Below are 230686 nucleotides of genomic sequence, written 5' to 3'. Positions count from 1 at the left end.
CCTTTCGCTGCGGGCGGGGAGGTTGCCCCACACGCGGAGTGAGGGGGACGGGCCGGGCCCCGCCCCTGTGGCGGTCCGACAGCGTCCCGTGGTAGTTGTCCCCCGCTGACCTGGGCCGCGTGGGCTGCCGGCAGGACCGGCAGGGATCGAGGGTTCGCGGACGCGGGCACGCGAAGTCAGTCACCTGCCGGCGGACAGCTCGGCACCGCGGAAGAAGTTGCCGCCGCCGAAGACCTCGCCGGAGAGCTTAAGCAGCACCCGGCGGGGATGAGTGCCGTGGGCGATGCGGTCGTCACGGTCCGGGGACTCGCTCATGCGTGATGCCTCTCGGCTGGGATGCGGACGGTTCGGCGGCTCGCGGCCGGGCGCTCGGCACAGCCTACCGTGCCTACGCACTGGACCAACAATCTTAAGGCACAGCCTAACCTGACCCCAGCGCACACAAAACAAAGACAACACAAAGGACCGTTCCATACCACATCTCTGCCATTATCGCATTGCACACACCGGCTGACATGCGATATACTCATAACTGAGCATTCCTGAGAAGAGGTGACATCCATGGAGGCACCCCAGTTTCCTCACGTTGCACTCATTCTTTTGTTCGCGATCCCGTTATTTGCCTTTGTGTACTTCAGCCCGCGCGTCGCGCCATTTGCGGGCGGGTCCGACGATATCCGTGTTACCGGCAAGAGGCAAGGTCAATCTATTAAGCTTCTTATTCCTCGGAGCGGCAAGGTACTTGCGTCTCGGGACAATGCGGTTGCAGCACCTTTAAACTCACCAGTGCGTGCAATCGAAATTCGCGCTCTGAGGAAGAACTATGACGGACACGAAGTACTACATGACATTACTGTGAACGTCGGGTATGGAGCTATCACCTGCCTGCTCGGCCCCAACGGGGCAGGCAAGACAACACTGATGCGTATTCTCGTTGGGCACGAGGCGATGAGCGCAGGAGCGGCGAGTATCTCACTTGCGGGAACCGAGACTCTTGCAGACCGCGCCGTTGGTTACATCCCCGATTCCTCCTTGGTCTATCCACTACTAACAGTGCGCGAGCATCTGCGGCTGGTGGAGGCGGTTTACGGTCTCGGCCGGTTCAGCCGGGCGCGGGAGGAGCGGTTCCTGGAGGCGCTGGGCCTGGATGAACACGCCGACGTGCTGGCCAGTAAGTTGTCGAAGGGGCTTAAGAAGCGGTTGATGCTCGCCTGCGCGGTGCGCCAGGGAGCGCGGGTCCTGATCCTGGACGAGCCCTTCGACGGGCTCGATCCCGCGGGTCAGGAAATGCTGATGTCATTGGTGGAGCAACTGCGCGACCAGGGACGCTGCATGCTGGTGTCGACGCATCGCCTGGACATTGCCGAACGGGTAGCCGATGAACTGATCGTGCTAGACCACGGCACGTTAGTCTTTTCTGGGACGCCCGCTCAGTTTGTACGGATTGGTCAAGCCGCTGGCAGGCAGGTCTCAGGCGATCAGACTGCATTCGAGGCTGCCTTCGCAGCCGTCAGCAACCGCAATGAGTCCCGGCCCCGGTTGCACGAGTTCGGTGGGATGGCCCCATGACGACCACAGTTTCTACCGAGGCCGGTACCTACGCTCATCCGTGTTCCCTGCGGCTGGTTGTGATGTTGCTAGGCACACGCTTACGCAGTGCTCGGCACAAAGCGCACAATTTGCTCGCACAGTGGCCGGGCCGAATTGTTTTCATCGGCGTGATCCTTGCAAGTGCCCGACTACTTTGGATACTGGTTGCTCCGCCACCTGATTCGGCACTAGCCAATTACGAGGAGTTGCTACACGACGTGCTCGGCGCGCTGCTATTGTCGGTTACATCGATCTGGGGCTCCCGCTCACTATCCCGGGTTCCAGCTATTCTCAACACTGGTGACGTCGGTATCGCCGATCCAGGTCTGCTGATTCGATCATCACTCACCGCGTCCATTCTAGCCCGCCTGCCGGTACCCGTCATCGGAGGTCTATACCTCACCGCGGTGCTCGTTGGGCTGGCGCCAACGCAATGGACAACCCTTGATACACGCGTCTGCTTGTGGGCGGCACTAGGCGCTTTCGGAGTTTGGATGGCCAGCGCTCGCTTGGCCGGCAGCTGTGTTGCATGGGTATCTCCCCGCGCACGTCAGCTTCTGATCCTAGCGTGGTGGTTCCCGGTCGCCGTCGTGCTATGCGTGGTGATCCCCCGTGTTCCAGAACAGGGGGCGGGGGCGCTGAACTTACTGGGCGACATCTTCATGACGCTAACCGAGCATTGGCTTTCGGCCATGCTGCTTGTCTTGGGTGCGGCGTTCAACTACGCGGTAATCGTTGTATGCGCACCCTGGTTCACTCCGCTTTGGGCGCTGCCTGCATACCAGATCGCTGCAATACTGGACCTGGCTGACAGTAGGGACCCGTCGGCGGCATTGGCGCTTACGCGCCCAGCATATGCGCACAGCGGGCGTGTGCCCGGCTTCGTCAACGGCCCTGTCACATTCTCCGTACGCCAGTGGTGGGAGGCGGGACGTCGCCATACTGGGCGAGTACTCGTCTTCAAGGCGCTGGCGGCCTATGGGGTCGGCCGCTTGATCGGTTGGTTGCTTCCGGAATGGTGGCCAATCGCGTTCCTGATCGTGGGAGGATTCGCTGCTTCCTCATGCGCACTGGACGGTGCTCTGGCGGAGGCACGCTACCCCCTGTTCTCTGCGGCTAGCAGCACACGCCGGAACGCCCTGTGCGTGGGGGCCTGGAGCTGCCTGTTACCTGCATCACAAACGTGCCTGATCTGTCTGCTGAATGTCCTCGGCGGCGCCCACTCCAGGCTCTCGGGCCAGACAGTCACTATTACCCTAGGATGCGCAATCACCTGGCCCATTATCTCCGCAGCCTGCTCCGTGGCCGCCGCACTCCTGTCCATACGGGGTGTGCCGAGTCGACTGAGCGGCGGCGTCGGCGGGCTCGCCGCCCTGGGCGGGCCGCTCACACTCGCCGTCGGGCTGGGCACGGCGGCCCTAGCGCCCGGGTACGCAGTATTCGCCGCCCAAGCGGTGGCTGCCGCGCTCGCCTCGTGGGCGCTGTTACACCTCGCCCTCGCGAGCTGGTCCGCCTCCCGTTACACGGTGCGGACCAACCAGGGCGCAGATCTCACAGACCTCAGTAACACCATTAACAGTCCCGCCGGAACGGAGGAATGATCAATGGCAGGAATGGATGCCAGCGCCAAGACGGTGCTCAAGGACGCCCGCGCAGTGGCGAAAGCACGGGGAGCACGCAACGCCGAACCCCTGGACGTGTTCGTCGCCGCGCTCCGCACCAGCCCGGAGGTGGAGGAGCTGGTCGGCAAACCCCACCAGCTGAACTGGGAGGAGCTGACGCAGGAGGCGGCCGCCGACGCGCCCCGACGGGGTCTGGGTGGGCTGCTGCCTCGGCCGGTCGGATTCGACGACCGCGCCAAGGCGGCCTCAGTGCGGGCGGTGGCGCTAGCCGTCAGCTCCGATGTCTCCGCACGTCATCTGGCGGCGGCCGCCCTGGAACAGGACGACGCCCGCCTGAATGAGTACCTCGGGGCCCACGGCACCAGCTGGAATCGGCTCGTTGAGATCCTGGTGTCTTAGTGAGGCGCGCGGGGTGGTGTACTACGCCGGTTCGCCGTCTACTACGCCGGTGAGGGGGCGGTTGAAGGCCTCGGAGGCCTTTATTCAACTGCTAACCGGCGTACCCAACACGAAGTGGCGTAGTAGAAGGGGCGGGCCACGGGTAACTGGCTGTTACGGGTGGGGTGGCTGGGTGCCGAAGTGGCGCAGTGCCACCCACCGCCCCCTCGAACCGGGAAACACCGCGGGGTCCTTCGCAAGCGGGTGCTGCGAAGGACCCCGGTGTAGTGGTGCTGGTTTTAGCTCAGGCGCCCACGCGCAGGCGCACGAAGCCGGTGACCTCGCCGCCGGTGGCCGCCACAACCTTGCCGACCGTGGTCTTGGGGTCTTTGGCAAAGGCCTGCTCGGTCAGGCAGATCTCCTTGAAGAAGCCGCCCAGACGACCCTCGACGATCTTGGCGATGGCCTGCTCGGGCTTGCCCTCGGCGCGGGTGGTCTCCTCGGCGATGGCGCGCTCCTTCTCCACGACATCGGCCGGAACCTCGTCGCGGGTGAGGTACGACGGGGAGTACGCGGCGATGTGCATCGCGACGTCGTGGGCGACCTCAGCGGCTTTGGCGTCGGTGCCAACGAGGACGGCCACCTGGGCGGGCAGGTCCGGGTTGGTGCGGTGCAGGTAGAGGTCGATCTTCGGCGCGGCCAGGCGGGCAACGCGCGAGACGACGATCTTCTCACCGATGACGGCCTGCATGCCGTCGGTCAGGGACTGGACGGTCTCGCCGTCGATCTCGACCTGGGCCAGAGCCTCAGCGGTCTCGGCGCCGGAGGCGACGGCGGCCGCGAGGACCTTGTTGGAGAAGTTGATGAACTTCTCGTTCTTAACGACGAAGTCGGTCTCGGCATTGGTCTCGACCAGGATGCCGACCTGGCCCTCGGCGGTGTCGACGACCTGGGCGGCGATGAGGCCAGCGCTGGTCGCGCGACCCTCACGCTTGGCGATGCCCTTGAGGCCCTTGACACGGATGATCTCGACGGCCTTCTCGAGGTTGCCCTCGGCCTCGTCGAGAGCCTTCTTGACGTCCATCATGCCGGCACCGGTCTGCTCGCGCAGAGCCTTGATGTCAGCGGTGGTGTAGTTCGCCATGGATGTTCTCCTTGGAAGCTGTGCTAGCGGTGGTGGTCGGTGGAAGGCTCAGGCCTGCTCGGCGGGCTCGGCAGGCTCGGTGGGCTCAGCCTCGGCAGCCTCGACGACCCCAGTGGCCTCAGGGGCCTCGGCGGCCTCAGCAGCCTCGGCGCCGGCGAGGAGCTCGGCCTCCCACTCGGGCAGCGGCTCGGCGTCGGCGGTACCGGCCTCAGCCTCCTCGCCCGTGCGGGCACGGCCGGCGGAGCGGGCCACGAGACCGTCGGCGACGCCGTCGGCGATGACGCGGGTGAGCAGGCTGACGGCGCGAATGGCGTCGTCGTTGCCGGGGATGCCGTAGGTGACCTCGTCGGGGTCGCAGTTGGTGTCGAGGATGGCGATGACCGGGATGTTGAGCTTCTGAGCCTCAGCGATCGCCAGGTGCTCCTTCTTGGTGTCCACCACCCAGATGGCGGAGGGCAGCTTGGACATGTCGCGGATGCCACCGAGGGTCTTGGTGAGCTTGTCCTTCTCGCGACGCATCATGAGCAGCTCCTTCTTCGTGCGGCCGGAGCCGGCCACGTCGTCGAAGTCAATCTGCTCGAGCTCCTTCATGCGGTCCAGGCGGGCGCGCACGGTGGAGAAGTTGGTGAGCATGCCGCCCAGCCAGCGCTGGTTGACGAAGGGCATGCCGACACGCAGAGCCTGCTCGGCGACGGCGGCCTGAGCCTGCTTCTTGGTGCCGACGAAGAGGATGTTGCCGCCGCGGGCGACGGTTTCCTTGACGAAGTCGTAAGCGACGTTGATGCCCTCGACGCTCTTGGCGAGGTCGATGACGTAGATGCCGTTGCGCTCGGTGAGGATGAAGCGCTTCATCTTGGGGTTCCAGCGGCGGGTCTGGTGCCCGAAGTGGACGCCGGACTCCAGGAGCTGACGCATGGTGACGATGGCCATGACGGTCCTTTCGCTGCGGGCGGGGAGGTTGCCCCACACACGGAGTGAGGGGGACGGGCCGGGCCCCGCCCCTGTGGCGGTCCGACAGCGTCCCGTGGTAGTTGTCCCCCGCTGACCTGGGACCGCGTGGGCGGTCCAGGCTCCACAGCCAGATGGCTGCGGACGGGGCCTGGTGCCCGCGACGCCCGGCCACCCGCAGACACCCTGCGGGACCTCGACCGTGGCGCCCGAAAGGACGATCCCGCTCACCCTCCTCACACCTGCCGGCAGGACCGGCAGGGATCGAGGGTTCGCGGACGCGGGCACGCGAAGTCAGTCACCTGCGGGCGGACCCGCACAGACTGCGTCAGCGACACTATCACGGCCAGCGGGACCTTTCCGCACCGAGACGGGCAAAGGTCCTGGTCGTAGGTGTTGTGCGCGTCACCCTGGCGCCGCGCGTGCACTGGCCCGCTCGGGACGGCGCGGCCTCACCGGGCTCCACAAGCGGGCGCCGCCGCACCCCCGACCCGGGTTGTCCACAGCAGCACCCGGCCCGGGGAGACGGGGCGTCCGGGCCGCGGCAACCTCGGGTCATGAGCACCACTGCCACTGTCGTCAGTCCCCCGCCGAGTCCCCTGCAGGTCGGCCGACGTCGAGTCCCAGTTGCCTGCCCCGGTCGTGTCCCAGCGTCCTGCCCCGGTCGTGTCCCAAATGTCGGTCGCCGTCGGCTCCGACCGGCTGACCGACGCCGGGCCCCAGCTGGTGGCCCCCGTCGAGTTCGGCCGCCCGGTCGCCGTCGGGACCCAGCTGGTGGCCCCGGTCGCCTCCGAGCCGCCGGTCGCCGTCGGGACCCAGGTACCAGCCGCCGTCGAGACCCAGCTGTCGGTCGCCGTCGGTTCCCAGATGCCGTCGTCGGCCCCGGGCCACGCCCGTTCACCTTCCGCCGTTCCCGGTGGCACCGCCTGCTGCGCACGCTCACGATCTGCCTCGCCCTGGTCGCGCTCGTGCACGGTGCCAGCCCGCCGTCGGCCGCGCTGGCAGGGGTCCACGCCGGCCGGGCACACGGTCCCGCCATGGAGCGCGTCGCGCCGTCGCAGGACTGGCAGTGGCCCACCGGGGCACCCGCACCGGTGCTGGAGGGCTTCAACCCGCCCTCCCAGCCCTGGGGTGCGGGCCACCGCGGGGTCGACCTGGCGCTGGCCGCGGGCTCGCCCGTCCTGGCCGCGGGGGCCGGGACGGTGGTCTTCGCCGGGAGCGTCGCGGGGCGCCCGGTCATCTCCATCGACCACGCCGGCGGCATCCGCACCACCTACGAGCCCGTGGAGCCGGTGGTCGCCGCCGGGGACCAGGTGACGGCGGGCCAGGTCATCGGGGTGCTCGTAGCCGGGCATCGGTCCGACGGAGTGGACGCCCTCCACTGGGGTGCGCGCACCGGCCGCAGGACCTACATCAACCCTTTGCGGCTGCTGCAGCCCGCAGTCATCCGGCTCAAGCCCCTCAACGAAAGACCACTGCACCGCTCCCGGGCGCTCTACCCCATGTCCTGAGGCATCACCGCAGGGCCGCGATAATGCGACCGTGCGTCAACCCGCCCCAGGTGACCCCGCCGAACGAGACAGCGGCGAATCCGGTCGCTCTCGACTCGACCACGCCGTCGCCGGTCCCGTTCAACCCGACGGTGACGGTGGCAGTCACCTGGGCGGCTCGTCACATGCCTCGACCCCCGCGCACTCCCCCGGCCAGAATCCTCAGCCTCAAAGCGCCCGCGAACGCCTCGTGGACGCCGCGCAGATTGCGGTGGGCGGCGGGGTCGGCGCGCTGGCACGCATCTGATGATGACCGGTGCGCCCAGCGCCCCGATTGCCCTGTGGGGCATCAACGTGGTCGGCTCGCTGCTGCTGGGCATCGTCACCGGCGCGGCACTGCCTCGGCGGGCGCGCCTGGCCGTGGGCACGGGACTGCTGGGCTCCTTCACCTCCTACTCCGCCCTGGCCGCGTTCACCGCCGACAGCGCGGGGGCGAACGCGCTGGCCTCAGTGTGGGCCTCGGCCTTGTCCTTGGCGTTGACCTCGGTGGTGGTCGGCGTTGCGGCGGCGGCCGCCGGACTGGCGCTGGGTGCGCGGGCACGCAACGGCGGCAGGAACGGCGGAGTCGGCGCGCCGGAACACAGCCGCGGCAAGGTTGGCGCGCCAGAACACGGCGAACGGCACGACGCCCTGGGGCAAGACCGCGCTTCGCAGCACGGGGCGGTGCGATGATCGCCGTCGCCGTGTTCATGGGCGGCGCCCTGGGGGCGCTGCTGCGCCACCTTGTCTTCGCCACCCAACCGAGTGTCCGCGCGGCATTCCTGGTGAATGTGTGCGGCTCTTTTGGTTTGGGCGCGCTACTCGCGGTGGGGCCGGGCGACTTGTGGCTGGCCGCGCTCGGCACCGGCATGCTGGGCGGCCTCACCACCTTCTCCACGGTCAGCGTGATTGCCGCTCAACTGGCTCTCTCCCCCGCTACGCGGGGAGGTCAACGCAGGGCGGTCGGCGCCACCGTCCGCTGCTCACGCAGCGGAGCCCAGGAGCGTGTGACGCGACCGGGAGCGACGCTCGCCCGCTACGCCAGGGCGGCAGTCTTCGCGTTGGCGATGCTGGCGGCGTGCACGTTGTCGGCGTGGATGGGTGGCGCACTGCTGGGCTCCTGAGGATCTGAGGTGGGGCATCGTGGACCGGCCCTACGCGCGATAGGTTAGACACATGACTCGGATCACCTGGGAGCAGGGTCGGTGGACCAACGAGCCGGCGCGCGTTGAAGCGAGCGGCGACGACCTCCTCGTCACCGCCGTCGAAGGCTCAGACGCCTGGCGGATCACCTGACTTTTGACACTTGGTGTGGGGCTGGGTGGTTTTGGTTGGGTTTTCGTTGATTTTGTGCGGCTGCAGGGGGCGGGTTGGGTCACTAAGGAGGCTGGTTATGATGGGGTTTGTGAGCCCGTTCATCCGTCAAGTGCGTACCGCCTCGGGGGCCACGGCCGTGCAGATCGCGGTCAAGGAAGGCCGACGTAACAAGGTTGTTGAGCACATCGGTTCTGCTCATACCCCTGGCGAGCTTGCTGCCTTGGTCCAGGTCGCGCAAGAAAAGCTCCATCCCGGCCAGCTCCAGCTGGACCTGGACCTCCCGTCGGGGTCGGCAGGCTCCAGGCCGGGTGTGCATGGGGACTACCAGCAGACGGCCATTGGCGCAGCGCACCTGGTTTCCCACCGCAGCGGCTTGTTGTGGCAAGTCCTTTGCGATGCTTGGCAGGATCTTGGCTTTGACCAAGCGGTGGACGATGAGGCCTTCAAGCAGATTGTCCTGGCCCGGCTGATCGAACCCACTAGCAAGAGCGCTATAGCAGCGATGTTGACCAGCTTGGGGCTGGAGTCCTTTGACTCACGCACCCACTTTCGTGCCCTGACCCGTTGCGTGGAGCGTGATTACCGCTCTGCTCTGGCTCGTGCGGCCTTGGAGCATTGCCTGGCCTGTGGGGATGTGTCCTTGGTGTTGTACGACGTGACTACCTTGTACTTCGAAGCAGAGAAAGAAGACGCGCTGCGCAAGGTCGGCTACTCCAAAGAACGCCGCGTGGATCCCCAGATCCTGGTCGGCCTGCTAGCAGACCGTAACGGTTTCCCGTTGGAGGTCTCCTGCTGGGAAGGCAACAAAGCCGAGACCCACACCCTCATCCCTACCATCGAGGCCTTCAAGCAACGCGCCGGGGCGGAGCACCTAGTAGTCGTAGCTGATGCCGGGATGCTCTCCAGCGCTAACTTGCAGGCGCTTGACCAAGCCGGCTACGGCTTCATTGTCGGGGCCAGACAGACCAAGGCACCCCTGGACCTCCAAGCGCACTTCTTCTGGCACGGGGACTGCTTCACCGACCGGGCAGACCATTGACACAATCACCCCACGCCACGGTGGTAAACAAGAACGCAATCAGCACCTCAAGGACGAACCGGTCTGGCACCCACAGACACACCCGGGCTCGTGGCGGGCGATCTGGGTCTACTCGCGTAAACGCGCCGCCAGGGACAGCAAGACCCTTACCCTCCAGGAAAACCGGGCCAGAGCCATCGTTGCCGGGGAAAAAGCCATGCGCTCAGCCAGGTTTGTCACCACCAGCTCCTCAGGAAGAGGCCTGGATGAAAAGGCCCTGGCCAGAGCGCGGCGTCTAGAAGGGCTAAAGGGCTATGTCACCAACATCCCCGCCCGCACTATGAGCGCCAGCGAGATCGTGGCCGACTACCACAATCTGTGGAAGGTGGAACAGTCCTTCCGCATGTCCAAACACGACCTACGCGCCCGCCCGGTCTTCCACCACACCCGCCAAGCCATCGAGGCCCACCTGACCGTGGTCACCGCCGCCCTAGCCGTAGCCCGCCACCTCCAGGCCGCGACCGGTGTCTCCATCAAGAAGATCGTGCAAGCCCTACGACCCGTCATCGACGTCACCATCAACATCAACGGACACGAGCTCACAGCCACCAGCCAACCCCAAGGCCAAGCCGCCAACATCCTGGCCAGCCTCACCAACAAAACGGGTCACTAACAGTGTCAAAAGTCAGGTTGAAGCGAGCGGCGACGACCTCCTCGTCACCGCCGTCGAAGGCTCAGACGCCTGGCGGATCACGTCATACGGCTTCATCCACGACTCCGAGCACGCCCTGCTCGCCACTTTCCCCGACGACTCGGCCGTCGAGGTCGAGTTCACCGCCGCCTTCTCCAAGCAGTTCGATCAGGCAGGCGTCTTCGTGCGCTTCGACGACGAGCACTGGGTCAAGGCCGGCATCGAGCACGCTGATGGCGCGTGCCAGGTGGGTGCCGTCGTCACCAACGGCAGCTCAGACTGGTCCGTCGCCCCCGTGCCCCAGTGGCGTGATCGCAGGGTGCTCGTGCGAGTCTCCCGCAGCGGCGATGCCATGATCGTACGTGCGGGGCTCAGTGGCCCCGACGGCAAGGCCGATCTGCGGCTCGTGCGCGTCCTGCCGGTTCCTCCGGGCGCCGTGGCCGAGGCCGGGCCCTTCGTGTGCTCGCCGACCCGGGCCGGCCTGACCGTGCCCATCCACGCCTGGAGGCTCACCGACCCGGACGCCTCCCTGCACTGAGTCGGTCGGAGCATGGGGTGCGTCCCGTAGCGCGGTGGCGCGCCCCGGGCATCACGCTCACGCCCCTTGGACCCCTGCCTCGGGAGCGCCCCATGTCAGGCGCGCGGGAAGGCCTGCTCGTAGACGGCGCGCAACCGCTCGGGGGTCACGTGCGTGTAGCGCTGGGTCGTGGCCAGCGAGGAGTGGCCGAGCAGCTCCTGCACGCTGCGCAGGTCCGCTCCGCCGGACAGCACGTGCGTGGCGGCACTGTGGCGCAGCCCGTGGGGGCCAAGGTCCGGCACGCCCGCGGCGACAGCCGTGCGGTGGACGATCTCGCGCACCGTACGCGGGTCGATGCGCCCGCCCCGCGCCCCCAGGAACAGGGCATTCCCCGAGCGCGGCGAGGCGAGCGCCCGGCGGTGGGCCAGCCACTGCTCCAGGGCCCGGTCGGCCGGGGCGCCGTAGGGCACGACCCGCTCCTTACCGCCCTTGCCGAGCACCTTGATCGTGCGCTCACGGCGGTCGGCGTCGGACAGGTCGAGGCCGCACAGCTCGGAGACTCGGACCCCGGTGGCGTACAGCATCTCGAGCAGGGCGGCGTCGCGCAGCGCGGTCGCCAGCCCCCGAGCCGACCCGGCACCACTGGCCGACCCGGCACCACTGGCCGACCCGGCACCGCTGGCCGACCCGGCACCGCTGGCCGACCCGGCACCGCCGCCGGTGGTGCGCACGCCCTCGCGGACCCGCTCGACGGCCTGCGCCGCCGTCTCGAGCAGAGTCTGCGCCTGCGTCGGGGTGAGAACCGTGGGAAGACGGTTATCGGTGCGCGGCGAACGCAGGCGGGCGGCGACGTCGTCGGAAAGACGGCCCTCATGGGCGGCCCAGGCGGAGAAGCTGCGGATGGCGGCACTGCGGCGCGCGAGAGTGGCGCGCGAGCGGCCCGAGGCGTCAAGCCCGGCGAGCCATGCACGCAGATCCGCCAGATCGAGGAGGGACAGGGCTCCAGCGATGGGCTCGTCGCGGTCCGGACCGACACCGAGGAAGGTCAGCAGGTCCTCCAGGTCACCCAGGTAGGCGCGCACGGTGTGCTCGCTCAGTCCCCGGCGCAGCGTGAGGTAGCGCTCCCAGGCGTCCAGAAGCTCCCCCCTGGTGCTATCCGCCGCCTGTGTCATGACTCCAGGCTACGTCCTCAGCGCGAGCCTCAGGCCGGCGACGAGCCTCTCCCCCGACATAACGCCCCATGTGGTGTGGCGCGGTACCCCCGTCATGATCGTCGCTGACGCGGCGCTGTTACCGACGCGCAGGATCGTCGGCTCAGGTGGTGCGGCTGCGTTCCGACGGCGGGGCTGCGGCCTACGGGTGCCGGCGACAGGGCTGCGTTCGAGGCCGACAGCGCATGCAGGAGCTGATCGAGGCGTCAGCGCCGGCGTCCCGGCTGCACTGACCATGGTGATCGCCCTCGTGCCCCGCCCGTCCATCTCGTTCCTCGCCCATCCATCTCGTCCCCCGGCGCTCGACCTCGTTCGGTTAAGGAGCGAGATCGACTTGTGGGGAACGAGATCAGAACCTGAGGAACGAGATCGACGGCAGTAGTCGAGTCCTCTGTGGGCTGCGACGGACACCCGCCACTCTCAACCAGGCCCGACCGCGCTCAATCAAGCCCAACCACACTAACCAGGCCCGCCACGCCAGCACACCCGCCGCGCTCAATCAAGCCCAACCACACTAACCAGGCCCGCCACGCCAACACACCCGCCGCGCTCAACCAGGCCCGCCACGCCAGCCGTGTCCCGCGTCAAGCAGTTGGCAGGATTTCCTTGGTTTTGAGTGTTGGGATGCTCGGGTCGGCCAGTCCCAAGTGGACCTCCTTGAGCCGGTGCACACGACTGATCTGGACCGAGCCCGGCATCACACCAGCCGACGATCGCCGGGAGCCGGTGCTTTGCGAGCACGATCGGGCCACGATCGGGCCACGATCGTGCCGATACTGTCCCCCTCAGACCCAGGCGGCCCGTACTACGTCCTGCGACGCCAGCGCTCGCCGTCGCGGCGCACCCGCCCGGCAAGCTCGAGCAGGCCGAGAGCACTGCGCACCTCCCGCTCGCTCAGACCCGCCGCCCGGGCCACGCCCGCGACCTCGGCCGCACCCCGGGCGGGCATGGCGTCGAGCACCGCAGAGGCGGACGGATCAAGGCCGTCGAGGAGGCTGCCAGGTTCGAGGTCGCTCGCCCGCGAGCGCTCAGCATCCGGGTCGAGAGTGCCGACAGGGGTGATGAGCTCAAGGGCGTCATCGGCGTCGGTGACGCATACCGCCCCCTCGCGCAGCAGCCGGTGACAGCCGACGGACTCGCGTGAGACGACCGGCCCGGGAACCGCCCCGAGCGGGCGGCCAAGGTCGCGCGCGTGCCGAGCGGTGGACAGCGCGCCCGAGCGCCAGGCGGCCTCGACGACGACGGTGCCCTCCGTCATCGCAGCGATGAGGCGGTTGCGCGACAGGAAACGGTGCCGGGCGGGCTGGCAGCCAGGCGGAACCTCAGCGACGAGTGCACCGCAGTCCAGAACCTCCTCCAACAACCGGGCATTACCCGCCGGGTAAAGACGGTCGACACCTCCGGCGCACACGCTCACGGTCCGCCCGCCTTGCAGAGCGCCGGCGTGGGCGGCGGCATCGATACCGAAGGCACCGCCCGAGACGACGACAGCTCCGAGCTGAGCCACCGTCCGGGCCATGTCTCGAGCCACCTGCTCGCCGTAGCGGGTCGAGGCCCGTGAGCCGACGAGGGCGAGGGCGAGCCCGCGTCCCGGCCCGGCAGGCACGCGGTCCTGGCGGCCGGGCGGGACCCGCGCCTCACTGGCTCCGGCCACCTGCATGGTGGACGGAGCCTCCTCGCGACGTGCCAGGAGCGCGGGGTCGCCCCGCACCCACAGGCAGAAGGGCGGCTGGTCCAGCTCGTCCAGGCCCGTGGGCCACCATGGGTCCCCCGGCAAGAGGAGGCTGCCACCCAGCCGCTCGAGCACGTCGAGGTCGCGTCGGGGCTCAAGCGAGGCCAGTCTCGGCGCCCACCGCGCAGCGGCCCGTGCCCAGGCGGCGCTCGCGCGCGCACCCGCCGTCGCGCCCAGCATCGTCGTCGCAGCCGACGGCGCCGTGCCCACCGGTCCGTCCACGTACCCGTCGTCCTCCTCCGCTCGCACCAGCCTCGGGGGCCGGGGCGCCGCACGCAGGTTTCCGTCGGCGTCGTAGGCCTCCTCCAGCAGCCAGGTGAGCGCGGGCCCGGGGCCCACCGCCCTCACCAGGGCACCGGCGGCCCGGTCCGCAGGCTCGGTCAGTCGCGACCAGGCGACCGTGGCCAGCACGGGGTCACGGTGGTCGAAGGGCAGGTAAAGGCTCATCGCTGGGCTCCTCTCGTACGCAGGGACAGGGCGGTGCCCAGCTCGGTGGCGCCGGGGCGCTGCTCGCCGGCGAGGTCCGCAAGCGTCCAGGCCAGGCGCAGGACCCGGTCAACCCCGCGCAGACTCAGGTCACCGCGGTCAAGGGCATCCATGAGGCGGGCGACAAGCCGCGGGTCCTCAGCAGTGGTGCGCTCACGCACCCAGGAGCCCGGCACCTCCCCCATGAGCCGCCAGGGCGTGCCCTCCAGACGACGGGCCGTGCGCCGTCGGGCCTCGGCCACGCGCGCGGCGACGGCCGCACTGGGCTCACCCGTGGCCCCGCCTCCCAGATCCACAGCGCTCACAGGCCCGACCTCGAGCTGGATGTCGACCCGGTCCAGGAGCGGGCCCGACAGTCGTGAGAAGTAGCGCCGGCGCTGCAAGGAGGTGCAGGTGCACTCCAGGGCACGCCCCGAGCCCTTGCCACAGGGGCAGGGATTGGCAGCCAGGACGAGTTGGAAAGCCGCCGGGTAGGTCGCGCGCCCGCCGGCGCGGTCGATGGTGACGCGGCCGGACTCCAGGGGCTGGCGCAGGCAGTCGAGGACACCGGCCGGGAACTCGGGGGCCTCGTCAAGCAGGAGGACGCCGCGGTGGGCGAGCGAGACGTCCCCGGGCCGGGGCAGGCCCGAGCCGCCTCCGATGACGGCGGCACGCGTGGCCGTGTGGTGCGGGGCGCGCAGCGGCGGGGTACGGATGAGCCCATGCTCGGGGTCGAAGGCCCCGGCCACTGAATGCAGGGAGGTGACGGTCACGGCGTCGTCGTCCTCCAGCGCGGGCAGGATCGAGGGCAGGCGCTCGGCAAGCATCGTCTTGCCGGCACCGGGCGGGCCGACCAGGAGCAGGTGATGACCTCCAGCGGCGGCGACCTCGAGCGCGTGGCGCGCCTCGTCCTGCCCGACGACGTCGGCCAGGTCCGTCACGGTGCCCGCAGGCGCCGTGGGCTGAGCCGGGGTGCTGCGACGTGGCTCGGCGGCCTCAGCCAGTGCCAGAACCTCGGCGGGCAGGCGCCCTCCCAGGGCCGTGATGAGGCTCGCCAGGTGCCGCGCCCCGGTGACCCGGGCCCCGGGCACGAGACTGGCCTCAGCCGTGCAGTCGGCGGGGACGACAACCGTGGTGACCCCGGCGCCGACGGCGGCCCTGACGGCGGGCAGGACCCCGCGCACAGGCCGGATGGACGCATCCAGGCCGAGTTCGCCAATAAACAGGGTGCGGGCGAGCACGGGCAGGGCCCGGGCGGGCAGGTCGCCGCGGGCAGCAAGGACGGCCAGGGCAAGGCTGACGTCGAAGCCGGTACCGGTCTTGGGCAGGTCGGCCGGGGAGAGGTTGACGGTCAGGCGCTTCTCGCCCCAGGTGGTGCCGCAGGTGGACAGGGCGGCGCGCACGCGCTCGCGTGACTCACGCACGGCGGCGTCGGGCAGCCCGACGAGGGTGAAGGAGGGCAGGCCTCCGGCGGCGTGCGCCTCGACGTCGACGAGGTGACCCTCAAGCCCAGTGAGGGTGACGGCGAGGGTGCGGGCGAGGCCGCTCACAGCGTCACCCCGCGGTGGTGGCGCAGCTGGGCCGGGGCGCCCGGGCGCAGCAGGACGCTGAGGACGTCGACCCGCAGGCCCGCAGCGGTGCCGGGCGGCCGGTGGGTCTCGGCCCAGCGTCCGGCCAGAGCACGCAGGTGGGCGAGCTTGATGGGGGTCACGGCCTCCGCCGGGGTGCCGATGGCGAGGCCCCGGCGGGTCTTCACCTCAAGGGCGACGAGGACGGGGGCCTCGCCATCGGGATCGAGGGCCACGAGGTCGAGCTCGCCCCGCAAGCCGGAGCCGGGGCCGGGCCTCCAGTTGCGATCTAGAAGCTGCCAGCCGTGGTCGTGCAGGTACCGGGCGGCGATCTCCTCCCCCAGCCGACCGGTGCGCGCACCCTGCGCGCTGCGCGCAGGGCCCTGCTGGCCGTCGGCTGTTGCGGCATCCCTGGCTCCCGTCATGTGGACCACCTCCTGCCCCAGCGTGGAGCAGAGTGGCGACGGTGGCGAGGCGGCAGCGCCCGTGCTGTGGACAGCGGCGTCAGCGCCTGTCGCGGCGAGGGGCTGTGGAGCCCGGGCGGGCCCAGTCGGCTCTCCGGCTTAACCACAGGACGACAACTCATCCGCCGTGGTTGTCACCCCCCGCCCCCGGGCACTGGACGATCGAGACGACCGTGCCCCATATGTGCTGTTCGTGCTGGTCAGGAGAGGACGTGCGGGTCAGGAGGGGATCTCCATCTCGGGCTTGGTCAGTTCCTCGACGTTGACATCCTTGAAGGTGACGACGTGCACGGATGTGACGAAGCGCGAGGCGCGGTAGATGTCCCACACCCAGGCGTCCTCCAAGGTGAGCTCGAAGAAGACCTCACCGCCGTTGGTGCGCACCTGGACGTCCACGGAGTTGGCCAGGTAGAAGCGCCGGTCCGTCTCGACGACGTAGGAGAACAGCGAGACGACGTCCCGGTACTCGCGGTAAAGCTCGAGCTCCAGATCGTTCTCGTATGCCTCAAGGTCCTCAGCGCTCACCGGCTCATCATGCCGCACATCGACCGTCAGGGCCCGTGGAGCCCACCCGGGCGCGTCGAGAGCCCCGCTCAGCCCCGCCCGGCCTCGACTGCGCCGCTCAGTAGTGCCCGGCCTGCCCCAGTCCTGGCAGGTGCCAGCTGCGGCGGTGGTGCTCGCTGGCGCCCAGACGGGCGAGGCCGTCGATATGGGGGGCGCTGGCGTAGCCCTTGTTGGAGGCCCAGCCGTAACCCGGGTCCTCCAGAGCGCTCATGAGGGCGTCGCGGTGGACCTTGGCCAGGACAGAGGCGGCCGCGACGACGGCGCAGCGGGCGTCGGCCTTGACCTGGGTGCGCACGACCGGCAGAACGGGACCCACTGCCGACGTCGCCGTCGGCGCCTCCCCCGGCCCCTCCCCGGGCGTCCCCACACGCACGACAGCGGGTTCCAGACCGGACAGCAGGCCGTCCTCGGGCGGGCCGAGCCAATCGGACGTGCCGTCGAGGATGACAAGGCCGGGCGCGTGCCCGCGGGCCGCGACCTCGGCCAGAGCGCGCCACCCGGCCAGGCGCAGGGCCCCGACGATCCCCAGGACGTCGATCTCGGCGGGGCCGGCGCTGGCCAGAGCCCAGTCCGCCAGCCACTGGCGGCACGGCTCAACGAGGGCCTCACGCCGGCGGGCAGTCAGCTGCTTGGAGTCGGCCAGGCCCTGCGGGAAGGCGTCCGGGGTGCTGTGTGAGACGACGGCGAGGCCCACGGTGACCGGGCCGGCAAGCGATCCCCGCCCCACTTCGTCCATGCCGCCCACCAGCGCGTGGCGGCCCAGCTCCTCGGTCTCCAGTACGCGGTCCGGGACCAGGCGCGGGGCACTCACGCGCCCTCCTCGGGCTCGGGCCGAGCGGGGTCCGGAGCCCGACCGGGCTCGGGCACGAGGTCGAAGGCGTGGGTGCCATCGCCCAGTCCGGCCCAGCTGGAGACGGGCCAGACGACGGCGGCACCCTCCCCGATGACGTCAGTCATGGGCACGAAGCCGCCGTGGGCGTCGTCCTGGTGGTAGCGCGAGTCCGCCGAGTTGGACCGGTTGTCCCCCATGACCCAGATGAACCCTTCCGGCACCACAACGTCGAAGGCCACGTCCGAGGCCGAACGCCCCTCCTTGACATAGGACTCATCGAGCACCACGCCATTGACACTCAACGTCCCCGAGCCATCGGCCACCACATGGTCACCCGGCAGACCGATGACCCGCTTAATGAGGATATGCCCGGTGTCCTCGGGCAGCTGGTGCATGAGGATGAGCAGGTCCTGGACGGCCGCGCGCAGCCCCGTCGGCTCGGTGACGGTGAGCCAATGGTCGGGGTCGCGGAAGACGACGACGTCCCCGCGCTCAAGGTCGTCGGCGCCCCACATCCACACGGCCACGCGGTCGCCGACGGCGAGGGTGTCCTCCATGGAGGCGGAGGGAATCTCGAACCACTGGATGACGAAGGTCTTGATGAGCGCGGTGACAACGAGCACCGCCACGACGGCGACGAGGGCCGAGAGCACCGAGCGACCACGCCGTCGGCGCTCCACGGGGGCCTGGGAGGTGCGAGCCCGGGGCTCCGGGGACGCGGCGCGACGCACCGGCGGGTAGGAGGGAGGCAGGGTGGTGGTCGGCAGGTGCTCGGGGGCGGCGTCGGGGGTGTCTGCCGTGCGCAGGACCTGGGGGGACTCCTCGGCGGGAGCACCGCCGGTGTCCGCTGGGCGCTCGGCGCTGCGGTCGCTGGTGCTCGTCATGCGGGCCCCCTCTCATCGGGGCTGCGGTACGGACGGCGGCGGGGCACTCCCGCCTGGAACAGGCGTCGTCCGGCACCCGGACGGGCACCGGACGACGCCGATGAGCTGAGGGTCGAGCCGGGGCTCAGTCCTCGCGACGCTCCTTGATCTTGGCAGCCTTCCCGCGCAGGTTGCGCAGGTAGTACAGCTTGGCGCGACGCACGTCTCCGCGGGAGACAACCTCGATCTTGTCGATGGAGGGGGTGTGGACCGGGAAGGTGCGCTCGACACCGACACCGAAGGAGATCTTGCGGATGGTGAAGGTCTCGGCGACGCCCGCGCCCTGGCGGCTGATGACGATGCCCTGGAAGACCTGGACACGGCTGCGGCTGCCCTCGACGACCTTGACGTGCACCTTGAGGGTGTCGCCGGGACGGAAGGCGGGGACGTCGTCGCGAAGCGACTGGGCGTTGATCTCGTCGATCAGGTTGCTCATGGGAGTATCTCCACACGCTCGTGCCACTGGTCAGGGGCGATCGGTTGGTGGCGCCGCACCGCCGTCGAGCCGGAGCTCCGGGGGCTGCGCCGTGTGCTGGCGCCCTGGGGTCCTACTCGATGGGCGTCCCCCCAGTGGCAGGGACGTTCCGAGGCCCAAGGGCCCGGCTAGTGTGCCACAGCGCCGTGCACGGCTGCGACCCTCCCGACGAGGACGTGCCCGACCTCACGGCAACCGGCCCCAGGGCGAGCCGACCGGGCAGCGGGTCAGGGCTCGGGGACGGCCCTGAAGGCCTCGTCTCCCCCGGTGAGGGTGCCAAGCCGGTCCAGCGGCCAGACGATGGCCTTGGCGACGCCGACGACCTCGCTGATCGGCACGAAGCCGCCGTGGGCGTCGTCCTGGTGGTAGCGCGAGTCCGCCGAGTTGGACCGGTTGTCCCCCATGACCCAGATGTAGCCCTCCGGCACCACAACGTCGAAGGCCACGTCCGAGGCCGAACGCCCCACCTTGACATAGGACTCATCGAGCACCACGCCATTGACACTCAAGGTCCCCATCCCATCGGCCACCACATGGTCACCCGGCAGACCGATGACCCGTTTGATGAGGTGGTGTCCGGGGTCCTGCGGCAGAATCCTCAGGGCGACAAGCAGGTCCTGGACGGCCGCGCGCAGCCCGGTCGGCTCGGTGACGGTGAGCCAGTGGTCGGGGTCGCGGAAGACGACGACGTCCCCGCGCTCAAGGTCGTCGGCGTCGTACACGGTGACGGCCACGCGGTCGCCGTCTACGAGGGTGTCCTCCATGGAGGCGGAGGGGATGACGAAGGTCTGCACCACGAGGCTGCGCGCGAAGATGATGGCGATGAGGGCGAGCACCGGCAGGCCGATGACGCCGAGGGCGGGGTGGCGCGCGGCCTGCTTGTCCTCGCTGCGCCCCTGTGGCTTGCTCGCGCTCCTGTCGCTCATCGCTCGCCCCCCGCCGTCGGCTCGGAGTCGGACGCACCGGGGTTGAGGGCCATGACGACGTCGCGGCACAGGTGTCCGCCGACGTCGTAGCGACGGATGCCGACCTTGGCGAAACCACTGCGGCGGTAGGCCTTCTGGGCGCGACGGTTGCCGTCATGCGTGCCGAGCCACAGGGCGGTGACGCCGGCGGTGGAGGCGTCGCGCACGGCCTCGGCCAGCAGGACGTCGGCAAGGCCGGAGCCGCGCAGGCGGGCGTCGACGTAGACCTTGCTCAGCTCGGCGGCCAGGCCCGGGCCGCCGTCCGACGACGGGGGCACGCGCACGGCCTCGGGCCGGGCATCGAGTCCGGGGGGCAGGACGCCGTCGTCGTCCTGGGCCTCGAGGATGACGACGCTGTAGCCGACGCTCTCGCCCACGCGCACCTCACCGGCCTCGGTGGAGGCGTCCTCGGTGAGATGGGCGAGGGTGACGATGACACGCGGGTCCGCCTGCCAGGCGCTCATGCGCTCGACGGTGAGGTGGCGGGCGATGTGCTCGTCGATCTGCTCGGCGGTGAGGAAGGGCGGGCAGGCGTCGGGGAAGGTGCGCCGGGCCAGCGCAACGAGGTCGGGCACGTCCTCGGCCTCAAGCGGCCGCAGCTCAAGGGGCACGGGGTGGGGGGCACCGCGCGGCACGGCCCAGCCGTTGCGGGCCAGGGCGGCGCGGTCGCCCGCCCCGAGGCGCTGGGCCTCGAGGCGGGCGACCATGTCGGGGCGGCGGGCAACAGTACGGGCAATGGCCTGCTCGCGGCGCTCGCGGGCAATGCGGGGGTGGTCACCGGAGAGCAGGCCGGGCCAGGTCACGGCAAGGTCGTGCCCGCGCCAGGCCACCGGGCGGGTGTGGACGGGGTACTCCAGCAGCCCCGCCTCGGAGTGGGACTCCTCGACGACGGAGCCGGGGTTGCCCAGGACACCGGGGCGCAGACGGGCGACGGCCTCGATGATGACGAGGGCGGCGGCCTCTCCCCCGTTGAGGACATAGTCGCCGATGCTCAGCTCGCGCACCTCGACGCCGAGCTCGCGGTAGTGCTCGGGAACGCGGGCGTCGATGCCCTCGTAGCGGCCGCAGGCGAAGACCACCTGGTCCGCGTGGGCCAAGTCCTCGGCGGTGCGCTGGGTGAAGAGCTCGCCGGCGGGCGTCGGGACGACGAGAACCTGGCGGGTCCCGGTGCCGCGGCGGGCGGTGACGGCCTCGCGGGCGGCGGTGGGGTCCGCGGGCAGGTCGAGGACGGTGTCGAGGGCCTCGCCCCAGACGTCGGGCCGCATCACCATGCCGGCGCCACCACCGAGCGGGGTGTCGTCGACGGTGCGGTGGCGGTCGTGGGTCCAGTCGCGCAGGTCGTGGACGACCAGGTCGATGAGGCCGGTGCCGGCGGCCTTGCCGATGAGGGACAGGTCGAGCACGCGCAGGTAGTCGGGGAAGATCGTCACGACGTCCAGACGCAGGCTCCCGACATCGGCACGCGGGGCGGCGGCCGTCATCGGGCGTCCTCGGCCTCGCCCAGGCCCGGGAAGAGGCCACCGGGAGGGTCGAGGGTGACGGTTCCGGCCTCGAGGTCGAGGGCGGGCACCAGCGCCTCAACGAAGGGCACGGCGACCTGCTCGCCCTGGGGCGTGCGCACGACGAGACGGTCCTGAGCGACACCGGGCTCGAGGTCAACGACGACGCCAAGAACCTGGGGGCCGGCACCCAGCGCCTCGGTGCCCAGGCGCACGGCGGTCAGGCCAATGAGCTCGTGGGCGTACCAGGCCTCGTCGTCGGCCTCCTTCTCGGCGTCGGTGTCGACGAGCAGGTGCACCCCGCGCAGGGCCTCGGCGGCCGTGCGGTCGCGGGCCTCATCGAAGCTGGCGTACCAGCGCTGGCCATCAAAGCGCAGGCGCGAGACGGTCAGGGGGCCGGCTGAGGCGGGCTCGGTCGGCAGGACGGTGCCGGGCTCGAGGCGCCCCTCGGGGTCGTCCGTGCGGATCTCGAGGCGGACCTCTCCCTTGAGGGCGTGGGCTGGGCCGATGACGGCAACGGTGAGCAGCACGCCCTCAACCTACCGCGTAGCTCCCCTCCCCCGCCCTCCCCACCCGCCTCCCCACCCGCGAGAACTGGTGTTATTCCCCACCAAAACTGGTGTTATCCGTGACGAGAACTGGTGTCATGTCCCACGAGAACTCGTGCTGCAACTACCTGGCGCCGTCGTCAGCACAAACACCAGTTCTGGTTCGGGTTATCACCAGTTCTCGCGAGCAGTAACACCAGTTCTCGCGAGAGAAGGGTGGGGGTACGACGACGTCGCCCGGTCCATGAGGACCGGGCGACGGGTGCATGCCGTGATCTGGGCTACCTACGGTCAGTGTCGACGACGTCGACACGCACCGGTGAGTCGGCGAGCGCTCCGACGACCGTGCGCAGGGCACGGGCCGTACGGCCGGAGCGGCCGATGACACGACCGAGGTCCTCGGGGTTGACGCGCACCTCCAGCAGGTCGCCGCGGCGCAGCGACCGGGAGGTGACGGTGACGTCGTCGGGGTTGTCGACGATGCCACGCACGAGGTGCTCGAGCGCGTCGGCCAACACGTCAGGCCTCCTCAGCCGGAGCCTCGGTGGACTCCTCGGCCGGGGCGTCCTGAGCGGCGGCCTCGGCGGCCTCCTTCTCAGCCTTGGCCTTGGCGGCGGCGGCCTTGCGCTTCTCGGCGTCGCTGGCGGCCGCCTTGACGGCCTCAGCCTTGGCGGAGGCGGCGGCTTCAGGGTCGCGGACCTTGAGCCTGCCCTCGGCGCCCGGCAGGCCCTTGAAGGCCTGGTAGTCGCCGGTGATCTTGAGCAGGTTGAAGACGGTGTCGGAGGGCTGAGCGCCCACGCCGAGCCAGTACTTCACGCGCTCGGAGTCGATGCGAATGAGCGAGGGCTCCTGCATCGGGTCATACAGACCGATCTCCTCGATGACACGGCCGTCCCGCTTCTTGCGACCGTCGAGGACGACGACGCGGTAGAAGGGCTGGAACTTCTTGCCCATGCGCTTGAGGCGAATCTTGACTGCCACTTGGTGGAACTCCTGGTTCTGGATGGTGTGGCCCACGCTGGTCCCCGGTGGGGTCAAGCAACGGGTTCCGGCGAGAGCCGAGACCGGGACGAGGTCAGGGAGAGGGGCCGTCACACGTCCGAGTACAAGCGAGGATTCTGCCAGACGGACAGGGCGGTGGGCGAGTCGACGGGGCTGCTGGCGGGGCCACGGGCTGCGAGATCGCCCACAGTCACCTCTTGACGGGAGGCCGGTTCTCTGGTTCATCAGTTGTGTCATGAACCGCTGAACTGGCGGCCACTCACGGAGGAGGTGCCGATGGCCCGACGCCGCAGCCCCCAGCACTGGCCGCGAGACGCCTGCGCGGGTTCTGGCCTGGCTCGTGCGGCGCTGGGAGCCGCGGCACTAAGGCGGCCGACGTCGTTGCCCCCGTTGGGCGGGCGGGACTGACATTCGTCATACCCAGCCGGTGACGCACCTCAGTACCGCGGACTGTCCCGCGCCACGAGGCTGGAGCCATGAACTCACACCACACCTCCCCCGCCGTCGAGGTCACCGACCTCACGAAGGTCTTCGGCACCGGCACCCGGGCCGTGCGCGCCGTCGACGGCCTCACACTCACCATCGACCAGGGCGAGATCGTCGCCTTCCTCGGCCCCAACGGTGCCGGGAAGACCACCACCCTCGACACCCTCCTGGGCCTGAGATCCCCGACCTCGGGGAACGTGCGCGTCCTGGGCACCAGCCCCCACCGGGCGGTCGCCGCCGGAGACCTCGGCGTCGTCCTGCAAACCGACGGGCTCATCCCCGACTACACCGTCGCCGAGACCCTGCGCGCCGTTGCCTCCGTCCAGGGCGGGCACGCCACCACGGACCTCGCAGGCCTGGCCGCCTCAACCGGCCTGACCCCGATCCTCAGGCGCCGCGTGGCCCGCTGCTCGGGCGGTGAGCTCCAGCGTCTGCGCCTGGCCCTGGCACTCGTCGCAGACCCCCGGCTCCTCGTGCTCGACGAGCCGACCGCCGGGATGGACGTCACCGCCCGCACCGCCTTCTGGGACACCATGCGCGTCCAGGCCCACGGCGGGCGCACGATCCTCTTCGCCACCCACTACCTGGAGGAGGCTGCGGCCTTCGCCGACCGCATTGTCATCATCGCCCGCGGCCGGCTCGTCGCTGACGGCACGGTGGACGAGATCCGCGCGCTGGGCGAGGGGGCGGTCGTCTCCGCCACCTGGGAGGGCCTGGACGAGCCCGCCCTGGCCGCCGCGCTCAAGGTCAGTGGGCTCGCGGACAGCGTCCTGGGCACGGCGCTGCGCGGTGAGCACGTCGAGATCCGCACGAGCGCACCCGACGACGTCGCCCGCTGGCTGCTGACCGCCACGCCCGCGGCTCACCTGGGTATTAACGCCGTCAGCCTCAACGAGGTCTTCACCGCACTGACCGACGACGACGCCGTCGCCTGAGCCCCGCCCGCCACCGTCCCCACAAGGAACCCCGCCATGACCACCAACATGACCACCACCCCCACTGCACCGGCTGTCAGCACCACCCGCCTGCGCCGAGTGCGTCCCCTCCTCACCTTCCTCATGCTCGAGCAGCTGCGAGCCCTGCGTCACCCGGCGAACCTGTTCTTCGTCATCGCCTTCCCCTCGGCGATGTACCTCATGTTCAACAACGTCGGGGGCATTGGGACTCAGCAGGTGGGCGAGCACGGCAACGTCTCGGCCACGGTCATGCTTGCCATGGCCAGCTTCAGCGCCTGCATGGCCGCGACCTCCTCGGCGACAGGCACTGCAATTGAGCTGCAGGTCGGCTGGGGGCGCCAGATCGCCGTCACCGCCGGTGGGATGCGCATCTACTGGGCGGTCAAGGTCGCCACAGCCTTCGTGCAGGCCACCGTCCCGGTCCTCGTCATCTTCCTCGCCGGGGCCCTGACCACCGCCGAGCTCGACGCGCGCGGATGGGTGCTCGGCTTTCTCCTGGCCGTCGTCACCGTCATCCCCTTCATCCTGTGGGGCCTGGGCATGGGGCTGCTGCTACCGTCCCAGGCGGCCATGGGTATCGCGCCCGCCTTCGTGTCCCTCTTCGGCTTCCTCGGCAACGCCTTCATGCCCCTGAACGAGACGATGATGACCATCGCGCGCTTCACGCCCCTGTACGGGCCGGTCGCGCTGGTGCGGTGGCCGATGACGGAGGGGTGGACCTACGTCACCGACCTGCCCGCCCCCGTCCAGGACGAGATGTGGATGGCCGTGGCTAACCTGGTGGCGTGGACCGTCCTCTTCGCCCTGCCCGTGGTGGCGCTGCGCCGCCGCGCGACGGTGCGCCAATGAGCGGGGCAGTACGTGAGTGAGGCCGCACCGCCCCGTACCACGATGCCCCACGGGCGGACTGTGGAGCCCGGGCCCGACGGGCAGACCGTCGAGCCCGGGCCCGACGGGCGCCCCCAGGCCCCCTTCTTCAACTGGCGCGCCGACACCTGGCTCGCGTTCCTGGTCCTCCCCATCGTCTTCGTCCTGCATGAGCCCCACCCGTGGCAGGTGCGGGCGCTCGGTGTCTGCTCCATCCTGGCCTTCGCCGCCGTCTACATCCTGACCTTCGCCCACGACCGCACCTGGCACGCGATCCCGGAGGGCGCCACGGTGGCCGAGGAGCTGCGCCTGGTCAGGTGGCCACTGGCCGCCATGCTCGTGAGCACCCTCGTGGCTCTGCCCGCCGTCGGCTGGTGGTGGGTCTCCTTTGTGCCCTACTTCTGCTCCTACTTCCTGTTCCTCACCCGCATGCGCACCGGTCTGCTCGCGACGGCACTCATCTGCGCGGCCACGCTCCTCGTCGTCGGCCTCGTGCAGCCAGAGCAGACGTACCTGTGGACGGCGGTGGGCACGTGCCTGTCCAGCGGCGGGATCGCCCTGGCGCGCCTGTCCGCGGAGAGCGAGGAGCGGCGGGCCGACATTGCCCGGGAGCGCGCCGCCGCAGCCCGCGAACGGGCGGCCGCCCAGACCCGCGACGAGATCAGCCGTGACATCCACGACCTGCTGGGCCACTCACTCACTGTCCTGACCCTCAAGGCGGAGGTCGCGCGCCGTCTGCTCGACGCGGACCCTGAGCGGGTCGCGCGTGAGCTGGACGAGATCATCGACCTGTCACGCGCCTCCCTCGCGGACGTGCGCTCCACCGTCACCCGTCTGCGCGCACCGGACCTGCCCAGCCAGGTGGAGGCCACCCGCACCGCTCTTGGTGCCGCCGAGGTCGCCCTGACGCTCATCGGCTCGCCCGAGGCCGTCCCCGAGCCACAGCGCCCGCTGCTGTCCTGGGCGCTGCGCGAGGCGACGACGAACGTCGTGCGCCACGCCCGGGCCAGCCGGGTCGAGGTCGAGATCGCACGCGGTCTGCTGAGAGTCAGTGACGACGGCGTCGGACTGCCGCCCGCAGCCGCCGGTGGCGCTCCCACCCGGGCGGGCAACGGCCTGACCGGCCTGCGCTCGCGCATCGAGGCCGAGGGCGGCGCACTGACGCTCACGAGCCCCGCGCCTGACGCCGCCCCCTCCCACCCCGGAACCATCCTGGAGGTCAGACTCCCATGAGCACTCCCACAAGCATTCCCAAGAGCACTGACACGGCCACCTCCCCGATCCGCGTGCTGCTCGCCGATGACCAGGCCCTGGTGCGCGGCGCGCTGGCCACGCTGCTGGGGCTGGAGGAGGACATCGACGTCGTCGCTCAGCTGGGCACGGGCGCCGGCGTGGTCGAGGCGGTCAGGCAGCACCGCGTGGACGTGGCGCTGCTGGACATCGACATGCCGCAGGTGGACGGCCTGGCCGCCGCCGCGCAGCTGAGCACCTCGGGCCTGCCCTGCCACAGCCTCGTGGTGACCACCTTCGGGCGGCCGGGTTACCTCTCACGCGCGCTGGAGGCGGGAGCGTCGGGCTTCATCGTCAAGGACACGCCGCCCGGGGAGCTGGCGGCCGCAATCCGCACCGTGCACGCCGGTGGGCGCGTCGTCGACCCAACCCTCGCCCAGGAGTCCGTGATCCTCGGTCCGAACCCTCTGACACCGCGCGAGCGCGACGTCCTGCGGGCGGCGGCCGACGGCGCTGACGTCCACGAGATCGCGGGCGTGCTGCACCTGGGTGAGGGCACGGTGCGCAACTACCTGTCTGACGCCATCAGCAAGACGCGCGCCCGCAACCGCACCGAGGCGGCTCGCACGGCGGAGGCCAACGGCTGGCTGTAGCCCGGCCGGAGGCGCCCGACCTCACAGGCCAAGGGTGCGGCGCAGGTCCTCCGGCAAGGCGCTCATGGCGTCGGCGACCTCGTCGGCGCCCTGCTGGCCGGGCATGATGCCGTAGCCGCCGGGGGCCGGGGCCGCACCACCGAGCCCGAAAGCCGCGCCGGCCGCAGGCGCCGCGGGAGCCTCAGGCTCCTGCTGGGCGCGGGCGGCGGCCTCGCGGGCCTGGCGGGCGGCCTTGGCCGGGTTGCCGGACCTGCCCTTCTTGCCGCCCTTGCCCCGCTTGGCCTTGGGGGCCTGACGCGCCTTGGAGCGCTTGCCCATGCTCGGCAGGGAGCCCATGCCGGCCATCATGCCGTTCTCGCCAAGCCCACCGGAGGCCATGGCCTCCATCATCTTCTTGGCCGCCTCGAAGCGGGAGACCAGCTCGTTGACCGCCTGGACGGAGGTGCCCGACCCCTTGGCGATACGGGCGCGGCGAGAGCCGTTGAGGATCGACAGGTCCCGGCGCTCGGCGGGAGTCATCGAGCACACGATCGCCTCGACGCGGTCCACCTCGCGCTCATCGAAGCTCTCCAGCGCCTCGCGCATCTGCCCCATGCCGGGGATCATGCCCAGGAGCTTCTTCATCGAGCCCATCTTGCGCACCTGGCGCAGCTGGGACAGGAAGTCCTCGAGCGTGAAGGTGCCCGAGGCCATCTTGGTGGCGGCCTCCTCAGCCTCCTTCTCATCGAAGGCGCGCTGGGCCTGCTCGATGAGGGTGAGCAGGTCACCCATGTCGAGGATGCGGCTGGCCATGCGGTCGGCGTGGAAGCGCTCGAAGTCGTCCAGCCCCTCACCCGTGGAGGAGAAGAGCACGGGGGCGCCGGTGACGCCGCGCACGCTCAGCGCCGCACCGCCTCGGGCGTCGCCGTCGAGCTTGGACAGGACGACGCCGGTGAAGCCGACGCCGTCACGGAAGGCGACGGAGGTGTTGACCGCGTCCTGACCGACCATCGCGTCCAGGACGAAGAGGATCTCGTGCGGCTGGACGGCATCGCGGATGCGCACCGCCTGGTCCATCATCTCGGCGTCGACGCCCAGGCGTCCGGCGGTGTCAATGACGACGACGTCGTAGCCGTGGGTGCGCGCCTGCTCCACACCGGAACGGGCGACGCGCACCGGGTCCCCGACGCCGTTGCCGGGCTCGGGCGCCCACACGTCCACCCCGGCGCGCTCGGCGACGACGCTCAGCTGGGTGACGGCGTTGGGGCGCTGGAGGTCGCTGGCGACGAGCAGGACGCGTTTGCCCTCGCCCGTGAGCCACGTGCCGAGCTTGCCGGCCAGGGTCGTCTTACCGGCACCCTGGAGACCGGCGAGCATGATGACGGTGGGGCCCCGGTCCGCCCAGTTGATCTCGCGGGTGGTGCCACCGAGGATCTCAACGAGCTCGTCGTTGACGATCTTGACGACCTGCTGGGTGGGGTTGAGGACCTGGGAGCGCACCGCCTCCTTGGCCTTGTCGCGCACGGCGGAGGTGAAGGAGCGTACGACGGGCAGGGCGACATCGGCCTCGAGCAGCGCACGGCGAATCTCGGAGACAGTGGTGTCGATGTCGGCGTCGGTCAGGCGTCCCTTGCCGCGCAGCGACTGGAACGAGGCGGTAAGCCGGTCGGAGAGGTTGCCGAACACGCGAGGTCCTTCCCTCGGCGCCACAGCGCCGGTGAGTGTAGGTCTGGGACAGCACCCGGGCCTGGCCTGGGCGCAACTGCCACCCAGGATAGCGGGCAGGGCCCGCGCTCCCCCGGGTGGCGGGGCGTGCGGGCCCTCACGCGCCCAGCGCGACCGGCCGACGACGGTCGGGTCAGGCGGTCGTCGCCAGATACTCGGTCAGCGCCGCCCTGATCACAGCCTCCGGGGCAACACCTCGCGCTCGCGCCACCCGTTCCACCTCCGCAACGAGGTCGTCGGGAACCACCTGCAACCGATGAGGATTCGGCCCGCTCAGCATCGCCCCGAGGTCATACCCCTCCTCCGCCTCTACCTGGAAGGCGGCAAGATCATCCTCACTGACACCCGGCACGATATCGACGATCTCAGGCTTCATGACCGGCCCCCTCCCGGTAGGTACTGCCGTCGTGCCCTCATGGCGTGGATCACGACCTCCTGTCCATCATCGCCCACGACCGTGACGATCTCCAGTACCCGACCTATGCCGTCAAACCCGATGTATAGCCATCGGTCGGGGTCCTCCCCGATGAGCCTCCGACGCGCGGAGGTCTCAAGAGCCGTGACGACGTCCTGTGACGTGCACCCGTGCTTGAGCGCGCTGCGAAGAACCTTCATGGCCTTGTCCCCGCCCTCCCCTGATTCCCGGTACCAAGGGTAGGAGGGGCCACTGACAGGATTCCCAGGATAGCGGGCAGGGCCCGCGCTCCCCCGGTGGCGGGGCGTGCGGGCCCTCACGCGCCCAGCGCGACCGGCCGAGGACGGTGCCGCCCGGGCTCAGGCGGCGGGCTCGGCCGTGGGCACAGGAGCGGGCTCAGGCGAGCAACGCGTCGACGAAACCCTCGGGGTCGAAGGGGGCGAGGTCGTCCGCGCCCTCCCCCAGGCCAACGAACTTGACCGGCACGCCCAGCTCGCGCTGGACGGAGACGACGATGCCGCCCTTGGCGGTACCGTCCATCTTGGTCAGGACGATGCCCGTGACACCCACGGCCTCGGAGAAGACCTGGGCCTGGCGCATGCCGTTCTGGCCGGTGGTGGCGTCCAGGACGAGCAGGATCTCCCCCACCGGGGCGATCTTCTCCATCACGCGCTTGATCTTGCCGAGCTCGTCCATAAGGCCGGCCTTGTTCTGCAGGCGCCCGGCGGTGTCGACCAGGACGACGTCCACGCCCTGGGCGGCGGCCTCCTGGGCGGCGTCGAAGGCGACGGAGGCCGGGTCCGCCCCTTCCTTCTCGGAGCGCACGACGGCGACCCCCACGCGCTCACCCCACGTGGTCAGCTGCTCGGCGGCGGCGGCACGGAAGGTGTCCGCCGCGCCCATGACGACGCTGTGCTCCTGGGCGAGGAGCACGCGGGCGAGCTTGCCGCAGGTGGTGGTCTTACCAGTGCCGTTGACCCCGACCATGAGCACGGCGGCCGCGGGGGCACCCTCGCCGGTGAAGCCCTCGGTGGGGGCCGGCCTGGTGAGGTTGAGGGAGCGGTCCATCGTGGGGTCGACCAGGCGCAGGAGCTCGGCGCGCAGCACGGCGCGGATCGCCTCGGGGTCGCTGGTGCCCAGGACCTTCGCCTGGGTGCGCAGCTCCTCCATGAGGGAGGTGGTGACCTCCAGGCCGAGGTCGGAGGTCAGCAGGGTGTCCTCGATCTCCTCCCAGTCGGCCTCGGTGAGGTCCCCGCGGGACAGGACCGAGAGCACGGCCCGGCCGAAGCCGCCGGAGCCGGCCAGGCGGGCGCGCAGGCGCTGCATGCGCCCGGGAATGGACTCGGGGATCTCGTGGGGGGCGGGCTCGGGGGACGCGGGAGTCGCGGGGCTCTCGGGGCTCTCGTCGGCGGCCGTGATCTGCTCGCGCTCGGGCACCGGGGGCAGCTCGGGGCGACGGCGGCGCACAAGCACGACGGCGCCGGTGCCGATGAGCGCGAGGACCGCCAGGACGGCAAGAACGATGTAGGTGAAGGACTCCATGGTCTCATCATGCCCGACGCGGGAACCTGCGCGTCACGACTCCGGCCGGGCCAGGCGCTGGCTCACCGCCTGTGTGACGCCGTCGCGCATCGTGATGCCGTACAGGGCGTCCGCCACCTCCATCGTGCGCTTCTGGTGCGTGATGACAATGAGCTGGCTCGTCTCGCGCAGCTCGGAGAAGATCTCCAGCAGGCGTCCCAGGTTCGTGTCGTCCAGGGCGGCCTCGACCTCGTCCATGACGTAGAAGGGCGAGGGGCGTGCCCGGAAGATCGCGATGAGCAGGGCCACCGCCGCGAGTGAGCGCTCGCCGCCGGAGAGCAGGGACAGGCGCTTGACCTTCTTGCCTGCCGGGCGTGCCTCGATCTCGATGCCGGTGGTGAGCATGTCCTCGGGGTCGGTGAGCACGAGCCGTCCCTCGCCGCCGGGGAAGAGCCGGTCGAAGACGAGGGCGAACTCGCGGGCGGTGTCCTGCCAGGCGCTGGTGAAGACCTCCAGGACGCGGGCGTCGATCTCCTCAATGATGCTCAGCAGGTCCGCCCGCGAGCGCCTGAGGTCCGCGAGCTGCTCGGCGAGGAACTGGTGGCGCTGCTCCAGGGCGGCGTGCTCCTCAAGGGCGAGGGGGTTGACGCGTCCCAGGCGGGCGAGGTCGCGGTTGGCGCGGGCCAGGCGCTTCTCCTGCTCGGCGCGCACGTAGGGGCGCCCGGGCCGGCGCTCCTCGCGTTCCTCAGCGTTCTCAGGGTCCTTGCCGTCCTCACTGTCCTCACTGTCCTCACTGTCCTCGCTCAGGTCGGGCACGGGCATGTGGGGCCCGTACTCCTCGACGAGGGACTCCAGCTCGAGACCGAGCTCGCTCATGGCCCGGTCCGCGAGCGCCTGCAGGCGCATGCGCTGCTCGGCCCTGGCCACCTCGTCGCGGTGGGCCGCGTCGGTCAGTTGGGACAGCTCGGTGGTGACGCGGTCGATCTCCTCACGGACGCGCGTCGTGGCCGCCAGGGACTCGGCGCGCTCCTGCTCGAGGGCCGCGCGCACTGCCTGGGCCTCGGCGACCCACTGGCGGCAGGCGTCGGCAGCCAGGCGGGCGTGGTCGCGCACATGGGTGGCGGCGGCGAGCTGGGCGGCCCGGCGGGCCTCTGCCCGCTCGGCGGCGGCACGTGCCTCGCGCTCGCGCCGGGCGGCCGAGCGCAGGGAGTCCGCACGTCCGCGTCCGGAGCGTTCACGCTCCTCGGCGGTGCGCAGGGCCAGGCGGGCCTCGGTCTCGGTGGCGCGAGCGGTGCGGGCGGTGGCGAGGGCGGCCTCGCGCTCGCGCCTGGCGGTCTCGAGGCGGGTCTGAAGGTCCTCGGTGTCGCTCTCGCCCTCCCCGGCGGGCGCCGCCTCGATCTCGGCCAGGGCCGCGGTGGCGGAGGTGAGCTCCGTCGTACGCTGGGAGGCCTCGGTCTCAGCCCGCTCAAGGACGCGCTGGGCGCGACCGGCCTCGTCGTCGGCGGCGCGCACGGCCGAGGTCAGGCGCGCGGTCTCCTCGGCGACGCGGGCCGCTGCCGCGTCGGCGGTGCGCAGCGCCGTCAGGGCCTCACTCACGCGGTGCCGGGCCAGGTCCTCTTCCGTCCGGGCCCGCGTCAGCGCCTGGCCCGCGGCGGCCTCCGCCTTGGCGGCGGCCTCGGCCCGGTGGGCCGCCTCCTCGTGGGCGGCGACGAGCTCGAGCACGCTGGCGCTACCGCGCCCGGCTGAGGAGGCCCGCCCGGGTGCGAGAACAGCCCCGTCGCGTGTGGCGACGACGGCGTCCGGGCGGCGCTCGCGCAGGGCGGCGGCGGCCTCAAGGTCCTCGGCCACCCAGGCATCGGCCAGGAGGGTGGTGAGCAGGGCGTCAAGGTCGAGGCTCCGGGCGCGCACCAGGTCGAGGGCGCGGCGTGCCCCGGCGTCGTGCGCGTCGTCGGACTCGCGGGCAGCCCCGGCAGCATCGACCGCCCCGGGCACGGCGGCAACCTCCTGGACCGCGAGCCTGAGGGAGCCGGAGTCGGCCTCGTGCACGTGTCTGAGGGCACGCAGGGCGGCGGCGTCGTCGGTGACGAGCGCGGCCCCAGCGCTGTCGCCCATGAGGGCGGCCACGGCGTTCTCCCACCCGCGCTCGACGCCGAGTTCCTCGGCCAGCGGGCCGAGAACGCCGTCGAGGCCGGAGGCGGCGAGCTCGGCCGTGCCGTCCTGGGTCTGCAGCGACAGGGCAAGGGCGTCACGGCGTGAGGTCCACGAGGCGACCTCGGCGGCCGCCTCACGGCGGGCGTCGGTGGCGGCGGAGACGGCCTCGCGGGCGCGCGCGAGATCAGCGGTGGCGGCCTCGTGTGCCCGGGCGGCACTCTCCTGCGCCGTCGGCTCTCCCGTTGCCGTCCCGACGGCGGGTGACGGGGCACTCGTGGACGGCTCGACGTCCTCCTGCCCGGTCTCGATGGCCTCGCCCGTGTGCTCGACGAGCGCGAGGCGGGCGGCACCGGCCCGCTCCTGGGCGGCGACAAGGGCGGTGCGCGCCTGCTCGAGGGCGGCGAGCGCCGCCTCGTGGCGCGAGCGGGCGGAGGCGACGCGCCCGCCTGCCCGGGCGAGCTGCTCGCGCCGCTCGGCCTGCTGCTGGGCGAGGCTGGTGACGGCGCGCTCATGCAGGGTCTCGTCGGCCTCGGCGTCGGCGCGGGCGCGGGTGGCGTCAGCCAGGGCACTGCGGGCGGCTTCGATGGCGTCGGCCAGCGCGTCCTCCTCGGCGGCCGCCGCCTCGGCGCGGCGCTCGAGCTCCTCGGGGTCGGTGCCCTGGGAGGGGCGGGGCATGCCGGCCAGGCCACGCACGCGCTCGGCGGCGACGTCGGCCAGCGCGGAGAAGGACTGGGCGGTGCCGGTCAGCTCCTCCCACACGCCGGTGGCACGGGCCAGGCGTTGGCCGCTGGTGGCCTCGGCCGCGGCGAGCTCGGCCAGCTGGGCGCGGGCGACGCGCTCGCCCTCCTCGGCGGTCTCGCGGCGGCGCTTGAGCAGGGCCTGGTCCTCCTGGCCGGCCTCGAGCAGGGACTGGGTCTGGACGACGTCGTCGGCCAGCAGGCGGGCGGTGGCGTCACGGACCTCGGCCTGGATGGAGCGCGCCCGGCGGGCGACGGCGGCCTGGCGGGCCAGGGGCCCGAGCTGGCGACGCAGCTCGGTGGTGAGGTCGGTCAGACGTGTGAGGTCCGCGGCCATGGAGTCGAGCTTGCGCAGGGCGCGCTCCTTGCGGCGCCGGTGCTTGAGGACGCCGGCGGCCTCCTCGATGAAGCCGCGGCGCTCCTCGGGGGTGGCGGTCAGGACGGCGTCGAGCTGGCCCTGGCCGACGATGACGTGCATCTGGCGGCCCAGGCCGGTGTCGCTGAGAAGCTCTTGGACGTCGAGCAGGCGGCAGGGGCTGCCGTTGATCTGGTACTCGGAGCCGCCACCGCGGAAGAGGGTGCGGGTGAGGGTGACCTCGGTGTAGTCGATGGGCAGGGCGCCGTCGGTGTTGTCGATGGTGAGGGAGACTTCGGCGCGGCCCAGGGCGGGGCGAGAGCCTGCCCCGGCGAAGATGACGTCCGCCATGGTGCCGCCGCGCAGGCTCTTGGCACCCTGCTCGCCCATGACCCAGGTGAGGGCGTCGACGACGTTGGACTTGCCCGAGCCGTTCGGTCCGACGACGGCGGTGATGCCGGGCTCCAGGCGCAGGGTCGTCGACGAGGCGAAGGACTTGAAGCCCTTGATCGTCAACGTTTTGAGGTGCACGGGCTCACGATAGCCGCCGCACGCCGCCGGGCGCCCACTGGAAGGGGTGGCAGTGCCCAGTCACACCCCCAGCCCGGTCTCCTTGAGGATGGCCAGGGCCCGGTCGCGCCACATCTGGGAGACGGCCGAACCGGGGTTGAGATCGAAGACGTGGTCCGTGAACGGCACGATGTGGGTCTCGTGCTCGGTGCCGACCTCGCTCAGCAGGGCGTCCAGTGCGCGCGCCCCTCCCACGGGGACGACGTGGTCGCGCTCACCGGCAACGATGAGAGTGGGTGGCAGGCCCGCTGCCTGCCCGGCGTCGGCCACCTGCCTGAGGAGGCGGACGGGGTCGATGGCCTCGTAGCGTTCGGGGACCTCGGCGGGGGCGCCGCCGGTGTAGCGCTCGGCGCGCTCGGAGACGAAGGGGCCCATGACGAGGTCGGGGTTGTCGTGGAAGCCGACGGGGTCCGCGATGGGGTACTCGGTGAGGACGGCACCAATGTCGGGGACCTGGCCCCCGCAGTCCGTGGGGTAGGTGGGCAGGGTCCCGAGCGCCTGGCGGTAGGTGAGGTTGAGGGCGAGGTGGCCTCCGGCGGAGTCGCCGACGAGGGCGAGGCGCCTGGCGTCGCCCCCGTGCTCGGTGGCGTGCGCGCCGACCCAGGCCAGCCCGCAGGCGGTGCGGGACTCGGCGAGCTGCCAGGTGGGCTGGTCGGTGGTGGACAGGGGGTAGTCGAGGGCGACGGCGAGGTAGCCCTGGCGGGCGAACCAGTCGGCCTGGCCGCGGGTCATGGGGTTGAGCCGGTTGCCGTTGGACCATCCGCCGCCGTGGATGAGGACGATGACGGGCACGCCGTCGGGGTGGGCCGCGCGCACCTCCTGAGCGGTGAGGCGCTGGCCGTCGACATCGCGGGGGTACCAGATGCCGGCGCGCAGGAGCTGGCCGGTCTCGGTGTCGTTGAGGACGACGGGCTCGAGGTCGGGGGCGGAGCCGGCCTGGCCGATACCGGTCAGGGCGAGGATGTCGACGTCGGTGCCCTGGGCGGTGACGTAGGAGAGCTGGGCGGTGCCGATGCCCCCGGTGACGGCGGTGGCCAGGACGAGCAGTGCGGCGGTGGCGACGCGCAGCCGGGTGCCGGGGGTCATGCGGGCACGGCCGGCCTGGTCAGCGCGGTAGGAGTGGAGGGCGACGGCGAGGGAGAGGAGGGTCAGCAGGCAGAGGCCGACGAGGATGCCCAGGCCCCACGTGCCGAGCATGAGCGAGTAGGACAGGCCGGGGATCTCGATGAGCTCGGCAAGGGTCGTCAGCGCGATGAAGGCGGACAGGGCGAGGGCGCTGCGTCCGAGCAGGGGCCGACGGCGGGGCCCGCGCTGCCGAAGCCCGGGCTGTTCGCTCAGCTGCCGGGCGTCGGGCCGCTCGGTCAGCTGCTGGAGCCCGGTTGTCTCGCTCACGCGGCGCAGCCTAGCGCCCGTACATCGACAACCCCGCGGCGAGACGGCCAACGTGGCAGCCCCACGACCCTTATTTGGTATCGCTTCTCATTATCGATAGTATGCCGACGGACCAGGAGCATCCCCGCTCCAGGCCGCGCAGGGCCCCGCCCGGCCTGCGCCGTACCCGGCTGGAAAGACCGATATGCGAACAGCAACCCTCACACGGCCACTGGCCGTTCTCACCGCTCTGCTGGCGCTCATCGTCTGCGTGACAGTGCCCGCGGCCCGCGCGGACAGCAGGATCGTCCTGGAGCGCGGGCACACCGACGCCTTCTACGTTGTCATCAAGGACGGCGTCCCCGAAGTCCTGGTCGCCAACGTCCGCGACTACTACACCCCCGACGACACCGTCTTCCGCATCCAGGCCTCCACCTACTCCGCCGAGCACGAACTCATGGGCCCCTTCGACGGGCCCGCAGAGGGATACTCCAGCGTCGCCCTGGAGAACGGCTGGTTTGAGCCCGGCTGGAGCGCCCCCGGCTTCCACGACGTCTTCGAGTCCCTGCGCGTGGACTTCACGCAGGTGACCGGCCCGGGCCGGGCGCTGATCGTCGGCAACTCGCCGCTCGATGAGGAGGGCGAGGAGAACGGAGCGAGAGCCGCCTTCCTTGCCGACGGAACTTACGACGTCATCCCCGGCGCCAGCCTGCCCATCCTCGGCCACACGCACGCCCACTGGTTCTTCACCCACGCCGGCGAGTACCAGCTGACCGGCCACGCGGTGGGTACGAAGGCCGACGGCCAGGAGGTCACCTCCAAGCCCTTCACCGTGACCTTCCGCGTCGAGCGCAACGAGCAGGACACGCGCGGCTCGGCACCCGCCCAGCCGAGCACCGAGCCGAGCACCACCCCCGAGCCGACCACTCCGCCCGCTGTCGAGCCCAGCACGGCCCCCAGCACCCAGCCGGGCACCAGCCCCACCGCTGGGCCTTCGGCGCCCTCCGCGAGCGTCTTCGACACCAACGAGCCCTACCGCCTCACGCAGGGCCACGTTGACCTCTTCAGTGTCGTCGCCCACAACGGCGCGCTCGTCATGGCCGCCAAGGACGAGTCCACCGGCAAGATGGTGGTCCGCCAGCCCGAGGACGTCACTGTCGTCGTCGGCGAGAACATGCGCCGCGACTTCAGCGGCCAGGTGGCCTCTACGCTCGTGTCCTCGGGCTACTTCCTGCCCGAGAGCGGCCAGAACCAGCAGGAGGCCCCCTTCCCCGGCTGGGACAGCTTCTCGGCTGAGCCGGAGTTCCCCGCCGTCGACCTCCAGTTCGTGGACGTCACCGGCCCCGGCCGCGTCTTCCTGTTCTCCACCGCCCGGCGTGGCCTGAGCTCCCAGCTGGTCTCCGGCTCGTACGAGCTCAACGACAGCGAGGTCATCCGTATGAGCAGCCCCAGCCACGTGCACACCAACTGGCTCTTCGAGAAGCCGGGCACGTACACCATGACCGTGCGGGCCACAGGTGTCTCCAGCGAGACCGGCCAGACCGTGACCTCCCAGCCGGCCACGTACACGTGGGTCGTGGGCGAGACCGCCCCGGAGCCGACGCCGTCTGCTACGCCCAGCAGCACGGCGACGGCGGGCACCGCCACCGAGCCCACCGCCGCCCCCAGCGACCTGCCCACGGGTGCACCCGCGCCCAGCAGCACGGCCGACGCCGAGCCCACCAGCGCCTCTAGTGACCAGCCCATGGGTGCGGCCACCCCCGGCAGCACGACGACGGCGGGCAGCGCCGGCGTCCCCAGTGCCACCGGTAACCCGAGCGCCACGCCCAGTGCCACCGGTAACCCGAGCGCCACGCCCAGTGCCACAACCTCGGGTGCGGCTCGCCCGCCCGTGGGCGGGGGCGCCGTGGGTGGCGGGGACCTCGGTGGAGGCTCAGGCGCCGGCGGCCCGGGCCTGGCCCGTACCGGCGCCGAGACAATGACCCTCATCGGTCTGAGCCTGGCGATCCTCACCGGAGGCAGCGCCTTCCTGGCAGCGCGTCGCCGAGAGGCGTGACGCCGGCGCCATGACGCCATGAGCCGGCGGCGAGGACATCACAGTCCTCGCCGCCGGCTCATGTATGGACGACATCCCGGTCAGGGCAGCCGCGTGAGGCCACGGCCTGCACCCGGGCCCGGGCCCCTGGCCAGGCGGCCCGGGCCCGGTTCAGGAGGCCGCAGCGGCGAGCTCGGGGAACCAGATGGCGATCTCCCGCTCGGCCGAGGCCGGGGAGTCGGAGCCGTGGACAAGGTTCTCCATGGCCGGTCCCTCCCACGCGCGTCCCAGGTCACCCCGGATCGTTCCCGGGGCGGCGGTCGTCGGCTCGGTCGTCCCCATGAGGGAGCGCACGCCCTCGACCACGCGCTCACCCTCCACAACGGCCGCGATAACCGGGCCTCGGGTCATGTACTGCACGATGCTGGGGTAGAAGGGCTTGCTCACGTGCTCGCTGTAGTGCTCTGCCAGCGTCCGGGGGTCGGCCGTCAACATCCGCAGGGCGGTGACCTCGTAGCCCTTGGCCTCGATGCGGCGCAGGACCTCACCGGTCAGGCGCCGCTCGACGGCGTCGGGCTTGAGCAGGATGAGGATCCTGTCGCTGGGCGCAGGCGGGGTGGTGGACTCGGGTGCGGTGGTGCTCATGGCTCTCTCCAGGGATGCGGGTGGTGGACGTCGTCGGACACCTGAGGACATTGAAGACACTGTGGACACTATGGACACTGTCAGGGCGGTGACAGCTGTCACCGAACGGCGACGCTCCGGGCGCCACGGCCCCTCCATCGGTGCGAGAGGAGCCGGGGTGCTCGGCGCGGGACGGCTGGACGGTCACCATCTCAGCCCCTCACCTCACAGGCCTGCCGGGCGGTCTGGGCAGCGGCTTCCAGGATGAGGGCGGTGGACACGGCCCCCGGGTCGCGGTACCCGCACGAGCGCTCACCCAGGTAGGAGGCTCGTCCCCGGCGCGCCTTCATGGGCTCGGTGGCCCTGGCCCCTTCGGCGGCGGCCAGCGCGGCCGCCTCGAGGACGACGGCGGGAGCGTCCTCGGACTGGCCCACCCGTGTCACGGCCGCCTGGGCGGCGCGAGCGGCAGCGGCCCAGGCATCCGCCATGGTCTTGTCCCCCGTCTCGGCATGCCCGCGGGCGTGGACACCCTCGGAAGCGGCGGCCACCATCCGGGCGGTGCCCGGCGCGTCGAGCACGGGCGCATCGGCCTCGCGGGCCGCACGCAGGAAGGCAGTGCCGATGAGAGGGCCGGCTGCCCCGCCGACCGTCGAGATGAGGGTCGTCGCGGTGAGCTTGAGGACGGCCCCTGGAGTGGGCAGCTCGTCGGCGTCATCCAGGGCGGCGACGGCGGCGCACATGCCGCGGTCGAGGTTGGAGCCGTGGTCGCCGTCGCCAATGGCGGTGTCGAGGGCGGTGAGCTCCTCGCGGTGCTCGGCGACGGACTGTGCGGACAGGCGGATCCAGGACTCGGCCCAGGAGGCGTCAAGAGGCATCGTGCTTCCTTCAACGGTGACAGGGTGGCGCTCACCACACGCGGCTGGGCCCATTGTTCCACGCCCGGCCCCGGCGGGGCCCGGTCAGACGCGCCCCGGTCAGGACCGAGTCAGGACCGGCCGAAGAGCGCGCGCGCCTCAGCGGCAAGCACCACCGAGCCCAGCACAAGCACCCCGGAGGCCGTCAGGGGCGCCCCGGAGCCCTCCGAGAGCCTGGCCGCCTGCTCGATGCCGGAGGCCAGGTCCTCCGCGACGATCACCCGGTCTTCGCCGTAGACCTCCCGCGCCACCACCGCCAGGTCCTCGACGTCCATCGCCCGCGGGGAGTCGACCGGGACGACCACCACCGCATCCGTCGCCGGCTCGAGCACGGACAGCACGCCCTCGGCGTCCTTGTCCGCCATGATGCCCAAGACGGCCACGAGGTGCTCAAAGCCGAAGGCCTCCTCGACCGCCGGCACGAGGGCACTGACCCCGTGCGGGTTGTGGGCGGCGTCAACCAGGACCGTCGGCGAGGAGCGCAGCACTTCCAGCCGTCCCGGGCTCGTGACCGAGGCGAAACCGTCCTCGACCACCTTGGCGGGCAGGGCCCTGCCAGCGAAGACGGCCTCGGCGGCCGCCAGGGCCAGCAGCGCGTTGCGCGCCTGGTAGTCACCGTGAAGGGGGATGAAGACGTCCTCGTAGACGGCGGCGGAGGTCGCCAGGCTCACCATCTGCCCGCCGACGGCCAGCGTGCGGTCGAGCACCCGCAGCGTGCCCGCACCGGGGGCCTCGGGGTCCTCCTCCGGGTCGAGCTCGCGGCGCCACACGACGCCGTGCTCAGCGGCCGCGGCAGCAATGACCTCCTCAGCCTCCTCCGGCTGCAGGGCGGTGACGAGCGTGGCGCCGTCCTTGATGATGCCGGCCTTGTTCTGGGCGACCTCGCCAAGGGTGCCGCCCAGCCAGGCGCTGTGGTCCAGCCCGATGGGCGTGATGATCTCGACGTCGGAGTCGACGACGTTCGTGGAGTCCCAGGTGCCCCCCATGCCGACCTCAATGATCGCGACGTCCACCGGGTGGTCGGCGAAGACGGCCAGAGCCACGACCGTCAGGACCTCGAAGAAGCTCATGCGGGGCCCGCCCTGGGCCACCGAGCGCTCGTCGACCATGCGCACATAGGGCTCGACGTCCTGCCAGGCGGCGATGAAGCCCTCCTCACTGATGGGCTCGCCGTCGAGGCTGATGCGCTCGCGGATCGTGGCCAGATGGGGGCTGGTGAAGCGCCCGGTGCGCATGCCCGTGGCAGCCAGGAGGCGCTCGGTCATGCGGGCGGTGGAGGTCTTGCCGTTGGTGCCGGTGACGTGGACGACCCGGTAGCTGCGCTCGGGGTGGCCGAGGATATCGAGGACCGCCTCGACCCGGGACAGGGAGGGCTGGACCTTGTGCTCGGGTGCACGCGCCAGGATCTCGGCCTCAACCTGGCGCATACGGGCGGAGACCTCGACGCCACGGGCGGCGTCCAGCAGCGAGGCGCGGTGTGCCTCCTGCTCGTCAGGCGAGTCCGGTAGGACGCTCTCCCACTGCTCCCAGTCGTCGGAGTCGTCCTCGTCAACCTCGGCGAGCAGGGCGTCGAGCGCGTCGAGGTTGTCGGCGCCGATCATGTTGTGGGCGACGAGCTCGCGCAGGGCCTGAAGGTCCTCAGCCTCCTGTGCGGCCTGGCGCTCGGCGTCGTCGTCCTCGGCGTCGCGCACGTCGGTGACGGACAGGTCGGGTGCGCCCGCGGCCTGGATGTAGGGCAGGAGCTCGGGGTCCACGCCCTCGGTGCCCGTGGCCTCGCGGCGCAGGGCCGTCAGGCCCCCCTCGTGCAGGCCGTCGCCGAAGACGGCGTCGACGATCTCCTCCTCGGTGGCCCCCTCGGGGATGCCGAAGGCCGCCCCGCGGTGGGTGTGCCCGTCGTCGTGCGTGTGTGCGCTGCTCATCTGCTGCTCCCCTGTCGGTAGACCGCCCCACAGCCTAACGACGCCGCCGCCCTCGGAGCACGGCGACGGCGACGCAGGCCATCGCATCGCTCACAGGGGTGCCGGGGCCGGGAGCGCGCGCACGCGCGCCATGACGGGCGAGGACGTCGTGCACTGGCGTGACCGGGGGTGGGCGGCGTCCACGACGAGCGGCTCTTCAGACGCGCGCTACCGCCAGGGCTTCGAGGCCAAGCGTGGCCCACTGCTGCCTGGGCAGATCGAGCAGAGTATCGCCCCACCTGTTAAGGGCGTCGGGTGCGGGGGCGGGCGAGAGTCCCAGGGACCAGTCCGGCAACAGGTCCTCGAGCTGGTAGACGTTGTTCTTCCACATGTCCCTAGTGTTCTCAAGCTCCTCCTCAGCCAGGTTGATCAAGCCCTTCTCCTCATCCTCACCCTCTTCCAGCTCCAGGCCGAAGACCTCGATGGCGTCCAGGCCGAAGCGCGTGCAGCCCGCGAGCCGTGGCGAGGCCAGCACCTGCCGCGTCTGGATGATCTGTGCACGGACCTGCTGCATGTCGAGCTCCGGCGGCACCACGACAACGCGCCCCAGCCGCTCCTCCAGCATGCGGAGGAACCGCAACAGCTCGGCCTTGCCCAACTCGAAATCGGCCTCAATGGTGACGTCGAGCTCTCCGTTCTCATCCCGCCAGCGCCCCTCGGAGCCGGGGAAGACCGGGCGCGGGTCACGGCTGCAGGCGACCTCGAACAGGTAGGGGATTGAAGGTGGAGAAATCGGTGATCCCCACGAGGATCGGTGGCTCCGGTTGGTCGTCGCGCTCGGGCCGGTCGACGCACAGCAGCACTCGGTTGGACATCGTCGTCTCTATTCGCTTAATTGTGCGAGGAGTATACCGACGTCTATCCACGTCCACCCCCGCAGCTGCCCGCATCCGCCAGCCCCTCAACCACCGTCCCCCAACTTCTCGGTTTGCGCTCGAACGTACGGTGTTGTGTCGTTGTGATGTCTCAGGACATTGGCGACACGTGGGGGTTGTTGTCACGTCGGCGTTGGTGTTTGCCGCGCCGTGTTTTTGGGGGGCGTGGGTGGACACGTACTCGGTGGCGGGTTCGGGCCAGGTGTGCTGGGCCAGGACCTCGCCGTCTGGCCCGACTCTTGACACGTGTGGGGTGCTGGTGGGCCCGAGGGGGCAGTGCCCTGGCGCCAGGAGTGTCCACGCGGTGGACATGGGCGGCCCGTCCGGTCAGGGCCACGAGGAGGGCGGCGCTGAGTGTCCACGCGGCGGACATGACCGGCCCACACGCTCGACCCGCCGGGAGGAGTACGGGGTGATCGCGCGCCTGTGGGCTGGGGTGTCGACGGCGGCCTCGGTTGATGTCCGCCGTGTGGACACCGGCGGTGCGCGAGCGGCGGCCCGGGCCCGTACGAGCCCGGTGGGACGACGAGCTGGTGGCAGCGCCAGGGCCTTCAGGCCGGCGACTGCCACGGGCCCAGTGGGCCGGAAGCCGGAGGAGACCGCCCCCTGAGGCCACCCGGACGTGTCACCTACGCAGACACCCCAGGTGTCACCGACGTCCTGACACAGAACTGTCACCGAGCAGCTGGAGGGTGGCAGCGCGCCGCGCGCCCGCCGAGAGGCCACGAGCACGCGCCAGGATGGGCGCGTCTGGTCACAGCGCCCGGAGGACCCGACGACGACCGGCGTCGACCTCGTTGCCCAGGTCCTGCTCTCGTCCCTCGCACGTCGACCTCGCTCCTCACACGTTGATCTCGTTGCGTGAACGAACGAGATGGAAGGCCGACGAACGAGATGGAAGGTAGAGGGACGAGATGGAGGGCTGAGGCTCGTTCCTGGCACGTCGATCTCGTTGCCCAGGTCCTGATCTCGTCCCTCGCACGTCGACCTCGCTCCTCACACGTTGATCTCGTTGCGTGAACGAACGAGATGGAAGACCGACGAACGAGATGGAAGGTAGAGGGACGAGATGGAGGGCTGAGGGACGAGATGGAAGGTGGAGGGACGAGGTGGAAGGGCTCGGCGTGCGCCGTCCAGGCCCCTGCCCTGAAGACCATGACGTCAGGCCATGAGCCGGGGTGCCGTCGGGGAGCTGACGCCCGTGTTCGCAGTGTGGTCACGGGCAGCGCGCGAGCGGCGGCCCGGGCCCGTCCACACCCGCACGGCGACGGGGGCAGGGCACGAGGCGACCGAGCCCCTGGCACCAGGAGAGCCCACGGCGCGCAGGGCGGGCTCATGGCCTGCTCGCGACCGCGCCCTGGCCCCGCGGGTGTCCACGGCGCGGACATGACCAGCCTGGACGCCCGACCCGCCGGGAGGAGTACGGCATGATCGCGCGCCTCCGGGCCAGGGCGTCAACGCCATCCCCGGTCCATACCCACCGCGTCGACACCAACGGCGCGCACGACCGGCGGCCCGGGCCCGTCCACACCCGTGGGACAACGAGCTGGCGGCAGCACCAGGGCCTGAAGGCCGGCAACTGCCACGGCCCCGGTGGGCGGCCGGCCGGCCGGAGAAGACCATCCCCGACACCACCAGAAGTGTCACCCCACAAACACCCGAACTGTCACCGATGCCCTAAGACATCACAACGGCACAACACCGTAGGTTCGAGCACAACCCGAGGAGCTCGGCGGCGGGGGTCAGGGCCGGGTCACCACCGCGCTCGGCTCGCCCGGGCCCACCACGACCTGCACGGAGCAGATCGTCTCGGAGGCGATGAGGCTCAGGTGCGCCCCGGTCCAGGCCTGGCGCTCCGCCGGGACCGTGAGGGTCACAACGCCCGGCTCGCCGATCGTCAGGCCGGAGGCCTTGCGCTCGTCCTGGATGAGGCGGATGAGGTCACGGGCCCAACCCTCGGCCTCAAGCGCCTCGTCCAGTGCCGTGTCGAGCACCACGAAGGCGCCCGAGGGCAGCATCGCGGCGGACAGGGCGTCGTCGTCGACGTCGATGCGGCTGGTGAGGGTGAAGGCCGAGTCCTCGGCCTCGAGAACCACGGGCACGCCGTCGAGCAGCACGGAGTCGAAACGCACGTCCCCGTCCTCGGTGAGGGTCCACTCCCCCTCCTTGACGGCGGCGAAGAGCCGGCTCGTCATCTTGCGGACCTCGGGAGTGAAGGCGCGCGGGTTGAGAGTCAGCTCCTCGTGCACCTCGTAACCGGCGGTCGCGGCGTCCAGGACGCGCACCTCCTTGACGTTGACCTCCTCGCCGATGAGGGCGCGGAAGGGGGCCAGGCCGGCCGGGTCCGCGGTGGCGACCGTCAGGGTGCGCAGCGGCTGGCGCACGCGCAGCCTCTCGGCCTTGCGCAGGCTGAGCGTCGCCGAGACGGCGGCGCGGGCCTCGTCCATCGCGGTCACGAGGCCGGCGTCGGCCACGTGCGCGGGCAGCACCGGCCAGTCGGTCAGGTGCACCGAGCGTCCACCGGTCAGGCCGCGCCAGATCTCCTCGCTCACAAGCGGGGCAAGCGGGGCCATGACCTCGGCGAGCACGCGCAACACGGTGGCCAGGGTGTCGAAGGCCGGGCGGGACACGGCGACGTCGTCGCTGGTGAAGCGCGTGCGCGAGGTGCGCAGGTACCAGTTGGTCAGCACGTCGATGAACTCGCGGATGGTGGCGGTCGCCCCGGTGATGTCGTAGGCGCACATCTGGGCGCCCACCGTCGTCGCCAGGTCCTTGACGCGGGCCAGCACGTAGCGGTCCATGACGGCCAGGCTCCCGCGCGCACCGAACAGGGAGGCGTCGTCGAGGTCGACACCCGAGGTGACGTAGCCCGCACCGCCCTCGGCCCGGCCGGCGTAAAGCGCGAAGAAGTACCAGGTGTTCCACAAGGGCAGGAGGACCTGGCGGACGGTGTCGCGGATCGCCCGGTCGGTGACGGCGAGGTTGCCGCCGCGCACGACGGGCGAGGCGAGCAGGAACCAGCGCATGGCGTCGGCGCCGTCACGGTTGAAGACCATGGTGACGTCCGGGTAGTTGCGCAGGGACTTGCTCATCTTGGCCCCGTCATCGCCCAGGAGGATGCCGTGGGAGATGGCGGAGGTGAAGGCGGGCCGGTCGAACAGGGCGGTGGCCAGCACGTGCAGGGTGTAGAACCAGCCGCGGGTCTGGCCGATGTACTCAACGACGAAGTCGCCGGGGTTGTGGGACTCGAACCAGTCGACGTTCTCGAAGGGGTAGTGCACCTGGGCGAAGGGCATGGAGCCGGACTCGAACCAGCAGTCGAGGACGTCGGGGATGCGGCGCATCATCGACTGGCCCGTGGGGTCGTCCGGGTTGGGGCGCACGAGGGTGTCGATGAAGGGGCGGTGCAGGTCCTCGACCTTGACGCCGAAGTCCGCCTCGAGCTCAGCGAAGGAGCCGTAGACGTCGGTGCGCGGGTACTCGGGGTTGTCGCTGACCCACACGGGGATGGGGGCGCCCCAGAAGCGGTTGCGCGAGATGGACCAGTCGCGGGCGCCGGCGAGCCAGTTGCCGAAGATGCCGTCCTTGACGTGCTCGGGCGCCCAGGTGATCTGCTGGTTGAGCTCAACCATGCGGTCGCGGATGGCGGTGACGCGCACGAACCAGGAGGAGACGGCCTTGTACATCAGCGGCTTGCGGCAGCGCCAGCAGTGCGGGTAGCTGTGCACGTAGGACTGCTGGCGCACGAGGACGGCGCGCACGGCCGCATCACGGCGGGCCAGGGGGCCGGTGGCGTCGCGCAGGTCGACGACGATCTGCTTGTTGGCGTCGAAGATCTGGGTGCCGGCGTAGTCGGGTACCTCGGAAGTGAAGACACCGCCCTCGTCGACGGGGATGACGGTGCCCACACCGTAGGCCTGGCAGATGAGCATGTCGTCCTCACCGAAGGCGGGGGCCAGGTGGACCAGCCCGGTGCCGTCGGTGGTCGTGACGTAGTCGGCGAGCAGAATCGTCCAGGCGCTGGGGCCGGGGGCGGCGCCCTCAGCCCGGTGGGCGTCGTCGTCGTAATAGTCGTAGATCGGGTGGTAGGCGACGCCCTCGAGCTCGGCTCCGGTGTGGGTGGCAATGACCTCGGGGTCCTCGCCGAGTTCACGCGCGTAGGCGGGCACGAGGTCGCTGGCGATGATGACGTCCTCGCCGGCGAGCGGGGAGTCGAGGTCGGCGGCCACGCGCACGACGCTGTATTCGACCGTGGGACCGACGGCGACGGCCGAGTTGGAGGGCAGCGTCCAGGGGGTGGTGGTCCAGATGAGGGCGAGCTCGGGACGGTCGCCTCCGTCGGCGGCCGGGGTCTCGCTCAAGCGCGTGGCCAGGCGCAGGCCGACGGTGACGGTGTTGTCCTGGCGGTCCTGGTAGACGTCGTCGTCCATCTTGAGCTCGTGGTTGCTCAGGGGCGTCTGGTCGTTCCAGCAGTAGGGCAGCACGCGCCAGCCCTGGTAGGCCAGGCCCTTGTCGTACAGGCTCTTGAAGGCCCAGATGACCGACTCCATGTAGTCGGGGTTGAGGGTCTTGTAGTCGTTGTCGAAGTCGACCCAGCGGGCCTGGCGGGTGACGTAGTCCTCCCACTCGCGCGTGTAGCGCAGCACGCTGGTGCGGCAGGCGTCGTTGAAGGCCTGGATGCCCAGGCCCCCGGGCCGGGTGATCTCGCTGACGTCCTCGATGCCGAGCTCGCGCTGGGCCTCGAGCTCGGCGGGCAGCCCGTGGGTGTCCCAGCCGAAGCGTCGCTCGACGCGCCGGCCCAGCTGGGTCTGGAAGCGTCCGACGGCGTCCTTGACGTAGCCGGTCAGCAGGTGCCCGTAGTGGGGCAGACCGTTGGCGAAGGGCGGGCCGTCGTAGAAGACGAACTCGTTGGAGCTGCCGTCGGCGTTGTGGGCAGGACGGTGAGCGATGGACTCGGCGAAGGTGCGGTCCTGCTTCCAGTAGGCCAGCACCTCCTCCTCCAGGGCGGGGAAGGAGGGCGAGGGGGTCACGCCCTCGCCGTCGCGGTGCAGGGGGTAGCCCCGGGGGTGGAAGGAGTCGCCGGCGGGTACGGGCTGGGCCATCGGTGGTGTCTCTTTCGTGAACGTCCGTGTGTCACGAGGACGACGCCGACCGCCCCGCTGGGGCGGTGGTGCCGCGGTACCACCTCGCTTGCCCCGGGTGCCGCTGGCGCGGCGGTCCGGGACCGCTTCGTTGGGGGCTGTGCGGGCCCCTCCCGCCCGGGTCTAGTGGGGCCTGCCCCGGGTGGGGCCGACCTGTTCTTCCGGGAGGCTCGCCGGTGATGCCCGGGTGCGTGAACGCCCGGCCGGGTCAGTGCCTGGATGCCGCCGAGTGTAGCCAGGGCGGTGAGGACGGGCCAGCCTCAGGCGCCGCGGCGGGGAGTCGTTCTCGACACACCCGCCGCGGCGGCGCCCCCGCCTCAGCGACGGGCGACGAGGGTGTTGGTGGCCTGGGCGCGCGGGCGCACGATCATCGAGTCGATGTTGACGTGCGCGGGCCGCTCAAGCGCCCACACGAGGCACTCGGCGATGTCCTCGGCCGTCAGCGGGTCGATGCCTGCGTAGACGGCGTCGGCCTTCGCCTTGTCGCCCCCGAAGCGGTTGAGGGAGAACTCCTCGGTGGCCACGATCCCGGGGGCGATCTCGATGACGCGCACCGGCTCGCCGACGAGCTCCTGGCGCAGAGTGTTGGCGATGATCCGCTCTGCGTGCTTGGCGGCCACGTAGCCGCCTCCGCCGGGGTAGGCGTCGTGGGCGGCCACGGAGGTGAGGAACAGCAGGTCGCCGCCGCGCTCGCGCATGCCGGGCAGGAAGGCCTGGCTCACGCGCAGGGCGGCCAGGACGTTGCGCTCGTACATCGTCAGCCAGTCGGCCGGGTCGCCGACGGCCACCGGGTCGAGGCCAATGGCCCCGCCGGCGTTGTTGACGACGGCGTCAACGGGCCCGTCGGCCAGGACGGTGGCGGCCAGGCGCTCGACGTCCTGCGCGACCTGAAGATCGGCGGCAACCCACTGGCAGCCCGTCTCGTCAGCCAGGGCCGTCAGACGCTCGGTCCGCCGGGCTGTGGCGACCACATCCCACCCGTGGGCGCGCAGAAGACGGACGGTGGCGGCGCCGATCCCGGTGGAGGCTCCGGTGACGACGGCACGACGAGAGACATGGGCAGTGGCACGTGAACTCATAGTCGTATTATCTTATCCCCCGATGAGCAACGACGCCGTCTCCCCCTGTTCGCACGAGCCCGCTTGGGTGCGCCACGCCATCGCCTGGCACGTGTTCCCACTGGGGGCGGTGGGGGCAGAGCCCCTGCGTCCCGACGGCGACCCCGGCAACCCGTCGTCACCTGCCGGGATGGTGGCCGCTGAGCACCGTCTGCTCAGGCTCGTGCCGTGGCTGGACCACCTGGTCAGCCTGGGGGCGAACGTGCTCCAGTTGGGGCCGGTGCTGGACTCGATGTCCCACGGCTACGACACGGTGGACTACCTGCGTGTGGACCCGCGGCTGGGCACGGAGGAGGACCTGGTCACGCTCATCGACGAGGCGCACGCCCGCGGCGTCAAGGTCATGCTCGACGGCGTCTTCAACCATACGGGCATCGCCCACCCCGCCTTCGCCCGGCTGGCCCAGGAGGGGCCGGGCTGCGCCAGCGCCGGGATGTACCGGCTGAGCTGGCCGGGCGGTGAGGAGGCGTGGGCGCCGGGCACTGCCCCCGAGTACGAGCGCTTCGAGGGCCAGGATTGGCTGCCGGCCCTCAACCACGCCTCGCCCGAGGTGGCGGACCTCGTGGCCGGGGTGATGGAGCACTGGTGCGAGCGCGGGGTGGACGGCTGGCGCCTTGACGCCGCCTACGCGGTGGACCCGGTGTTCTGGCGCTCGGTGCTGCCCAGGGTGCGGGCCCGCTTCCCGCAGGTGTACGTCTACGGGGAGGTCATCCACGGCGACTATGCGGGCGTGGTGGCGGCCTCTGGGATGGACGCGGTGACGCAGTACGAGCTGCGTCAGGCGGTGTGGCACTCGCTGGCGGACGCCAACTTCTTCGAGCTGGACTGGACGCTCAGGCGGCACGCCGAGATGCTGAAGCATGTCGTGGCGTGGACCTTCGTCGGCAACCATGACACCACTCGTATTGCCTCCGTGCTGGGCGACCGGCGTCTGCTGGGCCATGCCCTGGCGCTGCTGTTCCTGCTGCCGGGCACGCCGGCGGTGTACTACGGCGATGAGGTCGGCCTGGAGGCGGTCAAGGAGGATCGTCTGGGCGGTGACGACGCGATCCGTCCGCCCCTGCCTGCGGTGCCGTGGGGTAAGGACGCTCCTGGCGCGCCCGTGCGCCACCTGCACGCCGAGCTCATTGCCCTGCGTCGGCGCCTGCCGTGGCTGCACGACGCGGTGTTCGAGCGCCTGCACCTGGACAACCGCCTGCTGTCGGTGGCGCTGCGGCCGCGGGAGGGAGCCGGCGCGGCCGAGGGCGCTGCGGCTGAGAGCGTTGTGCTGGCACTGTCGTTGGAGGAGCACGAGGCGTGGCTGCCCACGGGCGGGCGCCATGAGCGGCTGTCGAGCGCGCATGACGCGCCCCTGCCGCGCCCCGAGCGCGACGGCGTCGTCCTGCCGCCGCTGGGCTGGGCCGTCCTAGCCTGATCCACCGGGCCGAGGGCCCACCGGCAGGCCCTGGGGTCCCCGCCCGGCCACGACGCGGGCAGCCGACCGGTTCGCCAGGCACAGCACCCGGTCGGGCGGCAGGTGCCGGGCCGTGCCCACGAGGACACCCGCGGTGTGGGCGTCCCCCGCGCCGTCGGTGTCGACGACCTCCACCGCCACAGCCGGCTCCATGAGCACCCGGCCGCCGTCGGCCGGAAGCCAGGTGGCGCCGTCGGCCCCTTGACGCAGGACGATGTCGGTACGGGTCTCGGCGGCCAGGGCCGCGAGCGCCTCCGGGCGGCAGCGGGCGCCGAGGAGTGCGTCGGCCTCCTCCTCGTTGAGGGCCAGGATGTCGGCGCGGGCGAGGACCCGCTCGCGCAGGCGGGCGTCGGCGGCCAGGTCGCTCACGCGTCCCCCGGGGTCGATGACGACGGTTGCTTCCAGCCCCTCGAGCCAGGTCAGGAGGTGGTGTTCGACGGCGAGGAGCTGGAAGCCGGAGGCGTAGACGACGGGGCGCTGCCCGCCCCTGGCGGCGAGTGCCTTCGGCAGGGCCGTGCCGAGGGCGGCGAGCCTGGGGGCGGACCAGTCCATCTCGCAGCCGGGGGTGGTGATGAAGGTGCGTTCGCCGTCGGGGGTGAGCAGGGTCAGGCAGGTGCCGTTGTCCTGCGGGTGAAGGGGCAGGAGTGTGGGGGCGCCGTCGGGCAGGGTGAGCCCGAGCGCGTCGAGCTCCTGGGTCACGCGCGCGCCCCTGGGCCCGGTTCCGACGGCGAGGGCGCTCAGCGGGCTGCATCCCAGGGCGGCCGTGGCGCGCAGGACGTTGAGGCCGGTGCCGCCGTTGCCCTGGGCGACGGGCTGGGCCCAGGTGTGGCCGCCCCGGGCGGGCAGGTCGGGGACCGTGACGAGGACGTCCTCCATGGCGGAGCCGACGACGAGGACGGGGCGCTCGGGGCGGACCCCGGGCTCGGTGCTGCTCACGCGGGGAGGATAGCGGCCGGTAGCCTGGCGGCCATGACCTCTCAGGCAGCCCATGCGACGCAGCAGGCCCAGTCAGTGCGGCAGGACCGCCCCTGTCCGGCAGTGCCACCCGGCACGACCATCGGATTCATCGGCGCGGGCAACATGGCGGGCGCGATCGTGCGCGGGGCGGTGGCCGCGGGCCTGACCCAGGGCCAGGGCGCCGCCCGCCTGCTGGTGACGAGCCCGCACGGCTCGGCCGCCGCCCTGGCGGGGGAGCTGGCCGGGCAGGGGGTCGAGCATGTGGCGCAGGCCCAGGACCTCGTGCACGCCAGCGACGTCGTGGTCCTGGGGGTCAAGCCGACCATCGTGCCGGTGGTGTTCGAGCAGCTGCGTGAGGAGCTGGCCGAGCGCCGTGCGCTGGTCGTGTCCCTGGCGGCGGGCCTGACCCTTGCCCGTCTGGAGGAGATGCTGCCCGAGGGTGCGCGCGTGGTGCGGGCGATGCCGAACGTGGCGGCGGCCGTGGGGGCGTCGATGACGGCGCTGGCGGCGAGTTCGCGGGCGAGCGAGGAGGACCTGGCCCTCGTCGAGGGGCTCATGGCTGCGGTGGGACGCACCGCCCGGATCGCGGAGAAGGACTTCTCGGCCTTCGTGGGGCTGGCGGGCTCCTCTCCCGCCTTCGTCTTCACCTTCATTGAGGCCCTGGCCCGGGCGGGGGTCCTGGCGGGCATCCCCAAGGCGCAGGCGGTGGACATCGTGACCCAGGCGGTGCTCGGCTCGGCACTGACCGTGCAGGCGGACGCAGGGGCCGAGGACGGCCGCACGCCGACGGACCTGGTGGACGCCGTGTGCTCGCCGGGCGGCACGACGGTCGCCGGGCTGGTGGCCATGGAGCGGGCCGGGTTCTCCAACGCAGTCATCGAGGGTGTCAGGGCGACGGTGGCGCGCGACCACGAGCTCGGGGCCTGATTCAGGCCTGACTCGTGGCTGGGCCCAGGCCCGGCTCTCGGGCCTGACTCGGGCCTCACCCGGGGGCAGTGATCTCCCTCACCTACCCCCGTTGCATTACGAAGGAATATTGCTAAACTCTCTTGCACCTCAACTTCGTGACCTGCGCCACCCAGCGCGACCACGAGAAAGGCTCAAGGATGAGCAAGCAGCGCAGCGGTCCCCTCCGCAGTCGCCGTCCTAAGGACAGGTCGGACAAGGCCGACGCCGTCCTCGCCGCACTGCGCGCGAGCGCGCCCGTCACCGTCAGCGCACTGGCCGGCGCCACCGGCTACTCCCGCCCCACAGTCACCGAGATCCTCTCCGAGTTCGCCGCCGCCGGCGTCACCTCCGAGTCCGAGCCCGAGGACCAGGGCGTCGGACGCCCCGCCAGCACCTGGGACCTGCGCCAGGACGCCGGCTTCGTCGTCGGCCTCGACCTCCTGCCACCCTCCGGCCTCATCGTCGCCGCCGACATGCGCTGCCACATCCTGGCCGCACACCTCGTCCCCCTGCCCAACGCCGCCGCCGACGAGCGCCTGACAGCCGTCATCACCGCCGTGCGCCACCTGATCGCCATGTTGGGCGACCACGGGCCGCTGCGTGCCGTCGGCGTCTCCACCACCGGCCGAGTCAGCGAGGACGGCACCATCCTGCGGGCCGACCTCTCCCCCGCCTGGAGCGGATTCCCCCTCGCCCAGCGCCTGCGCGAGGAACTGGGCGTGCCCACGGTCGTGGACAACGACATCAACGCCGCCGCTCTCGGCGAGTTCCACTCCCGCCGTCAGGATGGGCGCATCCGCCCCCACGGGGACCTGCTCTTCGTCCAGCTGCGCGGCCTGCACACCGGCCTCGTCCTGGGTGGCGCCATCCACCGCGGGCATGAGTTCAACGCCGGCGAGATCGCCGACTTCCTCGACCTGCGCCTGGATGAGCACACGCGCGTGAACGATGCCTGGATCTCACGCGTAGCCCTGACCATCGCCAGCGTCGGCGCCGTCGTCGACCCCGACGCCATCGTCCTGTCCACACCTCCTGAGTCCTCCCGGACTGCCGTCTGTCAGGTCCTGCAGGCGCTCAGTTCCCTCAAAACCCCCTCCTCGCCCTCCTTCGCCGCGGAGGTCAGCGAGCTCGGCTGGGCGGCCAGCGTCGTCGGAGCCCTCCACCGCGCCCTCGCCACCGCCGACCAGGCCCTGACCGGCTCCACCCGCCCCCGTCCCGTGACCCTTACGGGCACCTCAGTCATTCAGTCCAGGCTCGAGAAAGGACAGCACTCCACCATGTCCACCAACCACCAGGTCACCACCCGGACACTGCGCGTCGGTGTCGTGGGAGTTGGAGCCCGGTCCAGCTTCACCCTGGCCGCGGAGCTGCCGCAGAACAACGGCCGCATCGTCGCCGTCTGTGACCCCCACCCCCTCGTCGCCGAGCGCGTGCGCTCACGCCTGGGGCGCGAGAGCGAGGATGTCGTCATCACCTCCACCATCGAGGAGCTCATCGCCACCGGCATCGACGTCGCCTTCGTCACCACCCCGGACGACACCCACGCCGACATCACCTGCGCGCTGCTGGAGGCGGGCGTGCCCGTCTACCTTGAGAAGCCCCTGGCCACCGACCTCGACGCCGCCACTGGCATCTTGGAGACCGCCTATCGCACGGGCACGCGCCTGTACGTCGGGCACAACATGCGCCACATGAACGTCGTGCGCACCATGCGTGACCTCATCCGCGCCGGGCGGATCGGCGAGGTCAAGGCCATCTGGTGCCGCCACTTCGTCGGTCATGGCGGCGACTACTACTTCAAGGACTGGCACGCCGACCGCCACCACTCCAACACCCTGCTGCTGCAGAAGGCCGCCCACGATATCGACGTCATGCACTGGCTCGCGGACGCCCACACCACCGAGGTTGTCGCCATGGGCGGGCTCACCGTCTACGACAAGGTCACCGACCGCAGGGACAACTCCGACCGGCTCATGGGTGACTGGTTCGACGAGAACAACTGGCCCCCGCTGGAGCAGACCGACCTCAACCCCGTCATCGACGTCGAGGACCTGTCCATGGTCCTCATGCGCATGAGCTCGGGGGTCCACGCCTCCTACCAGCAGTGCCACTACACACCCGACTACTGGCGCAACTACACCGTCATCGGCACCGAGGGCCGCATCGAGAACTTCGGCGACGGCGAGGGCGGCGTCATCCGCCTGTGGAACCGTCGCTCCGACTACCGGGCCGAGGGCGACGAGACCTTCCCGATCCTGGGCGACGCCGGCGGTCACGGCGACGCCGACGTGCTCACCATCACCGAGTTCGTCAGCTTCGTGCGCCACGGGATCGTCACCGACACCTCCCCGCTGGGCGCCTGGTACGCGGTGGCTGCCGGTATCCAGGCCGCCGAGTCCCTGCGCGACGGCTCCACCCCCCGTTCCGTCCCCGAGCTCGACCCCGAGCTCGTCACCTACTTCACCCACAACCAGAACCGGGTGTGAGCCAAAGGCGGCTCGCACCTCTTCCCACCCAAGGAGAAACACCATGTCCCTCAACCGGAGACACTTCCTCACCGGCACGGCGATGATCGCCGTCGCCGCCACCCTGGCCGCGTGTGGCGGCGGCTCCTCATCTGGCTCCGGATCCGGAACCGGAACCGACGAGATGATCACCGCGGACACCGAAGCCGAACTCACCCTCGCCTACTGGGACAAGAACCAGACCCCCACGGTGGAGGCCAATATCGCCTCCTTCAAGGAGAAGTACCCGAACATCACGGTGACGACCAACCTCACCGTGTACAACGACTACTGGACCAAGCTGCGCACCCAGGCCGAGGGTAACACCATGCCCGACGTCCTGTGGATGAACGGCCCCAACATCCAGCTCTACGCCTCCAACGGCATGCTCGCCCCCGTCGACGGCGAGGTCCCCTGGGACAGCTACCCGGCCTCGCTGGTGGACCTCTACACCTACGACGGCACCCACTACGGCATCCCGAAGGACTACGACACCATCGGCGTGTTCTACAACAAGAAGATCTTCGAGGCCGCCGGCGTCGAGCTGCCGACGGCCGGCTGGACGTGGGAGGACTTCCACGCCAAGGCCAAGGCCATCAGCGACTGGGGCAAGGACCAGGGCATCTGGGGCTGCGCCACCACCGTTAACGGCGACGGCCAGGGCACCTACTACAACACGATGCTCCAGGCCGGCGGCTTCATCATCAAGGACGGCAAGTCCGGCTTCGACGACCCCAAGTCCATCGAGGGCCTCACGTGCTGGGCCGAGTGGATCGCCGACGGCTCCGTCGCCCCGCCCACCGTCGTCACCGACACCAAGCCGCTCGACATGTTCAACAACGGCAAGTCCGCCATGTTCTGGGCCGGCGACTGGACCTGCCCGGAGATCGTCGAGTCCTTCTCCGGCGAGGTCACCGACGTCGACGTCATCGACATGCCGTCCAAGGCAAAGCAGGCCACCGTCATCCACGGCCTGGCCTGGACCACCTCCTCCCAGTCGAAGAACCCGGCGGCCGCCAAGGCCCTGGCCATCCACATGGCCTCCCAGGCCTCCCAGGAGGTCGAGGGCAAGAACGGCACCGCCATCCCCGCCTTCACGGGCACGCAACAGCCGTGGATCGACGCCTACCCGGACTGGAGCTGCCAGATCTTCGTCGATGCCGCGGAGAAGTACTCGGTTGCCTACCCCGTGTCGAAGAACACGAGCGTCTGGGCCGACAAGGAGGCGGACTACCTCAACCCCGCCTTCGCCGGTGAGACCGACGTGACGACGGCAGCCACCGAACTCGCGGCCTTCATGAACGAGGCCCTGGCTGAGGAGGCGTGATGGCAGCCACCTCCATCACGGCCGCCTCGGCCGGTGGGGGTGGCCGAGCCCACCGGGAGGGGCCGGGACGCGGCCCCTCCCGGGTCGGGGCGTGGCCGGTGCTGTTCATCGGCCCGCTCATGCTCGGCGTGGCGGTCTTCTACTACTGGCCGATCATCACCAACCTCATCGTCTCGACTCAGCGCTCCAACGCCTTCGGCGGCAACCCGACCTTCGTCGGCGCCGAGAACTACACCGACCTGCTGACCTCCGCTGACCTGCCCTCAGCAATCCGCAACACGCTCATCTACACGGTGCTCGTGCTGCTGGGTATCCCGTTGTCGCTGGCCATCGCCGCGATGATCGAGCTGCCGGGTCTGCGTCTCAAGGGCCTGTACCGCTCGATGTACTTCATGCCCTACCTGGCCATGCCCATGGCCGTGGCCCAGGTGTGGAAGATCGTGTTCAACGGCGACTTCGGCCTGCTCAACCAGCTGCTCAAGAGCTTCGGCATCGACAGCCCGCCCTACTGGCTCGTCACGCCCGGCTGGGCGCTACTAGCCGTCGCCGTGTTCGGGGTGTGGGCCTCCATCGGCTTCAATGTCATCATCCTGTCCTCCGGGCTCAAGGCGATTCCGCGCGAGCTCTACGAGGCCGCTTCCATTGACGGGGCCTCAGGATGGCGCCAGTTCCTGTCGATCACGGTGCCGCTGCTGAGCCCGCAGATCTTCTTCCTCACCATCATGACGACGATCGGCGGCTTCCAGCTCTTCGACGCCCTGTACGCGATGATCGGCCGCGGCAACCCCGCGGAGCCGCACACGCGTTCCCTGGTGGCCCTGTTCTACCGGCAGGCCTTCCAGAACTCGGCGCAGGGCCAGGGCGCGGCCGTCGCCGTCGTCATCCTCCTGTTCGTTGCCGTCGTGACCCTCGTCCAGTTCGTCGGCCAGAAGAAGTGGGTCCACTATGTCTGAGCGCAGCAGGACTTCCCGCATCTCCCTGAGTCGTGTGCTGCGCACCCAGCGGCGCTACTGGCTCGTGCACCTCGTGCTGTTTGCCGGCGGGCTCGTCATGGTCTTCCCCTTCGTGTACCAGCTCCTCATGAGCGTGGCCACGGACGCCCAGGTGCGCAGTGTGCCCCCGACCCTCATCCCGGACACGCTGCACTGGGAGAACTACACAGAGGTCTTCACCAAGCTGCCGTTCCTCCGGCAGTTCGGCACCTCCGTGCTCATCACGGTGGCGCGCACGGCCGGGCAGCTGGTACTGGCCTCGATGGCCGGCTACGCCTTCGCCCGGATGCCCTTCCGCGGACGCGGGCCCATCTTCGGGGCGCTGCTGCTCATCCTCATGGTGCCCGGCCAGTCCTACCTCATTGGCCAGTACCGGATCGTGCGTGACATGGGTCTGCTGGAGACGCCGTGGGGAATCATCGCCCCCGGTCTGTTCTCCGCCTTCGCCACCTTCCTCATGCGTCAGGCCTTCATGGGCCTGCCCAACGAGATGGAGGAGGCGGCGCGTCTGGACGGCGCCAACCAGTGGCAGATCTTCTGGAGGATCATGCTGCCGCTTGTGCGCCCCAGCCTCTTCGCCGTCACGATCACCACGGTCCTGTGGTCCTGGAACGACCTGCTGTGGCCGCTCATCGTGACCAGCCGCGAGGAGAACATGCCGCTGAGCGTGGGCATCGCGACCCTGGCGGGCGAGCACTCGACCGACTACACCCTCATGATGGCGGCCTCGACGATGGCGATGGCGCCGATCTTCCTGCTGTTCTTCACCATGCAGAAGCGCGTCATCGAGGGCCTGGCCTCCTCCGGGGTCAAGGGCTGAGAAGCGGCGAGGAGAGACATGAAGGCAATGCCGACACCAATCCGACTCGCCGCCATTGGGGCTGGAATGCGCTTCAGCATTCTCCATGACGTCCTTGCCTCACTGCCGCAACACTTCACGCTCACTGTTGTTGCAGACTCGGACCCGTCTCTCCTCGCCGCTGCCACAGCCTCCAGCCCGCACCTCCAGACATTTACCGACTACACCGAGGCCGTGACGTCACCTGACGTCGACGCCGTTCTTGTGCTCACTCCTGACTGGACCCACGCCACCATTGCCATGGCGGCACTCGGTGCGGGAAAACACGTCTTCATTGAGAAGCCGATCGCGACGACCGTCGCTGACGCGGACCGCCTCATCACATACGCGTCACAATGCGGTAGGACCCTGTACGTTGGGCACAACATGCGGTTCATGCCGATCGTTGAGACCATCAAGACCGCCATCGATGACGGCCTCATTGGCCACCCTCAGGCATTCATGATCCGTCATTTCATCGGACGGGGAGGAGATTACTTCTTCAAGGACTGGCACTGTGAGTCCAGCAGGACTGGGGGCCTGCTCATCCACAAGGCCTCACACGACCTCGACGCCATGGCCTACATTCTCGGCACGACATACACGTCGGTCCAGGCCATCGGAGCAAATCGCGTCTACCAGTACGGCCACCTGCGTCAGCCCTCCGCATCAACGCCTGAGGTCAAGAATGACATCAGGAACTGGCCACCGCATAGCCAGACGAACCTCAACCCGGCAATGGACGTGGAGGACGTGTCATTCATCAACCTTGTGTGCGCCAACGGCATCATCGGATCATACAGCCAGTGCCACTTCACACCGGACTACTGGAGAAACTACTGCATCATCGGAGATGAAGGACGTCTGGAGAACTTCGGCGACACGAGCAACGGAGGCTCCGTCCGCATCTGGAACAAGAGAAGGCCCGGATACGACGCACAAGCCGATATTGAGATTCCCATCGGAATGGACCACGGAACGACGTCGGGGCACGACGGCTCAGACGAGCGAATCCTCGACGACTTCTATCAGACCATTCACGGCGGAACACCCCGCACCTCATCATCCGACGCACGTCAGGTGGTCGCTGTCGGGGAAGCCGCACGTCTCGACATCCTCGGCAACCGAAACCTGTCCGCCCTTGCTGACCGCCAAACGAGAATGTCATGACCTCGTTCGTCTTCCCCGGGATCGAGGTCAGTGTCATGGCGGGGGGCGTGTCGGCGATTTTCGACCTCTATCCGGGCGCCGACCTTCCGGTCATTGGCCCCGGAGGCCTGCACAGAGTCATCCCACCACCTGAGGCACCATGAACACGACGCTTGCACAGGATACTTCTCATGGCGCTCGCCGCCCGCGCCGGCTGCCCGGCGCCGCGACTGCGCGGCTGTGCCTTCTGGCAACCACGCTCGTCGTCCTCCAGTCGCTCACGTGGCTGGCTGTACGCGTAGCCCTGGACGGCACGAGCACGGCCATCGTATCCGCCGGCCGGGTGGGCTTCACGGTGGTGGCACTGGGGCTGTTGACCGTCAACCACCGCCGGACCGAGTCCCATGCCCACGACAGCCAGCAGCACACGGGCGCCCGTCCGCTGCGCCACTGGCAGGCAGCAGCGCTGTCGATCGCCGGGGTGAGCGGTTACACCGCCCTGTCCACCGTGGCTGTGCAGGTCAGCGGCACGCTCCTGCCCGCCCTCATCGTGTCCACCGGTCCCCTGTGGGTGCTCGTGCTGGTCAGCCTGCGCCGACGCAGCGCCCCGGGCCGGGCCAAGGCCCTGGGCACGCTCGTCGCCGTGGTCGGTGGCGCGTTCTTCCTGCTCGCCGGGTCCCAGGGGGTGCACGAGGTCGGCGCCAGCAGTGTCCTCGGCACCCTGCTGGCCGTGGGGGCGGTGCTCCTCATGAGCGTCTACACCGTGGCATTCGCCGCCCTCACCCGCGGCTATCAGGGGCCCATGGCCCCGGTCATCACCCCGATCTACGCCTGGGGCCTAGCTCCCCTAGCCGTGTGGGCGTTCACCGACCTGCTGCGCGGTGCCCGGCTCACGCCGACGACGCTCGCCGTGCTCGCCGCGCTCGGTCTGCTCGTCTACCTTCCCGTCTACCTCATCCAGCACCGCCTGTTGGCGGAGATAGGCGCCCACCCGGTGAGTCTGCTGGGCCTGGCAGTCAGTCCACTGGTCGCTGTCGAGACCGCAGGCCTGGGGCTGGGGTTATGGCCATCGTCGCTGCAGTGGCTCGCCATCGCCATCACCCTGGCGGGCACGGCCATCGTCATCGGCCCGCGCCGCCGCCCGAAGGAGTCCCCGTCCGAATCCCCGAAGGACGCCACCGCATGACCCGCCTGCGCACCGCCGTCATCGGTGCCGGACAGCGCTTCACTGAGGTTGTGTCCGCAGCCGCCGATGCCGGGCGCCTCGAGATCGTCGCCGTCGTCGACCCCGCCTCCACAGCAACCCACCAATCTGGCACTTCCGGTTTAAGGGTGTAGTAGTTGTTGTCTGAAGCCGCCAGCGTGGATGAGGCTGCGGATGGTGTAGTTGGTCAGGTTGCGGAAGCCCAGGGCGGTGCCGCGTAGGTGCTCCAGGCGGCCGTTGACAGCCTCGGTGGGACCGTTGGAGGTGCCGGGGTGCTCGAAGTAGGCCAGGATGTCGTTACCGCGTTCGGTCAGGGTCTTGCCCAGGGACTTCAGCTCTTCGAGTGAGGTGAGTGTTATTTCTCGGACACCGGATCATTTTCATCACCGCACGATAGAATGAATAAAATGAGCAGATGTCGAGAACCAGGTACTCCGAGGAGCTCGACGGGGCAGGTCGCCCGAGAGGTGGCCCGTGAAGGAGCGGACGATCGCCTCGGTGGCGGCGTCCTATGGCCTGGTTGCCTAGACAGTTGGGAACTGGTACGTCAAAGTTCCACACCACCGACGAGGACCGGAAGGCGGCGGCGGAGTCGGAGGAGCTCGCCAGGCTGAGAGCCGAGAACCGCGAGCTGCGTCAGGAGAACGAGTTCCTCAAAAGCAGCCGCCTTCTTCGCGAAGGAGCCCCGGTGAGCCAGCGCTACGAGCCCCACCAACCGCGAGGAAGGCAGGTACCCCATCTCGTCCATGTGCCGCTGGGCCGGGGTCTCGAAGTCGGGCTACTACGCCTGGCGCGACAGGCCCGACTCTTCCACCATGCTCAGGAGAAAGGAGCTCGCGGTCATGGTCAAGGACGTCTTCGAGTCCTCTCACGGCACCTACGGCTACCGTCGTATGGCCGCCGCCCTGGCCCGCCAGAAGGTGGCCGTCGACCCCTCGACGGTCAGGTCCGTGATGCATGAGCTGGGCCTGGTTGCCGCCCAACCACAGGCAAAGGTCCGCACCACCGCGCCTGCACAGGACCTTGACGAGCGCCCGGACCTGGTGCGCCGGGACCCCGCCGCCCCGGACCCGGGTCTCAAGTGGGTCGGGGACATCACCTGTACCCGTACCCGGGCGGGCCTCGTGACGCGCTGAACGTGGCAGCCTGCCCCAGGGAGCCTGTACCCGTACCCGGGCGGGCCTCGTGCTTCCTGGCGACCGTGCTGCACCAAGAAGGTCGTCGGGTACGCAATAGCCGATCACATGCGCACCTCTGTGGTGTGCGACGCGATCGACGTGGCGGCGCGGAACTGCTCGCCTAATGCAGGACAGACGATATTCCACTCCGACAGGGGAAGCCAGTACGCCTCCCAGAAGTTCCTCATCACCTCAAGGCGTACGGGATACGTCCTTCTGTGGGGCGCACGGGGGTGTGCTGGGACAATACGTGGGCCCAGTCGTTCAACGCCACGCCGAAGAACGAGCGAGTGTATCAGATGATCTATCCCGCACGAGACAAGGCGATCAATGATATTGCGTCGTGGATCGAGCTGACATACAATCACACACGTCTTCGCTCGGCCCTGGGGTACCGCACCCCTAACGAGGTCAAGCAAGAGCATCTGAGCTACACCAAGGCAGTCTGAAGCACAAAACAAGCAGTGCCCGAAAAACACCCAACAGTCCACATTATCAGGAGACAGTACTGAAGGCTTCCAGTCAAGAACTGATAGGTAGGCTCTCAAAAAATCTCTAGTTGCCTCCAAATTCCTGGTAAGATCCACTTTCGAACAACTAAATAAATAATTCAGAAACAACGTATGCCAAGTCATAAACAGGGCGGCAAATTCCGAAGTGTTCGAAATCTATCATTATCACCCGGTCTGGACCTACAAGGATATTACGAGTGTTCAAATCACCATGAACGGTTGTTCCAGTGCTATCGTTTAGCAATTCCTTCTTAAGCGAGCCTGCAAGCGAGTCGCTCTTGAAAGCACGAGACCCCATATATTGCAAATTGATTTTATATGGGAGTATTGGATTACGTAAAGTAGCATTTGAAATGTGCTGACAATCAAACTCATGGAGACGGGCAACAAATTCGCCAGGACTACGCCAATCGAACGCCGCCGTATCCTCGCTACGCAATAAATCTTGCAGCATCTGAGCGTCCTTGAAAAATTCATATACGAAAAAGGACTTACCTACTTCGAAAATACGGGGCACACAAACAGGCTCGACGCATATCCTCGCCGCGTGTCTCTGGCCTACGACAGAGAAAAAGTCAACTCCTCACGCGACACATCCAATGCTGGATAGTTGTATTGATCACAGCCGAGAGAAGAGAAGGTCTTTCGAATCGCAGTCCGTTCATCGGCATTAACTAATTCTAATTGGTGACCCCATACGCCTTTCGGTAACGTCGTCGGGCGCACTATAGAGCCACTTTCTTGCTCAACTCTGAGTGGAGGTCCTGGAAGGTTGGTGCGGCGGCATCCTTCTCGGAAATCTGAGTACGGTTGAGAGGGTCGACGGGAATCGGCCACGGAATCCCCAAGGATTCGTCCAGGGGTGTCAACGCTCTCCCGGGCATTCCTGGTTTCCACTCGTCATCAAACATGTATAGATACTCTGCACCCTCTTGACTCACAACTTGGAACCCGTTGCAGACGCCGCGTGGGACGAAAACCTGCACTCCAGGGACTATCGATCGATAGAAAACATTGCCAAAGGTAGGGCTTTGCTCTCGAACGTCCACGTATACGCCGAACACCTCGCCTTGCGCAACCGTAATGAGTTTGCACATGTTCTCGGCGTGGAGGCCTCGAACAGCCCCATAGACAGTTCGAGTCAAATTAACCTGAGCCCACGACGATACGCCGATACCGATATCGCGGTAAGCCGAGGCTCGGTATAGTTCACGTATTTCACCTCGTCCCTCGTGGACACGTTTGACGTGCAACACGGCTAACCCGTCGATGGGTGTCGGGGTGACTTGCAGGGGATTCACTGTAGGCTCCACGAGTGCGTTATGATACAGGATGGGCAATTTGCCCAGCCCCGATCTTTCATCGTCTGGTTGAGTGGGGCTGGGGTTGCGTCGTTGCCGGTGTGGTGGGGCTGATTGTGCCGGTTGGGGGTGACGGTCTGCCGCGTCTCGGGTCGCGGTTGTCGGGCCCTTCCGGGGGCCGGGAGGTCTTTCTCAGGTGAGGGACGGGAGGGGTGGGGGCTGGGCGGCTATGGGGCGGGAAGTGCCTGGAGGTGCCTGAGCCCGGCGAGGAGGCGGTCGGTCCAGGGGTGGTCGGCCTTGTAGCGCAAGATGGTGCGGCGGGCGTGGCGGGCGATGACGGCGGGGACGCATTGGATCGTCCCGGGTGTGGTGTGGTGGGTCTGGTTCCAGGTCAAGGATGATGACCGTGCCTGTACCAAGGGAAGGCAGTTCCCGCAGGAGCACGGGGGTGCGTGCTGTCCGGTTGTGCCTGGACGCCCTGGAGGACCCTGAGCGGGCCAGGGGCGGTTTCAACAGGATCGGTGACCAGCACTGGTGTCAACCGTCTGTGACCTTGCGCGGCTGGGTCCGTCGGGCCCGGGCCTGGCGCCGGAGGCCGGCCCGGGACGGGCGAGCGCGTTCGCCGACCCGGTGGCCGTCAGCCGCGGGCTGAGACGGGCCAACGCGATCTTGAGGACCGCGTCGGCTTGGAGCCTGTCAAGTTCTCTGTGTAAACGGGGTTGTTCAGAGGTAGGGGGCGACTCGTTCGGGGTAGGCGGCGGTGAGCTGGGACAGGGCCTGCTTCCAGTCGGTGGTGACCTGGCCCTGTACGAGTCTGCCCTTGGCCCTGCGCTTGTCGGCGCGTAGCCCGGCCTCCTTGTCGCGCTCGCGCGCCCGCTTGTCCTCGATGTCGCAGATCGCCAGCCACAGCAGCTTGACCACGGCGGCGTCACTGGGGAAACTGCCGCGGTTCTTGGATACCTTGCGCAGCTGGTAGTTGAGTGACTCGATACTGTTGGTGGTGTAGATGACTCGTCGCAGCATCGGCCCGAAGGCCAGGAACGGGGTGAACCGGTCCCAGGCCCGCTCCCAGGTCGCCTCGACGGCCTCGGGCAGTCCTACCAGGCCGTCGCAGCACACGATCAGCACGTCCGCCACTCCCCGGTTGGCCAACTCGGCGCACACGTGCGCCCAGAAGGAGGAGCCTTCCTCGACCTGCACCCAGATGCCCAGGGCTCGTGCAAGACCGCCCTCCATGTCCACGCCCACGGCGATGTGGGCCGAGCGGGAGGTGACCCTGTGGTCGGCGCGGACCTTGACGCGGATCGCGCCCGTGGTAGATGACAGGGTAGAACTCCTCCAGCGGGCGGCGCTGCCACCCACTGGACCGCCTCGCACACCGCGTCGGTGACCTTGGAGATCGTCCCGCTCGACAGCTCCACGCCCAGGGTGGAGACCAGGTGGTGCTGGATGTCGCGCACCGTCATCCCGCCTGCGCACCTGGCTGATGATCATCGCGTCCAGCCCGTCCATGCGCCGCTGGCCCGTACGCACCAGCCGCGGCGTGAAGCTGCCGGCCCGGTCACGAGGGACCTCGATCACCGCATCGAGCCGACCTCGGAGCTGATCGTCTTGGCCGTGGTGCCGTTACGGGCGTTACCACGAGCCTGGCCGGCGTGCTCGCCCTTCTCATAGCCCAGGTGGTCGGTCAACTCGGCCTGCAGGCCCCGCTCCAAGGCCTCCTTGAGCAGCGCCGGCAGCAGCCCGTCAGAGCCTGTCAGGGCCACCTGGCCAGAGTCTATCCGCTCAAGCAGGCCGTCCAGCTCACCCGAGGCACGCAGCTCCTCGACCACATCGCGCCCACCAGCGGGACCAGTCTTGTCATCAGTCACAGTCATCAGTGTCAGTCCTTCCAGAAGGGCTTACACGGAACATTGAACACACCCTCGGCTTGTCCACCGCGGCGGGTGCCCGTACCGCCCGTGGCGCTGATCTGCCAGGTGCGTCGAGGCCCACAACCAGGAGCACCAGGGCCGGCCGTCTCTGCCGGGACGCGGACCGGGCCCTGGGCCTTGATGACCGCCGCCGTCCACCTGACCTGCGCAGCGCGCAGCCGTGGGCCAAGCCAGGTCACTCAAGCGACGCGGCCCCGGGGTCGACAGGGGTCACCTCCCTGGGGCAGAAGCCGTACCAGCCAGGTCTGTCGGCTCACCGCAAGGACCTGGCAGCCCTGTGAACGCCCGGTCCCCGGGCAGCCACGGGCGGCCCGGTGCCATGGCCGGTGCAGCGCACGCCGTGCTCTCGCTCTGACGGGTACCGGGCCGGGGCGCCCTGTTCCGCACCACCAGGCCCGCGGTGTGCTCACGAGTCCCCCAAGGGGACCTGCTCGCGCCGCGACCTTGACCGCATGACGCCCCAACCAGCGGTGGGTGGTCGACGTCCGCCACCATCCGGACCTGGTCGGGGTTGGGCCACCGCGGCGTTCGTCACAGGGGCCTGCACCTCCCGAAAGATCGTCGGCTGGGCCACCAGCAGCCGCACGCGGCACCGCGTTTCGTGCCGGTCGCGCTGGAGCAGGCCATCTGGCAGCGTAAGGACCGCGAGGGCCGGTGGCTGAAAGGACTGGTGCACCACCCACGGCCACGACTCCAAGTCACCTGCTGGCTCCGCTACCCGGAAGCGTCTGGTGGACCAGGGGGCACCGGTGGCCTGCCCCGGGGCTGTGGGCTCCCCCTGGGACAACGCGGCCGCCCAGGCCCTCAAGCAAGCCCCATCGAGCGAGGGCTCGTCCGCGTCGCGCTCGTGGCGCGGACGCGACAACCCCGAGGCCGCAACCGCCTCATGGGGCCACTGGCACCAACCACACCACACCCGCCCCCACCGGGCCAACACCCACGAGACCTGCCCCACCCAGGCCGAGACCGCCTACCATCAGAACCTCGCTACAGCACCCGCCGCAGCGTGAGCACACACCCTCCACAAAACCCGGGACGATCCACACGCACCAGCCGACTCGCGACGGTCCCCACCGCCACACCCTCGGCCCCACACCGTCTACAGAACGGGTCCTCCTCAGCCACCCTTATGCGGCACTCCACCAGCGCACCACCGCCATCCACCACACGCATGCCGGGCACGGTCGTCCCCAGGGCGTCCAAGGCCAAGAAACCAGCAAGATCAGGGGCTATGAAGGTAGTGTTAGTCATGTCGAGATCTCTGTGATCAGGTTGGTCTTAGCAGCTACCAATCATCGGGGACCTCAACCCACACCCACCACCCCACACGCCCTCACCCGCCCCAGAAGCTACTCCACCACCAGACCCCCAAACCGAAAAAGCCACCAATCTGATACGGCTAGATCGTTTCTCCATCAATTCAAGACCGATTTCGAAAGGCCAGGTTCACCAAAACATCAAGAGGAGACCTTGCGCATTAACAGACTAAGGTCGGCGGTCTTTCACCATATTCAAGAAGTCGCAGACCAAAACAACGCGAACAAAACGCCGCGATACATCCCCCACACATATTTAGTTATATCACTAGAGGCCATTTTAGAATCCGACACGCCCGTACTTTAGCCTGATTTTGGAGTCCGATCATGAAAGTTCTACACGTCACACCCGACTATCCTCCTGACCTCATCGGAGGAATCGGCATGCACGTCGATCGGCTCCATCAATCTCTTATCCGTGCCGGCGTGGACTCACGCGTTGTGAGCACATGGCCGACGGACCGCGCAGGCCAGACCGTGCGCGTTGCCCCGGTTTTCGGCCCCACTCACGAATGCGGCGACAAACCGCTGGCCAATATGTTATTTGAGCTTCAGAAAGCGGCGGGCGTCGCCGTTGTCGAACTCGGCGGATTCGTTCCGGACGTCATCCACGCACACGACTATCGCGCTATCATTGGCGCACAAGCACTGGCTTATCGACACAACGCTCGATTGGTCATCACGAAGCACTCGATGCATCCGTTGATCAAGAACCCGAACCCCGCTGATCTGCGCCGCGCTCTTTTCTATCAGTATGTCGATGAACTTCAGCGCGCCGGCTTCTCAAATGCCGATGCAGTGATCTTGGTTTCTAACGAGATGCGAAACAGTGTCGACTCGTACAAAAGCGAGTTGAGCGACAACACCAAACTGCACGTGATTCCAAATGGCGTCGATATTCCCGATCGCGACAACTACGGCCCCAGAATACCTGGACGAATTGTGTTCGTCGGTCGCCTGGATCGCGCAAAGGGCGCAGACCTCCTTGTTGAGGCCCTGCACGTGCTTGACGATAGCACTGCGTCGGCAATCGAGGTGCATTTTTTCGGTCGCGGCAGCCTTGCGGAGTCGCTGGAGAAACGCGCCCGCCAGCTGGACACCCACGCCCGAGTCGAGTTCCATGGATTCGTACCACCGGAACATATATCTGAAATACTCAGCACCGCCGAGTTCTGCGTTGTCCCGAGCCGGTATGACGCGTACCCTCTTGTCACGCTGGAGGCAATGGCGGCAGCCACACCGCTCATTGCCTCGAACACCGGCGGTATTCCTGCGCAGCTCGGCGCCGGAGAGCGCGGCCTACTTGTTGACTGTGAAGACGCCCAAAGTCTGGCGGAAGGTATATCGTACGCAATCTCCCATCGTTCCGACATGAATGCTCGCGCCATGGCGGCACGGCAGTGGGTCGCCCGTAACTGTTCGTGGCACGAGATTGCCAATCAGACGGTCTCATTGTACCGATCGATCACGCTCGATCGATGAGGGAATGATCTTGTGGGTACCATTAAGGAATTTCGCCACCTGGGGCACGGAGGACGGTACCTCGTCGGCGACTTTATGTTCGGGATGTCAAACGTCGTCTACAAGTGGATGTGTCCGGTCGTCCTGGTCAGCGGAGGCGCCTCTGCCGCGACAGTCAGCCTACTGGCGATAGTACTGTTCTGCGCATCGCTGCTCGGCGCGCTCACGGGTGGCGCCGTTCGGCGATTCTCCACCCTGCGCTCGAGGGTAGCGATCACATACGTTGGGAGCGTATGCTGCATAGCAGCTACGGGAATCGCGTTGTACCAGACGCCGAGTTCAATCGCGGTCATTACTCTCATATTCGCCTCCGGATTCCAGGCTATCGCATACTCTTTTTACGTTCCGGTTAGGCGCTCGCTTCCGTTCGCTCTCTACACGGGAGAGACCCGCACCGCTGCGCTTCAGTTGTTTCAGCTCTCCTACTACATCAGCATACTCTCGGGGCCGGCGCTGGGTTCGTTGCTCTGGGTTTCTACTGATATGCGCGCAGTCCATGCCTTCACGCTTATCCTCGGCATTGTAGGTGGCGGTCTTCTGGTTTGGCTCGCCGGATCGTTCGGCTCATTGCCGAAGGACATGTTTGCGAGCGAAAGGAGTCCCCTTATCGGTTCGCTGCGCATTATCACTTCGCGTCGAAGCACTCGTTCTGCGCTTGCACTGGATGCTCTCACCTCTATCTTCGTGACATCACCCTTGATGCTCGTCTGGTTCGCAAACTCGCTGGGCGCCCCTGAATGGTCGGGAGCGCTTCAATCCGCAGTCGGTCTCGGAGGCGCAATCACATTGACTCTTCCACTCAACGGCATCGTCTCCGGCGCCACCTCGCGGGGACTGACTTTCGTTTCCATCCTGTCATGTTTGTACATCACGCTCGGCTACCTCACCCTACATCATCCGTTCGGCAGCCACGCGAGCTTCGGCGTATCGCTTGTGCTTTGCGCGATTTGCGGGGCGGTTTCTTCATTGTTCATCTTATGGCGCACACTCGTCGTTCAGGAGGATTTGGACGGCGGTACACGCACTGCGGCGGCCTCGATCGAGCATCTCGTGACCACATCGGGTCCGAAGCTCGGTGACGTCAGGTTGACATTGTTTCTCACGCACGCTCCCGCGAGCATCGCGTTGATTGCGGGGCCGATGATCGCACTCGCAGTGTGTTCTATCGGCGCGCTACTTACGTTGCGGTCCGACCGCAACGACTGACCGCTGCCGTTTAACGGACGATCGTCACGCCAGCGGGCACGGCCGCCGCTGCCTCCTCGGGCCGGCTGCTGTACCCCGGGCACGACATGCGTTTCATGCCCATGGTTCAGCTCATGCGCCAGGTCGTGCAGGACGGTCTCATCGGCACACCCCGCTCCTGCTGGGTGCGCCACTTCGTGGGTCGCGGCGGTGACAACTGTTTCCGCAACTGGCACACGCCAAGTCGGCGCGCTCAGGAGGACTGCTCGTCCACAAGGCCTGACACGGCCTCGACGCCATAAGCCATGTGCTGGGCACGAGCATCCAGGCGGTGCAGGCCATCGGCACTAACGCCGTCTACCACTCCTGCGTCCCCCAGCCCGAGGACGCACCCGTGCCCGAGGTCGTCAACGACGTCGCGCACTGGCCGCCGTCGGCGCTGACGGACGTCAACCCGGCGATGGACGTCGAGGATCTGTCCCTGGTCAACCTCGTGTGCGCGAACGGGATGCTCGGCGCCTACCAGCAGTGTTGCTTCACCCCGGACTACTGGCGCTCCTACACGGTCATCGGTGACGCGGGCCGGATGGAGAACGTCGGGGACTCGGCCGGCGCAGGTGAGGTCCTCGTGTGGAACCGGCGCCGCCACGGCTTCGACGCCGTGCCTGACCTGCACATCATCCCCCTCACGGACGCCCCCTCCGCGGGGACGAGAGCGCCCGTATGCGAGGGCCGACCGGGTGCGCACGACGCCGCCATGCTCGCCGACTTCGCCGCCGCGGTCCTCGACGGCGCAGCGCCGCGCACGAGCGCACGCACGGCCCGTGACGTCGTGGCCGCCGGGGTCCTGGCGCGCCGCTCGATCCACGGCGGTGGCGGCCTGCTGCCGGTGCCCGCGCCCGCCGGGGCCTGAGGACCCCGGCCGCGGCCGGTCGACCCGGCCGGGGCGGCACGGGGCTCAGCCCGGGGCCCCCAGGCCGCCGCGCCCCACGAGGTTGATGCGGCGCATCTGCTCGAGGCGCAGGCCGCGCACCCGCCGTGTGAGCGACTCGGCGGCCTTGTTGACCGTCTCCAGGGGATCGGGCAGGTCGAGGGGCGCGGTGGCCGGCGAGTCCAGGCGCAGGCTCTCCCAGGTCACCGAGAAGTCGGCGCCCACCTCCAGGCAGGCCTCCACGAAGGCGCCGCGCAGGGCGGCGCGCGTGGCCGGGGGCGTGCGGCGGGCGTCCTCGACCTCCTGGGGCTCGCACAGGCGCGTCATGGCCCCCTGGGCGGTCAGGCGCGGGCTCAGCCCGGTCTCGGCGTTGAGGTCGTGGTAGGCCAGGTCGACCCGCGAGCGCAGGGTCTCCAGCGCCTGGCCGCACAGCTGGGGGTGGCGCTCGCGCTGGGCGCGCATGAGACGCCGCTTGACGGCCCAGTCGATCTCGGTGTCGATGGCGCTGGCATCACGGTGGCGCAGCGCGGAGACGACGCGGGGGGCCAGGTCCTCCACCAGGTGCTCGGCGCCGCGCAGGAACTCGGGAACCCCGGCCTCGTGCAGGTAGTCGCTCATCCGCTCCAGGAAGGCCTCTTGGACGTCGACGGCGCTCAGGCGCCTCCCGTCGCCGGTGACAGCGAGGACGTCGCCCCAGGCGCTGTCCCCCAGCGCGGACAGAGTGGCCAACGGGTCGACCAAGACGAGGTCGGTGAAGTCCCAGCCGGCCTCGAGGGCGTCCAGGAGCAGGAGGGTGAGGGCGCTGCGCAGGCCGGTGGCGGGCTCGGCCATGGTGGTGTCGGCACAGGTGACGTGCAGGCGGCGCAGGCGGGCGGGGTCGGCGTGAGGCTCGTCGCGGGTGTTGATGAGGGCGCGCTCGCCGGTGGTGTCGGCGGAGGTGAGGGACCTCAGGTGCGGCGCGCGCGGCGACAGGCCCCAGCAGGCATCCTCGTCCTGCGGTCCCTGGGCCTCCGGGATGCTGCCTGCGGCACCGGGCCGCAGCGGTCTGCCGGAGCCGACCAGCACGGGGCGGGTGGCCAGGAAGGAGGTGAGGACCGCCATCGTGGCCTCAGAGCGCCCGGAACCGCCCCCCTCGGTCCCGTTCCCGTCACCGATGAGGTGGCGGGGCACGGAGTAGCTCTCGTGGCAGCCGTAGGTGTGGCCAGCCGAATCGGTGTTGTTGGCCAGCAGGTGGAAGCGGGCTCGGATCCCCCTGCGGGCCAGGCCCGCGGCGGCCTGCTGCGCCATAGAGACCAGGATCGCGCGCCCGGCCTGGTCCTGGGCAACGAGGTCGCGCACGCGCAGGCACTCGGCGGTGGCGTACTCGGGGTGGGAGCCGATGTCGAGGTAGAGGCGCCCTCCGTTGGGCAGGAACAGGTTGGTGCTGCGGTAGCCGACCGGGCGGTGGCGGAAGATGAGCGCGGCCGCCTGCTCGATGCCCGGCAGGTCGGTGCTCGCGGGCTCCGCCGGCCCGGCGGGAGCGCACAGGACACCGAACTCGGTCTCCAGGCCGGTGACACGCGGCCCCGGGACACTGGCGCTCACTGGCCGCCCTTCTGCACGAAGCCTCGCACGAACTCCTGCGCGTCCACGGCCAGGACGTCGTCGATCATGTCGAGGACCGAGTCCAGTCCCTGGCCGCGGGCGGGCCCGGCCGGCGGGGGCGTGGGGTCCTCGTCGGGAGCCGGGGGGTCGTCCTGACGGCTGCGGGACGGCTGGGCGAACTCACTCATGTCTGCTCTCCTGACGGGGTGGCGGTACGGGTCGCGCCTGCGGGGGGCGGTGCCAGGCGGTCGAGGGACTCGCCCGTGAGCCGGTTGAGGACCTCGACGACGTCGGCGGCGCCCTCAACAGCCGGTGACGCGGCGGTGCGGGTGAAGGACAGGGGGTCGGTCAGGGGCAGGCGGCGCTGGTCCTTCTCACCGGTCTCCAGCACCATGGAGTGCCAGCCGGCAGCGACGACCTGCCCGGGAAAGGCGCCTACGAGCCTACCGCGCAGCCAGGCCCGGGTGGTGGCGGGTGGCTCACCCAGGGCGGCCTCCAGCAGGTGGTCGTCGAGCCCGCCCCGGGCGGCAGCGCCGGCGGGCACCCGCTCGGCCAGGCCCCGCCCGGCCGGAGAGAGCTCGGACCACGCCAGGTCGACGGCGTGCAGGACGTCGCCCGCCCCGGGGTGGCGGCGTGCGGTGGCGTCCAGGAGACGCTGCTTGGCGACCCACTCCAGGTGCCCGGCGGGAGCGTCCGGGTCCGCCGGGTCGCCGTCGTGGGCGCGCAGCGCCTCAAGCTCGCGCAGCGAGGCCTGCCAGAAGGCGAGGACCGCGCCGGTCTCGACCCCGTCGGCATCGGCGCCGTCGGCCAGGGCGGCGAGGTTCGGGCCCAGGGGATCGCCCGCCGGTGCCGGTGCGGGGCGTCCACGGTCCCCCAGGTGGCTGCGCACCGTGTCGAGGTAGTGCTCGAGGATCTCCAGGGCGCTCAGGCGTCGCCCGTCGGCGAGCTCGAGCGCACCGTGCAGGCGGGTGTCGCGGGAGACCTCGCGGGCCTGGGCCACGGGGTCGGCCAGGCGCAGGCGGCGCCAGGCCTCGGGGACGCCGTCGGCCAGGACCTGGAGCACGAGGGAGGTCATGCCGAGCTTGAGCCAGGTCATCGTGTCGAAGCTGCTGGCGTCCCCGGCCACCAGGTGCAGGCGCCGCCAGCGCTCGGGGTCGGCGTGGGGCTCGTCGCGGGTGTTGACCAGGGGGCGGTCCACCGTGGTCCCCAGGCCCACGACCTTCTCCAGGTAGTCGGCCCTCTGGCTGATCTGGAAGGTCGTGTCCGTCGAGACGGCGCCGGTGCCCACCCGGCCGGAGCCCACGAGCAGGGGGCGCACGACGAGCAGGGGCACGAGGGCCTGGGTGAGGTCGTCGAAGTCGATCGCACGGGGCACGAGGTAGTTCTCGTGGGTGCCGTAGGTGGCGCCCTTGCCGTCGACGTTGTTCTTGAACAGGCGGGCCGGCACGCCGCGACGGCGCAGCAGCTCGGCCCCGCGGGCGACGAGGAGGTCCCCGGCCCGGTCGGCCAGGGTGGCCTGGGCGGCCCCGGTGCACTCGGGGGTGGCGTACTCGGGGTGCCCGTGGTCGACGTACAGGCGCCCACCGCTGGCAGGGCAGGTGGCCGTGCCGCGCTGCCAGGCCTCCTCCTGGGCGGTCAGGCGCGCGACGACGGTGGTGCGCAGGCGCCCGGGGACGGGGCCTTCCACGGAAGCGCCCCCGGGAACGTCGGTGAGCATGGAAGGGTCGACCGCCGCGCGGTCCACCTCGAAGCCGCGGGCGTCGCGCAGGGGGTACTCACCCGAGTAGTCCCAGCGCACGCCCGGGCAGCGCCCCTGCTCGGTCTCGGCCTCCAGACAGGCCGCCACGACGTCCTCGGGCTCGGCACCGAGGATGCCGTACTCGGTCTCCATGCCCATGACCGTGACCTCGCGGCCGACGGCCCGCGGCGGGCTGGTGGGCGCGGCCATCTCCCTCACTCCTCCCGGTCGCGCTGGAGCACGCTCATGGACACCACCGGGGTGCCGCGCCGCCCGCTCACGCGCGCCCAGTCGTCGGGGTGGACGGTGGCGGGCAGGCCCTCGTTCTCCACGATCTCGTCGATGACGGCGCAGCGCAGGTGCTCCTGCGTCAGGCCGCGCCTGCCGCTGGTGACCAGGTCCTTGACCGCCGCCTTCTTGGCCCGGTCGACGATGTTGGCGAGCATGGCGCCGCTGACGAGGTCGGCGACGTGCAGGACCTCGACCTGCCCGTCGGCGTGGGTGAGCTCCACCATCTCGGTGGCGCGTCGGCGGGTGTAGAGGGTCGCGACCACCTGCTCGATGAGGGCGTCGACCGCGCCCTGCGCGCCGCCGCGGGCATCCAGGAGCTCCTCGCTGATCGGCAGGTCGGGCGTGAGGTAGGTCGCCAGGATCTCGGCCGCCCCGTTCCGGTCCGGCCGACCGATGCGGATCTTGACGTCGAGGCGCCCCGGTCGCAGGATCGCCGGGTCGATCATGTCCTCGCGGTTGGTGGCGCCGATGACGACGACGTTGTCGAGCTCGTCGACGCCGTCGATCTCGGCGAGCATCTGGGGGACGACGGTGGTCTCCACGTCCGAGGAGCGCCCGGAGCCGCGGGTGCGGAACAGGGAGTCCATCTCGTCGAAGAAGATGACGACGGGCACCCCGGTGGCGGCCTTCTCCCGGGCGCGGGCGAAGATGACGCGGATGCGCCGCTCGGTCTCTCCCACGTACTTGTCCAGCAACTGGGGGCCCTTGATGTTGAGGAAGTAGGCCTCACCGCGCCCCCCGGCGCTGAGGGAGGCGGCCACGGCCTTGGCGATGAGGGTCTTGCCACAGCCGGGCGGTCCGTAGAGCAGGACGCCGCGCGGCGGGGTGAGCCGGTGCTCGCGGTAGAGGTCAGGGTGCAGGAAGGGCAGCTCGACGGCGTCGCGGATGAGCTCGATCTGCTCGCCCAGTCCCCCGATGTCGCCGTAGCCGACGTCGGGGACCTCCTCCAGGACGAGCTCCTCGACCTCGGAGCGCACGACGGGACGCAGCGCCATGCGCACGGCCAGGTCGGCCACGAGCGCGTCGCCCACCCGCGGGCGGTGGTCGGTCAGGGTCGCCGAGAGGGTGAGGACCTGCTCCTCGTCGTGGCGGGCCAAGACCAGGACGGTGCCGTCGTCGTAGGTCTCCTTGACGGTGACGACCTCGCCGAAGCGCGGTGAGGGGCAGGTGGTGGTGATGACGAGGTGCTCGTTGAGGACGACATCGTCGCCCGGGTGCAGGGAGGAGGCCACGACGGCGGGGCCCACACCCACCCGGTGGCGCCGTCCGGCGATGGAGACGTCGGCGGTGCGCTCGGTGGCGTCGACGGCCAGGACGGTGGCGTGGGCCAGAGGCGGCAGCTGGAGAGCCTTGACGTCCTCGTGGAGGGCCGCCAGCTCCTGGCGGGCCGCCCTCAGGGCGTTGGCCAGGGAGGCGTTCTTGCGGTTGAGCACGCCGGCCTGCTCGGTGAGCTCGCGCAGCCGGTCCCTCACGTCCGTGTCAGCGTTGCTGACGGTGCTGATGGTCTGCACCCCACTCGCTGGCTCCCTGTGTCCCACCGGCTGCTCCTCCATGCGCATCCTCCTTGACTGCTGCCCAGCACCGGTCCGGGTCCTCCCCGACCCTGAGTAGTACAATCGTACCAATCGTTGGGCGTTTCGTAACCCCGAATCGGGTTCTCGTCATCAACAACCCTGCCGCGCTCTGCCGACCTCACACCGGGGCGCGTCGAGGGCTCCGGCCGCGCCGTGACAGAATCGGCTCCATGTCTGAGACCCCCATGAGCCACGCCGCTGCCCCCTCATCCTCCGGCCGCCTGCTGCCCTCCGAGCTCCACAGCCCCCGCGTGCCCGCGAAGGTCAGCACCGACGGCCTGGAGGCCACCTGGGGTGAGCGCTGGGAGCAGCAGGGCACCTACGCCTTCGACCGCTCCGCCGAGCGCGCGGACGTCTACTCCATCGACACGCCTCCGCCGACGGTCTCCGGCTCCCTGCACGTGGGCCACGTGTTCTCCTACACGCACACCGACACCGTCGCCCGCTACCAGCGCATGCGCGGCAAGTCCGTCTTCTACCCGATGGGCTGGGACGACAACGGCCTGCCCACCGAGCGCCGCGTGCAGAACTACTTCGGCGTGCGCTGCGACCCGACGCTGCCCTACGACCCGGACTTCGAGCCCCCGCACACCGGCGGCGAGGGCAGGTCCATCAAGGCCGCGGACCAGGTGCCGGTCTCGCGACGCAACTTCGTCGAGCTGTGCGAGCGCCTCACCGTCGAGGACGAGGCCCAGTTCGAGGCCCTGTGGCGCCAGCTGGGCCTGAGCGTCGACTGGAGGCAGAACTACCAGACCATCGGCCCGCGCGCCCGCAAGGTCGCCCAGGCCGCCTTCCTGCGCAACCTCGCGCGTGGCGAGGCCTACCAGGCCGCCGCCCCGGGCCTGTGGGACGTCACCTTCCAGACGGCCGTCGCCCAGGCCGAGCTGGAGTCGCGCGAGTACCCCGGCCACTACCACCGCCTGGCCTTCCACGTCGTCGACGCCGAGGCGGCCGCCTCCGCGAAGGCCGCCGGCGCCCCCGTCGAGCAGGGACCCGAGGGCAGCGCCGACATCTGCATCGAGACCACGCGCCCCGAGCTCCTGCCCGCCTGCGTCGCCCTGGTCGCCCACCCCGACGACGAGCGCTTCCAGCCGCTGTTCGGCCAGATGGTCGCCTCCCCCGTCTTCGGTGTCGAGGTGCCCGTGCTGGCGCACCCGGCGGCGGAGAAGGACAAGGGCGCGGGCATCGCCATGTGCTGCACCTTCGGCGACACCACCGACATCGACTGGTGGCGCGACCTGGGCCTGCCGCTGCGCGCGATCCTGCGCAAGGACGGCCGCCTGGAGGCCGAGACCCCCGAGTGGATCACCGACGAGGCCGGTCGCGCCATGTACGCCCAGATGGCCGGCAAGACGACCTTCTCCGCCCGCGCCGCCCTCGTCGAGCGCCTGGCAGCCACCGGTGAGATGCGCGGCGAGCCCACCAAGACGGTGCGTCAGACGAACTTCTTCGAGAAGGGCGACAAGCCCCTGGAGATCGTCACCTCCCGCCAGTGGTACATCCGCAACGGCGGCAAGGAGTGGGTCAACCCGGCCTCCGGCACAGACCTTCGCGCCGAGCTGCTCGAGCGCGGCCGCGCCCTCACGTGGCACCCGGACTTCATGCGCGTGCGCTACGAGAACTGGGTCACGGGCCTGAACAACGACTGGCTCGTCTCGCGCCAGCGCTTCTTCGGCGTGCCCTTCCCCCTGTGGTACAAGCTCGACGACGAGGGCCGGCCCCTGTACGACGAGATCATCGTCCCCGACGAGGCCGCCCTGCCCGTGGACCCCTCCTCCGACCCGGCCCCCGGCTACAGCGAGGACCAGCGCGGCGTGCCCGGCGGCTTCGTCGGCGAGCTCGACATCATGGACACCTGGGCGACCTCCTCCCTGTCGCCCCAGCTCGTCTCCGGCTGGCTCGACGACGAGGACCTCTTCAACCGCGTCTACCCCATGGACCTGCGCCCCCAGGGCCAGGACATCATCCGCACCTGGCTCTTCTCCTCCGTCGTGCGCGCCGACCTGGAGTTCGGCGCCCTGCCGTGGAGGCACGCAGGCATCTCCGGGTGGATCCTCGACAAGGACCACAAGAAGATGAGCAAGTCCAAGGGCAACGTCGTCACCCCCAAGGGCCTGCTGGACACCTACGGCTCCGACGCCGTGCGCTACTGGGCGGCCTCCGCCCGCCTGGGCCTGGACCCCGCCTTCGAGGAGACGCAGATCAAGATCGGCCGACGCCTGGCCATCAAGGTGCTCAACGCCTCGAAGTTCGCCCTGTCGATGGGCGTGCCGTGGGACGCGGACGAGGCCGCCCTGGCGGCGGTCCCGGCCCCGAGCCTGGACGGCTCCCAGGTGACCGAGGCCATCGACCGGGCCCTGCTGGCCGCCCTGGCGAACGTGGTGGACACGGCGACGGCCGCCTTCGACGGCTACGAGCACGCCCGCGCCCTGGAGGCCACGGAGTCGCTGTTCTGGACCTTCTGCGACGACTACATCGAGCTCGTCAAGGAGCGCGCCAACGACCAGGGCGCCGCCCACGAGCCGACGGCGGTGCGCTCGGCGCGCACGACCCTGGCGATCGCCGTCGACACCTTCGTGCGCCTGCTGGCCCCCTTCCTGCCCTTCGTCACCGAGGAGGTGTGGTCCTGGTACCGCACCGGCTCCGTGCACCGCTCCACCTGGCCGACCGCCGCACCCCTGCGCGAGGCCGCCGGCAACGCCCCGGCCGCGCTCGTGGGCCACGCGGGCCTGGCGCTGGCCGCGCTGCGCAAGGTCAAGTCCGAGGCGAAGGTGAGCCAGAAGACGCCGATCGAGTCCGTCACCCTGGCGGTCGCCCCGGACCTGGCGGCGGCGGTCGAGGCCGTGCGTGCGGACCTGGTTGAGGCCGCGAAGGTCACCGGTCCGCTCACACTGACCACGGCCACCCCGGCCGACGGCGAGGCGGCCCCCGCCGTCGTCGTCACGGCCCACGTCCTGGGCGAGCCGCCGGCCAAGCCTGCGAAGTGAGCCGCCACCTCCTTGTGGCGCCCCGTGGATTCCTCCAAGAGTGGGGGGCTTTCCTCGGTGTGCCCCGTGCGCGACCCTGACGGGTGCTGAAAGAATGCCCGGGTGACCGACTCCTCCGCCAAGCACGCCCCTATGTCCACCGGAACTCCGTCAGTGGCCGGATCGCCCCGGGTCATCGCCGGCGTCGCCGTCAGCCCCCTGATTGCGGAGCCGGACGAGTCCTGGACGATCCCGTGGCTGCTGGCCGGCCGCATCGAGCGCGCCCCCGAGCGCACGATCATCGAGCGCAAGTCCCCCCTGGGCAACACGTGGGTTCCCATCAGCGCCCGTTCCTTCGGCGAGGAGGTCGCCCGCATCGCCTCCGGCTTCATGGGTCTGGGGCTTGAGCCGGGCCAGGCCGTCGGCCTCATGGCGCACACCTCCTACGAGTGGACGCTGCTCGACATGGCCATCGCCCGTGCCGGCCTCGTCTCCGTGCCCATCTACGAGACGGACTCCGCCGAGCAGATCGAGTGGATCGTCGAGGACTCCGCCCTGAGGCTGGTCATCACCGAGTCCACCGCCCTGGCCGAGATCGTCCGCCAGGCCGTGGCCGCCTACTCCACCGCCCATGAGGACGCCCACAGCGTCGACATCCTGTCGCTCGACCGCGACGCCCTGACCGACCTGACCACCGCAGGCGCCGAGATCAGCCGTGCGGCCCTGGACGCTCGCACCGCCGGGATCAGCGCCTCGGACATCTACTCCATCATCTACACCTCCGGCACCACCGGTCGCCCCAAGGGCGTCGAACTCACCCACCGCACCGTCGCGGGACTGGCGTGGAACGGGGTGCGGTGGATCCCGGATGTCCTGTTCTTAGAGGACACCCGCCTGCTGCTCTTCCTGCCGCTGGCGCACTCCTACGCCCGCTTCCTTCAGACCCTCGCCCTGGCGGGCAATGGGGTCCTCGGCCACTCCGACCCCAAGACCCTCCTGCCCGATCTCAAGGCCTTCGGCCCCACCTACGTCCTGGCCGTGCCCCGCGTCCTGGAGAAGATCTACAACGCGGCCGATGCCAAGGCCGGCTCCGGCGCCAAGCTCAAGGTCTTCCGCTGGGCGGCCAAGACCGCCATCGCCTACTCGCGCGCCCTGGACACCCCCCAGGGTCCCTCGGCCGCCCTCAAGGCGCAGCACGCGGCGGCGGACCGGCTCGTCTTCCGCACGATCCGCGCGCTCCTGGGACCCAACGCCCGCTACGCGATCTCCGGCGGCGGCCCGCTCGGCGAGCGCCTGGGCCACTTCTACCGGGGCCTGGGCCTCATCATCCTCGAAGGCTACGGCCTGACCGAGACCATCGGCCCCACCAGCGTCAACCTCGACATCCGCAACAAGATCGGTACCGTCGGTCCGCCCGTGTGTGGCAACAAGGTCCGTGTGAGCGCCGACGGCGAGCTCGAGGTCACGGGTCTGGGCGTCTTCTCCGGCTACCACAACAACCCGGCCGCCAACGCCGAGTCCTTCACCGATGACGGCTGGTTCCGCACCGGTGACATCGGCTCCATCGACGACGACGGCTGGATCCGCATCACCGGGCGCAAGAAGGAGCTCATCGTCACCGCCGGCGGCAAGAACGTCGCCCCGGCGATCCTTGAGGACCGTCTGCGCGGGCACCCGCTCGTGAGCCAGGTCGTCGTCGTCGGCGACGGCGAGCCCTTCATCGCCGCCCTCGTCACCCTCGACAAGGAGATGCTGCCCCAGTGGCTGGTCAACCACGGGCTTGCGGAGATGGACGTCGTCGAGGCCTCGCACCACCCCCAGGTGCTCGCCGCCCTCGACCGGGCTGTGGCGCGTGCCAACCGGGCCGTCTCGCGCGCGGAGTCAATCCGCGCCTACCGGGTGCTCACGACGGACTTCACCGAGGCCAACGGCCTGCTCACGCCTTCGCTCAAGGTCAAGCGCGCTGAGGTCATGCGCGTGCACGCCGACGCCGTGGCGGACATCTACGCCTCCACCCGCAAGGGCCCGCAGGACGGTTGAGCCGACGGTGGGGAGTGCGCCGGGGCACACGTCCCGTGGATTCCACAGGACGTGTGTCCCAATACCTGATGGGTTCACCGCCCCTCGCGCACAGGAGACGGGCCACACTGGTGCCTATGACCGCATCCCCTGTCGTCCCCACCCCCGAGACGCCGGGGCGTCGTCCCGCCACGGCCCGGGAGTACTCCACCGGGCTGCTCGTTCCCGTCCACGCCGGCATGACCACGCCCTGGGCGCTGGCCGAGCGCGCGCGCCGCAACCCCCGCGGCACCCTCTTCGCCCGCAAGTCCTCCCTGGGCAAGAGCTGGCGCGACATGAGCGCCGCCGCCTTCCGCGCCCAGGTGCGCGAGGTGGCCGCCGGGCTCGTCGCACGCGGCCTCACGCCGGGCGACACCATCGCAATCATGGCGCACACCTGCTTTGAGTGGACGCTCGTGGACTTCGCCGCCTGGGAGGCCGGCCTCGTCGTCGTTCCCGTCTACGAGACCTCCTCCGCCGAGCAGGCCGAATGGATCCTCACCGACGCACGCGTGCGCCTGGCCGTCGTCGAGAACGAGGCGATGGAGACGATGCTGCACGGCCTGGCCGACGCCGCCGAGCCCGGCACGAGCCTGCACGAACTCGACATCCTCACCCTGTCGAAGAACGCCGTCACGGACCTCATGGCCCAGGGCAAGGGCGTGGACCACGCCGAGCTCGACGCCCGCACCGCCCGCCTCACAAGCGAGGACCTCGCCACGATTGTCTACACCTCCGGCACGACCGGACGCCCCAAGGGAGCCGAGCTCACCCACGACAACCTCGTGGGCATCGGCTACAACACCTGCGCCCACGTGCCCGAGGTCCTCGGCGGCACGGACGTGCGCCTGCTGCTCTTCCTGCCCCTGGCTCACGTGCTCGGCCGCTTCATCGAGGTCACGGTGGTCTGCTCCGACCACGGCGTGATGGGCCACTCCCCCGACGTCAAGAACCTCGTGACCGACCTGGCGACCCTGCGCCCCACCTTCGTCGTGGCCGTGCCCCGCGTCTTCGAGAAGATCTACAACGCCGCCGACGCGCGCGCCCAGGGCGCCAAGCAGAAGATCTTCCGCATGGCGGCCAAGACCGCCATCGCCTACTCGCGCGCCCTCGACACCCATGAGGGACCCAGCCGCGCCCTGCGCGCCCAGCACGCCACCTTCGACCGCCTCGTCTACCGCACGCTGCGTGGCCTCATGGGCGGGCGGGTGCGCCACGTCGTCTCCGGCGGCGGCCCCCTCGGTGAGCGCCTGGGTCACTTCTACCGCGGCGCCGGCGTCACCGTCCTCGAGGGCTACGGCCTGACCGAGACCACCGCTCCGTGCACGGTCAACCCGCCGGACGACATCCTCATCGGCTCCGTCGGCCTGCCGCTGCCGGGCACACGCATCCGCCTGGACGAGGACGGCGAGATCCTCATCCAGGGCATCGGCCTGCTGCGCGGCTACCACCGCAACGAGGAGGCCACCGCCGAAGCCTTCACCGACGACGGCTGGTTCCGCTCCGGCGACATCGGCTCCTTCGCTCCCGGCGGGCACCTGCGCATCACGGGGCGCAAGAAGGAGCTCATCGTCACCGCCGGTGGTAAGAACGTCGCTCCGGCCCTCCTGGAGGACCGCCTGCGGGCGCACCCCCTGGTCAGCCAGGTGCTCGTCGTCGGCGACAACCGTCCCTGCATCGGGGCCCTGGTGACCCTGGATGCGGAGATGCTGCCCCTGTGGCTGTCCTCCCACGGTCTGGAGCCCTTGGACCCGGTGGATGCCTCCACGGACCCTCGTGTGCTCGCCGCCCTGGAGAGGGCGGTCGCGCGCGCCAACGAGGCGGTCTCGCGCGCCGAGTCGATCCGCACCTTCACGGTGCTGCCCACGGACTTCACGGTGGAGAACGGGCTGCTGACGCCCTCGCTCAAGGTACGTCGGGCCGAGGCGGTCGCCCGTTTCGACAAGGAGATCGACGAGCTCTACACCCGGGTGCCCTCAGGCCCCGGAGGGCACGACTGAGACGGGGGCCGGGCCCTGGGCACCGTGTCCCCACAGTGCCCGTAGCCCGGCCCGGTCTTTCGTCTCAGGCGGGTGTGTCAGGCGGGTGTGTGGGCGTCGCGGATCGCCTCGTGGTGGCGGATGACCTCGGCGACGATGAAGGCGAAGAACTTCTCCGCGAAAACCGGGTCCAGCCCGGAGTCCTCGGCCAGCGCGCGCAGGCGCCGCACCTGGCGCTCCTCGCGCGCCGGGTCCGACGGCGGCAGGTCGAGCTCCGCCTTGAGCAGGCCGACCTGCTGGGTGCAGCGGAAGCGCTCGGCGAGCAGGTGCACGAGGGCGGCGTCGAGGTTGTCAATGGTGGTGCGGTAGGCGGCCAGCTGGGGCGGTACGCTCTCGGCGGACGCCTCGACGCGCTCCGCCCCATGGGTGGGGCGGGGCTCCTGCGGGTTGGCGTGACCGGCCGCCTGGGTGCTCATGCGGAGCGGCTCCGCTCACCCTTGCTGGTGGAGGTCAGGGTCCCGGAGCCCGCCTCGTAGCGGGGCCGCGAGCGCCCGGTGACGGCGTCGGCGTCGACGACGACGCGGCCGACCTCCGGCATGGAGGGCACCTCGAACATGGCGTCGCCCAGTACCTCCTCCACGATGCTCGTGAGTCCTCGGGCGCCCGTCTTGCGCGCCAGGGCCAGGCGGGCGATGGCCTCGATGGCCTCAGGCGTTATCTCGAGCTCGACGCCGTCGAGGCTGAAGAGGTACTGGTACTGCGAGACGAGGGCGTTGCGCGGCTCGGTCATGACACGCACGAGCTCGGGCACGCCGAGGTCCTGGACGGTGGCGATGACGGGCAGGCGGCCGATGAACTCGGGGATGAGGCCGAACTTGTGCAGGTCCTCGGGGCGCACCTGGGAGGTCAGGCCCTGCGTGCCGCTCTGGTCGAGAACCCCGCCGAAGCCGAGGGAGGAGGCACCGGACTCCTTGCGCCGACGCTGGCGCACGATGTCCTTGATGCCGGCGAAGGCTCCGGCCGCGATGAACAGGATGTTCGTGGTGTCGATCTCCAGGAACTCCTGGTGGGGGTGCTTGCGCCCTCCCCCGGGCGGGACGGACGCGGTGGTGCCCTCGATGATCTTGAGCAGGGCCTGCTGGACACCCTCACCGGAGACGTCGCGGGTGATGGAGGCGTTCTCGCTCTTACGACCGATCTTGTCGATCTCGTCGATGTAGATGATGCCCTTCTCAGCCCGCTTGACGTCGCCGTCGGCAGCCTGAATGAGCTTGAGGAGGATGTTCTCCACGTCCTCACCCACGTAGCCGGCCTCGGTCAGGGCGGTGGCGTCCACGATGGCGAAGGGCACGTCGAGGTAGCGGGCAAGTGTGCGCGCCAGGTGGGTCTTGCCGGTGCCGGTGGGGCCCAGCAGGAGGATGTTGGACTTGCCGAGCTCAAGGCCGTCACCCTCGGCGACGGCGCGCTCACGCACCTGGACGCGCTTGTAGTGGTTGTAGACGGCCACGCTCATGGCGCGCTTGGCACTCTCCTGGCCGATGACGTACTCGTTGAGGAAGGTGAAGATCTCCTGGGGCTTGGGCAGCTCAAGGGGCACGCCCGCCCCGGACTCGCCCAGCTCCTCGTCCACGATCTCGTTGCACAGCTCGATGCACTCGTCGCAGATGTAGACGCCAGGCCCGGCGATGAGCTTCTTGACCTGCTTCTGGCTCTTGCCGCAGAAGGAGCACTTGAGAAGGTCGACGCTCTCAGCGCTGCGTGCCACGTTTCCTCCGGTTCCGTCCCGCCCTGCGCGGGGACGTTGCTCAGCCTACGGGGCGGTGACCCCGGCAGGGGAGGGGCGCGCCGGTCATCGTCGGCACGGGGTCATCGTCGGTGCGGGCCCGGAGCCGTCGAGGCCCTGGGCGGGTCCCGTGGTGTGGTGGGGGCCCGACGACGCGGCCTGCGTCGTCGGGCCCCCACCTCAGTGGCGCGCCGGGGCCTGCTCAGGCCGAGTGCGGCGAGGGCGGGGTCTTGCGCGAGACGAGCACCTGGTCGACCAGCCCGTATTCCTGGGCCGCCGCGGCGGTGAGGATCTTGTCGCGCTCGAGGTCGTGGTGGACCTTCTCGACGCTCTGGCCGGTGTGGGCCGCGAGCGTCTGCTCGAGCCAGGAGCGCATGCGGTCGATCTCGTCGGCGACGATCTCAATGTCGGAGGCCTGGCCCTGCACGCCCTCCATGGCGGGCTGGTGGATGAGGATGCGGGCGTTGGGCAGCGCCAGGCGCTTGCCCGGACTGCCGGCGGCGAGCAGGACGGCGGCGGCGGAGGCGGCCTGGCCCAGGCAGACGGTCTGCAACTGCGGCTTGATGTACTGCATCGTGTCGTAGATGGCCGTCAGGGCGGTGAAGGAGCCGCCGGGGCTGTTGATGTACATCGTGATGAGGCCGTCGGGGTCCTGGGACTCCAGGACGAGGAGCTGGGCCATGATGTCGTCGGCGCTGGCGTCGTCGACCTGCACCCCGAGGAAGACGATGCGGTCCTCGAAGAGCTTGGAGTAGGCGTCCTGGCGCTTGAAACCGTAGGCGGTGCGCTCCTCGAACTGCGGCATGATGTAGCGCGCGGCCGGCAGGCCCGCGGGGGCGGTGCCGGCGGCGTCGAGCTGGCGCGCCATGGCGTCGACGTAGGGGCGGGAGCTCGTCATGTCAGTTCTCTCCGTTCTGCTGGATCTCGCGGGCGGAGGACACGATGTGGTCGACGAAGCCGTACTCGAGGGCCTCCTGGGCGCTGAACCAGTGGTCGCGGTCGGAGTCGGCGATGATCTGCTCGACGGTGTGGCCGGTGTTGGCGGCCGTGATCTCGGCGAGCTCCTGCTTCATCTTGATGATGAGGTCGGCGTTGATGCGGATGTCCGTGGCGGAGCCGCCCGCACCACCGGAGGGCTGGTGCATGAGGACGCGGGCGTGAGGGGTGAGGTAGCGCTTGCCCTTGGCGCCGGCGCTCAGCAGGTGCTGGCCCATGGAGGCGGCCATGCCCGTGGCCACGGTGGCGACGTCGGGCTGGACGTACTGCATGGTGTCGTAGATGGCCATGCCGGCGGTCACGGAGCCGCCGGGGCTGTTGATGTAGAGGTAGATGTCCCGCTCGGGATCCTCGGCGGCAAGCAGCAGCATCTGGGCGCAGATGGCGTTGGCGTTGTCGTCGCGCACCTCGGAGCCGAGCCAGATGATCCGCTCCTTGAGGAGACGGTTGTAGATGGAGTCGGTCAGGCCGAGTCCGGCACCGTGGCCGTCGGCGGCGCTGGGCGTGAAGTGCTCGCTCACGTCAGTCCTCTCGTGTTCGTTGACGCCAACGCTAACGCCCTGCTCCCCTCCCCCATGCCCGCCTCCGGGCCGGTTTCGCTCACGGCCTCACCGTGGGGGCTACCCCACGGGCGCTGAGGACGAGGATCACAGGTGCGGGGCGGGTGGGAAGGGTAGCCTAAGATTAGGTTATTCACGGGCTGAGGAGTGAAAATGGGGATGGGTTCGACGGACTCCGTCAGTGCCGACGGCGCCGCCCAGCAGGCGGGCAACACGGCTCCGGGCGTCCGGGGTGCGGGAACCCCGGTACCGGGCGGCCCGGCCCCGCGTGGCAGCCGCCAGGCGCCTGAGGCCACCCGCATGCAGGGTCACTGGCTGCTGGCCATGCTCGGCAAGCGGGTCCTGCGACCGGGCGGCATTGCGCTCACCCGCCGCATGCTGGAGGCCTGCGCGCTGGTACCCGGCCAGCGCCTGGTCGAGCTGGGGCCCGGCGTGGGCCGCACCGCCGAGATCCTGCTGGCCACCCGCCCCTCCTCCTACCGGGGCGTGGACCCCCACCCCGAGGGCCGTGAACAGGTGGCCGCTGTCCTCGACGGCCACCCCGAGGCCCAGTACGTGGTCGCCGACGCCGCACAGACCACGCTGCCTGAGGCCAGCGCCGACCTCGTCGTGGGCGAGGCCATGCTCACGATGCAGTCCGACGCGCACAAGCGCGAGATCATCGCCGAGGCCGCCCGCCTGCTCGCCCCCGGCGGGCGTTACGCCATCCACGAGCTGGCGCTGCGCGGGGACCTGACGGACACCGAGGTCGAGGCCACCCGCAAGGAGATCTCCCGCGCCATCAGGGTCGGGGCTCGTCCCCTGACCGTGGCCGGCTGGAGCCAGATGCTCACCGAGGCCGGCCTGGTCGTTGAGTGGAGCGGCACCGCCCCCATGCACCTGCTCGAGCCCCGCCGACTCATGCAGGATGAGGGCCTGGTCGGCACGGCACGCTTCATGCTGCGCATGGCCCGCACCCCGGGCGCACGCGAGCGAGTCACAAGCATGCGCCGGCTGTTCCGCCTACGCGCCACGGCGCTCACCGCCGTCGCGCTCGTGGCCCGTAAGCCTGTTCAGACGGCCGAGGGCTGAGCCCCTCACGTGCAGCCCGGGCGGCTCCGCCCCACCAGGGGGCCGCCGTCGGCGCGCCGGACCCAGCGCCCGCCTCAGCACACCCAGACCCACCACCCGAGAGGACACCGACATGCCCACCACCCCCGTCACCGAGTCCCTGTTCCGCCTGGGCCTGACCGAGGCGCTGCCCGTGAGCGAGGAGGCCACGACCTCGCGCGTCGTCGTCAACAACGACCTCCTGCGCACCGTCGTCTTCACCTTCGACGCCGGCCAGCTGCTCACCGAGCACGCCTCCCCCAAGGCCGTCGTCGTCACGCTCCTGGAGGGCGAGATGGACTTCTGCGTCGGCGAGCGCACCGAGCGGCTGGCCGTCGGCGACGTCGTCTACCTGGCCCCGGGCGACCGCCACGCCCTCACGGCCGTCACCGCCTGCCGCATGCAGCTCGTCATGGTCGACGTCGGCGGCCAGTGAGCGCGCTCCGGGCCGACCTCGCCGGCGGGACCCGCCCGGGGCGGCCTCAGGGGGCCGTGCGTTGCGGCGCGCGGCTGCGCCCCGCCCACCACAGGCACCCCGCCGCCAGGGCGGTCCCCCAGCCGAGGGCCCCGGCCGCCCAGGGCAGCCAGGCGGCGCCCTCCCCCATGGCGGCCAGGGCCCGCAGCGGCCACCACGTCGGCACGACGGCGAGCCATGGGGCCCGTCCCCCGCGCCCGGCGTGATCGAGGACCGGCAGGACCAGGACGAGCAGGCCGAGCTTGACCGCGGCCACGCCCTGGACCGTGCCCGTGGCGAAGGCGGCCAGGGCAAGGGCGGTGGCGGCCGCCAGCGGGGCGCAGGCCAGGGCCAGGGCGGTGGCGCGCGCCCACCCGGTGCCCGCGCACGATGCCAGCCCCGCGGCGACGGCGGGCACGCTCACGGCGGCCGCCTGCCCGGCCCGCCACCCGAGGTAGCGGTGGAGGGACAGCGGGGTGACGGCGATCATCTGCCAGGTCGCCTCCTCCTTGTCCTGCAGCAGCATGAACCCGACGACGGTGCCGATCATGACGGGCAGCACCACCGTGAGGACGAGGCCCGTCAGCAGCGCCAGCCAGGCCTCACCGTCCAGGCCGTGGGCGTGCAGCATCCCTGCCAGCGGCTCGGCCCCCAGGCGCACCGCCAGGACCATGACGAGCGGCAGCAGGGCCAGCCACCACAGCAGGTCGTCGCGCGCCAGACGGCGCACGTCCATCGGGACCAGCGCCGCCAGCACCCCGACCGTCCCCGGCCGCCGTCCGCCCGGGCGCCGCAGGCGGAGCGGGAGATCCGGGAGGCCCGAGGGATGCCGGCTCCGCGGGCAGAGCCGGTGGGGCGCTCGGCGCGGGCTGCCGCTCGCGAGATCGTCCCAGCGCGCCGCGCTCCCAGCGGCGCGCCGCCGGCTCCCCCCGGCGTCGTCGACCACCGCACCGCGCAGCCGCCGGCCCGCCACGGCGCCACCGACCAGGGACCAGATGGCCGCTGCGAGCACCGCGGGAACGGACAGGGCCGCGGGCGCCTGCCCGAAGGCGATGCGCAGGAGGACCACCGGCCCCTGAAGGGGGTGGAGCCAGTAACCCCACCAGCCCTCGGCCACCCCCAGCAGCGGCAGGACCGGCACCGCGAAGCCGATCGTCCACACCCCCGAGGGCAGCAGGAAGGACGCGGCCGACCGGTAGCCGGCCACCGCGACGGCCCCGTAAAGGACCTCGAGCACCGCCAGCAGGGCCACGCCCGCCAGGAAAGCGGGCCAGGCCACCGCCGTCCCCGAGACGAGGACGAGGGCCGCCGACTCGACGACGGCCAGCAGGACGAGGGAGGCGGCGAGGGCGGCGAGGTACTCCCCCACCCGCATCGGGCTCACGGCCCGGCACATGAGGGAGCCCTCGCCCCGTTCGGCCAGGACCTGGACGGCGGCGAAGTAGAAGCAGGTGATCGTCATCTCCCCCAGCAGCAGGACGGGCCACCACCGGGGCGGCAGCGCCGCGAGCCCCCGCAGGAGCAGAGCGCCGACGAGGCCGACCACCACCACGACCAGCCAGTAGCCGCCTGCGGCCTGCAGGCGCAGGTTGAGGCGCACCGTCACGGCCGTGCGGCGCAGTGCCGGCGCACTCATCGCAGGTCCCGTCCCGTCACGTGGCGGAAGACGGCGCCCAGGTCCGCCTCCTGGCTGTGCAGGGACAGGGCCTCGTGCTCGCGCAGGTCGCGGTGGAAGCGCTCGTCGTCGGCCAGGCCGTCCAGGGGGTAGGCCCCGTCGCCCCCGTCCCAGGCGAGGAGGACCCGGCGCGAGCCGTGGCGCCTGCGCAGCACCTCGGGGGCGCCGAGCTCGACGAGGCGGCCGTCGACGACGAAGCCCACCCGGTCGCAGACGCGCTGCGCCAGCACCATGTCGTGGGTCGTCACGACGATGGTGCACCCCCGCTCGCGCTCCTGGGCGATGAGATGCTCGATACGGGCCACGCCCGCCGGGTCCAGGCCCGCCGTCGGCTCATCGAGGAACAGGAGACGGGGACGGGCGAGCAGGGCCCGGGCGACGTTGAGGCGCACGCCCATGCCCTTGCTCATGGCGGAGGCCCGCGTGGCGGCGTCGTCGTCGAGTCCCACGGCCTCCAGCAGCTGGTCGGGGTCGCGGGTCACCCCGGGGTGCAGGCGGGCGGTGTAGACGAGGTTCTCCCGGACGGTGAGCCGGCCGATGGACACCGGGCGCTCGAAGGCGACGCCGACGGCCTCGTACAGCTCCCTGCCCCACAACGAGACCTCCCGCCCCAGGACGCGGGCGGTGCCCGTGTAGCCGCGCAGCAGGCCGATGAGCACCCGCTGCAGGGTGGACTTGCCCGCACCGCTGGGCCCCAGGAGGCCGAGGACCTCGCCGACCTCGACCGTGAGCTCGACGTCCTCCAGGGCGGGGCGCTGCGCCCCGCGGTAGGTGAAGCCGAGCCCCCGGGTCGCCACGGCGGGGGCCGGGGCGCTCACAGCTCCTCCCGGGCGAGGGCGGCGGTGAGCAGCGTGACGGTGTCGGCGGCGACCGCGGCGATCTCGGGCCGGTCGAAGGCGCTGCCGTCCGTCGCCGCCTGCTCGGCCGTGACGCCGAAGCGGCGCATGACGTGGTCGGGCAGGCCGGCCATGACGTGGACGAGCACCCAGGCCGCGGTGGCGGGGTCGACGTCGGCGCGCAGCTCGCCGTCGTCCTGACCGCGGCGCACGGCCCGCTCCACCCAGCGGATGAGATCGGTGTCGTCCTGCGTGAGCGCGGCCGGGTCGAGTGGGGAGTCGGGGGCGAAGGCGCGGGCGAGCACGGACCAGCCGAGCGGGTCTCGGGCCTGGAAGCCGTGGCTGCCGCGGACGAGTCCGGTGAGGACCTGCTCGAGGCTCGCCTCGGGCACGGGCGTGTCGACGAGGGCGAGCCGGTCGCGCATGAGCCCGCCCACAAGGTGGGCGTAGGCGTCGCGCTTGTCCTCGAAGTACTGGTAGAAGCTGCCCTTGGAGATGCCCGCTGCGGCCGTCATGCGGTCGACGGAGGCGCGGGTGTAGGAGCACGTGGCGAACTCGTGCTTCATCGCGTTGAGGACCCGGGCGCGCTTGTCCTCGGGGAGGTTGGCGAAGGTGGGTGTGGGCATGGCGGCCTCCTCGTGGCCGTATGACTCATCAGTCATATGACTGATGAGTCATACGGTAGTCCGTGTCCTCATCGCCCGACAAGGGCCGTCACCTCGCCGCGGCCCCGAGCGGGCATGAGAGGCGCCTGAGCGCAGTCGTGGGGCCCGACACCGAGACGGTGCCGGGCCCCACGGGGATGATGCGGTGCGTTCAGCTCACTCGGCGCTGGCGGCGGAGGCCGCGCTGGCCGACGAGGCGCTCGAGGCGGCGGAGGCCGAGCTCGCGGAGGAGCCGGAACCGGCGGAGTCGGCGTCGGTCGGCGAGGCGACGCGCTCGACCTCGGAGACGAGCTGCTGGGCGTCGAGCTCGTCGGAGCCGATGAACTCCGTGAGGTCGACGTCCTTGCCGTCGGAGTCCTTGACGCTCACCTGACGCAGGGCCATGGCCAGCGACTTGTTGCGGGCGATCTCGGAGACGAAGGCCGGGATCTGGTTGGCCTGCTGGGCGCCCTGCATGAACTGGGCGGGCTCCATACCGTACTGCTGGGCCGTCTGGATGAGGAAGTCAATGAGCTCGTCCTGGGAGACGTTGACCTCGGTCTGCTCGGCCAGCACGTCAAGGATGATCTGGTCGCGCACACCGGTGGTGATGTCGTCGCGGATCTCGGCGGCGTGCGGGTCGTCGTCCTCCTTGCCCTCAGCCTTGAGGTGGGCACTGACCTCCTGGTCAACGAGCACCTCCGGGACGTCGAAGACGACCTTCTCGCGCAGGACGTCGAGCAGACCGTCACGGGCGGCGATGGCCTGGTCTCCGGCCTTGCGCGCGGCGACCTGGTCACGCAGGTCCCCGCGCAGCTCGTCGATGGTGTCGAACTCGGAGGCCATCTGGGCGAAGTCGTCGTCGGCCTCGGGCAGCTCGCGCTCCTTGACGGCGGAGGCGGTGACGGTGACCTCGGCCTCCTCGCCCTCGTGCTCGCCACCGGCCAGGGTGGTGGTGAAGGTGGCGGACTCCTCGGCCTTGAGGCCGCGCAGGGCGGTGTCAAGGCCCGTGAGCATGTTGCCCTTGCCGATCTCGTAGGAGACACCGGAGGCGGAGTCGACCTCCTCGCCGTCGATGACGGCCGTCAGGTCGATGGTGACGAAGTCGCCGGTCTTGGCCTTGCGCGTGACGGCCTTGAGGGAGCCGAAGCGGGCGCGCAGGTTCTCGAGCTCGGTCTCGACGTCCTCGTCGGTGATCGCGACGGGGTCGACCGTGATCTCCAGGCCGTCGAGCTCGGGCAGCTCGATCTCGGGGCGGACGACGACCTCGGCGGTGAAGACGAGCTGGCCGCCCTGGGCGCCGGTGAGGTTGGGCAGCTCGGTGACCTCGACCTCGGGCTGGGCCATGGGCACGCGGCCGCTCTCGTTCAGGGCCTCACGGTAGAAGTCGTTGAGCTTGTTGTTGACGGCCTCCTGGATGACGGAGGCGCGCCCCACGCGCTGGTCAATGACCTGCTGGGGGACGTGGCCGCGGCGGAAGCCGGGGACCTGAATCTGGGAGCCGATCGACGTGTAGGCGGCGTCGAGGCTGGGCTTGAGCTCCTCATAGGGGACCTCCACGGTCAGCTTGAGGCGCGCGGGGTCAAGGTTCTCGACAGTGCTCTTCACGGGGTTCTGCTCCGAAAGTCATGGTGCGGTCAGTCGCACGGCTCCTGCAACGGAGCCGGCGGACGCCGTCGGGAGGCGTCAATCCGGCTCATCCTATGGCACGGGCGCGCCGCCGCGAAAAAACAGCCTGGAGTACGGCTGGTGTCAGCCGAGGTAGACGCTGCGGCCCGCGACCACCGCTGCCAGGCGGGCGCGCGGCACGCCCGCGACGGATCGCACTGCGGCGGTGGTGCGGGCGTGGACCTCGCGGGCCTCGGCGTCGTCAGCGCCGGTGAAGCGGGCGGTCACGCGCGGCTCGCCGCGCACGACGTCGATCCGGAAGGACTCCAGGGTTGTGATGGCCTCAACGGCGTCACGCGCAGCCCGCTCGACGTCGAGCGGGCCGTGGCCGGCGCCGAGGGCACCGATGGTCAGGACACTGCGGTAAGAGGGCATGGTCGAATCTCCATGTTCTTGAGCCGGGGCCGCCGGGAACCCCGACGGTACCGCACGCGCGCCCTCCGCAGCACCGAGACCGGCCTTCCGAAGGGCGTCAAACAGCGGTTGATTGGGGTCGGACAGTTGACGTAGAGTCGGACAATCTGAGGGACAGTCAAAGGGACAAAAATAGGGGGCATAATTTTGGCCGCTCAGCGTCTGTATGAAGACACTCATCCCTGGCTCACCTTCACATTCGACATGGAGGAGCTCAGCCTCAGGACGCTCCTGCTCCTCGGCGAGGCGACGTCACAGTGCGACCACCTCGCCAACTCCGTGATGCCTCCTGCCTTCGCCCAGGAGCTCCACCTCATCCTCCTAGACAAGGGGGCCTTGGGGACCACGGCCATCGAAGGCAACACCATGACTGAGGAGGAGGTCCGGGGTGTCATCGAGGGCAGTAGAACCTTGCCCCCTTCCCGCTCCTACCAGCAGCAGGAGATCGAGGCTCTCGTGGCCCTGTTCAACCAGATCGCCGAAGAGTGCCTCGGACAGGACGAGCCCCCGCTCATCACCCCCAAACGTCTCAAACTGTTCCACGCCAGGCTTCTGGACGGACAGCCTGAGAAGGACGGTGTGATCCCGGGAGAGCTTCGTACCCACTCGGTCACCGTCGGCAACTACCGGGGTGCTCCGCCAGAGGACTGCGAGTACCTCGTCGACCGGCTGTGCCACTGGCTCAACGCCATGACGCAGCAGAGCAGGACGATCGGTGGTCCGCTGGGGCAAGCCCTGGCCATCGTCGCAGCCTTGTTGGCTCATCTGTACCTCGCGTGGATTCACCCCTTCGGGGACGGCAATGGTCGTATGGCCAGGCTCCTGGAGTTCGACATGATGATCCGAGCGGGTTTCCCAGTCGCGGCAGCACACCTGTTGTCCGATCACTACAACCGCACCCGCGACCGGTACTACGCCGTTCTCGACCAGGTGAGCCGTGGGCGCTACCGCGTCGACTCATTCGTCGCTTACGCGGTCGAGGGCCTCGTTGACGGTCAGCGCGATCAGATCCACCGCATCACCGTGATGCAGGAGCACGTGATGTGGCAGTCCTTCGTCCATCAGCAGTTCCAGGGCGAGCACACTCCGGCCCGGGCCCGTCAGAAGGACCTCGCGCTCGCGCTGCCCGTGGGAGAGTGGACACGTACCGACGACGTCCTCATCCTCACGAGTGACATCGCCAAGCAGTACCGTGGCAGGACCTCCAAGACGGTGACCCGTGATCTCAACGAGCTGGTCAAGCGCGGCCTCGTCGTCCGGGAGCGAGGCAAGGGCGTGCGACCTCGGGCCGAGCTGATGACGGCCTTCCGCCTCGGCCGCGTCGAGATGTGACTAACGCGGACCAGTGGCGGCAGGGCCGCCCCGTCACGGATACCTCCTCATGAGTCGGGGTGGCGGGATTTGAACCCGCGGTCTCCTGCCCCCAAAGCAGGCGCGCTACCAAGCTGCGCTACACCCCGTGGGTGCGAGTGAGGCCGCCGCCGGGGTACCGACGACGGCCTTACTCGTCAACCGAGCGGGTGACGGGAATCGAACCCGCGCAATCTGCTTGGAAGGCAGAGGCTCTACCATTGAGCTACACCCGCAGGGGACTCGGTTCCTGATGGAGCCGACCCACCCGGGTCTCAGTACTCGATGAGACCGGTCTTGTAGGCCTTCGCCAGGCGGCGGGGCACGGTGATCTCGCGGCCGGCGACGCGAATGGTGTTGAGCTCGGGGAGCTTGGCCTTCCACTGCGAGCGGCGGTTGCGGGTGTTGCTGCGGGACATCTTCCGCTTCGGCACTGCCATGAGCCCGCTCCTCTCATCAAAGTCTGGGGATCGTTCGATCCATCGGAAAACTGGACCGAGGAACACCATAACGACTCCGGGCAAGCCGGTTCCACCGCGACGACGGCGTCACCGTGTGAGATCGCTCCCGTGCGCCGCTCAGGAAGGGCCCGCGCCCGGGGCCCCGCCCACCGGCCCGGTCTGCGACGATGCCACCATGCCAGCAGCCCCCGACGCCGCCTGCCCCGTCCTCACCCTGGCCCACGGACGCCAGCCGGAGACGGACCTCGAGGTCAAGCGCTCGCACTTCCTGGCCCGCGCCGCGCGCACGGACACCGAGGCCGAGGCGCGTGCCCTCATCGCCGAGGTCCGCGCCGAGCACCCCACGGCGCGCCATCACTGCTCGGCCTTCATCATCGGCGTCCCCGGCGCCCAGCCCGTCGAGCGCTCCAATGACGACGGCGAGCCCTCGGGCACCGCCGGCCAGCCGATCCTCGAGGTCCTGCGGGGCACGGGCCTGGTAGGGGTCAGCGTCGTCGTCACCCGATACTTCGGCGGCACGCTGCTGGGCACGGGCGGCCTCGTGCGGGCCTACTCCCAGGCCGCCGCCCAGGCGCTCGACGCGGCGCGGCGCGCCCGCCTAGTCACCCGCTACCTGTGGGACGTGCGCGTACCCGTCGCCGAGGCGGGCCGGCTGGAGGCCGAGCTGCGCTCCGTGCCCCGGGACGTGGCGTTGGCCGTGGAGGAGACGGTCTGGGGCGCCACTCACGCCGTGCTCATGCTCTCCACCGACTCCCCCGACGCCGACGCTCTCACCGCCCTGCTCGCCTCCGTGAGCCAGGGGACCGCGGTGCCACAGGCGGCGGGCAGCCGGCTGATCGAGCAGCCCTGCTGAGTCCCGGCGGCTGAGTTCCGACGGCGACGCCCGGCTGCGCTACCGGCCCCGACTAACCGGGTCCAACGGCCGGGTCCCGACGGCGACGCCCGGCTGCGCTACCGGCCCCGACTAACCGGGTCCAACGGCCGGGTCCCGACGGCGACGCCCCAGCCGAACCACCGGCCCCGACGGACCGGGAGCGGACCAGGATGCGGTCTCCTTGACGCCGCCCCCGGGCCGGGGTCTATCGTCGCCCCAGACGCACAGGAAGCGCTCAGGAAGGGGGACCCCATGGCCGCTGTCAGCACTGTCAGCGTCATGCGCGTGATGTCCACCTTCTGTGGCCGGTGTCGATAGGGCGCCAGGCCTCGACACTGTGCGCGCGTCGCTGCGCGCATGCCCGGCGCTCCGGCTCTCATGAGCCACCCCACCCCGTACCCCGCCACCGTGCCCACGGCGTGCCCGCGACATCACCACCGCAGGCCCACGGCACACTGCGACGGTGGCATCGCCGTCGGACAGCCCCAGCCCGGCTCCGGCAGCCCCACCACCCGGCACCCGCCGGACCCCATCTGAGGAGAAGCACCATGGCCTACCTGTCCACCATCACCGAGGCCGTCGGCCGCACCCCGCTCGTGCGCATCAACCGCGTGACCTCCGGACCCGCCACCGTCCTGGCCAAGGTCGAGGCCTTCGAGCCCGCCAGCAGCGTCAAGGACCGCATCGCCCTGTCCATCGTCCGCGACGCCGAGACCTCCGGCGCCCTCAAGCCCGGCGGCACGATCGTCGAGGCCACCAGCGGCAACACCGGAGTCGGCCTGGCCATGGTCGGCGCGGCCCTGGGATACAAGGTCATCATCACGATGCCCGAGACCATGTCCAAGGAGCGCCGCGCCCTCATGCGCGCCTTTGGCGCCGAGCTCGTCCTCACCAGCGAAGGCGGCGTCGCCGGGGCCGTCAAGCGCGCCGAGGAGATCCAGGCCGCCACCCCCAACTCGATCCTGGCCTCGCAGTTCACCAACCCGGCCAACCCGAAGATCCACCGCGAGACCACCGCCCTGGAGATCCTGGAGCAGGCCGGGCAGGTGGACGCCTTCGTGGCCGGCATCGGCACCGGCGGCACGCTCACCGGTGTGGGCACCGTCCTGCGCGAGAAGGTCCCCGGCGTGCGCGTCTACGGCGTCGAGCCCACCGAGTCCCCGCTCCTGAGCGAGGGCAATGCTGCGCCCCACAAGATTCAGGGCATCGGCCCCAACATCATCCCCGAGGTCCTGGACCAGGAGATCTGGGACGAGCTGCTGCACATCAGCTCCGACGACGCCCTGACCTACGCCCGCCGCGCGGCCCGTGAGGAGGGGCTGCTCGTCGGCATCTCCTCCGGTGCGGCGCTGGCAGCCGCCGACCTGCTCTCGCAGCGTCCCGAGCTCGCCGGCAAGACGATCGTCACCGTCCTGCCGGACACGGGCGAGCGCTACCTGTCCACCCCGCTGTACGCCGAGTACCTCAACTGACATCTGCCGACGGCGGCCCTGCCGGGAACAGGCGGGCCGCCGTCGGCGTTGGGTCGGCTGAGAGAGCGCACCCCCACCCAGGAGCACCATGACCTCGACCTCACAGGCCCCCGGCGAGGCCCGGCGCGTGCGCACGGGCCCGGCACGCGCCCGCAACCTCATCACACTGGCCAAGGAAGACCTCACCACCGCGCGCAAGCAGGACCCGGCCGCCCGCACCAGCGCCGAGGTCGCCCTCCTGTACCCCGGGGTCCACGCCGTGTGGGCCTACCGCCTCGCCCACCGCCTGTGGGCGCGGGGGCACAAGTTCACGGCCCGGGCCGTCTCGCAGACAGCCCGGGGCCTGACCGGCATCGAGATCCACCCGGCGGCCGTGCTCGGGCGGCGCCTGTTCATCGACCATGGCATGGGCGTCGTCATCGGCGAGACCGCGGAGGTGGGCGACGACGTCGTGATCTACCACGGGGTCACGCTCGGCGGGGTCTCGACCCGGCCGGGCAAGCGCCACCCCACGATCGGCAATGGCGTGCAGATCGGGGCGGGGGCGAAGGTCCTGGGCCCGGTGACCGTGGAGGACAACGCGAAGATCGGCGCGAACGCGGTCCTGGTCAAGAACCTGCCGGCCGAGCATGTGGGCGTGGGGGTGCCGGCGCGGGTACGCGACCCGCGCACGGACCCCGAGCTCATGATGGACCCGACGATCTATATCTGAGACTGGGGACCGGCGGAGTCGGGGCCCAGTGGAGGCCGAGCCCCGCCGGGAGCCCGCTCAGCGCAGGACGGTGCCCCCGGCTAGAGCGACCAGCCGACGGAAGACCGCTCCCCCGCTCGCGCGAGAGCCGTTGTGCTCGTATTCGCTCGTCACCCACGTGCGCAGGCCCGGGATGAGGGAGGCGGTTGCCAGGGAGGTCTCCATCGGCACGTAGACGTCTCGGGCGTAGACGGCGGCGGCCCCGCTCACCCCGGCTGCGGCGCTGGCCCCCAGGGCCCGCTCGTCGTACAGACGCGGCCACTCGACGTCGGCCAGGGCCTGGGCCACCCCCGCCCAGGGCCGCAGGAGCGGGTCGTCCTCGATCATCTGCGGCGTGACGTGTTCTGCCGTGAGCAGGGTGGGGTCGGCGTCGAAGGCGGCGGGGCGTACGCGCTCGGCGGCCCAGGCGGTGCGGCCGCCGTCGGCCCAGCAGGACTCGTGGATGACGGCGTACAGCGGGTTGCGGGCCGTGAAGGCGAGCGAGTCCACGAGGTCGCAGCGCAGGGCCCAGGAGGCGGGGTCGCGCTCAAGCAGGTGGTGCAGGGCGTCCGAGCCGCCGCTGGCCCCCAGCAGGGAGCCGAGCGAGCGCACCCGCTGCGGCCCCACGCCCTGGCCGTGAGGGTCGAGGATCTCGCCACGTGAGGCCGCCTGGACGAGGGCGGCCACGCGATCACGGTCGCCAGGGTGGCGGGCGTAGTGCTCCTCGCTGCGCACGCGCATCGCCTCGTAGGTCAGGGCGTAGACCTCGTCGATGCTCCGGCCGACGGCGGGCAGGCCGCCGGTGAGCTGGACCCGGTCGAGCGAGTCGGCGTGGGCACTGAGGTAGCGCACGGTGCAAAAGCCACCGAAGGACTGTCCTAGCAGGCTCCAGCGCTCGATGCCCAGCGCCCGGCGCAGGTCCTCACAGTCCTCGACGATCTCGTCGGCGCGCATGTGGGTGAGCAGGCGGGCGGTGCCCGCGTCGTCGCCCCCGGCACCGGGGTGGTCGATGGGCGTGGAGCGGCCGGTGCCGCGTTGGTCGAGGAGGAAGACGCGGTAGTGCTCCAGGACGGCGCCGAGCCACCCGAGGCCGGCGTCAGCGCTGGGGCGCGGGGACTCGCAGCCGGGACCGCCCTGGAGGAAGACCAGGGGCGGGTGGGCCAGGGGGTCCGACGGCGTTGCCCCGGTTCCAGCGCGGGCGACCTCGCGCGCGTAGACGGTGAGTGTGGGGGTGGCGTCGGGCCAGGTGTCGCCGTTGCCGGAGCGGTCGAGCGGGACCGTGAGGTGGTGCTCGCGGGTCAGCAGCCCGGCGGTGGCTGTGGACCAGGGGCTGGAGACCAGGCGCGGGGAGGCTGACGGGGACGTCGTCGGTGTCATGGCGCCACGTTACCCACCGTCCGGCCCCGCGGCTCCGGCCCCTCCCGGCCAGGTCACCCGGCAGCCCGGCCCCGGCCGCACGGCCCCGGCCGGCCCGCGGGCGCCCCGGGCGGGCGTCGCAGGGTGTGCCGGTGGCGCAGCCCCTGCCCCGCGGTGTTATGTCTCAGGACATCGGTGACATTTCTGCCTCAGGACATCGGTGACACTTCGGGGGTTTGCGGGGTGACACTTCTGGTTGGTGCCGGGGGTGCCCCTATGTGGCGTGTCAAGCGGCGGCGGGTGGCTCGTCCGGGGCCCCGGTCGGTCACCTCCATCCTCCGTCTCGTTCCCCCCGTCGTCGATCTCGTTCGAGGACCGTCGATCTCGTTCGAGGACCGTCGATCTCGTTCACTAACACTTGATCTCGTTCCCTCAACGAACGAGATCAACGCGCGGGGAACGAGGTCAACGCGCGGGGAACGAGATCAACCGCCTGCCAACGAGATCAACCCACGCACGCCGAGCCCGATCGCACGTACGGGAAGGGCACAGGCACAAGGATGGAGCGGGCTGCGGGCTGCGGGCTGCGGGCAGAGCACGGCACGTGCGCGAGCATGGAAGCGGGCGCGGGCGCTGACACGGGGATGGCGTGGGATACGAGAGCGGACACGGGCGCGGGCTGCGGCGACCGGGAGGCCCACCACCTCGACCACCCCCGAGCGCCACCTCGGTCGACTCGGCCCGCCACCTCGGTTACCCGCCGCTGACCTCATGTACACACCTTGACCCCGCTTCCTCGTTGTTGACCTCGTTCAAAGACCGTCGATCTCGTTCGCTAACACTTGATCTCGTTCCCTCAACGAACGAGATCAACGCATGGGGAACGAGATCAACCGCCTGCCAACGAGATCAACCCGACGCACGCCGAGCCCGGTCGCAGGCGTGGGGATCGCGCGAGCTGCCGGAGCGGGGGGTGTCCACGCGGCGGGCATGAACCACGACCGCCGTCGGCACCCCCGGACGAGAGTCGCGCAATCACAACGATTCCTCCCCGCGGGACGACCGCTGGGGCCGGTCATGTCCGCGACGTGGACACTGATCACAGTCCCCGCCTACCAGCACGGCGCACGCGGCGCAGCGCGGCACCCACACACGCACCACCGTCCCCAAGTGTCACCGATGTCCTGAGGCAGAAATGTCACCGATGTCCTGAGACATCGCAGCCCCGGCCCCGGCCAGCGTCAGTAAGCCTGGCAGGTCGGGCACCAGAACAGGCGCCGCCCGGCCACCTCCTTCTGCCGCACGGGCGTCGCGCAGCGCAGGCAGGGGCGGTCGGCACGGTGGTAGACGTACCAGCGGGCGGCCTCGTCGTCGCCCTCGGGCAGGGGCACAGGCACGTCGTCGGGCTCGACGGTCGTGATGAAACCGGTGGCGACGCCGTACTCCATGAGCGGCACGAGGTCGTCCCACACCGCACGCAGGCGCGCCCGGCTCACGTGCGCACCCGAGAGGAAGGGGCTGATGCCACAGCGCAGCAGCGTCTCAGCTCGGTAGATATTGCCGACGCCGGAGATGACCGACTGGTCCATGAGGAGCTCACCCACGGCCTTGCGGCGGCGCCGGACGTTGGCCACGAAGAGCTCGCGGTCGCCGTCGGCACGCAGCGGGTCGGGGCCCAGGCGGCGGCGCACGGCCGCAACGCCCTCGGCGTCGAGCAGCTCGCAGGCGGCGGGACCGGTGAGGTCGGCGACGCCGTGCTCGCCCAGCAGCCGCAGACGCACCGCCCCGCGGGGCTCGGGCGCTCGCCACTGGCCCGGGGCAGGTGCGGCGGGCACGTCGTCGGATCCTCCGGCCAGGCCGGACAGGGCGGAGCCGCCGCCGTGCGCCAGGGCGTGCTCGCCGCGCTCGCCGACGCGCCTGCGCGGGGCGCCGATGGCGTGCGGAGCGGTGAAGGAGGCGTCGCCGTCGAAGGTCCAGGAGCCGTACAGGCCCAGGTGGATGCGCAGCCAGGTGACCGCGGCGTCGTCGGTGGGCACATCCGCCTCGGGGGCGAAGGGCAGGAAGAGGTGCTTGCCGTGGGCCTGGGCACCGAGGAGCACCTGGCCGTCGAGGCGCTCGGCCCCGGCGGTGAAACGCCCCTGGGGTGAGAAGGCGGCCAGGCGCTGGCCGCCGTAGAGCTCGCTGAGGGCTGCACTGAGCCGGTGGATGGTGTGGCCTTCGGGCATATCAGGACCGTACCCGAGCACCGCGGGCACAACCGACACCGTGGGCACTGTGGGGGCACTGTGGGGGCACCGTGGGTGCAGCCCGAGCAGACCGGGGCGCACCGGCCCGCCGGTGCCGGACTCAGCGCTGCTCGTAGTCGCGGATCTGGTTGATGCGCTTCTGGTGGCGGGCATCGCCGCTGAAAGGCTCGGCGATGAAGGCGTCGAGGATCTCGATGGCCTCCTGCTCGGCGTGCTGGCGCACCCCGAGGCCGGCCATGTTGGCGTCGTTGTGCTGGCGAGCGAGCCGGGCGGTCTCCACCGACCACACGAGGGCGGCGCGCACGCCGACGACCTTGTTCGCCGAGATCTGCTCGCCGTTGCCCGAACCGCCCAGCACGACGCCGAGGCTGCCGGGATCCGCAACAACAGCCTCCGCCGCAGCGAAGCAGAAGGACGGGTAGTCATCGAGACGGTCGTACACGTAGCAACCGTGGTCGGTGACCTCGTGACCTTGGGAGCGCCAGTGCTCCACAAGCCGGTTCTTCAGCTCGAAGCCTGCATGGTCGGTACCGACGTGAATGTGCATGGGCAGATTGTGCCTCACGCGAACACGTCGTGTCAGAGGTGTGGCTGGACCTTCGAGGCGCCGATACGTGTCGGAGCCAGGCGCTACCTTGGCCCCATGACTGAGACCACCGTGACAGGCGAGGACCGCGACGTGCTCGCCGGCGTCCTCGAGACCGCCGCCGTTAACCCCGCCGTTCGCATCCAGGACGACCTCTTCCGCCACGTCAACGGCACCTGGCTGGCCGAGGCCGTCATCCCCTCGGACAAGTCCAGCACCGGTTCCTTCACCCTGCTGCGCGACGGCGCGGAGGAGGCATGCCACGAGATCCTCACCGAGCTGGCCGGCCAGGTTGATCCTGCTGTGGTGCCGACGACGCCGGCCGGGAAGGTCGCCGCCCTGTACGCGACCTTCATGGACGAGGAGCGCATCGAGGCACTGGGAGCCGCTCCGTTGGAGGACGAGCTGGCCCCGCTGCTGGCGGCCGGGGACAAGGAGGCGCTGGCCCGCGCGGTGGGCGCGGGCACGGTCTCGGGCTTCGCGGGTCCCTTCGTCGCCTACGTCGAGAACGACCTCAACGACCCCAGCCGCTACACCACCGTCCTCAGCCAGTCGGGCCTGGGCCTGCCGGACGAGTCCTACTACCGCGAGGACGCCCAGGAGGACGTGCGCACGCACTACGTGGCGCACGTGGCGCGCATGCTCGCGCTCGCCAACGCCCCCGCACTCCTGGGGGCCGAGTCCACGGAGCTCGCCGGGCGCGTCATGGCCCTGGAGACAGCACTCGCCCGCGGTCACTGGGACCGCGTCTCCTGCCGTGACATCGAGCGCATTAACAACCCGCGTCGCTGGGAGGAGCTGATGGCGAGTGCCCCCGGTTTCCCCTGGGAGGCCTGGCGCGCGGGCATCGCCGATGCCGCCGAGGCCGCGGGTGCCTCGCTGGGAGCCTTCCTTCAGGAAGCCATCGTCGAGCAGCCCGACTACCTGCCCCACGTCGCCGAGGTGTGGCAGTCGACGTCGCTGGAGGACCTGCGCACCTGGGCCGTATGGCACACGGTCCACGGGCGCAGCCCTTTGCTGTCGAGCGCTTTCGTCCAGGAGACCTTCTCCTTCTACTCCCAGCGCCTGCAGGGCACGGACGAGCTGCGCCCGCGCTGGAAGCGCGGCGTGAGCCTGGTCGAGTCCTGCCTGGGCGAGGCCCTGGGTGAGGTCTATGTCGAGCGGCACTTCCCGCCCGCCCACAAGGAGGCAATGGAGGCCCTGGTCGCAGACCTCATCGAGGCCTACCGCCGCTCCATCAGCGAACTGACCTGGATGGGCGAGCAGACGCGCAAGCAGGCGCTGGACAAGCTGGCCCTGTTCACCCCGAAGATCGGCTACCCGGTGCGCTGGCGCGACTACTCCGACGTCGTCGTCACCCCCGGGGACCTCATGTCGAGCGTGCGCTCGGTGGAGGCTTTCGACCTGGCGCGTGCGCTGCGCAAGCTGGCCGGGCCGGTGGACCGCGACGAGTGGCACATGACGCCGCAGACGGTCAATGCCTACTACAACCCGACGATGAACGAGATCGTCTTCCCGGCCGCGATCCTCCAGCCGCCCTTCTTCGACCCGGGTGCGGACGACGCCGTCAACTACGCGGGCATCGGCGCGGTCATCGGGCACGAGATCGGCCACGGCTTCGACGACCAGGGCTCGACCTTCGACGGCACGGGCAAGGTGACGGACTGGTGGACCGAGAAGGACCGCGCAGCCTTCACCGAGCGCACGAAGGCGCTCATCGCCCAGTACGACACCTACGTTCCCGCCGACCTGGCCAAGCGCGCCGAGGCTGAGGGCACCGAGGCCCCGCACGTCAACGGCTCGCTCACCATCGGGGAGAACATCGGCGACCTGGGCGGGCTGGGCATCGCCCTCAAGGCCTACGGCCTGGCCCTGAAGCGCGCGGGAGTCTCCTCCTTCGCCGAGGCACCGGTCATCGACGGCCTGACGGCGATGGAGCGGTTCTTCTACTCGTGGGCGCGCATCTGGCGGAGCAAAAGCCGGATCGAGCGCAGCGAGCTGCTGCTGACGGTGGACCCGCACTCGCCCGATGAGTTCCGCTGCAACGGGATCGTGCGCAACATGGACGCCTTCCACGAGACCTTCGGCGTCACCGAGGGCGATGCCCTGTGGCTGGCGCCCGAGGAGCGCGTGACCATCTGGTGAGTGGGCGCGCGTATCCTTGCGGCGCCCGAGCCGGGCGCCGCCCGTGACCGTCACGGGTGGAACCTCCCCGAGGAGCGAGAGTGTCTGAGACCGTCGACGCCGGTGCCGTCATCGACGCACTGGGCGGAGTGCCGAACATCGAGAGCGTCGAGGCGTGCATCACGCGTCTGCGCATCACGGTGGCCGACCCGGGGCGGGTGGACGGCGATGCCCTGCGCGCCGCCGGGGCGACGGCCGTCATCGCAGTGGCTCAGACCGTCCAGGTTGTCGTCGGCCACGAGGCGGACGCGCTCACCGCTGAGGTCGCCGCGCGCCTGTAACCCGGTCCCGACAGCCGGGACCGGACCCGCTCACGCCCGCGAGAGGTAGCCGGCGACGGCGCTGCGCAGGTTGACCGGACCGCGGCGCAGCGCCTGCTCCAGCGGCTCGTCGCGCGAGCCGATCTCGACCAGCTCGCTCACCCCGTGCTCCAGGAGGACCTCGGCCCCCTCGCGCACGCGCCCGGCGAAGACGACGCAGGGCACCCCGGCCTGGCGGGCGAGGCGGGCGATGCCGACCGGAGTCTTGCCCGCCGGAGTCTGCGCGTCCACGGAGCCCTCGCCGGTGAGCACGAGGTCGGCCCCGCCGACCCGCTCGGCGAGCCCGACCGCCCGGGCGACGAGCTCGACGCCCGGCTCGAGGCTCGCCCCCAGGTAGACCCGCAGTGCGAAGCCCAGGCCACCGGCGGCCCCCGATCCCGGCAGGTCGGCGGCCCTGCCGTGACCGCTAACCCGGGCGACGCGGGCCAGGGTGGCGTCGAGGGCGTCGACGTCCTCGGCCTTGACCCCTTTCTGGGGGCCGAAGACGGCCGTGGCGCCCTGCGGCCCGGTCAGCGGGTTGGTGACATCGCAGGCGACGTGGACGCTGACGGCGCGCAGGGCTGCGGGCAGCCCTGAGACGTCGATGCGCTCCAGGTGCGGCAGGTCGGCGGGTACGGGGCGCAGCTCGTGGCCGTCGGCGTCGAGGAGGCGGGCGCCCAGGGCGACGAGCATCCCCGTGCCGGCGTCGTTGGTCGCCGAGCCGCCGATCCCCAGGACGATGGTGCGCGCCCCGCGGTCGAGGGCGTCGGCGATGAGCAGGCCGAGCCCCCGGGTGGAGGAGCGGTGGACGTCGCGATCGGCCGGGGCGATGAGCTCCAGGCCCGCGCAGCCGGCGACGTCCATGACCGCCCGCTCACCGTCGAAGCCGTAGGCGGCCTTCAGCGGACGGCCCAGGGCGTCGAGCGTCGGGCAGGCGACCATGGGTGCGCCCCAGGCGGCGGCCACGGCCTCGGTGAAGCCCTCCCCGCCGTCGGACATGGGCACAAGGTCGGTGCTTGCTCGCACGAGCACGTCGCGCACCCCGGCGTCCATGGCGGCGGCCGCCTGCGGCGCCGTCATGCTCTCCTTGAAGGAGTCCGGCGCGATGACGATTCTCATGACTGTGTTCCTTCGCGCGTCACCGAGCCGGTCGGGGGCTCGGCGACCATGGTCTCAGACAGCGGGCACGGGGGTGAGCGCGGGGCGCCCGTTGAGCACCGCCAGGACGTTGTCGACGGCGAGGCGCCCCATGCGGTCGCGCGTCGCCTCCCCGGCGGAGGCCGTGTGCGGGGTGCACACGATGGCCGGGCGCGCCAGGAGCTCGGGATTGACCCGGGGCTCGCCGTCGAAGGTGTCAATGCCCGCGCCGCGCAGGTGCCCGGAGTCGATCGCCTCGATAAGCGCTTCCTCGTCGACCACGCCGCCACGGGCGCAGTTGATGAGGTAGGAGCCCGGCCGCATCTGTGCCAGGGTCCGCCGGTTGATGAGATGGCGCGTGGAAGGCAGGAGCGGCACGTGGAGGGTGACGACGTCGGAGGAGGCGAGAAGGTCCTCGAGGGAGACGACCTCGACGCCGTCGACAACCTGACCGACGCTGAGGGTGGAGTCGGCGGCGATGACCCTCATCCCGAAGGCGGCCGCACGGGCGGCCACAGCACGTCCGATCCGCCCCAGGCCGACGATGCCCAGGACGGCGCCCGCCGAGACGTCCAGTCCCACGAGCATGCGCGGGCCCCAGATCCAGGGTTGGTCGGAGTGCAGGAAACGGTCCCCCTCAACAATCCGACGAGTGACGGCGAGGATCAGAGCGAAGGTGTGGTCAGCGGTCGCGCCGTCGAGAACCCCGGGGGTGTTGGTGACAATGACCCCGTGGTGCTCAGCGGCCTGGCGGTCAATGTTGTCGAAGCCGACCGCCACGTTGGCGACGACTGTGAGGCCGGGTCCGGCGGCCTGGAAGAACTCCTCGTCGATCCGCTCGGTGAGGGTGACGATGGCGGCGTCCTTGCCTGCAACCCGGGCGAGCAGTTCGGAGCGTGAGGGCGGCGCCTCCTGGCCGACGTCGACGGTGACGTCCTCGCGGGCCTCCAGCTCGCGCTGGACGTTGTCGGTGAGCAGCCGGGCGACGTAGACGCTCGGACGGATAGTGGTCGTGGTGGTCATGGGTGTCCTCCGTTGTCTGTTCGGTGTTGTCGTGCTGGCGTCGGGGCTTAGAGCTCGGGCAGAAGCTCGCGGCCGGTGGTCCGCTTCCAGAAGGTCCTGAACACGTCCCACCGAGCGTCGTTGATGACGACCCACTCGGGCCGGGGCGACACGCGTCGGGAGTGGACCTCGGGCAGGTGCAGGCCCGCAACGCTCGCCCCGCACATGCCGGCGGCGCCGATGGCGGGCAGGTAGGACTCGTCAACGAGGTCCAGGTCGGTGTTGAGGATGTCGGCGAGGATCTGTGGGAAGGACTCGTCGGAGCCGAAGGCGCCGGTGAGGTAGATGGCTCCGGCGTCCTGGGGCACGCAGGAGCGCAGCACCATGCGGTCGACGAGTAGGACGCCGTCGATGACGGCGCGGGCGACCTGCTCGCGGGTCGTCTCGCGGGTAATGTCGACGATCTGCGAGCAGGGGGACTCGAACCACAGCGGGCCCCGCTCGCGCATGACGTGCGGGATGAAGTAGGGCGCGACGACGGCGTCGTCGGGGCTGAGGTCGTGGGCCATGCGGATCATGTCCCCCACCCCCAAGCCGGCCTGGCCGAAGCCCGTCACGAGCGCCCCCGTCGCCAGGGCGTCGCCACCGTTGGTCACACCGTTGATGAGCCACTGACCCGGCTCGTTGCCGCAGCGCTGCAGGGCGGTGGCCCTCGGGTCCGGCGCGTTAAGGCAGGAGTTGACGACGTGGGTCGTACCCATGATGAGGAAAGGCTTGGTCCCCGGCCGGGTGCCCAGCGCGTAGGCGGCGGCGGGAGTGTCCGCCGAGCCCACCGTCACGGCAATCCCCTCGGGCAGGCCGAGCTCCCGCGAGGCCTCGGTGGTGACCGTGCCGAGGATCTCCATGGGGTACCTCACCTCGGGCAGCACGGCGGGGTCGATGTCGAGCAGCTCGACAGTCTCCTCGATCCAGCCGTGCTCGGGCATGACAGTGTCGAAGATCCCCGTGTAGGACGCCTGGGTCGGGTCGAGCGCCGTGCGGCCGGTCAGCAGCGCACCCAGCCAGGTCCCTGCCATGCCGAAGGTCCTCATGCGGGAGAAGACCTCGGGGTCGTGGGCGCGCAGGTAGGGGTGCGCCAGGGCGATGAAGGTGGACTGGGAGGGGTGGTTACCCGTGGCGGCAATGGCCTGCGGCGACCTCCTGGCAGAGTAGGTGTTGAAGTAGTAGCGCAGGATGTTGTTGTCCCACTGGACCCCTGGCCCGCAGGCATGCCCGTCAGCGTCGAGGGGGACGATGACGGGGCAGTGCACATCGATGCCCACGCCGTCGGCCTGCGCAAGCACGTCGCCCAGGGCCGCCAGGGCGGTGGTGACGGAGTGCCTCCAGGCGCGAGTGTCGACGCGCCCCGACTGGGCGCGGGAGGTCGGGTGCGCGCAGCGTGCGCGTGCGATGACCTCCCCGTCGCCGTTGATGGCCACGGTCTTGGTGGCCGAGGTTCCTAGATCAATTCCGACGAATACGCTCATCGTTGAACTCCCGTCGTTCGCAACGGCGCCGCGCGCCGCTCATTCCAGCAGGCCGGCGGCGTCCGACGGCGTGGCCCCGTCGTGGACGACGGCGCGCAGGGCACGCACCATCTTCGCCGGGTCCTCGGCCTGCCAGATGTTGCGCCCGCAGGTCATGCCGACGCCCCCGGCCTCCATGACGGCGGCCGCCTGCTCCAGGACATTGATCGGCTTGGGCGCCGGTGCGCCGCCGGCGGCCACGACCGGGGTGGGCACGGCCTCAACCACCTGGCGGAACTCCTCGGCCGAGCCGGTGTACCAGGTCTTGACGATGTCGGTGCCGCACTCGGCCGCGGCGCGCGCCGCGTAGATGACGGATTCTGTCGAGCCCTTGCGGTCGCCCCACATCTCGCCGGAGGGGTAGGCGTGGCAGATGACTGGGATTCCCCACTGGTGGGCCTCCTCGGTCGTCGCCGACATCATCTCCAGCATCTCCGCCTGGTGCTGCGAGCCCGCGGAGATGCCGATGGCCAGGGCGTCGGCGCCCAGGCGGATGGCGTCGCGCACGCCGGCGACGGTGGCGTCGTAGGTGGGGTGGAAGTCGACGCAGAAGGTGGAACCCTTGATGATGAGCGGCACGGTGATGTCGGTGTCCCACAGGAGGTGGCCGGCAATGCCCTTGAAGACGGTGAAGGCGTCGGGCTCGCCCTCGACGATGCGGGTGAAGGTGGACGTGATGTGGGCCAGGCGGGGGGCGACGCCGCGCGGGACGGCCTGGTCGAGGGCGACGGACATCATCCGCCCGTCCTGGCCGAGCAGGCGGCGCAGGCGCAGCTGGCGGCCGAGGGCGGAGGAGGTCCCGACGGGGTTGAGGGCGTAGGGGTTCATGGTGGTGCTCTTCTTCCTGTGCGAGGGGTGTTCTTCGGTGGTGGTGCCTGCGAGCGGGCTGCTGGAGGCTGTCGGGCACACGGGTGCCCTGCCCGACGCCGTCGGGTGCGGCTCGGGTGGTGGGAGGTGGGTGGGTTCAGGCCCAGACGTCGACGCCGACGCGCATGTCGGAGCCGGAGGCGGCCAGGTCGATCGCCTCGGCCGCGCGTGCCAGTGGCAGCTGGGTGCCGATGAGGTCGGCGACCTTCAGGCGCCCGTCGTTGATCATGGGCGCGGCCTGCTGGAAGTTCTCAAGTCGGCACGAGGAGGCGCCGACGATCTCGTACTCGTTGTAGTGGATGTCGTTGGCGACGAGCTCAAGGACGGCGTCGGAGTTGAAGCCGGCGAAGACGGAGATGCGCGCACCGGGTGCCAGAACGCCCAGGTACGGGGTCAGGGCCTCCGGGCGTCCGATAGCCATGATGACGACGTCGACGCCGTCGGGGGCGATCTGACGGATGCGCTCGGCGACGTCGTCGTCAGGGGTGAGGACGACGTCGGCGCCGGAGTCGGCGGCGATGGTGTGGCGCGCGGTGTTGGGCTCAACGGAGATGACCGTCTTGACGCCCTGCGCCTTGGCCAGGCGGATATGGATGAGCCCCAGCGGTCCGGCCCCGGCGACAAGGACGGTGTCGGCCCCCGCGACCTTGGCCAGGTTCTGCCCGTTGAGCGCGCAGGCGACCGGCTCGACGATGGCCGCCTCGAGCGCGCTGACGTTGTTGATGGGGATGAGGTTGTCGCGCGCTGCCGCGGGCACGCGCACGTACTGCGACAGCCCGCCGTCGAGCTGGTAGCCGAAGGCGACGCGGTTACGGCAGATATTGGGGTGGCCCTTGAGGCATGCCGCGCAGTTGCCGCAGGGCACGAGGGGGTAGACACAGACCTGGTCGTGCATGTGCACGCCCTCGGGCAGGGGGCCGCTCGCGTCCGCGACCTCACCGGCGAGCTCGTGGCCGAGGGTGGAGGGCAGGGAGACGTTACGGGTCTTGCGTCCGGTGTAGATCCTCACGTCCGTGCCACACAGGAGCGCTCCCGTGACCTTGATGAGGACATCGCCGGGCTCGAGCTCCGGGACCGGCACCTCCTCGATGCGCATGTCGTGTGGGGCGTGGAGGACAGCTTTCTTCATCGTGGCGGACATGGTGGTTCTTCCTCGGTTTCCTTGGTCGGTGCTCGGCCTGCGAGCACGATGGTGGCGCCGCGCACCTCCAGCGCCGCCAGGGCGTCGGGGTCAGCGGCAGCGTCGGTGATAAGGCCCCACGCATGGGGCAGCGGCGCCCAGTAGGGCAGCGCGGAGGAGTCGTCGAGCTTGGAGGAGTCGGCGACGACGTAGACCCGGCCGGCCTGGCGCAGCATCATCGTCTTGAGCCGGCACTGGTCGTAGGTGCGCGAGGCGATACCGCGGACGGGGTCGACGGCGTCGGCCCCGACGAAGGCGATGGAGGCGAAAATGTGCGAGAGGGTCTGCTCGGCGTCGCCCCCGCAGATCGTCTCGTTGAAGCCGCGCAGCCGGCCGCCCAGGACGAGGACCTGGACGAGGTCTTGATCGACGAGCCGGTTGATGCAGCGCAGGCCGTTGGTGACGACGGTGAGTTCGAGCCGGTTGTCGAGGGCGACAGCGATCTGCTCGGCGGTAGAGCCTGCGTCGAGGATGACGAGGTCACCGTCGTTCAGCAGGGCGACGGCCTCCTGGGCGATGAGGCGCTTGGCCTCGGCGTTGGAGACCTCGCGCTGCGCCATGGTCATCTCCCGGCGACGGGGGGCGAGGGCCGCACCGCCGTAGGTGCGTGAGACGACCTCGTCGCGCTCGAGGACTGTCAGGTCCCGGCGGATGGTGGCCACCGACACCCCCAGAAGGTCGGCGAGGTCGTTGACCGAGACCTTGCGGCCGGGGTCCTCGCCGATGATGCGCACGAGCCTCGCCCGGCGGCGCTCGCTCTTGGTGCGTGCCTCGTCGGTGGTCTCGAGGTCGTCGGTGATGGGCATGCTGTCGTCCTCTCGCGGTCCTGCCGGGTCGACGCGGGCGTCGCACACGGTCTCGGTGTCGGTCAGCATGCTGTCACCTCCTGAGCGGGTGCTGTGGCGCGGGCGGGCTCGTGTCGGGTCAGGCGGTGGCGCCCTGGGCGTGCGTGAGGTCCCGGCTGAAGTCGATCTGGGCGACGTTGGGGAGCATGAGGGCGAAGACGCAGGCACCCACGAGACAGACGACACCGGACAGGAGCAGGGGCAGACCGAAGGCCCCCGTGGCCCCGTAGAGCGCACCGACGACGATTGGGTTGAGCGCCGAGCCGATGTTGGAGAAGAAGTTCTGCGTGCCGCCCAGGACGCCCACGGTGGAGGTGGGCACGAAGTCGCCGGGCAGGCACCAGATGGTGACGATGGTGAAGGCGGAGCCGAAGTAGGAGATCGACATGAGTGTCAGGGCCATCCCCGCGGTGGGCACGGCAGCGGCGGCGCCGATGAAGGCGGTCAGGACCATGCCGACGACGAGGCAGGTCTTGCGCGTGCGTGTGAGGCTCCAGCCGCGTCCGAGCAGGAAGTCGCCCACGAGTCCGCCGCACCAGGAGCCGACGATGGCGCAGATCGGCGGGATGGAGCCGAAGACGCCGAGCTTGAGCAGGTCGAAGCCCCGCTCGTCGACGAGGTAGGTGGGGAACCAGGTGAGGAAGAAGGTGACGGCGAAGTTGACGCAGAAGAAGCCGATCATCATGGCCCACACCGCGCGCTTGCGCAGCAGGATGCGCACGGGGATGGCCGTGTCCGTGCTGGCCTGGGCCGTGAGCCTGGCCTCCTCCTCGCGGCCCTCGTTGATGTGGGCCAGCTCGCCGTCGCTGACCCGGCCGAAGAAGGCCTCGGGGCGGCGGTACAGGGCCCACCAGCCGATGGCCCACAGGATGCCGAGGATGCCGGCGATGAGGAAGACGTAGTGCCATCCCCACAGCCCGATGATGCCGGCGATGACGGGGGTGGCGACGGCGGAGCCGATGCGGGCTCCGGAGTCGTAGACGGAGGTGCCGCGGGCGCGCTCGCGCTGGGGGAACCACCGCGAGACGGTCTTGGCGGCGGCGGGGTAGGCGCCCGCCTCACCGATGCCCAGGCCCAGGCGCAGGCCGAAGAGGACGGCGAAGCTGTTGGCGAGGAATGTCAAGCCGGTGCACAGGGACCACACGAAGACGGCGGCGCCGAACATGAGGCGCTCGCCGAACTTGTCGATGAGGGAGCCGGCGGGGATCTGCATGACGGCGTAGGACCAGGAGAAGGCCGACAGGATGAGGCCCTGCTGGGTCTCGCTGATGTGGAGGTCCTCGGTCATGTAGGGCAGTGACACCGAGATGGCCGAGCGGTCGATGTAGTTGATGGCCAGGCCGAGGGCGCAGACGACGGCGATCGCCCAGCGCCAGCTCGTCCGGCTCGTGCCGGTTGCGGAGGAAGCGGACATGAATACCTCCTTGTATTGATGCACGTCCGGATGCGCGAACGATCACCTGTTTGATCGTTCTGATCATCTTGCAGGAACGAGATTGACACACCCTGAGCGAATCGTCAAGCAGATTGATCGATTCGATCATATCCGCTCAATCGGCAGCCCACCCAGCCCGGCCCCCGTCGTCGAAGCCGATGTGTCCCGCGAGCGCAGCGGATGAGACGATGGCCCCCTGCACGCGCCAAGACCCGGCGCCAACCGGCAGCGGCCACGAGCCAGCCGGCACACCGTCCCAGAAGGAGTACCTATGCCCGGTCAGAACCTGACCCGCGAGGAGGCCGCCGAGCGCGCGGGCCTCGTCGCCGTCGACACCTACACCATCGACCTCGACCTCACTCGTGGGTCGGAGGTCTTCGGCTCGACGACGACCGTTCGCTTCAGCGCCACCCCCGGCGCCGCCACCTTCATCGACCTTATCGCCCCCACGGTTCGCTCCATCACCCTCAACGGCACCGCTCTCGACCCGGCCCAGGTCTACGCGGACTCACGCATCGCGCTGGAGAACCTGGCCGCGGACAACGAGCTCACCGTCATCGCCGACTGCGCCTACATGCACACGGGCGAGGGCCTGCACCGCTTCACCGACCCGGCTGACGGACGCACCTACCTCTACAGCCAGTTCGAGGTGCCCGACTCGCGCCGCGTCTTCGCCGTCTTCGAGCAGCCCGACCTCAAGGCCTCCTTCGTCTTCACCGTCACCGCCCCCGCGGGCTGGACGGTCTTCTCCAACTCCCCCACCCCCGAGCCCGTGTCCGCCACCGGTGCCGACGGCGAGGCCGCCAGTGTCTTCTCCTTCGCCCCCACCAAGCGGATGAGCTCCTACATCACGGCGATCGTCGCCGGCCCCTACGAGGGCGTCACCGGCGAGTACCGGGCCGCGGACGGGCGCGTCGTGCCCCTGGGCGTGTACTGCCGGGCCTCCCTGCGCAAGTTCCTCGACGCCGAGGAGGTCCTCGAGCTCACCCGCAAGGGCTTCGCCTACTACGAGGACCTGTTCGCCACGCCCTACGCCTTCACCAAGTACGACCAGGTCTTCGTCCCCGAGTTCAACGCCGGGGCCATGGAGAACGCGGGGATCGTCACCCACCGCGACGACTACGTCTTCCGCTCGCGCCCGGTCGAGGCCCGTGTCGAGCGCCGCGCGGTGACGATCCTGCACGAGCTGGCGCACATGTGGTTCGGCGACATGGTGACGATGACGTGGTGGAACGACCTGTGGCTCAACGAGTCCTTCGCCGAGTTCACCTCCACGCTCGCCGTCGCTGAGGCCACCCGCTTCACCGAGGCCTGGACCACCTTTCAGGCCTCGGAGAAGACCTGGGCCTACAACCAGGACCAGCTCTCCTCCACCCACCCCGTGGCCGCCGAGATCAACGACCTGCACGACGTCGAGGTCAACTTCGACGGCATCACCTACGCCAAGGGCGCCTCGGTCCTGTCCGCGCTCGTGGCCTACGTGGGCCGGGAGAACTTCTTCGCGGGCATCGCCTCCTACCTGGCCAGGCACGCCTACGCCAACGCCACCCTGGAGGACCTGCTGCGCGAGCTGGAGGCCACGAGCGGGCGCGACCTGGGCGAGTGGACCCGCCTGTGGCTCCAGGAGGCCGGCGTCACCATCCTGCGCGCCGAGCTCACGACCAACGCCGAGGGCGTCATCACCTCCGCGGCCATCCTCCAGGAGATCCCGGAGGACTCCCCGGCCTCCCTGCGTCCGCACCGCCTCGCGCTGGGCTCCTACAGCCTCGTTGAGGGCAGCCTCGTGCGCACCGGGCGCGTTGAGATCGACGTCGACGGCGCGCGCACCGAGGTGCCCGAGCTGGTGGGCTCCGTACGCCCGGACGTCCTGCTGGTCAACGACGACGACCTCACCTACGCCAAGGCCCGCCTGGACGCGGCCTCGCTGACCGCGGGCCTGGAGCACGTGGCGGCCTTCGAGGGTTCCCTGCCCCGCTCGATCCTCCTGGCCTCGGCCTGGGACATGGTGCGCGACGGCGAGCTGCCCGCCTCCCGCTTCCTGGCGGCGGCGCTGGCGGCCCTGAAGGTCGAGCGGCACTCCTCGGTGGTCCAGGTGCTCCTGGCCCAGGTGGGCACGTGCCTGAGCCTCTACCTGCCGCCGGCCCACCGTGCGCGCCAGGCCCCGAAGACTGCCGAGGCGCTGCTGTCGCTGGCGCGCGCCGCCGAGGCCGGCTCCGACACCCAGCTCCAGCTCGTGCGGGCCGTCGCCGCTCACGCCGTGACGCCCGAGCAGACCGCGGCCGTGGCCGGCTGGCTCAGTGGCTCTGCGCCGCTGGAGGGGCTGGTTGTGGACCAGGATCTGCGGTGGGAGCTGCTCATCGGGCTCGTTGCCGCGGGCGCGGCCGGCGAGGAGGAGATTGCCGCGGAGGCCGAGCGCGACCGCACGACGACGGGCACGGAGCGTGCGGCGCAGGCCCGCGCCGCCCTGCCCACGCCCGAGGCGAAGCGGGCGGCTTGGCAGGCTCTTGTCGGGGATGCCACGATGCCCAACGAGACGTTGGTCAAGACCCTGCGCGGCCTGACCGACGTCGAGCGCGCACCGCAGCTGCTGGCGCCCTTCATCGAGGAGTACGTGGCCAAGGCTGACGAGATCTGGTCCTCGCGCACCTTCCACATGGCGGAGAACCTGCTGGCCGGCCTGTGGTCGTCGGCGACGGTGGGCCTGGAGGGTTGTGACCCGGTGGGTGCGCTCAAGGGCTGGCTCGCCTCGCACGAGGAGGCCCCGGCCGCCTTCCGCCGCATCATCGCCGAGAACCTGGACATGACGCGCCGGGTGGCGCGCGTGCAGCAGCGCGAGCTGCAGGGCTGACGCTCGGCACGAACAGGGCTGGGCCCCCGGGGCGTCCACCGCGCGTCGTTCCCCACGCGGGTTCGAGGGTCAAGGCCTCGAACCCGCGTGGGGAACCGGTACCTCAGCGGTTGGTCCTCGCGCGGTGGGAGCCGGGCTAGCGCCTCTTGCGCGCGGCCTCGGCGTTCTTGCCGGTGGCCTCGGCGGCGACGGCCTGGGCCTCGGCGAAGGCGTCGGCGTCGTCCTCCTCACGTCCCGGGGTGCGGAAGTTGAACTTCGCGATGAGGAAGCGGAAGAGGAAGTAGTAGATGACGGCATAGACCAGGCCGATGATGACGAGCATCACCGGGCCCTGGAAGAAGCCGCCGGAGAGCTCGGAGGACTTGCCCATGTTGATGAGGTAGTCGAACAAGCCGGCGGAGAAGGTGAAGCCGGACTTGATGCCCAAGGCGTTGACGATGACCAGCGCAATACCGGTGAGGACAGCGTGGACGGCGTACAGCGGGAAGGCGACGTAGGCGAAGGCGAACTCGAGGGGCTCGGTGACACCGGTGAGGAAGGCGGTCAGAGCCACGGAGATCATGAGGGCGCCGGTGGCCTTGCGCTTGGTGGTCTTGGCGGTGTGCCACATGGCCAGGGCGGCGGCGGGCAGAGCGAACATCATGATCGGGAAGAAGCCGGTCATGAAGCCACCGGACCAGGCATTGGTGCCGTCAACACCCTGGAAGAAGCAGTTGAGGTCGCCGTGGACCTCCGCGCCCTCCGCGCCGGTGCAGGTACCGAGCTGGAACCAGGGCAGGGAGTTCCACAGGTGGTGCAGACCAAAGGGAATGAGCAGGCGGTTGATGGTGCCGTAGACGAAGTAGGCGAAGGAACCACCGACGCCACCGTTGAGGCCGGCCTCGATGAGCCAGCCACCGAGACGCACGTTGATGATGTTGTTGAAGAGGGGGTAGATGGCGCCCATGACAACACCGACGACAACGGCCGCACCGGAGGTGACGATCGGCACGAAGCGGCGGCCGCCGAAGAAGGCGAGCCAGTCCGGCAGCTTCACGCGGTAGAACTTCTCCCACAGCTTCGCGGCCACGACACCGATGATGATGCCGCCGAGGACGCCGTAGTTGATGGTGTTCTCCTCAGGGGTCTCGCCGCCGGCGCCCCAGTACGGTGCGAGGGCGGAGAACACGCCCTCCAGGACCAGGAAGCCGAAGAGGCCGGCGACACCGGTGGAGCCGTCGGACTTCTTGGCGAAGCCGATGGCGACGCCAACGGCGAAGATAAGCGCCAGGTGGCCGAACACAGCACCACCGGCGGCGGCCATGACGTCGGCGACGGGCTGCATCCAGGGCAGGGACTTGGACACGCCGTCGGCGCCCAGCATGTCGGCCTGGCCAAGGCGCAGCAGCAGGCCCGCCGCGGGCAGCGTGGCAATGGGGAGCATGAGCGAACGCCCGAGGCGCTGCATCAGGGCGAACGCGCCGCCCGACTTCTTCTTCTCTGACACAAGGTCCTCCAGATCCGGGAGCGCATGGCAACAGCGCCACGCGAGGGTTACCGCCCGGGGAGGGCGGCTCGGTCCGACGGGCACCGCTGCACTCGTCTGGACCAGTGGTATCAGCAAAGACCAGACCACAGACGTTGTCAAGCACGTGCTCGCACATTCCAGGGGCCGACTTTTCGTGAGCCTCACGAGGCCTGCCACACCTCTCCCCGGTCGAGCGCCCGCGGCAGGCGATCAGGGCGGGCACAATGGGCCCAACCACCCGTCCGACCGGAAGGAGACCACCGTGCCGCAGGGGCAATCGTCAGGCGCGCGCGAGCGGAGCGGAGCACGCGCCAAGTACGTCGTCGTGCGCGAGCACCTGCTCGCCCTCATCTCCGACGGTCTGCCGGCCGGGGCCCCCCTGCCCTCCGAGCGCGAGCTGTGCGAGCGCTTCGGCGTCTCACGCATGACCGTGCGCCAGGCCGTCGACACCCTCGTCGCCGACGGCGCCGTCGAGCGGCACCAGGGCCGGGGGACCTTCGTCGCCCCGCCCAAGCTCGACCTCCAGCTGCGCCTGACCTCCTTCAGCGACGAGATGCGACGGCGGGGCATGGAGCCCGGCGCGGTCTTCCTCGTCGCCGAGACCGTGCCCGCACCACCGGCGGTCGCCGCCCAGCTCGAGCTCGCCGAGGACGAGCAGGCCCACCACCTGCGCCGTCTGCTGACGGCCGACAGCGTGCCCATGGCCCTGGAAGAGACCTGGATCCCGCAACACCTCGCGCCGGACCTGCTCGAGGATGGCCTTCCCCCCTCGGTGTACGAGGCGCTCACCCAGGTGGGGCTCATGCCCGAGTGGGGCGAGGACGTGCTCGAGGCCCGCGCCGTCACCTCCGAGGAGGCGGCCCTGCTCGGCGTGCCCGAGCGCGCCCCCGCCCTGGACATCGTGCGGCGCACCTTCCACGACCACACCGCGGTCATCTACTCGCGCTCCCTCTACCGGGCGGACCGCTACACGCTGTGGGTCCCGGTCTCCGCACCGGGCCCGCGCCGTCGACGCCCCGACAACCTGCCGACGACCTGAGCCCGCGGCCCCGCGGCCCGCCGCTGTGCAGGCGGCGGGCCGGTCGCGGACGGGGCCGTGACAGGTCTCGCCTCCAGGGTCTCGCCATCGGGCACGCTCCACGCTACTATCACACTGGTATGGACCACCTCCCTGGGAGCGACGACGCCCACAGGACCACCGGTCCGCCCCATCCGTCGGCCCCGCGCCGACCAGACCCTAGGAGAACCCGCATGTCCCAGGCCCAGAGCATCGTCGACGCCCTCGGCGGCTTCGACAACATCATCGAGATCGAGCCCTGCATCACCCGTCTGCGCTGCGAGCTGGAGGACCCCTCCCTGGTGGACGAGGCCGCCCTCAAGGCCGCTGGCGCCCACGGGGTCCTCAAAGCCGGCGACGCCGTGCAGGTGATCGTTGGACCCAACGCCGATACCATCGCGGAGGACATCGAGGATCTTCGATGACCCTCGACATCGCCTCCCCGCTCGCCGGCCGCGTTCTGTCCCTCGACGACGTCCCCGACCCCGTCTTCGCCGGCAGGTTCGTCGGCCCGGGCCTCGCCGTCGACCCCGACCGGACCGAGGGCACTGACGTCACCGCCGTGGCGCCCGTCAGCGGCACCATCGCCAAGGCCCACCCCCACGCCTTCATCATCACGGCCGAGAACGGACCCGCCATCCTGGTCCACCTGGGTCTGGACACCGTGGGGCTCGGGGGCAAGGGCTTCAACGTCCTCGTCAAGGAGGGTGACGCCGTCGCCGCCGGAGACCCCGTGGTCACCTGGAACCCGGCCGACATCGAGGCCGGTGGGCTCAGCCCCGTCGTGCCCGTTGTCCTCCTAGAGACGGATGAGCAGTCCCTGGATCTCGCCAAGCCCGGCACCCCCCTGGAGGCGGGAGACGTGCTGCTCACCCTCCACTGATACCGGCCACCGAGCCGACCACGCACGTGGGGCGGTCACGTCGGCAGACCGTCCAGGGCGCTGCTGATCCGCGAGGCAACCACGCACGTGGGGCGGTCACCCTTGAGGGTGACCGCCCCACGTGTCACGAGCGGCCGACGTCGGCCCGGCTCAGTTCCCGCTCAGGCCCAGCTCAGGCACGGTCCAGGGCCTCGCGCACCACCGCCAGCAGGCTCTCCATCCGCGCGTTGCCGGGCAGGTCCTCAACCAGCACCACCTCGCCGGTGCCGTCAGCCAGCGGCTGGCACCAGTTCGGGTACTCCAGGTCCGTGCCCGGCTGGTTCTGGGCCCGGCGTTCACCGACCCCGTCCACCAGGGAGACACCGACAAGGCGTGCGGGCGTGCGGGCCACGTAGCGGTGCAGGGCCTCGACGATCTCTCGCTCCGAGGGGTTGTCCCCCAGCAGGCCGTGCTCGCGCAGCCGGGTGAGCATCCGGTCGCGCTCGAGACGGGCCTCGGCGCGCACCTGCTCGACCGGCTCGGTGAGCAGGCCCAGGCGCTCGCGCAGGCTCACGTGCTCCTCCGCCAGATACCCGGCTGTCGGCGGCAGGTCGTGGGTGTTGACCGTCGCGAGCTGGAGCGAGCGGTAGGCCTCCGGCTGCTTGGGCCAACCATCGTCCTGCTTCTCGAACCACAGGACCCCAGTGCCCAGGACCCCACGGCTGGAGAGGTAGTCACGCACCCACGGCTCGACGGTTCCCAGGTCCTCGCCGATGATGACAGCGTCGGCCAGGTGGGCCTCGAGCAGCAGGACGCTGACCATCGCCTCGTGGTCATAGCGCACGTAGGCACCCGCGTCCGCGCGCATCCCCTCAGGGATCCACCACAGCCGGAACAGTCCGGTGACGTGGTCCACCCTCAGGGCACCCGCATGCCGCATGACCGTGCGGGCCATCTCGCGCAGGGGCCGGTAGGCGTCCGCGGCCAGGCGCACCGGGCTCCACGGCGGCTGGGACCAGTTCTGGCCCAGCTGGTTGTACATGTCCGGGGGCGCGCCGACGCGCACGCCCGGCGCGAAGGACTCGGGGTCGCTCCACACGTCGGCACCGCGCGGGTGGACGCCGATGGCGAGGTCATCCATGATGCCCAGCGCCATGCCGGAGGCCTTGGCCACCGCCTGCGCCCGCTCGAGCTGCTCGTCCACGATCCACTGCAGCCAGGCGTAGTAGTCGATGCGGTCGCTCAGGGTCCTGGCCTCATTGGCCACGTAGGCCGAGCTCGCATCGCGCAGGGTCGCGGGCCACTGGGCGAGCGGCCCGTACTTCTCCGTCAGGGCGCTCCACAGGGCGAAGCGCTCCAAGCCCTCGCCCTGCTCGGCACGGAAGCGCTCGAAGTCGCGCTGGCGGGCACGCGAGCGGCCGGCGGCGAAGATGACCTCCAGTGCCTCGCTCTTGGCCTTCCAGGCGGCGTCACGGTCGATCGGCTCAGCACTGTGGTTGGCCGCCTCGACGTCCTGCAGCTCCCACTGGACCAGCGAGCGGCGCGGCCCCGCCAGGCGCGAGACCTCAAGGATGTTCTCGGGGCGAATGTAAATCGGGTTGACGAAGCGCCTGGTCACCGGCAGGTAGGGAGAGGCCGTCATGGGTCCCACGGGCTCGGCGGCGTGGAGCGGGTTGATGAGCAGGAAGTCCGCCCCCTCGTCACCGAGGAAGGAGGCGAGCTCGGCGAGGTCGTCGGCGTCGCCGATGCCCCAGGAGCCGGCCGAACGCACGGAGTAGAGCTGGGCCATGACGCCCCAGCCCCGCTCGCCCAGCGATGCGGGCAGGTCGAGGTGGTCCGGAGCGATGGCGAGGGCAGCACGGGCCTGGGTGGAGCCGTCGCCGACCCAGGCGACGAGCTCGTGCCAGCCCAGCGGCAGGTCGGTGGGCAGGACGAAGGTGGCCTGACCGGTGAGCACGCCGTCGACGTCGCGGGCGGGGGTCCAGTCCTCGGTCTGGGTCAGCGGGTGGTGGGTGCCGTCGTCGAGCACCGCCTCGACCCGGACCGGCGTGCCGTCGGGCACGTGGACGGTGACGGGTGCGGCCGTCCCCTGTCGCACGACGACGGTGGGCGGCAGCACCTGACGCCAGGGGGCCAGCTCCGCCTGCTGCAGGGACTGCTCGATCTCCTCCTCCGTGGAGGCCGGCACGCCGAGGGCTGCGAGGACGGCGACGAGGGTCTCGCGCGATGGGGAGGCGGGTCGCCCGTGGTAGTCCCAGTAGTCGACTAGGACGCCGTTGGCCTGGGCGAGCTGGATCAGTCGCTCGGATGCGGGGTCGGGGAAGGGATCGGTCATGGCGGGGACCTCAGGGGTTGGGCGCTGCGCGCGCGGTGGCTTGGTTGGTGGACGGCTGGGCGGGTCGCCGTCCTGCCGCGACAGTGCGGGGACGGGAACGGCTGCCCACCTTGCTGCAAGGGTTTCACAGACGCCTGCGCCGCGCCAGCAGCAGGTGCGGGCGCGGCGCAGGGACGTGTGTCTGACGCGGTCCGGTGCGTGAGGGTCAGTCGAGCGCGGCGATGGCGGCGGCCAGCTCGTCAGCGCCCGGTCCGACGACGACCTGCACGACGCGCCCGGAGCGCACCACACCGAAGGCACCGGTCGCGCGCAGAGCCTCCTCATCCACCTTGTCCTGGTCAACGACCTCCACCCGCAGGCGTGTGATGCAGGGCTCGAGGTCCGTGATGTTCTCACGGCCACCCAGGCCCTTGACGATGTCGGCGGCGGTGCTCATTCCATGTCCCTCCTGATCAATGCGTGTCGCCCGTCACTTTATCCCAGATCCTGCCCCAGTCCTACCGCCTCAGCCCCTCAGAGCCAGGCGGCGACCCGTCCCGTGCGGGCGGCCGTCTCACCCTGTGTCAATCGTTGTTCACCCGGGGGCGGAAAGCACGCCGGGAAGCCAGTAGCGGTGCACAATGGGCGCGACCCGACTCCGTCACCGTCGAGGAGCAGCCCATGACCACCCCCACCGCGTCTTCCCCCGCCCCCAAGCCGTTGTCGGGGATCGGCGTGAGCCCGGGCCTCGTCGCCGGCCCCGTGGCCCGCATGGCCCCCGGCATCCCCGAGCCTGCCATCGAGACCCTCGACCCCGCCCGAGACCTCGACAAGGAGTGCGAGCGCATCGCCCAGGCCGCCCGGACCGTCAAGAAGAGGCTCGAGCTCTCCGCCGCCGAGGCCAAGGGCGAGGGACGCACCCTGCTGGAGACCACCGCCCAGATGGCCGCGGACCCCACCCTGACCTCCTCCTCCCAGGCCATGGTCCGCGAGCGCCGCCTCGTGCCCGAGCGCGCCGTGTGGGAGGCCGCCGGGACCCTGTGCGCCATGCTGGAGTCGCTAGGCGGCTACATGGCCGAGCGCACCCGCGACGTGCAGGACGTGCGTGACCGCATCGTCGCCGTCCTCACCGACTCCCCCATGCCCGGTATCCCCCACCTGCCCGAGCCCTTCGTCCTCGTCGCCAAGGACCTCGCCCCCGCCGACACCGCCCTGCTCGACCCCGAGAAGGTCGTCGCCTTCGTCACCTCCGAGGGCGGGCCCACCTCCCACACCGCCATCCTCGCGCGCGCCCTGGGTATCCCCGCCATCGTCGGCACCGGCACCGATGTCACCGACGCTCTGTCCGACGGCGATATCGTCCTCATCGACGGCACCAAGGGCACCATCATCCTCGATCCCAGTGAGGACGCCCTGCGTCGCGCCCGCGAGCTGGCCCAGCGGGTGCGCGTCTTCAACGGCGACGGCGCCACCAAGGACGGCCACGAGGTCCAGCTGCTCGCCAACGTCGGCGACGGCGCCGCGGCCCGCTCCGCCGCCGAGGCCGGCGCCATGGGCATCGGCCTGTTCCGCACCGAGTTCTGCTTCCTGGACCAGCCGACCGAGCCCACCGTCGAGCAGCAGGTCGAGGCCTACACGCAGGTGCTCGCCGCCTTCCCCGGCAAGAAGGTCGTCGTGCGCACCCTCGACGCCGGTGCGGACAAGCCCCTGCCCTTCCTCACCGACGCGACCGAGGAGAACCCGGCCCTGGGCGTGCGTGCCTACCGCACGACCCGTCGCGACCCCGAGGTCCTCGACCACCAGCTCGAGGCCCTGGCCCGCGCGGAGGCCGCCACCGAGGCCAAGGTGTGGGTCATGGCCCCTATGATCTCCACCGTCGAGGAGGCCCGGGCCTTCACCGACAAGGCGCGCTCCTACGGGTTGAGCACCGCCGGCATGATGATCGAGGTCCCCTCGGCCGCCCTCATGGCCGACGCCATGTTCGAGCACGCCGACTTCGCCTCCGTCGGCACCAACGACCTCACCCAGTACGTCATGGCGGCGGACCGCCTGCTGTCGACGCTGGCGGACCTGTCCACCGCCTGGCAGCCGGCCGTCCTACGACTGATCAAGACCGCCTGCGACGGCGCCGCCCCGCACGGGCGTCCCGTGGGCGTGTGCGGTGAGGCCGCCGCGGACCCGGCCCTCGCCGTCGTCCTCGTGGGCCTGGGGGTGGCCAGCCTGTCCATGACCGCCCGGGCCCTGCCCGACGTCGACGCCGTCCTGAAGTCCGTCACCCTGGAGGACTGTCGGCGCATCGCGGCCCTCGCCGTCGGCGCCCCGACCGCCGAGGAGGCGCGTACTGCCGTGCGCGCCGAGCTGCCTGTCCTCGAGGAGCTGGGCCTGTGACCCGTCCCTACCCCGTCCCCATCTCCTCCGACGAGCCCCTGGGCTCGGTCACGCGCGTCCTCGCGCTCGAGGAGACGGACGGGGAGGACGCCTTCACCGGCGATTCCCTGCCCCAGCACTCGGGGCGGGTCTACGGCGGCCAGGTGGTCGCCCAGGGGCTGCTGGCCGCATCGGCCACCCTCATCGACGACGGCGACGGCCCGCGCCTGCCCCACTCCGTGCACGCCTACTTCATGCGCGGGGGCAAACCGGAGGCTCCCATCCGCTTCGACGTCGAGCGCATGCACGACGGACGCTCCTTCTCACAGCGGCGCACCACCGCCTCCCAGGGCGGTGCCGCCATCCTCACGATGGTCTCCTCCTTCCAGGAGACGCAGGAGGGGGCTGAGGTCCAGCTGCCGGCGCCGCAGGTGCCCCGGCCCGAGGAGCTGACGAGCGCGCTCGAGATCTTCCGCACCATCGACCACCCGGTGGCGAGGTTCCTGGGCCGCACAGCCGCCTTCGACCTGCGTCACGTGGAGGGCAACATCTACCTCCACCCCGGCGAGGTCGTTGAGGGCCGCCAGCACCTGTGGGCGCGCTCACGCGGGCAGGTCCCTCCGGAGGCCTCGCAGGTGGTCCACCGGGCGCTACTGGCCTACATGTGCGACCAGTTGATGCTCGAGCCGGCGCTGCGCAGCCAGGGCCTGTCCTGGCGCAGCGAGGGGATGAGCCTGGCCACGCTCGACCACGCGCAGTGGTTCCACCGCGACGTCGACGTGGGCGACTGGCTGCTCTTCGTCCAGGACTCCCCCACCTCCCAGGGCGGGCGGTCCATGGCACGGGCGGAGGTCTTCGACGCCGAGGGACGGCTCGTGTCCACTATTGCCCAGGAGGGCATGGTGCGCATGCCCACCGCCGATCGCTCCGGCACTGGCCGCTGGGCGATCCGAGTGGCCGAGGGCGACGACGGCTCACCCATCCCCGACCCCCAGGCGGACATGGCCGGAGACGGACACGGAGGCGATGCTGCCAAGCGGGATGGAGCTCTCGTTGGCTCCCAGGGGCATCAGCCCCAGCAGGGTGTTGGGGTCCGTGAACACGAACCGGGTGTGTGAGCACGCGGCGTCAGGCCCCACCAGGGGTGAGATGGTCAACCGGCTGCCGCGGCGCCGTCGTCGGCCCTCTCCCGTAGGCTGTGCCTGGACACGTACACCCCCACGAAAGGCGCAGTGATCCTGTGGCTGAGTACATCTACTCGATGATCAAGGCGCGCAAGGCGCACGGTGACAAGGTCATCCTCGACGACGTCACCATGTCCTTCTTCCCCGGCGCGAAGATCGGCATGGTCGGCCCTAACGGTGCCGGCAAGTCCTCCATCCTCAAGATCATGGCGGGCCTCGACCAGCCCTCCAACGGCGAGGCGCGCCTGGCCCCCGGCTACAGCGTCGGCATCCTCATGCAGGAGCCCCCGCTCAACGAGGACAAGACCGTCCTGGGCAACGTCGAGGAGGGCGTCGCCGAGATCAAGGGCAAGCTCGACCGCTTCAACGAGATCTCCGCCGCCATGGCGGACCCGGACGCCGACTTCGACGCCCTCATGGAGGAGATGGGCAAGCTCCAGACGGAGATCGACACGGCGGGTGCCTGGGACCTCGACTCCCAGCTCGAGCAGGCGATGGACGCCCTGCGCTGCCCGCCGCCCGACGCCGAGGTCAAGCACCTGTCCGGCGGTGAGCGTCGCCGCGTCGCCCTGTGCAAGCTCCTGCTCGAGGCCCCCGACCTGCTCCTGCTCGACGAGCCCACCAACCACCTGGACGCCGAGTCCGTCCTGTGGCTCGAGCAGCACCTGAAGAACTATGAGGGTGCCGTCATCGCCGTCACCCACGACCGTTACTTCCTCGACCACGTCGCCCAGTGGATCGCCGAGGTCGACCGCGGTCACCTCTACCCCTACGAGGGCAACTACTCCACCTACCTGGAGACCAAGGAGAAGCGCCTGGAGGTCCAGGGCAAGAAGGACGCCAAGCTCGCCAAGCGCCTCAAGGAGGAGCTCGAGTGGGTCCGCTCCTCCGCCAAGGGCCGCCAGACCAAGTCCAAGGCCCGCCTGGCCCGCTACGAGGAGATGGCGGCGGAGGCCGAGCGCACGCGCAAGCTCGACTTCGAGGAGATTCAGATCCCGCCGGGCCCGCGCCTGGGCAACGTCGTGCTCGAGGCCAGCCACCTGACCAAGGGCTTCGACGGGCGCACGCTCATCGACGACCTGTCCTTCACCCTGCCGCGCAATGGCATCGTCGGCATCGTCGGCCCCAACGGCGTCGGCAAGACCACCCTGTTCAAGACGATCGTCGGCCTTGAGCCGCTCGACAGTGGCGAGCTCAAGATCGGCCAGACCGTCTCACTGTCCTACGTGGACCAGACGCGTGCCGGCATCGACCCGAACAAGACCCTGTGGGAGGTCGTCTCCGACGGCCTGGACTACATCCAGGTCGGCAACGTGGAGATGCCCTCTCGCGCCTACGTGGCGGCCTTCGGCTTCAAGGGACCGGACCAGCAGAAGCCGGCCGGGGTCCTGTCCGGTGGTGAGCGCAACCGCCTCAACCTGGCGCTGACCCTCAAGCAGGGTGGCAACCTCATCCTGCTGGATGAGCCGACCAACGACCTGGACACCGAGACCCTGGGCTCGCTGGAGAACGCGCTGCTGAACTTCGCGGGCTGCTCGGTGGTCATCACCCACGACCGTTGGTTCCTCGACCGCGTGGCCACGCACATCCTGGCCTGGGAGGGCGACGAGGAGAACCCGGCCACGTGGTACTGGTTTGAGGGGAACTTCGCCTCCTACGAGGAGAACAAGGTCACGCGCCTGGGCGCGGAGGCCGCCCGCCCGCACCGCGTGACCTACAGGAAGCTCACGAGGGACTGACACCGACTGACCTCGCACGGGACCGGCTGCCGCGCAATGCGGCAGGGCCGGTTCGCCGTGTGCGGCGGGGGCGGCGCGAGCGTGGCGGAGTCATTTGTCACAACAAATGCGGTTCGCCGTGTGCGGCGGGGGCTGCGGCGCCACGGTGCGCGCCGCGGCAGCGCCGCTCAGTCCTCGGACTGCTCCTGCTGCTTGCGCCAGCGGATGCCGGCGTCGATGAAGCCGTCGATGTCGCCGTCGAACACGGCCTCGGGGTTGCCGACCTCGTGGGAGGTCCGCAGGTCCTTGACCATCTGGTACGGGTTGAGGACGTAGGAGCGCATCTGGTCACCCCAGGAGGCCTTGATGTCCCCCGCCAACTCCTTCTTCTTGGCGTCCTCCTCCTGCTGCTTGAGCAGCAGCAGGCGCGACTGGAGCACGCGCATGGCGGCGGCGCGGTTCTGGATCTGCGACTTCTCGTCCTGCATGGACACCACCATGCCCGTGGGAAGGTGGGTGATGCGCACGGCGGAGTCGGTCGTGTTGACGCTCTGGCCGCCGGGGCCGGAGGAGCGGAAGACGTCGACGCGGATGTCGGTCTCCGGGACCTCGATGTGGTCGGTGGACTCGATGAGCGGGATGACTTCGACGGCGGCGAAGGAGGTCTGGCGCCGCCCCTGGTTGTCGAAGGGGCTGATGCGCACGAGGCGGTGGGTGCCGCCCTCGACGCTGAGCGTGCCGTAGGCGTAGGGGGCGTGGACCTCGAAGGTGACGGACTTCAGGCCCGCCTCCTCGGCGTAGGAGGTGTCGAGCACCTTGGTGGCGTAGCCGTGGCGCTCGGCCCAGCGCAGGTACATGCGCAGCAGCATCTCGGCGAAGTCCGCGGCGTCCACACCGCCCGCGCCGGAGCGGATGGTGACGACGGCGTCGCGCTGGTCGTACTCGCCGGACAGAAGTGTGCGGATCTCGAGCTCGGCCAGGTCCTTGGAGATGTCCACGAGGTCCGTCTCCGCCTCGGCCAGGAGCTCGACGGCGTCGTCGCCCGCCTCCTCCCCCGCCATCTCGACCATGGCCTCCAGGTCGTCGATGCGGTCGGCCAGGTCCTCGACGCGCTTGAGGTCCGCCTGCGCGTGGGACAGGGCGGAGGTGACCACCTGGGCGGCGTCGGGGTCGTCCCACAAGTCGGGGGCCGCCGCCTGCTCACTCAACTCGGCGATGCGCGCGCGCAGCACCTCGGGGTCCGTCACCGCCGCGATGGAGGCGTGCGTGCGACGGAGTCGGTCGATCTCTACGGGGAAGTCAGTGGCCACCCCCCGGAGTCTACGGCAGCGGGGCGACGCCCTTGGCGGCTCGGGTAGGGACCCTGGTCACGGGCCGCCTTGGCGGCCGGCGGCGCTGCGGGCCGACGGCGGCGTCCGAGGTTGGCCCCACGGCACGGCAGCCAGCAGCGCTAGGCCGGTACTCGACGTCGGCACGACGGCGCTTCGCGTTGACCGGCTGATCACCCGGCCGCGGTCCCGCAGCACCTGCCGTGCCCCTCAGCCGAGTTCGAGAGCAGCCGCCTCGGCGTGCACAAGGTCGACCAGGGCTCGCACGGCAGGGCTCGGGTCCCTGCGCGAGGCGCGGTGACGGGCGATGAGCTGGCGTGTTCCCAGGCCGGGCAGTCGGGTGGCGCTCACGCCGTCGGGCAGCGTGGCCGACAGCACGGCGAGCTCGGGCAGTAGGGCCCAGCCGAGTCCGGCGGACACCATGGCAAGGACAACGTCGTAGTCATAGGCGATGTGCCTGCGGCTGAGGGATGTGCCGAGCTGCCGGGACAGACGTTCGAGGGCATCGGCCCCGGCGGTGCCCGGCGCCAGATCGATCCAGGCGGGCCTCACGAGGTCCCCCAGGGCGCCCGGCGCCGCCTGGCCGGGCGGGGAGACGACGAGCCAGGACTCGTCCAGGACGGGTACGTCCGCGGTGCCCCGGGCCGGACGGACGGGGGCGGTGGCGTCGCGCTCGAGCAGGAGAAGGTCGAGCTCCCCGTTGCGCAGGCGCGTAAGGGCGCTGGCGCCCTCGGTCTCCTCCACGGTGATCGTCAGGCCCGGCAGGTCCTGCTCGGCGCGCACGAGGAGAGGGACGAGCAGGGCTCGGATGACGGTGGCGATGGTGCCCACGTGCACGTGCCCACTGGGGGCGTCCGGGTCCATCTCGGCCAGGGACCTGCGGGCGGCGACCAGTTCGAGCTCGATGCGCTCGGCGCTCTCCGACAGCAGCCGTCCCGCGTCGGTGAGGACGGCTCCGCGGGGCGTGCGGTCGAGCAGGCGTGTGCCCGCCTCCTTCTCGAGCAGCTTGATCTGCTGGCTGACGGCGGAGGGGGTCAGGTGCTGGGCCTGGGCGGCGGCGACGATGCCGCCGGCCCTGTGGACGGCCAGGAGGAGGGCAAGACGGTGGGCGGACAGGTCCATGACCCGAGTGTCACCCAAAGGTTTAGAAGAACTGAATACCTCTATGCATTTTCCTGCGATTGATCTGGAGTCCCTGGTGGACCACGATCAGGTCCGTGAACGACGTGCTGCCCACCCTCATCGCGGCCGGCGGATGGATCGGCGCCGCCGAGCTGCTGCTCGCCTACGCCCTCGTCTCACGCGGGTGCATCGCCGGGGACTCCTTGCGCTACCAGGCTCTCAATATCACCGGCTCGGTGCTGCTGATGATCAACTGTGCCTACACGGGGGCATGGCCGTCGGCGCTCGCCAACGTCTTCTACCTGCTTGTGGGGCTGTGGATGCTGGTGACGGTCAAGCGCGCCTACCTCGGTCAGCTCGCGCGGCGTCACCGCGACCAGCTGGGCACCCGCCTGCGCCCCGGCCAGCGCGGGGCTCTGGCCCACTAGGGCCCGGCCGTCACCCGGGCGGTGCTCGTCGCGGTGATCTCGAAACCCTCCGAGGGGAGGATGTCCCACGGGAGGAAGGGCGGGCGCGAGCGCGCCGTCAGTGTGACGACGGCGGTGTCGCCGTCTAAGGCGTAGGCCTGCACCACCTCGACGCCCTCGAGCGTCACCAGGGCCGCCTGAGCGGCCAGGTCCTCCACCGCGGCGTCGTGCACGGCGGTGTCGGTCAGGGCTCCGGGCACGGCCCCGCTGTCGGAGTCGGCCGCACTGACATCACCCTGGTAGTACGTGTCGGGACCCACGCGTCGCGCCGCTGCGGCGGCCGCGGAGTCCGCAACGAAGGTCAGCCGCTTGACGTCGAGGTAGATCGCGGTGGCGGAGGCCACGGTGAGCAGGAGCGCGATGACGACGGTCATGAGGCCGATGCCCAGCAGCAGGGTCTGCCCCTCCTCCGCGGCCGGTGAGCAGCGCCACGGTCCCTTGGCCCGGCCGGGGCGACGCCTCCCGAAGCCGCAGCGACGCTCTCCCGCACAATCGGCGTCCCGGCCAGTCACGGCGTCCTCGTGACAGCCGGTCGAACCGTTCATGTCCCCTCCCGCTCGGCGGGCCGGACGAAGCGCTCGGCCCTGAGGTGCACGACGTCGTCGCCCAGGCCTGACAGCAGCGGCAGCCCCACCCCGACCTCGACGCGCACCACGGCACCGGACGTGCAGCCCTCCGAGACGCAGGTGACGCTCATGGCCTGCTGGACCGGGGCCCTCACCCCCTGGTCGGACAGCGCCAGCCCGGCAGCGAGGTGGGCGTGGGTGAGGGCATCGTCACCGGCCTCCACCGCCAGGACCCTGGTGGCGGCGTCGGCGGCGGAGACAACGGCGAAGGAAGCGGCCTGGACCTGGGCCAGGGCGATGAGGAGGTACACGACCGGCACGACGATGGCGACGCTCCACCCGATGAACTCCACCGTGGCGTTGCCCTCCGCCTGCCGCAGACGAGCCAGCGGCAGGCGGGCCAGCGACAGCAGGCCGCGCTCCCGGCGGCCGTGAGCGGTCACGGCGTCGCCCCGGTCCCCACGAGGCGGGCCTCGTCGACAGCGTGTCCGCTCACGGTGAGCCCGCCCGCGGGCCCCAGGAGTCCGAGGACCGGCAGCGGCGCGGAGACGGTCGCCGTCACCACCCCGACTCCATCGACGTCTCCTCGCGTGACGGTCACCTGCTCGACGTAGCCGTCGGCCAGGGCAGCGCCCACCAGGGCCTCGACGCGCGCGGTCGCCTCCGCCTCGGTGCCGCCCGCGAGCGCGGCACGCCGAGCGCCCTCCCCCGCCGCGTCCACGAGGACGTTGCGCACATACAGGCCGAGCGCGAGCTGAAGGACGGCGACGGTGACGGCGACGACGAGCGCGCCGACGAGGACGAAGTCGACGACGGCGGAACCCTCCTCCGGGTGACGGTCACCCGGCGCAGGGCCCCACTCAGATGGCACCGGTGACCTTGCTGATGGCGTTGCTGAACACCTCTGTGAGGGCGGGGCCGGCCACCGCCCACAGCGCGACAACGAGCCCGGCGGTCATGAGCGTGACCAGGACCCAGCCGGGAACGTCACCGCGCTCCTGGGTGACCAGGACGGTGCGCGGGCGGGCGATGGTGCCGGGCAGGGCCCGACGGGTGCGGGGAATCAAGGTGGTCGTGAGCATGGGGGACACCTCACAGGATCGGGCGAAGGAACGGGGGCTCCCAGGAGGAGGACGGGCCCGCTCGCCGGTGAACGGGCCCTGGCCTCACCCTAGGTCACGTCCCTGCCCTCAGGAGGCAATACCGCCCGCCCTGTGGATAACCCTCGCCGCCTCACAGACCCAGCCGCAGGACGAAGAGACCCGGGAACAGGGCGAAGATGACGGTGATCGGCAGGACGAGGAAGACCACGGGAACCATCTGGGCGATCTCACGGCGCCCGCCCTCCTCCATGAGCGCGCGACGTGAGGCCTCGCGGGCGTCCGAGGCCTGCGCCCGCAGCACGTCGGCCAGCGGCGTGCCGCGCTCGAGTGCCACGGAGACCGCCTCGCACAGGCGGGTCACCGGCAGGGAGCGGACCCGCTCCTCCAGGTGGGTCAGCGCCGTCGTGAGCACGGTTCCCGAGCGCACCTCGGCCAGCGTCAGCGCCAGCTCCTCAACGAGCTCGCCACGTCCCAGCTCCACGATCCTCTCAAGCGCCGCCACAGGCCCCTGTCCGGCGCCAACGACGAGCGCCAACAGCTCGACGACGTCGGGCAGCTGCTCCTCGACACGTGCCCGGCGCCGCTCGACCTCGCGGGTGAGCCACCAGTCGCGGGCGGCCGCCCCGGTGGCGGCGGCAAAGAGTGAAGCCAAGACGAGCTGGGGCACGGAGACGGGCCGCACGAGCGCCGTCGCCAGGCCGAGCCCCATGCCCACCGCGAGCCCCACCCCGGCCCAGACCATCTGTTCCAGGCGCAGCTGCTCAAGCGTGCGGCGCCCGCCGGCCGCCTCCAGGCGACGTCTGACCGACTGTGAGGAGGAGCCCAGGCGCTCCAGGAGCGTGCTCGCTGAGGCGACGGCGGCCAGGATGCTCGCGGACACGGTCGGGCTCTCATCCCAGCTCCCGGCCTGGCTCAGGAGCCCGGAGGTTCGCGGGCGCTCGAGCACGTAAGGGGCGAGCCGCTCGACCAGGCCCATGCGGGCGCGACGCCGCCACGAGAGAAGCACGAGCAGGCCGCAGGACAGGCTCAGGCCCGCCAGGGCACCGATGATCACGCCGCTCATCTCAGGACCCTCCCCTCCTCAGGCAAGCGCCCCAGCATGAGCATGAGCCGGTAAGCGACCACAGAGGCCACAGCCCCGGCGGCGAGCACCATGGCCCCGGTGCCGCTCGCGTAAGCCTGCGCGGCCTGCGAACGGGTGGACAGCAGCGCCAGAACGAGCCAGGGGGCCGCGACGGCGACCTTGGCACCGTTGACTGTCCAGGACTGGCGCGCCTCGAGCTCGCCGCGCGTGCGCAAGTCCTCGCGCAACATCTGCGACAGCGAGCGCAGCAGGACCCCCAGATCAGTCCCCCCGACCTCGTGCGCGAGCCTGAGGGCCTCGACAACGCGGTCCACAACGGGGTCGGCGAAGCGGTCCTTGAGCCGGTCCAGGCATTCGCCGAAGCGGGCCGTGGCCGCGTAGTCGGAGCCGAAGGCGCGGAACTGCTCGCGCACCGCCTCCGGGCCGCGCTCACCGAGGGCGGCGACCGCCTCAGGCAGGCTCATGCCCGCGCGCACGCCCGACACCAGGGCGTCGACGGCCTCCGGCCACACCTCCCTCAGGCGGGTACGCCTGGCGCGGGCCCGGGAGGACAGGACGAGGAAGGGGATGCCGGCCGCGATCACCCCGAAGGCCAGGGCGATGGGCCAAGCCCTGGACACACCAAGAAACAGCAGGCCGACGACGAGGCCGACGCCCGCACTGCCGACCACGAAGGTCGCGGGGCTCGTGCCGCCCGCACCGGCCTGGATGAGCAGGTCGGACAGGCGGCGCGAGCGTTCCGAGCGCCACTGGGGTGGCTCGCTGGTCCTCGCCAGCCACACGAGGACCACGCCGAGGCCACCCATGAGCCCCGCCAGGGCCCCCATCAGAGCCACCTGCCCGGGACGTCGCCGGCGGACGGGGCCGCGTCGTCGGAACGCGGGCCGGTAGCCAGCAGCGCCGACAGGTCATGACCCGCGTTGTGGAAGCGCTCGGGATGGGTGGGGGCTCCGGGCCCGCGCACGAGCCGACCGCGCGCATCCCGGTGGAAGACGTCCGCGAGCTCGATGACGTCGGCCTCGACGCGCCCAGGCAGGGCCGCGATCTCACGCACCTGCCGGTGTCCGCGCGGATTGATATCCAGGTGGACGACGATGTCGACGGCGCTGGCCACGGTGGGGACGACGAACTGGGAGCCGACGTTCTCTCCCGCCAGCAGGGGCAAGGTGCACAGCTTGACGATGGCCTCGCGAGCGGAGTTGGCGTGGATGGTGGACATGGAGGGCATGCCCGAGTTCATGGCGATGAGCAGGTCGAGGGCCTCGGCCTCACGGACCTCGCCGATGAGGAGGCGGTCGGGGCGCATGCGCAGGGCTTCCTTGACCAGGCGGCGCAGGTTGATACCACCAACGCCCTCGAGGTTGTCGTCGCGGGTCTGCATGGCCACGCAGTCGCGGTGGCGCAGGTTGAGCTCGAAGACTTCCTCGCAGGTGACGACCCGCTGCCCCGCCGGGATCGCGCCCGCCAGGGCCCGCACCATCGTCGTCTTGCCGGCCTGCGTGGCGCCGGAGACGAGCACGTTGAGGCCCGCCTGCACGCAGGCGTCGAGGAAGGCGGCCGCCTGCCCGGTGAGGGATCCCAGGCGCACGAGGTCGGCGGTGCGGGTCGCGTGCGCGGTGTGCTTGCGGATGTTGAGGGCCCAGTGGGCGGCGGTGATCGGCGGGATGACGACGTGCAGGCGCTCACCGCCGGGCAGCTGGGCGTCGACGAAGGGGCTGGACAGGTCCAGCCGGCGCCCCGAGACGCGCAGCATCCGCTCGACCAGGACCCGGATCTCCTCGTCCTCAAGGATGGTTGTGGTCAGCTCACTGCGCCCGTGGCGGGCGATGAAGACGCGGCCGGGGGCATTGACCCAGATCTCCTCGACGCTCTCGTCCTCGAGGTAGGGCTGCAGAGGGCCCAGGCCCGCGAGCGCGTCGACAGCGGCGGCCTGGGCCCGTTCGGGGTCGGTCAGGGGCGGCACGAGGCCGGCGTCGGCACGGCTGAGGTAGTCGGCGCCCGCCTCAGCGACCAGGGCCTCGAGGGCGTCGACCTGGCTCAGCGGGTCAATGCCGCGCCGACGCACGAGCTCGCGGATCTCGGTGTGCAGGAGAGTCGAGGCGTCCATGTGCTCTCACGGGTCGGGAGGCGGTCCGCGGCAGGGGAGCAACAGCAGCCACCTGCGGGGCGGGCGTGGACCCGCGCAGCGGTGAGCGGGGCCACGGGCACAACACTAGAGCATGGCTCGCCGTCGAACCACCGCAGGCCGCTCGCCTGTGGACAAGTCGTCGTCGGGCGGGCCTGTCACCACGTCCGGCACCCGGTGCGCCACAGACGCCGCCGCGCACGCCTCGCTTACGGTTGGGGCATGTCGAGCACGACCAACGGTCCGACCCCGCCCACCGACGCCAACGAGGAGCCCACTGTGCCGCCCGGCGACGCTCAGGTGCGCGAGCCCTCTCCGCTGACGCTGGCCGCGATGGCCGCCGTCGCCGTGCCCGGTCTTGACCCGGCGCGTCTGGCCCTGCCGCAGCAGGAGTCGGCGACGCTGCGCGTCGTCGGAGTCATCGACACCCAGGGACGTCACTGGGAGGTTCACCAGGCACGCACGGACGCTGCGGGTGCTGCCCTCGACGCGGAGGCGGAGGTGCTGCGCCGCATCGGGCGGGTGCACGACGACGGGCGCCTGTCCTTCGACGTCTCTCGGCCGGCCGGCTCCCTGCGCCGCGAGGACGTGCACATCCAGGTCCGCTCCCACGTGAGCGGACGGCCCGTGGAGGTCACGGAGCTCCACCCGGGCCCCGGGCTGTCCGCCGGGCTGGGTAAGGCGCTGGGCGAGCTGCACGAGCTTCCGACTGAGGTCGTCTCCGAGGCGGGCATGCCCGTCTACGACGCCGAGGAGGTGCGCGAGCGGTGGGTAACGGTCCTCGACGAGGCCGCGGCAACGGGCAAGGTGCCCCCGGCGCTGCTGCGACGCTGGGAGCAGGTGCTGGAGGACACGGCCATGTGGCGCTTCCGTCCGGGCGTGGTCCACGGGGACCTCGCCGAGGAGAACATCCTCGTCGCCGGCGGCGCAGTGGTCGGGATGCGTGGCCTTGACCAGGTGCACGTGGGCGACCCGGCAGAGGACATGGCCTGGGTCTATGCGAATGTGCCGGTGGACTGCCTGGACTCGGTGGAGGGCGCCTACGACGTCGCCCGCACCGAGGGCGTGGACCGGCACCTGCGCGACCGTGCCGAGCTCGTCTCGGAGATGAGCCTGGCGCGCTGGCTGCTGCACGGGGTCCGTTCGGGCTCCGAGGCCGTGATGCAGGACGCGGTGTCGATGCTCCAGGACCTGGCCGCGCAGGTGGGCGAGGAGCCATTGGTCGAGGTGCACGAGCCGCGACTGGCGCCGGTGGCGGGCGAGAAGGAGGTCTCCTCCCCCTCTGCCGCGACGCGCGAGATCGCGATGGTGAGGGTCGAGGACGCCGAGACCGACGACGGCGTCTCGCGCGACAGCGAGGCCGACGACGGCGGCGCCACTGAGGACTGAGCGCCGGGAACCAAGGGCCCGGGAGCGCTGAGCGCTGAGAACTGAGCGACAGCGCCGGGATCAGGACGGGGAGAGGACGCGCGCGATCTCCTCCAGGCCCAGCAGGTCCGCAGCCAAGAGCTCGTCGACCTCACCACCCTCGGGGTCGACATAGACGTAGGCCGCACGCACCGCGCTCGTGGGCACCCCCAGCGAGGCGGCCCAGGCGTGCACGTAGACGCTCAACTGGTCCACCGGCACGTGCCAGCGCCCCGTCTTCCAGTCCACGATGAGCCACGCCCCCTCCTCGTCCGGGCGGGCGCCGTCACGACGGAAGACCGCGTCGATGCGGCAGCGCAGGGTCGTGGCCCCGACGGTGAGCTCGCGCTCGATCTCGGTCTCGGCCAGGCTCCACCCCCGCAGCAGGGGCAGGTTCTCGGCGGTGGCGAGCCAGCGTTCGAGCCGCGCACGCCCCTCGGGGTCGAGGGTGTCGGGCGCGCCCGCCTCCGCCAGGGTCAGCAGGCTGCCCTGGACGGCGAGCCGCTGGGCGATGGTGTCGTGGAAGAGTGTGCCCAGACGCGCCGCGGCCTGGGGCTGGCGGGGCAGCGGACGGCGCAGGTCGGTGGCGAAGGCGGCGGGGTCCTCACGCAGGTTGTCGAGGCTGGTCGCGGCCAGGTGCGCGGGAAGGTGCACGGCCGGCCGGTGGTTCTCGTGTGCGCGCCGCTCTGCGAGCAGGAGCTCGAGGTCCTGGTCCCAGCGCGCCACCAGGGCGTCGTCGGAGGCCGGCCGCCCCGCTGGCCCGGCGGAGTCTCCTGAACTGTCTCCCTCGCCGTCTCCCGCTCCGGCCGCGGCGACGGCGACGGCCCCCGCACGCCGGGCAGCACGCCGGGCGTCTGAGCGCCGCTGCGCCGTCCGGCTCGGGCTCGTCGCGCTGGCCCCCTCGGCCGCGTCGAAGGGCCAGATGCCCTCTCTCACGCGGGTGATCAGCGGGTTGCTGGCCTCGGGGTCCATAGAGGTCAGCCCCTGGGCCCAGGGCTCGACGAGCTCGCGGCGCACGAGCTCAGCGAGGAAGCGGGACATGGGCCGCGGCCTGACCGCCTGCTTTGTCAGGTGCGAACCGGTCAGGAGCAGGTCATGGCGGGCCCGGGTGAAGGCGACGTAGGCCAGGCGCCTCTCCTCGGCCAGTGCGTGCCGGCCCAGGGCGAGCCGGTACTCGCCCATCATCTCCTTGACCTGGTCCTTGTCGACAGCCGGCGGTTCGAGGAGGGCGAGCTCGAAGGGGGGCAGGGTCGCGGCGTCGGCGCGCAGCGGGTGGGGGAACTCCTGGGAGGAGGTCATCCAACCGCCACTCGAGACCGTCAGGTCCTCGGTGGCGCGGGACCGGTAGGAGGGGAAGACCTCCTCATTGAGGCCGCACACGGCGACGACGTCCCACTCCAGGCCCTTGGAGGCGTGGATCGTGAGGATCTGCACGGCGCCGGGCTCGGGCTCGACCTCGGGGGCGGACAGTCCCGCCTCACGCTCCTCGGCGGTGTCGAGCCAGGTGAGGAAGTCTGCGAGGGTCGGCGCCTCCATCTCCGCGGTGAAGCGCTCGGCTACCGAGCGCAGGCGGTCCAGGGCTCGGTGTCCCAGGGGGTCATCCACGCGGGCGGCGAGCTCGATGTCGAGGTCGAGGGCCTGCTCGGCCAGCACGACGAGCTCGGGCAGGGGCAGGGAGAGTCCGGCGCGGACCCGGGCCATGGCTCGTCCCACACGCACCGCGATGCGCCGTCCGCGCTCGGTCAGGCCCGCGGCACCCGCCTCGCCACGTCCCGCGGCGCGCTCGGCGTCCCACCGGGTCAGGGCGTCGATGGACTCGGCCAGGAAGGGTATATCGGCCTGTCCGCCGGGCTCCCGCTCGACGGAGGCGACCTGGTGGCGGGCCAGCTGCGCCAGGGCCTTGAGGTCTGAGGCGCCGATGCCGTGACCGGTGAGCAGGCGCACCAGCCGGTCCCCCCGCTCGGGGTCCGCCGCGACGGTCAGCAGTGAGCGCACGTCCGCGACCTCGGGCACGGCGAGCATGCCTCCCAGGCCGATGACCTCGCAGGGCAGCCCGCGCTCCTCCAGCGCCTCGGCCACGGCGGTGAACTGACTGCGCGTGCGGCACAGGACGGCCATGGAGGCACTGGGGTTCCAGCGTTCCTCGAGGAAGTCGGCGATGGCGAGGGCCTCTTCGAGCGGCTCCTGGACGAAGGCCGCCATGACGGTGCCGTCCTCGAGGCCGGTGCCGGCGGGACGCTCGGTGAGGCGGGTGACCGGGATGTGCTCGACCTGGGCGTCACCGGGCTGGGGCCTGTGCTCGCGCAGGGGTTGAGAGGTGGTGTTGGCGACGGCGAGGATGCGCCGGTCGCTGCGCCAGGCCGTCGACAGGGGTCGCACGGGAGTGGCCTGCTGCGGGGCGGCGCCTTCGGACACGGCGGCCGTGCCCATGGGGTTGAACATGGCGTGGAAGGTGTCGAGGGCGCCGGCGCTGGCTCCGCGCCAGCCGTAGATCGCCTGGTTGGGGTCCCCCACCGCGGTGACGCCGCCGTCGGAGAACAAGGCGCTCAGCAGCCGGGTCTGGGCCACGGAGGTGTCCTGGAACTCGTCGAGCAGGACAGCCGGGTACTGCTCACGCACGGCCTGGGCGACCTCGGGCGCCTCCTCGGCCACGCGGCAGGCCAGGGCGATCTGCTCTCCGAAGTCGAGCAGGCCGTGGCGACGCTTGTGGTCGCGGTACTGGGCGACAAGGTCGAGCATGTCGCGCTGCACCGCCATGACCTTGGCAGCGTCGCCCACGACGGTCTTGAGCCCGCGCACCTGGGACAGACCCTCGAACAGGCCGGTGAGGTCCTCCAGCCCGCTGCGGGCCTCCTCGACGGTCAGCAGGTTCTCCGACAGGGCGCCGTCCAGGCGCAGCACGAGCGCGGTGGCGCTGCCGACGGAGCTCGCGGGCAGGGCCAGGGTGGTCTCCTCCACGAGGCGGCTGACGATCTGCCAGGCACGGGCCTCGGTGATGAGCACGGAGTCCGGGTCGACGCCGATGCGCAGGCCGTGCTCGCGCACGAGGGATCCGGCGAAGGCGTTGTAGGTGGCGATGGTGGGGCCGGGCTCGTCCTCGCTGAGGTCGCACAGGCCGGAGGTGGCGAGCTGGGCCAGCCGGGTGCTCACGCGCTGGTCGAGCTCGGCGGTGGCCTTGCGGGTGAAGGTCAGGCCAAGGACCTGGTCGGGACGGGCGCGCCCGGTGGCGACCAGGTGGAGCACGCGCTGGCTCATGGTGGCGGTCTTGCCCGAGCCGGCGCCGGCGACGACGAGCAGCGGGCTCAGCGGGTGGGCGATGACCTCCGACTGCTCGGCGGTGGGGGGCGGCGTGCCGAGCGCCCGGGCGAGGTCCTCGGGGGTGATCTGCGCATTCACGAGACGGTCCTTCTTCCTTCGCTCTGCACGGGGCAGGAGTCCTTGACCGCACAGGTGCGGCATTGCTCACCGGTGCGTGCGGTCAGCGCGCCGGCGCTGGCGGCCTTGGCGGCGGTGGTCAGCAGCCTCCGGGCCCAGTCCTCGCCGGTGTCCGGGTCGGGGCTGGGGTCGAGGGCGGCACCGGCGGGTGCGAGGACGGGCATCCCGGCGTCCTTCTTCAGCGGGTCCTTGCCGAGCAGGACGAGGGCGGCGCCGGTGACCTCGTAGCCGGCGGCTTCCAGGGCGAGGCGGTAGGCCGCGAGCTGGGGGTGACGGGCGGGGTCGGCGCTGACGTACTTGCCGGTTTTGAGGTCGATGAGGCGGACCCGCGGGTGCTCGTCGTTCGGGGTCTCAAGGTGCTCGAGGCGGTCGATGCGCCCGGCGAGGGTAAGGCGCAGGGGGGCATCCGTCCCATCCGCGGTGTCCTCGTCGGGGGCGGGGGGCAGGTCGAGGTCCACCCGGATCGGCTGCTCGACGTCGACCGGGCCGGGGACGGAGTCGAGGTAGCGCCCTAGCCGCTCGACGATGTCCCGTGCCCGGGTGGTCTCGAGGCCGCCCATCCACGTGTCCGGGTATCCCAGGGAGGGCAGGAGCTCCTCGAAGCGCGCCGTGAGGGCGTCGCCACGCAGCCCGGTCCTCTGGGCCTCTTCTGCAAGGTCGTGGACGAGGGTGCCCAGGTCCTGGGCCTTGGAGGGGGCCGAGCCGGCGCCGTTGCGCTGGAGGAACCATTTGAGCGGGCAGGCGTTGAGCGCTTCGACGTCGGAGGGGCTGACCCTCACCCTCTCGCCCTCGGCCACGAGGCGGGCGCTGCTCGAGGGCCCGGCCACCCCCAGCCAGGAGGAGGGCGAGGCTCCCGGCACGTGCTCGGCGGCCAGTCGGGCGAGCATGGCGGCGGCGGCGCGGGCGCGCTCGTGCTGTACTGGGCCGGCACCGGGCAGGTGACCGGTGACGAGGGCCTGGCGCAGCTCGCCGACGAGGCCACGCAGGGTCAGGTCCCCAGCCTCGGGGGCGGTGAGCACGTGCCCGTCGGCGTCGGTCACGCGGGCCCCGGCGGCGCGCGCGACCTCCAGGAGGAAGGACGAGGGCGCGTTCTCCTCGTCGCTGACGGCGGTCACGAGCAGCCGCCTGCGGGCCCGGGTGAGGGCGGCCAGGAGCATGCGGCGCTCGTCGGCGCGGACCTCGGCGCGCGCGCTGACGGCGTCGAGGGAGGCGGTGGGGTGGCCGTCGGCATCCAGCGGAAGGCGGTCGGTGACGGCGTCGACGAGCAGCCCGGAGCGGGTGAGTGTGTCGCGCAGGCGCAGGTCCGGCCAGGTGTCGCGACCCAGGCCCATGACGGCGACAACCTCCCACTCGCGCCCGACGGCGGCCGCGGGGGTGAGCACGCTGACGCCCGCGGGGCGCACGCCCTGGGGGGCGACGGAGTCGGAGGGCAGGACCTCGGCGGCGAGCTCGGCCAGGAAGTCCGCGGCCCCGGCGCCCGGGTGGCGCTCGGCCCAGACCTCGGCGCGTTTGAACAGGGCGGTGACGACGTCGAGGTCGTGCTCGGCGGCCTCGGCGAGCAGGGCGGCCCCGTGGGAGGTGCGTGCGGCCGGGTCGAGGGCCCGTTCGCGCCAGGCCTCGGCACGGCCGGAGGCGTCCCAGGCCCGCCACAGCAGGTGCTCGGCGTCGACGTGCCCGCCGCCGTCCTGGTCCCGGCTGTCCCGCACGACCTGCCTGAGTGCGGCGACGACGGCGGCCGCGCGGGCGAGGCGGTCCGCCTGCTCGGCCAGGGGGTTGGCGTCCTCGTGCAGGGCGCGCGCGAGGGCGTCAGCGGTGGCGGTGCTGGACAGGACGGTGAGAAGGTGCTCGTCCGGGGACTGCTCAGCGGGCTGCCCGGCGCGCAGGTGGCGGCGCAGGCGGCGCAGGTCGAGGATGCTGAGCCCGATGAGCGGGCTGGTGAGCAGATCGAGGGCGCTGGGCCGCTCGGGCGGTGCGTCGGTGTCTCCCAGGCGCCCGTCGAGGGCGGCGCCGGCGACGGCGAGCAGGGCGGCGGCAGCGGGCTCGGCGCGCAGCAGCACGGCGGGGGTCGTGGAGGCCAGGGGCACGCCTCGGCGGCGCAGCTCGCGCGCCACGGCGCGGGCGTGTCCGGCCGAGCGCAGGATGACCGCCATGTGCTCCCAGCCGGTGCCGTGGTGGATGTGCTCGGCGCGCAGCAGGCGGGCGACGTGAGCGGTCTCCTGGGGCTCGGAGTCGGCGACGAGGACCTCGACGCCGGTGGGGGCACCGGCCCGGGCTGCTCCAGGGCTGTCGCCCCGTCCGTCGTCGGCAACCTCGGGCGCACCGGGCCGTCTGCCGTCGGGCTCCCGGGTGGCGGCCGGCTGCGGCCTGCGGTGCGAGGCCGTGCCAGTCACCGGCAGGCGCGCCGCCTGGTCCTCCCACACGCGCACGAGGGCGGGGGTGCCGCGGTGCCGGGTCCCCAGCCGCATCCGGGTGGCGCCCAGTCCCGTGCGGTCCTCCGCCTCCACCAGGAGGCTGGGCGTACCGCCCCGGAAGGTCTCGACGGCGACGTCCGGGTCCCCCAGGACGACGACCTGCGCCCGGTGCCCGCTCCCATCGGGCCGGGCCAGGGCCACGAGCAGGCGGGCGGTGGCGGCGGTGCAGTCCTGGTAGTCGTCGACGATGACGAGGTCGGGCACGGGACGGGGCTCGGTCACGCCGTCGGACTCCCAGGCGACCAGGGCCTCAATGGCGCGGTCCTGGATGCGGGCGGAGTCCATTTTCCGGATCTCGCTGCGCCGTTCGGCGCTCGCCCGGCCCTGGGCGTCCCAGGCGTTGAGCAGCTCGGAGGCGGGCCCCCAGAGGGGCACGTCGAGGCGGCACCCCCAGTCCGCGAGATCCTCGGCCGTGACGCCGAGCTCGCCCGCGCGGGCCAGGAGGTTGCGCAGCTCGGTGCGAAAGGCCCGCGAGCCGACGGCCTCGGCGGGCAGGCCGGGCCACTGGATGGGCCGCAGCAGGGAGGCGAGCGCGGCGTCCTCCTCCGCGCCGGCGAGCAGGACGGGTGCGGGCAGAGGGTCCGCACGGGCGGTGAGGAAGGTGCTCAGGACGGTGAAGGCGTAGCTCGCGGGGGTGCGCACGCGCACCACTCCTCCGCCGCCACCGGCGAGCAGCTGGGCCGCCCGGGTGCGCAGGAGGTCGGCGCGTGAGCGGGTCGGGGCGAGCAGCAGCGCATCGCGGCCGTCAGCCACAGCCCTCGTGAGCAGGTGCAGGGCGAGGGTGGACCTGCCGGTGCCAGGGGCGCCCAGGACCACGAGGTCCTCCCCCGCGGCGGCACGGGCCAGGACCGCGGCCGCGTCGGGGTCGGGCCCGGGCAGGGCGCCGGGCTCCTGGGCGGGCAGGAGCCGCACCGCCGGGGGCGTTGGTGCTCCGCCTGCCCCGGTGTCCGGGTCCTGAGGTCCTCGTGCTGCTGTCATGGAATTATCACATCATGGGGCACTGACACGAATACGCGCTCGAACCCGCCAGCCGCGGCGCAGACGATCAACCAGCCCCACCGGGGGCTGACCACGCGGCCCCGCCGCGGCCGTCCGCGCGGCGCGGAACCGGGCCGTGGGGCCGCCCGCGGAGACCAACGGGCCCCGAAAGCGACCATAGGATCGGCGCAGCAAGGCGCCTGAGCCGACGGCGGGGCGCCAACACACGAGAGACGGAGAAACCATGCAGGTGACGATCGGAATCAAGCACTCCCCCCGCGAGCTGACCCTGGAGACCTCCGCGAGCCAGGAGGACGTGCTCGCCGCCCTCGCCGGCGCGGCCACGCAGGACGTCACCGTCAGCGACGACAAGGGCCGCAAGATCTTCGTCCCGGCAGGGTCCCTGGCCTACGTCGAGCTCGGAGAGGCCGCTCCCCGCCGCGTCGGCTTCGGCGTCTGAGACCATCGCCTCGAAAGCCCGGGGGACGTCGTCGGCCGACGGCGTCGCCCGGGTTCCGGCTGTCTCTACCGGGCTCGACGGCGTCGCCCCGGCTCCCGCTGCCCCTCAGGTCCGGCTGTCTCTGAGGCCGACGGCGTTGCCCAACCTCCGGCCATCCCCCGCTCCCCGCCGTCCCCGGGGCCGCCGCACTCAGGCGTTGAGACCCAGGCCCTGGACGCGCCGCAGGGCGCCGTCGGACATCGCCTCGTGCAGTTCCGCCTGGGTGACCGGCCCACCGAGCAGGCCCGGGAAACCCGCCACACGCAGCAGCGAACCGATCTCGTCGCCGACCACCCGGCGCCCCCACAGGCCCATGCGGCCCGCGAGCTGCGGGTCGGCCGCCACCGCCGACAGAAGCTGCGCAGCGGCGAAGTCCTCGAAAGCGTCCTCGGCCAGCGCCTTGGCCAGCGGCTCGCGCGCGGCGTCCGGCAGCGCCTGAACCAGGGCGCGGCAGAAGTCCCTGAGCATCCCCAGGTAGAGGTGGCTCTTGAGCAGGCGCTCGGCCCAGTCGGCGGGGCGCAGACGCTCGTCCAGCTCGCCGAGGCAGCCCTGGTAGGGCTGGGCCGCTGTCGGCGCGTCCGTACCCAGTGACCGCAGAACGGCGTCGACGTCGGAAAAGGCGCTCACGCGCTCGGCGCTCATGCGCAGCAGCTCGGCCCGCTCAACCATGCGGGGTGCCTTGCCCGCGTCCTTGGCGTGGCGGATGGAGGCCGCAGTGCAGGAGAAGGCGACGAGACCGGCGACGGCGGTGACGTGGGCGGGGGGCACGGTCGAGCTCATGGGCCAAGCGTAGGCGTGCCGCACCCGCCGTCGTCATGAGTGACATCGCCCACGAGCCGTCCGCGCCGCATCACCTCACAGGGACCGAAGACCCACCTGCGGCTAGGCTGGGCGCGTCCACGGTTGCCCGGTCGTCCAGCAGCCACGTCCCGCCGGCCCCACGGCCCTGAGCGGAACACGATTCACGATCGGCTGCCACACCCGCGACCGCGTCGCGCCACCGCCCCGGGCATGAGGCCGGGGGACGTCGGCGTCGGCACGCGCCGCGCCCGTCAGCCCGCCAGGCGTGCCGACGGACCGCGTCGGCGCCGGCGGTCACCCACTGACCGAAGGAACCTCGTGTCGAACGAGAACCCCACCAGCAACACCCCGGAGGCCACAGCCTCCCTCGCGGCCCCTGACGGCCCCACCACCGGCATCCTGTCCACCGAGGGAGCCCACGCGCCCGTCCTTCAGGAGGCCAGGCCGGACATCACGGACGAGGGCGAGACCGTCGACCTCACCCGGAAGACCTTCGCGGACTACGGCGTCGAACCGGAGATCACCGAGGCCCTGGCCGACAAGGGCATCACCCACCCCTTCCCCATCCAGGCCCTGACCCTGCCAGTCGCCTTAGAAGGGCTCGACATCATCGGCCAGGCCAAGACCGGTACCGGCAAGACTCTGGGCTTCGGCATCCCGCTGCTCATGGACACGCTCGGCCCCGGCGAGGAGAGTTGGGACGAGGACCCCGCCGCCGGTTCCCCGCAGGCGCTCGTCGTCCTGCCCACCCGCGAGCTCGCCAAGCAGGTCGCCACCGAGCTCGGTCAGGCCGCCGCCAAGCGCACGGTGCGCATTGTCGAGGTCTACGGTGGGCGCGCCTACGAGCCGCAGATCGAGGCCCTGGAGGAGGGCGCGGAGGTCGTCGTCGGCACCCCCGGGCGCCTCATCGACCTCATGGAGCGCGGCGTGCTCGACCTCGCCCACGTCACCACCGTCGTGCTTGACGAGGCGGACGAGATGCTCGACCTCGGCTTCCTGCCCGACGTCGAGAAGATCCTGGCCCGCACCCGCCCGGACCGCCAGACGATGCTCTTCAGCGCCACGATGCCGGGCGCCGTCGTCGCCCTGGCCCGGCGCTACATGACCCAGCCCACGCATATCCGCGCCCAGGACCCCGGTGACGACTCGATGACCGTCGCCACGGTGCAGCAGGTCGTCTACCGTACGCACGCCCTCAACAAGGTTGAGGTTGTCGCCCGCGTGCTGCAGGCCGAGGGGCGCGGCCGCACGATCATCTTCGCCCGCACCAAGCGCACGGCCGCGCGCGTGGCTGAGGACCTCGAGGCCCGCGGCTTCGCCACCGGCGCCCTGCACGGGGACCTCGGCCAGGGGGCCCGGGAGCAGGCGCTGCGCGCCTTCCGCAACGGCAAGGTTGACGTCCTGGTGGCCACCGACGTCGCCGCCCGCGGCATCGACGTCGACGACGTCACCCACGTCATCAACTACCAGTGCCCCGAGGACGAGAAGATCTACGTCCACCGCATCGGCCGTACGGGCCGCGCCGGCCACTCGGGCACGGCCATCACCTTCGTCGACTGGGACGACACCCCGCGCTGGCGCCTGATCGCCAAGGGTCTCGGCCTGCCCCAGGAGGAGCCGGTCGAGACCTATCACACGAGCGAGCACCTGTTCGCGGACCTGCGCATCCCCGAGGGCGTCACGGGCACGCTCCCCCGTTCCAAGCGGACCCTGGCGGGACTGAGCGCGGAGGTGCTTGAGGACCTTGGGGAGACCGGCCGTTCTCGGCGCGACGGCGAGCGTGGTCGCGGTGGGCGCAGCGGTAGGGGCGGGCGCAGTCGCGACGGCGAGCGCGCGGGACGTTCCGAGCGCAACTCCGGTGGGCGCACCGAGCGCGGCTCCGGTGGGCGCGCACCGCGCTCGCGCAACCGCAAGCGGACCCGCGGTGGAGGCGCCGCCCGCTCCGGCGACTGAGGCGCTCCACCGACGCACACGCGCTCGGGGCCGGCCACCACTGTTGGGTGGTCGGCCCCGAGCGCGTTCGCCGTCGGATTAGCCGAAGATGGCACGGATGAGGAGCACGCCAATGGCACCGATGCCTGCCGAGGCCGGCAGGGTGATGACCCACGCCAGGCCGATGGGCTTCATCAACTGCCAGTTGGCGCTCTTGTTGACGATACCGACGCCCAGGATCGCGCCGATGAGGATGTGCGTGGAGGACACCGGCAGGCCCAGCACCGAGGCGCCCATGACCACGGCCGCGGCCGACAGCTCGGCGGCGAAGCCCGAGGCCGGGTGCATCTTCGTCAGGCCCGAGCCCACCGTCTTGATGACGTTTCGGCCGATGAACCACAGGCCGGAGATCAGGGCCGCACCACAGGCGATCGTGATCGCCGCGGGCACGGCGGCCTTGGCGGACAGGGAGTCGGAGCGCAGCACGTCGATGATGGCTGCGAAGGGGCCCACGGCGTTGGCGATGTCGTTGGAGCCGTGCGAGAAGGCGAAGGCGGAGGCAGTGAAGACCTGCATCCAGGAGAAGAGGGTGAAGGTCGCCTTGGACAGGGCCTTCTTCTTCATCGAGCGGGCAAAGATGAAGATCGAGAACCAGACGACGACGGCGATCATGCCCATGATGAGCACGTTCTGGAACGTGTCCAGGCCCAGGGAGAGGTTCTTCAGGCCCTTGAACAGCAGCATGGCGGAGATGACCACCGAGCCGCCGGCGGCAAGCAGCGGCACCCACGTCTCCAGGGCCTTGTGCGACTGGATCTTGTCCGCCTTGCGTTCGATGCGCAGCAGCTCCTTGAAGTAGTCGGACTCGAGCTCGTCCTCCTCAAAGTCCGGCATCGCCAGGGCGGCGGCGTCGCGCGTCATCTTGTTGGTGTAGGCCAGCTGCTGCAGCTCGGTGAGGCGCTCGAAGGAGGCGCGGTGGGCGTCGCGGTGGGCGATGCGCTCGGCGTGGATGGCACGCATGCGGGCGTCCGCCTCCTCGCCGTAGATGAGGATGTGCTTCTTGATCCGGCTGAAGACGAACCAAGAGGCCAGCACACCCAGGCACGGGGACAGCACCCAGGAGATGGCGATCTTGCCGATCCCGCCCCACTGGACCATCTCGAAGCCACCGGTGCCGGTGACCAGACCGAGGGTGACGGCCGCACCGACGATGCCGCCGATGATCGCGTGCGTGGTGGACACCGGCCAGCCCATCCTCGTGGCGGTCAGCAGCCACAGGGCCGCCCCGAGCAGGGCCGACATCATGATGAAGGCGAAGTCATTGGGCGCCAGCGCCGCGTGGGAGAGGTCGACGATGCCTGAACGCACCGTGTCAGTGACGTCACCGCCGGCCAGGACGGCGCCGGAGACCTCGAAGACGGCGGCGACGATGAGCGCCTGCTTCATCGACAGGGTGCCGGCGCCCACCGAGGTGCCGAAGGAGTTGGCGACGTCGTTGCCTCCGATGTTGAAGGCCATGAACAGGCCGACGATGGAGGTCACCAGCAGGATGAGGTGGTCACTCGGGTCATTGATGTAGCCGACGGCCCAGGCGATGAACCAGACCGCCGCGATGACGAGGATGGCACCGAAGGTGAGGTGCCAATTGCGGTCAGCGCCCAGGAAACGCGAGGCTAAGGCGTCGGCCGCCTCTGCGTCCTGCTCCCCGTTGAGTCGTTCGGCCCGGTTGAGCTCGTGGGCAACCTCGGAGACCAGGTCCGGGTTGGTGGGGGGAGCGGCCAGGGAGCCGCCTTGCGGGGAGTCGGGGATCATGCCGTCTGGCACGTCAGCGGACACAGCGTCCTCCTGAGAGATGCGGGAACCGCGCGTAGGCGCGGCGGTGGAAGCATGACGACGCTAGGTGAACGGAAGGTAACGCCCGGGATAGCAATGCGTCACAAGAAGCTCGTCTTGATGAAGGAGACGAGCCCGTCACCCATCATCTGCACCGCGATGGCGGCCAGCAGGAGGCCGAGGATACGGGTGAGCACACGAATCGCCGTCTCTCCCAGCACCTGGTGCAGCACGACCGAGTAGCGCAGGGAGGCCCAGACGATCAGGTGCGTGGCCAGCAGGGCCAGCGCCACCGTCACCCATCCGACGACGGGGGTGGCGGCCGACTCGACGGCGACCATGGCGGCCACGATCGCGCCCGGCCCGGCCAGCAGGGGCGTGCCCAGCGGGACGAGGGCGGCGTTGGCCGAGGAGGACGAGGGGTCGGCCTCGTCCTCGCCGTCGGTCAGCAGCTCGAGGGCGACCAGGAGCAGCAGCAGTCCTCCGGAGATCTGCAGGGCGGGCACGCTGATGCCCAGGAACTGCAGGATGTAGCGGCCGAAGAGGGCGAAGACGAGGATGACCCAGAAGGAGACCAGGGTGGCCTGGAAGGCGGAGCGGCGCCGGGCCGCAGGCTCCTGACGGCTGGTGAGCGACAGGAAGATGGGCACGGCGCCCAGGGGGTCCTGGATGACCAGGATGGTGGTGAAGGCCGTGGCGAAGAGGATGGGGCTGAAAACTGACTCGAGCATTGAGGCGTGTGTCCGGGTGACAGGTGCTGGTGCACGGCGGCGGGGATGGGCGAGGGTCCGGAACAACCGTACCTGGACAGGACCGCGGGTGGTGCCCTGCGCCCAGCCCGTCAGGGCATGAGCGCCCGGCCCGTCAGGGCATGACGAGGCCCAGGTTCCCCTCGTCGAGGATGCGCTCGAGGAGCGCGGCGCCCATGAGGTGTTCCCCCAGCCGGTTCGGCTTTCCCCGCCCGTGGTAGTCCGAAGACCCCGACACCCCCAGCCCGAGGCTCTCGGCCAGCGCACGGGCCTGCTCGCGCTGGGCGGGCGTGTGGTCGCGGTGGTCGACCTCCAGGGCGGCCAGGCCCGCCTCCGCCATGCGCGCGAAGGTCTCGTCCGGCACGAGCCGGCGCTGGCGCCCGCCCGCCCGCGGGTGGGCGGCGATCGGCACACCCCCCGCGGCGCGCACGAGCACACAGGCCTCCACCGGGTCGAGCGCCCAGTAGCGCACGTAGTAGGGGCTGGAGGTCGCCAGCGGGCCGTCGAAGGCGGCCGCCCGGTCCCGGAAGGCACCGGCGGCCACGAGGGCGTCGGCGATGTGGGGCCGGCCGATGGTGCGAGAGTCCACGGCCTGCTCGACGACGTCCTGCCAGGTGATGGGGTAGTCCTCGCTCAGCAGCTCGACCATGCGTTGGCTACGACTCTCCCGGGAACGGCGGGCGGTGGCGAATGCCTCAGCCAGGGCGTCGTCGTCGGGATCGAAGAGGTAGGCCAGCAGGTGGAGGGTGAGGCCCCGGTCGGCGCAGGAGATCTCGGTGCCGCGCAGGAGGGCGACGCCACTGGTGGGCACGGCTGCGGCCGCCTGCTCCCACCCGGCGGTGGTGTCGTGGTCGGTGAGGCCGACGACGTCGAGCCCGGCCCGCGCGGCGGCGGCCATGAGCTCGGCCGGGGTCTCGGTACCGTCTGAGCACGACGAGTGCGTGTGGGGGTCAATGCGCGGTGACAGGGGCAGGCCGTCGATCACGCCGACAGTGTAGTGAGGGGCCGACGTCGGCCCGGACGGCCCTCCGACGCCGAGCACCACGTCCGTCCGACGCCGGCCCGGGCAGCCGGTCGGCCGGCCGACGTCGTGCACCGCGGCCGACAGTGGAAGGATGCGGCTTATGACGCAGTCCCCGAACGACACCCGGCCCACCACCAGCACCGACCAGAGCGAGCTCACCGACCCGCAGTCACTCTCGCGGCGCGGCGACAACCGCTCCCACCGGCCCACGAACCCGGCCTTCAGAGACTTCATCGGCTCCGCCTGGGGGCCGCGCCCGGCCGACCTGCCGCCGCTGAGCGACGCCGCGCCCTGGGCCGCCGCGCGCCGCGCCCGCCTGGGCGCCCAGTTCCTCGGCGACCGCCTGGTCCTGCCTGCCGGTCCCCTCAAGGTCCGCAGCAACGACACGGACTACCGCTTCCGCCCGCACTCGGCCTTCTCCCACCTGGCCGGCACGGGCACGGACTTCGAGCCCGACGCGGTCCTCGTCCTGGACCCGCTCACCGCCCCCGGGCAGGCCCCGGCCAACGGCGAGGCCTCCCACGAGGCCGTCATCTACTTCCGTCCGCGGGCCTCGCGCACGAGCGAGGAGTTCTACGCGGACCCGCGCTACGGCGAGCTGTGGGTGGGGGTGCGCCCCTCCCTGGAGGAGGTCGAGGCGGCCACCGGTGTGCGTGCCGCACACATCGACTCCCTGGGCGATGCCCTGGCCAAGGACGCGGGGCCTGACGGCGTGGGGCTGCGGGTGATCGCTGAGGCGGACGCAGCGGTCACCACCCTGGTGGACCAGGTGCGTCAGGCGGCGGGCCTGGCCGGCGGCCAGGCGGCCCAGCAGGTGGACGACGCCCTGGCGGAGGCGACCAGCGAGCTGCGTCTGACGAAGGACGCCTGGGAGGTCGACCAGCTCCAGGCGGCCGTGGACGCCACGAAGGTGGGCTTTGACGACCTCATCCGCTCGATCCCGCGAGCGCTGACGCACTGGCGCGGCGAGCGCGTCCTGGAGGGAGCCTTCGGGGCGCGGGCGCGCGAGGAGGGCAACGGCCTGGGCTACGAGACGATCGCGGCCTGTGGCAACCACGCGAACACGCTGCACTGGATCGTCAACGACGGTGCCGTGCGCCCGGGCGAGATGGTGCTCGTCGACGCCGGCGTCGAGGTGGACTCGCTGTACACCGCGGACGTCACCCGCACGATCCCGGTGGACGGCCGTTTCACCGAGCCGCAGCGCCGCGTCTACGAGGCGGTGCTGGAGGCGGCGGACGCCTCCTTCGCCGTGGCGAACGAGCCGGGGGCGCGCTTCCGCGACCTGCACGCGGCCGCGATGAAGGTGCTGGCCCAGCGCCTGTTCGAGTGGGGGCTACTGCCTGAGGGTGTGGAGCCGGAGGCGAGCCTGGCCCCCGACGGCCAGTACCACCGTCGCTGGATGGTGCACGGCACGAGCCACCACCTGGGGCTGGACGTGCACGACTGTGCGCAGGCGCGCCGTGAGATGAGCATGGACGCCCTGCTCGTGCCGGGCATGGTCTTCACGATTGAGCCGGGCCTGTACTTCCGGGCGGACGACCTGCTCGTGCCCGAGGAGATGCGAGGGATGGCCGTGCGTATCGAGGATGACATCGTCATCCGCGAGGACGGGCGCGCCGAGCGCCTGACGGCGGCCTTCCCCCGCACGGTGGCTGAGGTCGAGGCCTGGGTGAGCGGCCTCCTCGCCGGCTGAGGCCGGGGGCCGCCGTCGGCAGGAGGATGGACACGTTGACACATACCGATATTATCGGTATATGCCGATGATTCATGGACCTCTGCCGACAGACCTCACCCGCGACACGGGCTCGGTCGAGGAGGCGACGGACCTCGCCGGGCTCCTGTCCGTCCTCGCCGACCCCACGCGCCTGGCGATCCTCCAGCACCTGCGCGGCGGTGAGCACCGCGTCGGCGAGCTCTCCGAGCACCTGGGCCTGGCACAGTCCACGGTCTCCCAGCACCTGGGGCTCCTGCGTGACGCCGGGCTCATCTCCACCCACACGCACGGGCGCGCCCGGGTCAGCTGCCTGGAGCACGAGGACCTGCTGACCTCCGTCCTCGTCACCGCCCGCGCGCTGCTCGCCTCCGCCTCCGCAGCGGCCCCCGACGCAGAGCACACGCCATGAGCGGGCGCAACGGCGGGCAGCATCCGGCCGCCCACGCCCACACCCACACGGCGACGTCCTCGATCACGCGCCTTGGCATCGTCCTGGCGCTGACCGCGACGGTCCTGATCGCCGAGGTGGTCGCCGCGCTCCTGTCCGGCTCCCTCGCCCTGCTGGCCGACGCCGGACACATGGCCACCGACTCGGCCGGTCTCGTCATCGCGCTCGGCGCCGCCATGCTCGCGCGGCGCCCAGCCTCACAGCACTCCACCTGGGGCATGCGCCGCGCCGAGGTCATCGGAGCCGCCCTCCAGGCCGGCATGCTGTCCGTCGTCGGCCTTGTGGTCGCGGTGCGGGCCCTCACCGACCTGGTCTCCCCCTCACCGGTCGCCTCCACACCGATGATCGTCATGGGCGTCATCGGCCTGGTCGCCAACGCCGTCGGTCTGCTCGTGCTCGCGGGCGGTCAGGGCGAGAGCCTCAACATGCGCGCCGCCTTCCTCGAGGTCGCCAACGACGCGCTCGGCTCCGTCGGTGTCCTCGTGGCCGCCGTCGTCATCGCCGTCACGGGCTGGCAGCAGGCCGACGCCGTCGCCTCCCTGCTCATCGTCGTCCTCATCGTGCCGCGCGCGGTGTCGCTGCTGCGCTCGGCCGGCAGCGTCCTCATGGAGCTCGCTCCCCAGGACCTCGACCTGAGCGAGGTGCGCCGACACCTCATGGGTCTCGACGGCGTCGTCGCCGTCCACGACCTGCACGCCTGGACGGTGGCCCCGGGGCTGCCGGTGCTCACCGCGCACATCGTCATCACCGACGAGCGCGAGGCTGCAGGGGCCACGGGTGACCTGCTGTGCGCCATGCAGTCCTGCGTGGCCGAGCACTTCCCGGTGAGCATCCGGCACTCGACCTTCCAGATCGAGCCGGCCGGCCACCGCGAGCCCGAGGCCTGCGCCTGAGGCACTGACCGTCTCAGTGGCACCGGTAGCGCCGCCGTCTCAGGCCTCGCGTTCCGACGGCGTCCCGGCCGCGGGGTCGTCGGCCCCGGGTCGTCGTGTCCCGACGTCGCCCCCCGGCTCCGCCCCGACGTCGGACAGCCGCACGCCAAAGCGCGGCTGCTCATCCGGGCGCGAGCCGAAGGCCGTGGGCTCGGCGTCCCGGGCGGCCCGACGCTCCTCGGCACGGCGCGCCGCGGCCCCGCCCCGCGTGAGGTTGCCGGGCGCCCGGGACAGGGCCTGGGCCGCCTGCGCAGCCTGCTGGGCGGCGATGATGGAGTAACGCGAGGCAATGACCGCGCTGGTGGAGGTGAAGTCGCGCCGGCCACGGGTCAGGGCGTAGCTGACCACCTGGAACAAGATCCCCCACACGATGCCCAGGAGCATCGCCATGAGGAAGCTCGCACCGCCCGTAGGGGCGCCGTTGCCGAAGAAGGAGAGCATGGCTCCGACGAGCACGCCGAGCCACAAGCCCGAGGCGGCGCCGGAGGCCACGGCGCGCCCCCAGCTCATGCGCCCGGTGATGTTCTCCACCTGGCGCAGGTCGGTGCCGACGATGGCGAGGTAGTGGACGGGGAAGCCGTCGTCACTCAGGGAGTCGACGGCGGCCTGGGCCTCCGGATAGGTGGCGAAGGAGGCGACCTCCTCACCCTGGGGCATGGTCCTGGCACGGCTCGCCGGGTAGGCGCTCATCGGCTGACTCATGAGGTCATCGTCCCATGCGGGCCTGAGTGCGGCAGGCGTCTCAGGGCACCGTCACGCTCAGGGCGCATAGTCTGTGCCTGTGGAGAACACAAGTACTCGCAGCACGAGCCGCCCGTCGGCCACGCGCGTCTTTGTCGCGCGCCTCGTCGGCACGGGTGTCTTCGACCCCCTGGGCGACGCCGTCGGCAAAGTCCATGACGTCGTCGTGCTGCTGGCCCATCGCGGGCAGCCGCGCGCCGTCGGCCTCGTCATCGAGGTGGCCGGCCGCCGTCGGGTATTCCTGCCGCTCTCGCGTGTCACGGCGATCAACCCGGGTCAGGTCATCACCACGGGCCTGGTCAACATCCGCCGTTTCGAGCAGCGCGCGGTCGAGACCCTCGTCTTCTCCGAGCTGCTGGACCGGGTGGTGACAATGCGCGACGGCTCGGGCCAGGTGAGCGTGCGCGACGTTGCCATCGAGAAGGACCGCAACCGCGACTGGAAGGTCACGCGCCTGTTCGTCCAGCGGGCCTCCTCCGGGCCGCTGGGCCTGCGCCGCGGCGAGACCTTCATCGTGCGTCCCGACGACGTCACGGGCCTGGCCGGATCGCTTGGGCCCCAGTCCGCGGCGGCCCTGCTGGCGACGATGGAGGACCTCAAGCCGGCGGACCTCGCCGGCGTCCTGGCCGACCTGCCCCTGGCGAGGCAGGTGGAGGTGGCCGCCGAGCTCGAGGACGCCCGCCTGGCCGACGTTGTCGAGGAGCTGAGCGACGACGAGGCCGTCGCCCTCATCTCCGCGCTCGACGCCGCCCGGGCCGCGGACGTCCTGGACGCGATGCAGCCCGACGACGCCGCCGACCTCGTGGCCGAGCTGCCCACCGCCAAGGCCGACGTCCTGCTGGACCTCATGCAGCCGGATGAGGCCGAGGACGTGCGCCGCCTGCTCACCTATGACGGTTACACCGCCGGTGGCCTCATGACGACGGAGCCGATCATCCTGCCGCCGGAGGCCACGGTGGCGACCTTCCTCGCCCAGGCCCGCAAGGCGGAGACCGCACCGGCGCTGGCGGCGGTGGCCTTTGTGTGCCGCCCGCCCCTGGAGACGCCTGCGGGTCGTTTCCTGGGGATGGTGCACCTGCAGCGGGCCCTGCGTGAGCGGCCGCAGCAGCCGCTGGGCTCGATCCTCGACAAGGACCTCGACGTCGTTCTGCCCGACGACTCCATCGGTACGGTCACGCGCCTGCTGGCGACCTACAACCTCACGGCGCTGCCGGTCCAGGATGAGGCCGGGCGCCTGCTGGGCGCGGTGTCCGTCGACGACGTTTTGGACCACCTCATGCCCGACGACTGGCGTGAGGCCGACGACGCCGTGACCGACGAGATGATCGAGAGGAGCGCCAATGCCTGAGCAGCTCGACCAGCCGCTGGAGGAGGGCCGCGCCCGCCGGCTGCGCTGGATGCGTCCTCGCAGGCACACCTCCTCCGACACGTCGGGGCGGGTGTCTGAGGCGATCGCCCGGTTCTCGGGCACACCGACCTTCCTCATCTGGCTCACGCTCTTCGTCATCATCTGGATGGCGTGGAACACCTTCGGCCCGTCCTCCATGCGCTTCGACAAGGCCGAGCTCGGCTTCACGGCCCTGACGCTCATGCTCTCGCTCCAGGCATCCTACTCGGCGCCGCTCATTCTTCTGGCGCAGAACCGTCAGGATGACCGCGACCGGGTCACGGCGGAGCAGGACCGTCAGCGCGCCCAGGCGAACCTGGAGGACACCGAGTACCTGACCCGTGAGATCGCCTCGCTGCGCCTGGCGATGAACGAGGTGGCCACCCGCGACTTCGTGCGCAGTGAGCTGCGGGACATGCTCGCCGAGCTGGTGGAGGAGGAGCGCCGCTCTCGCGAGGAGATCGTCGGCGAGATCGTCGAGGAGCTGGCGGATGAGCACGATGAGCGTGCCGAGCACGACGAGCACGCGGAGCACGAGGCCCAGGAGGAGCGTGCCGGGCACGAGGCCCAGGACGCAGAGCCGGGGCCGGCCGGGGCCTGACTGGGACGGCACCGACTCAGCCTTGCCTGACGCATGCCGTGTCATCGCCGTCGGCACCTGACGTCACCGGTGCCTGACGAGAGCCTCGTCCCATCGGGGCCCGGGCCCGTGGCGGGCCCGTCCGTCTCCCCTACGATGGCACCATGCCCACGACGCCCACGATGCCCACTCAAGAGCAGGTCCTCGAGGCCCTGAGCCGAGTCAACGACCCGGAGATCCGCAGGCCCATCACCGAGCTCGGCATGGTCGAGTCCGTCGAGATCGGTACCGACGGCGTCGTCACCGTCGGCGTCCTGCTGACCGTGGCCGGCTGCCCCCTGCGCGACACGATCACCGCCGACACCGAGCGGGAGGTCGGCGCCGTGCCGGGTGTCACCGGCGTGCGAGTGCAGATGGGCGTCATGACCGACGAGCAGCGCGCCGAGCTGCGTGTGCGCCTGCGCGGCGGCCAGGCGGAGCCGGAGGTTCCCTTCACCAAGCCCGGCAGCCTCACCCGCATCTATGCCGTCACCTCGGGCAAGGGCGGGGTCGGCAAGTCCTCTGTCACGGCGAACCTCGCGGCGGCCCTGGCGTCCCAGGGCCTGAGCGTCGGCGTCGTCGACGCGGACATCTACGGCTTCTCCATCCCCCGCATGCTCGGCGTGGACCACGTGCCCACACAGCTCGACGGCATGATCGTGCCGCCGGTGGCTCACGGGGTGAAGGTCATCTCCATCGGCATGTTCGTGGAGGACAAGCAGCCCGTCGTCTGGCGCGGCCCCATGCTGCACCGCGCCGTCCAGCAGTTCCTCACGGACGTGTTCTGGGGCGACCTCGACGTCCTGCTGCTCGACCTGCCGCCCGGCACGGGTGACGTGACGATCTCCGTGGCGCAGCTGCTGCCCAACGCGCAGATTCTCGTGGTGACGACCCCGCAGACGGCGGCGGCCGAGGTTGCCGAGCGCACGGGCCTCATCGCGACACAGACCAAGCAGAAGGTTGCCGGGGTCATCGAGAACATGTCCTACCTGCCTCAGGCGGATGGCTCGCGCCTGGAGATCTTCGGCGCGGGCGGCGGCCAGGCGGTCTCGGCCTCGCTGACCCAGACGCTCGGCTACGAGGTGGAGCTGCTCGCCCAGCTGCCGCTCGACATCCAGCTGCGCGAGGGCTCCGACGCCGGCGTGCCGGTGACGGTGGCCAACTCGGGCCGTCCTCCGGCGGACTCCCCGGCGGCCCTCGCCCTGAGTGAGGTGGCGCAGCGCCTGGGCCACACCCAGCGCGGCCTGGCAGGGATGCGTCTCGGCATCAGCCCGGTGACCAGCTGACCGTCCTCCCGGGCTAGCCCGTCCCGGCCGGGCCCACTGTCACTGCTGCCGCTGCCCCGGTGCGTCCCGCCTGGGTGAGGCTGTTGGCCCATCTGCGTGTCCGACGGTGCCCGCATGCCGGTCCAACGGATCCGCCTGTGCCTCGGGCTGTCAGTCGAGGGCGCCCGGGCGTGCGAGTTCGAGGGTTGCGTGGGAAGCGGTACGTGGCGGCGGGACAGGCGGCGACCACGGACCTGGGGCGACCACAGGGACGACGGCCTCGGGTCCCGGGACTCGGCCCTTCGGTGACGTGTGGTGTCCGGGTTGCACGCTCACGCTTGTCGACGTCTGTCAGAATCCGCGGAATCCTGCGGTTTTCTAGATCGGTGTTCTCGAGTCATTCGGCTCCCATGTGCGTGAGCAACCCCCACGCACATGGGAGCCTCAACAACAGTTTTCGACCTCAGGGCACAAACGGCGAGATACCAGCGAAAAGTCCGAATCGTCCAAATCACACCAGTCACATGAGCGTGCAAGCCCACCCGGCGCGCGGAGCCCGGGGCAGGCCCCGTGCGTCACCGGTCGAGCGCACCCGCCGAACTCCTCGGTGTGCTCTCGAACGTACGGCACAACACCGTACGTTCAAGACCAAAACGAGGAGCTCGAGGCCAGACGGGGCTCAGGCCGGACAGGGACCGTTCCGGCGGGGGTGGTCAGTCGACGGCAGCGACCAGGGCCTCGCGCGAGGTACGGGCGGCGGCAGCGGAGGCGCGCACGACGTCGCGCGGGGACAGCGGTCGCACGCGCTCGGCCCGCGGGGCATCGGCGACGAGGGTGGAAGGGATCTCATCCGGCACGAGGTCCACGGCCTCCTCAGCAGCCTGGGCGGCGCCGACAATGGCGTCGGCCGCACCGGAGAAGAACTCACGGCGCCCGGTGTCGTCAACCTGCTCGGTGACTTCACCCTGGCCCGCGGTCTCGACCTGTTCGGCGGCTGCGGCCTCCTGGGACTGCGAGGAGTCCTCCTCGGCCAGCTCGGTGGCCTGCGGCTCGTCGTCGGGAACGACGGCGAAGGCGGCATCGTCGGTCAGTTCGCGGGCGGCGCGGTGCATAGCGGTGCTCTCCTCGGCCAGCCCAGGCAGGACCGCGGCACCACGGGCCGCACCGATGGCGGCCTCGACCTGCTCATCCGTAAGCGCGTCGACGTCAACGGACGCCTCGGCAGCCGGGGTATCCCCGGTGCTTTCTGCGTGTGCGGCCGAGACCTGGGCCGGCACCGTGCCGGCCTCGGTCTCGGCGACGGCATCAGCCGCCGTGGCATTCGCCGCCTTGCGGGTCTCCTCGGCCTTCTCATCGATCATCGAGGACAGGGACTTCTTGCCGTGGCGTGAACGGGCGTCCTCCGTGACGGCCTTGGCGGCGGCGTCGCTGGACTCTTTAGCGGCGGCGCTGAAGGACTCGAAGGGCTGGGACAGGTCCTTGCGAATCGCGTCGAGATCCTCACCCAGGGCATCGCGCACGATCTTGCGCGGGTCGTAGTTGCGGGGGTCGAGGTCCTGGAGGTTGAGGTCGGCGAGCTCGGGGCCAACCTCCTCGGCGATCTGAGCCTTGGCGTTGTCGAGGAAGAGCCGCAGCTGGCGCACCCACTGAGTCAACTTTCGGGTGTACTCCGGCAGGCGCTGGGGACCGATGATGACCACCAGCACCAGCAGGAGGACGATGAATTCATTCCCGTTAATGCCGAACACCACGCCAGTATAGGGATACGGCGGGTTTCTCCCGACCGTCACCCATCCCGCTTCCGCCCTATCCGCCCAGGGCGATACCCGCTTAAGGGCCCGCGCCGTCCACGCACTGCGCCTGAGGGCACCGGACCTGGGACAATGGCCCCGGCACGCGCGGCCCGCACGTGTCTGCGAGGAGAGAGGCAGCGCCATGAGCGCAGACAAGACGCTGAGCTGGTCCTACACGGAGGAGTTCCCCCTTGAGCCCGAGGCCCAGGCGCAGGCCAGGCGGCGCGGCATTGAGCTGGGGGTCGGCCCGGTCTCGCCTGCCACCGGCGCGCTGCTCAGCACGCTGGCGGCCGGCGTCGGCGCCCGCTCGGTCGCCGAGATCGGCACCGGTACGGGAGTTTCGGGCCTGTGGCTACTTCAGGGGATGGGTCCCGACGGCGTGCTCACGACGATCGACGTCGAGGCCGAGGTCCAGCGGGAGGCCCGCCGCGCCTTCGACGCCGCCGGGTACCCGGGCTCGCGCACGCGTGTCATCCAGGGACGCGCCTCGGACGTCATGCCGCGTATGGCGGCGCGCTCCTACGACATGGTGGTGCTCGACGTCGACCCGCTGGAGGCGGCCGCGCTGGCCGAGCAGGCGCTGCGGATGCTGCGCGTCGGTGGGGTGCTGGCGGTGACGAGGGCGCTGTGGAACGACCACGTGGCGGACCCGGCCCGTCGTGACCAGACGACGGTGGCGGCGCGAGAGCTGGGCAAGGCGCTGCGCGAGCGCGAGGACCTCGTAGTCTCCCTGCTGCCGGTGGGTGACGGGCTGCTGGCGGTCGTGCGCCGCGCCTAAGCCCCGCCCCATGCGGGCAGTGCGCACAGACGTCGAGACGGGGCCGGGTTCTTCAGGACCCGGCCCCGTCTCGATGTGCAGGAGGCTCAGCCTGCGGGCTCCTTGCCCCTGTGCGAGCCGCCCGGTGGTACACGATCAGATCGTCACGTACGTCAGATCTTGCACGTACGTCAGATCTTGACAGAGCCCAGGGCCTCCTGGAGCTGCTTGATCTCGTCGGGGCTGATCTCGACGACGAGACGGCCGCCTCCCTCGAGCGGGACCCGCATGATGATGGAGCGACCCTCCTTGACGACCTCGAGCGGGCCGTCACCCGTCCTGGGCTTCATGGCAGCCATGTGATCCCCTTTCGGTGAAGAGCGCACTGAATCGCACGGTTCCTTGCATCTTAGGCCACCTGGCGGCCTCAGTGCGTGCTTCGTGGCGAAGTCCACTCGGTGCCGACGACGGCGCCAGCGCCACGGCCCGTGCCTCCAGTTCCAGGCCGCCCCGGCTCCGGTCAGCTCGCGGGCAGCCCCGGCCCCGTCAGCGCCACCCGGCCTGGTCGTCCAGCAGACCGCCCCGGCCCCGTCAGCGCCACCCGGCCTGGTCGTCCAGCAGACCGCCCCGGCCCCGTCAGCCTCGGGCGGCCCGGTCGGCCCGCAGACGGCGCGCGGACCCGACGACGTCGTCCACGGCCTCCTCGGCCGTGTCGACGACGCGCACGAGGTCGACGTCCCCAGCGGAGATGACCCCGGCGCTCACAAGGGTGCCTCGCAGCCAGTCCATGAGACCGCCCCAGAAGGAGGAGTCCACGAGCACCACCGGGAAGCCGTCAACCTTCTGGGTCTGGACGAGCGTGAGCGCCTCAAAGAGCTCGTCCATCGTGCCGAAGCCGCCGGGCATGACCACGAAGCCGTCGGAGTACTTGACGAACATCGTCTTGCGGGCGAAGAAGTAGCGGAAGTTGATCCCCAGATCGACGTACTCGTTCATGCCCTGCTCGAGGGGCAGCTCGATCCCGAGGCCGACGCTCACTCCCCCGGCCTCGTGGGCTCCCTTGTTCGCCGCCTCCATGGTGCCGGGGCCGCCGCCGGTGATGACGGCATAACCGTGGCGGGCCAGCCCTGCGCCGACCTCTTCGGCCAGGGCGTAGGTGGGCTCCTGCGGCGTCGTGCGCGCCGAGCCGAAGACGCTGATGGCGGGCCCCAGCTCCGCGAGCGCGCCGAATCCCTCGACGAATTCGGACTGGATGCGCAGCACCCGCCACGGGTCCGAGTGGAGCCAGTCGGTGCCCTCGCCGCTGGTGAGCAGGCGCGCGTCGGTGGTCTCGGCGGGGATCAGGGAGCCGCGCAGCAGCACGGGTCCCTTGCGGTAGGACTGTCGGAGTTCTGTGTGCTCTCGTGATGTCATGGGGCGATCCTCGCGCATGAGGGCGGGTGTTGTCGCTCGGGCGCGGCGTCGCCGTCGTCTCCCACCGCCGCGCCCGGGCACACGGTCCTTGTGGCCCGGATTACCCATGAGGGCGGTCACGATCACCACGTACTGCGGGTCCGGACCGGTACGTTCTCAGCATGACTGAGACCCCCTCCCTCATCGACGAGGTCGGTGCCTGGATCAACGAGGACCCGGACGCCGTCACCCGCGCAGCACTATCCTCCCTCCTGGCAGCCCACACGGCCGGTGACGCCTCGGCGACCGCCGAGCTGACCGACGCCTTCTCGGGCAGCCTCCAGTTCGGCACCGCCGGGCTGCGCGGGCGCCTGGGCGGCGGTCCCCACCGCATGAACCGGGTCGTCGTCATCCGTGCCGCGGCGGGCCTGGCCGCCTACCTCAAGGACCGCCTCGGCGAGGGCTTCAGCGTTGTCATCGGCTACGACGCCCGCCACGGCTCCGCCGTCTTCGCCCGTGACACCGCCGCCGTCGTCACCGGCGCCGGCGGGCGGGCGATACTCTTCGACCGCCACTGCCCCACCCCCGTCCTCGCCTTCGCGCTGCGGCATCTGAAGGCCGACGCCGGCGTCATGGTCACCGCCTCGCACAACCCGCCCCAGGACAACGGCTACAAGGTCTACCTGGGCGGGCGCGCCGTCACCGACTCCGGCCGCGGCGCCCAGATCGTGCCGCCCTACGACGCCGACATCGCCGCCGCGATCGCCGCCGTCGGCCCCCTCAGCAGCGTGGCCAGACCCGAGTCCGGCTGGGAGACGATCGGCGAGGAGATCGTCGAGGAGTACACGGCCGCCGCCTGTGTCTCGCGTGTGCCCGCGGCCGCGGACCTGAAGATCGTGCTCACCGCCATGCACGGCGTGGGCGGGCAGATCTGCCGGGACGCCCTCAGGCGTGTGGGCTTCGACGACGTCGTCGTCGTGCCCGAGCAGTTCGAGCCGGACCCCGACTTCCCGACCGTCTCCTTCCCCAACCCGGAGGAGCCCGGCGCCCTCGACCTGTCCCTCGCGCTGGCGCGCGAGGTCGGCGCGGACCTGGTGATCGCCAACGACCCCGACGCGGACCGCTGCTCGGCGGCCGTGCCGGACCCGCACACGCCCGGCGGGTGGCGTCAGCTCACGGGCGACGAGGTGGGCTCACTGCTGGGTGAGCAGGCCGCCGAGCTCGCGGCCTTCGCCGGCACCGGTGTGCTCGCCAACTCGATCGTCTCCTCGCGCCTGCTGCGCAGGATCGCCCAGGCGCACGGCCTGGGGCACCGCATCACGCTCACGGGCTTTAAGTGGATCAGCCGGGTGCCTGGCCTCGTCTTCGGCTACGAGGAGGCCCTGGGCTACTGCGTGGATCCCAAGAAGGTGCGGGACAAGGACGGCATCTCCGCCTCGGTGCGCCTGGCGCTGCTGGCCTCGGTGCTCAAGCAGCAGGGGCGCAGCCTGCTCGACCTGCTCGACCGCCTGGCCCGCGAGCACGGCCTGTACGCCACGAGCCCGCTGAGCATGCGCGTGGAGGACCTGTCCTTCATCACTGAGGCGATGGAGCGTCTGCGGGCGGGCGGTGGCCCGGCGCACCTGGCGGGCTCGCCGGTCGTGGACGTCTTCGACCTGCTCGACGGCGCCAGTGACGGCAACGGCGGCCAGCTGCCCCCGACGGACGGCCTCATCTTCAAGACGGCGGCGGACGACCGCGTGGTCATCCGCCCCTCGGGCACGGAGCCGAAGCTCAAGTGCTACTGCGAGGTGGTGGTGCCGGTCGCCGTCGACGAGCCCGTCGAGGTGGCCCGCCGCACGGCCGCCGACCGCCTGGAGCGCATCAAGACCGACCTGAAGGCCGTGCTCGGCATCTGAGGCGCTCAGGCTGACAGGGCCCGGCGGGTGCCGACGGAGCCCGCCCAGACGAGGGCGCACAGGGCCCCGATGCAGCCTCCGGCGCTCAGCTCACCCAGCACGGCGACGGCGAGTCCCGCCAGCGCGCAGCCGGCGCCCACGAGCGCTGAGCCGATGACGAGGGCGTGCACGCTGCGCACCCAGGGCACCACCGCCGCCGCGGGAGCGGCGATGAGCGCGATGGGCAGGATCGTGCCCAGTGAGGGCACGAGCACGACGATGGCGACGCAGACCATGCCCATGACGGCGGCGTCGGCGGCGCGGGCACTCATTCCCGAGGCACGGTGCCCCACCGGGTCGAAGGCGTGGAAGGCCAGGCGCGGGCCCGCGGTCACCAGGAGCAGCGCTGTCAGGGCCAGGCACACGCCGGCCGTCCAGGCATCAGTCGTCTTGACGTTGAGCAGGGAGCCGGCGAGGAAGCCGTCCACCTTGAGCGGCAGCGGGGCGAACCAGGTGCTCAGCAGGTAACCCAGGGCGAAGCCTGTGGACAGCACCGCCCCGGCAGCCGCCTGTGCAGACACACCGGGCACGCCCTGGAGCCAGCGGGCCAGGGCGAGCATGGGCAGGCACATGAGGGCCGCGCCCACGAGGATCGCCACTGACAGGACGGCGTAGCCCGCCCGCCCGCCCCAGATCGCCGGGACGGCCCAGGCGGCGACGACAACGCCGGCCACCGCCCCGGGGAAGGTCGAGTGGGTGAGGGACTCGGCCAGAAAGATCCGGCGCTCGATGAGGGCGATGGCGCCGACGGCACCCGCGAGCAGCCCCACGAGGACGGCAACGGTCATCGGGAGCGCGAGCAACTGCCAGGAGACGGGGATGATCACTCGACCTCCCGGGCGCCGCCTGCGACGGCACCGCGCGTGAGCCCCGTCGACTGCCGTGAACGCAGAGCCCCGGTCACGCGCGCCCCGCCGACCGCCACCACGAGGGCCAAGGCCATGACCATGATGACGGCCGCCTGGGGCGAGACCGGACGCGGCGAGGGTGAGACGGCCAGGAGCAGCCCCAGCCAGCCTCCCGCGACCCCGACGACCAGGGCGGTCACCACCATGCCGGGCACCGAGCGGGCCAGCACGCGGCCGGTGGTGCCGGGCAGGGTGAGCAGGCCGATGACGAGGAGGGTGCCCACGGCGGTCGCGGCGGCGACGACGACGGCCGCCACCGCGGCGTTGAGCACGAGGTCGAGGGCCAGGACCCGCAGCCCGGAGGCTCGGGCACCGACGGGGTCGAAGGCGATGGCGACCTGCTCCTTCCAGGTCAGCAGCACCAGGAGCAGGGCCAGCACGCTGACGACGAGGGCCTGGGCCAGGCGCAGGTCGGTGACCTCAAGCAGCCTGCCGAACATGAGGGCCTCGAGCTGGCCGGACATATCCCCATTGGCCAGTAGGACGACCATCCCGACGGAGAAGAATCCGGTGAGGACGACGGCGGTGCCGGCCTCTGAGGCGTCGCGCCGCGAGTGGTGGTCCACCCAGGTCAGGGCGGCGGCGGCCAGCGCCCCGGCGACGGCTCCGGCAGGCACGATCATGCCCGTCCCGGCGGTCACGGCGCCGACGACGATCCCGGGGAAGACGGCGTGCACCAGCGCCTCGGCGTGGAACTCGGCGCGGCGCAGGTTGACGAGCGTGCCCACCAGGGCGCACACGAAGCCCAGGACGATGAGCAGCACGAAGGGCCGGAACAGGAAGGGTGCGGTCGCCAGGGGGGCGATGCCGGGGATACCGGACACAGCCTCGCGCAGGGCCTCGACCGCGGCGGCCACGAGGCGGGTGAGGGTGTCGCTCATGCGGTGCCCACAGGCAGCGGGTCGGCGCCGACGGCCTCATCGGAGGAGAGGACCGGACTCGCCGTCGGAAGGTGCGGCGCGACGGGCAGGCCCAGGAGCCGGGCGGCGTGCTCGGGGCCGGCGCCGTAGGCCTGCTCGACGAGCGCGGGCACGAGGACCTCCTCGCGGGGCCCGAAACCCACCTGATGGCCGGCCAGCAGGGCCACCTGCTCACAGACCTCCTGGGCGAGGATCAGGTCGTGTGTCGAGACGACGACGGCGACGCCGTCGGACTTCAGCCCGGACAGGATGCGCAGCAGGGCGTCGCGGTTGGGCTGATCCAGGCCGTTGAAGGGCTCGTCGAGCAGGACGAGGCGGGGGCGCGAGGCCAGGCAGCGGGCGAGCAGGACGCGCTGCTGCTGTCCGCCGGAGAGCTCGCCGAAGCGGCGGGTGGCGACGTGGGACAGCCCGACGGTCCCCAGGGCATCGCGTGAGCGCTCGCGCTCGCGCCGTCCCGGGCGCCGCAGCGGCCCCAGGGCGGAGACGGTGCCCATGACGACGACGTCGAGGGCCGTGACGGGGAAGGTCGGGTCGAGGTCGGCGACCTGCGGGACGTAGCCGATGCTCCCGGCCGGTGCGCGGCCCGGCGCCTGGCCGTTGACGCGGGCGGTTCCGTTGACAATGCGGACCATGCCGAGCAGCGCACGCAGCAGCGTGGTCTTGCCCGAGCCGTTGGGGCCGACGAGCGCCAGCGCCTGGCCAGCCCTCAGGGTGCCGGTGACACCCGTGAGGACGGGGGTTCGCCCGTAGGCCAGGGCGAGGTCCTCCAGCACGACGGCGGTGGTGCCGTCATACTCGGCGGTGCGGCCGGCGGTCGGGGTCGTCCCGGCTGCCACGTGCGGCTGCTCGGCAATAGTCATGTGCTCTCTTCCGAAGGTCAGGACTCGACGACGTTGGTGGGCGCCCACTCGGACAGCTCGGCGGGCACCTCAGAGACCGTACCTCCCCACGCGGTGGTGAGGTTAAAGACGTTGTGCAGGATGGAGCCGATGTAGGTCTCGCCGTCGGAGCCGGGCTCGCCCAGGGAGTCGCCGTACAGGGCCTCGTCGCCGATGACGGCGCGCACGCCGGCCAGGGCGGCGACCTTCTCGACGGACTCGGGGTTGTTGGAGTTCTCGGCGAAGATCGCGACGGCGCCGGAGGCGGTGATGGCGTCGGCGGTCTGCTGGATCTTCTGGGCGGTGGCGTCCTGCTGGGCGTTGAAGTCGCTCATGGCGGCGCCCTCGAAGCGGATGCCGTAGGCGTTGGAGAGGTAGCCGAAGGCGTCGTGGCTGGTGAACAGGACGCGGTGCTCGGCGGGCACGGTGGACAGGCTCTGCTCGGCCCAGGTGTCGAGGGCGCTCAGGAGCTCGGCGTAGGCGCTGACGTGGCTGTTGATCGTGTCGGCGGCCTCGGGGGCGACGGAGGTCAGGGCGGCGCCGATGTTGGCGACCTGGATGGCGGCGTTGCGGGGGTTGGTCCACACGTGGGGGTCGTAGCGGAACTCGGCCTCCTCGCCCGGCTCGGGGGCGAAGGGCCAGGGGGCGACCTCGACGGCCTGGGTGCCGCGGTCGATGGTGTAGGGCAGGGCGGTCTCGGCGTCCTTGTTCGCGCCGGGGGTGTCGACGTCGTCGGCGGTCAGGACCCCGGAGGTGACGACCATGGTGCCTTTGAAGCCGGTGGAGTCGATCGCGTCGTCGAGGAAGTGCTCGAGGTCGACGCCGTTGACGAGGAAGAGGTCGGCCTCGGCGAGGGCCGCGGACTGGGAGGCGGTCATCTCGTGCTCGTGGGCGGAGGCGTTGGGGGCCAGGAGGCAGGTGAGGGTCAGGCGCACGGGGGCGGTGGCGGGGTCGGCGCCGAGCTCGGCGGTGGTGCCGTCGGCACCGGTGCGCGAGAAGGAGAGGTCGTCGCCGCCGGAGGCGAGCTGGGTGACGTAGTCGCAGATCTGGGTGGTTGATGCGACGGCGTGGATCGTCGTGGCCTCGGCGTTGACGTCGACGGCGGACTGGGAGGAGCCGCAGGCGACGAGGGCCGGGGTGGCGAGGGCGAGGGCGGCGAGCGCCAGGGCGGTGCGCCTGGACGACCTGATAACTGTTCTCATGCGGCCCAGATTATTTCGGTTACCCGAAACATTCAAACGAGAGTCCGGCTTCTGGTCCCGATTGTGCGCGGTCTCTCACCGCCCCCGCCGGTCCCGTGCGGGCCCCTCAGCCGGTCGACGGCGAGGACCCGGCTGATCACCGCCCCCGCCGGTCCCGTGCGGACCCCTCAGCCGGTCGACGGCGAGGACCCGGCTGATCACCGTCCCCGCCGGTCCCGTGCGGACCACGGCCGCGGGGACGGGATCAGTGCACGACGACGGCGCCGGTGCCTCCCGTGAGCAGGAGGCGCCGGTGCCGTAGCAGTCCCGTGATGAGCGCGCGCTGGGCGTCGTCGGGACAGCGTCGTGGGGTGGGTCTGGGGCCTCAGTCCTCGAGGCCGTCGAGGATCGCGACGCTCGCGGACACGCCCAGGCGCGAGGCCCCGGCCTCCACCATGGCCAGCGCGTCCTGCGCCGTGCGGATGCCGCCCGAGGCCTTGACGCCCAGGCGCTCGCCCACCGTCTCGCGCATGAGACGCACCGCGTGAACGCTGGCGCCGCCCGCGGGGTGGAAGCCGGTGGAGGTCTTGACGTAGTCCGCGCAGGCGCGCTCGCTGGCCTGGCAGACGGCGACGATCTCCTCATCGGTCAGGGCCGCGGACTCGATGATGACCTTGAGCAGGGCGGCGCCCACGGCCTCCTTGACGGCCCGCACGTCCGCCTCGACGGCGTCCCAGTCGTGCTCCTTGACCTGGCGGAGGTTGACGACCATGTCCACCTCGTCGGCGCCCTTGGCCACCGAGTCGGCCGCCTCGGCCGCTTTGACCGCGGTCGCGTGGGCGCCCGAGGGGAAGCCGCAGACCGTGGCCACACGCAGGCCCTCGGGCACCTCGACGGGCAGCTGGTTCGGGCTCACGCACACCGAGAAGGTGCCGAGCTCGACGCCCTGGGCGATGAGGGCGGCCACCTGCTCGCCCGTGGCCTCGGGCTTGAGGAGGGTGTGGTCGATCATGGCGGCGATCTCACGGCGAGTCGTCATCGGGGCGTCCTTTCGTCGGTGGTGGGCTCTGGCTGAGCCTACGGCGCCCGAGACCACACCGCGGATATGGGAGGTGGTTTCCGACGGCGACGCCGCCGGGTCATTGCCTGGCGTGATCGTGATCAGGCCCGGGGCCTGGACGGCTTGGAGGACGAGAGAGCCCATCCACCTCGTCCCCCAGCGCTCCACCTCGTTCCTCGCCCATCCATCTCGTTCCCCAGCACTCCACCTCGTTCCTCGCCCATCCATCTCGTTCCCCAGCACTCCACCTCGTTCGCTGGAGGAACGAGATCAACTTCTGAGCAACGAGATCAACTCCTGCGCAACGAGATCGACTTCTGAGCAACCCAGAAGATCGCTAGGCGGGTGGGGTGTCGCGTACGACGGTGATCGCCGGACGTGAGCGTGACCAGGCCCGGGGCCTGGGCGACTTGGAGGACGAGAAAGCCCATCCATCTCGTTCCCCAGCGCTCCACCTCGTTCCTCGCCCATCCATCTCGTTCCCCAGCACTCCACCTCGTTCGTTGGAGGAACGAGATCAACTCCTGGGCAACGAGATCAACGCCAGTCGTCGAGTCCTCTGGGCGCCGCGACAGGACGCACCCGTCCTGGTGCGCGCAGGTCGTCCATCGGCGGGCGCACAACGGCCTGCTTGGCCCCCCAAGCACTCGCTCTACTCTCGAACGTACGGCACAACACCGTACGTTCGAGAGCGAACCGAGGAGTTCGGCGGAGGCGGGGGTGGGGGCTACGCGACGCCGGTGCCCACGACATATCCGACAGGAGTTCGGCGAGGGCGGGGGCGGGGGTGTCCGTCAGGACGGCTCGATAATGGCCAGCACCTGGGGCCAGTTGCCGAACTCGCGGGGGCCGAGGCGCTGCGGGTCGCGCGCCGCGAGGAGGTCGACCACCCCCACCGCTCCCGAGGCCGGGTCGTAGACGTGGACGCGCCCCAGGCCCGGGTCCGCCCGTCCCAGCAGCGTCCACGGCAGGGCCAGAACGTAGTGGCGAGGCAACGAGGGCAGCAGACGGGCCGCCCGCCTGAGCGTGCCAACCACACGTGCGCCAACCGCGCCTCCGCCAACCACACGTGCGCCAACCGCGCCTCCGCCCACCACACGTGCGCCAACCGCGCCTCCGCCCACCACACGTGCGCCAACCGCGCCTCCGCCCACCACACGTGCGCCGTCCTCACCGCCGCCCACCAGCGGACCGCCGACGACGAGAAGCACGGGGGCGTCGTCGGCCAGGTGAGCGCGCAGGCGCTCGACCACGGTGGCCCAGTTCGGGCCTCCATCCCTCACCCAGGTGACGGTGTAGACCGCCGAGGCACGAGCCTCCCGGGGCACGGCGCAGGTCATGAGTCCGGCCACGGCCCACGGGGTCGATCCCAGGTGCCGCGGCCAGGCCAGCGGGCCCAGCGGGCCGCCGGCGTTGCGGTTCATGAGTGCCTGCAGGCGCAGCTGCTCGACGCGCAGGGCCGCCTGCAACCCGCCTACGGATCCCGTGAGCGCCCCCAGGCGCGCCGCAGCGGCACCCTCGCGCTCATACAGGAGGCGTGCGGCCAGCACGCACGTGGCCCCGCAGGTCGTGCCATCCTCCTGGACCAGGGCGACGGCTCGATTCTCCGGGCCGGCCCCGGCGCCGATCCTCGGGCCGACCCCCGGGCCGGCCTTCAGGTCTCCCCCGGCGCCCATCGCCTGACCGGCCTCCGGGCTGAGCATGATCCTGCCCGCGCTCACCCGCGCCCGCACGTCCATTCCTCGCGCCCGCACGTCCATTCCCCGCTCCTGCCGAGCCCCGCCTCAGGGCTCAAACGATCCGGTCGAGCACGACACCGGCCTCGCGGCGGGCCACCGCCGCAGCCGCTTCGGGCGAGCCGGCCGGGCTCACGGCCACCGCGCCCTCAAGGGCCTCGACGGCGCGCGCGAAGCGCTCGGGCGTCGCGGTGTGCAAGGTGAGCAGCGGCTGACCCGTGACGACGGCCTCGCCCGGCTTGGCGTGCATCTCAACCCCGGCCACCGCCTGAACCGGGTCCTCCTTGCGGGCACGCCCCGCGCCCAGGCGCCAGGCGGCAACCCCGACCTTGAGGGCGTCGAGCTCAGTGAGCACGCCGTCCTCGGTGGCCGTGATGACCTCAGTCTCGGGGGCGACGGGCAGCGGTGCGTCGGGGTCGCCGTCCTGGCGGCGGATCATCTCGCGCCACACGTCCATGGCGCGCCCGTCCGCAAGGGCGGCACGCAGCTCGTCCTCGCTCGTGGGACGTCCAGCCGCGTCCAGCATCTCGACGGCCAGCGCCAGCGTGAGTGCGACGACGTCGTCGGGACCCCCACCGGCGAGGACCTCCAGGGACTCGCGCACCTCGAGGGCGTTGCCGGCCGTAAGCCCCAGCGGAGTGGACATGTCGGTCAGCAGCGCGCGGGTGGCGACCCCGGCCTCCTTACCCAGGGTGACCATCGTCTCGGCGAGCTCGCGGGCCATCGACATCTCGCGCATGAAGGCGCCCGAGCCCACCTTGACGTCCAGGACGAGGGCGCCTGTGCCCTCCGCGATCTTTTTGCTCATGATTGAGGAGGCGATGAGCGGCACGCAGGAGACGGTGCCGGTGATGTCGCGCAGGGCGTAGAGCTTCTTGTCGGCCGGGGCGAGCCCGCTACCGGCGGCGCAGATGACGGCTCCGGGGCCGCCCTCGCGGAGCATGTCGAGGATCTCGTCGTTGCTCAGGCGGGCGCGCCAGCCGGGGATGGACTCGAGCTTGTCGAGGGTGCCGCCGGTGTGCCCGAGGCCGCGGCCGGAGAGCTGGGGCACGCTCACGCCGAAGACGGCGACGAGCGGGGCCAGCGGCAGGGTGATCTTGTCGCCCACGCCGCCCGTGGAGTGCTTGTCCGCGGTGGGGCGGCCGATGCCGGAGAAGTCCATGCGCTCGCCGGTGCGGATCATCGCGTCGGTCCAGCGGGCGATCTCCTGCGGCTGCATGCCGTTGAGGTAGATCGCCATCGCCAGCGCGCTCATCTGCTCCTCGGCGACGATGCCGCGGGTGTAGGCGTCGACAACCCAGTCGATCTGGGCGTCGGTCAGGCGCTGGCGGTCGCGCTTGGCGGCAATGACGTCAACGGCGTCGAAGGGCTCGACGGCGGCGGTGGCGGTAGTCATGCGGTTCTCCTCGTGAGTCGTGGCCCGGCTCAGTGCTCGCCGACGGCGGTGGTGGTGGTCATGCGGTGCCCCTCGCGGGTCGGTGCCCGGCTCAGGACCCGACGACGCCGGTGGCGTTGGGCTCGGGGACGCCCGTGGCATCGGCGGGGGCGACGGCGCCGTCGACCAGTGCCAGGTTCTCGACGCTGAAGCGCCCGGGCAGGACCTCGTCAATGGTCATGATCCCGGCGGGCATGAGCAGCTGCATCCGCGGGTGGGCGTGCTCGGACAGGGTCTGGCGGCACCGCCCGCAGGGGGCGCAGCGCTCGCCGCGCGCATCAACGCAGGCGAAGGCGACGAGCCGCCCGCCGCCGGTGCGCACGAGCTCGGAGACCAGGCCGCACTCGGCGCACAGGGTCTGGCCGTAACCGGAGTTCTCGACGTTGCAGCCCGAGACGAGCCGACCGTCGTCGGCGACGGCGGCCGCCCCGACCTTGAAACGCGAGTAGGGGGCGTAGGCGTGAGTCATGGCCTCGCGGGCCAGGTCGGTCAGCCGCTGCCAGAGGGCGTCGTCCACGTCCTGGGGGCCGACGTCGTGTCCCAGGCTGCCGCCGCTGGGGGCGGGCGTGGCTGCGGCATCGGCGCTCATGCGGGTGTCGGTGCTCATGCGGGTGTCGGTGCTCATGCGCGTGCTGGCTCCTTTCTCGCCCAAGGGGTGCGACTGACGAACATACACCGCAGCGGCCCTCGTCTCGATGGTGCGTGGGGCCGCTGCGGTGCGCCCGGCATCACGGGTAGGGCACGCCCTCCGCGGCGGGTGCGCGGACCTTGCCGACGAAGCCGGCGACGGCGAGGATCGTCACGACATACGGGATCATGAGGACGAAGTTCGCCGGGATGGGCGAGCCGATGACGCCGAGGGTCTGGCCGACGGCGGTGGCGAAGCCGAACAGGAGCGCGGCGTACAGCGTCCCCAGCGGGTTCCAGGCCCCCAGGATCATGGCGGCCAGGGCGATGTAGCCGTTGCCACCACTCATGTCCTCAGTGAAGCGCAGGCCGGAGCCGACGGTGAAGAAGGCACCGCCGAGGCCGGCGAGGGCGCCGCCGAGCACGAGGTTGTTGACGCGGGTGCGCATCACCTTGATGCCGACCGTGTCGGCCGCCTTCGGGTGCTCACCCACAGCCCTCATGCGCAGGCCCCAGCGCGAGCGGAAGAGCATGAAGGACAGGACGGTGACGACGACGTAGAGGGCGTAGACGAGGATCGTCTGCTTGAACAGCACCGGACCGAGGATCGGCACGTGGCTCAGCAGCGGGATCGCGATGGTGGGCAGGCGCATGGCCCGGTTGAGGGTGCTGGAGTCTGCGAGGAAGGTGGAGAAGAAGAATCCGGTCAGTCCCGAGACGAGCACGTTGAGCACGACGCCGACGACGACCTGGTTGACCCGGTACTTCAGGCCGAACAGGGCCAGCAGCAGGGCGACGGTCATGCCCGCGAAAGGCGCGGCGAGCAGACCCATCCAGGGGTTGGACGTCACGGAGGCGGCTACGGCGGCGACGAAGGCGCCGCCGAGGAGCTGGCCCTCGATGGCGATGTTGATCGTGCCCGAGCGCTCCCCCACGACGCCCGCGAGGCCGCCGAAGACGAGGGGCACGCTCAGGGCGACCGTCGAGGCGAGGATCGTCACGAGGGGGATGAGGGTGCCGCGCCCGGCCCCGGCCCAGGTGAGGAAGGCGACGACGAAGGCGGCGCCCATGGTGGCGACGACCCAGGTGGGGATCGTGGCGCGGGCGGCGGCCCACCGGGCGGCCAGGCCCGTCGCGACGGCGGCCGCCAGCGCCATGATGAGGATGACGGGCCGGGCGGGAAGGGTGAGCACCGGCAGCTGGAAGAAGTCTGCGCTGGTGGCGAGCTGGAAGCGGGTGCTGCCGTGGGCGGTGAGCGCCATGAGGGCGGCCAGCAGCACGACGACGGCGCCGGTGGTCGGCATCTTCCAGGCGATGGGGGCCAGGGCTGCTGCCGCAGTGTCGCCAGCGGCGTCGACGGTGGCGGTCGCGGAGGTCCGGGTGGTGACGGGCATGGCTCAGGCCTCCTGTCCGGGTGCGTCGGTGGTGGAGGCTGCAGCAGTCGCAACGACGGCCTCGGTCGCGGCAGCGGCCTCAGCCTCAGCCTCCAACCGCTTGCGCTCCAGCCGCTTGTTCTCCTGGGCCCGTGTGAAGGACCCGGGTGCTGGCAGCCGGTAGATCGCGCGCACGAGCGGCGGGGCCGCGATGAACAGCACGATGGTGGACTGCAGGATGAGGACGATGTCGATGGGGGTGCCAGTGGCCGCCTGCATGAGGGTGCCGCCGGCGGTCAGGCCGCCGAAGAGGATGCCTGCGAGCACGGTCCCCAGCGGCTTGGAACGGCCCAGCAGGGCCACCGTCATGGCATCGAAGCCGATGGAGCCGGCAATGGAGGCGGTGAGGTACTTCTGGGTGCCCAGGACCGGGCCGGTGGCGGCCAGGCCGCACAAGGCACCGGAAACGATCATCACCAGGGCGGTCACGCGCGGGACGTTGACGCCCGCCGTGCGGGCGGCCTCGGGGTTGAGGCCGGTGGCGCGGAACTGGAATCCCAGGGTGGAGCGCTCCAGGAGCCACCACACGAACCAGGCGGTCAGCAGCGCCAGGATGAAACCGGCGTGCAGCCGGAAGGAGGAGCCGAGCAGCAGCGGGTAGACGGCGCCGGAGCCCACAGGCAGGGAGCGGGGGTTGGAGTTGCCCTCACCGATGAAGAGCTTGAGGGTGAGCATGTGGGCGATGAGGTAGGCGGCGATGGAGTTGAGCATGATGGTCGTGATGACCTCGCTGGCTCCGGTGACCGCCTTGAGGACGCCGGGAATCGCGCCCCACAGGGCGCCACCGACGACGGCACCGAGGATCGCCACGAGCAGGTGCAGCCCGGCGGGCAGGTTCCAGGCGAAGCCGGTGTAGCCGCCGACGACAGCGCCCAGGATGATCTGCCCCTGGCCACCGACGTTGAACAGGCCCGCACGGAAGGCCACCGCCATGCCCAGGCCCGCGAAGATGAGCGGGGTGGCATTGACGAGGGTCTCGGTCAGCGGGCGCCACATGCGGGCCGTGGAGGAGGCATGCCAGTCGACGAGCCCGCCGCGCAGGAGAGCGGAGTAGGCCTCCGCGAGGGAGGAGGCGCAGGCCCCCAGGAAGTCGGTGGGGCGGGCGAAGAGGTAGCCGGCGGTCGTGCGTACCTCGGGGTCGGCGACGAGGATGAGGATGGAGCCGACGATGAGGGCGCTGACGATGGCCAGGACGCCCATGAGGCCGTTGGACTCGGCGATCTGGCGCGCCAGGCTGGGCTGGGACGTGTCTGCGTCCGCAGCGGGGGTGGTGCTCTGGCTCATCTCTTCTCCTCGTGGTCCTCGGCCGCGGGGGCCAGGGCCTGGTCGAGCGGGACACCGGCCATCATGAGGCCGAGGACGTCCCGCGGGGTGTCGGGGGCGACGACGCCGACGACGCGGCCCTTGTACATCACGGCGATGCGGTCGCTGAGCGAGTAGATCTCGTCGAGCTCGCTGGAGACGATGAGGACGGCGGTGCCGTTGTCCCGCTCGGCCACGAGGCGCTTGTGGACGAACTCGATAGAGCCGACGTCGAGCCCACGGGTGGGCTGGGAGGCCACGAGAACCTTGAGGGGGCGGGAGAGCTCGCGGGCGAGGATCGTCTTTTGCGCGTTGCCGCCCGACAAGGTGGAGATCGGGTCGCCGACGTCGGTGACGCGCACGTCGAACTCCTCGCGCAGCTTCTCAGCGTGGGCGCGGACCTTGGCGGGGTTGATCGACGGGCCCACGCCGAAGGCGGGGTCGTCATAGCGGTCGAGGATCATGTTCTCGGCGACGGAGAAGGCCGCGACGAGGCCGTCAGTGGAGCGGTCCTCGGGCACGAAGCCGAGCCCGGCGCCCAGGCGCTGGTGCACGCTCATGCGGGTGACGTCCCGCCCGCCAACGCGCACCGTGCCGACGGAAGGCGAGACGAGGCCGAGGACGACCTCGCTCAGCTCGGTCTGGCCATTGCCCTGGACGCCCGCGACGCCGAGGATCTCGCCGTCGCGCACGGTGAGGCTGACGTCGTCGAGCAGGAGGGCGCCGTCGTCGTCGACGACGCTCACGCCGTCGATCTCGAGACCTGCCTCGCCGGGGGTGGTGGGCTCCTTGTCCACGGTGAGGGAGACGTCGTGGCCCACCATCATGCCGGCGAGCTCGGCCTGGGAGGCGGTGGGGGCGGCGGTGCCGACCACCTTGCCGCGACGGATGACCGTGATGGTGTCGGCGACCTCGCGGATCTCGCGCAGCTTGTGGGTGATGAAGACGATGGAGGTGCCCGAGGCCTTGAGATCGCGCATGATCTCCATGAGCTCGTCGGTCTCCTGCGGGGTGAGCACGGCGGTGGGCTCGTCGAGGATGAGGACCTTGGCGTCGCGCGAGAGGGCTTTGATGATCTCGATGCGCTGCTGCACGCCGACGGGCAGGTCCCCGATGTAGGCGCCCGGGTCGACGTCGAAGCCGAAGCGCTCGGAGATCTCACGGACCTTGGCGGCGGCGGCCCGGGCGTCGATGACGCCGCCGAAGCGTCCGGCGGGCTCGTAGCCCAGGGCGACGGACTCGGCGACGGTGAAGACGGGCACGAGCATGAAGTGCTGGTGAACCATGCCGATGCCGGCGGCGACGGCGTCGCCGGGGCCGGAGAAGCTGACCGCTTCGCCGTCAATGAGGATCTGTCCGGCGTCGGGCTGGTAGAGCCCGTACAGGACGTTCATGAGGGTGGACTTCCCGGCGCCGTTCTCTCCCAGGAGGGCGTGGATCTGTCCCGGCTCGACCGTGATGTCGATGTGGTCGTTGGCCACGAGAGGCCCGAAGACCTTCGTGATCCCGCGTAGCTCGAGCTGCACGTGTGCTCGCTTCCGTCGTGGGTGGGATTGCCCCGCAGGGGGCTGGGGATGCGACTCGCCGAGACGGCACGCTGGCGCCGCCGCCCGTGGTGGGCGGCGGCGCCAGCGGTCGCTCAAGGAGTCATGTCAGGTGAGGGACCTGTGCACCGGTGGGTGCGGGGCTCCCGGTCAGGAGGGGTCGTAGGCGGTGGACACGTCCAGGGTGCCGTCGATGATCTGCTGCTTGATCTCATCGACACCCTTCTTGACCTCGTCAGAGACGTTGGCGTCCCAGTCGTGGAACTCGGCGATGGACACGCCACCGTTTTCAAGCGTGCCGATGTAGGGCTCGTTGGAGAACTTGCCGTTGACGGACTGCTCGATGGTGTCGTAGACCGCGTTGCCGATCTCCTTGATGACGCTGGTGAGCATGTAGGAGCCGAACTCGGTGGTGTTGTAACCGTCGGCGTCCACCCAGATGGCGGCGTTGCTGGTCGAGCCACTCTCCTGGAGGGCGGCGAGAGTGCCCTGGCCGACGGGGCCGGCCACCGGCAGGATGATGTCCGCGCCCTGCGAGAGGAACTGCTGGGTCAGCTGCTGGCCCTTGGCGGTGTCGGAGAAGTCGCCGGTGAAGGAGCCCGCGTCCGGGTTGGCGGGGTCCCAGCCGAGGACCTGGACGTTGGTGCCGTGGTCCGCGTTGTAGCGGGCGACGCCCTGGGCGTAGCCCTCCATGAAGATCTGGACGGTCGGGATGGCGACGCCGCCGTAGGTGGCGACGGTGCCGGTCTTCGTGGTGCCCGCGGCGACGTAGCCGGCGAGGAAGGAGGCCTCGGCGGTGTTGAAGGACAGCGGCTTGCCGTTCTTGACGTCGACGGGCTTGCCGTCGGGGGTCTGGAAGGAGGAGTCGATGATGGCGAACTGGATGTCCGGGTTGGCCTGGGCCGCCTCGGTCAGGGCGGGGGCGATGACGAAGCCGACGCCGATGATGAGGTCGCAGTTCTGCTGGATGAGGGAGTCGATGTTGGGCTGGAAGTCCGCGTCGGACTTGGACTCGACGCCGACGACCTCAACGCCGAGCTGGGTCTTGGCGCGCTGCAGGCCCTCCCAACCGGACTGGTTGAAGGACTGGTCGTCGAACCCGCCCTCGTCGGAGACCATGCAGGCCTTGAATGTTGAGGACTGGGCGGTGGTGGTGGAGTCGGTGGGGGCGCTGCCGCAGGCGGCCAGGCCAAGGGCGGCCGCCAGGCCGATCGCAAGGGCGTAGAAAGGCTTCTTCGTCTTCACTGTGGGGACCTTCGGTTGGGGATGATGGGCGTGGCCCTGTGGCACTGAGCCCGGCAGGTCACTCTCGCAGGAGAGGGCGTGGCCGCCAGGGGCGGGGCCGATGGTCACGTCGCCGTGCCATGGGCACCATGCTCCCACACCTGCGGCCACCTGTGTAACCACGCGTGTCCTGGGGTCCTTGCGGGCCCGGCAGGAGGCCCCGGCCCCTGAGCCTCAGCTGCTTACAGGAGGTCGTCCCGGCCCTCTGCCTTCAGGCCGTCGACGACGCCCTTGACGGCCTGCGCGTGCTGTGGGGTGGTGACCAGCAGCGCGTCCGGGGTGTCGACGACGACGAGGCCGGGCACTCCCAGCAGCACCACCCGGCGCTGCGTCGTGGTGGCGACGAGCGCGCCGGGCGAGTCCACGGCCGACACCCGGCCGGGGCCCTCGACGTCGTCGGCGCCCTCCGCGCCACTGCCCGGCAGGACGGCGACCCCGGCGGCCGGCCCCTCGGTCTGCGCGGGCACGAGGTCGACCAGCGCGTCGAAGCCGCCGACGTCGTCCCAGCCCATGGAGGCGGGCACGGTGGCCACTCCCCCGGCTGCGGCGACGGGCTCGGCGATGGCGTGGTCGATGGCGATCTTCTCCAGGTCCGGCCACACGCGCTCAAGGACCTCCTGGCGCCGGGGGGTGTCCCAGGCGGCGGCGATCTGCTCGATGCCCGCTGCCAGCTCGGGCCTCAGCTGCGCGAGATGGTCGAGCAGAACGCCTGCGCGGGCGACGAACATGCCGGCGTTCCATCGGTAGTCGCCGGTGGCGAGGTACTGGGCGGCGGTGGCAGCGTCGGGCTTCTCGGTGAAGCCGAGCACGCGGCGCCCGTCGGGGGCGGCGGGCACGTCGATGGGCTCGCCGGCGCGGATGTAGCCGAAGGCGGTGGAGGGACCGGTGGCCTCGATGCCGATGGTGACGACCCAGCCTGCCTCGGCCAGGAGGGCCGCCTGGCGGACGGCGCCGTGGAAGGCCTCCTCGTCGGTGATGGTCTGGTCCGCGGCGAAGGACCCGATGAGGGCCTCGCGCCCGTGGCGGTGGGCGATAACGGCGGCGGCCAGGCCGATGGCCGCCATGGAGTCGCGCGGGCTGGGCTCGGCCAGCAGGTTCTCACGCGGCACGCCCGGCAGCTGGTCGGCCACGGCCGCGAGGTGGGCGTTGCCGGTGACGACCGTCGTCGTGGCGGACACCGCCTCCAGCCGGGCGACGGTGCCCTGGATGAGGGTCCGCCCAGCCCCGGTGAGGTCGAGGAGGAACTTGGGGTGGTGGCGACGCGACAGCGGCCACAGCCGGGTGCCTGCGCCTCCGGCGGGGATGATGGCGTGGATGAGGGGGGCGCTGGGGCTCGTGAGGGTGCTCTCGGTCACCGCCCCAGGCTACCGGCCGGCCGACCGCCCGCCGTCGGGCACGTCGTCGGACCCAGTGCCGGACTCAGCCCCGGGCACGCCGTCGGACCCAGTGCCGGACTCAGCCCCGGACACGCCGTCGGACCCAGTGCCGGACTCAGCCCCGGACACGCCGTCGGACTCAGTACCGGACCCAGTGCCGGACTGGACGTCCAGGTGGGAGTCCGGGTCGAGATCGACGGTGCCGGTGAGGTCCTGACGGGGCCAGTCGAGCGTGTGCGGCGCCGAGAGCGTGACGTAGTTGGGCGTCTCGGAGGCGTGGATCTCATCCGGGTGGTCGATGGGGGCCGGGGCCGGCGGGTTGGCGGTCCAGGCGCACACGTACAGCACGAGGCGGCTCGCCAGGTGCAGCCACACGACGAGCACGACGAGCGCCGCGAAGGAGGCGAGCAGCGGGTTGGCGGCCGTGGAGCCGACGGCGCCCGTACCGACCTCGCGTAGAAGACCGAAGGCCATGCCGCCCAGGGCCGCCCCCGTCAGGAGGTCCTTGCGAGGTACGCGCACGCCGCTGAGGCGGATGAGTAGGGACAGGACGCAGGAGTCGATGAGGAAGGAGACAGCCAGGCCCAGGACTCTCGCCCCGGCCCCCGTGAGCCAGGCGGGCACCCACCCGGGCAGGGACTCCAGCGCACCGAGGACCGCGCCGGTGGCGAGCGAGGCCGCGGCGGTGACGACGACGGCAGCCATGACGATGATGAAGCCCAGCAGGTGCGTCAGCTCCGCGACGACGACGTTCCTGGGCACGCGCGTCAGGCCGAACATGGCCTGAACCCCGTTGGACAGGGCTCGCATAAGACCCATGGCGGAGTACAACAGGGTGAGCAGGGCGATGACCGAGCCGAGGGTGAGGGCGGAGCTCAGGGTGAGCTGGTCGATGCTCACGATGCCCGAGCCCGAGCCGTCGTCGAGCACGCCGGGCAGCATGTCATTGACGACGCCGATCGCCGCGTCGCGCAGGCCGGGGTGGCTGCCGAGCGCGGCCATGAGGGCGGTGACGCCGATGGCGAGGGCCGCGAAGACGGAGAACAGGCCGGTGTAGGCGATGCCGCCGGCCAGCAGGGTGCCGCGGGCGCTGGCGTAGCGGGCCTGGGCGCGTCCCAGACGCGAGGCCATGAGCCAGGCGCCTAGGCGCTGCACGGTGGCGACCGCCTGCTTGACCCCTCTCAGATTCCTCATCGCGCCCCCAGGGGCACGAGGTCGAGCAGGTGCCACAGGCCGTCGTCGCCCAGCCGGTCCAGACGCACGCAGTCGACGACGAACTGGCCGCGGATGCCCTCCCCGGCCGCGAGCGCGTCGTCCAGGGCCTCGTCGTCGACCTCGTGGGCGAGCGTGAGGTGGGGGCGGAAGGGGTAGCGCAGGTCCACGGCCAGGGGGCCGGTCTCCACACGCAGGGCGGCCTGCAGGGCGTCGAGCTCGGCGGCGCCGTCGCCGACGGCCAGGTAGGCGACGGGAGTCACCGGGCGGAAGGAGTCAGTTCCGCCGACCTCGCACAGGAAGGGGGCCGTGTCCCTGGCGACGCGGGCGACGTGCGCGCGCACCTCCTCCAGGTGCCGGGCGTCGACCGCGGTGGGCGGCACGAGCGTGACGTGCGGCGGGATCGACAGGGCCAGAGGGTCTCCGGCACCGAGCCGGATCGTCCGTACCTGGGCGGCCCACGGCTGGGGCAGGGGGACGGTGACACCCACGATGCACTGGTGCGCGTCGGTCTCAGGAACCTCCACAGCACCTCCTTGCCTGCGCCCCAGGCGTCGAACCGACCCGGCCGACATGGCCGGGTCCGGGCGGCGAGGCACCGGCCCGCGCCGCAGCCTATCGGACACGGGGCCCGCGACGCGGTGAAGGCCGTGCGAGCACCCGGATCCTGCTGGCCCGGCCCAGGTCATCGCGCTGCCCCGCCTCATGTTCCGGCGGGGTCCCACTCTGGCACGATAGATCTATGACGCACGAGAGCACTCCCGTCCCCGGAACCGGCACCGCAGCCGCCGCCCCCGTCTTCTCCCCCGCGCTCACGCCCGAGGAGGGTGCCGCCGCGGCCACCGACCTCTTCCGTGAGGTCTTCGGATGCGAACCCGACGGCGTGTGGTACGCCCCTGGCCGCGTCAACATCATCGGTGAGCACACGGACTACAACGGCGGCCTGGCCCTGCCCATCGCCCTGCCCCACCGGGCGCACCTGGCCCTGCGCCGCCGCGATGACCGCACGATCCGGCTCGTGTCCCCCCAGACCCGCGAGACGGTGGACGTGCTCGACCTCGACGTCATCGGCCCCAAGGGCACCCCCGGGGAGGTCCGGCACTGGAACGCATACGTCGCGGGCGTCGCCTGGGCCCTTGAGCAGGACGGCCTCGGCCCCCTCAGCGGTTTCGACGCCGCCCTGTACTCCTGCGTGCCGCTGGGGGGCGGGCTGTCCTCCTCCGCGGCTCTGGAGGCCTCCACCTCCGTCGCCCTGGACGAGGTCTGCGGCCTGGGACTGGCCGGGACCGTCGAGGAGCCCGACGACGCCGGGCGCGCCCGTCTGGTCACCTCCTGCGTGCGCGCGGAGAACGAGATGGCCGGCGCCCCCACCGGCGGCATGGACCAGTCCGCCTCCCTGCGCTGCCGCGCGGGCCACGCCCTGGAGCTCGACTGCCGCACCGGTGAGGTCACCCAGGTGCCCTTCGACCTGGCCGCCGCGGGGCTCGCACTGCTCGTCATCGACACCAAGGCCAAGCACTCCCTCGTGGACGGGCAGTACCGGGCCCGTCGGGCCGCCTGCGAGCGCTCCGCCAAGGTCCTGGGCGTCGAGCTGCTTGCCGACGTCGACGTCGCAGACCTCGATGAGGCCCTGGCCCGCCTGGCCAACTCCGGTGAGGACAACGCCGACGAGCTCGTCAAGCGCACACGCCACGTCGTCACCGAGATCGACCGCACCCGGCGCCTCATCACGCTGCTGCAGAACAGCCGGCCGCTCGCCGGGCAGACGCTTGCCGAGGTCGGCGCACTGCTCAACGGCTCCCACGACTCACTCAGGGACGACTACGAGTGCACCTGCCCGGAGCTGGACGTCGCCGTCGACACTGCCCGTGCGGCCGGGGCCCACGGCGCCCGGATGACGGGAGGCGGCTTCGGAGGCTCCGCCATCGCGCTGGTGGACGTGGACAAGGTGGACGAAGTGGCGCGTGCCGTCGTCGCCTCCTACGCCGAGGCCGGTTTCACGCCGCCCGCCTTCCTCGACGCCCTGCCCTCGGCACCCGCCGGCCGCCTGGCCTGAGCCACCCGGTCTGAGCCACCCGCCGACCGCCTGATCTAAGCCGCCCGGTCTGAGCCACCCGCCGGCCGCCTGGCCTGAGCCACCCTGCCCTCGGCACCCGCCGGCCGCCTGATCTGAGCCACCCGCCGACCGCCGGGCACCGGCCACAGCACCCGGGGAATCCCCTAGTCGCCTCAGGGATTGCGGCAGGGACGTCTCAGGGGCATCTCCTCCTCGGGGATGAGATGCAGGAAGGGGCACCTGACCTAGCCTTCACATATTACGTCCGCGTCCTCATCATTCCCCGGAGGATCCCTGTGAAGCGCTATGTCCTTCCCACCATCAAGATCCTCATCGCACTGGTCATCGCCGTCGCGCTGACCAAGATCGCCTTCTTCCCCGCGGGCGGTGACGAAACCGCCACCGGGCCGGTCCCCTCCTACGAGGTCACGACCCAGACCACCCGGGCGGTCATCGGGGACATCGCCAACACCGTGGACGTCAAGGGCCAGGTGGTCGAGGACGCCGCCATCCAGGCGCAGGCGACCCTCAACGGCGTGGTCGACTCCTTCGACGTCGCCAAGGGCGCGTACGTCACGGCCGGGGCTCCCCTGATCTACCTCAAGAAGGTCGAGCCCCAGGAGCCTCTCCGCGGGGTCGACGACGAAACCGGCGAACCCTTCGAAACCCCACGGGCGGACAAGGTCACCTGGGCGACCGTCTACGCCCCCGCGGACGGCATCGTGTCCTACAACGTCATCGAGGGGCAGGACACCACCATCGGGATGGTGGTCGCCACGGTCTCGCCGGGCACCTACTCCGCCGTCGGGACCATCACTCCCTCCCAGCAGTACCAGCTGACCAACGCGCCGTCGACCGCCATGCTCACCCTCGAGGGCGGCCCCGCCCCCTTCGAGTGCCAGAACCTCACCATCGGTACCAAGACGCAGACGCAGCGGGCCAACTCGACGGACACCGCCGCCACGCCCCAGGACGGTATCAGCGTTGAGGTGCGCTGCCCCATCGCGTCCTCCCAGCAGGTCTTCCCGGGACTGCCCGTCACCATCGGCATTGACGCCGGCTCGGCGACCGGGGCGCTCATCGTCCCCGTGACCGCCGTCGAGGGCTCCACCACCACCGGCAACGTCTGGGTGGTGACCGACCCGGCCGCACCGGACCTCGCCGAGAAGCGCCAGGTCACGCTCGGCATCAACGACGGCGTCTCCATCCAGGTGACCGACGGGCTGAGCGAGGGCGAGGAGATCCTCCTGTTCGTGCCCGGCAAGGACGTCGTGCGCACCGGCGAGCCCAATACCTGCGACCAGTACGCCTGCTACGACGAGAACGGCAAGGAGTACCTGTGAGCGACCCGATCCTCAGCCTGAGGAGCGTCGCCCGGACCTTCGAGGTCCCCGACTCCGGCCCGCTGCACATTCTCACCGGCATCGACCTCGAGGTGCACGAGGGCGAGCACGTGGCCATCGTCGGCCGCTCCGGAACAGGCAAGTCCACGCTGCTCAACATCCTCGGGCTCATCGACCAGCCCTCGGGCGGCTCCTACCTCCTCGATGGCAAGGACACCTCGCACCTGGGCGAGACCCGCCGCGCCCTCGTGCGCGGGGCGACCTTCGGCTTCGTCTTCCAGTCCTTCAACCTCATTCCCGGCCTGACGACGACGGAGAACGTCGCCGCACCGCTGCTGTACGACCGCGGCCTCGCCTTCTGGCGGCGCACGGTCCGCGCCGAGGAGCTGCTCGACGCCGTCGGACTCGCCGACAAGGCCGGCGGGCGGATCGACCGCCTCTCCGGCGGTGAGCAGCAGCGCATCGCCATCGCCCGGGCCATCGCCCGCCGTCCCCGTGTCATCCTGGCGGACGAACCCACCGGGGCCCTCGACGTCGACACGGGTGCGAGCGTCATGAGCCTGCTCGAGCGCCAGTGCCACGAGACCGGCGCCGCCCTCATCATCATCACCCACGACCTGGCGGTCGCCAGCCGGGCCAAGAGCCAGTACCGGCTGGAGGGGGGCGTACTCACGCCCATCACGATCGGTGAGCGCGAGCAGGGCTCACTTGAGGGGCTTGAGGAGGTGGGGGCGTGAACGGCTTCCTCACCGGGGCCATCGGCGCCCTCGTCGAGGCCTGGACCCAGTTGCGCATCGGCAAGCTGCGCGTCCTGCTCTCCCTCGTCGGTGTGGGGGCCGCCGTGGCGGCGATGACCTTTGTCATCGCTTTCGGTCAGGTCTCCACCGCCGTCGAGGAGGAGCTCTTGCAGCAGTGGGCCGGCCGGCCGGGCACGGTCACGCTCTACGCGACGCCGTCAACGGGCGACGCGGGCGGCGCGGGCAGCGCGGGCGGCGCGGGCAGCGCGGGCGGCGCCGGGGGGCCAACACCCGGGAGCGCCGACGACAACCAGGTTCCGGACCCGAACGAGCGCAGTGCCGCCGAGAAGGCCGAGAAGGCCTACACCGAGTTCGTCGAGCGCTACCAGATCAGCCACTGGGCGATGGTCGAGAGGACGACGCTGAGACTGAGCCTGGGCGGTACGCCCACCAAGGTCGATACGACCGTCGTCACCGGCGGCTACGGGATGCTGCACCGGACCCAGATGCTCCAGGGGCGGTGGTTCAATGCCGACGACGAGGACGACCTGTCCCCCTCGATCGTCGTCAGCCGAGGCGTGCTCGACGCGCTTGGAGTGACGGAGCTGCACAGTCCTCTGCGCGTGCGCGGGCTGTCCCCGGTGGACACGACCTACACGATCGTCGGGGTCCTCAAGGGAGATGGCTCCAGCGCCTGCCGCCCCGACTCCGAAACCGGTGAGTCCGTGTGCGGGGAGGTGATGGAGGCAATGGTGCTCTCCGCGCCCTACAACCGTCTGCTGCCGCCAACGACCGAGCGTTCGGTGCCGTCGCTTGAGGTGTGGGCCGGGCAGGGCAAGGGCTCTGAGATGGGCGAGCTCATGGAGAGCCACTTCAACGCCGTCTTCGGGCACGGCTCCGCCTCGGTGCAGAACAACGAGTTCGGTGCGAGGGCGGACTTCGGGCGGACCTTCACGATCGTCGTGACCTCCGCCGGCGTGTTCATCATGGTGCTGGGAGCCCTGGGCCTCATCAACATCTCGATGGTGACGGTGCGCCAGCGCATCCACGAGATCGGCGTGCGCAGGTCCTTTGGGGCGACGAGCCGACGCATCTTCTTCTCCATCATGCTGGAGTCCGTGGTGGCGACGGTTGTCGCGGGCATCATCGGGATCGGCATCGCCATCGTGGCCATGCGCTTCGTGCCCCTGGAGGCCCTGTTCAACGGCTACTCGGTGACGAACCGGCCGCCCTTCCCGATGTCGGCGGCGCTCATCGGCCTGGTGGCGGCCTCCGCCGTCGGTGCCCTGGCGGGCATCATCCCCGCCATCGTCGCCGTGCGAATCCGCCCCATCGACGCCATTCGCTTCTGATTCTGACACCGACGGTGCCCGGGCCGCCCGCCCGCATGGCTGGTGACCGGGGCTCAGCCCCAGCCCTCGTCGTGGTCGGGCCGGACGCGGCGACGACGCAGGAAGCCGGTCGCCGTCAATGCGGCGCCCGCCAGGCAGCCGGGCATGGACACCAGCCACAGGAGCGTGGACACAGCGCCGTCAGGCAGCAGGCTGGCGACCACCGGCAGGAACGCGGCAACCACCATGAGCACTGCGCCCAGGATCATGAGCCCGCGTCCGGGGCTGGTGGCGGCCCGGCTCATCGGGCGACCTCGAAGGTGGTACCGCTCAGGCAGCCGGGTGCCCGTTCCTCCACGAGCACGTCGTCCACCTCGGCCCAGCGCGGACCGCGGTAGAGCCAGGCGATGAGCCGGGAGACGTCGTCGGACGGCCCCTGGGCGAGAACCTCAACGGTGCCGTCGTCAAGATTGCTCACGGAGCCGACGAGCCCGAGGGCACTGGCCTCCTGCTGGCAGAAATAGCGGAATCCCACCCCCTGGACCCGCCCGGACACGACGGCGCGCACCGTGCGGCTGCGCCCGGCGGCCCCACCACCCCCGGCGGCGTCGGCCGGCTGTCCTGCTGATTGCCTCATGACGGCATTGTCCACCACCCGGCGGCACGTACCCTGGCGCCATGCGTATCGCCACCGTCAACGTCAACGGGATCCGTGCCGCCGCCCGCAAGGGCATGGCCGCCTGGATCGAGTCCAGCGCCCCCGACGTCATGCTTCTGCAAGAGGTCCGCGCCGATGAGGAGACGGCCGCCGCGCTCCTGCCCGGCTACACCAGCGTCGTTTGGCCCTGCCGGATCAAGGGCCGTGCGGGCACCGCCGTGGCCGTGCGCGAGGACGGCTCCCTCGCCCTGGGCGAGGCCCGTTACGGCGTCGCCGCCCCCGGTACCGAGGAGCCCGACGTCGACTCCGGGCGCTGGCTTGAGGTGGACCTCCTGCCCTCCGGGGCCGGAGAGGGGGCCAAGGAGGAACCTGCGCTGACCGTCGTGTCCGCCTACCTGCACTCGGGCCAGCTCGGCACCGAGAAGATGGACCAGAAGTACGCTCACCTCGACCTCGTCGACGCGCGCATGGCGGCCCTGCTCGCCCGCGCGGCTGACGGCGGCCCCCAGGTCCTCATGGCCGGTGACCTCAACGTCGTGCGCTCTGCGCAGGACATCAAGAACTGGAAGCCGAACCACAACAAGATCGCCGGGGTCATGGACGAGGAGATCGCCCACCTGGAGTCCTGGTTCGCCTCGGGCTGGATCGACGTCGCCCGCTCCCTCGCGCCCGAGGAGCAGGGGCCGTACACGTGGTGGTCCCAACGCGGCCAGGCCTTCGACAACAATGCCGGCTGGCGCATCGACTACCAGGTGGCCACGCCTGCTTTGGCCGGGCGTGCAGCGTCGGCGCGGGTGGACCGCGCCGCCTCCTACGCCGAGCGCTGGAGTGACCACGCGCCGTTGGTCATCGATTACACGGACTGACCCGCAGGCCGACGAGCCGGGGGCGTCCCGTAGCGTGGAGACGGCTCCCATGACGACGTGCGCTATGCGGGTTGCCCGCTCATGCACGCTCACGCTTTCCGGCCTCGGACGAAATCCGCGGAATCTTGCGGTTTTACGGATCGGTGTTCTCGAGTCCTTCGGCTCCCATGTGCATGAGCATGGCCCATGCACATGGGAGCCTCAGAGGCGGTTTCCGGCCATAGGACACAAATCGCGGAATACCAACGAAAAGTCCGAATCGGCCGAATCACACCAGTCACATGAGCGTGCAACACCCACACTCATGGGTATGGCGGTGGCTTTTCCCAGTTGAGGGTGTGGTGGTGTGGCCTGGGAGTGCCACACGTGCTCATCCACACCGACGACGGTGACATCATCGAAGCGGCTGGGCTTGTCGATCAGGACAAGCCCTCAATTGGGAAGAGCCGGAAAACCGCGCTCTGACGCGCGAAGGAAAAAGAGCCACGACCCCGGGCCGGTGGGCCTGCAACGGAAACGGCAATCGGGCGAAGAGCTGAAACTCCCCGCCCGATTGCCGTACTAAGTGGAGATGGGGGGAATCGAACCCCCGTCCGACGGTGGTGCAACAGGACTTCTCCGGGTGCAGCTCGCTATCGCTTTTCTCAGCCCCGGCGTCTCACGCGAGCAAGGACGCCGACGGGCTCAGTCACCTAGATGTCCCGAGGCCCCCGGTGACATGAGACCTCAGCAGTGGCTCCCTGGATGACGCCAGGAACCGGGGCGGAAGCAATCCCCGGGCTGACGGACTTCGAGGCTCGCTCAGGCGGCGAGGGCGAAGTCGGTGCGAGTGTTATCGGCACCTATTGGTTCGCACAGAGCGTTGACGAGATGACTGTGCATCCTCGACCCGCTTCTCCTGAACCCACGACCGTCGTCGAAACCGATCATCCCCTGTGGAGTTGTTCCCGGTTGCCCGGGGTACACACGCTCCTGACGGAGCCGTCCCACACTAGCAGCACACCATCGCGGAGCGCCAGAGTCGGGTGCCCCACGCCATCGGCCCAGCACCAGAGGGGGCTGCCCGACGCCGTCGGCCCACCGCCGCGGTCGATACCGCTCCGGCCCATTCCCCCCGCCGTCGTCGGCCTGGAAGACTATGCCCACCCCCTCTTCTCAGGAGCCGAGCACGACGAAGGAGCATCCCATGGAGTCACGCCCGCTGAGCGCGCTGGAGCGAAGCATCTCAACCATCGGTATCGGAACCTGGCAGCTGGGCGCCGACTGGGGCGTGGTCTCGCCCGCCGACGCCGAGGCGACCCTCCAGGCCGCGGTCGAGGCAGGCGTCACCTTCATCGACACCGCCGACGTCTATGGCGACGGCCGCTCCGAGCGCTTCGTCGGCGCCTTCGTGGCAGAGCGTCCGGAGGCCGGGCTCACCGTGGCCACCAAGATGGGCCGGCGTATGGCGCAGACCTACGAGAACTACAACCGGGACAACTTCCTCGCCTGGAACGACCGCTCCCGCCAGAACCTCGGCGTCGAGACCATCGACCTCGTCCAGCTGCACTGCCCGCCCAGCGAGGTTATTGAGGCTCAGCACACCTGGGACTGGCTCGACGAGATGGCCGCCGAGGGGCGTGTGCGCGCCTACGGCGTGAGCGTGGAGACCTGCGAGCAGGCCCTCGAGGCCCTGCGCCGCCCGGCCTGCGCCAGCGTCCAGATCATCCTCAACGTCCTGCGCCGCAAGCCCCTCGAGGAGGTGCTGCCGACGGCGATCGCCACCGGGACCGCCGTTATCGCCCGCGTCCCGCTGGCCTCCGGCCTCCTGTCCGGCCGCTACAGCGAGTCGACGGTCTTCGCCCCGGGCGACCACCGCAGCTACAACCGTGACGGCTCCGCCTTCGACGTCGGCGAGACCTTCTCCGGGGTCCCCTACGAGATCGGCGTCGCCGCGGCCCGCGAGTTCACCGCCCTGGTGCGCGAGCTCGGTCCCGACGGCGCGAGCCCGGCCCAGGTGGCGTTGCGCTGGGTCATCGACCAGCCGGGCGTCACCACCGTCATCCCGGGCGCCCGCAACGCCGAGCAGGCGCGCGCCAACGCCCGGGCCGCGTCACTGGAACCGCTGGGCACCGAGCTGCACGCGGCGCTGGCGGACCTGTACGACCGCCTCATCCGCGAGCACGTGCACGGGCGCTGGTGAGCACGGGCGCGGGTGAGTCAGCCCCGACGGCGGCGGGACTCAGCCCCGGCGTCGGTTCGCCTCCGCCATCGCGCGCGCGGCCTCGCGCTTGTCCTGAGCCTCGCGCAGCGACTGGCGCTTGTCCCAGTCCTGCTTGCCCCGGGCCAGCGCGATCTCGACCTTGACGCGCCCGCCGACGAAGTACAGCTCCAGGGGCACGATCGTGTAGCCCTTGGCCTGCACCCGCATGGCCAGGCGCTCGATCTCGCTGCGGTGCAGGAGCAGCTTGCGCTTGCGCCTGGGCGAGTGGTTGTTCCACGTGCCCTGGAGGTACTCGGGGATGTGGGCGCCCTGGATCCAGGCCTCGCCGCGGTCGATCTCGATCCACGCCTCAGTCAGCGAGGCCCGCCCCATGCGCAGGGCCTTGACCTCCGTGCCGGTCAGCGCGAGCCCGGCCTCGTAGCGATCCTCGATGAAGTAGTCGTGGGTCGCCTTCTTGTTGCGGGCGATGGTCTTGTGAGCGTCGGAGGCCGCTTTGGCCCGCTCCCCCGCGGTGGGCTTCTTCGGCTTGTCCTGGTGCTTGGCCATGCGACTCCTCTCCTAGCTCGTGCCCCCGCCGTGCGCGGGACGCAGGGGCCTACCCTACGCGTGGGCCGCCTGACGCAGAAACCCGGCGGGGCGAGCGCTCAGAAGCCCGGCAGGGTCATGGGGTCGATGGAGGCCCCGTTGAGGTGGACCTCGAAGTGGACGTGGGGGCCGGTGGCGCCGCCGGTGCTCCCGGTCAGGCCGATCTGGTCGCCCTTGCCGACGTAGGAGCCGTTGCCCACCGTGATCGAGGACAGGTGGCAGTAGTACAGGACGACGGACTGGCCGTTGATGACCCCGCCGTTGATGACGACGCCGTTGCCGCACGAGCTGTTGATGTTGTAGGTGACGGTGCCGGAGACGGCGGCGTACTGGGGCACGCCATGGGCGGCCACGAGATCCACACCCGCGTGGAGAATGTAGGAGCCGGTGATGGGATGCACGCGGTAGCCGTAGGGCGAGGCGACGGTCAGGGGCCCGGTGATGGGGTGGCCGATGGTGCCCGAGCCGAGTGCGGAGGCGGCGACGGAGCCTGAGGAGGAGCCCGTGTAGGCCGCGCTGGCCTGGTTGGCGGCGTCGATCTGCGCGATGGTCGCGGCGGCGGCGTCCTGGTCCGCCTGGGCCTGGGCAAGCTGGGCCTCCAGGCCCACCTTGTGCGTCTCGAGGGTGGCGGCGGCCGTCTGCCTCTCGGCGGTGAGGGTCGTGACCTCGTCGCGCCGGGTCTGGGCGGCGTCGGCGGCCTCCTGCGCCTCGGCCTCGGCGGCGTCGGCCTCCTCCTTGAGCAGACTGACGCGCTCGGCGACGGCGTCCTGGCGGGTGCGCCGGTTGGCGGCCTGAGCCCTCTCCTCCTCGGCGGCGGCCAGGACGGAGGACTGCACGCCGGAGGCGATCTCCATGGCCGAGGCGCGCTGGGTCAGTTCGTCCACGGAGTCGGAGGCGAGCACATAGGCCCAGGAGGTGACGCTGGAGTCGCCCTGGTAGGTGGAGACGACGAGCGAGGCGATGGAGGCCTCGTTCTCGGAGGCGGTGCGCTCGGACTCGGTGGCCTCGTCCCGCAGGGTCTCGAGCTGGGACTCGGCGACGTCGAGGCGGTCGGCTGCGGCCTGTTGCTCGCGCTCCTTCTCCGCCAGGACCGTCTCGGCGTCGGCAAGCGCCGTCTCGGCGGTCGCCAGCTCGTTCTGGGCGGCCAGCAGGTCGAGGTAGGCCTGGCCGAGCTCGGCCGAGACGCCCTCGAGGGAGGCGGTGAGCTCGTTGGCGCGCTGCTCGGCCTCCTCCTGCTCCGCGACGGCGTCGTCGCGCTCGTCAGCGGTGGCGGGCAGGAGCGAGGCCATCGGTGCGACGAGCAGGCACAGGGCTGCGAGCACGGTCAGGCCTCGGCGCGCGCCCGGCCGTCCCTCGCGGGAGGTGGTTCGGAAACGCCGGTGCCCGGCGGCGGCGATGCGGTGCGGGAGCGGAACCATGACTGTCAGACCCTCGTGTACTTCGACAGGGAGAAGACGGACGAGGCCGCGGCGATGACGATGGCGGCCAGGATGAGCCAGGGGGCGACGCGCAGGACGTCGTCGGTGCCGATGAAGGCGGAGGTGAAGGAGATCGACCGCGCGAGCCACCCCTCGACGAGGTAGTGCACGCCCGCGTAAAGGCCGCCGACGGCGAGCAGCGCCCCGGCGAGGGCCGCGAGGGCGCCCTCGAGCATGAAGGGCAGCTGGATGAAGAGGTTGGAGGCCCCAACCAGGCGCATGATGCCGGTCTCGCGTGAGCGGCTCATGGCGGACAGCCGGATCGTCGTCGTGATGAGCAGGACGGCGGCGACCGCCATGATGGCGGCCAGGCCACCGGTGATCCAGGAGGCTCGGTTCATCACGAGGAACAGGGGCTCGAGGGTGGCACGTTGGTCGACGACGCGCTCAACCCCGCTGCGGCCCGAGAACTGCTCGGAGACCACCTGGTACTGCTCGGCGTCGACGAGCTTGATGCGGAAGGACACGGGCATCATGTCCACGGTCGCGTTCTGGCCGATCTGGGTGTCCCCGTAGCCCTTGATGAAGTTCTCGTAGGCCTCGGCCTTGGACTCGATTGTGTAGCTGGCGACGTAGGGGGCCAGCGCGTTCGAGTTGATGAGATCCTCAATGGCGTCGATCTGTTCCTGGGTGGCCTCCCCCTCGGCGCACTCCGCGCGGGCGGAGGAGATGGGGCACATGTAGACGCTGACCTCGACCTTGTCATACCAGTCGCCCTTCATGGTGCTGATCTGGGCCTGCAGGAGGGCGGAGGCACCGACGAAGAGCAGGGAGACGAAGGCGACGAGGATGACGGAGACCGTCATCGCGAGGTTGCGCGTCAGACCCTTGAGGGTCTCGGTCAGGATGAGGCGGAATCGCATGCTGGTGCTCCTTCAGCGGTCAGAGCCGTAGACGCCGCGGGCCTGGTCGCGCACGACCCGCCCGGCTTTGAGCTCGATGACGCGCTTACGCATCTGGTCGACGATCTCGTCGTCGTGGGTGGCCATGACAACGGTGGTGCCCTGGCGGTTGATCCGGTCGAACAGACGCATGATGCCCACGGAGGTGGAGGGGTCGAGGTTGCCAGTCGGCTCGTCGGCCAGGAGGAGCTTGGGGCGGTTGACCATGGCGCGGGCGATGGCGACGCGCTGCTGCTCGCCACCGCTGAGCTCGTGGGGCCTGCGGTTCTCCTTGCCGGACAGGTCAACGAGGTCAAGGGCCTCGGGCACGGCGGAGAGGATGTAGTGACGGGGCTTGCCGATGACCTGGGAGGCGAGGGCGACGTTCTCCAGCACGGTCTTGTTCTCCAGGAGGCGGAAGTCCTGGAAGACGAAGCCCATCTCGCGGCGCAGGTGGGGGACCTTCCAGGAGGACACCTGGGACAGGTTGCGGCCCAGGACGTGGATGCGGCCGGAGGTGGGTCGCTCCTCGCGCAGGGTCAGGCGCAGGAAGGTGGACTTGCCCGAGCCGGAGGCCCCGACGAGGAAGACGAACTCGTCCTTCTCGATCTCGATGTCGACGCCGTCGAGGGCAGGGCGTGCTCCCCTCTTGTAGACCTTGGAGACGTTGTCGAAGCGGATCATGGGCGGGGGCTGCTCTCCTGGCTGACGGCTGGCTCCCGGCGGCGCACGACGCTCCCGGGCTTGCCGCCACGGTAACCAGGAGGAGTGAGAATCCGGTCGTGACACGCCCGGCGCGGCCTGTGGTGAGCCCCGCTCTGGGGACCGCTAGCGTGCGGTGGGTGAGCTCCTCCCCCATGCACGAGGCCTCCCGGCCCGACCCGTCCGACGGCGACACCGGTACATCCGGCACCACGAGTCTGTCCGGCGTCGTCATGCCCGCCGACGGCGAGGCCAGTCCTTCCGGCACCGTGCCCGCTTCCGGCACCATGCCCACTTCCGGTGTAGCGATGCCTGCCGACGGCGACCTCCCCCGTCTCGACAATGTCGTGGACCTGGGCTCCTGGGCCGCCTTCGAGCCCTCGCTGGCCGCCCTGCTCGATGGCCGGGCTCGCCCCGGGCCGGGCCGAGCCGGGTTGACGGTCCTGCTGACCGCGCCGCGCCCAGTGGTGACGCAGGCCGACCTCGAGCAGCGTATGGGGTTGCGCTCCCTGCTGCGCGGGCGCCGCAAGCGCGTGCCCTCACCCGAGGTGCCGGGGCTCGTCGTCGTCGGACGCGGCGACGGTGTGGAGGTCGATATCCCGGTGCTCGACGCCGAGGGGCGACACCTGCTGGGACCCGACGCATGCGAGGCGTTGGGACGGCTGGGCTGGGTGCAGCGTGAGGACGTCATGGTGCGGCTGCTGCCCGGCGGCGCGGCAGCGTCGCAGGCCGTGGCACGGGTGCTCATCGAGATGCTGCGCGTCGCCCACCCCGCCGACCTCGACCACCTCGTGGCGGTCACCGGCTGATGACAGTCACCGGCTGAGGCCGTCGGCCCTCACACCGAGGCGGCTAGGCGTTGACGTTGACGGCCTCATAGGACAGCTCGGCGTCGCTGAAGCCGTTGCTGTCCGCCGGTGCCAGCGGGATCGTCCAGGGGTCATCGCTCGGGTCAGTGGCGCCGGACGCGGCGCCCGTCCCGGGACCTGCCGCGAGCGCCTCGCCCGCCTCGTTCCCGCTCCCGGCGCCCGGCTCGGCATCCGTCCCGGCGCCCGGCTCGGCACCCGGCTCGGCATCCGGCTCGGCACCCGTGATCGCGGAAGAGTCGGCCGAGGCCGCGGACTGGGGCGTGGCGGCGCTGCGCGAGGAGCTCATCACGGACTCGACCCGCATGTAGGAGGAGGTCCCCCGGCCGAGGTCGTGCCCGCCCGAGGTGACGGTGATGACGTTGCTGGTCTGCGCGGGCCCGCCCTCAGGCTTCCAGGTCTCCTGGGAGAGGCGTCCCTGGAGCAGAACGGGGTCGCCTTTGCGCAGGCTGCGTCCAAGGTTCTCCGCCAGCGGCCCCCAGGCCTTGGCCGTGAACCACAGGGTGTCGCCGTCGTGCCACTGCCCGTTGGCGTCACGGTAGGCGGGGGTGGAGGCGACGCGGAAACGGCAGTACGCGCGGCGGTTGGGGGTGGTGGCGACGGTGGGCATGGTGCCCACGACGCCCTGGACGGTGATGTCGATCTGGCGGCTCATGGAAGGTCCTCCTGCTGCTACGGCCGGCGGCGTTGCCGACGCACTAACCGTGCCGCCGTCGCCACACCGGCGCGAGGGCACCAGCCGACACCTGTGGACAGCAGTGCCACCGGATGTCACGGGCGGCACCTGTGGAGCCCGGCCGTGCGCCGCTCGTCAGGCGCTTCTCAGCCGCTCAGGCCCAGGGCCCGGCGCAGCTGCGCGTGGCGCTCAAGAACCCCCGCGGCAGGCGAGACCAGCCCCCGGTCCACCACCGCGTCCACGCGCCTGCGCACCAGCTGGGCGTAGGCCGCGGCCTCACGGGCGGCCCGACGCCGACGTGCCCAGGCAGCCCATCCGGCCACCACACACCCCGCCAGGGCCAGCAGCACCCCAGCGGGCACACGACCATCGGCCAGAAGGGAGTCAACACCCCCGGTCATGAGGGTGATGGCGGCCCAGGCGACAACCCCCAGGAGAACGAGCAGCCCCGCCCACCACGCCAAGTCAATGGGCGTCGAGCGTGGCGAGGGCAGGGCGACGGATCCGACGCCCTCCGCCGTCTGCGCGCCCAGGGCGTCCGGCCCGGCGACGGCCTCCTCGACGGAGCGCGCCCAGGCACGGGGCAGGCCGTGCGTGACACGAGTGAGCCACTGGGTGCGGGCGGCGGCCACAGCCGAGCGCGCCGGCGGCTCAGGGCGTGCCAGGGCCCCGGGCAGCGCCTTGGACAGGCTGGCGGCGACACTCGCCTCAACCGCACGGGCGCCCGAGGCCTGCACGAGGGCGTTCACGACCTCGGCGCGCGGCGCGTCCTCCACGAGCACGGGGGCGTCGGCGACGGTGCTCCCCAGGCGGGCGGCGATGGCGTCGAGCTCGGCCGCGGCGGTACGGGCGGCGTTGGACTCTCGTGCGACGCGCTCGATGAGCAGCCGACGGACCCGGTCGAGGTTGTCACCGCGCACGGCGGAGACCGGCAGCACGGTGACATCCTCCAGCCCGTCCTGGACAAGCAGGGCGCGCACATCCGCCAGAAGGTGGTCCTGGCCCGAGGCCGGCAGCTCGTCAATGTGGTTGACCAGGATGAGCATGTCCTCCTGGCGGGCGCCCAGCCTGCTCAGGTAGCCGTCGTGCAGCGCGGAGTCCGCGTACTTCTGCGGGTCGAGCACCCACACGAGGATGTCCGCCAACGGCACGAGCCTGTCCACCTGGAGGGCGTGCTCCGTCGTGACGGAGTCGTAGTCCGGCACGTCCAGCAGCACGAGGCCGGCAAGCTCGTCCTCGTCGGCGGCGTCCAGCAGGGACTCGCGGCGGATGCGCCGCTCCTGGTCAACCCCCAGGAAGGTCAGCAGGGCGCTCGCGTCGTCGCCCCAGGAGCAGGCGGCGGCCTGGGAGGTCGTCGGCCGACGGGCACCGACGTCGGCGAACTGCAGCGAGCTGAGCGCGTTGAACAAAGAGGACTTGCCGGAGCCGGTACCACCGAAGAGGGCGACGACGGTGTGGTCCACACCGAGGGCCAGCCGCTCGGCAACCGTGTCCAGGCTCGCGCGCGCGGGGATGGCGAGTGAGGCGGGGACCTCCGTGGGGCAGGCGTCCAGAGCGGCGCGCATCGCGACGAGGCGGGCGTCGAGGACGGCCGCGGGGCTCGCCGCACGGGGGGCTGTGTGGGTCATGTCCTCGTCGCCCTCCTTGGTGGTCGCGGTGGTCTCACTCATGCCTGCGCCCTCCTCACAGATCGCCCGGACGCACAAGCATAGACAGTTCACCGGCGCGCAGGCGCAGGGCAGCGGCGAGGTCGGGGTCCGGGACGAGGCTCAGCCCGGCCCCCTCGGGCAGCGCGGCCTCAAGGGCTGCGGTGAGGGCATCGGCCAGACGGGTGCGCGCGTCATCGACGGTCTCAGCCAGGCCCAGTCGGGCTGCGGCCGCGCGGGCGCCCTCGAGGCCGCAGGCGGCCACCACGACGAGGTGTCCGGTGGCCTCGGCATCCAAGCCCTTGATGGGGGGCACGACGCTGAGCACGCCGTCCATCCAGGCGGCCACCGCCTCATGGGCGCCGGGCCCAGTGCCCAGCAACCGCCCGGCGTGCTCGCCGGCACCGGCCTCCGACCAGGTGATCTGGGCCTCCTCGGTAACGGCGGCAAGGCCGGCCGACAGGTGCAGCACGAGGGTGTCACGCAGGTCGGCGGCGACCTCGGCCAGGGCCCGGGCGCGGGCACGGGCGGTGCGTCCGAACAGGCCCGCGCGCAGGCGGGCGCCGGTGGCCAGCGCGGCGAGCGGCCCTCCGGCGGAGGCGTGGGAGACCCAACGGGTCGTCGGCGCGCCATCCGCGAGGACCCCGCGCTCGACGTCGGTGCGCAGGGTCTCGCAGGGGCCCGACAGGATGTCGCGGCCCGCCTCCTCCAGGCGGCGTCCGGCGTCCCCCTGGGCGTCGACGGCGTCGGCCAGCGCAAGCAGGTCGTGGTACAGGGTGGGCCACATCTCACGGTTGGCGCGGCGCATGAGGCCCGCCGCCCGGTGGCGGCCGGCGAGCAGCTGCATCCAGTCGCGCAGCTCGCTCACCGAGTCTGCCGGAAGCAGTCCCTCGTGGGGGCCGGCGTCGGGGACGACGAAGAAGGGCGAGTCGGCCAGGCCGAGCCTGTCGAGCCTCTCGACGAGGTCGCGGCGGACCTCGTCCAGGACGGCGTCGGAAACACGGTTGAGGACGACGGCGATGGAGGCGCCGCGGGAGGCGGCTTCCTCGAGCGTCGCCCAGGGCGTGTGGTCGCCGTAGCGGGCGGCGGTGGTGATGAAGAGCCACAGGTCGCAGGCCTCGAGCAGACGGGTGGCCAGGGCACGGTTGTCCGCCTGGACGGAGTCGAGGTCGGAGGCGTCGATGAGGGCGAGGCCGGCGGGCTGGGCCTCGCAGACGACGATCTGGGCGACCTCGCTGACGGGGTGGTTCTCGAGGGCGGGGGCGTCCTCGGGGTTGATGACGAGGACCGGGACACGGGTCGTGGGGCGCAGGACACCGGCCTTGGAGACCTCTGCGCCCAGCATGGAGTTGACGAGGGTGGACTTGCCCGCCCCCGTGGAGCCGCCGACGACGACGATGGCCGGCACGTCGGCGTCCTCCAGCCGCGGCAGGATGTGATCGCGGAGCTGGCCGATCACGCTCGCGCGCAGACGGCGCGCGTCGTCCACGCGGTCGGACGCCAGCGTCAGGGGCAGCGCCTCGAGGTCCCGGACGGTGTCGGTCAGGACGTCGATGAGGCGACCACGGCTGATGACCCTGGAGGGGACGTCGAGGCCGTTGGCCTGGGAGCGGGAGGATGGCATACCACCAACATTAGGTGCGCACCGGTCTTCCGCCCGCATTGAGCGCCGTCGGAGCCGGGTGCGTGGCGTCGCAGTGGCGTGGAGCACGCGCGCAGCCATCCGCCATCTCCCTCGCCCCCAGCAACGCCGACGTCGTCGGCCCCGGCTCCCCGGCGAGGGCGTCGGGGCGGGTCTCGGGACCAGGGGCGCAGTGATGTCGAACGGGCTCAGCCGCCGCTCGTGCACGTCGCTCGTGTCCACGCGGCGGACATGAACGGTGATAGCCGACGGCGACGTCGCCGGGACTCCCGGAATCACGCCGTTTCCTCCTGGCGGGTCGCGCCTGGGTGCCAGTCATGTCCGCCGCGTGGACACCCCGCCGACGCCCTTGCCCTGGGCGTCCGACGGGAGGGAGTCCTCGGCCTTGCCGCTGGCGCCCATCCCAACCGTCCTCTCCGGCACCTTCGCACGGGTAGCCGGACGTGTGGCCATACCGCTGAGGGAACGGGGATTGAGGCGCCCGCGGGGGCGCGGCGAGCGCTCGCGCTTTCTGGCGTGAGCACGCCTTTCCCGGAACTCCGGGGCTGGTGCCCCCACCCGGACTCGAACCGGGAACCTGCGGATTAGAAGGCCGTCGCTCTATCCATTGAGCTATGGAGGCGCGCCGCACTGCCAGAACAAGAGTCCCGCGAGAGCGGCGGCGGCCTGTGAGCCGCGAGGCGCACGATACCAAGCGCCGACGCCCACGGCCTGCGCAGGGAGGTGATGCGCTGCACAGCACAGTGGGGACCTCTCCCCGTGCACCGGGGGCCGGCGACGCCAGAACCTGCGGGCGCCGGGCCGGTATCGTGGCTCGAGCACCCCACCCCGGAAGGACCTCCGTGCCCACCACCGCGATCTCCGTGCGACCCGCCAACGCCCCTGTGGGCCAGCAGCCGCTGGTCTTCGACCGTGAGTTCACGGTGGGACGCCGTCCTGGCAATGGCATCGTCATCAACAACACGACCATCGTCTCCGGTACCCACCTGCGGGTGCGTCCCACCGACCAGGGCTGGCTCATCGAGCTCGTCTCCCAGACCAACGGGATGCTCGTCGACGGCGTCGACACGCGCGGTCCCGTCCTGGTGACCCAGCCGGTGCGGGTCCAGCTGGCCAACGCCTCGGGCCCGGTGCTCGTCTTCGTGCCGCAGCCGGCCGCAGCGGCCGCGGGCCCCACGCCCTCCCCCGCAGGGCAGACTGTCGCTTCCGGTCAGACTGCCGCCTCCGCGCAGACCGACGCCGCAGGGCAGGCTGCCGCTTCCGGTCAGAGCGCCGCCTCCGCGCAGACCGACGCCGCAGGGCAGGCTGCCGCTTCCGGTCAGAGCGCCGCCTCCGCGCAGACCGACGCCGCAGGGCAGACTGTCGCCGCCGACCGCACCACCGTCATGAGCTCCCCCTCGCCCTCGCCCGCCGCCTCCGCCGTCACGACGACGGGCGCGCCGTCGGCATCCTCATCAGCCCAGACGACGGGCTCACAGGCACCCGTCGATCCCCGTGACCCACTCGCCCCCGTGGGCCAGCGCCGCACCATCGGCGGGGTGCGCCTGACGGGCCCGGGCACCATCGGGCGCTACCCGGACAACGCCCTCGTCATCCCCGACTCCGCGGTCTCCGGGCGCCACGCGCGCGTCGAGCGCACGCCGCAGGGGCTCGTCGTCATCGACAACGGCTCCACCAACGGCATCTTCGTGGGCGGTCAGCGCGTACCCCACGTGCTCATCACGAAGCCGACGGTCATCGGGATGGGCGGCCACTTCGTGGAGGTCAGCCCGAACGGGGTGCTCAAGCTCCAGGAGCGCGGCGGCGAGCTCATCGGCCGCGACCTCACCTTCGTCGTCAACGACAGGCGTCTGCGGCTGCTGGACCGCGTCTCCTTCCAGCTGCCCGGCAACGAGCTGCTCGCCGTCGTCGGCCCCTCAGGTGCCGGCAAGTCCACCCTGCTTAAGGCCCTGACCGGGGAGCAGCGCGCCCAGGAGGGCCAGGTCCTGTTCAACGGTATGGACGTGTACGAGCACTACGAGACCATGCGCAACATGATCGGCGTCGTCCCCCAGAACGACGTCGTGCACGCCAATCTCACTGTCGCGCAGACCCTGCAGTACGCCGCCGAGCTGCGCTTCGCCAAGGACGTGTCCACGGCCGAGCGCGACCAGCGCATCGCCGAGGTCCTCGACGACCTCGACCTCACCGAGCACGTGTCCAAGCGCGTGAAGCAGCTCTCCGGCGGGCAGCGCAAGCGCGTGTCCACGGCCATCGAGCTGCTGACCAAGCCAGGTCTGCTGTTCCTCGACGAGCCGACCTCCGGCCTCGACCCCCAGCTCGACCGTGACGTCATGGACCTGCTCGCCCGGCTCGCCCACGGCACCCGGGGCTCGGACTCCGGGCGCACCGTCATGGTGGTGACGCACAACGAGAACCACATTGACCGCGCGGACAAGGTCCTCATCCTGGCCACCGGCGGTCGCCCCGTCTACTACGGGCCGCCGCGCGACGTGCTGCCGTACTTCACCGAGCGCCTCAAGGAGGTCTTCAGTAGCGGCAGGCTCGTGACGCATGCGCCCGCCGGCGGGTTCGCGGACCCCACGGAGATCACCGGTTACGCGGACGTCTACGCCCTCGTGCGCAACCACACGCCCGAGCTGCGCGCCGCCCTGGAGGCGCGCGTGCCCTCGACCCGCCCCACCGGTGGCGCGAAGGTGCGCTCCTCGACGGCGGACCTGGACCAGAACCGTCGCCCGCAGCAGTCCTGGCTTCGGCAGGTCTCCACGCTCGTGCGCCGCCACCTGCGGCTCGTGCTGGCCGACCCCTCCTACCTGGCCTTCATGCTCATCCTGCCGCTGGTCATGGGCGTGCTGACGAAGGTGATGGAGGGCAAGTGGGGCTTCGCGGTGCCCGACTACACGATCACGCCGGAGAACCCGGTTCCCGTGTACTCCACGCAGGCGCTCCAGCTGCTCGTCATCCTCATCACCGGGGCTGCCTTCGCCGGGATGGCGGCCACCATCCGCGAGCTCATCGGCGAACGGGAGGTCTTCCTACGGGAGAAGGCGGTGGGCCTGCGCCCGGGATCCTACCTGCTGGCCAAGATAGTGGTGCTGGCACTCATCGTCACCGTCCAGACCCTGCTCATGGTGGGAGTTGCGCTCCTGCTCAACGACGCTCCCTCCGACGCGGTCCTGCTGGGCAGCCCTGGCCTGGAGCTGGCGGTGGGCTGCTGGCTCACGGCCTTCGCCTGCGGCCTGCTGGGCCTGGCGGTGTCCGCCTTCGTCACCAGCTCCGAGCAGGTGATGCCGGTGCTCGTCGTGACGATCATGGCGCAGCTCGTGCTCGCCGGCGGTGTCATCCCCGTGGCGGGCCGGGCGGTCTTCGAGCAGCTCGCCTGGGTGATGCCGGCCCGTTGGGGCTACGCCGTCACCTCCTCGACCGTGGACATGAACACGATCGTCCCCTACCGCGCCGACGACCTGTGGGAGCACAGCCTCGCACAGTGGGGGGCGGACGCCTGCGTCCTGGTAGTCCTGGGGCTCGTCTTCGCGGCGATCACGTACATGGGTCTGGCGCGCCACAGGCGCCGCTGACGACGCTTGACGGCAGAACCGCACCGTTCCTCGCAACGGCGCGGTTCTCTCATGGGGTGGCTGACGGGGCTTGAACCCGCGACCTCCTGGACCACAACCAAGCGCTCTGCCAACTGAGCTACAGCCACCATTGTCGCGAGCCTGCTCGCAACGAGGGGAACTTTATCGGGTCGGCACCGAGGGCACCAATCCGCGCCCCGTGCACTGCATCACGTCACACCCGCCGCCGGCACCGGGCACCCGCCACGGCCCGCCCGGGCCCCCTCAGGCGAGCACCGTCGTCGGGTTGGCGAGAATCTCGGCGGCCACCTCGCGGCACTCCTCGGTGCTCGGGCCCTCCCCGGCAGGGAAGAGCACGCTGCGGTAGTAGCGCAGCTCGTCGATGGACTCGAGGATGTCCGCGAGCGCGCGGTGCCCGCCGTTCTTCTCCGGGGCCTGGAAGTAGGTGCGCGGGTACCAGCGCTTGGCCAGCTCCTTGAGGGAGGAGACGTCGACGACGCGGTAGTGCAGGTAGTCGATGAGCCCGGGCATGTCCCGGGCGAGGAAGGCCTTGTCCGTGCCGATGGAGTTGCCGGCCAGCTGAGCGGTACCGGCCGTGGGCACGAGCGAGCGCACGTGGTCGAGGACGACCTTCTGCGCCTCGGCCATCGTCAGCCCCTGCTCCAGCTCGTCCAGCAGGCCGGAGGCGGTGTGCATGTCGCGCACGAAGTCGTTCATCTGCTCCAGGGCCGCCGCCGACGGCTTGATGACGACGTCGATCCCCTCCCCGAGAGGCTTGAGCTCGTAGTCGGTCACCACCACGGCGACCTCGATGAGCGCGTCGGCGCCCAGGTCGAGTCCGGTCATCTCGCAGTCGATCCACACCAGGGGGTCGGTTGTCGTCATCTGTCGGCTCACGGCCGGCAGTCTAGCCCTCGGCACGAGGCCCTCCGCGGGCCAACGACGTGAGCCTGGACGCGCGGCGGCCCTCTCCTCCCCCAGGAGGATGCGCTCACAGCCTCCGGCTGGGATGCTCTGCTCAGACAAGCCACAACCGCACCTCAGGAGCATCCGTGCGACGTCGAGACTTCATGCTCATGCTGGCCGCAGGCACCGCGGCCGCCACCGGTGCCTGCACCTCCCCCGGCCAGAGCGGGGCGGCCCCGGCCACCACCGAGGCGTCCGTTCCGACGGCGTCTCCCACTCCGACGCCCAGCCCCACCGCCAGCCCAACCCCGTCGCCCACCCCCACGCGAGACCCGCTGTTCCTCCAGGACGGTCCTCCCCCGCTGCCGGGCCCGCAGCCGCTCGACGGCAGCGTCCTCACCGGTCTGCCGGAGGCGGTGGGCAACACGGTGGCCTTGACCATCGACGACGGCGTCTCGACCGAGGTCGTCGACGCCTACCTCGACTTCGCCATCGCCTCGGGCGTGCGCCTGACCTTCTTCGTCACGGGCTCCTACCCGTCCTGGACGGACTGCCGCGACAAGATGCTCCCGCTCGTTGAGTCCGGGCAGGTCCAGCTCGGCAACCACACGTGGACGCACCCCGGGCTCACGAGCCTGTCCGAGGCGGGGATCATCGAGGAGCTGAGCCAGTGCGAGGCCCTGCTCAACAACCAGTACGGGGTGACGGGCGCCCCCTTCATCCGCCCGCCGTACGGATACCGCGACGACTGGACGGACTCCGTGTGCGCCAAGCTCGGCTACACCGTCCCGACGATGTGGTACGGGTCCTTCGGCGACTCGGGGCTGCTGACCGAGGACGTGCTCCTCGGCGAGGCCCAGAAATGGCTGCTGGCCCAGCACATCGTCATCGGCCACGCGAACTTCCCCACCATCACGCACCTGTACGGGCAGATCATCGAGATTCTTCGTGAGCGCACGCTGTTAACCGCGACGCTCGACGACGTCTACTTCGGTCCCGGGCACGACCGCCACGTGTGAGCGCTCGCCGTCGGTGATGTCGATGAGCACGCGCACGATCGAACGGGTGCCGTGCTCGGAGTCAAGCACGCGCACCTTGAAGCCCGTCAGTTCGAAGGCCCGGGTCTCCGGATGGCGGTGAGTGTGGCACAGTGTCAGATAATTCAGATATTGCTGAGAGGGCGCCCAACCGTGCGGGCTCGCATAGGGCACCCGGTAGCGACGGCAGCGCACCTGCCCGATTACCCCCCTGCACCCGGTCCCTGTCCCTAATTCTTGGAGGAGTCCCATGGACGATGGCGCCCGCGTCGTGTCGGTGTTCGGCTCCTGTGTCAGCCGGGACACCGTCGAGGTTCTCCGAGCCCGAGGGTGGACGATCGGGGCCCACGTCGCCCGGCAGTCGCTGCTGTCCGCGAGCTCCACGGCCCCTGCGGATGTCCTGGACCTGAGCAGCCTGACCTCGCCCTTCGTCAAGCGCGTACACACGGAGGACCTGGCCGGGGAGCGCCGGTCCCGCCTGGCGGCCGCGGCGAACAGTACGGACGTGCTCCTGTGGGACATCGTCGACGAGCGCCTGGGCGTGCTCGAGCTGGAGGACGGCACCGTGCTCACCCGCACGACGGAGGGGCTGACCGCAGGCCTGTACGACGACCTGGACGATGCACGGCTTGTCGCGTTCGGCTCGGACGAGCACTTCGAGAAATGGGCGGCTGCCCTGCCCGCGTGGCGCGAGGAGCTCACGGAGCTCGGGCTACTTGACCGTACTGTCCTGCTGCAGGTGGCCTGGGCGCTGGCGGACGAGGGCGGCGAGCAGACCCCGACGTCGTGGGGCATGGGGACGCTGGAGGCCAACTGGTTCTCGCAGCGCTACTACGAGGCCGCTGCGGCGCACACCGGCGTGCACGTCATGCGTCTGCCCGAAACGCTGACGGTGGCGGGCACGCACCACAAGTGGGGTGCGGCTCCCTTCCACTACCAGGATGACGCCTACGACTGGTTCGCCACCCAGATCGATGGTTTCGCGCGGGAGCGTCGCATTCAGACCACGTAACTGGCTCATCCCAATTGAGGGTGTAGGTGGGGTCTGAGTCCTCCGGTCTCTAGTTGTGTCAAGCTCCGGGTTTGGTGGGGGCTGGTTTGTCTGGCGCCGGTGGTTGCTGGTTGGGGGTGGTTGGTGGTCTGGGTGTGGGGGGTGTCGGTGTCTGGTTGGAAGGTGCTGTCGTGCTCACGCGGGGGCGTGCTGGCGGTAAGCAGGGGTCTTGCCCCGAGGAAGCACAGTTAGTGTGGACCACTTGCTGCCATCTTGGACCACCTGCCGTCGTTCGGACCACCTACGGACGCGTCTGGGGTGGTCCAAACGACCGAACGTGGTCCAAACGACCGAACGTGGTCCGAACTGATCAATGGCGCTCCACACAGCGCACGTAACTCATGAGTCGCGCGATCTCACTCGTGCGTCTATAATGCCGTCGCAAGACAGCGTCGCGCTGCCCCACGTTCCCGGTTCCTGGTTCCCACCGCACGTTCCCGGTTCCCGGTTCCCACCCCCGATCCCGATCCTGGCGCCCGGTTCCCACCCCACGTTCCCGGCTGCCGGTTCCCGTCAGGAGAACCCTTGGTTAAAAATGTCATGGTCGTCTACGGCACACGGCCGGAAGCGATCAAGCTGGCGCCGGTGATCCAGGGACTGCGCGAGCACTCCGGCCTGAAGGCGACGCTGGTGTCCACGGGTCAGCACCGCGAGATGCTGGAGCAGGTCAACACGATCTTCGGTCTCACACCCGACTACGACATCGATGTCTTCGAGGCCGGGCAGAACCTCAACTCCCTGAGCGCAAAGATCTTCGCGCGCCTGGACCCAGTGCTTCAGGAGGTCCGCCCGGACGCGGTCCTCGTGCAGGGAGACACGACGACGGTGGCGGCCGCCGCCCTGGCAGCGTTCTACCGGCAGGTTCCCGTGGTGCACCTGGAGGCCGGGCTGCGCTCGGGGGACATGTCCTCACCGTTCCCTGAGGAGGCGAACCGGAAGCTCACAGCTCCACTCGCGGCCCTGCACCTGGCACCGACACCGCGCTCGCGCTGGAACCTCGTGCGCGAGGGGGTGGACCCCGATGCCGTGGTGGTGACGGGTAACACGGTGATCGATGCGCTGCTGAGCACTCGCGAGCACGACATCGCGCCCTCCGATCCCCGCCTGCAGGCCCTGGTGGCCGAGGGCGCCCCGATCATTCTGGTCACCGCCCACCGCCGTGAGAACTGGGGTGAGGCGATGCAGGACGTGGGTCGGGCGCTGGGTCGGCTGGCTGAGCGTTACCCGGACCACGTCATCGTGCTGCCTGCGCACCGCAACCCGCGGGTGCGTGAGGCCGTGCTGCCGCACGTCGCGCACCTGAGCAACGTCCTGGTCACCGAGCCGCTGTCCTACGGTGAGTTCACGACGGTGATGGCGGCCGCGCGCATCGTGCTGACGGACTCGGGAGGCGTGCAGGAGGAGGCCCCGAGCCTGGGCAAGCCGGTCCTCGTCATGCGTGAGAACACCGAGCGTCCCGAGGCGGTCGAGGCGGGAACGGTCCGCCTCATCGGCACGCAGGAGGACCGAGTCGTCTCTGAGGTCTCGGCGCTCCTGGACTCCCCCGCCCTGTACGAGGCGATGGCGCACGCGGCCAACCCGTACGGGGACGGGCGTGCCACAGCTCGCGCGGTCGCGGCCATCGCCGAGCTCATGGGCGTGGGTGAGCGGCTCATGGACTTCCGTCCCCGGCCGCAGGGCGCACCGGACCGACTGAGGTCGGTGTCGCTCTGAGCCCGTTAGTACCGTCGGTGACGTCGTCGCCCGTTCTCCGCCACCTTCCGCGGCCCGCCCACGCATTTCGTCTGGACGCGTTGTCGTGGGCGTGGTGGCTGTTCGCGGCGACGCTGGCACGCACGCTCCTCTCAACGGACCACGTGATCTACCCCAGGCTCATCGCTGCCGCGGTCGCGTACGCGCTGCTCGTGCAGCTGACGGCCAGGCTCGTGACACGGCGCTACTGGCCCTGGTCGAGCACCCGAGTCATGCGCCATGCGAGTGCGGCCGGCCTGGGGTACGCGCTCAGCCTGGTCCTGCTGGACACGGTGGGGCACATCCGTCTGCTGCCGTGGAGCGCAGTCCTGGCGGGCTCCCTCCTGGCCATCGGCGACCAGTGGTGGCGGCGCCGTCGCTGGCAGCGCAAGGCCGTCGCACTGGCCCGGTTGGAGGTGTACGGGGTATGAGCACGCACCGCTCGTCCTGGCCGACGACCGACATCGGGGGCTCTCGCCTGCACCTGCCCCACGGGACGATCCCGACACTCGACTGCGCGATGTGGGCGCTGGCGATCATCCTGGTCGTGTGGCTCAGTCACGACGGCGACGGCGCGCCTCGTGGCCTGGGAACGGTGGTCGCGATTGGCATCGTTATCGCGCTGCAAGTGCTCGGGTGGCTGCTGTTCCTCAGGGGACGGGCCCGTTTCGCCACCATGGACGAGTTCCCCCAGATCCTGGTGACGGACATTGTCATCGCGGCGACTCTGGTGACGGTCGCGGCGGGCTTCCAGCCGTGGATGATCTCCGTGGGCACGGCCATGGTCTGCGGCGCGGTGGCGCTCACACTGCACCTGGCCTCTCGATGGGCCTTCCAGGCGGTCGTGGCGTGGACACGCCGCCCCACCGGGCGTCGCTCACGGCGCACGATCATCCTGGGGGCGGGATACGGCGGCACGCAGGCGATCAGCCTGATGCAGCAGGACAAGGAGGCCTCCTTCACCCCGGTCGCGATCCTGGACGACGATCCCGCCAAGCGTCGCCTGCGGGTCAGCGGCGTGCGCGTGCTGGGCCCGTGGTCAGCGCTGGCCCAGGTGGCCAAGGAGACGCGGGCGGACCTCGTCCTGCTGGCGGTACCGTCCGCACGGCCGGAGCAGGTGGACGCGGTCGTGGCGCGGGCCCACGACGCGGGCCTGGAGATCCGGGTCATGCCGTCGACTGAGGAGCTCGTGGGGCGCAGCCCCTCGCACCGGCCGGAGGCCGCGCGGATCGAGTCGTCGAGCGTCTTCCGCCCCCTGGAGATCGGGGACCTGCTCGGGCGTCGTGCGATCGACACGGATATCGACGCCATCGGTGCCTACCTCACCGGCGAGCACGTGCTCGTCACAGGTGCGGGCGGCTCGATCGGCTCGCAGCTGTGCCGTGCGATCGCCCAGTACGAGCCGGCGCGCCTCATCATGGTGGACCGCGATGAGTCCGCCCTCCACGCGGTCCAGTTGTCTCTCGACGGCGAGGCGATGCTCGACTCCCCGGACCTCATCCTCGGGGACTTGCGCACACCAGGCTTTATCGACGCGCTGTTCGAGGAGAACCGGCCGACGATCGTCTTCCATGCCGCGGCGCTCAAGCACCTGACCCTCACGGAGCGCTTTCCGGAGGAGGCCTTCCTCACCAACGTGGCGGCGACGCGGGACCTGCTGGTGGCGGCGGCCCGCCACGGGGTGAGCCGGTTCATCAACATCTCGACGGACAAGGCAGCCGACCCGGGGTGCGTGCTCGGATACTCCAAGAGGATGGCTGAGCGCCTGACGGCGACGGTTGGCCGGTCACTGGGGCCTGAGAGCCGGTTCATCTCGGTGCGCTTCGGCAACGTCCTGGGGTCGCGCGGTTCGGCCCTGTTCACCTTCGCCTCACAGCTGGAGCGGGGACTGCCTCTGACCGTCACAGACCCGGCGATGGAACGCTTCTTCATGAGCGTGGACGAGGCCTGCCAGCTGGTGCTTCAGGCGGGGGTCTTGGGACGCTCCGGAGAGGTCCTCATCCTGGACATGGGCGAGCCTCACAACATCGAGGAGATCGCCCGCCGCTTCGCCGCCCTGTCGGGGTATCCGGACGTCGAGGTCGTGTACACCCGTGTCCGTCCGGGCGAGAAGATCACCGAGAGCCTCTTCGGAGTGGGTGAGGAGGACGTGCGGCCCAGCCACCCCCTCATCTCCCACGCCCTGGTCCCCGCGGTCCCCATGGACGCGTTGGAGACGATCGCGCAGCTGCGTGAGCGCACGCAGTGGGGACAGCACGGCGCCCTGGTGCGCCGGTGGATGGAGACGGCGGCGACGGCATGACCGTGTGGTGGACCGTGCTCGTGGTGGGCTTCGTCATCGCTGCCGCGGCCAGTGCGGCACTGACCGCGCTACTGACGCCTGTCCTGCGCCGCGCGGGGGTGGTGGACGTCCCCGGGCATCGTTCCCTGCACCATCGTCCGACGCCCAGGGGCGCCGGCGTGGCACTGGTGTTGGGCGCCGTGGCGGCGACGGCGGTGACGTTGGTGCTCACGGCAGGCTCACAGGGCCCGGTCCTTCTCATGGCGCGCATCGAGACCGTCACGCTCTGTGTGCTCTTCATCCTGGCCATGACCCTCGTCGGCCTGGCAGAGGACCTGTTCTCCCTGCCGCCATCGGCTCGCCTGTGCCTTCAGATCGGATTGGGCCTTCTCATGGGGCTGGGGGTCACGTGGGTGACGGGCGCACACCTGTGGTGGTCCCTCATTGTGGCGGGGTGCGCGGCCGGCCTGGTCAACGTCACGAACTTCATGGACGGTGCGAACGGCCTCGCCGCAGGACACGCCGTCGTGACGGGATCCTGGTTCGTCCTGGTCTCCGTGGCGCACCCGGTCCCCGGGCTGGGGCTGGTCCTGGTGACGGTGGCGGGTGCCGCCGCAGGTTTCCTGCCCTTCAACGTCCCCCGCGCACGACTCTTCCTCGGTGACTGTGGCTCCTACGCGCTCGGTGCGGCCTGGTCCTTTGCCGCGACGATGAGCCTGGCCTCCGCAGTCCCCGCATCGGTCTCGGTCGCGCCCTTGCTGGTGCTGGTGGCGGACACCGGCTTCACTCTGTTCATGCGTGTGCGTGCGGGGCAGCGGTGGTACGAGCCTCACAGGCTGCACGTCTACCAGCGTCTGGTCGCGCTGGGGTGGCCTCACTGGGCAGTGGCCGGCCTCGTGTCCGCGGTGGCGGCAGCCTGCTCGCTGCTCGCATGGGGTGCCCTCACGATGAACGTGCAGGCTCTGGGGTGGGTGGCCATGGCGTCGCTGCTGCTGGCGTACCTGCGCCTGCCGCTGTGGCTGGGCGGCGAGGACCCGTTCCGCCCCACCCCTGCGGGGGTGTCGCGGTGAGGATCCTGCTGCTGTCGCACTACTGGGCTCCGGAGGTGGGGGCACCGCAGAAGCGGTGGCAGTGGCTTGCCCAGGGGCTGGTGGAGCGTGGTCACGATCTGGCTGTGCTGACTCCTGCGCCGCACTACCCGGCGGGCCGTGTGCTGGATGACGACCCCCGCCTGGCCGCGGGTGCGATCCACCGCGACGCCTCCGGCGCTATGGTGCACCGCACCGCTTTCCACCCGTATGACTCCGGCCTGGGAGGGCGCGGCGTCGACCAGGCGGTGGCGGCGGCGAGCGCGTTGCGCGCGGGGCTCGAGAGGTTTTACGGGCCGCACCGCCCGGACGTCGTCGTCGGCTCTGTCCCGGGGCTGCCCACGTTGCCGGCCGCCCTGGCTGTGGGCCGGGCGCTGCGCCGGCCGGTGGTGGCGGAGCTGCGCGACGCGTGGCCGGACATCCTCACCTCCGCCTCCTCATGGGCCGACGGCGCCACTGCTCCGAGGGTTCGCCGCATGGCCGTCTCCGCCCTGACGACGCTGCTGCCACCGGCCGTGACTACGCTGGAGCGCAGCGCCGACGCGGTGGTGACGACGACGGAGTCCTTCGCGCAGGTGCTTCGCCGACGCGGGGCACGGCGCGTGGTGACGGTGCGTAACGCGGCGCTCTCGCAGGACTGGCACCTGCCCCAGGTGCCTCTGGCCCGCCACGACGGCGCCCTGCATGTGCTGTACCTGGGCACGGTGGGCCGGGCCCAGGGTCTGGTCAGTGCGGTACGGGCAGCGGCCCTGGCGGCCAGGGCGGGCACCCGGGTGACCTTGAGGATTGTGGGCGACGGCGCGCAGGTGGAGCAGGTGCGCGCCGAGGCGCTGCGTCTGGGAGCGCCGGTTGAGCTGTGGCCGCCGGTGGCGGCCCATGAGGTGGCTGAGCACTACGCGTGGGCGGACTCGGTCCTCGTGTCCCTTGAGGACTGGTCGGCGATGGGGCTGACGGTCCCTTCGAAGCTGTATGAGGTTCTTGGGACCGGCCGTCATGTCAGTGGCGCGGTCGCCGGGGAGGCGGCGTCGATCATTCGTCACAGCCTGGGCGGCGACGTCGTTGCACCGCAGGACCCGGCGGCTCTGGCGGCCCTGTGGGGCGAGCTGGCTGCCGACCGGGGGCGGCTGACGACGGCCGGGGCGCACGACTGGCTTGACGCGCATGTGCGCGAGGAGACCCTGGTAGGTCGGTATGAGTGCCTGCTTAAGGAGGTGGCGGGTGCCTGACCTGCAACTGGTGCGCAATGTGTCCCTGTTGGTGGACACGGCGCTGCGACACCTGTTAGAGGACCCGCTGTTGCTGGCGGTGCAGTCGGCGCGTCGTCTGCCCCGTGGGGCACGCGGGGGTGTGGCCCGTCTCGTGGGGGCGGGTGCGGCGCCGACCTCGGTTCGCCGGGCTCTGTCCGAGTTCCTGGTGGACCGGCGCGAGCAGTCGCGCCTCTCGCTGGCAGGTTCCGCCCCGGCCTCGGACGTGGGCAGGCGGCTGGCCGCTGAGCTCGCGGTGCAGCTGGGTGACGTGGCGCTCGCCTACGCGGATGACCTGCCCGTGCAGGTGCGGGCCCGGGAGCTGTGGTCGCGTGGACACGCGTCCGCGGCGCTCACGTTGCTCGACGGCGTCGTCCAGGCGCGTGCTCAGCGGGCGCGTCTGCGCGGAGAGCTGGCACTCATGAGCCCGGGGTTCCGTCTTCCGGTCCCCTCGCCCTCTCCCACGTGGGCGGGGCCGACGGCGGGGGCACACCCACGGGTGCTGCACGTGCTGACGAACTCCCTGCCGCGCACGCAGTCGGGCTACGCGGTCCGTTCGCACGCGCTGCTGCGCGCGCAGCTCCAGGCGGGTGTCGAGGTACGTGCGCTCACGCGCGTGGGCTACCCGGTGACCGTGGGTCTCGTGAGCGCGCGCGGGGTCGACGTCGTCGACGGTATCGAGTACCACCGGCTCCTGCCGGGGCGCCTGGCGCCCACCCCGGCGGCCAGGCTCGTGCAGATGACGCAGCTGGTGGCACGCCAGGTCGAGGAACTGCGCCCCGACGTGCTGCACACGACGACGGACTTCCACAACGCACTGGTCACGCAGGCTGTCGCCGAGGGCTTCGGGCTGCCGTGGGTGTACGAGATGCGCGGGGTGCTAGAGCAGACGTGGGTGGCCTCGCGCCCGCAGGAGAAGCAGAAGGAGGCGCTGAGCTCACAGCGCTTCCGGCTGCTGCGCGCGAAGGAGACGGAGATGGCGCTGGCGGCGGACGCGGTCGTCGTTCTGTCGCAGGTGCAGAAGGAGGACCTGGTGGAGCGGGGCGTGCCCGCGCGGCGGATCACAGTGGTCCCCAATGCTGTGGAGGACGAGGTTGTCGAGGTGTCGGCGCTGAAGCCGGCAGCTGCGCGCGCTCACCTCGGTCTGCCTGCTGACGGGTACTGGGCGGGCAGCGTCTCCTCGCTCGTGGACTACGAGGGCTTTGACGTGCTGCTGGAAGCGGTGGCGCGCTGCCGGGCCGAGGGCGTCGACCTCCGTTGTCTCCTCGTGGGTGACGGGGTGAGCCGGCCGGCTCTGGAGGCTCGAGCGGCCGCGCTGGGTCTCGGCGAGGACGTGTGCGTGCTGCCCGGGCGGGTGCCGCCGCAGGAGGCGGTTGCCTGGTACCAGGCACTCGACGTGTTCTGCGTACCGCGCCGGGACACCCCGGTGTGCCGGTCCGTGACGCCGATGAAGCCGCTGACCGCGATGGCGTTGGGGCGGCCTGTGGTGGTGTCGGATCTTCCGGCCTTGCGAGAGGTCGCGGCGTACTCGGATGGTGAGTGCTTCGAGCCGGGTGACGCCGCCGCGCTGGCGTCGGTGCTCGCGGGAGCGGCACGCCGTACGGACAGCACGCGCCCCCACGGGCACAATGACCTTCCACGGTGGAGTCGCAACGGTCAGATCAACGCCGCCCTGTACGAGGAGCTGAGATGAGCGAGGGATCGTTCCCTGCATGGCTGGAGCGAGTCGGCGCCTGGAGCTCGCAGACCGTGACGGAGCGCCAGCTGGCAGCCCTCTCCCCCGTGGGCACGCGCCCGTCGCTGCCGGTCTACCTGGCGCGGCTGTGGCAGCGTCGGCACTTCATCTGGGCGGACGCACGCGCTCGTGCGCTGGGCTCGCAGCGTGGCACGATGCTCGGCAACGTGTGGCTCATCGCCAAGCCGATGTTGGACGCCCTGGTCTTCTTCGTCATCTTCGGCGTGCTGCTGCAGACGTCACGCGGTATCGAGAATTTCATCGGTTATCTCATCATCGGTGTCACGCTCTTCCCCGCGCTGCAGCGGGCCGTGACTGGCGGCGCGCAGGTGATTCACAATGGTCGGCGCATGATCCGCGGCTTCACATTCCCGCGTGCGGTGCTGCCGGTGGCCTACACGCTGCGCAGCGCGATCGACACCCTGCCGTCGTTGATCGCCGTGCTGATCCTTGTCGCGGTGACGCCCCCACATGCGTGGCCGACGTGGAGATGGCTGCTCATCATCCCGATCTTCATCCTGCAGTTCCTCTTCAGCCTGGGGCTCACCTTTGTCGTGGCTCGTATCACGACCCTGTTGCCGGATATGCGCAACATCTGGCCGTTCCTCACCCAGTTCTGGTTCTACGGCTCGGGCGTCTTCTTCTCCTACGAGCGGTTCATCGACCACCCTGTGGTACTGGCCTTCATGGACTGGAACCCCGGCTACCTCATCCTCACGATGTACCGGGACTGCATCTTGTACGCGACCGTGCCCGACTCGCGCTCGTGGACGATCCTGTTGATGTGGAGCCTGGGGATGCTCGTCACCGGCTTCGTGTTCTTCTGGGTGAAGGAGGAGTCCTATGGCGCCGAGCGCTGATCCCGGGTCCATGGCCTCGGACCCGACCGTTGTGGTCCAGAACGTGCGTGTGAGATACCGCGTGCCCTCGACGGACATCGCGGACTTGCGTGCGGTCTCCCGCTCGGAGCGTCTGTACCTGCATGCGACGGGTCAGCGCCCGAAGGTCACCGTGGACGCGCTCAAGGGGGTGTCCTTCGTGGCTCGTGCCGGCGAGTCGATCGGTATCCTTGGGCGCAACGGCTCAGGCAAGTCAACGCTGCTGCGCATCATTGCGGGGCTGGAGACGCCGTTGTCCGGCAGCGTGGTGGCACGCTCCAACCCGGTGCTCCTGGGTGTCGACGCGGCGCTGGTGCCGGAACTTCCTGGTGAGCGCAACGTCCTCCTGGGCTGCCTCGCCATGGGGCTCACGCGCGCTCAGGCGCGTGCCGTTCTGCCTGAGATCGTCGAGCTCGCGGGCATCGGCAAGGCCATCTACCGGCCGATGAAGACGTACTCGTCTGGGATGGCGTCGAGGCTGCGTTTTGCCATCGCTGCTGCAGTGAACCCGGACATCCTGCTCATTGACGAGGCCCTGGGCACCGGCGACGCCGCCTTCAAGGAACGCAGTGAGCGGAAGATGAACCAGCTGCGTGCTGCTGCGGGCACGGTGTTCATCGTCAGCCACGCCGCCCAGGTGATTGAGGAGATGTGCTCGCGGGCCATCTGGATGATGGACGGTGTGCTCATCGGCGACGGTCCGGGGCCCGAGATCGCCCACGACTACCGGTGGTGGTCATGGAACGTCGCCAAGGACGAGTTCGACAAGGCCGACGAGATCCTCGCCAACTGCCGGGAGAAATGGGCTCCGTACGCACCCGTCATCGCGGAGCCGGGCACGTACGCCTCCCCGCAACGACACGCTCGGTGAAGGGCCGTTCGCGATGAGGGTGTCAACGGGGCCGGACCTGACGTATCGCCGACACCGACGTGCTCGGGCTTGAAGCATCCTGGCTATCTTGGGCCTTGAGTTTGGTGCGGGCATCACGCTGGTCCCTTGGACGGCGGCTGCCGCCGGGACTGCGATGACGGCGGTGATGCAGCGGTGGCACCGGGCCCGCTGGTTGCGTCTGGCCAAGTCCCGGTGGGCCCGGGAGATGGGGCACCTATGAATCCCGCAGCCAAGAGGGCTTGGGCTGCTACAGACGTCGGCGGCTCGCGCCTACACCTGCCTCACGGCACGATTCCGCTGCTGGACTCCGTCATGTGGGCGGTGTCCCTGGTGCTGGTCGCTGGGCTGAACGCGGAGGCGCTGGCGCATGCCAATCATGGCTGGCTGCCACTGTCCCTGGCGTTGAGCATCGCCCTTGCGGTCGGGCTGCACCTGGCGCTGTATACTTTTGTGCTGCGCGGCCGGGCACGGTTTGCCTCGGTTGACGAGTACCCGCTGATCATGGGTGCTGACGCGCTGGTGACTTCAGCATTGATGATCCTGGCTGCGCTGCTTGGCACGGTGCTGCTACCAGCCCAGGTGTGCTTCTACGCTGGAGCGGTAGCCTTGACCTTGCACTTTGCTTCCCGCTGGGTGTTTGTGCGGTTAGTGGAGCTGCGCCACCGCCCTCAGGGGGTCCGGGCGCGGCGCACCATTGTTCTGGGGGCTGGCTTCGGTGGCACACAGGCCGTCAGTTTGATGTTGGAGGATCGTTCCTCCACGTTCCAGCCAGTTGCGTTCTTGGACGATGACCCGCGTAAGCGGCACTTGCGCGTGTCTGGTGTGCGAGTTCTTGGGCCGTGGAATTCCTTGGAGCGGGTGGCCGCTGAGACGAAAGCTGACCTGGTCCTGCTGGCGGTACCGTCAGCGTCGGCCGAACAGGTTGACCAGATGGTGCGCAGAGCCCGCGCTCTGGGCCTGGAGGTCCGGGTCATGCCGTCTCCCGAGGAGATCGTGGACCGCTTCCCTGGCCTAGGTTCCCGCTCCTCACTGATCCGCAGCACACAGGTCTTCCGTCCCTTGGAGATCTCCGATCTTCTAGGGCGGCGTGCCATCGAGACGGATGTGACTGCCATTTGCGGCTATCTCACGGGTGAGCGCGTGCTGGTCACCGGTGCTGGCGGCTCCATTGGCTCCCAGTTGTGCAAGGAGATCGCCAAGTATTCCCCCGCACGCCTGATCATGGTGGACCGGGATGAGTCGGCGTTGCACTCAGTCCAGCTGGCTCTTGACGGCGAGGGCATGTTGGACTCCCCCGACCTGGTGTTGGGTGACTTGCGTACGCCGGGGCTGATTGATGCGCTGATGGAGGAGTACCAGCCGAGAATCGTGTTTCACGCGGCGGCGCTCAAGCACCTGACGCTGACGGAGCGTTTCCCGGAGGAGGCATTCCTGACAAATGTGGCCGCCACCAGGGACCTGTTGCTGGCGGCTGCGGCACATGGTGTGCAGCGTTTCATCAACATCTCCACGGATAAGGCGGCTGATCCTGAGTGCGTGCTGGGCTACTCGAAGCGCTTGGCTGAGCGCCTGACCTCAACAGTAGGGCTTTCGCTCGATCCGGATCGGAGGTTCATCTCGGTGCGGTTTGGCAATGTCCTTGGGTCGCGTGGCTCCGCGCTGTTGACCTTCGCGTCCCAACTGGAGCGTGGCCTGCCCATGACGATCACCGACCCGAAGATGGAGCGGTTTTTCATGAGTGTGGATGAGGCGTGTCAGTTGGTGCTTCAGGCCGGTGTGTTAGGGCATTCTGGTGAGGTGTTGGTTCTAGACATGGGCAAGGCCCATAAGATCGAAGACATCGCCAGAAGGTTTGCGCTGCTGCTTGGTTACCCTGATGCGGAGGTGGTTTATACCCGTATGCGCCCTGGTGAGAAGCTGGCTGAGACGCTGTTCGGCGTTGGCGAGCAGGACGAGCGGCCGTACCATCCGCTGGTGGCGCAGACCAAGGTTCCTCCGCTTGGGCAGCAGGTGTTGCAAGACATCGTTGGGTTGCGCGAGCAGACTGAGTGGGGCCAGCACGGTGCGCTAGTGCACAGGTGGATGGAGGACACCTCCCAGGCTGGGGCGCGGAAGTGATTAGGGCGCTGGTGCTCGGCCTGTGCGCGGCCGCGGTTTTGAGCGCATTGTTCTGCGCTGTTCTGATTCCGCTGCTCCGCCGGGCACAGATCGTTGACGTGCCAGTTGACCGTTCACTGCATAGTGTTCCGGTGCCTCGCGGTGGCGGTATCGCGGTTACTTTGGCGTCCGTACTGGCGGTAGTGGTGGCACCTGCTGCAGCGTGGACCCAGGGAGGCTTTGCAAACTTTTGGGAGCGGTTCGCCGTCGTAGCGATTGGGTTGGCAACGATTTTGGCGTTTGCCGTGCTCGGTGCCCTGGAGGACCTCTACTCATTGCCGTCTTTGGTGCGGTTCCAGGCGCAGCTTGGGATCGGCTTGCTGATGGGGATCGCCGTGTGTCTTAAGGCTGGGGCACCGTTGTGGTTGGCTTTGGGCATTGCGGCGTGCACGGCCGCCTTGGTGAATGTCACGAATTTCATGGACGGCGCGAATGGGCTGACTGCCGGACATGGCGTGGTGACTGCAATCTGGTTTGCGGTGGTGTCCTTGACGGTGCCGCTTCCTGGTTTGGGTTTGCTGATGGTGCCGGTGGCTGGTGCTTGTTTGGGATTTTTGCCGTTCAATGCTTTGAAGGCGAGAGTATTCCTGGGCGACACTGGCTCCTACGCGCTTGGGGGCGCCTGGTCCTTTTGTGCCAGCTTATGCTTGTTGGAGGGTGTACCGGCCAATGCCGCAGTAGCACCGTTGCTGGTTCTGGTGGTGGACACGGGTTACACCTTGTGGATGCGGGTGCGCGCAGGGCAGCGGTGGTATGAGCCGCACAAGCTGCACGTGTATCAGAGGCTTGTTACGTCCGGTTGGCCCCACTGGGGTGTTGCCCTATTGGTGTCATTGGTGGCGGGCCTGTGCTCGGCGGTTGCGTTCTGGGATCTGCGTGATGGTGAGTTGTCCTTGCTGCCTGTGGCGCTGATGGCGGTTGTGCTGCTGGTGTATGGGCGGGTGCCCGCGATGATTGGGGCTCCCAGCCCATTCCATAAAGCGCGTGGTTTGAGGTGAGTGGGTGGCGTCGCCTTTGAGGATTCTGGTCCTGTGCCATTACTGGGCCCCTGAGGTTGGGGCCCCGCAGCGGCGGTGGCAGTGGCTGGCTCAAGGTCTGGTTGAGCGGGGGCACGAGTTGGCGGTGCTGACGCCTGCCCCCCATTACCCGGTGGGTGTGCTGTTGGATGACGCCGCTTGGCTGGCTCCTGGGGCAGCGCGCCGGGATGCTGCTGGTGCGTTGGTGCACCGCACGGCTTTCCGCCCTTATGACGCAGGGTTAGGTGGCCGTGGCCTGGATCAGGCTGTGGCGGCAGTTGATGCGCTGCGAATTGGTCTGGCTCGTTTCCGTGGGGGCATGCGCCCTGACGTGATCATTGGTTCGGTGCCGGGGCTGCCTACGCTGCCGGTGGCTTTGGCGCTTGGGGCTGCATTGCACTGCCCGGTGGTGGCGGAGCTGCGTGACGCCTGGCCCGACATTCTGGACTCTGCTAGCCAGTGGAGCGGGGCTGCCGCCCAGGGGGGCGGAGCTGGCTTGAGTGCCCCGTTGTCGGCGGCTGCCCGGAGGGTGACGTCTGTGGTGGTGAGTGCTTGGCAGCGTCGTGCTAGCGCTGTGGTCACTACCACGGATTCTTTTGCTGCGGTGCTGGGGCAGCGGGGGGTGGGGCGTGTCGTAACCATCCGCAATACTGCCGCTGCGGTGGCGCCTGTGCCGCCCGTGCAGGTGGACAAGGTGGATTCGCGGCTCCGGGTGCTCTACCTGGGTACGGTGGGGCGGGCGCAGGGCCTGGTGAGCGCGGTCAGGGCGGCCCGGCTGGCGCAGGACGCGGGCACACCCATATTGCTGCGTGTTGTGGGTGATGGTGCCGAGCTGGCGGCGGTACAGGCTGAGGCTGAGCGGTTGGCGGCCCCGGTGGAGGTGCTGCCCCCGGTCCCTGCTTCGCAGGTTGCTGCCCATTACACCTGGGCGGATTCTGTGTTGGTTTCTTTGCAGGATTGGCCTGCTATGGGGCTGACTGTGCCTTCTAAGCTTTATGAGGTCCTGGGGGTGGGGCGGCACGTTAGTGGGGCGGTGGCTGGTGAGGCCGCGCAGGTGATTAGTGATTCTGGGGGCGGTAGCGTCGTGCCCCCGCAGGATCCGGCCGCCTTGGCGGCTTTGTGGAGCGTTCTGGCGCGGGACCGGTCCCGCCTGCGGGTCTTGGGTGCTGGCCGCTGGCTGGCGGCGCATGCTTCTCCAGAGGTGATGGTTTCTCGTTACGAGGCGCTGCTCCAGGAGGTGGCCCGTGGCTGATCTGCAGCTGGTCAAGAATGTGTCTCTGCTGGCGGACACGGCTTGGCGTCATCTGTCTGAGGATCCGCTGCTGCTGGCGGTGCAGGCGTCTCGGAGGCTGCCGTCCTCCATCAGGGGTCGGCTTGCTGCTGCGGTTGGGGTGGGCGCGCAGGGCGGTGCCGTGCGGGGGGCGTTGGCGGAGTTCTTGGCTGACCGTCCGGGTCCGGCCCGGCAGGCGCTGGCCTCCGCGCAGCCGCGTTCTCGGCTTGGCCGTGACCTTGCCGCTGAGCTGGCTGTGCAGTTGGGTGTGGGGCTCCCCCCTGGTGGGCAGTCGTCTGTGGCTGTTAGGGCGCGTGAGCTGTGGGCTCAAGGTGACCTGAGTGGTGCCGTGGCTGTGTTGGAGGGTGCTTCTGGTGCTCGCCACCAGCGGGCCCGGCTGCGTTCTGAGCTGGCCGCGATGTCCCCTGGTTTCCGGCTGCCGTTGCTGTCACCGTCGCCTGCTTGGGCTGGCCCGTCAGCCAAGGGGCCGACGCGTGTGCTGCACGTGTTGACTAACTCTTTCCCCCACACACAGTCCGGGTATGCGGTGCGTTCTCACGCGGTGCTGCGCAGCACCCGGGAGTCCGGGGTGGGGGTGCGGGCGGTTACTCGTATCGGCTATCCGGTGACTGTGGGGCTGGTTGGCGCTTCAGTCCGGGATGTGGTGGATGGTATTGAGTACCGGCATTTGCTGCCTGCGCGCCTTGCCCCGACGCCGGTGGCCCGGCTGGTGCAGATGTCCCGGCTGCTGGCCCGGGAGGTTGAAGCGTTTCGTCCTGACGTGCTGCACACCACCACCAACTACCAGAACGCCTTGGTGGTGCGGGCGGTGGCAGAGTCTTATGGGCTGCCTTGGGTTTATGAGATGCGTGGGGTGCTGGAGTTGACTTGGGTTGCTTCCCGGCCTGTGGGGCAACAGGAGCGGGCTCGCGCGTCGGAGCGTTTCCGACGGTTGCGGGCTAAGGAGACTGAGATGGCCCTCCAGGCTGATGCGGTCGTTGCCCTGTCGCAGGTGCAGAAGGCTGATCTGGTTAGTCGTGGGGTGCCTGCAGCAAAGGTGTGGGTGGTGCCCAATGCGGTGGAGGATGCGGTGCTGGAGGCTGAGCGGCTCCGCCCAGCTGAGGCCCGGCGGCGCCTGGGCTTGCCTGAGGAGGGGACCTGGGTGGGCAGTGTGTCCTCTCTGGTGCCTTATGAGGGTTTTGAGGTGCTACTGCGGGCGGTGGCTCGCTGTAGGAGGATGGGTCTGGATGTGCGCTGCCTGCTGGTTGGCGACGGCGTGAGCCGGGCCTCTTTGGTGGCGTTGGCCGCTGATTTGGGGCTGGGTGAGCAGGTGTGTGTCCTGCCGGGTAGGGTTCCTCCTGGGGACTCATTGAACTGGTATCAGGCATTGGATGTGTTCTGTGTGCCTCGCTTGGATACTGAGGTCTGCCGCATGGTTACACCGATCAAGCCGCTTGCAGCCATGGGGCTGGGGCGGCCGGTGATAGCCTCAGACCTACCTGCCTTGGTGGAGGTCACCTTCGCAGCGGATGAATTGAGGTTCCCAGCGGGAGATTCTGAGTCATTGAGTTACACGATTGCCTCCTGGATGGAGAGCGTGCAGAACCGGCAGGTTTCTGCCGTAGTTCCAACGTGGGGGCAGCATGGTCAAACCTATGCCCAGCTGTATGAGGAGCTGAGATGAGTACGGACACCTCCCACAGTACCGCCTGGCTGGATACTGCCGGAATAACTCGCCCTCACACGGTCAGCCCCTTCGAGCTCAATGCCTTGAGGCCCGTGGGCAAGCGGCCTCCTCTGGGAGCGTACACCCGCGAACTCTGGCGCCGTAGACATTTTATCTGGGCGGATGGGCGAGCCCGCGCTCTGGGTTCTCAGCGTGGCACTGTGCTGGGGAACGTCTGGCTGGTGGCTCAGCCGATGCTCAACGCCATGGTGTTCTACATCATGTTTGGGCTACTGCTTCAGACCAGTCGCGGTATCGACAATTTCATCGGATACCTAATTATCGGCGTAACCATGTTCCCGCCGATACAGCGGGCGGTTAATGGCGGATCGCAGGTGCTCACCAATGGACGCAACCTCATTCGTGGTTTCTCTTTCCCTAGAGCCTCACTGCCAGTTTCCTATGTGATACGCACAGGTCTAGACTCATTACCGCCACTCGCCGCAATCTCCATCCTCGTATTGGTTTTGCCACCCCATGCGATACTCTCCTGGCGTTGGCTTCTCGTGTTCCCAATATTCATGATTCAACAGTTGTTCTGCCTGGGACTGGTGTTTATATCTTCCAGAATCACTACGTTGATCCCTGATTTGCGCAACATCTGGCCGTTCTTGACGCAGTTCTGGTACTTCGGTAGTGGCGTGTTCTTCTCTTATGAACGTTTTGTTGATCACCCTGCCGTACTCAAGGCAATGGATCTGAATCCCGGTTACCTCATCCTCACTATGTACCGCAACTGCATGCTCTACAACAGGACGCCTGACACGCGGTCATGGATTTTACTCCTTGCATGGTCGGTTGGACTGTCAGTTGTAGGTTTTGTGTTCTTCTGGCAGAAGGAGGAGGCGTATGGCGTTGAGCACTGAAGGCTCTGTCTCCACGGCTCAGGCTCCGGCGCGTGGGTCAGCTACCGTAGTTGCGCGTAATATTAAGGTGCGTTATCGCGTTGCATCGACTGACGCAGCCGATATGCGATCTCTTCCATTCGCCCGGAGAGTGCTGCTGCGTGCTATCGGTCAGCGGCCTAAGGTTACGGTTGATGCGCTAAGGGGAGTCTCCTTTGTTGCTCGCTCGGGTGAGTCGATCGGGATTCTGGGGCGCAATGGTTCGGGTAAGTCCACGCTGCTACGTGTCATTGCGGGCTTGGAGACGCCTCGTTCTGGCAGTGTGCAGGCTCGTTCCAACCCTGTGCTGCTTGGTGTGAACGCAGCACTGGTGCCAGATCTGCCTGGTGAGCGTAACGTGAGGCTGGGCTGCTTGGCTATGGGTTTGAGCAAACGGGAGACTGAGGAGGTTTTGCCTGATGTACTTGAGTTGGCTGGTATAGGTAAGGCTATTTACCGCCCTATGAAAACCTATTCTTCTGGTATGGCTTCTCGTCTTCGTTTTGCTATTGCTGCTGCAGCCCGTCCGGACATTCTCTTGATCGATGAGGCTCTTAGTACTGGTGATGCTGCGTTCAAGGAGCGCTCTGAACGTGCGATGACTAAGTTGCGTGAGAATGCCGGTACTGTGTTTATTGTTAACCATGCTGCTCAGGTGATTGAGGAGTTGTGTTCTCGGGCTTTGTGGTTGATGGACGGGGAGCTTATTGGTGATGGCCCGGGCCCGGAGATTGCCCATGATTATCGTTGGTGGTCTTGGAATATTGCGAAGGAGGAGCACAGCAAAGCGGATGACCTGCTGGCTGAGTATCGTGAAAAGTGGTCCCCTACTCCCCCAGATTTCCAGCCTCCCCTCCCGCGTGCCGTCACTCTTCGCCACGCCCACACTCAACTCTGAAGAGCCGGTTTGGGTGAGTGCTGAGGCCTTGACCAAAACCGAATACGGTGAGGTCTTCACCCGGCAGTGGGTCGTCGAGACCATGCTCGACCTCATCGTATACACACCTGACCGGGGCCTCACACCTGACTCGTCCCACTTTTTGGGTTCTGGTGTCTTGATGGGGATTATTCGTGGCATGGCGTAGCGGCTTAGTGCTTTGAACCCGACTTGCACAGTTTTAGTGGCTCTTCACAGAAGGCAGTGGAGTGGTGGGCCGTGTTTGAACGGCGGCTGACTCGGGAAATGGGATCTCGTCCTGGGGCCGTGGGATGCGGAGGGGCCCTGGGGTTGGCAGGATGAAGGCGTCTACGCCTCATCTGAAAACCCAAGGGGCCTTATGCGAAACGTTACCCCACCCTGTTTGGATACGTTCTGCCGTCTGGATCGTCTCGGGCCGTCCGTGACCGCCCAGCGCATTAAACCAGATCACACTGAAGCGCCCTGGGTTTTGTTCCGTGGTTAGGGCGCAACGGGCGCGGGGTCCTGGTGGTGAGTGTAGGCCGCTTCGACCTGTGTGGGCGTGCGGTAGGCAAGGGATTGGTGCTGGCGGGTGGTGTTCCACCAGTGTATCCAGCTCATCGTGGCCAGCTCGCGGGCCTCGACGGACTACCAAAGGCGCTTGGAATGGATGAGCTCGGCCCTTGTAGAGGCTGTTTGGACTGCTACGCGTTTTGTGGGCACCGATGAAGATTCTGATTCATTTCGAGCAGGTGAGGTAAAATCGGTGTTATGGCAGGATCAAGGTACAGCGGTGAGTTCAAGGAACAGATCGTGGTGGAGGTGATCGAGAAGTTGCGTCCGGTTAGTGAGGTCGCGAAAGCGTACGGGCTGGTTCCCCAGACTGCGGGGAGCTGGGTGAACAAGTGGTGCAGGACTCATCCAGGCAGCAGTGGAGAAGAACTCACTTCTGCCGAGGTGGCGGGATTGAGGAAGGTCAAGGTCTAATTGCGGGAAGCCCAGATGGAGATCGAGTTCCTGAAAATAGCAGCGGCCTTCTTCGCCTGGGAGTCCCGGTAGCCTCAAGTACGTCTGCCTTCATCGCGAAGAAGGCAATTACCCGGTGTACCTGATGTGCAGATGGGCTGATGTGTCCAGGTCGGGCTACTACGCGTGGCGGTGTCGGGGACTCTCCGAGCAGCAGAAACGACGAGACGAACTCATCGTGCTGATCCGGCACTTCTTCGACCAGTCACAACAGGCCTACGGGTAGCGCAGGATCCACGCGATCCTGGTCCGCAACGGCATCGAGGTGGGGCCGGAGCTGGTCCGCAAGATCATGCTCCAGGAAGGACTGGTGGCCTGCCAGTCCCGTCCCCGCACCACGATCCTGGCCACGGGCATCCAGACGCGTCTTGACCTGGTCCAGCGGGACTTCACTGCCCAGGCACCAGGACACAAGTGGGTCGGTGACATCACCTGCATCCCCACCTGGGACGGACATGCCTACCTGGCCACGGTGATGGACTGCTACTCACGCAAGATCATCGGATACGCCATCGCGTCCCACATGCGCACCAGTTTGATCACTCAAGCCCTCGACATGGCCACACGCAACTGCCCGACCGAACCCGGTCACACGATCTTCCATTCCGACAAAGGATCCCAGTACACCTCAGAAGAATACGCTCAAGCCATGGCCCGACACGGCATCCAGCCATCACTGGGACGCACGGGAAGCTGTTACGACAACGCCGCCGCTCAATCCTTCAACGCCGCCCTGAAGAAAGAACTAGTCAACCGGAAAATCTACCCCACCCGCGACAAAGCAATCAAGGATGTGACACACTGGATAGAAACCTGTTACAATCAAACCAGACTCCATTCAACACTGGGCTACAAAACCCCGAACAAAGTCCACAATGAATGGTACAGCAACCAGACAACAGCCTAAATCAAACATGATTTTCATCACTGTCCACAAAACCTATGGCAGACCAGTCCTCCAAACTATGCCAGCAGCCGCTCGCGAAGTCCCACGGCACACCCCATAGCCTGTTCACCATTCGATCCTCTAACATTCCACAGCCATCAAACGATTCTAACCCCTGTACCTGGGAACGACATGGCTGGCAGCGATCCGCAACAACACGCCAACTATCATCGTGAACCACACCACAAAACACTGCAAGAGGAGCTATCCCAACTCACCACTAGCCTTGATTCAGCCTAGCTACGAAGCCATTGTAATCACCAGCCAAACAAAGGTGAATCAAATCGCGACGTTTTATCACTAAGCCTTCTACCGATGCAACTGGCGCGCGAGCTACAAAGAACCTGACAGCCTCGCGCAGAGCGTCCCAAAATTGCCGATCAGCTAAGGGAACAACTCTAAAATACCACCATAGGTCCTCTCCCAACCATTTTCGATACCAATATTCTGACAGGGTTACCGACCCGGCCGACCTAACAATATCTGACGAACGCACGGCGACCGCTAATCTTTCCCGGAGGTCCGAAACGCTATTCTTATTCTGCGTGATAGACGAACCGTCCTCTCTCTGCCGCCAGCGATAAACTATATCAGGCACAACGTCCGTGCTGTTCGTCCGTAAATACATCTGTAGACTGACCTCCTGGTCCTCATATAGCACCCCCTCCGGAAATCCGCCAATTTCCTTAACAAAATCTTCGCGGCGAAATACCTTACTCCAAGCAAATACGTTCCAAACGATGGGTGGAAATTGAAATGCATCACACCTAGGACGAGCGGTTGCGTGAACCTCGGAAACAAACCAGGGTTGCCAAACCTTCTGTGAGTCGAACCGTTCTACGGCGCCAACTGCGTAAGGAGAACCGGTCATAAGCACACTATGCATGAGCGCCGAGTATGCTCCGGGTGGAACTTCATCATCAGAGTCAACAAACGCCACGTAATCACCCGAAGCAAGCTCGAGTCCCCTATTTCTCGCTGCACCTAAACCAGCATTCGATTGGTGAACTACCCTTAATATCCTGCTTCTCACCTTGAGCTCGTCAGCCAACTTGCCAGTTCCGTCGGTCGATCCGTCATCTACAATTATCACCTCCTTAAGTGGATACTTGGATTGGAGCACTGATTTTACGCATTGCTCCAAGTACTCTTCAACGTTATATGCCGGGACGACAACAGACAATGACAGGTCGTTCATACCTACTATCTCCTTTGCTTTCTAACGTACCCGTCTCACACGTCAACTTGACAGTAATTCGCATTAAGGACGTCATCCAAGCTCATGCACAGCAATTCCGGCCTCCCCTTTCGTATCGAGTCACTGGAAATTACCTTGAGGGAATCAATCCACCTACGCAATTCATCTATTGACGCAACAATCTTTACGCCTGCAGTCTCCAGAAGCGCAGTATCCAAACCAGGTCGCATTAGTGCCGCGACAGGAATGCCGACTGCCAACGAATCAAGGAGCCCCATAGAGACCGGACCATACTTGCGGCAATCAAAATAGAATCCCGCGAGCAACGGCTGCACCCAACGCGGATCTGCGCATTGCTCAAAAATAAGGCGATCGGAGTTCGCGTCTCCGAATCTGTCGCGGACAATATGGATTCCCGGGCCAGAACCGCGTATCACGAAGCTGGTGTCGGCAGATCCCCCATTGGCTTGACCAAAGGCCTTAACGATGAAATCAAGATCCAATGCTTCGTCAACCTGGCCGACATACACCCCAGGAGCTCCTACACTATGTGACAGAGTCAGCGCGTTTGAATCCAATGAGGTGATGCGACGAGACACAAGAACCTCACGAAACTCCTTCGTGGGAGCGATATCAGTCAGTCCAGCACGCGGAACCAGAACCTCATCAAAGCCATCAAGGAGAGGCAGAACACGTCGTAGTTGTCCTGATGGACCGTCTAATTCCGCAACCAAGTCGCGGTCACAAATTAAGATCCTCCTTGTCGTATCTACCCCGTAGCCCAACAGACCAGTCCAAACCGTAGTCAGGTCGCCCCACTCGATCACAACGTCAAATGTTGCTGATGCAAAGAGCCGCTGGGCCTCGCGACGCATGGCCAAACTAAACATCTTGTGCAGAGATTTCGAAGGGAATCTACCCATGGAATATAGGATATCAATCGCCTGAGACTCTTCGAACTTCGCTACAACACCTCCCTTTCGAGGCAGTACGCGTATCTCAGGATCAAGATCAATAAGCAGATCCTTTAACGTTTCGTCACTGATAAGATGTAGCCGGTCAAAAGTGAGCGTAACTTCCCATCTATCAAAATCAACCGAATTCAGTGCCTGTATGCAAGCGCGCGATCGGTCAACATCAGACAGTGCGCTATGCACCAGCAAACGTTTCTTCCCTGTCGCTGGTGGCGGAACGACTCTCCGATCCTTCTTCCCGATCAACAGGTCGTTGCATCGGGCGGAGGCATGTCCATCATCCATGCCAGCAAATTGACGTCTCCAGCCTTCCATTTCAAAACACAAACTATCCGGCTGAGTAAGGAATTCAGTCAGCGTTTCGAGAAGCTCATTTAAAGTGCTAACAACTCTCCCAGGAAATTCGTCTAGGTCAAAATACAGTCCACGATCAGTGGAGTATTCTTCGTAGTCATACACATAATAAATAATTGGGCGTCCAACTGCGAGAAAGTCAACCCCAAGAGAAGAGTAGTCCGTAATTACGATGTCGGCCAGATTCAGCAAGTCATAGGTTGAAATTGCAGGATCGGGAATGCAGCCGGGCAAGCTATGCTCCGCAAAGACCGCAAGAGACAGAGGATGTCCCCTGAATATAAGATGATACCTATCAGATTTCCCGAGCTTTCGCAGGTCTTCGATCAATCTATCTGTATCGAACCTCTGTTCTTTTGAGTTCCCGCGCCACGTCGGTGCGTATAGCACGATAGGTTTTCCGTCATCCGGTAGCCCCAAGCGACGACGAAGACCGCTTACACCTCGATCAGCAGAATGGACAAGAACGTCATTCCGCGGATATCCAGTCACTGTACAGTCCGCCCCGAGTAGCTTGTCACAATCATAGTGGCGAGTCATCACCTTCAATGTAAACAAGTTCGGCATAAACAGATCGGAAGCGTGGATTAAATTTCTAGACACGTTTCCGTAATCGAGCACTGAGTCCCGATCGTCCCGCCCAAGGTACTTGAGAGGCGTACCGTGCCAAGTATTTGCATAAACCTGTCCGTCGCGACGCATGTACTCAAACGAGAATGACGCATTGTTTACGAGATACTCGGCCATTGCGAGCGAATGCCAGTAACCTTCAGATTCTCGAGTTGTAACAACAGTCCGCGGATCAGCCAAAACGTCATCCGGTATCGAACATGCATCGTTAGCGACAATGATATGTATAGCATCGCCCATTTCGGGGCGGTGCGACATTTCCCGCCACATCGCATACGGGTTGCAATCTACACGATTACCAAAGTGTGCCTCCCAGAGGAAGGTAGACGGATGGATCGGCATGATCTCACGCACTTCAAGATATCGCCAAACCTGTTCACGTCGCGACTCGACCTTCTTGACGGACACGGCATGCGCCGAAGGTATCGCAAGGGATATTTCGAATATAGATGCCGCTAGCTCCATTCTTCCAGACACTGCTGCAAGATACCCAAGCCTATAGAACACTTTCGCATCATGGTGTTCCATAGAGAATATCATTTGCCAGAGCGCTCGCATGGCACCTTCCCTATCAGAGGAAGCAAGCGCCTGTTCAGTTACGGCTTCTAAATACTTAGACTGTTGGCTCCGGCCTAACGAGTTTTGCGCGAGCCGGATCGCGTTGGAGCCAATTCCCACGCTCTCCGGCACAACAGAATCGTGCATGCCCCGTTCCAGTTCTGGCAGCCCGAGAGAGATCCGTAGGCCCTGATCTGCGTCGAACTCCCTCCAGAATGGCTCCAGTTCCTTCAATGCACCACGGGCATCGCCAAATCTGCGGTTGAGCACGACCGCAAGCCGCTGTGCCGCCAGGCTCTTCGCGTCCTTTTGTCTAGCAACACACTTCCTATACTGCTCTCGCGCAGTCTCGTAGTCGCCGCTAAGCTCAGCTGCTAATGCGAGGGCAAAGTGATGCGCGTAGGTTGGAGACTCAAGGAGCTGGCCCGCAGCATACCATTCAGCTTGGCCATAGTTGCCTAGTTTTAGCGACGATACGCGAGCACGATTCCATGAAGGGTTGGATGCATCTGTCTCTTGCGCGAGTCTCTCTGCCACATTGAACGCGCCACCAATGTCTCCATGCGAGTACCTAAAGGAGTACTCATCCTGACGTCTCTGTTGAGGCCGCTTGCTGTTGAGTACCTTAAGTAGATCAACGAGTCTCTCCCGATACTCTTGCGGCAGAAGACTCCTGCCAATAGCTACAAGAGTATCCTCTGAAAGAGAGCTGAGCCCTCCGACGCGTTCGACGATATCATATACCCGGTCGACTTTGCCGATTTCACACATGAGCTCAATGTACTTATTTCGACTTTCGGTGCTTTCGAGAATCAATCCTTCTAAAGCAGCAGCGCGATACCAGTTTGGGAGTGGGACGTTCGTGATGTCGAAGGCGAATCTTGAGGGTGGAGCCTCTTGAAGAACCACCTTGCTTGCCGACAATCTTTCCGAGACCTCGTCTCGCCACAGGCGCTCTTTTTCCAGGATAGATTGACGTGCACGTTCTATTTTCTCCGTGAGAGAACTACCCGCACCAAGGTCGATCGCTCGATTAAATTCGACCTCCGCTCGACGCAACTGGCCAGAGCGCACGAGCACCATCGCGAGTTTATAACGCGCATCTGCAGAGTTCGGATACTTGGCCACTATCTCCTGCGCAAAATTGATGGCCTGCCGCCAATCTCCTTCGCGATACTTCTGGTCTACCTCAGTGAAGTCCGGTCCTTCTTTACCGATTAACTTCTTTACTCGCCTAACAACTATTTGCTTTAGGCTACTACTATCCATCATCCTGCACCTATGCGTTTACCTGATCTGCATGTCCTGTTTGATCTGCGTCGTCGAGATCTCCGGAGTCCTCGGCAGGTACACGATCTCACACAAACCCTCGAGTTGCTCATCAAACTTCCCAGTCCAGTCATCACCCATGACGAAGACATCGATGTCGTACTTCTTCACGTCATCGGGCTTCTGATCCCAGTCGTACTCGGGAACGACCAGATCAACGTAACGGATCGCCTCCACCATCGCCTTACGCTCCTCGTAGGGGAAGTAGGCCCTCTTCCCCTTGACGGCATTGAACTCATCACTCGACAGGACGACAACCAGATAGTCACCCAGAGCCTTCGCCCGCCTCAACAGCTCAATATGGCCGTAGTGCAACAAGTCGTAGGTGCCATACGTGATCACACGCTTCATCGGTCAGCACTCCTAAGGGATGTGGTGCATTGGCGGGCCTGACCTCCAGCGACCTGGAACGTCACGGGGAGGCGCCATGGGTACCCGTCCATGCTAGCGGTACACTTGCCTGCGATCAGCGTTTTACCAGTCTCAACCCTGTTTCTACGGTAGAGCTAGGGCACAACCAGCCGAGGCCTCCGCGGCCACACCGGCACTCGTGGCACATGACCACCCGAGTACGTCTCCTCAGCATCTGCCCCAACAGTGACAAACCCAACACTTTGGGTGCCGTAGTTGGCTGGGGTAGTGCTCGTTGCCTCAGCAGGCGCCGCAGCCGTATAGAGCTCGACCACCTTGCCATCCTTAACGACAGCGACTTCTTCCCACCCCTGCATGAGCAGAATCCGTGCCCTGGCTGAGGCGGACAAATGACCCCAGGGACAGGTCACCACCAGCCGAGGATCTAACTGTGCCACCAGCCCGCGCATCAGACGGACGTGCTCAGCACCAATCCCCTCAGGCTCCGTGGGCATGGCCCCCTTGTCCACGTTCATGAAGTACCAACCCAAGTCGTAAAGCACCGCCTGCTGCGCCCACTCAGCGCCTCCTGCAGCTTCCAGGTAAGGCAGATAGCGAGTAGTCATCTGCTCCAGGTATCGGCCCGGCTTAGCCCAGGCGGACTGCACCGCCGAGTCACCCGTGCTGCGCTTCTCATAGTGGTACACCGCCTGGGGCACTAGCACCGCCCGCGAGTTCAAACGCCTCACCTGCCCCACAAAGCAGGCATCCTCAAAGGTCGGTGCCCCCCGGTCCTCAGGAAAAGCACAGCGTCTCGCCAGATCAGCCCACACCAGACACTCATGCACCGACAGCTGCACCGCAACCGGCTGACGCTTCACATCCACCTCAAGGACACCGTGCTCAAAACGGAAGTCAAGCGGATGCGGCTTGTCCCGCCCGTCCTGCTGGATAATCGTGCGCCCGATCAACATTCCAGCACCTCTGGTCCGGGACCCCAGCAAAGCCTTCAAGAAACCCGGCTCCAGCACATCGTCAGGATCAGGGAAGCCAATCCACTCACCCCTCGCCTCACGTATGCCAATGTTCCGTGCACGCCCCTGTCCGCCGTTACCCACCTCCACCACCTGGACAGCGATGTCGGTCTGCTTCGCCCACTCGCGACAAATCGCAGGTGAGTTGTCGCAGGCACCGTCAAGCACCAACACGACCTGCAACCTCTCATGCGGCAGGTCCTGCGCATCCAAGGACGCGAAGAATCGGGGCAAGTACCGCTCCACACCATACACGGCGCACACCAGCGAGACCCGCGGCTCCGTTCTACCCCACCGCTTCAGGACTCTCATACCATCTCCCTTAGCAGGCGTTCCAGCAGCCGCTCACAGGCACGGGCATCCCGCAGAGTCATGTCCTCGGCGGGACGTACCTCCCCAGAGACCACCCGTTCCACAAGCCCCAGCACCTCACCTGCGCTGCCCGCCGCCAGCGCACCGGCCTCCACGTGCCGCCGCCGGTAGTGATCCGTGTCCGGTTGTCCCAGAGGATCCCAGACAACACCCACGGCCCCCAGAAGCATGCCCTCATCCATGATCGATGAACGGTCAGACACCACAGCCCAAGCACGGGACAAGTCCTGGGGCACCGCCCGGCCCGTCGTCGTCTCCACCTGCAAAGCAGAGAACCAGCCTGGTGCCAGCAGCGCCAGCTTCGGGTGAGCGAACAGCACCGGACGCAGACCACGCCCCCGCAGCTGCTCCGCCAGCTCCAACCAAGGCTCATATAGCCCGTCGATGTCCTGCTCCGCAGCCATCCCTGCCTCCAGCGCACGCACCAGCGAAGGGTTCCAGGTAGGGGCCAGCACCACCCGGTCACGCTGCTGCCCCAACAACTTGAACAAGGTGTCATGCCGGGGGAACCCGCTGGGCCACACCTCCCTACCGGTGAGCTCGTAGGACGTGTAGTCAGCCACGATCCCCCGGGTCTCAGCAGGCGTGGCCGTGACCAGCACGTCAATCCGCTGAATGTTGAACCAGCGCCACATGTCCCGCATCGTCACCCCATGCTGCAGGAACACCACACGCTGGTCCCGGCGCGTGCCGTTGCCCACCAGGCGGGGCGCCACCACCGGGTCACCGATATCCGCCAGCAGTAAGGACTCGGCCTGAACCCAAGCCTGATCGAAAGCCGCAGTACCGATCTCCACCAGCTCAAAGCCAGCGGCTGACAACCGCTCCCAATCGCTACTGTCCCACTCCAAAGCAAAAAGGTGACGGACCTGCGGCGCCCGCTCACACGCAAAACGATACAGCGGCTCGGCATTATCACCAGCTGCATCATGGCGATCCAAGTACAGCCAAATGCGGGCCTGCGCCCGGCCTGCGCCCGTGGTCACGGTCGTGAGCACTGTACTGTCAGCCGCCTGGCTCTCCGGCCCCTTAGTCCGCCTAACACGGGAGAACGCCACAGCCCAAGGCCTAGCCGCCACCAGCCTCAGTGCCCGCGCCGAACGCCCCACATACCGGCGGGCCCGCACCACCCCCGAGGGCCTGGGGGGCGGAGGTTTAAGCATCCCGGAGAAGGGCGCCACCTTAACCGCCCGACCATCAAGTCGCGCCGTCACGTGCCCCTTGGGCAACCAGACCACACGCTCCTGTACCAACACTTGGTCAAAATACCGGTGGGACACCGTCTTCACACAGGTGGGCTCAACAATTGTGCCGTCAACCATCCACTCCTCCACCGGCGGCTCGCCAGTAAAAAAGTAGCTGACCTTGCGGTCCGG

Annotated in this window: 190 protein-coding genes, 4 tRNA genes, 1 other RNA gene and 7 pseudogenes (1 of these 202 only partly in view); 86 read left to right on the top strand and 116 right to left on the bottom strand. The window is 69.8% G+C overall.

What is annotated here, in order from left to right; translation table 11 throughout:
- Nucleotides 1-189: 189 nt before the first annotated feature.
- Nucleotides 190-315, bottom strand: a pseudogene (gene pyrH / locus ID810_RS12645) (UMP kinase); the annotation flags it as partial.
- 246 nt (nucleotides 316-561) lie between these two features.
- Here pyrH and ID810_RS04750 point away from each other — a divergent pair.
- From ID810_RS04750 to ID810_RS04740, 3 genes are all read left to right on the top strand, one after another.
- Nucleotides 562-1569: an ABC transporter ATP-binding protein gene (locus tag ID810_RS04750; protein WP_166857649.1), complete on the top strand. Its 1008-nt coding sequence runs from the start codon at nucleotides 562-564 to the stop codon at nucleotides 1567-1569.
- Between the two features lie 1322 nt (nucleotides 1570-2891).
- The gene (locus tag ID810_RS04745; RefSeq protein WP_166857647.1) at nucleotides 2892-3191 is read left to right on the top strand and encodes a hypothetical protein; all 300 of its coding nucleotides are present in this window, start codon (nucleotides 2892-2894) and stop codon (nucleotides 3189-3191) included.
- Nucleotides 3192-3194: 3 nt separating this feature from the next.
- Nucleotides 3195-3611, top strand: a complete 417-nt coding sequence (locus tag ID810_RS04740) for a hypothetical protein (RefSeq protein WP_166857645.1) — start codon at nucleotides 3195-3197, stop codon at nucleotides 3609-3611.
- A 283-nt stretch (nucleotides 3612-3894) separates the two neighbouring features.
- On the opposite strand, the gene tsf is transcribed toward ID810_RS04740, so the two are convergent.
- Nucleotides 3895-4734, bottom strand: a complete 840-nt coding sequence (tsf, locus tag ID810_RS04735) for a translation elongation factor Ts (protein ID WP_166857643.1) — start codon at nucleotides 4732-4734, stop codon at nucleotides 3895-3897.
- 48 nt (nucleotides 4735-4782) lie between these two features.
- A complete protein-coding gene (gene rpsB / locus ID810_RS04730; RefSeq protein WP_166857641.1) occupies nucleotides 4783-5664 on the bottom strand; it encodes a 30S ribosomal protein S2 in 882 nt (293 codons plus the stop codon).
- Nucleotides 5665-6719: 1055 nt separating this feature from the next.
- On the opposite strand from rpsB, the gene ID810_RS04725 reads away from it, so the two are divergent.
- From ID810_RS04725 to ID810_RS04705, 5 genes and pseudogenes are all read left to right on the top strand, one after another.
- Nucleotides 6720-7193 carry a M23 family metallopeptidase gene (locus tag ID810_RS04725; RefSeq protein WP_188232621.1) on the top strand — a complete coding sequence of 158 codons (474 nt, stop codon included), beginning with the start codon at nucleotides 6720-6722 and terminating at the stop codon, nucleotides 7191-7193.
- Between the two features lie 288 nt (nucleotides 7194-7481).
- The gene (locus tag ID810_RS04720; protein ID WP_166857640.1) at nucleotides 7482-7904 is read left to right on the top strand and encodes a fluoride efflux transporter FluC; all 423 of its coding nucleotides are present in this window, start codon (nucleotides 7482-7484) and stop codon (nucleotides 7902-7904) included.
- Nucleotides 7901-8335 (top strand): FluC/FEX family fluoride channel, encoded by a 435-nt coding sequence (locus ID810_RS04715; protein WP_166857638.1) that lies wholly within the window; start codon nucleotides 7901-7903, stop codon nucleotides 8333-8335. Before ID810_RS04720 ends, ID810_RS04715 begins: the two co-directional genes overlap by 4 nt.
- 281 nt (nucleotides 8336-8616) lie before the next feature.
- Nucleotides 8617-10219, top strand: a pseudogene (locus ID810_RS12805) (IS1634 family transposase).
- Nucleotides 10220-10244: 25 nt separating this feature from the next.
- Nucleotides 10245-10775 (top strand): annotated as a pseudogene (locus ID810_RS04705) (DUF1349 domain-containing protein); the annotation flags it as partial.
- A gap of 95 nt (nucleotides 10776-10870) precedes the next feature.
- On the opposite strand, the gene ID810_RS04700 reads toward ID810_RS04705, so the two are convergent.
- The 13 genes from ID810_RS04700 to rpsP form a co-directional block, all read right to left on the bottom strand.
- Complete coding sequence (locus ID810_RS04700) at nucleotides 10871-11926, bottom strand: tyrosine recombinase XerC (RefSeq protein WP_166855392.1); 1056 nt, start codon at nucleotides 11924-11926, stop codon at nucleotides 10871-10873.
- 844 nt (nucleotides 11927-12770) lie between these two features.
- Complete coding sequence (locus tag ID810_RS04695) at nucleotides 12771-14144, bottom strand: DNA-processing protein DprA (protein ID WP_166855395.1); 1374 nt, start codon at nucleotides 14142-14144, stop codon at nucleotides 12771-12773.
- Nucleotides 14141-15712 (bottom strand): YifB family Mg chelatase-like AAA ATPase, encoded by a 1572-nt coding sequence (locus tag ID810_RS04690; protein ID WP_166855397.1) that lies wholly within the window; start codon nucleotides 15710-15712, stop codon nucleotides 14141-14143. Before ID810_RS04690 ends, ID810_RS04695 begins: the two co-directional genes overlap by 4 nt.
- Entirely contained in the window at nucleotides 15709-16155 is a 447-nt protein-coding gene (locus ID810_RS04685) for a YraN family protein (protein ID WP_166855399.1), read from the bottom strand. The genes ID810_RS04690 and ID810_RS04685 overlap by 4 nt, the downstream gene beginning before the upstream one ends.
- Before the next feature lie 258 nt (nucleotides 16156-16413).
- Complete coding sequence (locus ID810_RS04680) at nucleotides 16414-16719, bottom strand: DUF2469 domain-containing protein (protein WP_166855401.1); 306 nt, start codon at nucleotides 16717-16719, stop codon at nucleotides 16414-16416.
- A 97-nt stretch (nucleotides 16720-16816) separates the two neighbouring features.
- Nucleotides 16817-17569, bottom strand: a complete 753-nt coding sequence (locus ID810_RS04675; RefSeq protein ID WP_243856522.1) for a ribonuclease HII — start codon at nucleotides 17567-17569, stop codon at nucleotides 16817-16819.
- The gene (gene lepB, locus ID810_RS04670; RefSeq protein WP_166855403.1) at nucleotides 17566-18474 is read right to left on the bottom strand and encodes a signal peptidase I; all 909 of its coding nucleotides are present in this window, start codon (nucleotides 18472-18474) and stop codon (nucleotides 17566-17568) included. The genes ID810_RS04675 and lepB (ID810_RS04670) overlap by 4 nt, the downstream gene beginning before the upstream one ends.
- 124 nt (nucleotides 18475-18598) lie before the next feature.
- On the bottom strand, nucleotides 18599-18949 hold the full coding sequence (gene rplS / locus ID810_RS04665) for a 50S ribosomal protein L19 (protein ID WP_166855405.1): 351 nt from the start codon (nucleotides 18947-18949) through the stop codon (nucleotides 18599-18601).
- 266 nt (nucleotides 18950-19215) lie between these two features.
- On the bottom strand, nucleotides 19216-19914 hold the full coding sequence (gene lepB, locus ID810_RS04660) for a signal peptidase I (RefSeq protein WP_166855407.1): 699 nt from the start codon (nucleotides 19912-19914) through the stop codon (nucleotides 19216-19218).
- Nucleotides 19911-21398, bottom strand: a complete 1488-nt coding sequence (gene trmD, locus ID810_RS04655) for a tRNA (guanosine(37)-N1)-methyltransferase TrmD (RefSeq protein WP_188232582.1) — start codon at nucleotides 21396-21398, stop codon at nucleotides 19911-19913. Before trmD ends, lepB (ID810_RS04660) begins: the two co-directional genes overlap by 4 nt.
- 32 nt (nucleotides 21399-21430) lie before the next feature.
- Nucleotides 21431-21982: a ribosome maturation factor RimM gene (gene rimM, locus ID810_RS04650; protein WP_166855411.1), complete on the bottom strand. Its 552-nt coding sequence runs from the start codon at nucleotides 21980-21982 to the stop codon at nucleotides 21431-21433.
- Between the two features lie 299 nt (nucleotides 21983-22281).
- The gene (locus ID810_RS04645; protein WP_003786440.1) at nucleotides 22282-22518 is read right to left on the bottom strand and encodes an RNA-binding protein; all 237 of its coding nucleotides are present in this window, start codon (nucleotides 22516-22518) and stop codon (nucleotides 22282-22284) included.
- Nucleotide 22519: 1 nt separating this feature from the next.
- Nucleotides 22520-22981, bottom strand: a complete 462-nt coding sequence (rpsP, locus tag ID810_RS04640; protein ID WP_166855412.1) for a 30S ribosomal protein S16 — start codon at nucleotides 22979-22981, stop codon at nucleotides 22520-22522.
- Nucleotides 22982-23478: 497 nt separating this feature from the next.
- Between rpsP and ID810_RS04635 the strand changes: the two genes are divergently transcribed.
- From ID810_RS04635 to ID810_RS04620, 4 genes are read left to right on the top strand one after another with little or no spacing between them, the layout of a single operon-like run.
- Nucleotides 23479-24423 (top strand): ABC transporter ATP-binding protein, encoded by a 945-nt coding sequence (locus ID810_RS04635; protein ID WP_166855414.1) that lies wholly within the window; start codon nucleotides 23479-23481, stop codon nucleotides 24421-24423.
- 36 nt (nucleotides 24424-24459) lie between these two features.
- Nucleotides 24460-25293, top strand: coding sequence for a hypothetical protein (locus ID810_RS04630; protein ID WP_243856524.1), 834 nt, complete (start codon nucleotides 24460-24462; stop codon nucleotides 25291-25293).
- Between the two features lie 12 nt (nucleotides 25294-25305).
- Nucleotides 25306-26544, top strand: coding sequence for a sensor histidine kinase (locus ID810_RS04625; RefSeq protein ID WP_243856526.1), 1239 nt, complete (start codon nucleotides 25306-25308; stop codon nucleotides 26542-26544).
- A complete protein-coding gene (locus tag ID810_RS04620) occupies nucleotides 26541-27194 on the top strand; it encodes a response regulator transcription factor (protein ID WP_166855416.1) in 654 nt (217 codons plus the stop codon). Before ID810_RS04625 ends, ID810_RS04620 begins: the two co-directional genes overlap by 4 nt.
- A gap of 21 nt (nucleotides 27195-27215) precedes the next feature.
- Here the strand turns inward: ID810_RS04620 and ffh are convergent, their stop codons facing one another.
- The 6 genes from ffh to ID810_RS04590 all read right to left on the bottom strand — a co-directional run bounded on the left by ffh (nucleotide 27216) and on the right by ID810_RS04590 (nucleotide 36039).
- Nucleotides 27216-28859 (bottom strand): signal recognition particle protein, encoded by a 1644-nt coding sequence (ffh, locus tag ID810_RS04615; RefSeq protein WP_166855418.1) that lies wholly within the window; start codon nucleotides 28857-28859, stop codon nucleotides 27216-27218.
- A gap of 172 nt (nucleotides 28860-29031) precedes the next feature.
- Nucleotides 29032-29274: a ribbon-helix-helix domain-containing protein gene (locus tag ID810_RS04610; RefSeq protein ID WP_166855420.1), complete on the bottom strand. Its 243-nt coding sequence runs from the start codon at nucleotides 29272-29274 to the stop codon at nucleotides 29032-29034.
- Nucleotides 29271-29513: a hypothetical protein gene (locus ID810_RS12425; protein ID WP_166855422.1), complete on the bottom strand. Its 243-nt coding sequence runs from the start codon at nucleotides 29511-29513 to the stop codon at nucleotides 29271-29273. The genes ID810_RS04610 and ID810_RS12425 overlap by 4 nt, the downstream gene beginning before the upstream one ends.
- 196 nt (nucleotides 29514-29709) lie before the next feature.
- Nucleotides 29710-30855 carry a signal recognition particle-docking protein FtsY gene (gene ftsY / locus ID810_RS04600; protein WP_166855424.1) on the bottom strand — a complete coding sequence of 382 codons (1146 nt, stop codon included), beginning with the start codon at nucleotides 30853-30855 and terminating at the stop codon, nucleotides 29710-29712.
- 33 nt (nucleotides 30856-30888) lie between these two features.
- Nucleotides 30889-34608, bottom strand: a complete 3720-nt coding sequence (smc, locus tag ID810_RS04595) for a chromosome segregation protein SMC (RefSeq protein WP_166855427.1) — start codon at nucleotides 34606-34608, stop codon at nucleotides 30889-30891.
- 60 nt (nucleotides 34609-34668) lie between these two features.
- The gene (locus ID810_RS04590) at nucleotides 34669-36039 is read right to left on the bottom strand and encodes an alpha/beta hydrolase (protein ID WP_166855429.1); all 1371 of its coding nucleotides are present in this window, start codon (nucleotides 36037-36039) and stop codon (nucleotides 34669-34671) included.
- 184 nt (nucleotides 36040-36223) lie between these two features.
- Here ID810_RS04590 and ID810_RS04585 point away from each other — a divergent pair, with 184 nt between their 5' ends.
- Entirely contained in the window at nucleotides 36224-38074 is a 1851-nt protein-coding gene (locus tag ID810_RS04585; RefSeq protein ID WP_166855430.1) for a choice-of-anchor M domain-containing protein, read from the top strand.
- A 150-nt stretch (nucleotides 38075-38224) separates the two neighbouring features.
- Here the strand turns inward: ID810_RS04585 and ndk are convergent, their stop codons facing one another.
- From ndk to ID810_RS04555, 6 genes are all read right to left on the bottom strand, one after another.
- Nucleotides 38225-38698: a nucleoside-diphosphate kinase gene (gene ndk / locus ID810_RS04580; RefSeq protein ID WP_166855432.1), complete on the bottom strand. Its 474-nt coding sequence runs from the start codon at nucleotides 38696-38698 to the stop codon at nucleotides 38225-38227.
- 191 nt (nucleotides 38699-38889) lie between these two features.
- Nucleotides 38890-39552, bottom strand: coding sequence for a dihydroxyacetone kinase subunit DhaL (gene dhaL / locus ID810_RS04575; protein WP_166855434.1), 663 nt, complete (start codon nucleotides 39550-39552; stop codon nucleotides 38890-38892).
- A 110-nt stretch (nucleotides 39553-39662) separates the two neighbouring features.
- Nucleotides 39663-41510: a bifunctional folylpolyglutamate synthase/dihydrofolate synthase gene (locus tag ID810_RS04570; RefSeq protein WP_166855436.1), complete on the bottom strand. Its 1848-nt coding sequence runs from the start codon at nucleotides 41508-41510 to the stop codon at nucleotides 39663-39665.
- 196 nt (nucleotides 41511-41706) lie between these two features.
- Nucleotides 41707-42129 carry a hypothetical protein gene (locus ID810_RS04565; RefSeq protein ID WP_166855438.1) on the bottom strand — a complete coding sequence of 141 codons (423 nt, stop codon included), beginning with the start codon at nucleotides 42127-42129 and terminating at the stop codon, nucleotides 41707-41709.
- 2037 nt (nucleotides 42130-44166) lie between these two features.
- The gene (gene ileS / locus ID810_RS04560) at nucleotides 44167-47526 is read right to left on the bottom strand and encodes an isoleucine--tRNA ligase (protein ID WP_166855440.1); all 3360 of its coding nucleotides are present in this window, start codon (nucleotides 47524-47526) and stop codon (nucleotides 44167-44169) included.
- A 356-nt stretch (nucleotides 47527-47882) separates the two neighbouring features.
- Nucleotides 47883-48644, bottom strand: coding sequence for an SDR family NAD(P)-dependent oxidoreductase (locus tag ID810_RS04555; RefSeq protein WP_166855442.1), 762 nt, complete (start codon nucleotides 48642-48644; stop codon nucleotides 47883-47885).
- A gap of 22 nt (nucleotides 48645-48666) precedes the next feature.
- Here ID810_RS04555 and ID810_RS04550 point away from each other — a divergent pair, with 22 nt between their 5' ends.
- Nucleotides 48667-50097: an alpha-amylase family glycosyl hydrolase gene (locus ID810_RS04550; protein ID WP_166855444.1), complete on the top strand. Its 1431-nt coding sequence runs from the start codon at nucleotides 48667-48669 to the stop codon at nucleotides 50095-50097.
- On the opposite strand, the gene ID810_RS04545 is transcribed toward ID810_RS04550, so the two are convergent.
- On the bottom strand, nucleotides 50089-51072 hold the full coding sequence (locus ID810_RS04545) for a PfkB family carbohydrate kinase (RefSeq protein ID WP_166855446.1): 984 nt from the start codon (nucleotides 51070-51072) through the stop codon (nucleotides 50089-50091). The two genes, ID810_RS04550 and ID810_RS04545, sit on opposite strands and share 9 nt — an antisense overlap.
- A gap of 144 nt (nucleotides 51073-51216) precedes the next feature.
- Between ID810_RS04545 and proC the strand changes: the two genes are divergently transcribed.
- From proC to ID810_RS04500, 9 genes are all read left to right on the top strand, one after another.
- Nucleotides 51217-52020 carry a pyrroline-5-carboxylate reductase gene (gene proC, locus ID810_RS04540; protein WP_243856554.1) on the top strand — a complete coding sequence of 268 codons (804 nt, stop codon included), beginning with the start codon at nucleotides 51217-51219 and terminating at the stop codon, nucleotides 52018-52020.
- A gap of 179 nt (nucleotides 52021-52199) precedes the next feature.
- Nucleotides 52200-54527: an ROK family protein gene (locus ID810_RS12700; protein WP_166855450.1), complete on the top strand. Its 2328-nt coding sequence runs from the start codon at nucleotides 52200-52202 to the stop codon at nucleotides 54525-54527.
- Between the two features lie 43 nt (nucleotides 54528-54570).
- A complete protein-coding gene (locus tag ID810_RS04530) occupies nucleotides 54571-55872 on the top strand; it encodes an extracellular solute-binding protein (RefSeq protein WP_166855452.1) in 1302 nt (433 codons plus the stop codon).
- Nucleotides 55872-56825, top strand: coding sequence for a carbohydrate ABC transporter permease (locus ID810_RS04525; RefSeq protein ID WP_188232577.1), 954 nt, complete (start codon nucleotides 55872-55874; stop codon nucleotides 56823-56825). The genes ID810_RS04530 and ID810_RS04525 overlap by 1 nt, the downstream gene beginning before the upstream one ends.
- Complete coding sequence (locus ID810_RS04520) at nucleotides 56818-57684, top strand: carbohydrate ABC transporter permease (RefSeq protein ID WP_166855454.1); 867 nt, start codon at nucleotides 56818-56820, stop codon at nucleotides 57682-57684. Before ID810_RS04525 ends, ID810_RS04520 begins: the two co-directional genes overlap by 8 nt.
- An 18-nt stretch (nucleotides 57685-57702) precedes the next feature.
- Nucleotides 57703-58872: a Gfo/Idh/MocA family protein gene (locus ID810_RS04515; RefSeq protein WP_166855455.1), complete on the top strand. Its 1170-nt coding sequence runs from the start codon at nucleotides 57703-57705 to the stop codon at nucleotides 58870-58872.
- Nucleotides 58869-59015, top strand: coding sequence for a hypothetical protein (locus ID810_RS04510; protein ID WP_166855458.1), 147 nt, complete (start codon nucleotides 58869-58871; stop codon nucleotides 59013-59015). The genes ID810_RS04515 and ID810_RS04510 overlap by 4 nt, the downstream gene beginning before the upstream one ends.
- On the top strand, nucleotides 59012-60037 hold the full coding sequence (locus tag ID810_RS04505) for a DMT family transporter (protein ID WP_166855460.1): 1026 nt from the start codon (nucleotides 59012-59014) through the stop codon (nucleotides 60035-60037). The genes ID810_RS04510 and ID810_RS04505 overlap by 4 nt, the downstream gene beginning before the upstream one ends.
- Entirely contained in the window at nucleotides 60034-60189 is a 156-nt protein-coding gene (locus ID810_RS04500; RefSeq protein ID WP_166855462.1) for a hypothetical protein, read from the top strand. The genes ID810_RS04505 and ID810_RS04500 overlap by 4 nt, the downstream gene beginning before the upstream one ends.
- On the opposite strand, the pseudogene ID810_RS04495 reads toward ID810_RS04500, so the two are convergent.
- A pseudogene (locus tag ID810_RS04495) lies at nucleotides 60178-60405 on the bottom strand (transposase); the annotation flags it as partial. The gene ID810_RS04500 and the pseudogene ID810_RS04495 overlap by 12 nt on opposite strands.
- 396 nt (nucleotides 60406-60801) lie before the next feature.
- On the opposite strand from ID810_RS04495, the gene ID810_RS04490 reads away from it, so the two are divergent.
- Genes ID810_RS04490 through ID810_RS04485 form a run of 3 tightly spaced genes read left to right on the top strand, consistent with a single transcriptional unit; the run spans nucleotide 60802 to nucleotide 61682 of the window.
- On the top strand, nucleotides 60802-61191 hold the full coding sequence (locus ID810_RS04490; RefSeq protein WP_166855463.1) for an IS3 family transposase: 390 nt from the start codon (nucleotides 60802-60804) through the stop codon (nucleotides 61189-61191).
- Between the two features lie 24 nt (nucleotides 61192-61215).
- Nucleotides 61216-61536, top strand: coding sequence for a DDE-type integrase/transposase/recombinase (locus ID810_RS12800; protein WP_425321781.1), 321 nt, complete (start codon nucleotides 61216-61218; stop codon nucleotides 61534-61536).
- Nucleotides 61440-61682 carry an integrase core domain-containing protein gene (locus ID810_RS04485; RefSeq protein ID WP_279586932.1) on the top strand — a complete coding sequence of 81 codons (243 nt, stop codon included), beginning with the start codon at nucleotides 61440-61442 and terminating at the stop codon, nucleotides 61680-61682. Before ID810_RS12800 ends, ID810_RS04485 begins: the two co-directional genes overlap by 97 nt.
- Nucleotides 61683-61830: 148 nt before the next feature.
- Here ID810_RS04485 and ID810_RS04480 read toward each other — a convergent pair whose 3' ends face one another.
- From ID810_RS04480 to ID810_RS04465, 4 genes and pseudogenes are all read right to left on the bottom strand, one after another.
- Complete coding sequence (locus tag ID810_RS04480) at nucleotides 61831-62262, bottom strand: phosphotransferase family protein (RefSeq protein WP_166855467.1); 432 nt, start codon at nucleotides 62260-62262, stop codon at nucleotides 61831-61833.
- Between the two features lie 208 nt (nucleotides 62263-62470).
- Complete coding sequence (locus ID810_RS12795) at nucleotides 62471-63046, bottom strand: dTDP-4-dehydrorhamnose 3,5-epimerase family protein (RefSeq protein WP_196781521.1); 576 nt, start codon at nucleotides 63044-63046, stop codon at nucleotides 62471-62473.
- A gap of 227 nt (nucleotides 63047-63273) precedes the next feature.
- Nucleotides 63274-63441, bottom strand: coding sequence for a hypothetical protein (locus ID810_RS04470; RefSeq protein WP_166855388.1), 168 nt, complete (start codon nucleotides 63439-63441; stop codon nucleotides 63274-63276).
- Nucleotides 63442-63769: 328 nt separating this feature from the next.
- A pseudogene (locus ID810_RS04465) lies at nucleotides 63770-64923 on the bottom strand (IS256 family transposase).
- Between the two features lie 1700 nt (nucleotides 64924-66623).
- Here ID810_RS04465 and ID810_RS04460 point away from each other — a divergent pair.
- From ID810_RS04460 to ID810_RS04450, 3 genes are all read left to right on the top strand, one after another.
- On the top strand, nucleotides 66624-67778 hold the full coding sequence (locus ID810_RS04460; RefSeq protein WP_166855471.1) for a glycosyltransferase family 4 protein: 1155 nt from the start codon (nucleotides 66624-66626) through the stop codon (nucleotides 67776-67778).
- A 12-nt stretch (nucleotides 67779-67790) separates the two neighbouring features.
- Entirely contained in the window at nucleotides 67791-69023 is a 1233-nt protein-coding gene (locus tag ID810_RS04455) for an MFS transporter (protein ID WP_166855474.1), read from the top strand.
- A 286-nt stretch (nucleotides 69024-69309) separates the two neighbouring features.
- Nucleotides 69310-69915, top strand: a complete 606-nt coding sequence (locus tag ID810_RS04450) for a hypothetical protein (RefSeq protein ID WP_166855476.1) — start codon at nucleotides 69310-69312, stop codon at nucleotides 69913-69915.
- A gap of 45 nt (nucleotides 69916-69960) precedes the next feature.
- Here the strand turns inward: ID810_RS04450 and ID810_RS04445 are convergent, their stop codons facing one another.
- Genes ID810_RS04445 through arc form a run of 4 tightly spaced genes read right to left on the bottom strand, consistent with a single transcriptional unit; the run spans nucleotide 69961 to nucleotide 75099 of the window.
- Complete coding sequence (locus ID810_RS04445) at nucleotides 69961-71517, bottom strand: proteasome accessory factor PafA2 family protein (protein WP_166855478.1); 1557 nt, start codon at nucleotides 71515-71517, stop codon at nucleotides 69961-69963.
- Nucleotides 71514-71705: a ubiquitin-like protein Pup gene (locus ID810_RS04440; RefSeq protein ID WP_166855480.1), complete on the bottom strand. Its 192-nt coding sequence runs from the start codon at nucleotides 71703-71705 to the stop codon at nucleotides 71514-71516. Before ID810_RS04440 ends, ID810_RS04445 begins: the two co-directional genes overlap by 4 nt.
- Nucleotides 71702-73465 (bottom strand): proteasome accessory factor PafA2 family protein, encoded by a 1764-nt coding sequence (locus ID810_RS04435; protein ID WP_243856528.1) that lies wholly within the window; start codon nucleotides 73463-73465, stop codon nucleotides 71702-71704. Before ID810_RS04435 ends, ID810_RS04440 begins: the two co-directional genes overlap by 4 nt.
- A gap of 5 nt (nucleotides 73466-73470) precedes the next feature.
- Nucleotides 73471-75099 carry a proteasome ATPase gene (arc, locus tag ID810_RS04430; protein ID WP_166855482.1) on the bottom strand — a complete coding sequence of 543 codons (1629 nt, stop codon included), beginning with the start codon at nucleotides 75097-75099 and terminating at the stop codon, nucleotides 73471-73473.
- Between the two features lie 191 nt (nucleotides 75100-75290).
- Here arc and valS point away from each other — a divergent pair, with 191 nt between their 5' ends.
- From valS to ID810_RS04415, 3 genes are all read left to right on the top strand, one after another.
- Entirely contained in the window at nucleotides 75291-78107 is a 2817-nt protein-coding gene (gene valS / locus ID810_RS04425; RefSeq protein WP_166855484.1) for a valine--tRNA ligase, read from the top strand.
- Between the two features lie 132 nt (nucleotides 78108-78239).
- Nucleotides 78240-80126, top strand: coding sequence for an AMP-dependent synthetase/ligase (locus tag ID810_RS04420; protein ID WP_166855738.1), 1887 nt, complete (start codon nucleotides 78240-78242; stop codon nucleotides 80124-80126).
- A gap of 116 nt (nucleotides 80127-80242) precedes the next feature.
- Nucleotides 80243-82144, top strand: a complete 1902-nt coding sequence (locus ID810_RS04415) for an AMP-dependent synthetase/ligase (RefSeq protein ID WP_166855486.1) — start codon at nucleotides 80243-80245, stop codon at nucleotides 82142-82144.
- Nucleotides 82145-82221: 77 nt separating this feature from the next.
- Here the strand turns inward: ID810_RS04415 and ID810_RS04410 are convergent, their stop codons facing one another.
- The 4 genes from ID810_RS04410 to ID810_RS04395 all read right to left on the bottom strand — a co-directional run bounded on the left by ID810_RS04410 (nucleotide 82222) and on the right by ID810_RS04395 (nucleotide 85423).
- Complete coding sequence (locus ID810_RS04410) at nucleotides 82222-82599, bottom strand: chorismate mutase (RefSeq protein WP_166855488.1); 378 nt, start codon at nucleotides 82597-82599, stop codon at nucleotides 82222-82224.
- A complete protein-coding gene (gene clpX / locus ID810_RS04405) occupies nucleotides 82596-83888 on the bottom strand; it encodes an ATP-dependent Clp protease ATP-binding subunit ClpX (RefSeq protein WP_166855490.1) in 1293 nt (430 codons plus the stop codon). Before clpX ends, ID810_RS04410 begins: the two co-directional genes overlap by 4 nt.
- A gap of 220 nt (nucleotides 83889-84108) precedes the next feature.
- Nucleotides 84109-84804 (bottom strand): ATP-dependent Clp protease proteolytic subunit, encoded by a 696-nt coding sequence (locus tag ID810_RS04400; RefSeq protein WP_166855492.1) that lies wholly within the window; start codon nucleotides 84802-84804, stop codon nucleotides 84109-84111.
- 1 nt (nucleotide 84805) lies between these two features.
- Nucleotides 84806-85423: an ATP-dependent Clp protease proteolytic subunit gene (locus tag ID810_RS04395; protein ID WP_166855494.1), complete on the bottom strand. Its 618-nt coding sequence runs from the start codon at nucleotides 85421-85423 to the stop codon at nucleotides 84806-84808.
- Nucleotides 85424-85615: 192 nt separating this feature from the next.
- Here ID810_RS04395 and ID810_RS04390 point away from each other — a divergent pair, with 192 nt between their 5' ends.
- Entirely contained in the window at nucleotides 85616-86533 is a 918-nt protein-coding gene (locus ID810_RS04390; RefSeq protein ID WP_243856530.1) for a class I SAM-dependent methyltransferase, read from the top strand.
- 112 nt (nucleotides 86534-86645) lie between these two features.
- Nucleotides 86646-86987: a cupin domain-containing protein gene (locus tag ID810_RS04385; RefSeq protein WP_166855496.1), complete on the top strand. Its 342-nt coding sequence runs from the start codon at nucleotides 86646-86648 to the stop codon at nucleotides 86985-86987.
- A gap of 46 nt (nucleotides 86988-87033) precedes the next feature.
- On the opposite strand, the gene ID810_RS04380 is transcribed toward ID810_RS04385, so the two are convergent.
- From ID810_RS04380 to ID810_RS04360, 5 genes are all read right to left on the bottom strand, one after another.
- Nucleotides 87034-88641 (bottom strand): fluoroquinolone export ABC transporter permease subunit, encoded by a 1608-nt coding sequence (locus ID810_RS04380; protein ID WP_188232579.1) that lies wholly within the window; start codon nucleotides 88639-88641, stop codon nucleotides 87034-87036.
- On the bottom strand, nucleotides 88638-89498 hold the full coding sequence (locus tag ID810_RS04375; protein ID WP_159718363.1) for an ABC transporter ATP-binding protein: 861 nt from the start codon (nucleotides 89496-89498) through the stop codon (nucleotides 88638-88640). Before ID810_RS04375 ends, ID810_RS04380 begins: the two co-directional genes overlap by 4 nt.
- Nucleotides 89495-90178: a TetR/AcrR family transcriptional regulator gene (locus ID810_RS04370; protein WP_243856532.1), complete on the bottom strand. Its 684-nt coding sequence runs from the start codon at nucleotides 90176-90178 to the stop codon at nucleotides 89495-89497. The genes ID810_RS04375 and ID810_RS04370 overlap by 4 nt, the downstream gene beginning before the upstream one ends.
- A 159-nt stretch (nucleotides 90179-90337) precedes the next feature.
- Nucleotides 90338-91768, bottom strand: coding sequence for a trigger factor (tig, locus tag ID810_RS04365; protein ID WP_166855498.1), 1431 nt, complete (start codon nucleotides 91766-91768; stop codon nucleotides 90338-90340).
- 144 nt (nucleotides 91769-91912) lie between these two features.
- Entirely contained in the window at nucleotides 91913-92203 is a 291-nt protein-coding gene (locus ID810_RS04360) for an FMN-dependent dehydrogenase (protein WP_166855501.1), read from the bottom strand.
- Between the two features lie 243 nt (nucleotides 92204-92446).
- Between ID810_RS04360 and ID810_RS04355 the strand changes: the two genes are divergently transcribed.
- A complete protein-coding gene (locus ID810_RS04355) occupies nucleotides 92447-93574 on the top strand; it encodes a Fic family protein (RefSeq protein ID WP_166855503.1) in 1128 nt (375 codons plus the stop codon).
- 54 nt (nucleotides 93575-93628) lie between these two features.
- Here ID810_RS04355 and ID810_RS04350 read toward each other — a convergent pair.
- The 3 genes from ID810_RS04350 to rpmF form a co-directional block, all read right to left on the bottom strand.
- Nucleotides 93629-93702: transfer RNA gene (locus tag ID810_RS04350), tRNA-Pro, on the bottom strand.
- Nucleotides 93703-93757: 55 nt separating this feature from the next.
- A tRNA-Gly gene (locus ID810_RS04345) sits at nucleotides 93758-93828 on the bottom strand.
- 39 nt (nucleotides 93829-93867) lie between these two features.
- Entirely contained in the window at nucleotides 93868-94032 is a 165-nt protein-coding gene (gene rpmF / locus ID810_RS04340) for a 50S ribosomal protein L32 (RefSeq protein WP_166855505.1), read from the bottom strand.
- Between the two features lie 196 nt (nucleotides 94033-94228).
- On the opposite strand from rpmF, the gene ID810_RS04335 reads away from it, so the two are divergent.
- The 3 genes from ID810_RS04335 to cysE all read left to right on the top strand — a co-directional run bounded on the left by ID810_RS04335 (nucleotide 94229) and on the right by cysE (nucleotide 97111).
- Nucleotides 94229-94906 carry an IMPACT family protein gene (locus ID810_RS04335; protein ID WP_166855507.1) on the top strand — a complete coding sequence of 226 codons (678 nt, stop codon included), beginning with the start codon at nucleotides 94229-94231 and terminating at the stop codon, nucleotides 94904-94906.
- Between the two features lie 569 nt (nucleotides 94907-95475).
- Nucleotides 95476-96399 (top strand): cysteine synthase A, encoded by a 924-nt coding sequence (cysK, locus tag ID810_RS04330; protein ID WP_166855508.1) that lies wholly within the window; start codon nucleotides 95476-95478, stop codon nucleotides 96397-96399.
- An 88-nt stretch (nucleotides 96400-96487) separates the two neighbouring features.
- Nucleotides 96488-97111, top strand: a complete 624-nt coding sequence (cysE, locus tag ID810_RS04325) for a serine O-acetyltransferase (protein WP_166855510.1) — start codon at nucleotides 96488-96490, stop codon at nucleotides 97109-97111.
- A gap of 57 nt (nucleotides 97112-97168) precedes the next feature.
- On the opposite strand, the gene ID810_RS04320 is transcribed toward cysE, so the two are convergent.
- The 3 genes from ID810_RS04320 to ID810_RS04310 all read right to left on the bottom strand — a co-directional run bounded on the left by ID810_RS04320 (nucleotide 97169) and on the right by ID810_RS04310 (nucleotide 101278).
- Nucleotides 97169-98506: an alpha/beta fold hydrolase gene (locus tag ID810_RS04320; protein ID WP_166855512.1), complete on the bottom strand. Its 1338-nt coding sequence runs from the start codon at nucleotides 98504-98506 to the stop codon at nucleotides 97169-97171.
- Nucleotides 98507-99726: 1220 nt separating this feature from the next.
- Nucleotides 99727-100710: an Fpg/Nei family DNA glycosylase gene (locus tag ID810_RS04315; RefSeq protein WP_166855514.1), complete on the bottom strand. Its 984-nt coding sequence runs from the start codon at nucleotides 100708-100710 to the stop codon at nucleotides 99727-99729.
- Between the two features lie 121 nt (nucleotides 100711-100831).
- The gene (locus tag ID810_RS04310; RefSeq protein WP_166855516.1) at nucleotides 100832-101278 is read right to left on the bottom strand and encodes a ribose-5-phosphate isomerase; all 447 of its coding nucleotides are present in this window, start codon (nucleotides 101276-101278) and stop codon (nucleotides 100832-100834) included.
- Between the two features lie 96 nt (nucleotides 101279-101374).
- Between ID810_RS04310 and ID810_RS04305 the strand changes: the two genes are divergently transcribed.
- Both ID810_RS04305 and ID810_RS04300 read left to right on the top strand, forming a co-directional pair.
- Nucleotides 101375-103462: a M13 family metallopeptidase gene (locus tag ID810_RS04305; protein WP_166855518.1), complete on the top strand. Its 2088-nt coding sequence runs from the start codon at nucleotides 101375-101377 to the stop codon at nucleotides 103460-103462.
- An 80-nt stretch (nucleotides 103463-103542) separates the two neighbouring features.
- Nucleotides 103543-103782: a PTS sugar transporter subunit IIB gene (locus ID810_RS04300; protein WP_166855520.1), complete on the top strand. Its 240-nt coding sequence runs from the start codon at nucleotides 103543-103545 to the stop codon at nucleotides 103780-103782.
- A 30-nt stretch (nucleotides 103783-103812) separates the two neighbouring features.
- Here the strand turns inward: ID810_RS04300 and ID810_RS04295 are convergent, their stop codons facing one another.
- The 7 genes from ID810_RS04295 to ID810_RS04265 form a co-directional block, all read right to left on the bottom strand.
- Nucleotides 103813-104919: a glycerate kinase gene (locus ID810_RS04295; RefSeq protein WP_166855522.1), complete on the bottom strand. Its 1107-nt coding sequence runs from the start codon at nucleotides 104917-104919 to the stop codon at nucleotides 103813-103815.
- A 54-nt stretch (nucleotides 104920-104973) separates the two neighbouring features.
- Entirely contained in the window at nucleotides 104974-105960 is a 987-nt protein-coding gene (locus ID810_RS04290; RefSeq protein WP_166855524.1) for a 2-hydroxyacid dehydrogenase, read from the bottom strand.
- A gap of 47 nt (nucleotides 105961-106007) precedes the next feature.
- The gene (locus ID810_RS04285) at nucleotides 106008-107465 is read right to left on the bottom strand and encodes a xylulokinase (RefSeq protein WP_166855526.1); all 1458 of its coding nucleotides are present in this window, start codon (nucleotides 107463-107465) and stop codon (nucleotides 106008-106010) included.
- A 39-nt stretch (nucleotides 107466-107504) separates the two neighbouring features.
- Nucleotides 107505-108332 carry a class I fructose-bisphosphate aldolase gene (locus ID810_RS04280; protein WP_166855528.1) on the bottom strand — a complete coding sequence of 276 codons (828 nt, stop codon included), beginning with the start codon at nucleotides 108330-108332 and terminating at the stop codon, nucleotides 107505-107507.
- A 136-nt stretch (nucleotides 108333-108468) separates the two neighbouring features.
- Nucleotides 108469-109512 carry an alcohol dehydrogenase catalytic domain-containing protein gene (locus ID810_RS04275; RefSeq protein WP_196781520.1) on the bottom strand — a complete coding sequence of 348 codons (1044 nt, stop codon included), beginning with the start codon at nucleotides 109510-109512 and terminating at the stop codon, nucleotides 108469-108471.
- Entirely contained in the window at nucleotides 109497-110426 is a 930-nt protein-coding gene (locus ID810_RS04270; RefSeq protein WP_166855531.1) for a DeoR/GlpR family DNA-binding transcription regulator, read from the bottom strand. Before ID810_RS04270 ends, ID810_RS04275 begins: the two co-directional genes overlap by 16 nt.
- 49 nt (nucleotides 110427-110475) lie before the next feature.
- Complete coding sequence (locus tag ID810_RS04265) at nucleotides 110476-111810, bottom strand: MFS transporter (RefSeq protein WP_166855533.1); 1335 nt, start codon at nucleotides 111808-111810, stop codon at nucleotides 110476-110478.
- 292 nt (nucleotides 111811-112102) lie between these two features.
- Here ID810_RS04265 and pepN point away from each other — a divergent pair, with 292 nt between their 5' ends.
- Nucleotides 112103-114679: an aminopeptidase N gene (gene pepN, locus ID810_RS04260; RefSeq protein WP_166855535.1), complete on the top strand. Its 2577-nt coding sequence runs from the start codon at nucleotides 112103-112105 to the stop codon at nucleotides 114677-114679.
- 136 nt (nucleotides 114680-114815) lie between these two features.
- Here pepN and ID810_RS04255 read toward each other — a convergent pair whose 3' ends face one another.
- Nucleotides 114816-116126 (bottom strand): PTS transporter subunit EIIC, encoded by a 1311-nt coding sequence (locus tag ID810_RS04255; RefSeq protein ID WP_188232584.1) that lies wholly within the window; start codon nucleotides 116124-116126, stop codon nucleotides 114816-114818.
- Between the two features lie 322 nt (nucleotides 116127-116448).
- Between ID810_RS04255 and ID810_RS04250 the strand changes: the two genes are divergently transcribed.
- The 3 genes from ID810_RS04250 to ID810_RS04240 all read left to right on the top strand — a co-directional run bounded on the left by ID810_RS04250 (nucleotide 116449) and on the right by ID810_RS04240 (nucleotide 118126).
- The gene (locus tag ID810_RS04250) at nucleotides 116449-117225 is read left to right on the top strand and encodes a GntR family transcriptional regulator (protein ID WP_235931499.1); all 777 of its coding nucleotides are present in this window, start codon (nucleotides 116449-116451) and stop codon (nucleotides 117223-117225) included.
- 212 nt (nucleotides 117226-117437) lie between these two features.
- Entirely contained in the window at nucleotides 117438-117668 is a 231-nt protein-coding gene (locus tag ID810_RS04245) for a PTS sugar transporter subunit IIB (protein WP_166855541.1), read from the top strand.
- Nucleotides 117665-118126: a PTS sugar transporter subunit IIA gene (locus ID810_RS04240; protein ID WP_166855543.1), complete on the top strand. Its 462-nt coding sequence runs from the start codon at nucleotides 117665-117667 to the stop codon at nucleotides 118124-118126. The genes ID810_RS04245 and ID810_RS04240 overlap by 4 nt, the downstream gene beginning before the upstream one ends.
- Nucleotides 118127-118298: 172 nt before the next feature.
- On the opposite strand, the gene malQ is transcribed toward ID810_RS04240, so the two are convergent.
- A complete protein-coding gene (malQ, locus tag ID810_RS04235; protein ID WP_166855545.1) occupies nucleotides 118299-120440 on the bottom strand; it encodes a 4-alpha-glucanotransferase in 2142 nt (713 codons plus the stop codon).
- A gap of 205 nt (nucleotides 120441-120645) precedes the next feature.
- Nucleotides 120646-120876 (bottom strand): PTS sugar transporter subunit IIB, encoded by a 231-nt coding sequence (locus tag ID810_RS04230; RefSeq protein ID WP_166855547.1) that lies wholly within the window; start codon nucleotides 120874-120876, stop codon nucleotides 120646-120648.
- A gap of 224 nt (nucleotides 120877-121100) precedes the next feature.
- On the opposite strand from ID810_RS04230, the gene ptsP reads away from it, so the two are divergent.
- From ptsP to ettA, 3 genes are all read left to right on the top strand, one after another.
- Complete coding sequence (gene ptsP / locus ID810_RS04225; protein WP_166855549.1) at nucleotides 121101-122807, top strand: phosphoenolpyruvate--protein phosphotransferase; 1707 nt, start codon at nucleotides 121101-121103, stop codon at nucleotides 122805-122807.
- Nucleotides 122804-123904, top strand: coding sequence for an acyl-CoA thioesterase (locus ID810_RS04220; RefSeq protein WP_166855551.1), 1101 nt, complete (start codon nucleotides 122804-122806; stop codon nucleotides 123902-123904). Before ptsP ends, ID810_RS04220 begins: the two co-directional genes overlap by 4 nt.
- Nucleotides 123905-124026: 122 nt before the next feature.
- Complete coding sequence (gene ettA / locus ID810_RS04215; RefSeq protein WP_166855553.1) at nucleotides 124027-125709, top strand: energy-dependent translational throttle protein EttA; 1683 nt, start codon at nucleotides 124027-124029, stop codon at nucleotides 125707-125709.
- Nucleotides 125710-125876: 167 nt separating this feature from the next.
- Here the strand turns inward: ettA and prfB are convergent, their stop codons facing one another.
- Together prfB and ID810_RS04205 are read right to left on the bottom strand one after the other, a co-directional pair.
- Nucleotides 125877-126998, bottom strand: a complete 1122-nt coding sequence (gene prfB, locus ID810_RS04210) for a peptide chain release factor 2 (protein ID WP_166855555.1) — start codon at nucleotides 126996-126998, stop codon at nucleotides 125877-125879.
- A 228-nt stretch (nucleotides 126999-127226) separates the two neighbouring features.
- A complete protein-coding gene (locus ID810_RS04205; RefSeq protein ID WP_166855557.1) occupies nucleotides 127227-128138 on the bottom strand; it encodes a LysR family transcriptional regulator in 912 nt (303 codons plus the stop codon).
- A gap of 95 nt (nucleotides 128139-128233) precedes the next feature.
- On the opposite strand from ID810_RS04205, the gene ID810_RS04200 reads away from it, so the two are divergent.
- Nucleotides 128234-128566 carry a CBU_0592 family membrane protein gene (locus ID810_RS04200; RefSeq protein WP_166855559.1) on the top strand — a complete coding sequence of 111 codons (333 nt, stop codon included), beginning with the start codon at nucleotides 128234-128236 and terminating at the stop codon, nucleotides 128564-128566.
- Here the strand turns inward: ID810_RS04200 and ID810_RS04195 are convergent.
- The 7 genes from ID810_RS04195 to ID810_RS04165 form a co-directional block, all read right to left on the bottom strand.
- Complete coding sequence (locus ID810_RS04195; RefSeq protein WP_235931498.1) at nucleotides 128563-129150, bottom strand: glycosyltransferase; 588 nt, start codon at nucleotides 129148-129150, stop codon at nucleotides 128563-128565. The genes ID810_RS04200 and ID810_RS04195 overlap by 4 nt on opposite strands.
- Complete coding sequence (locus tag ID810_RS04190; protein WP_235931497.1) at nucleotides 129147-129614, bottom strand: peptidase T4; 468 nt, start codon at nucleotides 129612-129614, stop codon at nucleotides 129147-129149. The genes ID810_RS04195 and ID810_RS04190 overlap by 4 nt, the downstream gene beginning before the upstream one ends.
- Entirely contained in the window at nucleotides 129611-130042 is a 432-nt protein-coding gene (locus tag ID810_RS04185; RefSeq protein WP_166855561.1) for a TadE/TadG family type IV pilus assembly protein, read from the bottom strand. Before ID810_RS04185 ends, ID810_RS04190 begins: the two co-directional genes overlap by 4 nt.
- Nucleotides 130032-130253: a hypothetical protein gene (locus tag ID810_RS04180; protein ID WP_235931496.1), complete on the bottom strand. Its 222-nt coding sequence runs from the start codon at nucleotides 130251-130253 to the stop codon at nucleotides 130032-130034. The genes ID810_RS04185 and ID810_RS04180 overlap by 11 nt, the downstream gene beginning before the upstream one ends.
- A gap of 151 nt (nucleotides 130254-130404) precedes the next feature.
- Nucleotides 130405-131337, bottom strand: a complete 933-nt coding sequence (locus ID810_RS04175) for a type II secretion system F family protein (RefSeq protein ID WP_166855563.1) — start codon at nucleotides 131335-131337, stop codon at nucleotides 130405-130407.
- The gene (locus ID810_RS04170) at nucleotides 131334-132185 is read right to left on the bottom strand and encodes a type II secretion system F family protein (protein WP_166855565.1); all 852 of its coding nucleotides are present in this window, start codon (nucleotides 132183-132185) and stop codon (nucleotides 131334-131336) included. Before ID810_RS04170 ends, ID810_RS04175 begins: the two co-directional genes overlap by 4 nt.
- Complete coding sequence (locus ID810_RS04165; protein ID WP_166855567.1) at nucleotides 132185-133465, bottom strand: TadA family conjugal transfer-associated ATPase; 1281 nt, start codon at nucleotides 133463-133465, stop codon at nucleotides 132185-132187. Before ID810_RS04165 ends, ID810_RS04170 begins: the two co-directional genes overlap by 1 nt.
- A gap of 240 nt (nucleotides 133466-133705) precedes the next feature.
- Here ID810_RS04165 and ID810_RS04160 point away from each other — a divergent pair, with 240 nt between their 5' ends.
- Nucleotides 133706-134872, top strand: coding sequence for a phosphotransferase (locus tag ID810_RS04160; RefSeq protein WP_218958485.1), 1167 nt, complete (start codon nucleotides 133706-133708; stop codon nucleotides 134870-134872).
- Nucleotides 134873-134932: 60 nt separating this feature from the next.
- Here ID810_RS04160 and ID810_RS04155 read toward each other — a convergent pair whose 3' ends face one another.
- Nucleotides 134933-138286: an ATP-dependent helicase gene (locus ID810_RS04155; protein ID WP_243856535.1), complete on the bottom strand. Its 3354-nt coding sequence runs from the start codon at nucleotides 138284-138286 to the stop codon at nucleotides 134933-134935.
- Entirely contained in the window at nucleotides 138283-141774 is a 3492-nt protein-coding gene (locus tag ID810_RS04150; RefSeq protein WP_166855571.1) for a PD-(D/E)XK nuclease family protein, read from the bottom strand. The genes ID810_RS04155 and ID810_RS04150 overlap by 4 nt, the downstream gene beginning before the upstream one ends.
- Nucleotides 141775-142018: 244 nt before the next feature.
- Here ID810_RS04150 and ID810_RS04145 point away from each other — a divergent pair, with 244 nt between their 5' ends.
- On the top strand, nucleotides 142019-142234 hold the full coding sequence (locus tag ID810_RS04145; RefSeq protein WP_166855573.1) for a DUF3107 domain-containing protein: 216 nt from the start codon (nucleotides 142019-142021) through the stop codon (nucleotides 142232-142234).
- Nucleotides 142235-142423: 189 nt separating this feature from the next.
- Here the strand turns inward: ID810_RS04145 and ID810_RS04140 are convergent, their stop codons facing one another.
- Nucleotides 142424-143053: a ferritin-like fold-containing protein gene (locus tag ID810_RS04140; protein WP_166855575.1), complete on the bottom strand. Its 630-nt coding sequence runs from the start codon at nucleotides 143051-143053 to the stop codon at nucleotides 142424-142426.
- A 339-nt stretch (nucleotides 143054-143392) separates the two neighbouring features.
- Here ID810_RS04140 and ID810_RS04135 point away from each other — a divergent pair, with 339 nt between their 5' ends.
- Nucleotides 143393-145027, top strand: a complete 1635-nt coding sequence (locus ID810_RS04135; protein ID WP_166855577.1) for a DEAD/DEAH box helicase — start codon at nucleotides 143393-143395, stop codon at nucleotides 145025-145027.
- Between the two features lie 78 nt (nucleotides 145028-145105).
- On the opposite strand, the gene ID810_RS04130 is transcribed toward ID810_RS04135, so the two are convergent.
- From ID810_RS04130 to ID810_RS04120, 3 genes are all read right to left on the bottom strand, one after another.
- Nucleotides 145106-146842 (bottom strand): inorganic phosphate transporter, encoded by a 1737-nt coding sequence (locus tag ID810_RS04130; RefSeq protein ID WP_235931494.1) that lies wholly within the window; start codon nucleotides 146840-146842, stop codon nucleotides 145106-145108.
- Between the two features lie 98 nt (nucleotides 146843-146940).
- Entirely contained in the window at nucleotides 146941-147570 is a 630-nt protein-coding gene (locus ID810_RS04125; RefSeq protein ID WP_166855579.1) for a MarC family protein, read from the bottom strand.
- A 133-nt stretch (nucleotides 147571-147703) separates the two neighbouring features.
- Nucleotides 147704-148573: a PHP domain-containing protein gene (locus ID810_RS04120; RefSeq protein ID WP_243856536.1), complete on the bottom strand. Its 870-nt coding sequence runs from the start codon at nucleotides 148571-148573 to the stop codon at nucleotides 147704-147706.
- Nucleotides 148574-148712: 139 nt separating this feature from the next.
- Between ID810_RS04120 and ID810_RS04115 the strand changes: the two genes are divergently transcribed.
- The 3 genes from ID810_RS04115 (at nucleotide 148713) to ID810_RS04105 (ending at nucleotide 151670) form a co-directional block, all read left to right on the top strand.
- Complete coding sequence (locus ID810_RS04115) at nucleotides 148713-150308, top strand: aminopeptidase P family protein (RefSeq protein WP_188232580.1); 1596 nt, start codon at nucleotides 148713-148715, stop codon at nucleotides 150306-150308.
- A 61-nt stretch (nucleotides 150309-150369) separates the two neighbouring features.
- Nucleotides 150370-150738: an ArsR/SmtB family transcription factor gene (locus tag ID810_RS04110; protein ID WP_166855583.1), complete on the top strand. Its 369-nt coding sequence runs from the start codon at nucleotides 150370-150372 to the stop codon at nucleotides 150736-150738.
- The gene (locus ID810_RS04105) at nucleotides 150735-151670 is read left to right on the top strand and encodes a cation diffusion facilitator family transporter (protein WP_166855586.1); all 936 of its coding nucleotides are present in this window, start codon (nucleotides 150735-150737) and stop codon (nucleotides 151668-151670) included. The genes ID810_RS04110 and ID810_RS04105 overlap by 4 nt, the downstream gene beginning before the upstream one ends.
- Before the next feature lie 39 nt (nucleotides 151671-151709).
- On the opposite strand, the gene ID810_RS04100 is transcribed toward ID810_RS04105, so the two are convergent.
- Entirely contained in the window at nucleotides 151710-152411 is a 702-nt protein-coding gene (locus tag ID810_RS04100; RefSeq protein ID WP_243856538.1) for a YflT domain-containing protein, read from the bottom strand.
- A 79-nt stretch (nucleotides 152412-152490) separates the two neighbouring features.
- Between ID810_RS04100 and ID810_RS04095 the strand changes: the two genes are divergently transcribed.
- From ID810_RS04095 to ID810_RS04085, 3 genes are all read left to right on the top strand, one after another.
- Nucleotides 152491-153798 carry a magnesium transporter MgtE N-terminal domain-containing protein gene (locus ID810_RS04095; protein ID WP_166855588.1) on the top strand — a complete coding sequence of 436 codons (1308 nt, stop codon included), beginning with the start codon at nucleotides 152491-152493 and terminating at the stop codon, nucleotides 153796-153798.
- Nucleotides 153791-154438, top strand: coding sequence for a DUF1003 domain-containing protein (locus ID810_RS04090; RefSeq protein ID WP_166855590.1), 648 nt, complete (start codon nucleotides 153791-153793; stop codon nucleotides 154436-154438). The genes ID810_RS04095 and ID810_RS04090 overlap by 8 nt, the downstream gene beginning before the upstream one ends.
- Nucleotides 154439-154581: 143 nt before the next feature.
- The gene (locus ID810_RS04085; RefSeq protein WP_166855592.1) at nucleotides 154582-155742 is read left to right on the top strand and encodes an Mrp/NBP35 family ATP-binding protein; all 1161 of its coding nucleotides are present in this window, start codon (nucleotides 154582-154584) and stop codon (nucleotides 155740-155742) included.
- Nucleotides 155743-156434: 692 nt separating this feature from the next.
- Here ID810_RS04085 and ID810_RS04080 read toward each other — a convergent pair.
- Nucleotides 156435-157469 carry a twin-arginine translocase TatA/TatE family subunit gene (locus tag ID810_RS04080; protein ID WP_166855594.1) on the bottom strand — a complete coding sequence of 345 codons (1035 nt, stop codon included), beginning with the start codon at nucleotides 157467-157469 and terminating at the stop codon, nucleotides 156435-156437.
- A 187-nt stretch (nucleotides 157470-157656) separates the two neighbouring features.
- On the opposite strand from ID810_RS04080, the gene ID810_RS04075 reads away from it, so the two are divergent.
- Nucleotides 157657-158292: an O-methyltransferase gene (locus ID810_RS04075; protein WP_166855596.1), complete on the top strand. Its 636-nt coding sequence runs from the start codon at nucleotides 157657-157659 to the stop codon at nucleotides 158290-158292.
- Nucleotides 158293-158462: 170 nt separating this feature from the next.
- On the opposite strand, the gene ID810_RS04070 is transcribed toward ID810_RS04075, so the two are convergent.
- Both ID810_RS04070 and ID810_RS04065 read right to left on the bottom strand, forming a co-directional pair.
- Nucleotides 158463-158630 carry a DUF3117 domain-containing protein gene (locus ID810_RS04070; RefSeq protein ID WP_166855599.1) on the bottom strand — a complete coding sequence of 56 codons (168 nt, stop codon included), beginning with the start codon at nucleotides 158628-158630 and terminating at the stop codon, nucleotides 158463-158465.
- A 277-nt stretch (nucleotides 158631-158907) separates the two neighbouring features.
- Nucleotides 158908-159684 (bottom strand): LOG family protein, encoded by a 777-nt coding sequence (locus ID810_RS04065; protein ID WP_166855601.1) that lies wholly within the window; start codon nucleotides 159682-159684, stop codon nucleotides 158908-158910.
- A 161-nt stretch (nucleotides 159685-159845) separates the two neighbouring features.
- On the opposite strand from ID810_RS04065, the gene ID810_RS04060 reads away from it, so the two are divergent.
- On the top strand, nucleotides 159846-161561 hold the full coding sequence (locus tag ID810_RS04060; RefSeq protein ID WP_166855603.1) for a phospho-sugar mutase: 1716 nt from the start codon (nucleotides 159846-159848) through the stop codon (nucleotides 161559-161561).
- Nucleotides 161562-161566: 5 nt separating this feature from the next.
- Here ID810_RS04060 and ID810_RS04055 read toward each other — a convergent pair whose 3' ends face one another.
- From ID810_RS04055 to ID810_RS03985, 15 genes are all read right to left on the bottom strand, one after another.
- Nucleotides 161567-162427: a metal ABC transporter permease gene (locus ID810_RS04055; RefSeq protein WP_243856540.1), complete on the bottom strand. Its 861-nt coding sequence runs from the start codon at nucleotides 162425-162427 to the stop codon at nucleotides 161567-161569.
- Entirely contained in the window at nucleotides 162424-163389 is a 966-nt protein-coding gene (locus ID810_RS04050) for a metal ABC transporter permease (protein ID WP_166855605.1), read from the bottom strand. The genes ID810_RS04055 and ID810_RS04050 overlap by 4 nt, the downstream gene beginning before the upstream one ends.
- Entirely contained in the window at nucleotides 163386-164288 is a 903-nt protein-coding gene (locus ID810_RS04045; RefSeq protein ID WP_166855607.1) for a metal ABC transporter ATP-binding protein, read from the bottom strand. The genes ID810_RS04050 and ID810_RS04045 overlap by 4 nt, the downstream gene beginning before the upstream one ends.
- Nucleotides 164289-164305: 17 nt before the next feature.
- Nucleotides 164306-165508, bottom strand: a complete 1203-nt coding sequence (locus ID810_RS04040) for a metal ABC transporter substrate-binding protein (protein WP_166855609.1) — start codon at nucleotides 165506-165508, stop codon at nucleotides 164306-164308.
- Between the two features lie 364 nt (nucleotides 165509-165872).
- A complete protein-coding gene (gene deoC / locus ID810_RS04035) occupies nucleotides 165873-166526 on the bottom strand; it encodes a deoxyribose-phosphate aldolase (protein ID WP_166855611.1) in 654 nt (217 codons plus the stop codon).
- Nucleotides 166527-167341: 815 nt separating this feature from the next.
- Nucleotides 167342-168307, bottom strand: coding sequence for a hypothetical protein (locus ID810_RS04030; protein WP_166855613.1), 966 nt, complete (start codon nucleotides 168305-168307; stop codon nucleotides 167342-167344).
- Nucleotides 168308-168338: 31 nt separating this feature from the next.
- Complete coding sequence (locus ID810_RS04025; protein ID WP_166855615.1) at nucleotides 168339-169679, bottom strand: thymidine phosphorylase; 1341 nt, start codon at nucleotides 169677-169679, stop codon at nucleotides 168339-168341.
- A gap of 91 nt (nucleotides 169680-169770) precedes the next feature.
- Nucleotides 169771-170307 carry a cytidine deaminase gene (locus ID810_RS04020; protein ID WP_166855761.1) on the bottom strand — a complete coding sequence of 179 codons (537 nt, stop codon included), beginning with the start codon at nucleotides 170305-170307 and terminating at the stop codon, nucleotides 169771-169773.
- 139 nt (nucleotides 170308-170446) lie between these two features.
- Nucleotides 170447-171739, bottom strand: a complete 1293-nt coding sequence (locus ID810_RS04015; RefSeq protein ID WP_166855617.1) for an ABC transporter permease — start codon at nucleotides 171737-171739, stop codon at nucleotides 170447-170449.
- A gap of 3 nt (nucleotides 171740-171742) precedes the next feature.
- Complete coding sequence (locus tag ID810_RS04010) at nucleotides 171743-173062, bottom strand: ABC transporter permease (protein ID WP_166855619.1); 1320 nt, start codon at nucleotides 173060-173062, stop codon at nucleotides 171743-171745.
- Nucleotides 173059-174606: an ABC transporter ATP-binding protein gene (locus ID810_RS04005; protein WP_166855621.1), complete on the bottom strand. Its 1548-nt coding sequence runs from the start codon at nucleotides 174604-174606 to the stop codon at nucleotides 173059-173061. The genes ID810_RS04010 and ID810_RS04005 overlap by 4 nt, the downstream gene beginning before the upstream one ends.
- Nucleotides 174607-174774: 168 nt before the next feature.
- Nucleotides 174775-175869, bottom strand: coding sequence for a BMP family lipoprotein (locus ID810_RS04000; protein WP_166855623.1), 1095 nt, complete (start codon nucleotides 175867-175869; stop codon nucleotides 174775-174777).
- 221 nt (nucleotides 175870-176090) lie between these two features.
- Nucleotides 176091-177263: a mannose-1-phosphate guanylyltransferase gene (locus tag ID810_RS03995; protein WP_166855625.1), complete on the bottom strand. Its 1173-nt coding sequence runs from the start codon at nucleotides 177261-177263 to the stop codon at nucleotides 176091-176093.
- A gap of 9 nt (nucleotides 177264-177272) precedes the next feature.
- The gene (locus tag ID810_RS03990; protein ID WP_243856542.1) at nucleotides 177273-178478 is read right to left on the bottom strand and encodes a YihY/virulence factor BrkB family protein; all 1206 of its coding nucleotides are present in this window, start codon (nucleotides 178476-178478) and stop codon (nucleotides 177273-177275) included.
- On the bottom strand, nucleotides 178475-179023 hold the full coding sequence (locus tag ID810_RS03985; RefSeq protein WP_166855627.1) for a 2'-5' RNA ligase family protein: 549 nt from the start codon (nucleotides 179021-179023) through the stop codon (nucleotides 178475-178477). Before ID810_RS03985 ends, ID810_RS03990 begins: the two co-directional genes overlap by 4 nt.
- A 215-nt stretch (nucleotides 179024-179238) precedes the next feature.
- Here ID810_RS03985 and galK point away from each other — a divergent pair, with 215 nt between their 5' ends.
- The 4 genes from galK (at nucleotide 179239) to ID810_RS03965 (ending at nucleotide 183984) form a co-directional block, all read left to right on the top strand.
- Nucleotides 179239-180552: a galactokinase gene (galK, locus tag ID810_RS03980; RefSeq protein WP_166855629.1), complete on the top strand. Its 1314-nt coding sequence runs from the start codon at nucleotides 179239-179241 to the stop codon at nucleotides 180550-180552.
- Nucleotides 180553-180848: 296 nt separating this feature from the next.
- Entirely contained in the window at nucleotides 180849-181895 is a 1047-nt protein-coding gene (locus ID810_RS03975; RefSeq protein WP_166855630.1) for an efflux RND transporter periplasmic adaptor subunit, read from the top strand.
- Nucleotides 181892-182632 (top strand): ABC transporter ATP-binding protein, encoded by a 741-nt coding sequence (locus tag ID810_RS03970; RefSeq protein ID WP_235931489.1) that lies wholly within the window; start codon nucleotides 181892-181894, stop codon nucleotides 182630-182632. The genes ID810_RS03975 and ID810_RS03970 overlap by 4 nt, the downstream gene beginning before the upstream one ends.
- The gene (locus ID810_RS03965) at nucleotides 182629-183984 is read left to right on the top strand and encodes an ABC transporter permease (RefSeq protein ID WP_166855632.1); all 1356 of its coding nucleotides are present in this window, start codon (nucleotides 182629-182631) and stop codon (nucleotides 183982-183984) included. Before ID810_RS03970 ends, ID810_RS03965 begins: the two co-directional genes overlap by 4 nt.
- Nucleotides 183985-184037: 53 nt before the next feature.
- On the opposite strand, the gene ID810_RS03960 is transcribed toward ID810_RS03965, so the two are convergent.
- Both ID810_RS03960 and ID810_RS03955 read right to left on the bottom strand, forming a co-directional pair.
- The gene (locus tag ID810_RS03960; RefSeq protein WP_166855634.1) at nucleotides 184038-184268 is read right to left on the bottom strand and encodes a hypothetical protein; all 231 of its coding nucleotides are present in this window, start codon (nucleotides 184266-184268) and stop codon (nucleotides 184038-184040) included.
- Nucleotides 184265-184600, bottom strand: a complete 336-nt coding sequence (locus ID810_RS03955) for an acylphosphatase (protein ID WP_166855636.1) — start codon at nucleotides 184598-184600, stop codon at nucleotides 184265-184267. The genes ID810_RS03960 and ID810_RS03955 overlap by 4 nt, the downstream gene beginning before the upstream one ends.
- A 41-nt stretch (nucleotides 184601-184641) precedes the next feature.
- Here ID810_RS03955 and ID810_RS03950 point away from each other — a divergent pair, with 41 nt between their 5' ends.
- Nucleotides 184642-185487, top strand: coding sequence for an exodeoxyribonuclease III (locus ID810_RS03950; RefSeq protein ID WP_166855638.1), 846 nt, complete (start codon nucleotides 184642-184644; stop codon nucleotides 185485-185487).
- A 563-nt stretch (nucleotides 185488-186050) separates the two neighbouring features.
- On the opposite strand, the gene ssrA is transcribed toward ID810_RS03950, so the two are convergent.
- Nucleotides 186051-186421: a transfer-messenger RNA gene (gene ssrA / locus ID810_RS03945) on the bottom strand.
- A 252-nt stretch (nucleotides 186422-186673) separates the two neighbouring features.
- On the opposite strand from ssrA, the gene ID810_RS03940 reads away from it, so the two are divergent.
- A complete protein-coding gene (locus ID810_RS03940; RefSeq protein ID WP_166855640.1) occupies nucleotides 186674-187669 on the top strand; it encodes an aldo/keto reductase in 996 nt (331 codons plus the stop codon).
- A gap of 39 nt (nucleotides 187670-187708) precedes the next feature.
- Here the strand turns inward: ID810_RS03940 and smpB are convergent, their stop codons facing one another.
- From smpB to ftsE, 4 genes are all read right to left on the bottom strand, one after another.
- Nucleotides 187709-188236 carry an SsrA-binding protein SmpB gene (smpB, locus tag ID810_RS03935; RefSeq protein WP_166855642.1) on the bottom strand — a complete coding sequence of 176 codons (528 nt, stop codon included), beginning with the start codon at nucleotides 188234-188236 and terminating at the stop codon, nucleotides 187709-187711.
- A gap of 98 nt (nucleotides 188237-188334) precedes the next feature.
- Complete coding sequence (locus ID810_RS03930; RefSeq protein WP_166855644.1) at nucleotides 188335-189693, bottom strand: M23 family metallopeptidase; 1359 nt, start codon at nucleotides 189691-189693, stop codon at nucleotides 188335-188337.
- Between the two features lie 5 nt (nucleotides 189694-189698).
- The gene (gene ftsX, locus ID810_RS03925; RefSeq protein ID WP_166855646.1) at nucleotides 189699-190616 is read right to left on the bottom strand and encodes a permease-like cell division protein FtsX; all 918 of its coding nucleotides are present in this window, start codon (nucleotides 190614-190616) and stop codon (nucleotides 189699-189701) included.
- 12 nt (nucleotides 190617-190628) lie between these two features.
- Nucleotides 190629-191318, bottom strand: coding sequence for a cell division ATP-binding protein FtsE (ftsE, locus tag ID810_RS03920; protein WP_166855648.1), 690 nt, complete (start codon nucleotides 191316-191318; stop codon nucleotides 190629-190631).
- 158 nt (nucleotides 191319-191476) lie between these two features.
- Between ftsE and ID810_RS03915 the strand changes: the two genes are divergently transcribed.
- Nucleotides 191477-192145, top strand: a complete 669-nt coding sequence (locus tag ID810_RS03915) for a hypothetical protein (RefSeq protein WP_243856544.1) — start codon at nucleotides 191477-191479, stop codon at nucleotides 192143-192145.
- A gap of 43 nt (nucleotides 192146-192188) precedes the next feature.
- On the opposite strand, the gene ID810_RS03910 is transcribed toward ID810_RS03915, so the two are convergent.
- The 4 genes from ID810_RS03910 to ID810_RS03895 all read right to left on the bottom strand — a co-directional run bounded on the left by ID810_RS03910 (nucleotide 192189) and on the right by ID810_RS03895 (nucleotide 196788).
- Complete coding sequence (locus tag ID810_RS03910) at nucleotides 192189-192857, bottom strand: single-stranded DNA-binding protein (protein ID WP_166855650.1); 669 nt, start codon at nucleotides 192855-192857, stop codon at nucleotides 192189-192191.
- A gap of 167 nt (nucleotides 192858-193024) precedes the next feature.
- Entirely contained in the window at nucleotides 193025-194506 is a 1482-nt protein-coding gene (locus tag ID810_RS03905) for a GTPase (RefSeq protein ID WP_166855769.1), read from the bottom strand.
- A 55-nt stretch (nucleotides 194507-194561) separates the two neighbouring features.
- Nucleotides 194562-196148 (bottom strand): P-loop NTPase family protein, encoded by a 1587-nt coding sequence (locus tag ID810_RS03900; protein ID WP_166855652.1) that lies wholly within the window; start codon nucleotides 196146-196148, stop codon nucleotides 194562-194564.
- 564 nt (nucleotides 196149-196712) lie between these two features.
- A tRNA-Arg gene (locus ID810_RS03895) sits at nucleotides 196713-196788 on the bottom strand.
- A 220-nt stretch (nucleotides 196789-197008) separates the two neighbouring features.
- Here ID810_RS03895 and ID810_RS03890 point away from each other — a divergent pair.
- A complete protein-coding gene (locus ID810_RS03890; protein ID WP_243856546.1) occupies nucleotides 197009-199744 on the top strand; it encodes an ATP-binding cassette domain-containing protein in 2736 nt (911 codons plus the stop codon).
- 52 nt (nucleotides 199745-199796) lie between these two features.
- Here ID810_RS03890 and ID810_RS03885 read toward each other — a convergent pair.
- A tRNA-His gene (locus tag ID810_RS03885) sits at nucleotides 199797-199872 on the bottom strand.
- A 136-nt stretch (nucleotides 199873-200008) separates the two neighbouring features.
- Nucleotides 200009-200629, bottom strand: a complete 621-nt coding sequence (gene orn / locus ID810_RS03880; RefSeq protein ID WP_166855771.1) for an oligoribonuclease — start codon at nucleotides 200627-200629, stop codon at nucleotides 200009-200011.
- A gap of 167 nt (nucleotides 200630-200796) precedes the next feature.
- Here orn and ID810_RS03875 point away from each other — a divergent pair, with 167 nt between their 5' ends.
- The 17 genes and pseudogenes from ID810_RS03875 to ID810_RS03800 all read left to right on the top strand — a co-directional run bounded on the left by ID810_RS03875 (nucleotide 200797) and on the right by ID810_RS03800 (nucleotide 220538).
- Nucleotides 200797-201669 carry a polysaccharide deacetylase family protein gene (locus ID810_RS03875; RefSeq protein WP_166855657.1) on the top strand — a complete coding sequence of 291 codons (873 nt, stop codon included), beginning with the start codon at nucleotides 200797-200799 and terminating at the stop codon, nucleotides 201667-201669.
- Nucleotides 201670-201937: 268 nt separating this feature from the next.
- Nucleotides 201938-202699, top strand: a complete 762-nt coding sequence (locus ID810_RS03870) for a DUF6270 domain-containing protein (protein WP_166855658.1) — start codon at nucleotides 201938-201940, stop codon at nucleotides 202697-202699.
- Nucleotides 202700-203278: 579 nt separating this feature from the next.
- Entirely contained in the window at nucleotides 203279-204451 is a 1173-nt protein-coding gene (gene wecB, locus ID810_RS03865) for a non-hydrolyzing UDP-N-acetylglucosamine 2-epimerase (RefSeq protein WP_166855773.1), read from the top strand.
- 143 nt (nucleotides 204452-204594) lie between these two features.
- The gene (locus ID810_RS03860) at nucleotides 204595-204900 is read left to right on the top strand and encodes a hypothetical protein (protein ID WP_235931487.1); all 306 of its coding nucleotides are present in this window, start codon (nucleotides 204595-204597) and stop codon (nucleotides 204898-204900) included.
- Nucleotides 204897-206771, top strand: coding sequence for a polysaccharide biosynthesis protein (locus ID810_RS03855; protein WP_166855660.1), 1875 nt, complete (start codon nucleotides 204897-204899; stop codon nucleotides 206769-206771). The genes ID810_RS03860 and ID810_RS03855 overlap by 4 nt, the downstream gene beginning before the upstream one ends.
- Nucleotides 206744-207820: an MraY family glycosyltransferase gene (locus ID810_RS03850; RefSeq protein ID WP_243856548.1), complete on the top strand. Its 1077-nt coding sequence runs from the start codon at nucleotides 206744-206746 to the stop codon at nucleotides 207818-207820. Before ID810_RS03855 ends, ID810_RS03850 begins: the two co-directional genes overlap by 28 nt.
- Nucleotides 207817-209064, top strand: a complete 1248-nt coding sequence (locus tag ID810_RS03845) for a glycosyltransferase family 4 protein (protein WP_166855662.1) — start codon at nucleotides 207817-207819, stop codon at nucleotides 209062-209064. The genes ID810_RS03850 and ID810_RS03845 overlap by 4 nt, the downstream gene beginning before the upstream one ends.
- Nucleotides 209057-210775, top strand: a complete 1719-nt coding sequence (locus ID810_RS03840) for a glycosyltransferase (RefSeq protein ID WP_243856550.1) — start codon at nucleotides 209057-209059, stop codon at nucleotides 210773-210775. The genes ID810_RS03845 and ID810_RS03840 overlap by 8 nt, the downstream gene beginning before the upstream one ends.
- Complete coding sequence (locus ID810_RS03835; protein ID WP_166855666.1) at nucleotides 210772-211677, top strand: ABC transporter permease; 906 nt, start codon at nucleotides 210772-210774, stop codon at nucleotides 211675-211677. The genes ID810_RS03840 and ID810_RS03835 overlap by 4 nt, the downstream gene beginning before the upstream one ends.
- Nucleotides 211661-212566: an ABC transporter ATP-binding protein gene (locus ID810_RS03830; RefSeq protein WP_166855668.1), complete on the top strand. Its 906-nt coding sequence runs from the start codon at nucleotides 211661-211663 to the stop codon at nucleotides 212564-212566. The genes ID810_RS03835 and ID810_RS03830 overlap by 17 nt, the downstream gene beginning before the upstream one ends.
- A 237-nt stretch (nucleotides 212567-212803) precedes the next feature.
- Nucleotides 212804-214705, top strand: a complete 1902-nt coding sequence (locus ID810_RS03825; protein ID WP_166855669.1) for a polysaccharide biosynthesis protein — start codon at nucleotides 212804-212806, stop codon at nucleotides 214703-214705.
- Nucleotides 214702-215742 (top strand): MraY family glycosyltransferase, encoded by a 1041-nt coding sequence (locus ID810_RS03820; RefSeq protein ID WP_166855671.1) that lies wholly within the window; start codon nucleotides 214702-214704, stop codon nucleotides 215740-215742. The genes ID810_RS03825 and ID810_RS03820 overlap by 4 nt, the downstream gene beginning before the upstream one ends.
- A gap of 4 nt (nucleotides 215743-215746) precedes the next feature.
- A pseudogene (locus ID810_RS12405) lies at nucleotides 215747-216397 on the top strand (glycosyltransferase); the annotation flags it as partial.
- Nucleotides 216398-216430: 33 nt separating this feature from the next.
- Nucleotides 216431-217012, top strand: a complete 582-nt coding sequence (locus ID810_RS12400; protein WP_243856557.1) for a glycosyltransferase — start codon at nucleotides 216431-216433, stop codon at nucleotides 217010-217012.
- 436 nt (nucleotides 217013-217448) lie between these two features.
- Nucleotides 217449-218714 carry a glycosyltransferase gene (locus tag ID810_RS03810; protein WP_279586931.1) on the top strand — a complete coding sequence of 422 codons (1266 nt, stop codon included), beginning with the start codon at nucleotides 217449-217451 and terminating at the stop codon, nucleotides 218712-218714.
- The gene (locus ID810_RS03805) at nucleotides 218711-219622 is read left to right on the top strand and encodes an ABC transporter permease (RefSeq protein WP_166855675.1); all 912 of its coding nucleotides are present in this window, start codon (nucleotides 218711-218713) and stop codon (nucleotides 219620-219622) included. Before ID810_RS03810 ends, ID810_RS03805 begins: the two co-directional genes overlap by 4 nt.
- Nucleotides 219606-220538 (top strand): ABC transporter ATP-binding protein, encoded by a 933-nt coding sequence (locus ID810_RS03800; RefSeq protein WP_166855677.1) that lies wholly within the window; start codon nucleotides 219606-219608, stop codon nucleotides 220536-220538. The genes ID810_RS03805 and ID810_RS03800 overlap by 17 nt, the downstream gene beginning before the upstream one ends.
- 501 nt (nucleotides 220539-221039) lie before the next feature.
- Here ID810_RS03800 and ID810_RS12790 read toward each other — a convergent pair.
- A pseudogene (locus ID810_RS12790) lies at nucleotides 221040-221171 on the bottom strand (hypothetical protein); the annotation flags it as partial.
- A 138-nt stretch (nucleotides 221172-221309) separates the two neighbouring features.
- Here ID810_RS12790 and ID810_RS03790 point away from each other — a divergent pair.
- Entirely contained in the window at nucleotides 221310-221525 is a 216-nt protein-coding gene (locus tag ID810_RS03790; RefSeq protein WP_166855686.1) for a transposase, read from the top strand.
- Nucleotides 221526-221796: 271 nt separating this feature from the next.
- Complete coding sequence (locus ID810_RS03785; protein ID WP_342355788.1) at nucleotides 221797-222471, top strand: IS3 family transposase; 675 nt, start codon at nucleotides 221797-221799, stop codon at nucleotides 222469-222471.
- Between the two features lie 259 nt (nucleotides 222472-222730).
- Here ID810_RS03785 and ID810_RS03780 read toward each other — a convergent pair whose 3' ends face one another.
- The 5 genes from ID810_RS03780 to ID810_RS03760 all read right to left on the bottom strand — a co-directional run.
- A complete protein-coding gene (locus ID810_RS03780; protein ID WP_166855690.1) occupies nucleotides 222731-223708 on the bottom strand; it encodes a glycosyltransferase family 2 protein in 978 nt (325 codons plus the stop codon).
- 35 nt (nucleotides 223709-223743) lie between these two features.
- Entirely contained in the window at nucleotides 223744-227493 is a 3750-nt protein-coding gene (locus tag ID810_RS03775; RefSeq protein ID WP_166855692.1) for a CDP-glycerol glycerophosphotransferase family protein, read from the bottom strand.
- Nucleotides 227494-227511: 18 nt separating this feature from the next.
- Complete coding sequence (gene tagD / locus ID810_RS03770; RefSeq protein ID WP_166855694.1) at nucleotides 227512-227904, bottom strand: glycerol-3-phosphate cytidylyltransferase; 393 nt, start codon at nucleotides 227902-227904, stop codon at nucleotides 227512-227514.
- Between the two features lie 155 nt (nucleotides 227905-228059).
- The gene (locus ID810_RS03765) at nucleotides 228060-229250 is read right to left on the bottom strand and encodes a glycosyltransferase family 2 protein (protein ID WP_166855696.1); all 1191 of its coding nucleotides are present in this window, start codon (nucleotides 229248-229250) and stop codon (nucleotides 228060-228062) included.
- A protein-coding gene (locus ID810_RS03760; RefSeq protein ID WP_166855698.1) for a CDP-glycerol glycerophosphotransferase family protein crosses the window boundary here: on the bottom strand, nucleotides 229247-230686 show its 3' portion. The gene runs 909 nt beyond the window's last position; the window shows 1440 of its 2349 coding nt (coding positions 910-2349); the start codon falls outside the window, past its right edge; its stop codon occupies nucleotides 229247-229249. Before ID810_RS03760 ends, ID810_RS03765 begins: the two co-directional genes overlap by 4 nt.

It is taken from the genome of Actinomyces respiraculi, assembly GCF_014595995.2.
In the GTDB taxonomy this organism is placed as follows: Bacteria; Actinomycetota; Actinomycetes; order Actinomycetales; family Actinomycetaceae; genus Actinomyces; species Actinomyces respiraculi.
Note: the sequence above shows the minus strand (reverse complement) of the source record. Positions and strands in the feature narration are given on the sequence as shown.

What these genes read in the sequence shown, in the direction of transcription:
- ID810_RS04280 (WP_166855528.1), bottom strand. Translation starts at nt 108,332, where the DNA reads ATGAACCCCTACGCCCTCAACCCCGTCGGGACCTCCTCCGCCCTCGGC.
- cysE (WP_166855510.1), top strand. Translation starts at nt 96,488, where the DNA reads ATGACCTCGACCTCACAGGCCCCCGGCGAGGCCCGGCGCGTGCGCACG.
- wecB (WP_166855773.1), top strand. Translation starts at nt 203,279, where the DNA reads ATGGTCGTCTACGGCACACGGCCGGAAGCGATCAAGCTGGCGCCGGTG.
- ID810_RS04275 (WP_196781520.1), bottom strand. Translation starts at nt 109,512, where the DNA reads ATGTCCGCCACGATGAAGAAAGCTGTCCTCCACGCCCCACACGACATG.
- ID810_RS03835 (WP_166855666.1), top strand. Translation starts at nt 210,772, where the DNA reads ATGAGCGAGGGATCGTTCCCTGCATGGCTGGAGCGAGTCGGCGCCTGG.
- ID810_RS04520 (WP_166855454.1), top strand. Translation starts at nt 56,818, where the DNA reads ATGTCTGAGCGCAGCAGGACTTCCCGCATCTCCCTGAGTCGTGTGCTG.
- ID810_RS03990 (WP_243856542.1), bottom strand. Translation starts at nt 178,478, where the DNA reads ATGAGGAATCTGAGAGGGGTCAAGCAGGCGGTCGCCACCGTGCAGCGC.
- lepB (WP_166855403.1), bottom strand. Translation starts at nt 18,474, where the DNA reads ATGACGAGCACCAGCGACCGCAGCGCCGAGCGCCCAGCGGACACCGGC.
- ID810_RS04085 (WP_166855592.1), top strand. Translation starts at nt 154,582, where the DNA reads ATGCCCACGACGCCCACGATGCCCACTCAAGAGCAGGTCCTCGAGGCC.
- ID810_RS03800 (WP_166855677.1), top strand. Translation starts at nt 219,606, where the DNA reads ATGGCGTTGAGCACTGAAGGCTCTGTCTCCACGGCTCAGGCTCCGGCG.
- ID810_RS04110 (WP_166855583.1), top strand. Translation starts at nt 150,370, where the DNA reads ATGCCGATGATTCATGGACCTCTGCCGACAGACCTCACCCGCGACACG.
- ID810_RS03790 (WP_166855686.1), top strand. Translation starts at nt 221,310, where the DNA reads ATGGCAGGATCAAGGTACAGCGGTGAGTTCAAGGAACAGATCGTGGTG.
- ID810_RS04685 (WP_166855399.1), bottom strand. Translation starts at nt 16,155, where the DNA reads ATGACGGGAGCCAGGGATGCCGCAACAGCCGACGGCCAGCAGGGCCCT.
- ID810_RS03960 (WP_166855634.1), bottom strand. Translation starts at nt 184,268, where the DNA reads ATGAGCCGGGCCGCCACCAGCCCCGGACGCGGGCTCATGATCCTGGGC.
- ID810_RS04570 (WP_166855436.1), bottom strand. Translation starts at nt 41,510, where the DNA reads ATGAGCAGCGCACACACGCACGACGACGGGCACACCCACCGCGGGGCG.
- ID810_RS04270 (WP_166855531.1), bottom strand. Translation starts at nt 110,426, where the DNA reads ATGCTGACCGACACCGAGACCGTGTGCGACGCCCGCGTCGACCCGGCA.
- ID810_RS04385 (WP_166855496.1), top strand. Translation starts at nt 86,646, where the DNA reads ATGCCCACCACCCCCGTCACCGAGTCCCTGTTCCGCCTGGGCCTGACC.
- ID810_RS04230 (WP_166855547.1), bottom strand. Translation starts at nt 120,876, where the DNA reads ATGAGCACCGCCGCCGACATCGTCAAGGGCCTGGGTGGCCGTGAGAAC.
- ID810_RS04320 (WP_166855512.1), bottom strand. Translation starts at nt 98,506, where the DNA reads ATGACACCGACGACGTCCCCGTCAGCCTCCCCGCGCCTGGTCTCCAGC.
- ID810_RS04245 (WP_166855541.1), top strand. Translation starts at nt 117,438, where the DNA reads ATGTCCCAGGCCCAGAGCATCGTCGACGCCCTCGGCGGCTTCGACAAC.
- ID810_RS04070 (WP_166855599.1), bottom strand. Translation starts at nt 158,630, where the DNA reads ATGGCTGCCATGAAGCCCAGGACGGGTGACGGCCCGCTCGAGGTCGTC.
- ID810_RS04060 (WP_166855603.1), top strand. Translation starts at nt 159,846, where the DNA reads ATGACTGAGACCCCCTCCCTCATCGACGAGGTCGGTGCCTGGATCAAC.
- ID810_RS04525 (WP_188232577.1), top strand. Translation starts at nt 55,872, where the DNA reads ATGGCAGCCACCTCCATCACGGCCGCCTCGGCCGGTGGGGGTGGCCGA.
- smpB (WP_166855642.1), bottom strand. Translation starts at nt 188,236, where the DNA reads ATGGCCAAGCACCAGGACAAGCCGAAGAAGCCCACCGCGGGGGAGCGG.
- ID810_RS04440 (WP_166855480.1), bottom strand. Translation starts at nt 71,705, where the DNA reads ATGAGTGAGTTCGCCCAGCCGTCCCGCAGCCGTCAGGACGACCCCCCG.
- ID810_RS04170 (WP_166855565.1), bottom strand. Translation starts at nt 132,185, where the DNA reads ATGGGGGCCCTGGCGGGGCTCATGGGTGGCCTCGGCGTGGTCCTCGTG.
- ftsX (WP_166855646.1), bottom strand. Translation starts at nt 190,616, where the DNA reads ATGCGATTCCGCCTCATCCTGACCGAGACCCTCAAGGGTCTGACGCGC.
- rpsB (WP_166857641.1), bottom strand. Translation starts at nt 5,664, where the DNA reads ATGGCCATCGTCACCATGCGTCAGCTCCTGGAGTCCGGCGTCCACTTC.
- ftsY (WP_166855424.1), bottom strand. Translation starts at nt 30,855, where the DNA reads ATGGAGTCCTTCACCTACATCGTTCTTGCCGTCCTGGCGGTCCTCGCG.
- malQ (WP_166855545.1), bottom strand. Translation starts at nt 120,440, where the DNA reads ATGACCGATCCCTTCCCCGACCCCGCATCCGAGCGACTGATCCAGCTC.
- ID810_RS04505 (WP_166855460.1), top strand. Translation starts at nt 59,012, where the DNA reads ATGAACACGACGCTTGCACAGGATACTTCTCATGGCGCTCGCCGCCCG.
- ID810_RS03940 (WP_166855640.1), top strand. Translation starts at nt 186,674, where the DNA reads ATGGAGTCACGCCCGCTGAGCGCGCTGGAGCGAAGCATCTCAACCATC.
- ID810_RS04180 (WP_235931496.1), bottom strand. Translation starts at nt 130,253, where the DNA reads ATGCTCACGACCACCTTGATTCCCCGCACCCGTCGGGCCCTGCCCGGC.
- tsf (WP_166857643.1), bottom strand. Translation starts at nt 4,734, where the DNA reads ATGGCGAACTACACCACCGCTGACATCAAGGCTCTGCGCGAGCAGACC.
- ID810_RS04460 (WP_166855471.1), top strand. Translation starts at nt 66,624, where the DNA reads ATGAAAGTTCTACACGTCACACCCGACTATCCTCCTGACCTCATCGGA.
- ID810_RS04265 (WP_166855533.1), bottom strand. Translation starts at nt 111,810, where the DNA reads ATGTCCGCTTCCTCCGCAACCGGCACGAGCCGGACGAGCTGGCGCTGG.
- ID810_RS04335 (WP_166855507.1), top strand. Translation starts at nt 94,229, where the DNA reads ATGCCAGCAGCCCCCGACGCCGCCTGCCCCGTCCTCACCCTGGCCCAC.
- rplS (WP_166855405.1), bottom strand. Translation starts at nt 18,949, where the DNA reads ATGAGCAACCTGATCGACGAGATCAACGCCCAGTCGCTTCGCGACGAC.
- ID810_RS04145 (WP_166855573.1), top strand. Translation starts at nt 142,019, where the DNA reads ATGCAGGTGACGATCGGAATCAAGCACTCCCCCCGCGAGCTGACCCTG.
- ID810_RS04555 (WP_166855442.1), bottom strand. Translation starts at nt 48,644, where the DNA reads ATGAGTTCACGTGCCACTGCCCATGTCTCTCGTCGTGCCGTCGTCACC.
- ID810_RS03950 (WP_166855638.1), top strand. Translation starts at nt 184,642, where the DNA reads ATGCGTATCGCCACCGTCAACGTCAACGGGATCCGTGCCGCCGCCCGC.
- ID810_RS04695 (WP_166855395.1), bottom strand. Translation starts at nt 14,144, where the DNA reads ATGAGCCTTTACCTGCCCTTCGACCACCGTGACCCCGTGCTGGCCACG.
- orn (WP_166855771.1), bottom strand. Translation starts at nt 200,629, where the DNA reads ATGACGACAACCGACCCCCTGGTGTGGATCGACTGCGAGATGACCGGA.
- ID810_RS04240 (WP_166855543.1), top strand. Translation starts at nt 117,665, where the DNA reads ATGACCCTCGACATCGCCTCCCCGCTCGCCGGCCGCGTTCTGTCCCTC.
- ID810_RS04410 (WP_166855488.1), bottom strand. Translation starts at nt 82,599, where the DNA reads ATGAGCACCCAGGCGGCCGGTCACGCCAACCCGCAGGAGCCCCGCCCC.
- ID810_RS04105 (WP_166855586.1), top strand. Translation starts at nt 150,735, where the DNA reads ATGAGCGGGCGCAACGGCGGGCAGCATCCGGCCGCCCACGCCCACACC.
- ID810_RS04310 (WP_166855516.1), bottom strand. Translation starts at nt 101,278, where the DNA reads ATGCACATTCACGTCGGTACCGACCATGCAGGCTTCGAGCTGAAGAAC.
- ID810_RS04715 (WP_166857638.1), top strand. Translation starts at nt 7,901, where the DNA reads ATGATCGCCGTCGCCGTGTTCATGGGCGGCGCCCTGGGGGCGCTGCTG.
- ID810_RS04370 (WP_243856532.1), bottom strand. Translation starts at nt 90,178, where the DNA reads ATGACTGATGAGTCATACGGCCACGAGGAGGCCGCCATGCCCACACCC.
- ID810_RS04295 (WP_166855522.1), bottom strand. Translation starts at nt 104,919, where the DNA reads ATGAGAATCGTCATCGCGCCGGACTCCTTCAAGGAGAGCATGACGGCG.
- ID810_RS03905 (WP_166855769.1), bottom strand. Translation starts at nt 194,506, where the DNA reads ATGACCCACACAGCCCCCCGTGCGGCGAGCCCCGCGGCCGTCCTCGAC.
- ID810_RS04315 (WP_166855514.1), bottom strand. Translation starts at nt 100,710, where the DNA reads ATGCCCGAAGGCCACACCATCCACCGGCTCAGTGCAGCCCTCAGCGAG.
- ID810_RS04725 (WP_188232621.1), top strand. Translation starts at nt 6,720, where the DNA reads ATGGAGCGCGTCGCGCCGTCGCAGGACTGGCAGTGGCCCACCGGGGCA.
- arc (WP_166855482.1), bottom strand. Translation starts at nt 75,099, where the DNA reads ATGGAGGAGCAGCCGGTGGGACACAGGGAGCCAGCGAGTGGGGTGCAG.
- ID810_RS03780 (WP_166855690.1), bottom strand. Translation starts at nt 223,708, where the DNA reads ATGAACGACCTGTCATTGTCTGTTGTCGTCCCGGCATATAACGTTGAA.
- ID810_RS04010 (WP_166855619.1), bottom strand. Translation starts at nt 173,062, where the DNA reads ATGAGCCAGAGCACCACCCCCGCTGCGGACGCAGACACGTCCCAGCCC.
- ID810_RS04355 (WP_166855503.1), top strand. Translation starts at nt 92,447, where the DNA reads ATGGAGGAGCTCAGCCTCAGGACGCTCCTGCTCCTCGGCGAGGCGACG.
- deoC (WP_166855611.1), bottom strand. Translation starts at nt 166,526, where the DNA reads ATGACGACTCGCCGTGAGATCGCCGCCATGATCGACCACACCCTCCTC.
- ID810_RS04205 (WP_166855557.1), bottom strand. Translation starts at nt 128,138, where the DNA reads ATGGACCTGTCCGCCCACCGTCTTGCCCTCCTCCTGGCCGTCCACAGG.
- rpmF (WP_166855505.1), bottom strand. Translation starts at nt 94,032, where the DNA reads ATGGCAGTGCCGAAGCGGAAGATGTCCCGCAGCAACACCCGCAACCGC.
- ID810_RS03825 (WP_166855669.1), top strand. Translation starts at nt 212,804, where the DNA reads ATGAATCCCGCAGCCAAGAGGGCTTGGGCTGCTACAGACGTCGGCGGC.
- proC (WP_243856554.1), top strand. Translation starts at nt 51,217, where the DNA reads ATGGCGGGCGCGATCGTGCGCGGGGCGGTGGCCGCGGGCCTGACCCAG.
- ID810_RS04550 (WP_166855444.1), top strand. Translation starts at nt 48,667, where the DNA reads ATGAGCAACGACGCCGTCTCCCCCTGTTCGCACGAGCCCGCTTGGGTG.
- cysK (WP_166855508.1), top strand. Translation starts at nt 95,476, where the DNA reads ATGGCCTACCTGTCCACCATCACCGAGGCCGTCGGCCGCACCCCGCTC.
- ID810_RS04620 (WP_166855416.1), top strand. Translation starts at nt 26,541, where the DNA reads ATGAGCACTCCCACAAGCATTCCCAAGAGCACTGACACGGCCACCTCC.
- ID810_RS03930 (WP_166855644.1), bottom strand. Translation starts at nt 189,693, where the DNA reads ATGGTTCCGCTCCCGCACCGCATCGCCGCCGCCGGGCACCGGCGTTTC.
- ID810_RS04490 (WP_166855463.1), top strand. Translation starts at nt 60,802, where the DNA reads ATGTGCCGCTGGGCCGGGGTCTCGAAGTCGGGCTACTACGCCTGGCGC.
- ID810_RS04140 (WP_166855575.1), bottom strand. Translation starts at nt 143,053, where the DNA reads ATGAGCTCGACCGTGCCCCCCGCCCACGTCACCGCCGTCGCCGGTCTC.
- ID810_RS04255 (WP_188232584.1), bottom strand. Translation starts at nt 116,126, where the DNA reads ATGCAGCGCCTCGGGCGTTCGCTCATGCTCCCCATTGCCACGCTGCCC.
- ID810_RS04150 (WP_166855571.1), bottom strand. Translation starts at nt 141,774, where the DNA reads ATGACAGCAGCACGAGGACCTCAGGACCCGGACACCGGGGCAGGCGGA.
- ID810_RS03830 (WP_166855668.1), top strand. Translation starts at nt 211,661, where the DNA reads ATGGCGCCGAGCGCTGATCCCGGGTCCATGGCCTCGGACCCGACCGTT.
- ID810_RS04750 (WP_166857649.1), top strand. Translation starts at nt 562, where the DNA reads ATGGAGGCACCCCAGTTTCCTCACGTTGCACTCATTCTTTTGTTCGCG.
- ID810_RS04305 (WP_166855518.1), top strand. Translation starts at nt 101,375, where the DNA reads ATGACTGAGACCACCGTGACAGGCGAGGACCGCGACGTGCTCGCCGGC.
- ID810_RS04390 (WP_243856530.1), top strand. Translation starts at nt 85,616, where the DNA reads ATGGGGATGGGTTCGACGGACTCCGTCAGTGCCGACGGCGCCGCCCAG.
- ID810_RS04515 (WP_166855455.1), top strand. Translation starts at nt 57,703, where the DNA reads ATGAAGGCAATGCCGACACCAATCCGACTCGCCGCCATTGGGGCTGGA.
- ID810_RS04510 (WP_166855458.1), top strand. Translation starts at nt 58,869, where the DNA reads ATGACCTCGTTCGTCTTCCCCGGGATCGAGGTCAGTGTCATGGCGGGG.
- ID810_RS04075 (WP_166855596.1), top strand. Translation starts at nt 157,657, where the DNA reads ATGAGCGCAGACAAGACGCTGAGCTGGTCCTACACGGAGGAGTTCCCC.
- dhaL (WP_166855434.1), bottom strand. Translation starts at nt 39,552, where the DNA reads ATGCCTCTTGACGCCTCCTGGGCCGAGTCCTGGATCCGCCTGTCCGCA.
- ID810_RS03855 (WP_166855660.1), top strand. Translation starts at nt 204,897, where the DNA reads ATGAGCACGCACCGCTCGTCCTGGCCGACGACCGACATCGGGGGCTCT.
- ID810_RS04415 (WP_166855486.1), top strand. Translation starts at nt 80,243, where the DNA reads ATGACCGCATCCCCTGTCGTCCCCACCCCCGAGACGCCGGGGCGTCGT.
- ID810_RS04285 (WP_166855526.1), bottom strand. Translation starts at nt 107,465, where the DNA reads ATGAGCGTATTCGTCGGAATTGATCTAGGAACCTCGGCCACCAAGACC.
- ID810_RS04435 (WP_243856528.1), bottom strand. Translation starts at nt 73,465, where the DNA reads ATGGCCGCGCCCACCAGCCCGCCGCGGGCCGTCGGCCGCGAGGTCACG.
- galK (WP_166855629.1), top strand. Translation starts at nt 179,239, where the DNA reads ATGACGCACGAGAGCACTCCCGTCCCCGGAACCGGCACCGCAGCCGCC.
- ID810_RS04610 (WP_166855420.1), bottom strand. Translation starts at nt 29,274, where the DNA reads ATGAAGCCTGAGATCGTCGATATCGTGCCGGGTGTCAGTGAGGATGAT.
- ptsP (WP_166855549.1), top strand. Translation starts at nt 121,101, where the DNA reads ATGACCACCCCCACCGCGTCTTCCCCCGCCCCCAAGCCGTTGTCGGGG.
- ID810_RS04160 (WP_218958485.1), top strand. Translation starts at nt 133,706, where the DNA reads ATGTCGAGCACGACCAACGGTCCGACCCCGCCCACCGACGCCAACGAG.
- ID810_RS04015 (WP_166855617.1), bottom strand. Translation starts at nt 171,739, where the DNA reads ATGCCCGTCACCACCCGGACCTCCGCGACCGCCACCGTCGACGCCGCT.
- ID810_RS04720 (WP_166857640.1), top strand. Translation starts at nt 7,482, where the DNA reads ATGACCGGTGCGCCCAGCGCCCCGATTGCCCTGTGGGGCATCAACGTG.
- ID810_RS03955 (WP_166855636.1), bottom strand. Translation starts at nt 184,600, where the DNA reads ATGAGGCAATCAGCAGGACAGCCGGCCGACGCCGCCGGGGGTGGTGGG.
- ID810_RS04040 (WP_166855609.1), bottom strand. Translation starts at nt 165,508, where the DNA reads ATGAGAACAGTTATCAGGTCGTCCAGGCGCACCGCCCTGGCGCTCGCC.
- ID810_RS04530 (WP_166855452.1), top strand. Translation starts at nt 54,571, where the DNA reads ATGTCCCTCAACCGGAGACACTTCCTCACCGGCACGGCGATGATCGCC.
- ID810_RS04020 (WP_166855761.1), bottom strand. Translation starts at nt 170,307, where the DNA reads ATGAGCGCCGATGCCGCAGCCACGCCCGCCCCCAGCGGCGGCAGCCTG.
- ID810_RS04125 (WP_166855579.1), bottom strand. Translation starts at nt 147,570, where the DNA reads ATGCTCGAGTCAGTTTTCAGCCCCATCCTCTTCGCCACGGCCTTCACC.
- ID810_RS03775 (WP_166855692.1), bottom strand. Translation starts at nt 227,493, where the DNA reads ATGGATAGTAGTAGCCTAAAGCAAATAGTTGTTAGGCGAGTAAAGAAG.
- ID810_RS04025 (WP_166855615.1), bottom strand. Translation starts at nt 169,679, where the DNA reads ATGACTACCGCCACCGCCGCCGTCGAGCCCTTCGACGCCGTTGACGTC.
- valS (WP_166855484.1), top strand. Translation starts at nt 75,291, where the DNA reads ATGTCTGAGACCCCCATGAGCCACGCCGCTGCCCCCTCATCCTCCGGC.
- ID810_RS04065 (WP_166855601.1), bottom strand. Translation starts at nt 159,684, where the DNA reads ATGACATCACGAGAGCACACAGAACTCCGACAGTCCTACCGCAAGGGA.
- ID810_RS04290 (WP_166855524.1), bottom strand. Translation starts at nt 105,960, where the DNA reads ATGACCACCACGACCACTATCCGTCCGAGCGTCTACGTCGCCCGGCTG.
- ID810_RS04175 (WP_166855563.1), bottom strand. Translation starts at nt 131,337, where the DNA reads ATGAGCGGCGTGATCATCGGTGCCCTGGCGGGCCTGAGCCTGTCCTGC.
- ID810_RS04400 (WP_166855492.1), bottom strand. Translation starts at nt 84,804, where the DNA reads ATGACGAGCTCCCGCCCCTACGTCGACGCCATGGCGCGCCAGCTCGAC.
- ID810_RS04045 (WP_166855607.1), bottom strand. Translation starts at nt 164,288, where the DNA reads ATGACTATTGCCGAGCAGCCGCACGTGGCAGCCGGGACGACCCCGACC.
- ID810_RS04630 (WP_243856524.1), top strand. Translation starts at nt 24,460, where the DNA reads ATGACCACCAACATGACCACCACCCCCACTGCACCGGCTGTCAGCACC.
- ID810_RS04100 (WP_243856538.1), bottom strand. Translation starts at nt 152,411, where the DNA reads ATGAGTCAGCCGATGAGCGCCTACCCGGCGAGCCGTGCCAGGACCATG.
- ID810_RS04195 (WP_235931498.1), bottom strand. Translation starts at nt 129,150, where the DNA reads ATGAACGGTTCGACCGGCTGTCACGAGGACGCCGTGACTGGCCGGGAC.
- pepN (WP_166855535.1), top strand. Translation starts at nt 112,103, where the DNA reads ATGCCCGGTCAGAACCTGACCCGCGAGGAGGCCGCCGAGCGCGCGGGC.
- ID810_RS03810 (WP_279586931.1), top strand. Translation starts at nt 217,449, where the DNA reads ATGTCCCCTGGTTTCCGGCTGCCGTTGCTGTCACCGTCGCCTGCTTGG.
- ID810_RS04635 (WP_166855414.1), top strand. Translation starts at nt 23,479, where the DNA reads ATGAACTCACACCACACCTCCCCCGCCGTCGAGGTCACCGACCTCACG.
- ID810_RS04030 (WP_166855613.1), bottom strand. Translation starts at nt 168,307, where the DNA reads ATGGACGTGCGGGCGCGAGGAATGGACGTGCGGGCGCGGGTGAGCGCG.
- ID810_RS04115 (WP_188232580.1), top strand. Translation starts at nt 148,713, where the DNA reads ATGACGCAGTCCCCGAACGACACCCGGCCCACCACCAGCACCGACCAG.
- ftsE (WP_166855648.1), bottom strand. Translation starts at nt 191,318, where the DNA reads ATGATCCGCTTCGACAACGTCTCCAAGGTCTACAAGAGGGGAGCACGC.
- ID810_RS04700 (WP_166855392.1), bottom strand. Translation starts at nt 11,926, where the DNA reads ATGACACAGGCGGCGGATAGCACCAGGGGGGAGCTTCTGGACGCCTGG.
- ID810_RS03805 (WP_166855675.1), top strand. Translation starts at nt 218,711, where the DNA reads ATGAGTACGGACACCTCCCACAGTACCGCCTGGCTGGATACTGCCGGA.
- ID810_RS03910 (WP_166855650.1), bottom strand. Translation starts at nt 192,857, where the DNA reads ATGAGCCGCCAGATCGACATCACCGTCCAGGGCGTCGTGGGCACCATG.
- ID810_RS12425 (WP_166855422.1), bottom strand. Translation starts at nt 29,513, where the DNA reads ATGAAGGTTCTTCGCAGCGCGCTCAAGCACGGGTGCACGTCACAGGAC.
- ndk (WP_166855432.1), bottom strand. Translation starts at nt 38,698, where the DNA reads ATGAGCACCACCGCACCCGAGTCCACCACCCCGCCTGCGCCCAGCGAC.
- ID810_RS03765 (WP_166855696.1), bottom strand. Translation starts at nt 229,250, where the DNA reads ATGAGAGTCCTGAAGCGGTGGGGTAGAACGGAGCCGCGGGTCTCGCTG.
- ID810_RS04050 (WP_166855605.1), bottom strand. Translation starts at nt 163,389, where the DNA reads ATGAGCGACACCCTCACCCGCCTCGTGGCCGCCGCGGTCGAGGCCCTG.
- lepB (WP_166855407.1), bottom strand. Translation starts at nt 19,914, where the DNA reads ATGAGCGACAGGAGCGCGAGCAAGCCACAGGGGCGCAGCGAGGACAAG.
- ID810_RS04380 (WP_188232579.1), bottom strand. Translation starts at nt 88,641, where the DNA reads ATGAGTGCGCCGGCACTGCGCCGCACGGCCGTGACGGTGCGCCTCAAC.
- ID810_RS12700 (WP_166855450.1), top strand. Translation starts at nt 52,200, where the DNA reads ATGAGCAAGCAGCGCAGCGGTCCCCTCCGCAGTCGCCGTCCTAAGGAC.
- ID810_RS04740 (WP_166857645.1), top strand. Translation starts at nt 3,195, where the DNA reads ATGGCAGGAATGGATGCCAGCGCCAAGACGGTGCTCAAGGACGCCCGC.
- ID810_RS03870 (WP_166855658.1), top strand. Translation starts at nt 201,938, where the DNA reads ATGGACGATGGCGCCCGCGTCGTGTCGGTGTTCGGCTCCTGTGTCAGC.
- ID810_RS03900 (WP_166855652.1), bottom strand. Translation starts at nt 196,148, where the DNA reads ATGCCATCCTCCCGCTCCCAGGCCAACGGCCTCGACGTCCCCTCCAGG.
- ID810_RS04500 (WP_166855462.1), top strand. Translation starts at nt 60,034, where the DNA reads ATGACCCGCCTGCGCACCGCCGTCATCGGTGCCGGACAGCGCTTCACT.
- ID810_RS04420 (WP_166855738.1), top strand. Translation starts at nt 78,240, where the DNA reads ATGTCCACCGGAACTCCGTCAGTGGCCGGATCGCCCCGGGTCATCGCC.
- ID810_RS04360 (WP_166855501.1), bottom strand. Translation starts at nt 92,203, where the DNA reads ATGCCCTCTTACCGCAGTGTCCTGACCATCGGTGCCCTCGGCGCCGGC.
- ID810_RS04090 (WP_166855590.1), top strand. Translation starts at nt 153,791, where the DNA reads ATGCCTGAGCAGCTCGACCAGCCGCTGGAGGAGGGCCGCGCCCGCCGG.
- ID810_RS04585 (WP_166855430.1), top strand. Translation starts at nt 36,224, where the DNA reads ATGCGAACAGCAACCCTCACACGGCCACTGGCCGTTCTCACCGCTCTG.
- ileS (WP_166855440.1), bottom strand. Translation starts at nt 47,526, where the DNA reads ATGGCCCAGCCCGTACCCGCCGGCGACTCCTTCCACCCCCGGGGCTAC.
- tagD (WP_166855694.1), bottom strand. Translation starts at nt 227,904, where the DNA reads ATGAAGCGTGTGATCACGTATGGCACCTACGACTTGTTGCACTACGGC.
- ID810_RS04165 (WP_166855567.1), bottom strand. Translation starts at nt 133,465, where the DNA reads ATGGACGCCTCGACTCTCCTGCACACCGAGATCCGCGAGCTCGTGCGT.